Source organism: Enterobacter sp. JBIWA008, from assembly GCF_019968765.1.
Taxonomy (GTDB): Bacteria; Pseudomonadota; Gammaproteobacteria; order Enterobacterales; family Enterobacteriaceae; genus Enterobacter.
The window spans coordinates 55,962-286,647 of the sequence record NZ_CP074149.1; the positions used below are offsets into that span (position 1 = coordinate 55,962).

The following is a 230,686-nucleotide window of genomic DNA, read 5'->3' on the forward strand; positions in this document are numbered from 1 at the left end:
GTAGGAAAACGTAATGCTGGCCAGCGCGTTGGCCGAGCCGGGGACCAGTTCGCCGGTTCGGATGTACTGCGCCTGGAACGGTAACGTGAGCGTCTGCGCCGCCGTGGTGCTCTGGATTAAGAACTGTCCGGTCGCACCCGCGGCCGAGCTGTCCGGCCCCATCATCAGCGGCCCGCTGCCGTTGTAGAAAAACTGCACCCCAACGCCGGACGCCGTGGAGTCTCCGGTCAGGGTCACCACCGACGAGGTGTTCGACGGCGTGGTCTGATCGGTCATCACCGCATGAACCGCCACGTTCGCGTCGCAGGTCAGGCCGACGGTAAACGTCCCCGATGGCGACGTGCTTCCCACCGTGGGCAGAGTGCGAATATCAATGGTGCCCAGCGCCACGCTGGCGTTTTTGCTGCCGACCGTACACCCGCTGGCGGTCACCGTGATGGTGGTCGGGCTGATGATGACCTGTGCCGTTTTCGTTTCGTTGTTATAGGCGGTGAGCACCGCGGCGTTGATAGTCGGGATGTTATAGACGCCGGATTTCAGGGCAGCACCGGTTTTAATAAAGGTGACCTTTGCAGACCATCCCAGATCCTGGGCAAACCCACTGGTGCCCTCTGCCGGGTAGCTTTGCGTGATACCGGTTTGCAGGGGGATATATTTTGTACTCTTAAAATCCTTCAGCCCGATGATATACCCCACGCCCGGTACGCCGGTCTCAAAAATGGTGTAATTCGCGCCGTCGACGGTGACCGTCGCACCGCTTGAGATGGCGCTGCTGCTGGGCTGCAGCGTGCCTTTGCTGCAGGTAAAAATAAGCCCACACCAGAACACCTGCTGCACGCTGGCGGTGGCGCTCCAGGTCGAGCCGATTATACTGCCCGGCACCACGGAATCCGCTGGCCCGCTGTAGGTCATCGGCTGAGGTGAGAGCGTAATGTCCGATTTCCAGTCCAGAGCCTGCACGCTGGCGCAGAAAAGTAATCCGCTGAGAAGAAACGCTAAACGCATCATAGATACTCCGTTGTCCAGGTGGCGAGGGCTGACACATCGCCGGCGCTCACCGGCGTAGCGGTGGCAACCAGCTGCGCGTAGAAGGTCATCTGTACGCTGTCATCCCCCGCCGTTCCGTATGCAGTGGTCTTTGTATTCAGGGGAATGAGTACGCTCTCTTTATCGAGGATCTGCACCGCCACGCCGGTAGCGCCACCGTCGGCAATTTTCAGCAGCTGCGGGTTGGCATCATCCGGCGTACCGCTGAAGCGGATTTTTACGCCAGCAAACGTTGGCCCGCACGCTTCAAGCCTGAGCGTGAAGGGCGTTTTGATATTGCTGACGGCCCCGGCACGGCTGAACTGTTTAATACCAATGGTGCCCAGCGGCACGTTTTGCTCCCCGGAGTCCTGCGCCACCACGCAGGTGTTGCCGATCAAATTGCCGGTGACGGAGACCAGCACGTCGTAGCCGCGAACGGGGAGCGTTAAAACCAGCAGCAGCGCAATGCAGCCGATCCGAAGCGTTACTGACATACCACCTCCTGAGAATAAAGACCGGTGCGGGCGCTGTAGTGCTGCTTGTTTAAGGCATAGGTAATGGCGCAGCGCTGACGGCTGCCGCGGCCCCACACGGCGTTCAGCGTGCCCTTCTCTGACAAACCGGACAGATACAGGCTGCCGCCATCGCCAACGATGCCGCTGGTTTTGTCATCATCGAGCGAGACCAGCGTGCCGAAGGGGAGCACGTCGTTGCCGTGACGCACGATAAACATCGCTTTTGCCCCCTGGTGCGTGGTGAAGGTGGCGCGAACCAGGGCACCGTCGGTAGGCGTTATGTTGGCGATGGCGTTTTCCAGCTCCACGTCGTTGCCGGCGGTCGTCACGTCCAGCGCGACCTGGTTAACGCGGTACGGCGTGGCGTACGGGATTACCGCGTAGCCACGGCCGTCCGTTTTGATGCCCTTATGGTTAAGCACGGCGACGCGGCTGGCCCCCGGCGCTTTCACCAGAATGTTGGTATTCCCGAGCGGCTGGCTCAGCGTCAGGCCATCTTCATGCACTACCGCGCCGCCGCTGATGCCGTAGCTGAGGTTGCGGGAGTCGCTGGCGTAGCTGTAGCCCAGGTTGTAGTCTCCCCACGCGCCTTCGTATTGCAGGGTGGCATCGCCGCCGTAGTGCTGTCGGGAGCTGTAGCGCTGGTTGACGCTATAGAACAGATTCTCCTCACCCGGCAGGTAGCCGCTCACGCCCGTGCTGGTGGTTGTGCCGGTGGAGTCCGCATGGGTCGTGGTAAAGCGCGCGCGGGTCGACAGCGTCGGGTTGCCCAGCGGGACCGAAATCGACATCGACAGGATGTTATCTTTCTTGTCGTCATACAGGCTCGAGCTTCGCTGGACGCTGACGCCAAGCGACACATTACGAAACGTGGCGTTCCACGCAAACTGCAGGCTTTGCGTGGTATTTGACGTGTTCCAGTAGGTCTGCTGATCCCACGACAGTGACAGCGAGCCGTATTGTCCCATTGGCTGCGACAGCAGCAGCTGGTTTTTTGCCTTACGCGACATGCGCAGGTTGTACACGGTGTCGTATTGGGTGGTGACGGTGCCATCGTCTTCCACCGTCTGCTTTGGCGATCCGCCCGACATGCCTTTGTACGTGGTGTCGCTGAGGGTATAAAACCCTTTCGTGGAGTAGCGCAGCGAGAAGAAGTTAACCCGCGTGCCAATGTCGTTCAGCAGCTTGCTGTAGCGCAGGCGCACCGAATCACCGGTATAGTGCCGATCGTCCGCCAGCTGGCTGCGGGCGTGGGTCAGGTCGATGGAGTAGGCGCCAAAGCGGCCGAGGTTTTGCCCAAACCCGAGGGCCAGGCCGTTATAGCGATCGGCAAACTGCGCCCCGCCGTAAAACGTCAGGCCGTATCGCCAGCCGTAGAACAGCTCGCCCTGCGCGAAAGAGGGCGCGTCCTGATTGCCCGTCGGACGGTATTTCCCGGCGCCCAGGGCATATTTCACCTGTCCGTTACGCACCAGGTTCGGCACGCTGGCAAAGGGAAGCGTGTATTGCGTTTTGCTGCCGTCGTTCTCCTGAATGGTGACCGCCAGATCGCCTCCCGAGGAGGTCGGGTAGAGATCTTTCAGCACAAACGCCCCCGGCGGGACGGAGGTTTGATAGATGATGTTGCCGTTCTGGCGAACCGTGACCGTGGCGTTGCTGCGCGCGATGCCGCGAACGTCAGGCGCATAGCCGCTGAGGCTGGCGGGCAGCATGTTGTCATCGGTTTTCAGGGCGATACCGCGCAGGCCCACGGAGTCGAAGACCTGCGCCGAGGTGTACGTCTCCCCGGCATACACCTGCGCGTGCAGGGCGTGAATATCGCGCTGCAGCCAGGTCTGAACGTGGGTGAGCTCATTGCTGTCTTTGGTCCACGTGGTGAAATCACGCAACCGCCACGCGCCCAGGTTAACGCCGCTGTTGAGGCTTGCAAACAGCTGCTGTTCCCGCGTGCGCGTCTCGCCGCGATACTCATTGTTCGAGCCATTGACCACGTAATTCAGCCACGCGGCAGGAATGCCCGTCTCCCAGCTTTCCGGGCTGACGTACCCGCGCGGCAAATTGCGCATCGCACTTTGCGGTACTGTGAAGCTTAGGGTGAGTGTCTTCTGGTCCAGATCAAACTGCGTATCCGCAAACGCCTTCGTTAAGAAGATGCAGCGCTGCGCCAGCGGCAGGCCGCCGCCCTTCGCCTGATGGCTATCGATGCCCAGCGCGGCGAATTGTTCAGGCGTGAGGCAGGGCAGCGCTTCACCCGTGCTGTCTTCATCAAGGCGGAACGTGACGTTACCCGTGAACGCATAATTCGTATTGATATACACGTTGAGGTTGTAATCACCCGGCGGCAACGCGCTCCCGGCGTTGACCCAGGCGAGATCGGCGCTGTTAGCGCTCTCGCCGTTGAGGAACGCGGGGTTAAATTGCAGCTCGCTTTCAGCAGCCACGGCTTGCCGAATCACCAGGGAGATCACCGTGGCGCACAGGATTTTTATTTTCACGTGGTCACGCCTTACTGTTTTTATTATTGGGATAACGACGCGCGCGTGGCGGGGGTCCATGCCCCGTAATCGTTAATGGTCTGATAGCTCATGCTGCCCGCATGGCTGAAGGTTTCGGCCAGCGTCACGCTGCCTTTCGGGGGCACCATCACCGGCTGCACCGGCATACCGTCAATTTTCACGTTGATGGTGGTGAGGTAGTACGGCGTGGGGTTGCTGAGCGTGACTTTTCCGGCTCGATAGGCACCGGCCAGTTTTTTCCACGCCTCTCCCGGGCTCTCACTGAGTCCTTCCGGGCGATAAAAGACCTTGATGCGGTTAGCCGACGCAAACTGCAGCGTATTACCGGCGCCGCTTTTCGCCTGCTGGGGGATGGCTTTGACCGTCATCCAGTAGAGCGTCTCCCGATCCTCTGGCAGGGCTTTGCCGTTAAACATGATTTTCACCGCGCTTTCGCTGGCCGGCTTCATGACGTACAGCGGCGGCGTGATCACGAAGTCGTTGGTGCGTTCGCCTTTCTCATTCTCCATCCACGACTGGATGAGGAACGTAGCGTCGGGATGGGTGTTTCTCACCTGCATCATGGCCTGGCTGGTGGCGCTGGAGTAGACCATTCGCGTTGCACCCAGCCCCACGCCGCCGGCATAGACGGCGGAGGAACATAACGCGCCCGCCAGGCAAATCCATGTGTTTACGCGCATAGTGCTTCTCCTGAAAGCTAAGACAGGCCCGGCTCGCAGACCGGGCCTGAAGATTACGAATAGGTTACGGTGTAGGTCGCGACGGCGCTGGCATCACCCGCGGTGGCGCCGCCCTTCGGCGAGTAATATTTCGCGCTGAAGTTCAGGGTGTTGGCACCCTTACGCAGAGGAATGGCCGCAGCAGGTTCACCCAGGTTCACCACGTTGCCCTGCTCGTCATAAAGGCGAATAGCCACGTTTTGCGCAGAGTTGGCGCTGCCGTTTGCCCCGACGGACAAGCTATTTACATCGGTAGTGTCCGGCGTGCCGGTGAAGGTGACAGCCACGGTTGTGGCGGCAATCGGGTTCTCATCCGTAGAGGCTGAGGTATCGGCGATTTCGCAATCTTCCAGGGTGATGGCAAACGTTTTTGCCGTGCTGGCAACGCTGCCGGCGGTCGCCAGCGTTGCGGTACGCACTTCACCCATATCTACGTCAATGTTGGCGCTTCCTGCGCTGATGGCGCAGGCGGAGGTCACCACTTTGCCGCTAAAGTTCACCGTGCCGCCGCTGGTGCCGGCAGCCAGGGCCGTGCCCGCTGGCAGTAATGCCGCAATAGCGATCGCGAGCAGCGTTTTATTATTGAATTGAGCTTTCATTGTCCTGATTCCATTATGGTGTTATGTCGAGATTTGCTCTGAAAGCAGCAGGTCTAACTGGTTAAAAAGACCAGCAAATCTGTCTTGTTCCTGAGCCCGAGTTTTCTTATCGCTGAGCTTTTTAACGCGCTGACACGACGGTAAGAAAGCTGCTCTGTTTCGGCGATGTAACGCATATCCAGACCCTTTCGTAGTTCCTTCAATACCCTCCATTCACCCGGCGTCAGCGATAACGCCGTGGGTTTTTTTAGTGGGCGATAACGGCTATCGACCATTTTTAATACGCTGGCTCGCCAGTGATAAAGCGGGTCCTGCAGCGAGAGATAGGCGTCTATTTCACCGCGTATCCACAGCCAGGAATTTGCCGGTGCGGAATACATGCAAATAAGTACGTCGGGATAAAGTACTTTCATCTTCCTGATATATTTCAGGCAGTCATATCCCGCGTGATATTTCTCCATGCCGGATAAAAAAATCACGTCGACCGGTGCGGCTGCGAGTATCGTTTCGATCTCCGCATAATTATCGATCGATGCTGTAATCTGCATAGCCGGGACAATATTTTTTAATAACGCGGCGATCCCCTGGCGCGCAAAGTGATCTCCACCCAATAGCGCGATATTAAGATGACGTGTGTTGTTGAGCTTATTCGCCATGTCATTCCCTCGATTTATAATTGTAATGAGACTCGTCTATCTGGCAGAACGATGCCTGTATTTTCGAAGCAATTAAGCATTGCACGGTGTGAGCCCACTATACTCAGGGCGTAAAAGAGGTAACCTGAATTAATCTTAATTTGTTTTAAGTACGGTTTAGGTGTAGCGTCAATTTCTCCTCGCTGAACCGGCTTTTGCTTTTTGCCTGTAAATAATCATACCGGTAGTTTTTATTGAAAAGTTAGCTTTAATAAATGTTTTGTAAGGAAATAGTCTGGAGACGTCATGCGACGCGGGTTGTTACTGACGGTGGCTAACAGTTTCGCACCGAAATTGTTAATTAAGACGACAGCTTTCGAATTGGTCGAAACTTCGAAATACGCTGGCAGAACGCGCCCTCTCTGCTTTTTATTAAAAAAACAAATTAAGCACGCTGAATAATTCAGACAATGATGGCTAAAGCGTTCAACGGGCGCCTTTGTCGAGTTTTGTCAGTGTCAAGACGGCTTTAAATGGCGGTTAAGAAAACTTCAGGCCAGTCAGATAAAGAGAAAGGAAAAATAAGATTTTTCGCCAGGCGCCAGGATATACAGTTGCGCATTTATCCGTCACATTAATCCTTACACAGGCGAGGGATACGCAGGTTAACCATGAAGGGAATCTACTGGAGCAACAGGCGTTGACCGGAGGTATTTAGCCCATTCTATGCATAAGCATTACATTATTAATGGCCTGGTAGAGTTTCATCCAGCAGCCAGCACATTACGCGATCTCAACAATCCTGACCGGGTGGTGGTATTAAATTCCCCGGCGGGGCGCTGTTTGTTGTTATTAATAGAAAGAGTCGGAAGTATTGTGACTCAACAGGAGTGCATGGATATTGTCTGGCAGCGCCGGGGGATGCTGGTTTCGCCTAATACCTACTACCAGAATATTTCTATTCTGCGTAAGGGGCTGAAGAAAGTGGGGTTTGAAACCGATCCAATTGTCACAATCCCGCGGATTGGACTGACGCTCGCAAGCGATACGCAAATCACCATTAAAGAGATGCAGCCGCAGGCTGAAGAGGAAGAATGTGCTGCTCCGGATGTTTGCGAAGAGACCGTAGCCCCGACGGTCTCGACACGCCGCTTCTGGCTGCCGGGCGCGCTGGTGCTATTGCTGATGCTGGCTGGCGTGAGCGTTATCAGCCATAACCTGGTGCATGACAGCTATTTCGTCGACGGGTACCGCTTCGCGATGAAGATGGGCGAATGTCAGCTCTATTTTTCTCGCGATATTGAAACGCAGCGCGATCGGGATAAAGCCCTGGCCTATGCCGCCCCGTTTAAGGACCAGTGCGCGAACTACCCCTGGGTGTACGTTAGCGGCTACATCCTGCTGCCTCGCGCATCGGTCATTCGCTGTGACAGGCCGATGACGGAACCCAACCGCTGTATGTCCGATTATTTTATAGAGGATCGCTAGTATGGTTCGCTACCGTCAAACGCTTGTTGCGCTCTGCCTGTGCCTGTTGATGGGGGCTGTCGTGGCGGCGTATTACCTCTGGCATCGCCATTACATCCAGCCCTTTTCCTGCCAGGCGAACTTTATTCAGCATCACCGTGATGAAACGCTCTCTCTGTGGCTGAATTACACCGTGGAGGGTAACAGCGGAATACTCAGTATGAATGGCCGGCTGAAAAGCGATCCCACGAAGACCCTGAATCGCAAAGTTTTCTTTCAGATTGAGCGCAAAGACAGCGTCTATAATCTGACGTCCATACGCAATATGAAATTTCCGGACGACAACATCAGCGACAGCTGGCTGGAGAAGTACGAGCCCTTATTTTTTATCTATGCGAATAAGAATATTTATATGCGTATTAAGAAACAGCAGAATGAGAATTATTTATTTATTCTGGGCACGCTGCCTACCTATGTGTGCCACACGTCAAAAAACGGATAGCGACAGGGAGAAATGTTTTTAAGTTTTGCGGGCATCATTTATGCTTGATTTAACAGCCAGGGCCTATCTTAGGAAAATATAACAGCAACAATAATGTTGCGATAATGTAATTACTCTTCGGCAAGTTAATGAAAAATATAATTGATGATAGCGTCAGAATGACGCCTGCACGGAATAAATCCCTGCATATGGGTTTACTCCTGTGGCCCCATTTCTCGCTTTTCGCATATTCAGGATTAATAGAGGCGTTACGTATTGCATCCAGCGTCCAGAAGCGTAGCCAGAAAATACGCTTTAAACTCAGCCTGATAAGCACTTATCCCGACTTAGCGGTAGTCAGCAGCTCAGGGCTCAGCGTGCGGCCTGAGGCTGCCCATGCGCCGCCCGGCGACTTCGACTATATTGCGGCGATCGGCGGAGGTCTGGAGCATCTTCACCAGGGACACCGTGGCGACAGAGCGTTTCTCACGGAGGCTTATCACAACAACGTTCCCCTGATTGGTATTGGTACCGGCAGCTTTATTCTGGCGGAGGAAGGCTTACTGAACGAGCGCCGCGCCTCGATTCATCCTCATCACCATGACGTTTTCACGCAACGCTTTCCGCAGGTTTATGCTGAGCAAGGCCTCGATTTTATCGACGAAGGCGATGTGCTGACCTGCCCGGGCGGGATCTCAACGCTCACCCTGGTAACGTCGCTGATCCGCGCCCACGGGGGAGACGACATTGCAGCCACCACCTCCCGGCGGCTATCCCTTCCTCCGAATGACGCCGCCACGCCGCGGCCTGCGAATATCGCCATGATCTCTGATTCACGGCTGCGCAGGGCGGTGACGATCGTCGAACAGTATCTGACTCACCCGCTGAACGCCGCCAGGCTCGCGCAGGACGTTAAGCTGAGCGAACGCCAGCTTAACCGCCTGTTTCACGCCGAGTTTGGCAAAACGGCGCGGGAATTTATTCGCAGCGCCAGGCTACGCTATGCCTGCTGGCTGCTGAAAAACTCTCAGCAAAGCGTGACGGATATTGCGCGACGGATGCGGTTTAGCGACTGCGCCCATTTTATTCGTCATTTTCAGACCGAGTACGGCTGCACGCCGGGGGTATGGCGCACGTCGCAGAACTGATGCACCTATTTCGTGCTTTCTTCGTAGGGTATTACGGGCTCGCCTGGATAGACTTCCGTTAAAAGCCCAACGGAGGGAAGACGACATGAACTGGCAGCCTTTTTGCGGCAATGCACCGGAAAATATGACAATTTTGAGCGCGTCCTTTCCCGATGTCAGCGACCAGTGGCCGATGAAAGACGATGCTGCCCGTGAGATCGCCTCGCTTGACCGCGCGCTGAAAGCCGAGCCCGCGCTCCGGCCACCGAGGGTGGAATACGACGAAGGGGGGCAGGCCGTGCTTGTTCCCCAGAACCGCTATTCCGAACAGGCTTTCCGTAACCGCCCGGCGCTCACCGCGTGGCGCACCAGGCTGGTGCCTTCCGCGCTGGCGCTGTTTGTGGTGCAAAACCCGCTGGAAGATCGCCTGCCAGACGGCACGAAAATGGACAGCGACAGCCGCCAGTGGTTTATCCACGCTAACGATGCGGTTGGCGTGCGTTCCCGCGCCCGGGTGCTGGCCGCGCTGGTGGATAAGTACATTCACAATGAAAGCGAGAACAACTGGATCAGCCTCGCGAGCGGCGCCGCTATCCCTGTGCTGGAGGCGCTGCGTGAAGCAAAGCTCGATGGCCAGCGGGTGTATCTCACGCTGGTGGATAAAGACCCGGTGGCGCTGAGCTGGGCCGAAACCATGGCGGCGCAGGAAGGGATTGTGGTGGGCGAACAGCTGACTCTGCTCAGGCGCAACCTGCTCCATACGCTGGTGCGTAACGAGGACCTGCTGCTGGAGCTGGGCGAGCAGCAGGCCGAACTGGTCGACGCGCTGGGGATCTTCGAATACTTCAACGATACCGATGCGGTGATTTTTCTCCAGCGCGCGCTGCGGCTGGTCAAGCCCGGCGGGGCGGTGATTGTGTCGAACATGCTGACCAGCAGCCCGCAAATTGACTTTGTGCTGCGGGGTATCGGCTGGGAGGATATTCACCCGAGGTCGTTACAGCAGCTTCAGGATATTCACCTGGCGGCGGGCGTGCCGGTGGAAAACGTCACCGTGGTGGTGCCGAAGGATGGGGTGTATGCGGTGATGGAGATTAAAGCTTAGCACGACCGGTTCCCTCTCCCTGAGGGTGAGGGTTAGGGTGAGGGGGGAACAAGGCGCACAGAGTGACTTGAATGAATTAGGTTTTCCAGACACGATCCGCCCATGAAAATAGAAACCGCACTCCCCTCGCATCTGCCTAACTTCAAGGTCGTGATAGCTCGCGATGACGCAGGCATTATTCACGGCTTTTTAGGCGTGGATGAAAACCCAATTGAAATGCTGTTTGTTGATGACGCGAGCCGGGGGATTTGGTTGAGAGTATTAGCTGATAGCAGAAAAAATTAACTGAACCGGAAGATATATGGAAATGAAATTAAGGAAGCGGTATTGAGTCTGGGAGTATGAATGTTTTATCTGCACTTGATACATCATAGATATATTATTGGGTTGCTTCTATTCTTTTTTCACTGTACTTATCAATTTGTGCCTATAAGTCAGAAAACGCTGAAATTATTAGAAGTGAATTTGCTATAGATTTTCACAAGATCACACTAATATTAGTGTCCTTATTTTTAATGATGAGGTCATTAGCTTATGCAACATTTGTATCAGATTGTGGTAACAGAGTAAAAAATGCGATGCATTTAAGAATCAATCCTAAAACATGTTATAAGCATACATTAGATAGATTTATTTTTACCAAGAGTGCTGTGGTAATAATAATTAATGACAAACAATGATATCAGTTATTCTTGTTTATCCGTTTATGACAGACTTCTTATATTATTGTTCACACCATGGCGGGGAACCTTGACGTGGCCGCAGTTATTGAAACAGGGATGCCGCAAATCGGGTATCCCCCTATAGAGCTTGATTAGCCCGTCCAGCGTGTGCGCTGGTGGCGAACATCGACGTGAACGAAGGTTCGATATTTTCCCAGCCCGAGCATCTGCGGGTAATGACTGTCAAACCAGCTATAGAGTGCGGCGGGCGTCACGCCGGAAAGGGTGATATCCGCCGCAGTCCCTTTCAGGTGCTGGCTGTTCGGAACGCCGCCCACCCTGGCATTGTGCGCAGCACAGCGGCATCCGCAGTTAATGTTAATTGGCGCAGCAAACCAGTCGCGGGCTGTTTCCAGCACCGCAATTAAATCAGATGAGATATCGTCAAAACCGCACCCGCAGCGGCAGGCGAATTCATGACGGCTAAAATGTTCAGATAAATCCCCCATTCCTCTTCTCCCCGTTACTCATCTTTCATAATTTCATCGGCCCACAGCCTAAGGGCGATAATCACCATTAATGACAGCTGTAAGGTATCCGCGACTATGCGTCCGTCGGTTAGGCGAATAAGTATCATACAACTTACCACAATGGCTAACCACCAGGTAAAACGAACGCTGAGCGGCTTATGATTATATCGTGAACGAAGCATGACTAATCGGCACAATATAATTAATACAGCTATTGACTCGTAAATAGTTATCGCTTTCATATGCATCTCTTTTATTTTTTATCGGTAATCTTTTTTAATAACAACTCACTGAGTTTGGTAATCAGACGGACTGCGATGGCCGCGGTCAGTGCTGCGGTAAAGGTCTTATTAATCTCTGGTGCAGGCGTAATAAATTTCTCCGCTCCCCGGTTCAACAGGCTGGCGGTACTTTCAGCGCAGTTACTGCCTAAGAAGAAAGAGATTAAAAAAAAGCAGATGCGATGTAGTTTATCGGTCTGGGGCAAGTTGAGGACAAAAATGGCTGCTCCGCATGCCGCGCCAGTCAATACGGAAATATCATTGTGATCAATAATATGCGTTATACATCGGACAACGGCTTTAATAATATATTCCACTGTGATTAACGTAGTCATGATATTTTCCTGACAGATGGCTATTTCACAACAGCAGTGCGGATGTGTTGCGAAAAAGAAAATGTCCCGGCGAGAAGCCGGGACGGTACCCTTACGGTGCCAGGGTATCTACCAGGCACTGTTTGGTGTCAGACAACGCCAGCAGGCTGGAACCAGTTGATTCAACGGTGTAATAGACTTCGGCATAACCTTGATAACCTGTGCCGTTAGGATAGAAAATTTCCATCGGAATGGTGAAGGTAGCGGTGGTATCGCCATCCAGAACCTTGTAGTCGCCGGTCGATTCAGTACCGGGGATCTGACGTGCGGACTGATCAAAGCCGTTCCAGTAGAAGGTCACCAGATCATCGGCCACCATACCAGGATAAGAGATGACAACTGCAACGCCGTCGCTGGCATCGTTAATGTTGATGTACGGATCAGCTTCAGCAACAGCGGCCGCAGGCAGCGTTGGGACGGTACTGCCGCCGTCCGCAACGGTAATATTGAGTGTTGAGGATTTGGTCGAGTTGCCCGCCGGGTCGGTGACGACATAATATACGTTGTAGGCCCCATCCTTCAGGCAGTCTGGTGACAGCGCTTTAGTCACGTCAATCACAAATGGCGGATGCTCGGTTTCAGTAATAATAAAGGAAATATTATCAATATCCCCCCAGAAGAATTCTACCGTCTGGCCTAATTCAACGTTGTTATAAAAAGGGATCTCAGCCTGAACGCCAAAACTAATATCGTAGTGATCCAACGTATAATTATCATCGCTGCTGGCATTAACAACAATCGGGGCTGCCAGCGGGGTATAGGTGGTGATGCTTTTATTGAGTGAGCTCAACCCGGTTTGTGCGGTGACAACCACGGTACCGGACGTTGCGGTCACGCTAATTTGCGCAATACCGTTTGCGTCGGTAGTTGATGTCGCAGCGTTCAGTTTACCGCCAGTTGAGGTCCAGTTGACGGTTACACCCGCAGCTGCGGGCGCGTCATCAGTCAGAACGGTTGCGGAAACGATCGAGGCTTCAGAACCATCGTTAGCGATAGTGGTTGGTTTTGCGCTTAATGCAGAAATTGTATCAGTCATAATATTTACCTTGTTAAGAGTCTTGATACCCCATGTATCGCTGAATATTTTATTAAGTAAAGTGGCTGCAGTGGGGGCAACTTAGAGAATGGAATGAAGCAAAAAAGGAGGAGGGAAAATAATAAAAAAGCCGTTATTGAAATAACGGCCTGGCGTGTGTTTATTATTAATAAACATCCCAGCCTGTTGCCGGGAAATATCCGCCATTGGCGGTGGCAAAAATTTCTAACACGCTGAAATTACCGAGCTGGTCGTTTGGTGTAATGGTCAGTAGAGTTGAGGAGTTTAAGGTCAGGTTATGTAATCCGTAAATGACGTTGTCGGCGCCGCGTTTCAATGCCTTGTATACTCCGCTTGTTTGTATGGTGGTAACTGTACCGCTGAGAATGTCCATATAATTGATAAAACATTGTTCGGATATTTTGGTTAGCCAGAATAGGTATTTTCCCGTTGCAGAAAATGCCGTCTGCACACAATCATTACTGAGGTTAGTGATCATCCCGTCGATTGAGATAGCCATTTTTTTATCAGATGCAGTAATTGAACCATATAGTAAACAATAGGAATCAAAGACTATTGCGGCATTATTCTTGTAAATATCGATGCTAACGGGGTTATCTTGTATTGGTAGAAGCGTTTGCTCGCTATCGAGAACTGTATCAGCTTCGCAATAAATAGTCACAAGTCGTTTAAGATTATTCACTACAGAAACATAGATTAACCAGTTTCCACCGCCGACACTGTCACCCAGGATACATAATGGAGAGTTTTCGATTGGTTTATAGGCTAGAGAAACAAGCGCTAAGGTATCAATTGAAGATTCTTTAAATATATTTCTCGATATGTGGGCGTAGTGTAGGCCATCGCTGTCGATGAAATATAAATGTGCGGAGCTAGTATTAGCGTTATCAGGGGCGAATGTACAACATGCAATATTGGCAGGGATTTTGTTAAAGAGACCGTCGGAACCTGAAACGACTGAGAAATTACCATCCATCAGATACTTCCCGAGAATGTAGTAACCAACATCGTTCTCCAGAGTAATGACATTACCAAAATTATCTGAGTCCTCTGGCACTAAAGGAAAGCCAGGTGTCTGTATATCCATAACTCCGCTTGTGAAGTCAAAAATGGAACGTTGATTCGCATGGCCAGGAAACCAGTAGTTTTGCATTGCTGAACTAATCATAAAGAGAGCCCTCATCGTTTGTATTTTAAAATAATGCCCTCTCTATGAGAAGGCATTAGGTATTAGGCATTAGGTATTAGGCATTAAAAGTTATTGATTTGATATTGGATGTTACCGAAGGTATTAGAGCTATTAAGGTTCTGGATAATGGTTTCGGTTACCGAAATAGTTCCAGTTTCTGGGATCTCAGTAATATTTAAAATAGGATCTGAATGCGGTGTTGTGGTAAATAAATTGATCCCGTAAATGGTACCGTTTGGCGCCAGTTTCAGAGTTTTATATTGATTTGTATACGCGTAGGTTGAGTCAGCAGAATAAGATGCTCCGCCACCAATCTCATAAACCCACACGTGGTTTTTACGTGCACTATCTCTGGTTTTAAGATAATAAAGATGTGTTCCAGAGGCATTAAAATCGGGTGCTAAAGTAATGGTTGACATTGCGACCAACGACTGACTGATTTGAGGGATTGAGAAACCTGTATTAAAATTGAATTTCCCAACCATAATGTTATTATTTACGGTGATCGCAATATTATCACCAAAGGTAACAATAGAGCTCTTAGTGCAATCAACTGTACCCGTTAAAGAAGCAAAAGGTTGAAGCATAATATGTAGCGGTGCAGTGGTGTTTACACCTGTTTCATCACACTTGTAAGCAACCAGTGTATTCACATTAGCCAAGGTCAGAACCCAATACTCTGTTTGATTTCGGCATGCGAGACCAAATGGAGTCGCAACGCCATTATCAATATTGAGAGATTGTATCCCTACCCAGTTTGCGTCATTGCTCAGCCCTGCAGGGAAATTAACGATGCCATAATTCAGGTGTTTAGTTGTTTTATCAACATAGAACACATTATAAGTTGGAATAGAAGATGAAAGACTCGGAGCAATGATGCTGGTCATTGAGGTGCTCGTGATCGTATCGAGCTTATTATCTGGGTTTACCAGATTTCCTAAGCCATCATAGATATTGTTACCATCGAAGAAAAGAACCCATTCACCTGTTTGCGGATCGCAAATAGTTGATTCTTGCTGGGCTGTGCTTAATTCAATAATCCCTGGTAAAAAACCTGTATTAAGATCCAGTGTATTATTTGCGTTGTTAAAATTGTACATCATGCGTGTCGCTGACGTCGTACTGGTCTGTGGTGAACCCGCAACCCATTGCATCTGTGCCTGCAGCGCAGGAATTTTGGCATTTGCATTAACCATAATATTAACCTCGTAGTGTTAGAAATAGAATGTACAGTATTGTTTTGAGTCGGCACCATTATCCGAAACGGTAACGGCAGTGTTGTTTAAGTTATTTGACGTCACTTCAAATTCGAGTGGTTTCCCGGCGTAAACGATTACGCCATCGACAAGGTCTCCTTTATTTACGCCATTAATATGAATATCTGCATTATTGCTTGCTGATAGCCGGTATACGCCGGAGTCCTGGCTGATAGAAAGAGTAAACATCCTGTTGCCGCTGCCTGGAATATAAGGACCGCTGGTCAGGTATGGTACGGCCTGAATATTTGTGCGTTCGGTTTCAAAACCCACTGTCGAGACAGGATAATCGCCACCGACAATTTCCGCCGTAATGGTGTTTGTGCTGGTATCTGCGCCAGAAATATTGGTGCGCACGTAGCCCTGGATATCGGTGGTGAGCGTGATCGTGTTCAACTGGTTGCTGGTGAAATAGTTATTGCCAAAAATTGTCAGCAGGACATCGGTATTTCTCAGCGGTACACCATTCGACATTGCCAGATATTCCACATAGCATTCCTGAATGACCGTATTGTTCCATGGGGCAAAACCCGTAGAGCCGCCCAGGTAGCTTGAGCCGGTAATATCGCCACCATGCGTATTCACCGTTACCTTTGCATCGTCAGACCACGCGATCCCACCACCGATAAACTGTACGGAGTAGCTAGCAACGGCATAGCCCTGGCCAATCGGGGTGATGTATTTTGACGGTACGGTGAACGTCATGTTGCCAGCGCTCGCCTCCGCCGCTGTTACCGCGCGCGTGGTGGTATAAACGGTGCCGTTTACTGGCGTGATGCTTGCGCCCTGATAGCCTGACCAATCCAGCGTTACGCTATCGCCCTCGGACATCGGCTTGTAGGTAATCACAACTGGCGTGCCGCCGCCGCTCATGGCGTCGTCGTTATCGATAACGCCATCGTCCAGCGCTTCAGGCAGCTGCGGTGCGGGTAATTCACCATGTACGACATCAATACCCACCTGTGCGGCGAGTGAACTGCCCGCGCTGTCGTTGGCAAAAATGACGTCGTAATAACAGATGCCGTAGCCAATGCCGACCGGAGTGATGTTGGCCGTCGGAATGTCCACTTCAAAACCTTGGGCAAGATCCATCTCTTCAACGATGGTTATCGCGTCATATTTGGCGGCGGCAACAGGGGAACCAGCCTGGCTGTAACCCTGCCAGTGCGTGGTGACGGTATCGCCAACGGCGATGCCCGCATAAGCCGGAATTGCAACGGGTGTATTGTTATTGCTGACGGCTTCATTGGCATCGATCCAGCCATCATTGCCTTCTACAAAGACAGGAGGAGGCAGCATGGTGCCGCTTGAGGTGTCGATGTTCACGGTGCCGTTTTGAGAGCGCTCATTGCGGCTATCGCTATGCTCAACCACGTACCAGGCAAGTGCTTTATTCAGATTGCCTGGAATGATGAAGGTGGTCGAAATGAGAACCTCAAAACCATCAAGCTCATCGGCCTGAACGGTGTGGCTAACTTTCGTAATACTGTGCTGAACGACAATGTCGTTTTTGAGGCCAACCCAATAAACCGTAACGTTATCGCCAGCGGTAATGCCATCGTAATTGGGTACAGAAACCGTTGTGCCGCCGCCGCTCATCGCCTCGTTATAGTCAATAGTGTTATCGCTGCCAGCTTCCGGGAAAAGCGGTGGCGGTAACGTACCGGTAGAGGTTCTGTCGATAATGGCGTTGCCCACTTCAGACCATGAGCTATTTTGCGCCGCATCGATGACGTTGTACTGCACCTGATAAACACCATCTTTAATGCTAGTGGCGACGTCAGGGCTAATGGCGCATTGCCATGGGAAGTACTGGCTGACCGGATCGTCAGCCAGTCCAATTGAGCCAATGGCATAGCTCTCAAACCATAATTCGATCAGATCGCCTTTCTTGGCGCTCTCATATTCCGCGATATCAATGACGATGCCAGAAGAATCAAGCTCTGCCAGGTTAATCACACCATCATTTTCCATTTGTGGAAATAAGGGCGAGTACAATGTTGTCGTCCACATAATATGTCCTCGTAATTCAGCGTAGGTGAAATTCGTAACGTGATGAGGAGAGATTACAGGCGACGCAGATGAATCTCTGGGCAAAAAACATCGATAACGTGCGCAAAGTTTGCGCGTGAGTTATTTTATACTTGAAATAATTGCTTGCATTTTGTAATGTTATTGTGTTTGTGTTGTGCGAAATTGAACGCATTCTTTCAATCAGTAATTAATTTATTGTAATGTCAAAGGATATGTATTTTAATATCAAAGGATGTGAATGAGACAAAAGGAACACCGATGGACAGACCCAGTCAGCAGATTAATGCTATAATTAGCAGCTTAATTAATTCTATACACGTATCCTCGGCTATCCATTCTTATAATCCGTTGCGGTCAAGTCATACTCTTCTGCATGGTGATGATATTTTTATTGTCCTTGAGGGATGGCTCGAACTCAGTCATAAAGAAAACCATGTTATGCTGGGTGGAGTTAATGGGCCTTATATACTAAAACTGGTTCCAAATGCATTTTCTAATAATTACGTCATATCTTCCAATAGCCTTTTTTCTTACATGATTTGCCCACGCCATTTATTTTATGAGCATATTGAGGCACATAACCTGTGGCGCGAACTGTATTCCATATTATCCTATTCAAGCCTGCATCTGTTTCAAAATTTTGAAGTAATGAATATGAACAGTTTGTACGATGTGGTGAAATACTATTTAATTAAAATACAAAATGATGCTGAAGCGATGAAAAAAGAGAATGTTTGTAATTATATAACATCAAGAACGGGATATTCCAGAAGTGGTGTCATGACTATCATTCGAGAGTTACGCAAAGGCGGGTATATTGAAATTGTTAATGGTAGGCTTCTGCGGATCAACTCGTTGCCGCAAGGTTTTTAACGAAATTGAGCGCTCAATATAGGTTAATCAAAACAGGGCAGCAATATGATTGATGATCGCATTAATTTCTTTCTTATTTTTTGTCTTCTTACGGTAATAGTAATTCATCTTAACCTTCAAATTATTCAGTAATATTGTGTTTTCTCGATTTATATTAATCAGTTCACAAGTTTTCAATGGTAATAACATCATTCCTGAACCATTTCCCGTCATTAGCAAAAAGTCAAATATGCTTCCATTAATGTAACGGATTTTTGGAGAAAAACCGAGGTTTTTTTGTAGCTCCGAGGTAATGCGTCCAATATTTGCGCCAACCATGTTACTGCGAAAAATTAACGGAACGTTCAGTAAATCTTCCGGCACGGATTTTACCGCATCATTCATTACTAACAGTACCGAGCTGGTGAAGGCGTGTTGCTCTTGTATCTCGGGCTCTGCGGCTAGATCTTTATGCGTGATGAACAGGGTATCCGGGCCGGGTTCGATATTGTCAATATCATCCTGAATAAGAGGCTTACGGCTTAGGTGAAAAAGAAAGTCGGTTTTGTTCAGACTGCTGCAGATGATATCAGCAAGGTTATCTGGAAACGCAGTGTCCAGTATGATGTTGATTCGGCGGCTTTGACAAGAATGCAATAAGTATTCTTCAAGATTTAACAGTTTATGATAAAGAGGAAGTGCCTGCTCATACACTTCCTGGGCAAAAAGAGTTGGTTCATACATCCCATGCTCGCGAAGAAAGAGCTTTTCACCGAGTAATGTTTCGAGCTCATTAATGGTTTTTCCTAATGGTGAACGTGTAATAAATAGAGCTTCACTTGCTGTGGTCAAACATTTCTTTTCCATAACGGTCATGAAATATTTAAGCTTCTTTGTTAATAAAAAATGCATGTTTTACTCCTTATATTGACGCATTAGAGGATAGATGTTTCTCGTGATTATTATCTAATAAATTTTTCCGGGATTTATTTGTTCTACAAAATGCGAGTGGATTTCTTTTTAATTTAGCACATGAACTTTTTGAGGCTGTTCATCTTTTGCCCGCGGTCACGCCACATTTGCGCATTTGTCAGCTCAAAATTAGTTACATGTGTTTATGTTTTGACATAATAAAAGTACATAAATGTATGTTTTGAATGATGTGTTTGTTTGCACCTTTTCTATGTGGTAATAAAGTGCAGCTTTAAAAATCAATTCATAAGTATGTGCGTGTTTCGACGAAGGGAATATGCCCGTATTTTAAATCCATTTGCATTTTGATGTTGTATCTCAATGAATATGAAACTAAATAAAATAGCGAAAGGCACCCTTAATACTGGGCCCATAACACATAGTATTATCGTTTGGCTATTAATAATATCACAATTGATTATGCCGTCTTTAATCACTCGTTCCGCTTTTGCCAGTGAACCGGTTGCAGCAGCCTTACCTGATTCGGGTACCCTAACAACTGCCGCTACGATGCTATCTAAAAATAGCGAACAAAATATTGCGCAACAGGCGGAATCAGAGATTACAACACGCGTTACATCGCAAACGGCGAATACCATTGAAGAGTGGTTAAGCCATTTTGGGACTGCACGAGTGCAATTGAGCGTGGACCAAAATGGGAATTGGGATAAAAGTTCAGTCGATCTCCTTTCGCCGCTTTATGACAATAAAGAGTCGCTGCTGTTTGCGCAACTTGGCTTGCGTGATCCGGATTCACGCGTTACAGGAAATATGGGGCTCGGTATTCGCTCATTTAATTTGCGCAACTGGATGTTTGGCGCCAACGTATTTTTTGATAATGATTTTACGGGGCAAAACAGGCGCATTGGATTTGGTGGTGAAGCCTGGACCAATTATCTTAAATTGTCGGCGAATACCTATCTGGCCACCAGCAAATGGCATAACTCGAAGGATTTTGACGATTATGAAGAAAAAGCCGCTGACGGTTTTGATCTCCGTGCCGAAGGGTATCTTCCCGCGCAGCCCCAACTGGGCATGAAGGTGGTCTACGAGCAGTACTATGGGGATAACGTCGCGCTATTCGATACCGACCATTTGCAGAGCAACCCTTCGGCGGTGACGCTGGGTGTTAATTACACGCCGGTTCCGCTCATCACTCTGGGCACCAACTATCGCCGTGGCCAGGATAACCTGGACGATGTGCAATTCCAGGTCGATTTCCACTATGACTTTGCGCATGACTGGCGTTATCAGCTCTCCTCCGACAATATCGCGCTGGAGCGTAGCCTTGCCGGAAGCCGTACCGACTTGGTGGAGCGTAATAACCAAATTGTGATGCAGTATCGTAAGAAAGAGGCTGAAGGCGTGGGCAAGCTGGTTTTGCAAACGATGGACGATCATAGCCCCGCTGATGGCAAAACGCAGAACCGGCTTCAGGTTCAGGTGTTTAATACCAAAAACCAGGTGATGGAAAATACGGGAGTGCAATGGGCCGCGAATGGACAAGCGGTGCTGGATTCAACCTCTTCAATAACCGATGAGAATGGCTTTGCATTCGTCACGCTTACCGATGTATCGAGCGAAATCGTCAATGTTACTGCAACGAGCGGCAGTGTTTCCGCCCAGGCGCAATCGTCTTTTGACAAGGTTGTGCCAGCCACGCTGTTGCTGAAGGTGGATAGCAATAACAGCGTTGCGGACGGAGTGGCGACGGATAGCGCCTCGGTAAAAGTGGAAGACAGCCAGCATAACGCTATCGGTAATGCGACCATTGAGTGGGCAGTTTCTGCCGGTGCAACATTGCGCAACGCAGAAACAAGGACCAATGCCGATGGTGTTGCACATGCGCAAATTGTTTCAACCACCGCGGGTGAATACAGCTTAACCGCTAAATCGGGCGGGCTATCGCAGCAGGGCAGCGTGATGTTCGTGGCAAACGATCTTCAGGCAGCCATAACCCAGTTCGATCTTACACAAGACCGAAGCCCGGCCAACGGAACCATGGCGAATAAAGCGCTGATTACGGTCGAAGATCCTACTGGCAACCCGGTTGTTGATACGCCGGTAACGCTGTCGGCAACGAGCACGACGGTGGCATTTTCATCGGGCGTACAACGTGCGACATCGTCAATGCGCACCGACGCTCAGGGCCAGGTATATCTGCAATTTACCGATACGGTCGCGGAAAAGGTTCAGCTCACCGCTGCGTTGAAAAATGGCAACACCAAAACGCTGAAAGCTGAATTTATTGCCGATGAATCTTCCGCCGCGCTGCAGCGTCTGACGGTAACGAACGACGGCAGCCCGGCAGACGGGTATTCGCAAAACAGCGCCGAGGTGTATGTGATGGACGGCAACAATAATCCACTGCAGGGGCAGGCGGTAAGCTGGAAGTCGGATAAACCTGACGTACACTTTGCGCAAGCGGGCAAGACCGATCAAAACGGGAAGGCGACCATTACCTACACTAGCACGGCGGCACAAACCTTTACGCTGTCTGCGAGCCTCGCGAACGGCAGCAAGCTCAGTGCCCCGTCAAGCTTCAATACCGATGAAAACAGCCTGCAGATTGCCACCTTAGATGTGACAACCGGGGCGGTGGCGAACGGTTCTGCAACCAATACTGCCAGCATCACTGTTACCGATGCGACCCATAACCTTGCGGCGAACGAAACCGTTAACTGGCAGGTGGATGGGGCGGCTAAGCTCGCGAGTCTGACAGGGCAAACCGACGCGCAGGGGAAACTCTCCGTCACGTTCAGCGATACCAAAGCGGAAAAGGTCAATGTGAAGGCCACATTGGCCAAAAACGCAGCCAGCCAGACGAAGGAAAGCGAGTTTATTGCCGACAGCAGTACGGCGATTATTGATTCGCTGGATGCGACCAAAAATGCGCTGGCCAACGGCATCGACACCAATACGGCGTACGTAGTGGTAGTAGATGCAAACAACAATCCGGTACCTAATGCGCATATTGCCTGGCATCTCGGCGGCAGCACGCAGCCGGGCCAAACGGATTCCAGTACCAACGCAAAAGGCCAGTCGTCCATTACGTTTACGGATACCGTTGCACAAGAGGTGGACGTCACGGCAACACTGGATAATGCGAACACCAAACAAACGAAGAGCCTGTTTATTAGCGATCCATCCTCGGCGAAAATCGCGTTAAGTGTGGGTAACGATAACAGCCTTGCCGATGGCGCCACGACCAACACCATTGACGCCGTGGTGACGGACGGGCAGGGGAATCCGCTTCCTGTGCAGAACATCACCTGGCAGAGCAACCGCGTGACCGCGCAGCTTCCCGCCTCCAGCAAAACCGATCTGCAAGGGCATTCGCAGATTACAGTGACGGACGTTAAGGGAGAAAGCGTCACGGTAACGGCCACGCTGACAAATCAGGTGAGTACCAACATCGATACCCATTTTGTGTCGTATCAGGTCACTGAGCTTACGCCGGATATGGTGCAGCAGCAGGCTGATGGAAAATCGCCAATTACCTTCACCGCAACGTTGAAAGACAATAGCGGGAACCCGGTTTCGGGACAAAAAATTGCGTTTTCTACGACGTCTGCGAACGCGCAGTTGAGCGATGCACAGCCGTCGACCAATGCCAGCGGGCAGGCAACCGTCACCCTGACTGACAGCAAAGAAGAGAGCGTCACGATAACCGCCAAATCTCAAACCTGGAGCGCGGATACCGGCAAAACCAGCTCCGTGGCGTTTAAATCCGACCATATTACGGGCATGACGGCCAATGGACATGACTTCACCGTTAGCGATAAATTCCCAACCATCGGCATGCAGAATGCCAGCTTTACCATGAAGATCAACGATTCAACGGCGAGTAATAGCAAATATACCTGGACGAGCGATGCCAGCTGGCTGGCATTCCGCAACCCGGGTGAAGCGGTCTTTGTCAGTAAAGCCTCCACCAAAACGGCCACCATTACCGCCACGCCGGTATCGGGTACGGGGCCTGCGCTGACTTACACCTTCACCTTAAATCACTGGGTACTGAACATTGGAAGGTCAACTATTGACCCGAATGTTGCCGATACTGACTGTGCAAGCAATGGGGCGACAACGCCGAGCTATTCCTTCTTCTCAAGCGGCATGGAAGGACAGTATGGTGCTCGTGGAATGGGAACATTCTACGGCGAGTGGGGCAACCCTAAAATTATGATGGGCAACCAGTGGTCAACGTCCAGCACCGCGGAATCCATGTGGGCCAGTGAAACGGGCAGCAAGGGTACGCGAATCTACGTAAACTGGCGCAATGGATACGTGAATAACAATCCTATGACACAGGCGATGGATGAGGTGTGCCTCGTGTATTAAGCGTTTAAACATGCGAACCGGGCGCGGTTATGTGTCCGGTTCGTCATATCCCCTCTCTTTCTTCTTTTCTCTTTTCTTTTGGCTGAACCCGCTTTATCTCAAGATTTGTGAGCGCCATATGTATAGCCCTGTGTTAACCACGAAATCCTATACAGATTACTAAACATTTTTTGAGTGGATTTAAGAAACCGACTATGGTCACATATGGACGATAATTATGTTAACTTGTTGTTTTTATAATTATAAATGGGCGGGTATGGACTGCTATGGAAGGATTTTGGCGGAAGATCACAGGAGTCGCATTTGGTTTTTAACTTATTGATTTTAGTGTGAATGTGCTTATGGTGATAAGTTAGTAACCCCCATAAGTACCCCCTGGTGCTTTTCCTTGTAGGAATCGTTGGTGCACTGAGCTGCTTTTTAGTCTCTTTTTCTACTGTAGAAAATTAACCATATCCTGAATCGCCTGCGGTTTCTTTTTAGTGATACGGTTGTTTAGGTAACCCGAAAAACTGAAGTATCGCATATCCTGTTTGACAGCATCTGATGGTATTGTTCCTGCTGAACTTTTAAGTTCGACTAACAGGTTGTGTAATAGACTACGCTACAATGATGCTTGAAACCCGTACATTGTAGAGTTTATCTTGCCGCCAGTGCTCCCGGATAATGCCCTGAGGGATCCCCACAAAATCATCGCTAAAATACCAGAACCATACTTCGGTAATTTTTAGTCAGATGCGTGAGGATCTTCTCCAGGGTTACTCGCCGGACTATTCGCGGAGAGTGTCGCAGGACATTCTCCGCAAGTGTCAGCAAGGAAATGACCCGCCTCGATTTCACGCTGTTAGCCTGATACCTCACATGCAATCCTTTGTTTTCAAAGTGATAACCCATTAACCATAGTACTACTGAACTCAGTGTCGCCAGCAGACTCAGCGCCAGAATCCGCTCAGCCGTCCTGCTGCGGGTCGCCCGTAAACCAAAGCCAAATCGTTCGCTTTTTTCATCCCGGAAGTTCTGTTCTATCTGCATTCTCCGACTGTATATTTTCATCATTTCACGTGGCTTAAATTCGTCTGTGCTGGTGAAAATCAGCCAGGGAGCCCGGGCTGCAGCACGGCCATCCCGCTCCTGTTTATAGCGCTTAATCCGGCAACGGGACCGCTGGTTTTTTCTTCCTTTCGCCGCTCTTTTATGCAGATAGAAATGACCATCGCAGCGGGCATAATTTGCCCGGGAGAGTGTGCCAGGCCCCAGATACACGGGTTTATTACTGGCCTTCAGCGTATCGGGCATGTGCCATTTATCCGGCTCTTCATGAAAATTAAGCAATGTACGTCCCCTGACCCTCCCGACAAAATCCCATCCCAGTGATTTTATGTGCCTGAACCAGGCATTATGAAATCCGGCGTCAGTGACGATGATGACTCTGGCCGCCGGGTTTACCGCCCGGGCAAGCGCATCGAGAAACGCGCAATGATGCAAGGCTTTTTGCTGTTCCGCAGAAGGTACGATGTGGCTTAAAAGTGGAAGGGAACGCCCGTCGCAAATCAGGCTTGCCCGTAAAACGTGATACTCCTGAGACGGGTATCCGCTCCAGTCGACAGCAATGACGCAAAGTGAAAGCTGTCGGGTTAGCATGAAAATAAGATTCTGGAAAATCAATGGAATATCCCTGTGAAGGGAGGAGTTACCGAGTAAACGGTCAACACGTTTGATTTTGTTTTTAACCTGAGCCGGGCCGGGGAGATGCCGGCCGATACTGGTCAGCGTCAGGGACGCACCTTTTATCAGGGCAGTCGTTGCATCGAGTAAAGCGCTCTGACGATACTGATGGGTCGACGCTAAAGCATCGCGGAAAAAATTCTGACATACTCTGTGAACAGGCATAGCGGTGAACTCACTAAATTATTGGCGTAATTCAGTAGATCACATCATGCTATGCCTGTCTCTTTTTCTGGGGATTCCTCAGGGATAATGCCGGGTAATGATGTCATTCAGCTTATCGAGCAGTTCTGTTCGCTTAAGGGTGATATGCGCAGTACCCTTCTGAAAATATTTGATTGCAAACATTTCATCCTCATAATGATTGCTGTGCCTGCTCTCATGAATATGATCGCTCAGACGACGGGTTACATCAGCGCGGTTGTCAGGAACAGGCTTCCCGTCAAGGATCATCAGCATCCGCTCAAGGTCAGCTAATCGATCGCGCTGCCAGCCCCAGCTCAGCCCTTTAAACACATTAATGATCCCATGCTCGAACACCTCCGCTTTACTCTGATGTAGCTGCTCGAATGTGTTGAGAATATTCTCTTCGCTGATAGCCGGAATATCATCCTTTTCCAGGCTGTTGTACCACTGGTTACGGGCCTCGGCATCCATGAGTGAAAGCATCCCGGACTTTTTCATTAAATCGCGCCATATGCTGCGATCGAGATTGCGCGTAATGGCCTTCATTGCCGTTTCTCTTTTTTCCATTAACCAGCAGCCGCAGCGGAAGTCCTGCTTCATGGCCCAGTCCTGAGCGGTTATCCCGCCGATACTGCGGGTCAGCGTTGAAATATCGCCGAGCTGCTGAATGAGCGCTTCAGTCTGTGCCAGCGCGGCATTACGTCCGGTTACGATGCGCTCAATACTGGTGGAGCAAATCATATCTGTGTGGCCGGTTAACACTTCGGGTTAGGTGAGAGTTAGTTCTGACATCAGTAATTTCCTTTATATAAGCAAAACGCCAGCCGGTGAGGGCTGGCGCTTGTATGTGCTTGATGAGTTCGGTTCGGAGGCTAATCTGTACTGGCCTGTTGCAGAAGTGGAGGTGTCAGAGGTCACGAACATCATTTCGTGCCTGCTCAATCCAGGGCAACAACTTTGCTGAGTCGGTGTTGTCTTCGTCGTTGTTGAATATGATCCCCGTACCGCAATCGATATTGTCCTGCAGCCAGCCAGTCAGAATGTTGAGAGCGACCTCAGTGGTTAATTCTGGCATTAGAACTCCTTGTTGTGATTGATGTCGGGTTACCAGTCAAATGTGGTAAAGCCTGGCAGCACTTCGCTACAGGCATCAAGATGAACAATGCCGACGGAGTAACGACGCATAAGCGTTACCACCAGGCGACGACAGGCTTTCGACAAACCGAGGCGTTTTAGCCGCAACACCGGAAATGACCACGCGCTCAGACGGAGCAGATAGCCTGAGCCCGAAAAATGAATCCACTCGCTGTCGCCAAAGTCTTCGTTCTGGTGTGAAAGGGTAAACAGCAGAGTGTTATCGGCTTCGGTTATATGTGCGGTACTGCACTGGATCCCGTTAACGCGGGCTATGGGCGGAAGCGGATCTTCCATGACCAGCTTTCCGGGGGTATCAGCAATACGAAGCGAGTAACCGTTATCACAGACCACATCTATTAGATTGGCCAGTTCAATACCGTCGATATCAACGGCGATCCTGCCCATGTTGAGGGCCAGTACGTTGATAGCATCGGCTTCTACCGTCAGGGATAACTTCATTGCTGCTCCCTGGAAGACTGTCCACTGATGGCGCAAGTCACCGCTTTATAGCCAGTACGTTGCATCAGACCGGTGGCCTTTCTGGCCCGGAGAATATCAATCACTCCGATAAAAGGGGACTGATGCTGAATGGAGAAACCGGGGCGATCAATTCGTACCAGTTCAGATTTTTCAACGAGAAAATTGAGTGCATCTGCCAGTGAAATTCCGGCGTCAATATGCTGCTGTATGACACAGTCGTTGCCAAACTGCGTGTCGTTAAGCGAAAGGCCGTAATGCCTTTCCAGCAGATACGTAAGAAGTTGCTGCCAGATTTTAACGGGCGTCGGGCGTGACGACGCCTTCCGCACCGAAATGGCGGATAAGGTTTGCATAATGAAATACTCCTGAATAAAGTCGGGTTGAAAAGGGGATGGATTTGAAAGTGGAGTTAGCGGGGGATGCTGTTGGCTGACGTCGGATAAATTGCGATATAAAGGTAACCACAACTGCCCAGTGTATCGGCATCGCAGGTCAGCCCTTTCCCATACAGCGTGACGCAGTGCTGATGGCGGGGATTGAGTTCACCGGAAACCAGCATTAATTCCAGCTGTTTGAGTAGCACCGGAAACGCCTGATCGAGATGGCGTAAATCCGCGTCGCTGAACTGTCCGATAATACTGGCGCGGTCGGCGAGATAGTGCAGCCGGTTGCCCTCCTGTACCAGCCGCGCACCAAAACACGGCGTGACGGTGGGTTTTAGTCCCCACCAGGGTTCGGCAATATCATGGTTTGCTACATTTGTTGTGTTCTGCATTTAAGTAATCCTTAACTATGTGTTAATTCAGGGTAACGCTGCGCAATACGACATACGGACCATTGCGGCCCTGGCGACGTTCAGCAAATACGGCCAGCACACCGTTGATGTCCTGTACCTCCCGACCGGCATAGTGGCAGATATTGCCGGACCACTGATATTTCCCGGTACAGAAGCGAAACAGCCGGGACTGCGGATGCTGACGGTATATCGTCATTGCCTGACGTTTACTGATAATTTTCATTGATATTTTCTCCTTACAACCATCCTCTCTCTGCAAACGAAACGATATCCATCCCGCCGACCACCAGGTGGTCAAGCAGGCGAATATCGATCAGTTCAAGTGTCTGCTTCAGACGTTCGGTAATCAGCCTGTCGGCATGACTGGGCTCAGCCTCTCCCGACGGGTGGTTATGCGCCAGAAGCGCTGCGGCGGCATTATTTTTCAGTCCGGATTTAACGACCTCACGCGGATGGACGGTGATGCTGTTAATCGTCCCGAGGAACAATGTGTCGTGGTCTATCAGACGGTGCTGATTGTCGAGCCACAGAACGGTGAAGGCTTCGCGGTCAAGCGAGGCAAGCTGCAGGCGTAGCCAGTCGCGTACTGAGCTGCTGGATGTAAATGCTGCACCAGGCTCACGTAGCTGGCATTCCAGCAGGGTCAGTGCCGTCCGGATGGTCTGCTGGTCAGTGGGGGCTAATTCACAAGCAAATAACGGTAACTGTTGTTCCATAGCAACTGATCTCAGTCGATGATGTGCATGATGGCGTTGCATTCCGCGTGGTTAAGCGCGTAGTCCCGCAGGCGATAGTAGTGCTCCGTCATGGCGTCGCATTCGGTGCGCATGGCGTGGTGGCTGTATGTCATCAGACAAACGGCTATCCCGGCGGCTTCGACGCTGAGTTCGCCGCCGTTGCCGTTCATTGTGTTAAATAGCGACCACTTCTCATCGGTATCTCCATTTGTTTCCGGGGCCATAAACGCACCGCCGTTACTCAGTGTGTAAAAATTCCAGATACCCCCGCTGTAGTCTGCGCAGAAGCGGTCCATCCACGCGAAGACAATCGGTTCAAGGGTTATCCACTGCGGTATGCTGCCGAAGTACCGTGGCCAGAAAGTGACACGCTGTTCATCGGGTACGGGCGTACATACGATGCCGTCTGCATCAGCGAGTGGTGAAGCGGGGGAGTCAGTCACCGTGCTGCTCAGGTTAAGAGTATTGCGCATGTGATTTCCTTTATATTTTCAGAAGTGTTGCAGGAAGAAGTGACGGACAGGACTGCGCATAGCCATCCTCATCACAGCGTGAAGGCCAGTTCCCCTCAGTGATGCTTAAGCTGCACAGGCTGAGTTCACCGGGTCGATAAAGAAAGTATGAGCACCAGGCGCACAGGTCGTCATCGGAGATGGAACGGCTGCCGGGAGTGTTCTCCAGGGTAGTCGGATAAAGGGTGGCCTGGTGGGTGTTATCAGGCAGCGGTGGCATCAGCTCAGCGCCTGCTGCAGCTCTTCCGCCATCACCCAGAGTGCCCGGTTGAGCTTAACGTCACCGTCTATGCCTTTAACCGCGCGGGTATGGCTGCGTTTGCCTTTGGCGGTACGTCCTGGCAGACCGCCTTTCAGCAGGTTCTCCTGGCAACGATTAAAAACTGACCACAGGTCGTCCTGACGGTCTTCATAGCGGCGGGGCGTCAGTATCTGTGCTTCCGTCACTGGCTGGTGCTCTTCCCCAAAGCGATACGTCAGCGCGGCTCTGGCAAAAGCCTGTTGTGCCGGAGGCGGGAGTAACAGCGACTGCATGGCATCTCGCTTCTCTTCCACCCGGTCAAATATCCCCAGTACCTCGTAAGCGCCTTCAATGACCTTTTCCACCACATTACCCTTGTGCGGCACGCGCACCTCCCCAAAGGTTTCGCCACAGACAAGCCCGTTCTGGCAGACAAAGCGAAACAGACCCGGCAGCATCTGGTAGGTGCTGGAGCCATCATGACTGTTGAGGAGAATGATTTCAGGGACCTGTTTGCCGGTAATCTGACCTTCACGCCGCAGGCGCAGCATGTGCTTTGTGTGGTCGCGTTTATTCAGGTCGCGCACGCGTGTCTGGCAGGCAAAGAACGGCCGGAAGCCTTCCCGCTGCAGGTTATCCAGCAGGGTGATGGTCGGGATGTACGTGTAACGCTCGCTGCGGGATTCATGTTTTTCTTCGCTGAAGACGCTGGGCACATAGTGCGCCAGTTCATCGCGGGTTAACGGACGGTCGCGGCGCACGAGGCTGGCAGCGCCAAAACGGCTGGCTAAGCGCATGAAAATTTCCTTTCTGAGAGACAAAAGAAAACGCCCCGCTCGGATGAGCAGGGCGTCGGTGGTGTGTAATACCTGTGTTGTGACAGTCGTCAGGACGGGTTCGTCTGTTCTGCCCCGGCCGGAGCGGGTTTGTTCGATGATGCGGTATTGATGTCGGTCATGGGATAATTTCCTTATCAGAGAATGAATCTAAATACGGAGCGCAGAATAGCGGTAGCCCTTACTGCCAGTTAAAAGTGTACGGTCCCTTGCTGGTCTGGACTGTCAGCTCCAGTGGGCGGCACCGGGTGAAATTACTGTTACTTGGTGTGGTGAAAGAGAATGTCTGCCCGTAGCCCAGACGTTTGTTCATGTTCTTCCCCCGGCCTGCGATGGAAATCAGGCAGTTGCCCCGGTTGAGCGTGAGTGACTGAATGGTGATGTCGTTTTCCAGGCTGGTCAGGGTGAGCTGCCAGACGGGGAGATTCGGATTATTAATCAGATACGTTCCCTGTGAATTGACGGACAGAGGCGCAGTGTCTGCCTGGGCAGAGGCGCTGATAATGAGCAGCGCGGCGGTCAGTACATGTTTAAACATGAGGGTCTTTCCTTTATGAAAGATATTTAAAATTCTTATCATTCTTGTATGGTATTAAGATGGATTTATTCGCGTAAGGCACTACATCAGCTGTTTACCCACCGTCATCAGGCCGGCCAGCCAGCCGATACACTGAGGACCCGCAAGCCAGAACAGCCGGGCTTTTAACAGGCCGCCCATTCCGCCGGTGGTATAGATGCTGTCCGGCATCAGCCACTGGCGCAGGAACGCGCCGATGGTCATACCGGCACCGGGGCCGAGTGTCATCCAGAACAGATACCCCATCCCCTGCCCGAAACTGCGGATTTCACCCGTATTCCCGAACACGTTAAACAGGACAACCACAAGCGCGATGCCGAAGGCAATCGCGAAATATTTAATCACTAGCGTCATTCTGTTCAGCCTTATTGTCTGCACTGCTGAGCGGCGCTCAGCATGTTGTCCATAAAACGCGGGGGGACATAGCCGTACTGCTGGTTCATTTTCTCCAGTTCCCCATGGGTATATTTCGTTTTCAGTTCATCCCAGATACAGCCGCAGATTGCTGTGGTCCCGCCTCCGGACTTACAACCCCGGATAAACTCACGTTCGTTCTTGTCACCACAGCCGCTCAGGGCCAGCGCTGACAGCAGCGTGAAGGCCAGTAATACGCCCCTGGATGCGGTCGTCATTTTTAATTGCCTGTTAATCATTGTGTGAATATCCATTCGTTAAAACGCCTCTGCTCAGAGGCTGTCTGATTCCGCCACGCCTTCCTGTTCAAGTGCATGGCTGATGTTGTTCACCACCGTATCCGGGTCGAGCCGGATTTCCGCCAGATGCTTACCCGCCTCAGGTGTTCCCTTGTAAACGTCCAGGGACGCGAACGGCCTGCCTTCATCATTTTTCCCGGCAGATACCTGGTATGAGGTGTCACCGTTCCGGACGGTGAATTCCTGCAGACTGATTACCTGATTGCTCTGGTATGCGTACGTGGTGGTGTGTGCCGGTACGGTAATGTCCATTTCCTTATGTTCTGCACCGGTCCTGCCGAATGAGTACGATACCGACGGGGTGATGATGCAAATCTCGACTTCCTTTTTGTGGTTAACGGTCTGCGCATAGAAGACGGGCTTCCCGCAGCGTTGGTGGTGTGCCTGTATAAGTGCGTCGGGCGTAGCGGCATTTACGGCCGACAGCGATGCCAGCATCATTCCTGCGCTGAGCAGCAGGGCTGTACCGTGTTTCATGTCTTAACTCCTTTTGGTCTGGTCTGAGGTTCGGGAGAATGCTCCCTGAAGGTGTGAATGACGTTGCTGATAAAGTGAAAATGCGGAAGGGCATTGATGAAATCCGCATCCACAATGAGTGCGCTGGTCTCACTGCGCCGGTGGAAAGAGCGTTCAGACAGGGAGACCGACGTTACCTCCTCAACCCTGAAAACCCGTATCGCACCATACTGGCTGGCCACCAGATACCAGCATGCATGCGAGAAAATCAGCCGGTAGGGTTCAAGGTGGTCGTGACGAATACCCTTAACCAGCAGGCTGACCAGCCGGTGGTGGTAAATCCCTTCAGCAAGCCGCTGAAAGCAGTCCGGGAGGATCCCCGCAGGCTGATGTACATGACCTATCAGACACGGCGATGTACCGTTTTCATCCATCAGCAGCTGCATTAACTGACGGCTCTGTGAGGGAATGAGACGGGCTATTCCGGTGTTGCGGGCAAACGCCAGCGCACCAGGAGTATGATCGCGCATCGGGGTCGTCCGTAATCGCCAGCAGCCGTTATCGCTGATGAGATCCAGATGCAGCAGACGCTGAGAGAAATCCCGGCGCAGGGTGCGTTCAGATACGCCAAATTCACCGGACAGCGCTTTCAGTGAAAGGGATTCACCGGCAAGAAGCCGGCTGATAATAACTGACAACCTGAGTGCCAGCCTGTCGTGTCGGTGCGCAGGGTCCGTGGCGCGCATATACCCTCCGTGAATGAAAAATACTGAGATAACTCATGCGGTTATTATGCAGGATGGGGTGGACAGGTTATGACCAGCGATGAGCGCGCGCGGCAGAAAAGATGAAATATTTTTTCCATGGTAACCGTCTGAATTTACGCTGATAATTTCACATTGTTCAGCTGGTAAGCGGTACGTGGTCATACCCTGTCATCAGGCAGGCCAGCAGGATGCGTTGCCAGGGCGGAAGGTGGCTGTAGTATGGCGTTGTCTAAATCGCTCACTCAGTAAGCACAGTAAGATGCGAAACAGAACGATGAGAGCCCGGCGGACGCTGTGGATCTCTTTCTCCGGCCAGCCTGCGCGCCGGCAGTAATCCAGAGTCCTGTTAACTATCTCTCTTCGGATATAGCGCAGCAGCATGCGTAACAGGGGCCATGTCAGCTTCCTGAGTATCATTTTCCACTCCTCAAAAAAGTAAGTGCCACAGCGCAGAAGCGGCATTGACAATGCCGTCACGGATCGTCCCCAGTGCTTCCCGGACCGGCTTTGGCAGCGGAATGGTGTCAACTATCCGGCTGAACAGCTCACCCAGCAGATCGCCAAAATCCTGTCGGGCGGTACTTTCAGCTTCAGTGGTTCGGTGTTCTTCCCTGACCTGACGAAACACGCCACTACTGGCCTCCGGCGGCAGAGCGAATATCATGGTTTCAACCAGACGGGCCAGGTTGTAGCCGGTTTTCGCCGACACCGCATGCACCGGATAAGGACAGGAAAACTGCCGTGAGATGGCTGCGCTTCGGGCAGTCAGCGTCAGCAACTGGCCGGTGGAGGGCTGGCATGCTTCCCTGTCCCAATCCAGCGAGGGTTCCGCCTTGTCGGCCTGGTTAATGACGAAGACAATGCTGCCCGGTGAGACACCGCATTTGAGCAGAAACTGGTGGAACGCTTCATCCGTGGCACAGGCCCGGTCATCCGCTTTCATCACCCAGAGGATAAGATCCAGCGTCGGTAACTGCTCCTTATACAGCTGCCGGTATTCACGGTCATAGTCCAGAGATTCGCCTGCACCGGGCAAATCGACCAGCGTCATGCTGCGCCCGCCAATATCGAGCGTGAAGCGAAGCGGTTCACGGGTACAGCCCTGCACATCGCTGACCGGACTGAGGGGTTGCTGAAAGAGCGCATTACAGAGCGAACTTTTTCCACTTCCTGTTTTACCCATGATGCCGATGACCGGCTCGTAATGAATGTGCTGGCGGATGCGGTTCAGTATTGTGCGGGAGAGTGTTTCGGGCAGGAGAGAAAGCTGTTGCTTCAGGACATCAAGACCCTGTTCGGTTTTATCGGACACATTAACCTCCGTGAGTTAAATAACAAAACGGCAGCATTTCTGCTGCCATTCTCACACTGGTAATATAGGTCTGAAATTTTTTTGAATGTAATTTCTGGTCTGTATTATTACTGTCTCCATTCACCCTGTTTTCCGCGCAGAATTGTCACTCCCCGCCACAGGTTTTCCGGTAATGTTCATTAATTAGCATTTCCAGCATATCGCTGATACGGACCCCGCTACGCTCAGCCATAAAGTCGAGTCGCGTTTTAGTTTCGTTCTTAAGGTACGTATTGAGTGCTTTTTTATCGGTACGGGACTGACGTAATTTTTGCTGGTTCCAGGCTTTATTGAGGTTCAGAAGAAACAAACGTTTTGAATCCGGAGCGTCGACCCATAAATCCAGAGCTGCACGCAGGGCAAGATTACGCTCGGTATGACTGAGAGGAGTAAACCATGTTGTTAATCCACCGGAATTTATATTCAGACTGAGTTCCTCAAGAGTGCTGATTTGTTGAGTTTTACTCAGATTGTTCCATGCCCACAATACAGCCTCCTCTTCATCCGGCAACCATTTTAGCGGTAGCGGTTTGCTGTAAATCATTTTCCACTTGTCTTTAAGTCTCTCCATGAGCATTTTTTTAAAATATGTCACAGGGGGGGATGCAACGATAATACGATCAAACAAATGACCAATGATATCCAGTCGCTCTCTGTGACTGGCCGGAGTCATGGATAATCTAAAATGGGTATACCAGTTTGGACTGTATAATTTGTTTCCATTCCGGGGTATCCCAAGTTCTTCATCACTAACCTTACAGAGATAACCCCACAGCCAGAACGTAGCCCGCTCATCCTGCCTCAGCCAGTCAAAACTCTCCAGGGGTAAAATGTTTTCTTCCCTGCTCATTTCCATTTCCTGGAGCAACCGTATCTGCTGCTCTTTATCAGGAATGTACTGGTTAATAAGTTCATTCAATACTTTCCTGCAACTGTCTGCATCCTGCCTGGGGACGTTTCTGGTGTCGATTCTGTTATTCGTCATCAGCCAGTCAGCATAAAACCCACAAACCCGCACATCCCGGCTCTTTATAATTCCCTGACTTCCATTGTAGAAATTAACCGCCATGATTACCTCTTGATATTTAAACTACGATGTAGTGATTTTAGTGGTTTATTTAGTTGCTATACAGTACCATGTCAATGGTTTTACAGTCACTAAAAAACACATCTTGTAGTCAGATTAAGGTTGGTTTGTGGTTTTCTTTTGGTTTTTAATGGGTAATGCTGTGGTGTGATAGTGGTTGTTTTTTGCTATCAAATCTCTTTATAATCTTTTTTTTTCTGGTTTTTTTCTTCAAAAATCCCTTTTTTACGAGGGCATCTTACTCATCCGACTGTCCTCCTGTACACTCTTTTTTTCATCGCCGTCATGGTACCTGGTTCGCTTCAGGATGCATTTCTGGCATCAGATATGGTTACTCTGGCATATTTTTTCTCGTTGCTCAGAATCAGGGATATGGCTTTGTGGGATGTGGAGGTATGGGCGTTATTCTTATTGAGGTTGTTTTAGGTGGTGAGGTGTCTTTTTCTGATTGTTGGCAAAGATAATTCCAGAGTGAACATGCATGGCTTTTATCGCGTATAGCCATGGCCTGGCGCAGTCTTCTCTGGTATTACTGTCAGGTCTGGTGTGTTGGATTGGTAATAATATATTAAAGAAGGGGGTGTCTTTATAGTTAAACAACAGTTAATACAAGAGCATTGTTCAGGAGGATGAATGATAGCCAGGAAGGAAATGTCATCTGAAGGGAAGTGATACTGTTAAAGTGGCGTTATCGGTGATATCAACCGGAAGGTGAATTCGCTTGTCAGATATTCAGCTATATCCCTTTGTCAGGCAATAAGGTGAAATAGTTACCCTGAGATATGACTACGTAAACGAATAAATACATTGGGTATCAGACGTAGTGATATTTTTTAAGGTGTATATGCCTTCAGTGAGGGTAGTGCGATAGATAATATTGCAGGGGATAGACTGAGTGAATGGCTGCGCTGTATGAAGTGTCAATACACAGTGAGTGCTGCTGGGGTTAGTCTGTCTGCTTAACGTGTTATTACGAGGATTGATTATAACTGTTAATACGATAACCAATGGGAGCCGAAAGCTTTGCGTTAATCCGTTGGGTATGCGCCAGTGTATTGATGGCTTCATCGACCATAATACAGGTCTGTAGCCTGTGTCGGTAGTAATAGCCAGGGTATTGCCGTAAGCCGGATAATGTAGTTAAACAACGCATATTGTTATGGATAAATCTTTCAGTGTATGTGAAACGATTAACGGATTGTCGGAAGTTATTTGATAAACGGTTTGGTGTTTTAATCCTGAAGGTTACTGAAGCTTTCTGTAAGTCCCTGTAATCGCATAAAAGATAACGCTAATGGAAATCTTTGGATGGTATGAATACGTTGAGCCTGATGCGTTACAGCGCCTTTTAGAAGGGGGGCGGGTAACTATTATCTGTGGGGATTATGAATGCGGTAATAATGTTAGTTCCTCGGTGGTTCTGCCGATTGTATAGCAGTCATCAGGGGCCCCATTGCAGGCAGACCGGCAGGCACAACGGCAGGCACAACGGCATCATCAGAGCTACCAGGTCATTGATTGCATTAAGGCTTACCACCCGACCGTACCAGATGTATAATGCTTCTTTTTTCATCAGTATACAAATAAGGCAACCCATGGACGCAGAGAAAATTCAGTCAGATATCGATGCTCTTTTGACATACATGAACGATGACATGGAGAACCTCGGAGAAACGATCAAAACTGTTTCATTTGGATTCGATGCTGGCCAGAACGATCGCATCGCTATTGACGAGCTGCTTCACTGGTCGGAAGAGTATTTGTTCAAAATCATCAATATCTGTCATTCCCGTTATCTCGTGCGTAAGGATTATGGTGGCTTTCAGGATGTCTCTCTGACAGAAGAAGGCCAGAGTCGCGCTATCTCAGTCAAACACGGGAAAAATCGTTCATACGAGTTAGGGGCCAGTATGCAGATTGCTACGCTAAATGTTCATGGGCCAGCGCAGGTTGGCAACGGTAACACACAAAACATCCACAACGTATTTAACCAGTTGCTTCAGCAGATCGAGACGTCTTCAGCTTCAGATGAAGATAAACAGGAAGCCAAGAGCCGCCTTGCTAATTTTCTGGAACACCCCTTGGTCGGATCCATCGTTGGCGGACTTGCTGGTTCGCTTCCTGGTCTGATGGGATGACAGACAATCTCAAAGAAACGATCCGGCTGCGTTGTGCATTCTGCCGCTCGGAGCAGTTCGCCTTACCTTACCCGGATTACTCACCTCCTGGTCACAGTTTTGTCGTCTGTGCCAATTGTGGGAGGGAAAATGATGTGACATCTCTGCTCATCATCGCTAAATCGAAAGGGATGGAAATAGCCCGGGCTTATGCCGATGGGCTGGTTGAACAGATGAAAACGGATTTGGTTAACTCTTTTAAAAATAATAAATACATTAAGATAAAGTGATCGGCCACGACAGCATCGAAGAACAACTCTTCAGGGAGTACAAATGACCAGAGAAGCGATAACGCCATTAAACTACACATCTTCTGCGATCGATGATCTGCGTGAGCTGGAACGTAATTGCCTGTATGAAGCGCCGTATTCAGCTTACGTTCTGCGCAATGTGATAAACCTGCTGGAGAACAGCGTTAAATTCATCCTGCCAAACTGCGCTGATTTTATTGCTCCTGAAGACCTGCGACAGACGCATCTGGATCTGGCTCGTTTACCTTACCCGGTGGTAACGTTTGAAATCCCCTGGGAGAAAGAAGGTACGCTTGAGACCTATTTTGACAAACAGGCCCTGCGCTCAACGAAACGGATCGCGTTGTGCTGGGAAGCTAAAGCGGAACTGGAGCCAGTACCAGGAATTAACCATGTGCTGGAGCGTTTCCCGGGAGGTGGTGTTTTTGTATGTTCTGTCTACTGGGTTGATGATAGTCGGCGCTGGGACCCGAGCTACGGTGCTCTCTTTTACCCCTACGATAATACGCTTAATACCGTTGTTGATTTAACCTCTCGTCCTGGTGCCACCAGACTGGCTGTGGCCTCGTTGCAGGATGCGGGCCTGGTGTCCCAGACGCATATGAAACAATACAATGCTGAACCAGTAGTTATCCTGCCGGAGTTTGCCAGCCAGACGGAATCGGTGCTGGGAAGTCGCGACAAGCTTTTTGCTGACATTATCATCAACTCCCGGGATGAGCTTCAGGCATTCATCAACGCCTGCAGTATTCTGAATTGCGCTAATGTGGTGGTGGATGAACTGGTACCGTCGAATAGCAGGAAAGCCCAATGGGTCAGAGGAAAACGCGTCAAGGTACAGGAGCCAGCTGTAAAACCCCGTTTTACCTACAAAGTGCTGCAGATTTCGGATGAACAGCGTTCACATTCAGGAGGAAGTGGTCTCAGTACGGGGTCGCATACGAAACGAATGCATCTTCGCAGAGGTCATATTCGCCGCCGGGGGGAACGGCTGATCTGGATCCGTCCGTCGGTTGTGAACCCAGGTTCTGCACAGGGCATTGTTACCAAAGATTATCAGCTAAAAAAATCAGCTGAGTAGCCGTTACGTTGTGAAAGGTTGGCGCGAAACCTTTCTCCGTTGTCTGTTGGCCTTGGTATTCGCATCACCATGCCGCACTAAAGCCCTGTTTTTTAAGTCTGTGGCGGGTTCGTTTCACGTAAGCTACGTCAATGAGCTCATCCGGCGGCAGATCGCGTGTGATATTACAAATTGTCGCCAGCGCTGAATCTGAGAGTTTAAACGTTCGTGGTAAGGCGTAGTAATCCCCTGTTTTTTGCATGCCGATGTTATCGAATAACGCTCTGAAGAAATCCGTCAGCGAAGGGCGGCGTGCTTTAATTATCGCCTCTGTCGCTTCATCGGCAAATGTAACCTCAACCTCCTCCATACCCAGCGAACGAATAATCCCGGCAATGCCAGGCCAGTACTTAAGATCGAAACTATTAAGCCGCTGCATTTCTGGTTTAAGGTGAAGCTGATAATGACCGCACCCCTCTCCGGCATCATCGATAAATTCGGTGAGTTTGAGCATACGCTCGCAATGAAAATGACCGTTCCCACTAAGCTCTGAACGTCGCTCCAGCATTTCAGCCAGTTGCATGCTCATGGTGCTGATATTGTCATTCAGGGCCGCCAGCTCCTGATGATCAGCACGTAGTTTTGCAAAACGCGAATCTGTTCCAAAGCTTCCGGCATGGATAATCTGCTCAAGCAGCACCCAGAGCTGTTGTCTGGAGAGACTGCTGGACGCTATCTCCCTGTATACCACCACCATCTCGTCATGACGTTCAACCAGCCGGTTAAATACAGGCCAGGTTGAGGGCCACGATGGTGGAACGGTCTTTTGCCAGTCAGTCAACTTCTCATTCAACAACGCCAGGGCAATCGCCGGTGCTTCATCAACGCCAATAATCATCGTTACTTCCTCAGGTTCTTATCTGTTCATGTCCATTGTTCACTGAAGCCCTGGAGATGTCGGTAACGGGAAGACTGTTTTTTCGCAGTATTCGGGTCACCCTGCGCCAGAATCGTTGTTAATTCGTATTTACCTCATGGCTTAAGTCACTGTGCTGTTACCCGTTGCATACATCTCCCTGCCATCTACAATATTTTATCTAATCCAGCCGTTTCTGAAGAAACCTCTGATGAACTCGCTGAAGGTAATGAGTTTTTTTTAACGACGCCGGTAATGGTTATGAACACAAACTAACCGGAGTCTATTTCAATGAGTTACACATACGACCCTTACTGGCAGCAACGTATCGCCGACACCTTCAGTTGCGCACTAAACGCTTACACCCGCTTACTGGCCCTGCGTGTTGACCTCCGTCTGCCGGATACGCCAGCGGCAAGCGATGCCGCTGTTATCTCCCGCTTCACCGATGCCATGAAAGCCCGCATTGCAGCCCTTCAGGCACGTCAACGTCGCGAGGGCAAACGCGTCTGGCCGACCACGCTGCGTTTTGTCTGGGCGCGGGAGTTTGGTGAAATCAAAGGGAAGAAGCATTACCACGCGGTACTTTTGCTGAACCGCGATACGTGGTGCGGACCGGGAGATTACAAAGACCCGGATTCGCTTGCAGGTATGATTAAACAGGCATGGTGCAGCGCCCTGAAGGTGGATGCACAGGCGCATGCTGTTCTGGCCCGCTTCCCGAAGAATCCGGTGTCCTGGCTGACGCGCGGTAATACCACAGAGCTTCAACAGGCGCTGGCGCAGGCCGCTTATCTTGCCAAACGCGAAACCAAAGTCACCGGTGATGGTGAACGTAATTTCGGTTGCAGCCGCGGCTGAGTCAGACATACCTCGATTTACCAGGCCCGATGGTATGGGCCTGGTAATTTTTTACAACGTTCCCCTATCCTCTGAGGCGAACCGGTAACCCCATGATACAACCACCACCGGACGTCTCCCGACAGCCAAATCCTCAGAGGGAGAAAATACCATGACCACGACGAATTCGAACATTAATGCCAGTCCTGACACACTGCTTTCAGCTCAGGACCCGCTTATCGACATGACCTTTATCACCACGTACACCGGTATGACGGACAAGTGGTTCTATAAACTGATTGGCGACGGCCTGTTTCCCAAACCCATCAAGCTGGGCCGCAGTTCCCGCTGGTTCAAAAGCGAGGTGGAATCCTGGATGCGACAGCGCATTACTGATTCCCGTGGCGTCTGAGCAGAGGGTCTATCTGAATGGAAAAACAACGTCGTACTAAACCACTGAATATCCCGGAGCGCTGGAAGTGTCCCCGTTGCCCGCGACAGTATTGCGGTGCCAGATCCTGCCCCGTTTGTTTTCGCACCTCTGTAGCGCCTGCACAATCGTAACCCCGGCGGTCTGCAGAGACTGAGTACCACGAATCATCTTCCGCTAACGCATAACTGACCCGCCAGTCACACTGCCATGCTGCCCATACCGGGACGGCTTACGCCTGCGTGTCGTCTGGCGGTAAGGAGTTCCACGATGTATGCCAAATCTTTCATCGCCCTTGACGGCAATGGTCGTCTCACCGGAGCCAGAACGGCACAACGGCATCCGTATGACCGCTACACCTGCCACCTGTGCGGCAGTGCGCTGCGATACCATCCTGAATACAACACTGAGCGACCGTTCTTTGAACACCGGTCCGACATGCTGACATATAACGGGCGACAGCATTGTCCGTATGTCAACCTGGAAGCGAAAGGGACCAGCCATATCCGGCAGCTGCAATGGTATGTACCGGATGCCTGTCTGCTGGTTTACCGCGCCGGCTGGCACTGCAGTGGTTGCAACAGCAATTATCACGGTGAGCGCTATTGCCTGACCTGCCGAACCGGTGAGTTCAGCAGGATGCTCTCTGATGCTGAAACCCGGACTGCAGAGGTAACGGCATGCGCGTACTGAAATGTTACCTGGCAAATGACCGTGAAGGTCACTTTGTGACAGCCGGTGAGGCCATGAGCGCACCGGGGAAAATATGGAGCTGTGCTTCCTGTGGCTGTCGTCTGGTGCTGCATGCCGGCACTTTCAGCGACCCGGCATGGTTTGAACACGATACGCAAACCGTGGCCCGGGATGTGCTGATGAAGTGTGCCCATCTTGACCCGGAAGTGAAAGCTGAGGCCCGGCACAGGAAGCTGCGCAATATGCTCAACGGAGTGGATGCAACGGTGATGACGCTGTCCTGGTACTGTGTGTGGTGCGGTGACCACTATCAGGGCGTGAAGCACTGTTACCGGTGCCAGACCGGTATCTACAGCATCGAAGAGGCTAACTGGCAGATAAATTATATCTGCAGTTCCGGATAGTCCCCCCATCCTTATGAACCCGATACCGCCGTAGAGGCGGTGTTCTCCCTGATTTAACCCAAAGAGAGTCTGCATTGTGAATCATTCTTACACACGGGCGTCCGATGCTGTCAGCGCGGATGCCTTCAGTACGCGTGCATTTCTGCAACAGGCCGTTGACCATTACCCGCGACTGGCGGCATTCAGCTTTACGCTGAAATTGCCGTATCGAGAAACCATGAGCGAATACCGGTCATTTATTCTGCGTTTCCACACTGAGGTCTGGCAGCGCACCGGTGAATATTCGCGCCAGCGTTCACCGCCAACGATCCTGCGATGGATGTGGGAGTCTGTCAGTGCACCAGAGTGCAAAATGGTGCTGCTGATGAATCTTGATACGCTGGGAGCCTTGCGCGACGAGGTCGTACAGCAGGAGATGAGCGGGTTACTCAGAGAGGCATGGTGCACGGTGATACATGCTGATAACAACGTCGCCAATATGTTATCTTTCACTATCAGTCGTACTGACGGATGTTCATTTACACTGCCATTCAGTCAGTTACAGGCCCGGGCGAATGAAATGGTATCTCCCGTGATGACGGCCAGAACGGCTGTGGTTTGCCCGTGACGGAAAAGACTTCTCCATTTAAGGGGATGTCAGTTATACAGAGCTTCCCCGATGTATTCCGCGCCGATATAATTTCTGAATGAAAAAAGCTCATGATACCTTACCCCCGGAACAAACCGTCACAGCACTGGCACATTTTGCATGGTGTGCCCTTATCGCCTTACGTACCGCTCAGCAGGATGGTCAGGCGCTGTCGCCACTCAGCACGCATACATTTTTGCTGCGCTGGCTGACAGTGGCTTATAAGCAAAAACGGTTCCCGCGTACCATTGCATCCGATATTGAAGGGTTACTGACGCTGGGGCGTAACAAAGGTCTTGCCGCCAGCTTATTCAGTCGTCTGGAATATCTCTGGTCTTCGTGCAACGGACTGGTGTCTGCTCAGTCAGATTTGTACCGTCTGACGTACGCAATTGAACAGCTTAAATCGCAGGGCTGGACCAATGCCGTGGTAAATGACGAAGACTGGGACAATGAAGCGCTTCTGGTCCAGGAATACAGTGGTATGGATGCACTGCTGGTAAGGAAGTCGGCACTGACCGGTGGATTTTCGGATGAGGGCAAACTGGTTGCACCGGTGGAATTTCTGGTGACGGGCAACCTGTCAGCATGTACAGAGGTTTTTCAGGCCCATGCGCTCCCGTCGGTCATGGTGGCGTTGAACCGGATCGCATTACAACCTGAGCAATAGAACAAACATTCTCAACGCATTAGTCAGTCTGATCACTGTCCATTTCCTGAACGGCAGGTGTTCAGGTCGTGCTTACTTCCGGTATTGAGGCATGTGTAAAGGGTCGTCGTGACATTTCCTTTCTTCTGACGACAACAAATAAGCCCCGTTTAAATGAAAAATAAGAAATGATGAAAACCTGAAAATGTCGTCAATTTTTCACATGCTCAGTCACGTCCTGCTTCTCATTTTTGATAAAAGTACAAAATCAGATATTTCACGGGGTTGGTGGTATTTTGTACAAGTTTGCTCCCTAAGCTAAATTGATCATTTGCTGCACACCCTTATCCCATAAGGCTTGAAGGGGTTATGCAAGAAAATTCTTATAAATCAGAAAGATGATCTGTAATTGTTAAAAACTTAAAATGTAAAATATTGTTACATTTTTTTGTTTCCTATCTGGCAGGGAACGTTCCTACACTCCGGCTATTGGGTTTTATCCGAAATTTTTCATTTCAGACAAATGCTCAAACATACAGTGTCGGCATGCTGGTGGATGGAATGCGCCCGCTTTTTAATTCCGGGATTTTTATTTACGTCGGATGACGCGAACCGGAAAGTTGTTCTGGCAGGGTAATTTTTTCTTATTTATTTCTCACTGGCATTGACCGTTTCTATTTCTCCATAGAACAGGGACAGCCATGTCTAATTCTTCCTTTCAGTCCGAAATCCCTAAAGCGCGTATTAATCTCAAGCTCGATTTGCATACGGGGGGCGCGAGCAAGAAAACGGAGCTCCCCCTGAAATTACTGGTGGCGGGCGACTTCAGTCACGGTCAGGAATCTGCCCCCCTGTCTGAGCGCAAAAAAGTTGATTTGAATAAAAATAATTTCGACTCAGTGTTGTCCGAATATTCCCCAAAAGTCAGTCTGACCGTTAAAAACACGCTTGCTGATGACGGCAGTGAAGACAACATCAGCCTGACCTTCCGGAGCATGAAGGATTTCACCCCGGAGCAGGTTTCCCGGCAAATTCCTCAGCTGAAGGCGATGCTTTCCATGCGCAACCTGCTTCGCGATTTAAAAGCGAACCTGCTGGACAATCAGGCTTTCCGAAAGGAGCTGGAAAAAATTCTGCTCGACCCGGCGTTAAGCGCAGAACTCAGAGCCGAACTCTCAGCCCTAGCGCCTAAGCAGCCATAAAGGTCACGATGATTTAACGGATTAAAAAGGAAGATGCTGATGTCTGTAAAAAATGAGAATGCGGCTGGTGGCGAAAGCGTGGTGCTGGAACGTCCTGCGGCAGGTGGGGTTTATGCATCCCTGTTTGAAAAAATCAACCTTAACCCGGTGTCCGAGCTGAGTGCGCTGGATATCTGGCAGGACGCGCAGGCGATGTCGGATGCGACCGCGGATGAACGTTTAACTGCGGGGATGCAGGTGTTCCTGGAGTGTCTGACAAAATCGGGCTCCAAAGTTGAAAAACTCGACAAAAACCTGATTGACCACCATATCGCAGAGCTGGACTACCAGATTAGCCGTCAGCTCGATGCGGTCATGCACAGCGAAGAATTCCAGGCGGTGGAGAGCCTGTGGCGCGGCGTTAAATCCCTGGTCGACAAAACCGATTTTCGCCAGAACGTCAAGGTTGAGCTGCTGGATATGTCTAAAGAAGACCTGCGTCAGGACTTCGAAGACAGTCCGGAAATCATTCAGAGCGGACTGTATAAACATACATATATTGATGAGTATGACACCCCGGGCGGTGAGCCGATTGCCGCGCTGATTTCCGCTTACGAATTTGATGCGTCAGCGCAGGATGTTGCTCTGCTGCGCAACATTTCAAAAGTGTCTGCCGCAGCGCATATGCCGTTTATCGGCTCTGCAGGTCCGAAATTTTTCCTCAAGGATTCGATGGAGGAAGTTGCGGCCATTAAGGACATTGGTAACTACTTCGACCGTGCGGAGTACATCAAGTGGAAATCCTTCCGCGAGACGGACGATGCCCGTTATATCGGTCTGGTGATGCCGCGCGTGCTGGGTCGCCTGCCGTATGGCCCGGATACTGTGCCGGTTCGTAGCTTCAACTACGTGGAAGAAGTGAAAGGCCCCGATCACGATAAATACCTGTGGACCAACGCATCCTTCGCCTTTGCATCCAACATGGTTCGTAGCTTCATCAACAACGGCTGGTGTGTACAAATTCGTGGCCCGCAGGCCGGCGGAGCCGTGCAGGACCTGCCAATTCATCTGTACGATCTGGGTACCGGCAATCAGGTGAAGATCCCGTCAGAAGTGATGATCCCGGAAACCCGTGAGTTTGAGTTTGCGAACCTGGGCTTTATTCCGCTAAGTTATTATAAAAACAGAGATTATTCCTGCTTCTTCAGCGCCAACTCGACCCAGAAGCCAGCGCTGTATGACACCGCAGATGCCACGGCCAACAGCCGTATCAATGCCCGTCTGCCGTACATCTTCCTGCTGTCGCGTATTGCACACTACCTGAAGTTGATTCAGCGTGAAAATATCGGCACAACCAAAGACCGTCGTCTGCTGGAGCTTGAGCTCAACACCTGGGTGCGCAGTCTGGTGACCGAAATGACCGACCCGGGCGACGAGCTGCAGGCCTCTCACCCGCTGCGTGATGCGAAAGTTGTGGTGGAAGATATCGAGGATAATCCGGGCTTCTTCCGCGTGAAGCTGTACGCCGTGCCACACTTCCAGGTGGAAGGGATGGACGTCAACCTGTCGCTGGTTTCCCAGATGCCGAAAGCCAAATCGTAAGGCGAGGGGAAATCAGGGATGAAAATTTACCGCCCACTTTGGGAGGATGGGGCCGCTCTGGCCCCGCAACAATTCCAGCAGCAGGCCCGCTGGAGTGAATACGTTGCCGACATGGTCGCCCGGATGGGTGTTTCTCATCCCTGGGGCGTGGTGGCGGCAGAATTTGATGATGCCGCACTGGCGCTCTCGCGCCTGAACGCCACCCGTCTGGTCGTACGTTTCCAGGATGGCACGATTGTTGATACGGATCTGGCGGATAATATTCCGCCGGTCTGTGATTTGTCTGCCGCAAACGGCTCTGAGGCTGTTGAGGTGGTTGCCGCACTGCCGCTGCTGAGCGCCAGCGGTGGCAACCTTGATAACGGCCAGGACAGTGAGCGCCCGCGTCGCTGGAAAGCAGAGCGTGTGGTGGTGCAGGAACTGGCCGGCCATGAAAGCGGGGAGCTTGCGATCCTGCGTCATGCGCTGACCCTGCGTCTGTCCAGCCAGGAAAACGCAGCATACCTGACCTGTCCGGTGGCCCGTCTGGTGCGTAATGCACAGGGGCAGTGGAGCCGGGACCCGTCCTTTATCCCGCCAATGCTGTCTGCTGCTGCCAGTCCGTGGCTTGCCACCGAACTGGGTGACCTGCTGGTCCGTCTGCAGGCCCGTCGCCGTCGACTGATGGCCATGCGCCGGGAAAGCAATGAGCGGATGGCCGACTTTGCGGTCGCGGATGTCTCCCTGTTCTGGCTGCTCAATGCCCTGAACAGCGCCGAGCCGGTGCTGACGGAGCTGTTTCAGACGCCTGAGCGTCACCCGGAACTGCTGTACCGCGAACTGACCCGTCTGGCCGGCAGCCTGCTGACTTTCTCACTTGAGCACGACGCCGGCGATATTCCTGCTTACCAGCACGATGCACCGGAGCGGGTATTCCCGCCGCTGCTGGCACTGCTCGATAAGCTGCTGGAAGCGAGCCTGCCGTCACGGGTGGTGAGTATCCACCTGGAGCATCAGGATCAGATCTGGAAAGGTGCCCTGCACGATGCGCGCCTGCGCGAAGGGGCGGATTTCTACCTCTCCGTACGTTCCTCCATGCCGAACCATGAGCTTCAGACGAAATTCCCGCAGCTGTGTAAAGCGGGCAGCTTTGAAGATGTGTCGGATGTGGTGAATGTGGCTCTGAGCGGGATGGTTATCAAGCCGCTGACCCATGTGCCGGCCGCTATCCCGTTACGCCTTGAGAACCAGTATTTCTCGCTGGATCTGAGTAGTGAGGCAGCGCGGGCGATGCTGGAAGCGGGAAGCTGCACCTTCTATACCCCGCGCTCACTGGGGGATGTGAAACTTGAACTCTTTGCGGTGCTGCGCACATGAATACATCAGAAATAAGTCAAATTGAGCGTATTTTCTACCCCGGCTGGCTGATGGCCAGCCAGCTGCGGGGCGGACAGGAGGTTCGTGACGGGGAAGGTCTCTATCGTCGGGCCTGCCGTCTGGTGCAGGAGGCAAAAGCGACGCTCACGGAGGCAGGTTACAGCGACATCAGCTGTGACCATATGGTGTATGCCCTGTGTGCACTGCTTGATGAGAGCGTGATGAACCGGGGAACCACCGATGATGGTTATCTGACCTGGCGGCGTGACCCGCTGCAGGCACACTTCTTTGGCACTCTCAATGCCGGTGAGGAGCTGTGGGAAAGGATCCGGGACCTGCTGAAAGAAACCGCCCCTGACGCCGCCGTCCTGACCTGTATGCACCGGACTTTGCAACTGGGGTTTGTGGGGCAATATCGTGCTCAGGATGATGAGCGTCGGGAAGATATTGTTCGCGCGCTTGCGGAGCGGGTACCGGCCTTTACGCTGGCACAGGACGCTCCCATTGTTGCTCGGGCATCACGCCTGCGCAGCGGCCGTCGCGGGTACTGGCTGAGCTGGGTTGTGGCCGCTGTCGCCCTGGTGGCGCTCTGGTTCTTCCTTTCGTCTTCGCTTACCGGGCTGGTAAGCCAGATTGTCAGGCCGGGGTAAGCGATGCGGGATACGTACCGAAGTCTGTTAACTGCTCTGGGTGCTGTACTGGCGCTGTGGCTCATCCTGGGATTCTGGCCACTGTCCTCGGGCAGCCGTGTGGCACTCAGCCTGCTGGTTGTTCTGGTGTCCGGGGGGATGCTCTGGCGTCAGCGCAGGGCTTCTCAGGCGCGGACGACCGCTGTCCGGGATATTGTGGATGAAAACCTGCCGCCGGAAGATTTTCAGGGTGCGGTGATCCTTGTTTGTGGCGACAACAGCCCACTGTTTGTGTCCGGCTCCCGTCACCGGGAAACCCGACAGGGCTGGTATCTGTGGGTGAAGGATGCGGAGCAGTTGCCACTCCTGGCACAACACCTGAGCCTGGTGCGTCCGGCTCAGGTGTCGCAAATCTCCGTCATGCTGGCGGTGGTACCTGAACAGCACACCTCCGGCGATGATTTTACCCAGAATCTTCGGGGCTGGCAGCGTGCTGTCGTCCAGTGCCGTGCAGCATTTGGCAGCATCCCCCCGCTGTGGGCCGCGACCTGGGTATCGCCCCCCGTGGCCTGTGCACAGGCAGAACCCGTCTGGTTTACCACGGTAAGTCAGCGAAGCGGTATTCAGGTGTATCAGCCCGGTCAGAGCAATGTGTCACTGACGGAGTGGGTCCGGGAAACCGGTTCAGACGGACGCCTTTCGCGCCTGAGTCAGGGTCTGTGGCTGGACAGTCTGCTTGCCTGGCAAAGCAGCGCGGTGAATGACCTGCTTTCGGTTCGCCAGGGTGAACTGCCGGTGATGAAGCCCTGCGTGCTGGGTATGTGCTTGGTGCCGGTGAGCGGTATCGCGGGCAATCTCTGGCAACAGCACATCACTTCCGTGACGACGCTGCCACCGGATGCCGCCGTAACCACCGAGCCACTGCCGCTGCCTGAACTGCTGCTGCCTGCGCTACCACGCCGACATGGTGTCAGCCGCAGGATGGTGTTCTGGCGTTATGCCGGGTTGCTGGGCGGGATTTTCCTGGCGCTGGCCATGCTGGCGTCCTGGATGAACAACCAGCGTCTCATCCGTAATGTGGGCGATCACCTTGCGTTATATCACCAGCTGACGGGGAAGCCTGTGGCACCGAAACTGCGTGCGCAGCAGCGCCTCAGAGCCGATGGCGCATTGCTGGACGACTGGGCGCGTCGTGGGGAGCCACTGCGTTATCGCCTGGGGCTGTATCAGGGGCTGCGCCTGGTACCGCCTATTGAGGCCGCCGTCAGCGACTGGGCTCCACCGCCACCGCCTCCACCGGTCATTAAGAAAATCATTCAGGGTCCGAAAACCCTTCGCCTTGACAGCATGTCGCTGTTCGATTCGGGCAAATCGGCGCTGAAAGCCGGGTCCACCAGAATGCTGGTCAACTCACTGGTCGGTATCAAAGCGAAGCCGGGCTGGCTGATTGTGGTGTCAGGTCACACCGACAACACCGGCAATCCAAAACTGAACCAGACGCTTTCACTTAAGCGTGCCGAAGCGGTGCGCAACTGGATGCGTGATACCGGTGATGTACCGGAAAGCTGTTTTGCGGTGCAGGGCTATGGCGAGAGCCGTCCGCTCGCAACCAATGACACCCCGGATGGGCGCGCGCTCAACCGCCGTGTCGAAATCAGTCTGGTACCGCAGGCCAGTGCCTGTCAGATACCCGGCAAAACCCCAGCGTCATCGCAGGATGATGACGTATCACAATCAAATGGAGAGTAACTCTCATGGCAATTCCTGTTTATCTTTGGCTGAAAGACGACGGCGGCGCGGACATTAAAGGGTCTGTTGACGTTCAGGATCGTGAAGGCAGCATCGAAGTGGTAGCACAGCAGCATAACCTGTACATCCCGACCGACAACAACACCGGCAAGCTGACCGGTACCCGTATCCACACCCCGTTCCTGTTCACCAAGGAAATCGACTCGTCCAGCCCGTACCTGTACAAGGCGGTGACCACTGGTCAGACCCTTAAGTCTGCGGAATTCAAGTGGTACAAGATCAACGACGCGGGCCAGGAAGTGGAGTACTTCAACACCAAACTGGAAAACGTGAAAGTGGTGAAAGTGAACCCTGTGATGCACGACATCAAGGATCCTTCCTACGAGAAGCACAACCACCTTGAGCAGATCGAACTGCGTTACGAAAAAATCACCTGGACCTACAAAGACGGCAACATCATTCATTCCGATTCCTGGAACGAACGCGCCACTGCGTAAGTCGCATGCGGACAGGGCCCTGTCCGCAGTTTTTTGCTGAGTGCCTGTACGTAACGGGCTTTCAGCAAAGAAAACCACAAACTGCCAGCCTGACCATATGCGCTTTGGTCCCCTTCACGGGAAACAGCGATGGGCGGTAGCGTGTCCAGGAACCGACAAAGAGAGAGATTCATGGAAAATCCAGCCATCCTGTTGCGACGTCTGAACCCTTACTGTGCCCGTGCGATGGAAGGCGCAGCGTCGCTCTGCCAGACCCGCACCCATGCGGAAATTTTGCCGGAGCACTGGCTGCTGAAGCTGCTCGAACAGGGGGAAGGTGATCTGACGGTGCTGGCCCGCCGCTACGAGTGGGATATGGACGCCATCTGGCAGGATTTGCTGGGCTGGCTGGACAAGCAGCCGCGCTCGGTTCGCCACCGCCCACAGCTGTCTGATGCCATTCAGTCTCTTCTACAGGAAGCCTGGCTGATTGCTTCTCTTAACGGTGAGGAACAAATACGCAGCATCCATCTGCTGATGGCGCTGGTTGACAAACAGAAACTGGTTCGCTGTGACGGGCTGTGGCCGCTGCTGACGCTGGGCCAGAGCCAGCTGGAACGTCTGCGTCCGCTGCTCGACGCACAGTCGGATGAACGCCCGGACGTGCAGCAGGAAGCAGAGCTGGCGCAGAGCCACGGTGGCGAGGTGGAGTTTGTTGGCCGTCCGGTTGGTGCAGAACTGAAAGAAGGCGAGCTCACCCCGGCGCTGCAGAACGCGCTGGACAAATTCACCCTCGACGTTACCGCCAAAGCGAAAGAGGGCAAAATCGACCCGGTCTTTGGTCGTGATACTGAAATCCGCCAGATGGTGGACATTCTCTCGCGCCGTCGCAAGAACAACCCGATTCTGGTGGGTGAACCAGGCGTCGGCAAAACGGCGCTGGTGGAAGATCTGGCTTTACGTATCGCAGAAGGTAACGTTCCGGAAAGCCTGAAGCCGGTTATTCTGCGCACCCTCGACCTCGGCCTGTTGCAGGCAGGTGCAGGAGTGAAAGGCGAGTTCGAACAGCGCCTGAAAAACGTCATCGATGCTGTACAGCAGTCGCCCACCCCGATTTTGCTGTTTATTGACGAAGCCCACACCATCATCGGCGCGGGTAACCAGGCGGGAGGCGCAGATGCGGCCAACCTGCTGAAACCGGCGCTTGCGCGCGGCGAACTTCGCACTATCGCCGCCACCACATGGTCTGAATACAAACAATATTTTGAGCGCGATGCCGCCCTGGAGCGTCGCTTCCAGATGGTGAAGGTGGACGAGCCGGATGACGACACCGCCTGCCTGATGCTGCGCGGTCTCAAATCCCGCTATGCCGAACACCATAACGTGCACATCACTGACGATGCGGTCCGTGCGGCCGTCACCCTGTCCCGTCGCTACCTGACCGGCCGCCAGTTGCCGGACAAGGCTGTTGATTTGCTGGATACCGCCGCCGCGCGCGTGCGCATGAGTCTCGATACGGTACCTGAAGCCATTACCCGCCTGAAAGCGCAACTGACGGCGCTGGCACTGGAAGAGCAGGCGTTGCTGGAAGATATCGCCGCCGGCAGTACTTCCCACGGCGACCGCCTGAGTGCCCTCGCCCTGCAGCGAACGATGCTGGAAGACAGCCTGCAAAAACAGACACACCAGTTTGAACAGCAGAAAGCGGTTGCCAATGAACTGAGCGCCAGTCGGCAGGATATCAGTCGTCAGACGGACATCGCTGACTGCCGACAGCAACTGGCTATCCTGCAGGAAGCCGGGACGCTGGTTCAGGTGGATGTCGATACCCGCACGGTGGCCAACGTGATTGCCGACTGGACCGGCGTGCCGCTCTCCTCATTAATGAAAGACGAGCAGACCGGACTGCTGAGCCTGGAAGATGACATCGGCAAACGAGTAGTCGGCCAGGATGTGGCGTTGAACGCCATTGCACAGCGTCTGCGCGCCGCCAAAACCGGGCTGACGTCCGAGAACGGTCCGCAGGGCGTGTTCCTGCTGGTTGGCCCGAGTGGCGTCGGTAAGACTGAAACTGCGCTTGCACTGGCAGACGTGCTGTACGGCGGTGAGAAATCCCTCATCACCATCAACCTGTCCGAGTATCAGGAGCCGCACACGGTGTCGCAGCTGAAAGGCTCGCCGCCGGGCTACGTGGGTTACGGTCAGGGCGGCATTCTCACCGAAGCGGTACGTAAGCGCCCGTATAGCGTGGTGCTGCTCGATGAGGTGGAAAAAGCACACCGTGACGTCATGAACCTGTTCTATCAGGTATTCGACCGCGGCTTTATGCGCGACGGCGAAGGGCGCGAAATCGACTTTCGCAATACCGTCATCCTCATGACCTCCAATCTCGGCAGCGATCACCTGATGCAACTGCTTGACGAACAGCCGGAGGCCACCGAAGGCGATCTGCATGAACTGCTGCGTCCGATCCTGCGTGATCACTTCCAGCCCGCGCTGCTGGCCCGCTTCCAGACCGTGATTTACCGTCCTCTGGCGGAAGCTGCGATGCGCACCATCGTTGAGATGAAACTCGCACAGGTCAGCAAGCGACTGAACCGTCACTACGGTCTGACCACGCAGATAGATGAGAGCCTGTATGACGCTCTCACTTCTGCCTGCCTGCTGCCGGATACCGGTGCGCGTAACGTTGACAGTCTACTCAATCAGCAGATTCTGCCGGTGCTGAGTCAGCAACTGCTGACCCACATGGCTGCGAAACAGAAACCACACTGCCTGACGCTCGGCTGGAATGATGAAGAAGGGATTGTACTGGCGTTTAATGAGGTGAGCGGAGGCTGAAATGCAGATTTGCATGATGGATTACGGCAACCTGTCGGCGGATGGCAAAACGGCGTACCTGAAATGCTACGGCATCGGGACGTTTGAAGTGTTGTCGGGGATTGAGCGGTATATCAATAATCCTGACTGCGCTGACCATGAGAAGGCGGCTATTCCACCCGGTACATACTGGGTGACCGACAGGCCTGCCGGTAGCCTGTATAACCGAGTCAGAGCAGAAACCATTGATGCATGGCATGGTTACCGAAATCATCATTCTGAATGGTTTGCCCTGTTCAGCGATAAAACCAAAAAAGACAGCCTGAATGTGAATGGTCTCAACCGAACGGGCTTTCGTCTTCACCCCCTGAACAGCGATGGCACCGGAGTTTCCTGGGGCTGTATCACCCTGAGACGTTACAGCGATTTTCAGCATCTGCGCCGCCTGTTGTTGAAGCGGGGGACCTTTCCGGTGCCAGGCGGGAACGGCCTGATGGCCTGGGCGCGTATCGATGTGCGCGGTACGCCTGATTTCAGTCAGTGCGAGAAAGAGATTAAGGAAAAGGTCGACGCTGATAAGCGTCGGGCACAACAGGCCCTGAAGAAACGCACGGAGAGCGCAGAATGAAAATCCCGCTCGTACTGGTCCTGGCGTTGCTCGGGTCGTTCTTCCTTCCCGATGGCAACCTTACCGATTTTGTCATTAACCACCTTCCGGTGCCGGGAGACGGTGAGGAGGGGATGGATAACCTTGCGATGACAGTCATCCTGATAAAAGCCCTGCTGAGCGGCATCGGGGCATGCCTCCTGCTGACGCTGATTCACTGGCTGCGCAACCGTCTGAATAAATAGTCCGTTTTTTTCTTCTCTGACCGATGCTGGCCCGCGCCAGCCCTGACGGAATAACCGAATACACAATGGAGTCAACGCCATGAGCCTGACGGATACCCTGAACACGATGGTGGCCTCCGTCACCGGAAAAGCACTGAACCGCTACCGCCTCGATATCCCTTCCTGCACGGCCGATATCGACGTGGAGGACTTCAGCGGTTCAGAAGCGATGAGCGAGCTTTACTGCTACACCATCAACTTCACCAGTGCCGACAACAACATTGATGCCCGCCAGATGCTGAGCAAGCCGGCGACCCTGACCATGGGCGCGGGCAATTTGCTTTCCCTGACGGAGCGTAAGGTGGTTCACGGAGTGGTGACCCGTTTCGAGCGTACCGGTGGTTCAGCAGATGAAGCACAGTACTGCATTGTGCTGGAGCCGTTTCTGGCGCTGCTGGGCAATCAGTTCCGTACTCACCGCTTTTTCGTCAATAAGTCGGTACCGGAAGTGGTTGCAGAGGTGCTCACGGAACATGGCCTGAAAGGCTGGGAGTATGAGTTTACCCTCAAATCCGATTATCCAAGGCGTGAGCAGATTAACCAGTATCAGGAAAACGACCTCGCCTTCATTGAACGTCTGCTGGCGGAGGTGGGTATTTTTTATTTCTTCACCCTGCAGCCTGATACCCAGACCGAAGTGGTGCACTTTGCGGACAAGCAGAGCGCCTGGACGTTTGGTAAAAAACTCCCGCTGAACAGCCCGTCAGGGGCGAATGACAATGCGGTCGACTCGGTGTGGGATGTGCACGTCTGGCATAACGTGGTGGAACGCTCTGTCACGGCCAGCGACTATAACCACCGTGAGGCCCAGAACGTCCTGATGTCTGTGCCGGCGGACATGACCCGCGGCGACGGGGAAGGGAACACCTACGGGGACGTGTATCACTACCGCCCGCGTCACCTTGAACGTGGCGACAAAATTACGCCGACGGCAGAAACCGGTAATTTCTGGGCGCGCCTGGAGCATGAACGCTACCTTTCCACCCAGACCACTGTAACTGGCAGCAGTACCGACCATACCCTGGGCCCGGCCCAGGTGCTGACTATCACCGAAACTGCTATCCCGCCGACGCTGCCGCGTGAAACCGAAAACGGTCTCGTCATCATCAGCGCCGGTTACTCTGCCAGCCGTCAGAGCGCGCTGAAGGTGGAATGGGCGGCCATGCCGTACTACGAGAACCGCTGCTGGCGTCCTGCCGCTAAAAAGCGCCCGGTGGTCAGTGGCACCCTGATGGCGCGCGTGACCAGTGCCAAAGATAACGACATCTACGCCTGGCAGGATGCATCCGGCATGTACCGGGTGAAGTTTGATGCCGACCGTGATGACAAAAAGCAGGGCATGGAGAGCATGCCAGTGCGCTTTGCCAAGCCTTATGGTGGGGACAAATACGGATTCCACTTCCCGCTGATCCAGGGTACTGAAGTCGCCATTGCTTTCCACGAAGGTGATCCGGATCGCCCGTATATAGCCCATGCCCTTCACGACTCCCGCCACGTCGACCATGTCACTGAGGCCAACAGCACGCGCAATGTTATCCGCACAGCTGGCCTGAACAAGCTGCGGATGGAGGACAAGCGCGGCGAAGAGCATGTCAAGCTCAGTACGGAGTATGGTGGGAAGACCCAACTTAATTTAGGGCACAACGTCGATGAGGAGCGCGTTGTTAGAGGTGAAGGTGCAGAGTTGCGCACTGATGATTGGGTGGCCGTCCGGGGTGGAAAAGGGATTTTATTAAGCGCTGACTCTCAGCCAAATGCTGACGGTATAATGCTCGATATGCGTAAAGCTGTACAGCAGCTGGAACAGGCTCTTGCCCTCGCAAAAAGTCTGAGCAAAGCTGCTGAGACAGCAAAAGCAACTTCGGCAGATTCAGATAGCCAGTCAAGTCTGAATAGCGCGCTGTCCGGACTGCAAAAACCAGGGATATTAGCTCATTCACCGATGGGTATTGGGATGGTCAGTCCCGAAGCAGTTCGGATTGCGTCTGGAAGCCAGAGTGTAGGAATAGTATCTGGTCGCAATACAGACATAAGCGCAGCTCAGTCGGTTACTGTTGCGGCGTCGAAAACGGTCAGTCTATTTGCACAAAGTGCAGGGATGCAACTTTTTGCAGGGCAGGGCAAAGTGGATGTGCAGGCGCAGGGCGATGCATTGAATGTTCAGGCACTGAAGGATGTCACAGTTACCAGCAATAGCGGTAACGTGACGGTTAATGCCAGCAAGGAATTAACCCTTGTTTGTAATGGAGCTTATATCAAGATCAGTGGAGGGAATATTGAGCTTGGATGTCCGGGGAATATCCTGCTGAAAGCTGCAAATGTGCAAAAAATGGGTGCGGCAAACTTAAATTTGTCTCCTCAGGAGCTGCCTAAAGGATTTAAAGGTGGATTTGCAATAACTAATCAGGATACGGGTGAGGTGATGCCGTACACTCTTTATAAGGTAACCACCGCGGAAGGTGATGTTTATTCAGGGACAACAGATAAGCTCGGCAATACCATGCCAATTCATACTGCGTCTCCGTCATCAATGAAAATTGAGTTTCCTCTAAGCAGTACTGACAGCGAACAAGGAGCGTCATCATGAGCGAATCAAGAACATCTGCTGTAGGGACATTTGGTAAAGCCCAGGCTCCGGCGCAAAAAAAATGTTGGATTGAAATTCAACTGGTTGATGAGAATGGTAACGCCGTAGCTAATATGCCATGGAGAGGAGAGAATGAGGCTACCCGTGATAAAGTAATTAAACCTTATAGTGGCATTACTGATTCAGAAGGCATTTTGAGAATCGATGATTTGCTTCATCCTGATCTCACTCTTTTTGTTGAAGCTCAAGCACTTGTTGATGAAATGGAGCAGAGGCCTTTAAGTATAGAAAGAACATACTCCTATCCTATGAAAATGTCGCCAGTGACTGTCGATAACAAAGCTAATAACATTTGTTATTATGTTGTTGTAGGGCAGTTGTGCGATAAAGCACCAAATATCCCAGGCTGGAATAGTAAAGAATTACCGGCTTTTCATTTCCCTGACCCTGATTTTTCCGGGTTAACCATTTCGAATATGTACTTTAATTCGAGGGTTATAGTGAAGGTATGTCCATTTAGAGCATGGAATATTCTTCTTCATCATACCAAAGATTACTCTATCGTTAATGCATTTAATTTGGGGCTTTTAGCTGAGTTTGCTTATTCTGACAAAGAAAAAGTACTATCTTTTTTTAATGACCAATGCCAAGACTTATCTAAAGTTCCTAATATGCTCTATGAAACCATTTCTGTCGATGTGCCGTTTAGAGAACGTTATGTAAATCCAGTATTTCTCGATACTACGGAAGGTGATTCTGGGGAAGGAGGAACCCAGCTTTTCTTCGTCAGTAATTTAACTAAGCTAATAGTAGGATGGAGAGGTACTGAGCCAGATAAACTAGCAGATCTTGGTGCTGATGGAACATTCAGGCCGGTGCCATGTCCAGATATAGTGCCTGCAGGTCATTGCCACAAAGGTTTTTTAGATGCTTTTAACTTAGTTGGAAAAAAATTCGGGGACCAATTCAAGCAAATTCAGAGCTTATCCAATGGACGTGAGCTTTTTATTGCTGGGCATAGTTTAGGCGGGGCATTGACACTAATTCATGCTACTGTACTGCGTGATTATCAACCAGTAATTTATACATATGGGATGCCGCGAGTGTTTACGGCATCGACTATTAATGAGATTCAAAATATTTCTCATTATAGACATGTAAACGACTCAGACTCAGTAACAAGCGTTCCACCGGAACTAGAGTTAGATAATAAACTTTATGACCTTTGGGGACCCTACGGTGTCGTCTATGGGTTCATCGGTTCTGTTTGGGCTATGGAGATTCAAGGCGCAGGAATTAAGTTTGGTGATCCTTATTGGCATCATGGTAGTACTGTCTGCTTTTTTAAGGCTGAGCAGTCTATTGTAAAGTATTCAAAAAGAATAATGCCACTTATAGGCATGGACGTTAGCAACCCTTATATGTCAATAAGGGAGATCTCATTTGATAAATGTAAGCTATATCTTGTTCCAGAACTTAATGAGCAAATGTTTTGCACTACAGCTGAAGAGCAAAATAAATTTGTAAAATGTTTGTCTCCTGAAAGCTTAAGGCATTACTTTCCTAAAAATACCAATCCTGATCTTGACTCTTGGACAAATCCAGTAAATCACTCTATGTCAAATAAATACATGCCATTTATCAATAATGAGTTGATTGAGTTGGTAGATCCTGAACGGCAAATGGAGAGGAAAATGAATCGAGAGAAATTCTCACGCACTGTTGACAATGCATCGAAATCAACAGAAAACACTTCAAAAAATGAAGTGGAAAGGAATAAGGTTTTTTTATCTTTGCAAGAAATGATGCCAAAAACATTAGGGATATCAAAGACCGAGAGCAATTGGGTGAATGCATTGGTCAGATTTAAAAATACTGCAAAGGAAGAATATGAAAATATTAATTAAGAATATGGTGTTCATCTTTCCTTTTCTTTTGTTAGGCTGTGATAAAGATGAGTCATTGAATCCTCCGCCTGATAGTGAAATGGTTACTGTAATTGCAAAGATGCCAACGGACAGTAAAATACTGCCATTGGAAATTATGTATCGTTCAACCACTTGCTTGAAGAGTCGTAAAAATTCAAATGGGGATGTAGTAAAAGAACCTGGGTATCATTTTATCAAGAAAGAATTCAATCTTGCATCAGGTGACAGTATATTTAACCTCGACGTTTCACGCGATGGTGGCGGGCAGTGTAATTGGCGATTAAGCAATATAACTCTAGGGTTTAATTTAAAAAAACGCCCATCAGATAAAGATGAAAAAAGTGAAAGCATTCCAATTAAAGAAATTATTGTATTTGATGATAATTCACCTCAGCGGCTAAGTGGAGCATATGAGGTTATTAATGGAAATGTCACCCTGAATGATGATTACTTCCCTTTAATAACAAAGCGTAGGAGTGTCGGTAGCCCAGTGGAATATTCCATAGTTAGGTCCTCACCAGATGTGATTTATAAATCAACATCGGCAAAAGAAGTTATTTTTGAGCCCAGGCTTCATTTTTTAAAAACCTTGCGAGCCACAGAGCCAGCGGTGCAAAAGGTCGGGGTGTATATGTCAGTGTTGTACCCAGATGGAACCGTTGAGAACGGGCCATATTTCCCTAATTACAAAAAGCTTCAGTTGCTTGCAAAAGGTAGTGATTGATTGTTATTTATAATTAGAAAGTGATTTTAAATTCGAATTATCGAATGGTCGCTCAAAATATATATTGGTTATGAAATATTTTTCATCAAGTCTCTACGGAATTTCAGTATTATGCTTTTGCGCTGCTTTATACTTTCCCTCTTTTAGCACAGATACAGGTTCAAGTGATGGTCTTGCTTTACTTATAACTGTAGGGTTTGGTTTTTTTGTTGATCCTGGTTCTTCATTTTCTTGGTTAGCTAATCCATTGTATATAGCATCACTTATAGGAGTGATTAATAAAAAAGAAAATAATCTATTGTTCATGTTGTCTCTGGTGTCATTTGTTTTGGCTATTTCTTTCTTGGGAGTGAAAAGCATTATTGTAGACGCTGGAGGTCGTGACAGATTAATAATCTCTTATGGCTTAGGTTATTGGATGTGGGTATCTGCTCCGTTTATCATGATAGTTGGTCAATATATTGATATTAAACGGTGTGAAAGATTTAAAAACAGCTGAATTGTTTTTGCTAATGGCTTTGTTTTTAGATCGTAAATGATTGCGGAGGTTTCAAGATGTCAAACGGTTTTGTATTGCTGGGAGATAAAACAACGCATGGTGGTGAAGTGATCTCTGCTTCTTCAACTATGATAGTTAATAATAAAAAGGTGGCCTTAGTTGGGGATAAAGTAAGTTGTCCTAAAGGCGGCCACGGAATAAATGCCATTATAGAGGGTTCGCCTGAATGGTCTTCTGATGGTAAATCAGTTGTCGTGGATGGTTGCCATTGTGAATGTGGTTGTCAGGTCATCTCCAGCGCGCCGGATTGCGCTATAGGATAATTAATGAGTTGGGAGCGTCAAAAATCACATGTTACTCCGATGCCGGAAGAACCTTCTCTTCTTATCTGGCTTATCGGTGGTCTCGCTGCCTTGATCGCAGGAGGGTTGATTTTCGTTCTCCATGCTAATCAGTTGATGGGAGCAGGGCAGGATTACAATATTTGGGTTGTGTCCGGTTCTCCACCACTTATCTGGATTTTTTGCATTTGCCTGAGAGCCTGGCTCTATAACAATGGTGTTGATAAGCACGAATTTGAATCGAAAGAAGCTGACTACTCTCAACAGCAATGGACCGAATGGGCCGGGCGTTATCTGGCCGTAATGGGCAGTGAAGTGATCCTGCCTCAGTCACTGACAGTGCCAATGTTTATACCTGGAAGTACCGAATTAGAAGAATACAACGGGCTGGCCAGGCGGCTTGATATTAGCCCAGCCATAGCAACATCATTAAAACAGCTCGAAGGCGTTAAAGTTGCGCTGAAGCGATTACCAACAGATATAGCGTTGAAGGCATTTCTGTTAACTGATTCACCTGAGGAAGATGCTGCCTTAAAAGCGATCTTTGATGAATGCTGGCGTGAGTTGATGCCAGCGGAGCGTCCTGTCCCCACATTGTCAGTGCAACGCTCTCTTTCTTTTGATTCAGTAGAACGAAGAATCAAAACGCCAGATATTTCTGTTGAGCTTGTCATGGTGCAACAGCTGTGTGGTCGTGATCGGTATAGCGATGCGCTTGCTACACTGTTGCTGACAACTGATGATGTTGCGACCAAATATGAACTAGGCCACAACGTACGTCTGCTCCGTCCTATGTCTCTGGAAGGCGATGACATGCTCAGTGAATTTGAACTCTACTTTTCTACTCAGACCCAGTCTATCAATACTCAGCATATCATTGGTGACCACGTTCGTTGGGGACAGTCGTTTTCATTGATGCTTAAAGCCAGTGAGTTACATCAGGGGCACTGGAAAACAGAACAGCTGCATTGGCTTGAGACATATGCCGGGCGCTGCGGGCCATTTTCCCCCTGGATAATGACTGCCATAGTCAGTGATGCGGTACAGCTATTGAAGACAGACTGTCTGATGTTATCGGAAGGTGAAGGGCAGCGTTTTATTAATACCGTGACAACAGGGAATAAGAATGAAAGCAGTTGAGGATACTGTATGGCGTGGGAACTGGGGGCGTTTCGGGCTGACAATAATTATCACTGCGGTAGTCGCCTGGCTAATCTGGAACTACGGTGACAAGGTTGGTTTGGATACTAGAGGCTTAAAATGGCTTGGGTTCGCAGGCGCTATGATTTTGGTTTTATTCATTCGCCATGGCGGGATCGTGCGTCAGGCAATCCAGGAGCGCTGGCATCGTTTTCAGGCTAAGCGAAAGAATGTCCTGCCGGCCGATGAAGGCCGCGTCAAGCAGACCGCACCACGCAATGTCACCGTTGATTCCATCCGTGACGCCATGCGTAACCTTTACGGCCGTCGCTGGGGACGTAAAATCCGCGTCCTGCTGATAACCGGTACTGCCTCTGAGGTGGAGCAACTGACCCCAGGTCTTACAGCTCAGCTCTGGCAGGAAGACCGCGGCACGCTGTTGCTGTGGGGCGGTGACCTCAATACGCCAGCAGACAGTGCCTGGCTGACCGCGCTGCGCAAACTGCGTCGCCGTCCGGTGGATGGGCTGGTGTGGGTTACCTCGGCCTTTGACCAGCTCTCAGCACCAGGGCTGGAGCCGCCGCTGCCGGTACCGTCTGAAAGCACCATGGATTCCCTGTCTCACGCCATCAGCGCACGTATGGAAGCGCTTGGCTGGCAGCTTCCTTTATACGTCTGGTCTCTGCATCCACGTGCCGGTAAGCCGGAAGGGCGCATTACGCAGGCGACCGGCTGTCTGTTGCCTGCCGGATGTCGCCCTGAAGGGCTGGCAGAACAACTCTCCGCCCTGACGCCAGATTTGACTTCACAGGGGCTGCAGCAGACCTGCGGTGAAGTGAAACATAACTTCCTGCTGACGCTTGCCGATCAGCTCATTCGTGAGCCGGAGAGTGTGACCGCACCGCTGGCGGTGATGCTTAATCCGTACCGCCCGCTGCCGCTGGCCGGTGTGGTGTTCAGTCAGCCCTCTGCCGGCGCCGAACGTGCCGTGACGCACCACTGGGGCATGGATAAACGCTGGGATGTTTTGCCTGAGTCTGTCCGCACGCTTCCTGCCGGACTGCGTCCGCGCAAGCCGGGCATTCCCTGGCGTAAAGTGTTTGTGTCAGTCGCTGCCCTGACGATGGTGGGCTGGGCAGCCTGGATGGGTATCGCGTATGTCACCAACCGCAGCCAGATTGCCGGTGCGAATACCCAGGCCGCACTTGCTGCCCGACAGAATCAGCCGCTGGAACAGCGCCTGCACGCGCTGTCTGAACTCCAGAAAACGCTGGCCCGCCTGCAGTACCGCTCTGAGCATGGTGTGCCATGGTATGAGCAGGCCGGGCTGAGCCAGAATAATACCCTGCTGGCCGTGCTCTGGCCACGCTATCAGGACAGCGCACTGCCGCTGTTGCGGGATGCTTCTGCAAACCATCTGCAAAAACAGATTGATGCCTTTAATGGGCTGCCGCCGGGCAGCCCGCTGCGTGAACAGATGGCAAAGACTACCTATGACCAGCTCAAACTCTACCTGATGCTGGCGCGTCCGGAACATATGGACGCCGCCTGGTTTAGTCCGGCGCTGCTGCACGACTGGCCAAAACGTGATGGCGTGAAAGACGGTGTCTGGCAGGGCGTGGCACCATCACTGCTGTCGTTCTATGGCGCACAGTTGGTTGCGCACCCTGAGTGGAAGCTTCGTGCTGATGAAAACATGGTCAGCCAGGCGCGCTCCCTGCTGGTTCGCCTGATGGGGGTGCGTAACAGTGAATCGACCCTGTACCAGAAGATGCTCTCTCAGGTGGCGCACCTGTATGTCGATATGCGTCTTGAAGATATGACCGGTGATACCGATGCTGCCCGCCTGTTCAGCACCACCGAAATTGTACCTGGCATGTTTACCCGCCAGGCCTGGGAGCAGGCCGTTCAGCCCGCCATCGAGAAGGTGGTGAAGGCGCGCCGGGACGAGCTCGACTGGGTACTGACTGACAACAAGCGTCCGGTCAATAAACAGGATGAAACCTCGCCGGAAGCTCTGAAAAAACGCCTGACGGAGCGTTACTTTGCAGATTTCGGCGGGGCATGGCTGGCGTTTCTCAACAGCCTGCGCTGGAACCCGGCCGCCACACTGTCGGACTCTATTGACCAGCTGACCCTGATGGCCGATGTGCGGCAGTCACCTCTGGTGGCGCTGATGAACACCCTGAACGTGCAGGGGCGCACCGGGCAGACTGGCGAGGCGATTTCAGATTCCCTGGTGAAATCAGCCAAAAATCTGCTCGGTGGTGACAACAAGGATGCCATTGACCAGAGTGCCGGTGTCCATGGTCCACTGGATGCAACCTTTGGCCCGGTTCTGGCACTGATGGACAAGAATCGTACCGGTGCGCAGGAGCAAAGTTTGCAGTCATACCTGACCCGCGTGACGCAGGTGCGCCTGCGCCTGCAGCAGGTGACTAATGCTGCCGACCCTCAGGCAATGACCCAGACCATCGCCCAGACCGTATTCCAGGGCAAGGCCGTTGACCTGACCGAAACCCGCGACTACGGCAGCCTGATTGCAGCCGGTCTGGGGCAGGAATGGAGCGGTTTTGGTCGTACGATGTTTGTGAACCCGATGGAGCAGGCCTGGCAGCAGGTTCTGACCCCGGCCGCCGACAGCCTCAACGCCCAGTGGCAGCAGGCAGTGGTGAGTGAATGGAACTCCGCCTTTGGCGGACGCTATCCGTTCAACAACTCCAGCAGCGATGTGTCCCTGCCACTGCTGGCCAAATACCTCAATGCGGATTCCGGACGTATCGCCCTGTTCCTGCAGGCCCGCCTCAAAGGCGTGCTGCACAAAGAGGGCAACCACTGGGTACCTGACAGCATCAACTCGCAGGGCCTCACCTTTAACCCGGCATTCCTCAACGCCATTAACACCCTGAGTCACATCTCGGATGTGGCCTTCACCGAAGGCAATGCTGGCATGAACTTCGAACTGCGCCCGGGCACCGCCGATGGAGTGATGCAGACCGATATGATTATCGACAGCCAGAAGCTGACCTATGTAAACCAGATGCCGGCATGGAAGCGGTTCACCTGGCCTGCTGATACTGAAGCCCCGGGGGCCAACCTGAGCTGGATTAGCACGCAGGCCGGGACCCGTCAGTACGCCGATATTCCGGGTAGCTGGGGGCTGATTCGCCTGCTCGATAAAGCCAGCGTGAAAGCGTATCCGGGTGTGGGTAGTAGCTACAGCCTGAGCTGGAAAGCCCAGGACGGTCGCTTACTCAATTACACCCTGCGTACCGAAGCGGGAGAAGGTCCGCTGGCGCTGCTGAAACTGCGTAATTTCCGTCTGCCGGAAACCATCTTCAGCACCACCGAAGTTGAACCGTCAGACCAGGTCGCCAGTGCGAACAGTGATGCAGAGGAGGTCTACTGATGAGCACGCTCAATGCCTTACTCAGTGCCTGCCAGACAGAACAGGAACCATTACTTGTAGCAACCCGTGAGCGTGTGGCGCAGTGGGACAGCTGGTTGCAGCCGCTGTCCGGGCAATCGTCCGCTGGCGAAGATCCGGGCTATGACGATGACTTCCAGCAGATGCGCGAAGAGGTCAACAAACTCTCCGGAGCGGATACCGAACTCATCTGCCGGCTGGCAGAGAAGTTGCTGACCACGACCGCCAAAGATATCCGTGTGGCGACTTACTACTGCTGGGCGAAGCTGCACCGCGAAGGTGAGCAGGGGCTGGCCGAAGGACTCGAGTTGCTGGCTGGTCTGCTGGAGCGCTTTGGTACACAGTTGCACCCGCAGCGTGACCGCAGCCGTAAGGCAGCGATGGAATGGCTGGCCGGGTCGCGTATGACCGACTCGCTTTCCCTGTATCCGGAAGTGGTCAGGATCGATGCGATGCGGACCACCGGGGCACTGCTGCTGATAGCACAGCTTATTGAGAATGAGCCGGCTGAAACCCGTCCCGAACTCAATGCGCTTTACAGCGCGCTGGAAAGTCGTCTCCAGAAAGCGGGAGGCGTGGATGCGGTGGTACCGCAGAATGCCAGTACCAGCGAAACCCCTTCGGCTGCCAGTCACAGCGATGCCCCGGCCATCGGGCGGATCACCTCTGGTCAGGATTTGCTGGCCCAGGCCCGCACCCTCACCGAATATTTGCGCGAGCAGCCAGATGGCTGGCTGTCAGCACACCATCTGATGAAGAGCCTGCGTCACGACACCCTGCGGGCCATCCCGGCCCCGGATGCGCAGGGGCGTACACGCATCGAGCCGCCAAGAGCGGATCAACGCGCGTTACTCAAACGTCTCTACCTGCAGCAGAACTGGGCTGAAATGCTGGAAACGGCCGACAGCACATTTTCCCGCGGTGCCAATCATCTGTGGCTGGATTTGCAGTGGTATATCCACCAGGCGTTGACGAAATCCGGTCAGGAGACGCTGGCCGACATTGTTGTCGCTGACCTGAAAGGGCTGCTGACCCGCCTGTCCGGACTGGAGACTCTGGCGTTCAGTGACGGTACCCCCTTTGCGGATGAAGTGACGCTGAACTGGATCCAGCAGAGCGTGCTTGATACCACTGGTGGGTGGGACAAAGATACGCCATCAGCCCCGGCCACCGCTGGTAACGATGACATTCTGGCGCTGGAGCCGGAAGCGGTAGCGCTGGCGGACAGTGAAGGTCTGGATACGGCGCTGAACTGGTTGCAGAGCCGTCCCGGTATCACGACGACACGTCAGCGTTGGCTGTTGCATCTGCTAATGGGACGTATCGCGGAGCAGTACGGAAAGAATGAGCTAGCGATGCATTTGTTTGCCGAACTGGGAGAGCGTGCCGGAAAGGTGATGCTGAGCGACTGGGAGCCAGAGCTGTTGTTTGAGGTACAGGCCCGTCATCTGAAACTGCTCAGACTGAAAGCCGCTCGCAGTGAGGCTGACAAGGTGCGCCTGAATCCACTGATGGAACAGTTGCTGGCTGGACTGATTGCGGTGGATCCGGTTCGTGCTTCTGTTTTGTGCGCGTAATTTATTTTAATAAGACTAATGAGGAAATAATGAGCAAAAAATATTTGGCTGTAATGCTATTTTTATCAACCGTGATATTAAGTGGGTGTACTTCAATTCTTTGGGCCTTGAATAATCCAAATGATAATCGCAGACATTCTGAACGAGTTGAAGCATATAGTGATGAAATCCAGTCTGCTTTTGAATACAAAAATGTCAATCTGAATACTAAGTCACTCTCAGGAGAAACAGGAAGTATTGAGCTTCCATCTGAAGGTGTCGGTTTTATTGGTAAGAAAAATGTGTATTTTGTCACTCAGAATGGCAATGCTTTGCTATCACTCAATAAACTGATGAAAGATATTCCGCTTAAGGCAATCGGAAACAGTAAGTATATAGATATTAGTCTTGTCAGCGATTATCAGGGTTATGGTAACGCCGGATTTAATCAGTTCATTCATGTAAAAACTCGGCAACCTGCATCATTATTAACGGTTAAAGAAAGAACCCAGCTTACGGATGCCTCTTTTCAATTAAAAGACGGATTCTATCAACGGTCTGTCGAGATCAAAGGTGTGATTATCAATAAGTCAAGATTCGGAGGAGTTATACCGGATGAAGCATCTCTCAATGACAGCTATCAGGTTCGTTTTTATAAATACACATCCAGTGCAGGTATGGACGGAGGGACGCTTGCATTCAATGTATTGATGACCCCAGTCACTCTGACCGGAGATATCCTGCTGCTTCCTTTATATCTCCTAATGATGATAAACGGATGATATACCACATCTCATTATGGATTACGTTAACAATTACATTGCATGTCTAATTAGAGGGGTTTATGCCGGAGAGTCTTTGGCGTTGCTACTGGTCTGCGTGGAAAAAGAGTTTTATATATCAAGGGGTGGCTACCCGGCAGGAGTTTTGGTCATTTATTATCATCAACCTGATTGTTTTCTTTTTGATCGGTGTAGGGAGCTATTTCCTGCTCGTTGATGTCATGGCGGATAAAACCAGTGCCGGAGGCATGGCATTAGTTTGGGCCTATTTTATTTATCTTCCTTTGCGCACATTTGGACCTTTGATTTTACTCTTTCCTTTTCTTGCGCTTGGTGTACGTCGCATGCACGATACTGGAAAGTCAGGATGGTGGTTTGGGGGCCTGATGCTCCTGGAGATTTTTATTTTACCAATGTCAGCTGTCCTGATGTATTACGTCCTCAGGCATTTTCTGGATGAGGTTTCAAGCCAGCAGGTAGTTAAAAGTTTCAACATAAGTGCCAGCATTATGGTCGCTTTTGCCTTGGTCTGGTTATGTTGTAAACCAACAAAAATAAAATACCCGACCTCATATTCTGATTCGATAAATTAATTACCCGGGATTTATTTTTATGGAAGATTTGACCCTGCGTTATTACGACGCGGAAATGCGCTACCTGCGTGAAGCCGCCAAAGAGTTCGCGCAAACCCATCCCGATCGCGCAGCGATGCTCGACCTGGATAAGGCCGGCACACCTGACCCGTATGTCGAGCGCCTGTTTGAAGGCTTTGCTTTTTCGATGGGACGGCTGCGGGAGAAGATTGACGACGACCTGCCGGAACTGACCGAAGGGCTGGTCAGTATGCTCTGGCCACATTACCTGCGGACCATTCCGTCACTCTCGGTAGTGGCATTCACGCCTGCGCTTCAGGCCGTGAAGATGGCAGAAGTGATGCCCGCGGGACTGGAAGTGTACTCCCGCCCGGTGGGGCCGAAAAACACGGTCTGCCGCTACCGCACCACCCGCGATGTGATGCTCAACCCGCTGAATATCTCTGGGGTGACCATGACCACTGAGCCGGACGGGCGCTCGTTGCTGCGGATGCGTTTTGCCTGCAGCACCCAGGCGGACTGGTCCCATGCGGACCTCAGCCACCTGAGTCTCTATCTCGGCGCAGATGCGCCAGTCAGCAGCCAGCTGCACCTGATGCTGACCAAACGGCAGGCTGCCCTGTATATGCGTCTGCCCGGGCAAACCGACCGTATTCGCCTCGACGGGTACTTCTCGCCAGGAGGATTTGCCGAAGAGGACGGGCTGTGGCCGAAGGGCGATACTGCCTTCAGCGGCTACCAGTTGCTGCTGGAATATTTCACCTTCCGCGACAAGTTTATGTTCGTCCACCTCAATGGCTTGGACGGGATTAAGCCACCTGCGGGAGCCGGGTATTTTGATATTGAAGTGGTGTTCAGCACGCCATGGCCATCTGACCTGCCGGTCACCGATGACGCGGTTCGTCTGCACTGCGTGCCGGTGATTAACCTGTTTACGCTGGAGGCTGACCCGCTCACCATTACCGGGCTTGAAAGTGAGTACCTGCTGCGTCCTAAACGTCTGCAGGACGGGCATACCGAGATTTATTCGGTGGATTCGGTCACCGGTTCAAACCGCACCAGTGATGCCGAGTATGTGCCGTTCAGCAGCTTCCGCCACAAGGGCGGGATGATGCGCCGTCATGCACCACCCCGTTACTACCACACCCGCGTGAAGCGCAGCGTGACCGGGCTGTATGACACCTGGCTTATCCTTGGTGGGCACCAGTGGGAAGATGACCGCCTGTTTGAGCGTGAAGCTGTCTCGCTGCAAATCACCGGCACCAATGGTCAGTTACCACGCCGGGCATTACAGAGCACGCTGCTTGACCGCTGTGAGCAGGTGGTCAGTACACAACTTTCAGTGCGCAACCTCTGCAAACCAACGCTGCCAGTCTATCCGCCTTCCGAAGACCGTTTCCACTGGCGGGTTCTGAGCCACCTGGGATCTGGTTTCCTGAATATGATGAGTACCGCCGAAGTGCTGCGCGGGACGCTGGCGCTCTATAACTGGCAGGAAGATGAACTGAACACCCGGCGTCTGGAGGCGATTCAGCAGGTGGAACACCACCGCCTGCAACGTTTTGAGCAGGGCTACCTGCTACGGGGGCTGGATATCGAAGTGACCCTCGACAGCAACGGCTTCACCGGTGAGGGCGATATTCATCTGTTCGGTGAAATGCTCAACCGGTTCCTGGCACTGTATGCCGATATGAACCAGTTTAACCAGCTCACCCTCATTGTTCAGCCAGAAGGAAAATGCATCCGGTGGAAAGAGAATCACAGTCCGCGTCTGCCCGGCTGATAGCGCAACTGGGGGACCGGCTGCCATATATCAACTTTTACCGCTTCTGCCAGTTGCTGGAGCAGAGCCAGCCGGACAAACCGGTTACGGGCAGTACCTGGCAGGTACGTCATGAACCGGTACGTTTTCGGCCACACCCGGGGATGGGCTTTCCGGCATCTGAAATCAAAGGGATTGAGCAGTCTGAGCATTCGCATCTGCCGCCGACGGTACGCATCACCTTTATGGGGCTCTACGGCGTGGAGTCCCCGCTGCCGACGCACTATATCGATGATATTACCCAGCGACGGGAAGGGTATGAGGCCACCGCGGATTTCCTCGATATCTTCAACCACCGGCTGATTGCCCAGTACTACCGTATCTGGCGTAAATACTCATACCCGGCGACTTTCGAAGAAGGCGGTAAGGACAAAACCTCGCAGTACCTGCTGGGACTGGCCGGGCTCGGGATTAACGGCTGCACGGACAGTATCGCGACCCCGGCTTCGCGCTTTCTGGCGCTGCTGCCGGTCATGTTGCTGCCGGGGCGTACCGCAGAAGGCATGGCCTCATTGGTGCGCCTGCTGGCACCCAACACGCAGGCGAAAACCTGGCATCATGACAAACGCCGTGTGCCGCTGAAGAAGCCACTGACCATGAGCGTCAGCCAGCCCGTCACCCTGACAAACCGACCGGTGATGGGCAGCTATGCCACCGACGTAAACAGTCAGGTGCTGATGCGTCTGGCCACCACTGACCCGGCAGAAGTGCAGGGCTGGTTACCGGGCGGGGAGCTTCACACGGATTTAATGGCGCTGCTGCATGTCTATCTTGGCTCCCGCCTCGATGTGCGGTTACAGCTGTGTGTCGACCGCAGTCTGCTGCCTGATGCGACCATGAGCAGTAAACCCAACGCCGGGGCGGTGCAACTGGGCCGCACGGCCGTGATGCGACCGCTGAATGCGGCTAAGACCGCATCACACCCAAAAACAATCACCATTAATCTGGGCCGCTATGAGCGGGTACAGGAAAATATTCACCGCAGGGAGACCGATGAAGATGGCGATTACCGATGGTAAATTTTCTCTGGCTGCGCTGGCCGCTGGTATCACCTTGATGCTGGCGGGGTGCGGGCTGACTCAAAAAGTGACAGACGGCACCGTTGCTGTGACCAAATCGATTTTTTATAAGCAGATAAAGACCCTGCATCTGGATATTCGGGCCCGCGAGGCCGTCAACAGCAATGCCGGCGGCGTGGCGCTGTCGACGGTGGTGCGTATTTACCAGCTCAAAGACCGGAACACATTCGACACGACGGACTATCCGTCACTGTTCAGGGCGGACAGTCAGGCCATTAAAGCAGACCTGGTAGCTGAGAAAGATATCCGCCTGCAGCCGGGCGGGGCGGTGATGGTGGATATGCCGATGGATGAAAATGCGCAGTATGTCGCAGTGGCTGGCATGTTTATGTCGCCGGACCAGGTGAACAACACCTGGCGGGTGGTGCTGAGCCGTGATGACCTCGAACCGGATAAAGCCCGGGTGATTGAGGCCGGTAACAACCGCCTGACCCTGAAGGCGCTGAAAGATGAGTGAGTCATCCCGTCCTTCATTGTATGAAACGCTTTATGGCAACTTCACCGGCGGCCTCGACCTGCACCAGGTCAGCGAGCAGAACCAGGTCATTTTGTCCGTACTCGACAATATGCAACGCATCCTCAACTGTCGTGCCGGCACGCTGGCGCATCTGCCGGACTATGGTCTGCCTGATATGACCAGAGTTCTCCAGGGCATGCCGGGTACCGCCCATGAGCTGATGGGTACCCTGTCGGCTGTTCTGCTCAAATACGAACCGCGCCTGAAAAGTATCAATGTCATTCTGCTCGACGAGGAAATCCCCGGCGAGTTGCGTTATGCCATTGATGCTGAGCTGAAGGGCATTGGCCTCGTACGCTATGGCACCGAGTTTATGCCCGAGGGACGAGTGATGTTGAGACACCTGAAGCAACAGCAGTATATCGATACCACAACCCGTCTGTAAGGCCAGATAGCATCATGTCAGTAAAATCACAGTTTCTCGAAAAACTGCAGGCCCAACAACCTGCTCCTGTGTCATCTGTCAGCAAGACTCAGGCCGATATTGCTGAGTTTCGCCTCCGAATGGCACAGCTTCAGGAGCAGATGGACGCGTGGCTCGTGGGTACCGGACTGAATGTGGAGACGCTCAATACACCCGTTACGGACCTGCTGGTTGAGGGGGGAAGATTTGATATTGCCACCCTCGTTCTTCGTATCGACGACCGGTCTGTAAAATTTGTGCCGGCATTCCTTTATGGTCAGGGTGTAACCGGGTGCGTGGAGGCGACCTTCCATAATGGAGGGCTCGTGACGTCTCTGGGGCGATTATTTATGCGGTCCGGCACCGTGAACAACTGGACCTTTGTTCCGCCTGATGCTTTATCCCGCTCCGGGCCGGGTTTTGATGAGAGCACATTTTTTGGTTTGATTCTGGCGCTCCTTCCATAGCGGAACCGGAATGAGCAATAGTTTTATTTTTTTGCCTGTCTGTCATTGCATAATTACCTGGCGAAACAGCTAATGGCTGATGGAGAACAGAGCCACAAAATAACGAAATAAGTCACGGATATGGAAATGAGAAAATTAATCTTTCTTCTGGTCTCTGGGATACTGTTTACGGCACAAGCCGATGCTGCGCGTGGAAGGCAGCCCTGTTCCGGTTCAAAAGGCGGTATAGCGCACTGCACATCGGATGGCCGCTTTGTCTGTAATGACGGAAGTCTGAGTCAGTCGAAACGATTCTGTTCCGGGTATGGTTCCTCTGCAACCAGCAATCCGGTAAAACAGTCTACTTCCACTCGCAAAGCTAAGACGAAAAAAGTGACAACTGCGAAAAAGCAGGAGGCGCAACGTGTTGCAGAAAACGACGAACCGGTCAGTACCCAACCCCGACAGCCCACATGCGCTCCCCTCTATATGGCCAGTAAGCCCGGATACACCCATTTACCGATTTGCTCAGGGAACCAGTATTAATCCCCTTGCCCATTTTCAGTTTAAATCGTCAGGATTAAAAAAAGAAAGGAAAAAATAAAATATGGCACGAAGAAAAAAAGATGACAATGCTGCGGGTATTATTCTGGTTATTATTGGCGTCATTGCCTGGGGTGTTTATGTCGCGGTAAGAGCATTAATCAATATTAATGAGCGATTTATTGAATCTGTGTCGAATCCGGCCGGTATCATCGGTCTGTTCTTTGGATTACTGATAGCCGTTGCGCTGATAATGCGGGTTTTCATTTACCGGGGCTTCCGGAAGAAAACCGCGGAGCTCGAACAGGCTGCGTCTGACCTGGCACAGAAAGAGAAAGCCTTTGACGAAACGGTCAGTACTGAAGTGGCTCGCGGCCTGTATCATGAAAAGAAACAGCTTTCCGGTCAGTGGGATGACTTTCACAATGCCAGAAACAAAGCCTCCCGGGCACTGCAGCGTATTGTGGACTCCGCGTATAAATTCAAAGTCAAAACACTGCTTTCCGGCACCACGGTAAATAACTGGCAAAGCAAGTACGACCAGCTCAGGAAGGAGAGAGAGGCTTACGCGGCCATCAGCGAGAAAATCACCTTTCTGGAACTTGAAGATAATGCCGACTGGGAAGGTGTAAAACAGCAGTTTCTGGATAAGGTCGCCCTGCTGGAAAAAGCGCAGGAAGAAAAAGAATATCAGGCTGAGCTCAAGCGTCAGATGCGGGAAGAGAAGCAGCGACAGGATGAGCTGGAGCAGCAGCAGCGCGAAGCGGAAGAGGAGGAGCAACGCCTTGCTGAGCAGCAGCGTTTACTGGAAGAAGCCCTGCTCGCCGCTGAAGGTGCGCACCGGGAAGCGCTGGAAAGACAGCGTCTGGAGCTGGAGCAGAAAATCCAGGACGTGCATCAGCAGTATGAGCGCGCCAAATCCATGGCCCAGCTCACGAAGCAGGGACACGTGTATGTGATTTCGAATATCGGCTCCTTCGGTGAAAACGTCTTCAAAATCGGTATGACCCGACGGCTGGAGCCTATGGAGCGTGTGAAAGAACTGAGCGGGGCAGCCGTGCCGTTTGATTTTGACGTCCACGCCATGATTTCCTGCGATGACGCCCCGGCGCTTGAAAAGACGTTGCATGACCATCTGGAAAGCTACCGGATTAACCGGGTTAACCTGCGTAAGGAGTTTTTCCGGGTTGAGCTCAGCAAAATTATCGATGAGGTGGAGCGTCACCACGGGCAGGTTGAATATATTGCTGACCCGGTGGCGCTACAGTATCTGCAGAGTCTCGAATATGCAGAAAGCGAAGCCGCATAAGTAATACCTTTCAATAGCTCCTTATTCGTCAAATGGACAACTGGTCATGAATGACATCACCCCGCGTAAAATCAAAACCGGCGGCGACCCGCGAACGCTACCGGATTATGCCGCCCTGCGTAATGAGCTGAGTAAGCTGACGCATCCGGCTCGCCCGGATGTGAACTGGCGTTATGCGGAAAAACTCTGTCTCTCACTGTTTGAGCAGAACGGTGTGGAGTTGCAGACGGCAGCCTGGTATACGCTTGTGCGTACGCAACTGGCCGGCTTATTCGGGCTCAATGAAGGGCTGACGATACTCGAGGCACTGATAAGCCATCAGTGGGGGGCGCTGTGGCCTCAGCCAGTCCATGCCCGCATGGAAATCCTCAGCAGTCTGAGTCAGCGACTGCAGCAACGGTTGCGCTCGCTGCCGCTGAATTACAGCGACCTCAGCCAGTTGTACCGGGCGGAGCAACTGCTTACCGGACTAGGAGAGGTACTGCAGCGTCTGGAGCTTAAACATCTGAGTCAGCTCGATACGTTGCGTACCCTGATGCACAACAGTGCTGTCCGGCTGGAAAACAGCGATGGCATAGCCAGCAACGGGCCGAACATTCAGCCTGGTATCGTGTTGCCTGCCACCACGATGAATGCTGCGACAGCACCCACGAGAGAATTTGCTGTTAGCCCTGCTAAAGATACGCCAGAGAGTGCTGTGAAATGGGTGTACGTTGCGCAACCGGAACAACAGCCGAACGTGGAGGTGCTGGCAGCTATACCCACTCCGGTAAAAAAATGGAAATCCTTCGTCGCCGGGATGTGTACCATGCTGGTGATAAGCATAGTCTCAGTGTGGAGCTGGCATTTTCTTCACCGTCCAGACCCGCTACAGACTCAGCTTGCTGCTTCACTGGCTCCGTTTCCTGCACCTCTCACGTCTGAACAGCTGGGAATGTTGCGTCAGCAGACTCCGTTACCGCAGGACCTTATCGCACAGACACAGCAGCAGCTTGCCCGACTGGATAAGTTGCCGCCTGACTGGGATATTGCATACAGCAGAAAACTCATCGAACAGGTTCAGGTATTGTGGCCGGAACAGGTTAAGAGCCTGGTACAGCAGTGGCAACAACAGATTAATATCTCCGTACTGCCTGTCGATAAAACGAACGGCTGGCATGAAGGTATGACGCAACTTCAGGTTCTTGCCGATAAACTGAATGCACTTGATGGTCAAAAGGGAAAATACATCACCGTCAGTGAACTTAAATCGCAGGTCTTTGGCATGCTGACAAGCTTCCGGCAGACCGTGCCGGTGGAAGAACAGCTTCGGCAGTTGAAGGTGCTCCCTGAAGACTCTCCGCAGCGTCAGCAGCAGATTCAGCAGGCTGAGCAGCACCTCCGGGCTCAAGCCTATATGCTGGCGCAGGAAAAACAGCGTGACTGATACCAGGGAGTCTGACATGGTGGATAAAACGCAGCGTCACCGTAATCACTGGACACAGTGGACGGTCGCCGAAATTACGTTTGTGGAACAACACTATGGCCAGTTGTCTGCCCGTGAAATCGGGGAGCGGATTGGCCGGTCAGCCAATGGGGTAGCCCGGATTGTTCAGCTTTCCGGTCTGTCCCGGGGCGTGGCACCGCCCTGGTCGGAAGAGGAGCTGGTATTGCTCCGGACCCACTATACAGAAGGTATAGAGTATGTCATGTCACTGTTACCCGGGCGTTCACGCAAAGCTATTTTCCTACAAGCCTCCCATGCAGGGATCACCGGTCGCAGCAGCTGGAGCCGTGAAGAGAAGGCCTTTCTGGAAAAACATTACAGAAATCTGCCAACAAAAGAGGTTGCCGCCAGACTGGGCAGAAGCGTCAGTGCGGTGAGGGCGGCAGTGGTCAAATTTGACCTTGGAACATGGAAAAACCGGCCCTGGTCGGAAAGGGAACAGGCGTTGATGCAGGCGCACTACAGTAAAGGGATTGATAAAATAAAAGCGTTGCTGCCGACCCGTACCCGGGAGGCCATTTTTGCCCAGGCCGGAAAAATGGGGCTGACGGAACCCCGGTTCTGGCAGCCTGATGAAGACAGCCTGTTAAGAGCCATATATCCTGAGTCTGGTGCCCGTGGGGTAAAGGAGAAGCTTGCCCACAGGACGATCCCGGCGATAAAGCACAGGGCAACCAGTCTGGGGCTGAGGTCCTTCAAAAGGAAAAAACGGGTCTCAAGGGTAAGATATGATGGTGGAGGATGAGGCTGCACACAAGCTGGAGGCTGCTGGTCTCTGGCACAGGGCTGCCAGCCGCTGGCTTGATGTGATGCAGCACCATGGGCTGACGGATCAGCAACGTGACCGAATACGTCAGCACAGAAAATATTGTCTTTCCTGCGCGAAGCCCATCAGCTCCCCGGAGAAACGTGATGCGGCGGAAATCGCAAGGGCAGCGTGAACGTTTGGTCGCCAAGCTGGAAGACGCCGAGGTTCAACTGGAGAATAACGTGATGCAACTAAGAAAGGTTATCGCATAAAGGAGACAGTCCCAGCTTTTCGTTAAAAAACTAGATATTTCAAGATAATGGTTTCGAATGTGAACTTGAACAGAATTCTGGGTGATAATCTAGATTTTCACCATTATCTTCTTGTAATATGCCCAAAAGGGTGAAATAGCACCTTCTATTTCGGATGGAACCATATGGCAATTTCAAAAAAGAATGGTCAATCTAAGCCCAAGCGGAAAACTGAGGTTCCTGGTCAAGCGTTAGGGTACAGCCTTCAATTTACACTGCTCACTCATTTGTTGCTTCAAGCGCCTGAGGGTAGTCTTTGCAGTTTGGAGGTACTTGATGACGTTGCCCAAGAGAATAATTCTGGTGATATCAGATTCATTCAAAGTAAAAGCGCTCTTACAGCTAATCCTGCAGCTGATCGTGCAAAATCATTATGGAAAACACTTTCTAATTGGATTGACCTTGCTACATCCCTAGGCTTCGAAGTGGAAAAAGCCATTTTTGAGCTATATGTATCGCGTCCAGTTGAAGGGAGTATAGTTAAAAAGTTTAATGAAGCTAAAACACCAGAGGATGCCCAAGAAGCCATTACCCATGCCCGAACAGAATTATGGGGAGATTCACCACACTTCAATTTGAAGGATGACATCTCGAAAGAAATTTCCAAATACGTCGAAAAAGTCTTTACCGCAGACCAAAACCTTCTACAACGACTTATTTGCAACTTTCAACTGACACTTGGTAGTGGTAGTCCACAAGCAGATCTTGAAGCATGTGTGCGAAGCCATCCTGTCTCGCCTTCAAAGGTTAGTGATATCACTAATTACCTTTGCGGAAAAGTGAAACGCCACATCGATATGCTTCTAGAGGCAGAAAAACCTGCTGTCATTGCCCGTGATGATTTTTACACTTGGTACAAAGCATATGTTCAGAAAATAGATCGCCAGATGGTTCTTTCTAGCCGTGCTCAGGCCCCAGTAAAAGAGAAGGCTCAGGAGTATCTTCCTGATAAATTTGTCCAACAATTAGAGATCATCGGCCTGCCTTATGAAGAAATACTTGGAGCCATAAGTGACTATTTAATGGCCTCATTTGACCGAACTGATTGGGCAGCGCGAGGAGAGGTTGACGAAACCTCATTTGATGATTTGGATACTGTGCTTCAGAGAACATGGAAGAATAAACAGAGAATCTGTGGTTTAACACACAGAGAAAAGCCCGAACAAGATCAAGGGCAGCTACTTTACTTTGAATGTATGCAGTTTAATACCCCACTTCAGGCTATGTCTCCGCCAAGCCATTTTATTCCCGGTTGCTATCATATTTTAGCTGATAGCTTAGCTGTAGGATGGCATCCAAACTATACGACGCAGTTGAAGAATAAGAAGGTCGCATAAAATGCTGGCAAGGGAAGCTCAAAATATTCAGAATCCTGCATTAGGCGCTGCTCTTGTATGGCGGTTTTGTTGTGGTTATGTCAAAACTAATCGGGTAAGCGCGCCCCCTCCTCTTCCATTTCTCTTTCTGGTACTACCTATAATTCTGCATCAAGAGACTTCTGAGTTTGTTAAGCGTACCTATAAAAGTTCAGGGCTGCGGGCTTTTGCTGCAAAGTTTGGCGATTCGTCGGTATCAAAGCAAGATTTGCTGTTTCAAATTCATGAACGTTCAATCCGTTGGCGACAGCTTAGCCTGCGATCAATTGAGCTTGCTGTCGCAGGCGATCTACTCAAATTGCAAGATGAGGGTGATGTAATCCCTTTATCGAAAACAAAGGCGAGGGGATTATCGGATGAGGTGAAGATACTCATGGATTTGGCAGAAAAACTGGGCTCTTGGTTTGGTGAACTCTCGATTCATGAGGTTGTGACAACTTTAAAGGTGAAACTCTAATGTATTTTCAAATTCGAGGCATCATACTCTGGCCACGAAATAAAAAATTTAAGCCTCGTACCATTCGTTTTGAACTCGGCAAAGTTAATGTCATCAGTGGTGCCTCACGCACTGGGAAATCGGCAGTAATTCCCATCATTGATTATTGTCTTGGTTCCAATAGCTGTTCAATTCCAGTAAATACTATTCGTAGATATTGTGAGTGGTTTGGGATCGTCGTGGCAACAGAGCAAGGTGAAAAATTGTTGGCACGAAAAGAACCAGGAAACCAACGTAGCACCACTGATATGTATGTATTAGAGGCTGAAAATATTACGTCCATCCCAAGCCGTCTGGAAAAAAACACTAATGTTATTGCAGTAAAGAGAATGCTTGATGATTTGGCTAACCTTTCGAATCTTGACTTTTCAGGTGGTGATGAAAATTCAGGATTTGATGGCCGACCAGCTTTTCGTGATTTAGCTGCTTTCACATTTCAGCCGCAAAACGTTGTTGCTAATCCCGATGTTTTATTCTTTAAAACTAATACCTATGAACATAGGGAAAAATTGCGGAAGATTTTTCCCTATGTCCTTGGCGCAGTAACATCTGAATTAATGGCTAAACAGTTTGAGCTCAATAGAGCTCGCCTATTGTTACGTCGCAAAGAACGAGAACTCAAAGATGTCCAAACTATATCAGCACAATGGCTTGCTGATTTAAAGTCTAAGTACAGTGAGGCCCAAGAGCTTGGCTTGGTACCTAAACCGCAAGAACAGTTATCCCGAGAGCAAATGATTGGGCACCTTGAAAATGTTATTTCACAAACCGATCTAGCTTTGGAAGTAACCGTATCAACAATTTCAGACGCTTTGGATGAATTAAATAAGCTTGAAAACGAAGAGCGATTAGTTTCTCGTGAACTAACTACAATGCGTCACCGTCTTGAAGAAATGAACCGTCTAAGAGTTGGAGTACATCAATATGAAAATGCCCTTCTAATGCAACGTGACCGGCTTAAAATTTCTGACTGGTTATTATCTAACGCAAATGATGAGTCAGATTGCCCCATGTGTGGTAGCCATTCTGATTCTGCCAAGCAAAAGCTACAAGTTCTTGTCCAACGACTATCAGATGTTGAGGCTGCGATAGGTGCTGATACCCATAAGGAAGTTCCAGCCGCATTTGATAGAGAGCTACAACGTGTAACCTCTGAAGTGTCTAACGCAACCGAGCGTTTAAGGTCCATTCAGTTAAGTAAGCGAGCCTTAACGAGCAGATCGAAGGAGGCGCGTGAGCAACAGTTTTCCACCAGGCGTGCTGAGCGTTTTGTCGGCAATATCGAATCTGCGCTAGAGTTACATAGAAAACTAGGAAGCGATAGTGAACTTGTAGAAGAAGTAAATAATCTCAAAGAAATAGTACAGAACTGGGAAAAAGAGTTACGTGAAAAAGATATCGAATTGCGTAAAAGCCAAGCATTAAGAGTTATTAACGCTAAAGCAGGGAATATCCTTCAAGGTTTAGATGTTGAAGACCCAAATGCACCTATTTCTTTAGAAATTAATGACCTAACAATCAAAGTGTTAGGGGGTGAGCGTGATGATTATCTTTCAGAGATAGGAAGTGGCTCAAATTGGCTCTCCTATCATTTGGCAGTATTACTCTCTCTCCATCAATTTTATTTAAGTCAAAAAAATAATCCTGTACCCAGTTTTCTTATTCTTGATCAACCAAGTCAGGTCTATTTTCCTAAATCTACTCAGCTTCAAAACGTTGCTAATGAAGATGAACCAAAGCTTCGTGATGAAGATGTTGAAGCTGTTAGACGGGCATTTGAAACAATGGGTAACGTAGTGATTAAGGAAAATGGGAAACTTCAACTAATAGTTTTAGATCATGCACCACGCGAAGTTTGGGGAGAAATTGATGGTGTCGTTGGATTGCCAGAATGGCGCGACGGTATTAAATTGGTCCCGATGGAATGGTTAACTGATGCTTAATTAAATCATCTATTATTCCGTATACAGAGGTTACAACCTATCAGACTAAAAGCATATTACTTTTCTGATAGGCTTTTGATATTTTACTCTTCTGATTTCCAATATCAATATATCCGAGCGCTGAGGCTCATGTACTGTTAGAACAGCTATTAACTCACAAAGTTGGTTGAACTAATAATGGGTATAAAAAATGAACGAATTGATCGCCTTAATTAATACTGACCCCGAAGAGTCTACAGTGCAGAAATTTTTCGAGAAACATCCGGCCTCAATCATTGGCACTGCCTATGCGCTATCGAATACATTGATAGCTAAACTTCCATTAGGTGTCGATTTTGTTACAGATTTTACATGGGTAAATCCTCGTTCTGGGCCTACATATGTTTATCTGATTGAAATCGAAAAACCTTCTAAATCAATTTTTAATAAAAATGATTCATTTACTCAAAGTTTCAATCACGCATACGGACAAGTGGAAGATTGGCTGGGTTGGTACGCGAGAAACCAAGATGCCTTTCGAGATATATTAGTCCCATTAAAGTCTCATAATGACTTACCGCCATTTTTTGCTGTAAGAGGAATTTTGATCTATGGGAGAGATTCGGAGTTAAGTAATAACAGGAGAGAGGAGCGTTGGGTTCAAAAAGGATTATCAAATCCATTTATTGAAGTACGAACATATGATGGGTGGGCTCGTGAAAAAAACAACACTATACCTCCTCATGATATATTATCTGACTATCTATCCACTGTGCATTATTCCAACCGTTCTTATATCAACAAAGACCTCCAAAAAGTTAATATATAGTTATTTACTAAAGGTGATTGGAGTAAAAATAGGCAGACTTCATTAGTTATGATGATACCTGCTTGTTTAATTATCGCTTCAAATATAATTCTATTTTCTTGTAAGGAAATTTTTATAAGTCTGAGATGTGAAAATTATAAAAAATGACAGTGGCATTTCTTATTAAAGCACCTATCATAAATCCTTAGTATTGCTATTATCGATAACATGACTTGTATAGCTCAAGAATATAAGAGCAAGCGCTCTCATGTTATTTTAAGTAGTAGCCTCTATAATTTTATCGCCTGATACTAAACCGGAAATCTCAAAAAGTGCATGGAACTAAAAAGGGTGTGCTTACACACAACAATGAAAGCTTCATAAGCTGCATCAGACCAACTGTCATCCCTTCGGTTGTCGTTTGTTATTGGACGACAATTACAAAGGTGTCCCGTGTTGCTTCACCAGTTAATGTTACTTTCTTGCTTCAGTTAAAATGTTACCGTCACTCTGGAAAGTATGCAGGATACTTACAGCCGCCTCATATATTGCGTCAGACGCTGATGAGTAGAACAATGAGGCACAGTCTCTGTGCCAGAAAGTAAAGAGTGGGGGCCTGAAAGCAAAAAATTAATAATAAACGGATACCCAGCCTTATGGCCGGGTATCTGAAGTTACATTACGGTGTTTCCTTGTACATCAGTTTCTCGATGTAATTAGCATACCACTGCATCATTTCTCGTCGCCCATCCAGATACAGTGCATGGTTATATGTACCGCGAATCGCGTTCTTATCCACATGAGCAAGCTGCGTCTCTATCCAGGCCGAATTGAATCCCTGCTCATGCAAGATTGTGCTCATCGTGTGGCGAAAACCGTGCCCTGTCAGCCTCCCCTTATATCCAAGCAACTCAATCACCTGATTAACGCTTTCCTTAGAGATCGGCTTTGTCCGGTCATTTCGCCCTATAAATACCAGAGGATACATGCCGGTAATCGGTTTTAGTGACTGAAATAGCTCCACAACCTGCTCCGACAGCGGGACGATATGGGGCCGTTTCATCTTCATCACCTCAGGTGGGATCTCCCAAAGACGCTTCTCAAAGTCGATATCCTGCCAACGTGCAAAGCGTAGTTCCTGGGTACGAACCCCCGTCAGCATGATGATTTGCGTCGCCGTTTTAGTGATCACACTGCCGGTGTACCCGGCCAGATCCCTAATGAAATATGGAAGTTCTTCTGCGGTAAGGAAGGGAAAATGAGTTTTCTTTGGCGTTGCCAAGGCAGTCGCTAGATCGGGGGCCGGGTTGTATTCCGCACGCCCTGTCACGATGGCATAGCGAAATACCTCTCCACAACGCTGGCGTACTTTACGCATCTTCTCCAGCGCACCGCGCTTCTCCAAGCGCCGGAGCGTTTCGAGCAGCTCCATTGGCTTAATCTCAGCTATCGGGCGTCGGCCAAGATAAGGGAATATGTCTTTTTCGAAAGTATCGATGATTTCATCACGATAGCGTAACGACCAACGATCGGCCTTTTGCCTATGCCACTCGCGGGCAATAGCCTCAAACGTATTTTCAGTAGAGAGCTTTTGCGCCAGCTTATCCGCCTTCTTCACCTCACCAGGATCGCCCCCCGCAGCCAAGACTTTACGCGCCTCGTCTCTCTTTTGGCGTGCATCGGCTAAAGAGACATCCGGATAAACGCCGAACGACAGCATCTTTTCTTTGCCGACAAAACGGTACTTCAGTCGCCAGTATTTTGAGCCATTCGGTTTAACCAGCAGATACATGCCGCCACCGTCAGTTAGCTTGTAAGCCTTATCCGTCGGCTTAGCCGATTTCACTTTGATATCCGTTAGTGGCATAGCATCTCCATTGAAAATATAAGCAGCGGTGTATGTGTGGCACAGCCAAAAGAGAGGAATCAGGGGTTACCACATAGCTTGGGGGTGCCAAAAAACAGCATACAATTTTGCACCCCCTAAAGCACCCCCAACATTGCGTTGATGTGGGTAGAGTACCGTTGATTTACAGAGACAATATCAAACGTTAAATCCAGTAATTATGGGGGCTTAGTTGAGTTAAGGAGAGTCAGAGAGACATTGATTGGCGGAAGATCACAGGAGTCGAACCTGCCCGGGAACGCTGGCGTCCCCAACTGGATTTGAAGTCCAGCCACCTCACCGGAGATGACGATCTTCCGCGCCTGCATTGCTACATGGAGGCGGGGCGCATTATAGCTACTTTCAGGCATTTACCACATACCCCCGCACACTTTTTTCACCTCTCTTTTGACCTGCACCCCCCTGTTTCAGTTAATTCCTAATAAAATCCTCATGTTAGCCATTCGTGCTCTCCATTATTTACCGCGATCACAAAAAACAAGAAACGTAATCTGCTAACCAGATAACGCAATACCCGCTCAAGAAACAATGGTTTAAAAATACTCTAACCGGTCTCAGCGCCCCCTACAGCGTGAAGGATAAAAAGATGAGCGAAGTATTGTCAGTAAAAGAGAAGATTGGCTACGGCATGGGAGACGCCGCCAGCCACATCATTTTTGATAACGTCATGTTGTACATGATGTTTTTCTATACCGATATTTTTGGCATTCCCGCCGGATTTGTCGGCACGATGTTCCTGCTGGCCCGCGCGCTGGATGCGATCTCCGACCCGTGCATGGGGCTGATTGCCGACCGTACCCGCAGCCGCTGGGGCAAGTTCCGTCCGTGGATTTTGTTCGGGGCTATCCCGTTCGGTATCGTCTGCGTACTGGCCTACACCACGCCGGACCTCAGCCACAACGGCAAAATGGTGTATGCCGCCATCACCTATACGCTGCTGACCCTGCTCTACACCGTGGTCAACATTCCTTACTGCGCGCTCGGCGGCGTGATCACCAACGACCCGACGCAGCGTATCTCCCTGCAGTCCTGGCGCTTTGTGCTGGCGACGGCGGGCGGCATGCTCTCCACGGTGCTGATGATGCCGCTGGTGAACCTGATTGGCGGCGACGATAAGGCGTTCGGCTTCCAGGGCGGCATCGCAGTGCTGTCGGTGGTCGCGTTCCTGATGCTGGCGTTCTGCTTCTTCACCACCAAAGAGCGCATCCAGGTTCCGCCGAGCACCACCTCCATGCGGGAAGACCTGCGCGATATCTGGCACAACGACCAGTGGCGCATCGTCGGCGTGCTCACCATCCTCAACATCCTCGCCGTCTGCGTGCGCGGCGGCGCGATGATGTACTACTGCACCTGGATCATGGGCTCGCCGGAGGTGTTCGTCGCGTTCCTCACCACCTACTGCGTCGGCAACCTGATTGGCTCCGCGCTGGCGAAACCGCTTACCGACTGGAAGTGCAAGGTCAGCATCTTCTGGTGGACTAACGCCGCGCTGGCGGTGGTCAGCGTGGCGATGTTCTTCGTGCCGATGCACGCCACCGTGCTGATGTTTGCCTTTATCTTCGTTATTGGCGTGCTGCACCAGCTTGTGACGCCGATTCAGTGGGTGATGATGTCCGATACCGTCGACTACGGCGAATGGACCAACGGCAAACGCCTGACCGGCATCAGCTTTGCGGGCACGCTGTTCGTGCTGAAGCTCGGCCTGGCGCTGGGCGGGGCGATGATCGGCTGGATGCTGGCAGGCGGCGGCTACGACGCGGCAGCCAAAACCCAGAACAGCGCGACCATCAGCATCATTATCGGCCTGTTTACCCTGGCCCCGGCGGTCTGCTACGTGCTGAGCGCCATCATCGCCAAACGCTACTACACGCTGAAAACCCCTTTCCTGACCAAAATCATGGGCGAGCTGGCGCAGGGCGCGCGCCGCAATCAGCAGGAGTTTGAAAACCTGCCGGTCAGCAAAGAATTACAGAACTAAGAGGACGAGAGTATGAAAATCAGTGATGGAAACTGGCTCATTCAACCGGGCCTGAACGTGACGTATCCGGTTCAGGTGTTCGACGTGGAGCAGCAGGGCAATGACCTGGTGTTGTTTGTTGCGCCGCGCGACGTGCGCGAGCGCACCTGGCAGCTCGACACGTTGATGTTCACGGTTCGCCTGTTTGCCCCGCAGGAAGGGATTGTCGGGGTGCGCATCGAGCACTTCCAGGGCGCGCTGAATAACGGCCCGCACTATCCGCTGAACGTTCTGAAAGACGTTAAGGTAGAGATTGAAAACAACGCCGAGTTTGCCGAGCTGAAAAGCGGCAGCGTCAGCGTGCGCGTCACCAAAGGCGAGTTCTGGGCGCTGGACTTCCTGCGCAACGGCCAGCGCATTACCGGCAGCCAGCTGAAAAACAACGGCTACGTGCAGGACAGCAATACCGACCGCAATTACGTGTTCGAACGTCTGGATCTGGGCGTGGGGGAAACGGTCTACGGTCTTGGCGAGCGCTTTACCGCCCTGGTGCGCAACGGCCAGACGGTCGAAACCTGGAACCGCGACGGCGGCACCAGCACCGAGCAGTCCTACAAAAATATCCCGTTCTACCTGACCAACCGCGGCTACGGCGTGCTGGTGAATCACCCGGAGAACGTCTCGTTTGAAGTCGGCTCCGAGAAGGTCTCTAAAGTGCAGTTCAGCGTCGAAGGCGAGTATCTGGAGTACTTCGTCATCGACGGCCCGACGCCGAAAGAGGTGCTGAACCGCTATACGCAGTTCACAGGGCGTCCGGCGCTGCCGCCTGCCTGGTCGTTCGGCCTGTGGCTGACCACCTCTTTCACTACCAACTATGACGAAGCGACGGTAAACAGCTTTATCGACGGCATGGCCGAGCGCGACCTGCCGCTGCACGTCTTCCACTTCGACTGTTTCTGGATGAAGGCCTTCCAGTGGTGCGACTTCGAGTGGGACTCGGTGACCTTCCCGGATCCGGAAGGCATGATCCGCCGCCTGAAAGAGAAAGGGCTGAAGGTGTGCGTGTGGATTAACCCGTACATCGGCCAGAAATCCCCGATCTTCCGGGAGCTGAAAGAGAAGGGCTATCTGCTCAGGCGCCCGGACGGCTCCCTATGGCAGTGGGACAAATGGCAGCCGGGGCTGGCGATTTACGACTTCACCAATCCGGACGCATGCCGGTGGTATGCCGACAGGCTGAAAGGCCTGGTGGATATGGGCGTCGACTGCTTCAAGACCGACTTTGGCGAGCGTATCCCGACCGACGTGCAGTGGTTCGACGGTTCCGATCCGCAGAAGATGCACAACCACTACGCCTACATCTATAACGAGCTGGTGTGGAACGTGCTGAAAGAGACGGTGGGGGAGGAAGAGGCGGTGCTGTTTGCCCGCTCCGCCTCCGTCGGTGCACAGCAGTTTCCGGTTCACTGGGGCGGCGACTGCTACGCCAACTACGAATCGATGGCGGAAAGCCTGCGAGGCGGGCTGTCGATTGGTCTGTCCGGCTTCGGGTTCTGGAGCCACGATATCGGCGGGTTCGAAAATACCGCCCCGGCGCACGTCTATAAGCGCTGGTGCGCGTTCGGGCTGTTCTCCAGCCACAGCCGCCTGCACGGCAGCAAATCCTACCGCGTGCCGTGGGCGTACGACGACGAGTCCTGCGACGTGGTACGCCACTTCACGCAGCTGAAGTGTCAGCTGATGCCGTATCTGTATCGTCAGGCAGCGCTGGCACGCGAGTTCGGCACGCCGATGCTGCGGGCGATGATGCTGGAGTTCCCGGACGATCCGGCGTGCGACTATCTCGACCGTCAGTACATGCTGGGGGATGCGGTGATGGTCGCGCCGGTGTTCTCCGAGGCGGGCGACGTGCAGTTCTGGCTGCCGGAAGGGCGCTGGACGCACCTGTGGCACAACGACGAAATTCAGGGCAGCCGCTGGCATAAGCAGCAGCACGATTTCATGAGCCTGCCGGTCTACGTGCGCGACAACACGCTGCTGGCGCTGGGTAATAATAAACAGAAGCCGGACTACGCGTGGAACGCGGGGACGGCCTTCCAGCTGTTTAACCTGGACGACGGTGCAACGGCGTTGAGCGAAGTCCCTGCGGCGGACGGTTCAGTGGCGTTTACGCTGAAGGCGTCACGTCGGGGCGACCTCGTGACCTTTACCGGCGCGGGAGACGCGCAAAACTGGTCGGTGTGCTTGCGCAACGTGCAGAAGGTGAGCGTCGTGAAGGGCGGATCGCACGCGGGCAGCGAGTGGGGTGTGGTGGTGAAAGCGGAGGAGAATGAGGTGGTGGTTCACCTTTAATTCCCCTCACCCTCTCCCCAAAGGGGAGAGGGAATGGTTTGCTCCCTCTCCCTTTCAGGGAGAGGGCTGGGGTGAAGGCGGTGTTGAAACCACACCGCCCGTCATCGTCTGCTGCACCTGCTGTTTATCCATATTCACCGCGTTCAGCTTGCCGTTCACCGTTGGCTTCAGCGGTGCGCTGGCCTGCACGCTGCCGCTGGCGGTGAGCTGAATATTCCCGTCACCCGTAATCGGCAGCGCAGGCCAGCCCCACTGCTGCAGCACGTTGAGCGGAACGCCGCGCCCGTTCAGGCTCACCGTGGTCTGCCGCTGCGGCAGCTGTGAAACCGTCGCCGTGGCTTCCAGAATACCTTTCTCGGTAAAGGCGCTCAGGTCGGTAATGTTCACCGTGGCGGCGTTGGCATTCAGCGCCAGCGACGGACGGCGCACGTCCACGCGGTTAAAGGTCGCCGCCGCGCCGTTCAGCGTGGCGCTACCGCCCCACACGCCCCACTTATGGTCTTGCGCTAGCTGCAGGTTAGCCCCATAGCCATCAAGAGAGGTGATTTGCCACGGGAAAGCCGGATCGATATCGATCACCAGGTTGCGGCTCAGGCCGAATTTTTTTAGCGTCACGTTGTTCAGCCATTCCGGCAGAGGCTCCATCCACAGCGTTTTCCAGTTCTGCGGCAGGGTGTACTCCAGCCCGGCGATGGCAACATCGTCCAGCACCAGCGCTTTGCCGTCGCGCAGCCAGTTACCGGAGGTGCGCACCATGCCGCCCTCCCAGCGGGAGGTGAACTGACGCAGCGCCATGCCCTGCGGGGAAAACTCCGCATTCAGGATTGGGTCGAAAAGATGCAGCGAGCCGTAGATAAACTCGCTGGCGTTCATGGACAGACGGCCTTCCTGGCTCTGCCAGTCGCCTTTGCTGAGAGTCAGGTTGCGCAGGCTTAAATCGAGGTCGGTCACCGCCCAGTCCGGGCCCTGAAGCCGGGCGTCGGTCACGTCCAGACGACCAATCTGCAGAGAGGGGATGGTGGCCAGCGGCGCGAAGAACGCGGTCAGCGTTTTATCGCTCTGCAGGCGGATCTCGTTCAGGCGCATCGTATCGATAATCCAGCTCCCGTCGGCGTTGCGCAGGGCGGAGCCGGTGAGCGAGCCGCGGGCCATATCGGCACCAATCGTTTTCAGCACCACCTCCTTGCCGTTAAGCTGGCCCTCGATCAGCACGTTGGTGGCCGGTACGCCGTTCAGGGTCAGCGAACCCGCGCTCATCTGGATCTGCGCGTTATTCCCCAGCACGTTGCCGGCTTCCGGAAGCCACGGGCTGACGCCGCCCGTGACCTTCTGCGCGCTGAGGTTCCATTCGGTATTCGGGCTGTTAAACGCCATGTTGTTAAGCTGCAGACGATCCGCCTGGAAAGGCAGCGGCGCCGTCTGAGGCGATAGATTCAGCGTGCCGTCGAACAGGGTAATGGTGTCCATATGCAGCGGATCGGTTATCTGGCGGCTGCTCAGGCCAATATCGACTTTTTTGGCTACCAGCGTGGCGGGTTTACCGTCCCGACCGAATGTGACGTTTTCCAGAATGATGTGGGAAGGCGACGAAAAGCGGTGATTCATCTTGTCGAAGCTGAGTTCGTAGTCGGTATTCACCGTCACCCAGTTGCTGACCTGAGACGCACCCCAGCGGGTCTGGATCAAAATGTAGAACGCCAGCAGCACAATGAGCAGGGCTACCAGAAGATAGATGAGGAGCTTTCCAATAAATTTCATGGTCTTCCATCCCGCAAAACGCACATAAGGGAGTTATGCACGATTTATGCGCAATCCTCAAGGCGGGAATGGTGTAATTAGATGTCACGGCAGGCATTGACTGCCTGCCGTGAGAGAAATCAATTTTTCTCAGGCGGGAAAACGAGGTTCAGAACGATAGCGGTGATACCGCCCGCGGCAATGCCGGAAGAGAGCAGGTTTTTCACCCAGTCAGGCGCAAACTGCAGGATCAGCGGCTGCTGGGAAACGCCCAGGCCAACGGCCAGCGACAGCGCGATAATCATGATCGCGCGGCGATTCAGCGGCTCGCGGGAGACGATACGCACGCCGGAGGCCGCGATAGTCCCGAACATGACCAGCGTTGCGCCGCCCAGCACCGGCTCAGGGATGTGCTGCACAAAGCCGCTTACCGCCGGGAACAGGCCGAGGACGATCAGCATCAGCGCCACCACAAAACCCACGTAGCGGCTGGCCACGCCGGTCAGCTGGATCACGCCGTTGTTCTGACCGAAGCAGGAGTTCGGGAAGGTGTTAAATACCGCAGAGACAAACGAGTTCAGGCCGTTAGCCAGCACGCCGCCTTTCAGGCGCTTCATGTACAGCGGGCCGGACACCGGCTGCTCGGAGACGTCGGAGGTGGCGGTGATATCACCGATGGTCTCCAGAGAGGTGATCATAAAGACCAGCATCAGCGGCAGGAGCAGACCCCAGTCAATGCCCAGACCGTAGTATAGCGGCGTGGGGACGACGATCGGCGAGCTGTTGTTCGGCGCGGTGTTCTCCGGCAGCATGCCCAGCGCCCACGCCAGCAGATAGCCCGCCGCCATGGCGATCACCAGTGAGGCGACGCGCAGGTAAGGGTTACGCTGACGGTTAAGCAGAATAATGATCGCCAGCACGACACCCGCCAGCAGCAGGTTTTTCGGCGCGCCGAAGGTGTGGTCGCTCATTGCGGCATAGCCGCCGCCGATGGAGGTCAGGCCCACCTGGATCAGCGACAGGCCGATAATCATCACGACGACGCCGGAAACCAGCGGGGTGATGACGCGGCGAGCCAGATGCAGAACGCGGGAGATGACCATCTCCGTGCAGCTGGCCAGCATCAGGGTGCCGAACAGCGCCGCCATCATGGTCGGAACATCCGCACCGCCGGTTTTCAGCGCCGTACCGCCCATGATCAGCGGTGCCACGAAGTTAAAGCTGGTGCCCTGAATCGACAACAAACCCGACCCCACCGGACCCCACGCTTTTATTTGAATAATCGAGGCCACGCCGGAGGCGAAAAGAGACATGCTGATGATGTGCTGCGTGTCCTGCGCCGGTAAGCCGAGCGCCTGGCAAATCAGCAGCGCCGGGGTGATCACCGCAACAAACATAGCCAGAAGATGCTGGCAGGCGGCGAAAAGCGTTTGCGGCAGCGGCGGGCGGTCTTCAAGGCGGTAAATCAGTTCGCTATTTTGCTTCTGCGCAATCGGTTGCGCATCAGGCGACTCTATGGTGTTAACGGACATCGGCGGCAATCCCACGGTGGAAAAGCGGGCATTTTATCTGACCATCTGGTAAAAGCAAACGATTGCCAGCAAAAAAAGGGAAGAAAATATGCCGCTGTGAACAGGTTTTCTACAACGCATCGGGAAAAAAAATTACACTTTTTGCGCCGGGAGCTCATGACGAGCGCAAACCGGCCCAGGATAACGCCGCGTGCGTATGGAACACGCGCATAACAGGAGCCTTTTATGATTCATCTCGATACGTTGTCGACCCTTGTTGCCGCAACGCTGGTTCTTCTGCTTGGTCGCAAGCTGGTACACAGCGTTTCCTTTCTGAAAAAGTACACCATCCCTGAACCCGTCGCCGGTGGCCTGCTGGTGGCGCTCGCCCTGCTGATACTGAAAAAAAGCATGGGCTGGGAAATTGATTTTGATATGTCCCTGAAAGACCCGCTGATGCTGGCCTTCTTTGCCACTATCGGCCTGAACGCCAATCTGGCGAGCCTGCGCTCGGGCGGTAAGGTGCTCGGCGTATTCCTGGTTGTGGTGGTGGGGCTGCTGCTGATGCAAAACGCCATTGGCATCGGCATGGCAACGCTGCTGGGGCTCGATCCGCTGATGGGTCTGCTGGCGGGGTCGATAACCCTTTCGGGTGGTCACGGAACCGGGGCCGCGTGGAGCAAGCTATTCATCGAACGCTACGGGTTTGAAAACGCGACAGAAGTGGCGATGGCCTGTGCTACCTTTGGCCTGGTGCTGGGGGGCCTGATTGGCGGCCCGGTAGCGCGTTATCTGGTGAAGCACTCCGCTACGCCGAACGGCAGGCCGGACGATGAAATGGTGCCGACCGCCTTCGAAAAGCCAGACGTCGGACGCAGCATTACCTCGCTGGTGCTGATTGAAACCATCGCGATGATCGCCATCTGTCTGACCGTGGGCAAAGTGGTTGCGCAATGGCTGGCGGGCTCCGCGTTTGAACTGCCGACGTTTGTCTGCGTGCTATTTATTGGGGTGATCCTGAGCAACGGTCTGGCGCTGATGGGCTTCTACCGCGTGTTTGAACGGGCGGTATCGGTGCTCGGCAACGTCTGCCTGTCGCTGTTCCTGGCGATGGCGCTGATGAGCCTCAAGCTATGGGAGCTGGCCTCGCTGGCGCTGCCGATGGTGGCGATTCTGGCGGTGCAGACCCTGTTTATGGCGTTGTACGCCATGTTCGTTACCTGGCGCATGATGGGCAGAAACTACGATGCGGCGGTACTGGCGGCGGGTCACTGCGGGTTTGGTCTGGGGGCTACTCCAACGGCTATCGCCAATATGCAGGCGATCACCGAACGGTTCGGGCCATCGCACATGGCGTTTCTGGTGGTCCCGATGGTTGGCGCCTTCTTCATTGATATCGTCAACGCGCTGGTGATCAAGCTGTATCTGATGCTGCCGATATTTGCCTGAGATCAGGCATTGGAATACCGCTCGGTTTCCGGCATCCAGCGCTCAATTAACGCTGCCGCCTGTTCGGGGTAGCGTTCATGAATGTGGCGAGCGAGGCGCTGAACTTCGGGGATCATGGCCTGATCGCGCAGCAAATCCGCCACTTTAAATTCGGCGTTCCCCGTCTGACGCGTGCCGAGCAGTTCACCGGGGCCGCGGATCTCCAGGTCTTTTTGCGCAATCACAAACCCGTCGTTGCTGTCGCGCAGCACCTGCAACCGCATCTGGGCGGTTTTCGAGAGCGGAGCTTTGTAGAGCAGGACGCAGTGGGACGCTACCGCGCCACGTCCAACGCGTCCGCGCAGCTGGTGGAGCTGGGCAAGGCCCAGGCGCTCCGGGTTTTCGATGATCATCAGGCTGGAGTTCGGAACGTCCACGCCTACTTCAATGACCGTCGTCGCGACCAGCAAATGCAGCTCACCCTGCTTAAACGACTGCATCACCGCCTGTTTTTCAGCGGGCTTCATGCGTCCGTGAACCAGACCAACGTTCAGCTCCGGCAGCGCCAGCTTAAGCTCTTCCCACGTTGCTTCGGCAGCCTGCGCTTCCAGCAGTTCTGACTCTTCTATCAGCGTACAGACCCAGTAGGCCTGACGTCCTTCGTGGGTGCAGGCGTTGCGCACCCGGTCGATGATATCGCTGCGGCGTGTGTCAGGAATGGCAACCGTTGTGACCGGCGTACGGCCCGGCGGCAGTTCATCGATGGTAGAGGTATCCAGATCGGCGTAGGCGGTCATCGCCAGGGTACGCGGAATAGGCGTGGCGGTCATGATCAGCTGATGCGGGTGGAAGCCCTGCTGCAGACCTTTCTCCCATAATGCCAGACGCTGATGTACACCGAAGCGGTGCTGCTCGTCGATAATCACCAGCGCAAGACCGTTAAACTGCACCTGCTCCTGGAAGATGGCGTGCGTGCCGACAATCATCTGCACCTGTCCACTGGCAATCGCTTCCTGTTGCGCAAGGCGTGCTTTGCCTTTTTGCTTCCCGGCGAGCCAGCCCACTTCAATCCCCAGCGGTGCAAACCAGGCACGGAAATTGTTGGCATGCTGTTCGGCCAGCAATTCGGTCGGCGCCATCAGCGCGACCTGTTTGCCGTGGGCAATCGCGCGCAGGGCAGCCAGGGCGGCAACCAGCGTTTTACCGGAACCGACGTCGCCCTGCACCAGGCGCATCATCGGCACGTCGAGCGCCATATCGCGTTCGATTTCGGCGGTGACGCGCGCCTGCGCGCCGGTGGGCTTAAACGGCAGCGAGGCCAGCAGCTTATCTTTGAGCGCATCATTCTGGCTTAACGGCTGAGCGTGGAAACGCTGCGCGCCCGCGCGAAGCGCCAGCATGCTCAGGTTATGGGCCAGTAATTCCTCAAGGATAAGACGCCGTTGGGCGGGGTGTTTGCCGCTTTCTAAATCGCTGAGCTGCAGCGTTGGCAGCGGGCGGTGCAGGGTGCGCAGCGCCTCGGGCAGGCTCATCATCCCCTGCGCCAGCTCTGGCGGCAGCAGCTCGGTAATGGCGCAGGTATCCAGCAGCTCCAGCGCCTGATCGGTGAGCTTACGCAGTGTCGCCTGCTTGATGCCTTCCGTCGTCGGGTAAACCGGGGTGAGCGTCTCCTGCAGCTCCGGCGTGCTGAGATCGCCCTGTACGCGGTACTCCGGGTGGATCATCTCTGCGCCGTATTTCCCGCGTTTGGCTTCGCCATAGGCCAGCACCCTGCGACCCGTCGCCAGGCTGTTCTTCATCGCCGCGCTAAAGTTGAAAAATCGCATGGTGAGAATGCCGGTACCGTCGCTGATCTGACAGGTCATCATCCGGCGTCCGCCGAAGGTGATGTTGCAGTTCAGGACTTCGCCTTCAACGGTGGCGTAAATGGCGGGCAGCAGATCGCCAATCTTGTAGAGCTGGGTGCGGTCTTCATAGCGCAGGGGGAGGTGAAGCAGGAGATCCTGCACGGTATGCAGGCCAATTTTTGCCAACTTATTGCTTTGCGCCGCGCCCACGCCCGTCAGGCTGTTAAGCGGAATTGCATCCAGCAGGCGGCCTTTCATCGCTTACCCGGCGTACTGCATGGTGGCCCACCACTCGGCATCGGCTTCAATTTCGCCCTGCGCGTTGACGTGGGGGTAAGGCAATTTTTTCTGCTTCGCAACGCGGGCCAGCACCGGATAACCACCTTCAAACAGCAGGCGCTGCTGTTCCTCTTCCGGCAGCATGCTGTTGCTGCGCTCGTACATCCCGGCGTTTTGACGCTGGCGCTGCGCTTCATACAGAATGAGCGCGGACGCCACGGAGACGTTGAGAGACTGGACCATGCCGATCATCGGAATAATGATGTCCCGATCCGCCAGATCCAGCGCTTCCTGGGTGATCCCGGTTTTCTCCTGACCCATCAAAATGCAGGTCGGGCGGGTGTAGTCGATCTCGCGGAAATCCACGGCTTTAGCGGACAGGTTAGTGGCCAGGATCTGCATCCCGCGCCCTTTCAGGTGCGATACGGCTTCGCCAATGGTGTGATGATTTTTGACAGATACCCAGCTGTTGCTGCCTGCCGCCGCCGAAACCGTATTGCGCATACGGCCGTCCGGCCAGACGGCGTGCACTTCATGCACACCGACGGCATCTGCAGTACGGACGATGGCAGAAACGTTATGAGGTTTATGCACCTGCTCCATGCAGACCGTCAGGTCAGGCTGACGCCTGGCGAGCATTTCGCAGATACGTGCATAACGTTGTGAATTCATAAACCTAGTTTCGGTTTCGGGTGACTTTAATCACGTCCGGCATGACGCGGATCTTGCGCATAATATTCGCCAGATGCACGCGGTCGCGGGCGGTCAGACGAATGAAGGCGCTGTACACGCGACCATCTTTTTCTTCCGTATTCAGACTCTGAATGTTGGAAGAGGCCGTGTTTATCGCTGCCGTCAGGTTCGCCAGGGCACCCTGATGGTTGAACATATCCACCTTAATTTCGGTGATAAATTCCTGTGCGGTCTCTTTATCCCACTCGACCGCCATAAATTTCTCGGCTTCTTTCTGGTAGCCTCGAATGTTACGACAGGACTCGTGGTGGATAACCAGCCCTTTGCCCGGGCTGACGTGCGCAATAATCGGGTCACCAGGAATTGGACGGCAGCATTTAGCGAAGGTGATCAGCACCCCGTCCGCGCCTTTAATCGGCAGGTGGCCGTGGCTTTGCGTCGTTGCAGGAACGGCTGTCGTGTCGCCCTGCTGCAGGTTCTTCGCCACCACCACGCTCATGGCGTTGCCGAGGCCAATCTCTGCCAGCAGGTCATCAAGCGAAGCGAGCTTCATACGCTCCAGCTCACGCTGGACGTTCTCCTGCGGAATTTCAGCCAGCTTACGGCTGCCGCCCAACGCGTGGTTGAGCAGACGACGCCCCAGGCTGACGGAATCATCACGCTTGAGGTTTTTCAGCAGCTGGCGAATTTTGGCGCGCGCTTTGGAGCTCACGACAAAGTTCAGCCAGGCCGCGTTCGGACGTGCGCCCGGTGCGGTAATAATTTCCACCGTCTGGCCGCTGGAAAGCGGCTGAGACAGAGGATAAGGCTGTCTGTCGACACGCGCACCGACGCAGGCATGCCCGATATCGGTATGCACGGCGTAAGCGAAGTCGACCGGCGTTGCGCCTGCAGGCAGTTCGACAATGCGACCTTCTGGGGTGAAAACGTAAATCTCATCCGGGAAGAGATCGGATTTAACGCTCTCGATAAATTCAAACGAGCTACCCGCACTCTGCTGAAGCTCCAGCAGGCTCTGCATCCAGCGCTGGGCGCGGATTTGTGCGGTCGTGCTGCTTTCGCCACCGTGCTCTTTATACGCCCAGTGTGCGGCAACACCCATTTCTGCCATCTGGTCCATGTCTTCGGTGCGAATCTGCACCTCAACAGGCACACCGTGTGGCCCGATCATCGAGGTGTGTAAAGATTGATAGCCGTTCGCTTTTGGAATGGCGATGTAATCTTTCATGCGCCCCGGACGCGGTTTGTAGAGGCTGTGCATCTGCCCCAGCACGCGATAGCAGGTGTCCGAGTCGTGGACAATGACGCGGAAGGCGTAGATATCCATGATCGAGTGAAAACGCTGCTCTTTGAGCACCATTTTGCAGTAGATGGAGTACAGATGTTTCTCGCGACCGCTGACGCGGCACGGAATTCCCGCTTCCTGTAAGCGCCCTTCGATTTCAGAGAGGATTTTTTGAATCATCTCTTTACGGTTACCGCGTGCGGCTTTCACCACCTCTTTAATCACGCGATAGCGGTTCGGGTATAACGCTTCAAAACCCAGCTCTTCCAGCTCGGTTTTAATGTGATGAATACCTAAACGGTGCGCCAGCGGACTGTAGATTTCGAGGGTTTCACGGGCAATGCGGCGACGTTTATCCGGGCGAAGCGAGCCCAGCGTGCGCATGTTGTGGGTACGGTCAGCGAGTTTGATGAGAATGACGCGGATATCCTGCACCATCGCCATAATCATCTTGCGGAAGTTTTCGGCTTGCGCCTCTTTCTTGTCGCGGAAATTAAGCTTATCAAGCTTAGATACCCCTTCCACCAGTTCGGCAACGCTTTTGCCAAACAGCTGTTCCATGTCCTGATAAGTGGCAGGGGTATCTTCGATCACGTCATGCAGCAGAGCGGCCATCAGCGTTTCGTGGTCGAGTTTCATCTCGGCCAGAATACAGGCCACCGCTACCGGGTGCGTGATATAGGGTTCACCGCTTGAACGTGTCTGGCCCTCGTGAGCGTCACGTGCAACGAGATACGCCTGCTGAAGACGCTTAATCTGATCTTCAGGCAGGTAGGTTTGAATCAGTTGATTCAGGCTTTCAAACAGATACAAGGGCGACCCGCAGGTTTAATTAACGACGACCTTCAGCAATAGCGGTTACGGCCTGCAGTTCTGCGGCTTCCTGCTCTTGCTGCTCCTGGCGCTCACGCACGTCGAGGATCTGGTTGTTGATCAGACCTTCTTCGATTTCGCGAAGTGCAATAACGGTGGTTTTATCGTTTTCTTCCGGTACCAGCGGATCTTTACCGCCTACCTGCATCTGACGAGCGCGACGCGCGGCGACCAGCACCAGGTCAAAACGGTTACCAATTTTCTCTACAGCGTCCTGAACAGTTACGCGTGCCATACTTAAAATGCTCCACAGGTGAAGAAATGACTGGGCATGATACTGAAAGTGGGTTCAGTCTGCCAACAGTTTGGTGATTAATGCGTCATGTCGCTGCTTCTGGCGGCTCATACGCAGACGTTCTGCACGAAGAATGGTTTTGAGATCGCTCAATGCGGCATCAAAATCATCATTCACAATAAGGTAATCATATTCCGCGTAATGGCTCATTTCTGCAACAGCCTGTTCCATACGCTTTGTGATCACTTCTTCGCTGTCCTGACCGCGGCCACGCAGGCGGCGATCCAGCTCATCTTTCGATGGCGGTAAAATAAAGATACTGCGCGAGTCAGGCATTTTCTTACGAATTTGCTGTGCGCCCTGCCAGTCGATATCCAGGAACACATTCACGCCCGTGGCCAGAACCTGCTCAATGGTTTCACGCGAGGTACCGTAGTAATTACCGAATACTTCAGCGTGTTCAAGAAACGCGTCTCTGCCTATCATCGCTCTGAATTCGTCGTGATCCACAAAGAAATAGTGTTCACCGTGCACTTCACCCGGACGCGGCGCTCGCGTGGTGTGCGAAACAGAAACCTGCGTGTCGTACAACGGTTGGGTTTTTAACAGTGCCTGAATAAGGCTGGATTTACCCGCGCCACTAGGGGCAGAAACAATATAAAGCGTGCCTTGAGCCATGAGAGTCTTTTGTATGTGTTAACGAAGAAGTCCTACATACGGGCTTATTATACACGTCGGCGCACCGTGACGTAGCCTTTGTCACACTTTTTCCCCTGGATTATTGAATTTTGCGTACCGTTTTCAGGTTTTATCTGTGGTTTTCAGCAATCAAAAGAAATACCGGATAGCCTCTCGCATTGTAAAACGATGCCGTTAGCGTTGTTTCAGGCAACCGGGTATACCTCCTGCAATGCAAAGGAGGGATAGCGATGTGGCGATGGATAGGCGGGTTAATGCTGTTGTGGTGTGGCTATGGCACGGCGGTGTGTCCGGTGTGGTCGCAGGCAAAAGCTGAGAAAGAGATGGCGTCGTTAAGCGCGCAAATCAAACGCTGGGATGAGGCTTACTGGAAGCAGGGCGTGAGCGAGATCAACGACGAGGTTTACGACCAGCTTCACGGGCGGTTAACGCAGTGGCAGCGCTGTTTTGGCAGTAAACCTTCAGAAGAGAAACTCCCCGCGCTGACGGGGAGCGTAAAACATCCTGTTGCTCACACGGGCGTGCATAAGGTGGCCAGCAAAGAGGAACTGAGGCAGTGGATGCGTGCCCGACCGCATTTGTGGCTGCAGCCGAAGGTTGACGGTGTGGCGGTGACGCTGGTCTATCGTGACGGAAAGTTAACCCAGGCCATCAGTCGCGGTGATGGTCTGAAAGGGGAAGACTGGACCGGGAAGGTGCGTTTAGTCCCGTCAGTTCCACAAAAGCTCACCGGCAAGCTGGCGAATAGCGTCTTACAGGGCGAGCTTTTCTGGTTGCGCGACAACCACATTCAGCAGCAGATGGGCGGAATGAACGCTCGCGCAAAGGTGGCGGGGGCGATGATGCGGCAAAAGGATAACTCGCTATTGAGCAAGATAGGCGTATTCATCTGGGCCTGGCCGGACGGACCGAAAGATATGCAGACATCTTTAGCTGAACTATCTCAGGCCGGTTTTACGCTGTCGGCACGGTACACGCTACCCGCCGAATCTGTTGATGCCGTCGAAAAACAGCGCGCGGCCTGGCACGTGACCGCATTACCCTTTGCCACGGATGGTATTGTGGTGCGTTCGGAGGATGAACCCGCGGGCGAAGGCTGGTTGCCTGGAGAAGGCAACTGGATTGTCGCATGGAAATATCCTCCTGTAGCCCAGGTTGCGGAGGTGAGTGATATTCATTTTTCCGTGGGGAGAACAGGCAAAATTTCCGTTGTAGCAGCGCTGGAACCTGTGCAGCTGGATGATAAACAGGTGCAGCGTGTGAGTCTGGGTTCGGTTGGGCGCTGGCAGAGGCTGGATATTGCCCCGGGGGATCAGATACAGATCAGCCTTGCCGGGCAGGGTATCCCCCGGTTTGATAAGGTGCTCTGGCGCGGGACGGACAGGCATAAACCAGAGCCTCCAGCCTCGCGTTATCATGCTCTGAGCTGTTTCTATGCTTCGCCGGAGTGTATGGATCAGTTCTTTGCCAGGCTGACCTGGCTCAGTTCAAAGCAGGTACTTGATATTGATGGGGTAGGCGAGACAGGCTGGCGGACCCTTTGGCAGGCGCATCATTTTGAACATCTCTTTTCATGGCTGTTATTAACGCAGGCGCAGCTGCAGGCTACACCGGGTTTTTCCTCAGCGCGCGGGATGGCGATCTGGCACCGATTTAATCTGGTGCGCGAGAAGCCGTTTATCCGCTGGCTCATGGCAATGGGTGTGCCATTGACGCAGGCCTCGCTGAAGGCGATGGGAGACATATCCTGGCAGAAGATGAGCGGGCGCAACGCAAAGGACTGGCAGACCCTGCCGGGAACGGGAGAGGAAAAAGCGCGACAAATTGTTAACTGGATGAACGCGCCTCAGATTGATGTGCTGGCGAAATGGCTCGCTGAACAGCACATCAACGGGTTCTGAAGCTAGTGTGCGCTGTGCTTGTAGTGAAAAACGGGCAGCCCGAGCTTCAGACGTAGCGCCAGCATGCGGGCCGTAAAGCCAAACAGCAGCGTCGAGATGACCACCACATCATGGTTCGAAACGTAATGCTGCAGGGCGATATAAAGCACCGCTGCGGCGAAGGATATGCCGGCATACAGCTCTTTTTGAAAGACCAGGGGGATGCGTTTGCAGAACATATCGCGCAGTACACCACCGAATACGCCCGTAACCACGGCAGCAATGGTGGCGATAACCGGTCCTTCCCCCATATCGAGCGCAATTTGCGCACCGATGATCGAAAAGACGACCAGCCCCAGCGCATCAAGCACCAGGAACAGGCGACGAAGATGGGGCATAACGGGCGCCACGATGGTAGTTAACACAGCAGCCGTCGCCACGATAATCACGTACTCAGGGTGTTTAACCCAGCCGAGCGGGTAATGGCCAAGCAGGATATCGCGCACGGAACCGCCGCCCAGCGCGGTCGCGGTAGCAATAATAATTACGCCGAAGGTGTCCATACGGCGACGTCCGGCGGCAAGAGCGCCGGTCATGGCTTCTGCGGTGATGCCAATAAGATAAAGGATGTGAAGCAGCATATACCCTCCGGTGTGAACGCGGGGAGGTTAGCGATTTGTGCGCAAGATCACGATTGAAATTTTCTAAGGCGAGTCAGTTTGCCCTATAAATTTTTATCTATTTATCTTTGTTAGGCTTGATGGTAGGCGGTAAAGCGTAGAAACGGACGTTGATATGGATTAGAAATAGTAATGGGTGGTGTGGCCGACACCACCCGAAAGGCATTACTCGATATTCTGGATTTGCTCGCGCATCTGCTCAATCAGCACTTTCAGCTCAATCGCTGAATTCGTCACTTCTGCATTGATCGATTTAGACGCCAGGGTGTTCGACTCGCGGTTGAACTCCTGCATCATAAAGTCCAGACGGCGGCCTACAGCTTCCTTTTTCTTCAGAATGTTGTAGGTTTCTTTAACGTGCGCTTCCAGACGGTCCAGTTCTTCAGCGACATCAATACGCTGCGCCATCAGCACCAGCTCTTGTTCCAGACGGGTGTTTTCCAGCTGAACTTCCGCTTCTTCCAGTTTGGCGACAAGACGCTCGCGCTGCCATTGCAGCACTTCTGGCATATGGGTGCGGACTTTGGCTACTTCGGTGCTTACGCCTTCAAGGCGCTGCTCAATCATCGCTTTCAGCGCCTGACCTTCGGTTTCGCGGGCAACGATAAAGTCGTCGAGCGTGCCGTCGAGGGCTGCCAGGATTTCAGCGGCAATGGCATCCAGATCCTGCTCACCGGCGGCCATGACGCCAGGCCAGCGAAGAATATCAACCGGGTTGATTTCGCCTTCATCGCTCTGCATTTTGACCCAGTTCGCCGCATTCACGAGCTGTTTTGCCAGTTTTTCGTTGAGGATGAGCTCGCCCTGTGCGCTGGCATCGGGCTCAAAGCGCAGGTTACATTCCACTTTCCCGCGCGTCAGACGCGTACGGATACGTTCACGTACGACAGGCTCAAGGCTGCGGAACTGCTCCGGCATACGGAAATACGTTTCCAGGTAACGCTGGTTTACCGAGCGCATTTCCCATGTGGCGCTGCCCCAGCTACCCTTGATTTCACGCCGGGCGTAGGCGGTCATACTGCGGATCATAGACATTCCCGTTTTTAAAGGAGAGATGGGGGGATTATAGCTTTCGGGGGCTTCTCAGGATAGGAATAAGCGTCCTTTATCCGTATAATGCGCAGCCACATTCGTTTCAAGCCGGAGAATCCATCATGCGTCCATCAGGCCGTAGCGCCAATCAGGTGCGTCCCGTCACCCTGACCCGTAACTATACAAAACACGCTGAAGGCTCCGTGCTGGTTGAGTTTGGTGACACTAAAGTTCTGTGCACCGCCTCCATCGAAGAAGGCGTTCCGCGCTTCCTGAAAGGTCAGGGCCAGGGCTGGATCACCGCAGAATACGGCATGCTGCCGCGTGCGACCCATACCCGTAATGCCCGTGAAGCGGCAAAGGGTAAGCAGGGCGGGCGTACCATGGAGATTCAGCGTCTGATCGCGCGTTCGCTTCGCGCCGCCGTTGACCTGAAAATCCTCGGTGAATTCACCATCACGCTGGACTGCGACGTGATTCAGGCAGACGGCGGCACTCGTACCGCGTCGATTACCGGTGCCTGCGTAGCGCTGGCCGATGCCCTGAATAAGCTGGTTGCTGCCGGTAAGCTGAAAACCAACCCAATGAAAGGCATGGTTGCGGCGGTTTCTGTAGGTATCGTTAACGGCGAAGCGCTTTGCGATCTGGAATATGTTGAAGATTCTGCAGCCGAAACCGACATGAACGTGGTGATGACCGAAGACGGTCGCATCATTGAGGTGCAGGGCACGGCAGAAGGCGAGCCATTCACCCACGAAGAGCTTCTCTCCCTGCTGGCGTTGGCCCGAGGGGGAATCGAGTCCATTGTAACGACGCAGAAAGCGGCGTTAGAAAATTGATTTTAAAGGCGACCAATGAGTCGCCTTTTTTTTGCCTGTAAGACAGAAAAACCAAAGGAGCAAATCCATGAAATCGTATCAGCGCCAGTTTATTGAGTTTGCGCTTAACAAGCAGGTACTTAAGTTTGGCGAGTTTACGCTGAAATCCGGGCGTAAAAGTCCCTATTTCTTCAACGCCGGGCTGTTTAATACCGGGCGCGATCTGGCACTGTTAGGCCGTTTCTATGCCGAAGCGCTGGTGGATTCCGGGATTGATTTTGACCTGCTGTTTGGCCCGGCCTATAAAGGCATTCCGATTGCGACCACCACCGCGGTGGCGCTGGCGGAACACCATGACCGCGACGTACCGTACTGCTTTAACCGCAAAGAGGCTAAAACCCACGGTGAAGGCGGGAATCTGGTTGGCAGCGCGCTGCAGGGCCGCGTCATGCTGGTCGATGACGTGATCACCGCAGGTACAGCGATCCGCGAATCGATGGAGATTATTCAGGCCAACGGTGCGACGCTTGCTGGCGTGTTGATTTCTCTGGATCGTCAGGAGCGTGGTCGCGGTGAAATTTCCGCTATTCAGGAAGTTGAGCGCGATTACAACTGTAAAGTGACGTCGATTATCACCCTGAAAGACTTGATTGCGTATCTGGAAGAGAAGCCTGAGATGGCGGACCATCTTGCAGCGGTACGTGCGTACCGGGAAGAGTTCGGGGTGTAAATGATTTACCCGGTGGCGCTAAGCTTACCGGGCCTACCAGTTCGTAGGCCGGATAAGGCGAAGCCGCCATCCGGCGATGGCGTTACTGTAATTGTGCTGCCACTAACGGCCAGCGGGCGTCAAAATCGTCCGTTGGACGATATTTGAACTCGCTGCGCACAAAGCGGGAAAGCATCCCTTCACAAAACGCAAGAATCTGGCTCGCCAGCAGCGTTTCATCAATGCTGTATCCTTCACCTTCACGCATTTTCTTTTCGCGTAGTACCTGGCGCAACTGCGCTTCAATACGTTCGAAAAGCTGGTTAATGCGGCCCTGCAGTCTGTCCTGCTCAAACATCAGCGCGTGACCAGTGAGGATACGGGTTAAGCCCGGATTGCGTTCACCGAAGCCCAGGATTAACAGCACAATCAGACGCAGACGCGCGGACGTGTCTTTTTCATCTTTCATAATCAGGTTGATGCGCGTGATCAGGCTGTCTTCGATAAACTCGATCAGACTGTCGAACATCCGGGTCTTGCTCGGAAAATGACGGTACAGCGCCGCCTCAGACACGCCTACAGAGGCGGCCAGTTTAGCGGTGGTGATGCGTTGACTGCCATCGCTGGATTCAAGCATCAGAGCCAGAGATTGAAGTATTTCTTCGCGACGATTCCTTTTCGCGGTTTGTTTTTCTGCCATGTTACAAAATACCCCTGAAAATAAGCACTTGCCAGGCTGGCATCCACACAACGGCCGCAAACTGGCGTTTGCGGTTTGTTATTGCATTATGACGCTGTGAGATACGTGTCTTTCGGGTCGTTATTTGCGCCCGGAATGGCCGAAGCCGCCTTCGCCACGGTCGGTGGCATCAAAGTCTGCCACCAGGTTAAATTCTGCCTGTACCACCGGTACAAAGACCATCTGGGCGATACGCTCGCCCGGTTCAATGGTGAAGCTGTCCTGACCGCGGTTCCAGACGGAGACCATCAGCTGACCCTGGTAGTCGGAGTCAATCAGGCCGACCAGGTTACCCAGCACAACGCCGTGCTTATGGCCCAAGCCGGAACGCGGCAGGATCACCGCGGCCAGAGACGGGTCAGCAATGTGAATGGCCAGGCCAGTTGGAACCAGGGTAGTGGCACCCGGAGCCAGTTCTACGGCGTCATCGAGACAGGCGCGCAGGTCAAGTCCGGCAGAGCCGGAGGTGGCATAGGTTGGCAGCGGGAATTGCTTGCCAACACGCGGGTCCAGAATCTTAACGTCGATTTTTTTCATCATAACGGGTAACGATCTCGTCGAGTAATTGTTGGCCCAGGAGTTCCTTGCGCTCAAGCGGTAAGACTTTATCTCCATCCTGCCAGAAAAGGTGCAGTGCGTTGCTGTCGCTGTTAAATCCTTGTGTGGCCAGCGATACGTCGTTCGCGCAAATCAAATCGAGGTTTTTGCGGGTACGTTTTTGTCGGGCATATTCTTCCACATTATTTGTTTCTGCGGCAAACCCAACAACGTAAGGACGATGGCTTTTTAGTGCGGCGACGCCGGCAACAATGTCCGGGTTTTTCACCATTTTTAGTGTTAATTCATCGCCTTGCTTTTTAATTTTAGCCTCGGCGATCGTCTCGGCACGATAGTCTGCAACGGCCGCACAGCCGATAAAAATCTGCTGGCTTTGCGCATGTGCCTGCACGGCGGCTTCCATCTCCAGCGCGGTAGTCACGTCAATTCGCTTCACAAACGCAGGGGTAGGTAGCGATACCGGGCCGCTCACCAGCGTGACGTTCGCGCCACGCCTTGCAGCGGCGGCGGCAATCGCGAAGCCCATTTTGCCGGAGCTGTGGTTGGTGATATAGCGCACCGGATCCAGCGGCTCACGAGTGGGGCCCGCGGTAATCATGATGTTGAGATGTTGCAGATCGTTGACAGGCGAAAAATGGGCTGCGGCCATATCAACAATCGTCAGCGGATCAAGCATGCGGCCCGGGCCAACGTCACCGCAGGCCTGGCTGCCGCTGTCCGGACCCCAGATAAGCAGGCCGCGTGAGGCCAGCGTCTCGAGATTGTGCTGGGTGGCCGCGTTGCGGTACATCTGCTGGTTCATGGCAGGCACGACGGCAACAGGTGCAGGCGTGGCCAGACAAATGGTGGATACCAGGTCGTTTGCCATACCGGCTGCAACCCGAGCGATTAAATCCGCTGTGGCGGGGGCAAGGATAACCAGATCTGCCCATTTCCCAAGCTCAATATGGCCCATCGCGGCTTCGGCGGCCGGATCAAGCAGGCTGTCAGATACCGGGTACCCTGAAACCGCCTGCAGGCTCAGGGGCGTGATAAAGGCTTTACCGCCTTCGGTTATCGCGACTCGCACGTCAGCCCCGCGCTCGCGCAGACGACGCACTAGCTCCGGCGCTTTATAAGCAGCAATGCCGCCGCTCACGCCAAGAACGATTTTTTTACCGGCCAGGCTCATTATGATTCTTTCCTGTTGGGTTTCACCAGAGAGCGGGCATTTTATCACAATCCCCAAAGTGGGGTGATTTTGTCCTTCGGCCACTTTGCGAGGCGCTACGCAAGAACGCAATGTGGTCGTCGAGCGACGGATTGGCCTGTGGCAGCATGAGGTTAAAAAAGGGAGAAAGAGCATGGAAGAAGATGATGAACAGCTATTGCCGCGCGAAAAACTGCTGCGCTATGGCGTCACCCTGTTAAAAGACGATGAACTGCTGGCGCTCTTTTTACGTACCGGAACGCCCGGAAAAACGGTATTTACGCTGGCAAAAGAGCTAATAGCACATTTCGGTTCGCTGTACGGTTTACTGACCGCCGATCTGGCGCAGTTTAAGCACGTTGAGGGGATCGGCGTGGCGAAATATGCCCAGCTGAGAGGCATAGCTGAACTTGCCCGTCGTTTTTATAATGCCCGCATGGAGAAGGAAGATCCGATCCTGACGCCAGAAATGACGCGTGAATTCCTGCAAAGCCAGTTAACCGATATTGAACGCGAGATCTTTATGGTGATCTTTGTCGATAACAGAAATCGGGTGCTGAAACATAGCTGTCTCTTTGCGGGCACATTGAGTCACGTTGAGGTGCATCCGCGTGAAATTGTGCGGGAAGCGATAAAAGTGAATGCAGCGGGCGTGATCCTCGCGCATAATCACCCCTCTGGCTGTGCAGAACCGAGCAGAGCGGACAAAGAAATCACCGAACGCATTATCAAATGCTGTCAATTCATGGACATTCGTGTGCTGGACCATCTGATAATTGGCCGCGGTGAGTACATTTCTTTCGCAGAACATGGCTGGATTTAGGCTATTTCTCGCGATCCATCGGGATCTTTGTCTGTTCGGGACTTGAGCACACCGCCGAGTCAGCGTATACTACGCCACCTTTGAGAATCTCGGGTTTGGCATTTGGGCCTGGCAATCGAGAGTTCACTTAGAACTATGCGATGACCGGGCTGTAAAGCCTGACGAGGCGCCGATACCCCATACGAAGCTCGAGCTAATTTGATTTTTGGAGAATAGACATGTCCCGAGTCTGCCAAGTTACTGGCAAGCGTCCGGTGACCGGTAACAACCGTTCCCACGCACTGAACGCGACTAAACGCCGTTTCCTGCCGAACCTGCACTCTCACCGTTTCTGGGTTGAGAGCGAGAAGCGTTTTGTCACCCTGCGCGTATCTGCTAAAGGTATGCGTGTAATCGATAAGAAAGGCATCGATACAGTTCTGTCCGAACTGCGTGCCCGTGGCGAAAAGTACTAAGTACTTAAAGAGGAAATAAATCATGGCTAAAGGTATTCGCGAGAAAATCAAGCTGGTTTCTTCTGCTGGTACAGGTCACTTCTACACCACCACGAAGAACAAACGTACTAAGCCGGAAAAACTGGAACTGAAAAAATTCGATCCAGTTGTACGCCAGCACGTACTGTACAAAGAAGCTAAAATCAAATAATTTTAGTCTCCTTGTATCGAAAAACCCCGCAACTGCGGGGTTTTTTGCATTCTGTATCTCAACGGAGGAAACATGCCTGAATTACCTGAGGTAGAAACCAGCCGTCGCGGCATTGAGCCCCATCTGGTCGGCGCGACGATTCTTCACGCGGTGGTCCGCAATGGACGACTGCGCTGGCCGGTGTCCGATGAGATCCATGCCCTGAGCGATAAACCCGTCCTAAGCGTACAGCGCCGCGCGAAATATCTGCTGCTGGAGCTGCCCGACGGCTGGATTATTATCCACCTGGGGATGTCCGGGAGCCTGCGCATTCTTACCGAGGAACTGCCTGCGGAAAAGCACGACCACGTCGATCTGGTGATGAGCAACGGCAAAGTGCTCCGTTACACCGACCCACGGCGCTTTGGCGCGTGGCTGTGGACGAAGGAGCTGGAAGGGCATAACGTGCTGGCGCATCTGGGCCCGGAGCCGCTCTCCGACGGGTTTAACGCGGAATACCTCAAGGCGAAGTGTGCAAAGAAGAAAAGCCCGATTAAGCCGTGGCTGATGGATAACAAGCTGGTGGTCGGCGTGGGGAATATCTACGCCAGCGAATCGCTGTTTGCGGCCGGGATCCATCCCGATCGGCTGGCCTCTTCGTTGTCGGCGCAGGAGTGCGAGCTGCTGGTGAGAGTGATTAAAGCGGTACTGCTGCGCTCGATTGAGCAGGGCGGGACAACGCTGAAGGACTTCCTGCAAAGTGACGGCAAGCCGGGTTATTTTGCCCAGGAGCTGCAGGTGTACGGCCGCAAAGGCGAACCGTGCAGAGTCTGCGGTACGCCAGTTATAGCAACGAAGCACGCCCAGCGCGCCACGTTCTACTGCCGTCAGTGCCAGAAATAAGGTTACTTTAGCTTATCCATCAATGCCTGGTGGACGTTAGTCGGCAGGAAATGGGTGACATCGCCGTGATGACGCGCCACCTCTTTTACCAGCGTGGAAGAGATAAACGACCATTCTTTGGAGGGCATCAGGAATACGCTTTCCAGCTCCGGCATCAGGTGGCGATTCATGTGCGCCAGCTGCATCTCATACTCGAAGTCTGCCACCGCGCGTAAACCACGGATCAGAATGTTTGCCTGCTGAGCGCGGGCGAAGTTAGCCATCAGGTCGCTAAACCCTACCACCTCAACATTCGGCAGGTGCGAAATGGCATCGCTGGCGAGCTGTACGCGCTCGTTGAGGTCAAACATCGGCTTTTTACTGGGGCTGGCGGCAATGGCCAGGATCACCTTGTCGAACATACACGCCGCACGGGTGATAATATCAAGATGACCGTTGGTGATCGGATCGAAGGTACCCGGATAAATCGCTTTTGTGCTCATGGCTCACGTTTTCTCTGAGTAGCCGCGGCAGAGCGCCCACAGCTCGGTGTATTTGTTGAAAGTATACTGGGCATTCACTACCGCGAGTAACCAGCCCTGCTTACCGTCCAGCACGCCACCACGTAGCAGCAGTGTTTTCAGGAACGCGCCCAGCGTGTGGGTGAAGATACCCGTCAGCGAGGCTTTCTTGCCGCGCTGGTGGCGCTCCTGCGCCCATGCGGTGGCATAGTTGAGCTGTTTACGCTGGAAGCTCCCGAAATCACGGCAGGTCAGGTGCAGCAAATCGCCCGTCAGGGGGATGACCTGTGCGCTATTGCAGCTCAGGGATTCATGGACCAGATTATCGTTGTACTGATACCGCTCGCGCTCGTAAAGGCGCATCACGCGGTCAGGATACCAGCCGCTGTGGCGCATAAATCGGCCAAGGAAGTAGTTGCGGCGGGCAATGCTGTATACGGCGCCAGGCTGGGGCGAAGAAAGCACTGCCTGAATGGCCTGCTGAAGTTCTGGCGTGATGCGCTCGTCGGTATCGAGCATCAGGACATAATCACCAGTGGCATACCCCTGCGCGCGCTGGCGCTGGATGCCGTAGCCTTGCCAGGCAGCGTTGACAAAGACTTTTGCGCCTGCTGTCCGGGCAACGTCCACCGTGTTGTCCGTACTTCCGGAGTCGAGCAGGACAATTTCGTCAGCCCAGGCGACGGAGGCCAGGCAGTCCGGAAGCAGGTCCGCGGCGTTTTTGGCGATCATCACGACCGACAGACGCTTAGACATTAGTGGCTCCGCTGGGGCAGATAAGGTTGCAGAAGCTGCAGCAGTCGGGTCAGTGCGCCCTGGTTCTGGTGCAGCACTTCGACGGCATGACGCCCGTACCACAGGCGATAATCTTCGTCAGTCAGAAGGGTCGATACCTCTTTAACCACCGAATCCGCATCGGTCACGGTAATTAAACCATCGGCCTGCTGTAATTTCGCGCAGATATCTTTGAAGTTAAACGTGTGCGGCCCCATCAGTACCGGAATGGCATGGGCTGCCGGCTCCAGCGGGTTATGACCGCCGCGCTCGACCAGGCTGCCACCGACAAACGCGAGGTCTGCAATGCCGTACAGCAACATCAGTTCGCCCATCGTATCGCCAATCACGACCTGGGTGCTGCCGGAAGGGATTTCACCGCTGCTGCGCAGCGTGAAGCTGAAGCCGCCTTTCTGCACCATTTCACGGGCATCCTTAAAACGCTCCGGATGGCGAGGCACGAGGATCAGCAGTAAATCAGGGAATTTTTCCAGCAGCTTGCGGTGAGCCTGCAGGATGATCTCTTCTTCGCCATCATGGGTACTGGTCGCAATCCAGACCTGACGACGCGGGGCCCACTGGCGACGCAGTGTGATCGCACGGGCGGCGAGTTCAGGCGTGACGGAAATATCGAATTTAAGGCTGCCCGTTACCGCAAGCTGGTTGCGTTTCAGGCCTAGCGCGATGAAGCGCGCCGCATCTTCTTCATTCTGCGCCGCAATCAGGGTAATTTTGCTTAGCAGGCGGCGCATAAATTTACCCAGCTTGCCGTAACCCTTCGCCGAGCGCTCTGAGAGGCGCGCGTTGGCAATTACCAGCGGGATTTTACGGGCATGCAGAGCGGAAATCATGTTCGGCCACAGTTCGGTTTCCATCACAATCACCAGCTTCGGGCGCACGGTGTTGAGGAAACGATTCATGGCGCAGGGTAGATCGTAAGGCAGATAGACGTGCTGCACGTCTTTGCCGAAAGCGGATAACGCGCGCTCCGAGCCGGTTGGCGTCATCGTCGTGACGGTGATTGGCAGCGACGGGTAGCGGTGACGCAGGGCGCGAACCAGCGGGATCGCCGCCAGCGTCTCACCGACAGAAACGGAATGCAGCAAAATACCGTCCGGTACGACTTTATTGCGGCAGAAGCCGTAGCGTTCAGCCCAGCGTTTACGATACGCAGGCGCTTTCCGGCTACGAAGCAACAGTCTCAGCCACACCAGTGGCTGAATGATGTACAGCAGAGCGGTATACAACAATTCCAAGCGATTATCCGTTTTTTTAGTTTCGGCGGGCAAATTCTAAGCATTTAGGCCAGGTAAAGCTATCTCTTATGCCAGATACCGTTTCAAACGGAAATAACGTCGACCCAGCCGCCAGCGCAGACGCGGACTTTTTGCACTTTTCCAGATGAGTTTCCAGATGCCTTTTTCGAAGAACTCTTTAATAATCATTGATTTCTTCTTCTCATCCTTCATGTTGTCGAAGGTATGAATAATTCCCAGCCCCTCTTTGGCAATTTGCCAGTGGCAGGCGGGGATCCCTTTCACTTTATCCGGGTAACGCTGATTGATGGCGTCGAGCATCTGCAGGATTTTCATGTAGTGACGCGCGGAGCGGATCAGCGTGTCGTCATTGTCCGGCATATGGGACACCGATGCAGAGTGAATGTAGTAGTCGTAATAACGCTCACTGGTGTACTGAACCCGCTCTGCCGCGAGCAACACTTCGGTGGTCCACGGGATATCCTGATGACGCAGCCCGGGTTCGAAATGGAAACTGTGTTTACGGATAAAGTCGTGGCGATAGATGTTCAACCAGGTGACGTGAAGGAATTTACGCGAATCCAGCGCCATTTTTAACCACGCTGGGCCCGTCATGACCCCTGTCGAAGCCAGTTTGTCTTCAGGGAAGATAGGGCGCGAGGGTTTCTTGTTGTTTTCCCAGACGTAGTTCCCGTTACAGGTGGCGACGTCCAGATCCTGCGTGACGGCCATATCGAGCAGGTGCTGGTACATGCCGGGTTTAAAGACATCATCAATATCCGGGAAAGAGAGATATTGACCCGTCGCAACGGCCAGACCGGTGTTACGCGCGATGGATACGCCCTGGTTTTGTTGTTCTATGACCTGCAGTTGCGGCAGTTTTTCTCGCCAGTTTTCGACGATCTCCATCGAGCGGTCAGTAGAGCCGTCATTGACAATGATGACTTCCATGCTGTCGATGCGTTGATTCACAAGGCAGGTAAAGAACTGATCCAGGAAAGCTTCACCGTTATAAACGGCAACCACCACGCTCAACAATGGGGCTGAATTTTGCATAAGAAACCTGATTATTTTTGATTGTCGACCAGAGCAATATATTGCTGGCAAATGGCACTGATGCCGAACGACGCGATGGTTGCATCGCCAACGACCGGCGGGGCGGTATAAATATCCGACAGCGTTTTTGCCAGTGACGCGTCATTTAACTCTGCCAGACCGCGTGCCAAGGCTCCGGTAAGTATTTCGGCGGGGCCTCCGGGGCAATTTGTACTGACCGGTGGCGTCTGGCAGATAATGGCTTCAACCAGCACATTACCAAAACCTTCGCAGTCAGAACTTAACACTAAAAGGCGTGCCCCTTTAATCCAGGGATAGGGATTGGAATCGAACGGGCGGAAAACCGTTTTGTTTTCAATACCCAGCTCGACAGCCAGCTGCTTGAGTTTTTGAATTTGCGCTTCCGAACCATTGCCCATCATGACCAGCGTTGTGTCAATTTTACTCAGGGCGAACGCACGTAAAAGACGGTCATGGCGTTTGTGCTCATGGAAGCGGCCAACATGAATAATATAATCCTTTCCCTGCATCTCGAAGGGTTCATCCGCCAGACGCTGAATTTCAGGAATATCGAAAGGATTATGGATAACCGCTTTGCGTCGAAGATTGAGTGCCAGCGTCTCGGAAAGATCTTTCAACACGGCGCCTGAGACGGCGACAACGTTGCGGTTTTCGTAGGTATGACGAATTTTAAGATGTTTAAACCAGCGCGAAAGTCCGCTGCGATGGCGAAGATAGGAGAACGAGAACATGCCATGCACGCAAAACCATACTTTGTCACGTTCCAGCGCGCGGCAGTGCGCCACAATGCGGTCGGTTTTGTGCAGATGAGAGAAAACCACATCAAATTTGCCGCTGCGTTCAGCCCGCTCAATCGCCTGATCCAGCAATTGGGCGCGGCGTGGGATCTCCGTCAGCTTTCGCCACGGTTTTTTACATGTGTCCTGAACAACCTGATAATCGATGCCTTCCGGGATGGCGTAGTCGCACACTTTCCGCAGAGAGAATAGAGAGACCTGATGCCCCATTTCTATTAACCCGCGGGAGAGTGTAAGAACCGTTTTTTCGGCTCCTCCACCGGGTAAACCATCAATAATCATTAGGATGCGCATTTTTAATCCAGTAATTTTTGATAAAGCGTAATAAGCTGACTTGACAGTCTTTCGGGAGTGGCGTCTTTTATACGTTCACGTGCCGCTCGTCCCATATTGTTATTTTTTTCCAGAGAAGGGATGGCTGCTACCGCTTCCTTCAATGTATTGATATCAAGTGCGTCACAATAAAATCCGTTCTGGCCTTGTTGAATAAACTCTGCACCACCGCAACTCTCTGAAGTAATGACGGGCAAGCCGCAGGCCATGGCTTCAAGAATGACGTTAGGAAAGGGATCATACAGCGTTGGCAACAGTAAACCATCGGATAGCTGATAAAAAGGCAGAGTTTCTTTTTGCATCCCCAGGAAACGGATTTGCCCCTCGCAGCCTAACGAGCGGGCGAGGTCGCGATAACGATGTTCTGCTTTATCTTGTCCAACCACAATCAGCCAGGCTGATGTTCCCGCGATAGCGCGTATGGCGCTGGCCAATCCTTTTCGTTCAAACCCTGAGCCTACAAAACAGAACACAACCGCATCGGCTGGTAAACCAAATTGTTGGCGCAAAATCGCACGCTGTGACTCCTGGGCCGGAATGAAGCGGCTGGAATCAATTGAATTATAAATCACATGAATTTTATTTGCGTCAATATCAAAGTCTTCAACGATTTCGCGTTTGATCATCTCCGCATTACAAATTACGGCTTTTAACTCCGGTGCCTGATACATTTCCCGTTCCGCACGCATCACGTAGCGGTGATAGCGGTCATACATCAGCATTTGCGCTCGCCAGGCGGGTAAAATGCGCGCGCGCTGCAGCAGCCAGCGGCGATGTACCCCATCACCCGCGCGATAGATATCACACCCTGGGATGCGCTCATGGCTTTGAACAATATCAAACTGCTGTTCCTGCCACAGCGCGCGCGCGGCATGTGCAAATCCGCGTTCACGACTGATGCGACCCCACTTTGGAGGGTTGCAAATATGAATATGCCAGTCGTCTTGCTTCTCTCCCTGCCACTCACGCGTGATGACGTTGAGTTCAAGGTTCTGATTACTCAGCGCGGTGAGGGCGCGCGAAACGAAGCGTTCCGCACCGCCATCAGGGCGATATTTTTGGCGAACAATGGCCAGGCGATGGTGTTTCATGACAGGTATCTCCTTGCGGCGGAGACGACAGCATCGACGGGAATAGAGTCGAGATAGCGTTCTTTCGTCCTGGTATCAATGGCATCTGGATCGGGTAGCGGGCCGTAATCGCCTGCCCAGATCACTTCCCCTTTAACCTGCCACGGCGACCAGAACGTCAGTTTTGATGGGCCAAACAATGCCACGCAGGGCGTTTGCAGCGCGGCGGCCATATGCATCGGCACGGAGTCGACACCAATAAACAGCGAGGCATGGTCGATAAGCGACGCCAGTTGACGCAGCGTCAACTGGCCCGCGAGCGAAACGACACCGGTCTTAGGTGTGGCAGCGAGAATGCGATCGATCATCGCCAGCTCTTTATTATCCGGCCCCGCGGTGAGCACAACCGTATGACCATCCTGCTGCAGTGCAGTAATGGTTTGCGCCATTTTGTCTTCGCTCCAGCATTTAAAGAACCAGCGGGACGTCGGCTGAATCACGATGTAGCTCTCGTCCACCCCGCTCTGCGTCAGTCTTTGACGGGCATGATCCCAGTCTTCTGCCGTGTAGGCCATGGTGACGGCAGGCTGCGGTATGACCGGTAATGGCGACAAAATAGAGAGGTTTTGTTCTACTGTATGCAGGGATTTGTGGCCGGCAACAGAGACCAGATCGGTGTGACAAAAACGCCAAAATGCACTGTTGCGTTTATTAAACGCGAATCCGAGGCGAACGGGTGCACCGGTGAAGCGGGTGACAATTGCACTACGCCATTGATCGGCAAGGTTAATCACCAGATGATAATGCTGATTTCTTAACGCACACAGCAACTGCCACTCTTTTTGAAGATGCTTCAGCGTGCCCAGTTGCTTCCATTTACGATCGATTCCATAAATTGTACCGATTGCCGGATGCGCGGCGAGCATATCGCGCGTTTCTTCATACAGCAGGACATCAATCTGCGCCTGCGGCCATTTTTGACGTAACGAATCAATGACGGGAGTGGTCAGCAACATGTCGCCATGATGGCGGAGTTTGATCAGTAAAATGCGCAAATCAGGTGTGTCAGGTAAGTTATTCATCATCATCTTATCGGCGTTGCACTAATGGCAATTCTAATAGACCTGATAGCGACTTGCACTCTTTCTCCATAAACTCAGTAATTTCCCTGGAAGGGTTTACTCATGCTTTGGAGAGTGCGTAACATAGCGCTAACTTTCCTGTCTTGCGGACTCATTATGAACAAACCAGCGTTTATCATCACAATTGATACTGAGGGCGATAATCTCTGGCAAAATCACCGCGTCATTAAAACGGAAAACGCGCGCTATCTGGCGCGTTTCCAGACGCTTTGTGAGCGTTTCGGCTTTAAGCCCGTGTGGCTGACCAATTACGAGATGGCGATCGAGCCCGTTTTCATCGAATTCGCCAGGGACGCGATCGCCCGCGGTCAGGGCGAGGTGGGAATGCACCTGCATGCCTGGAATAGCCCACCGGAACACGATCTCACGGGAGACGACTGGCGCTGGCAGCCTTATCTGATTGAATTTTCGGATGAGGTGATGCGCGAGAAAGTGCTGTTCATGACCCGCCTGCTGGAAAAGACCTTCCAGACCAAAATGTTAAGCCACCGAGCCGGACGTTGGGCATTTGACAGTCGCTACGCAAAATTGCTCGTTGAACTGGGTTACCAGGTTGATTGCTCCGTGACGCCGAGGGTGAACTGGCGCAACGCGAAAGGTGCGCCGCAGGGTAATGGTGGAACGAATTATCAGCATTTCCCCGATCACGCCTATTTTATGGATTTAGATAATATTTCCAGGGCGGGCAATAGCCCATTACTCGAAGTGCCGATGAGCATTCAGTATAAACACCCGGCGTGGTTGAACACGATCAAACAGGGTTACGACAGGCTTCGCGGTAAATACCGCTCTCCCTCGGTCAACTGGCTAAGACCGTCCGGTGGGAATGCGGCGCAAATGATTCAGGTCGCACAGCAATGTCTGTCTCAAGGAAGTGAGTACGTGGAGTTTATGCTTCATTCGTCGGAATTTATGCCAGGCGGAAGTCCTACGTTTAAAGATGAGGCGGCGATCGAAGGGTTGTATCAGGATTTAGAAACGCTCTTTAGCTGGTTATCCGATAAGACGGTGGGGATGACGCTGGCGGAGTTTTATTCCCATAAAAATAGCGCCGGGTAATCGGCGCTGTAAGATTTATTTTTGCAGCAGCGTTTTAACGGGGGCGCTGAAAATAATGGCGAAAGGCAGCCAGAACAGTACCCAATATTCCCGTGGATTACTGATAATAAACATACCCTGGGTGATATAGAACATCAGCGCGAAGACAAGGACAGCGATCTCCGCCTTATGGTCGGCTGCGAGGTGGCGAAGAGACTGTCTGGCGGCGTATAAAATCATACCGGCGAGTAGCAGAAGCCCCACGATCCCTCCCTTAAGGAAGGTAGCTAAATAGAGGCTGTGCGTTGTGGAAACGGTCTGCCCATAGCCGTTAATGAACTGAAGCTCCTTGTTGAAGCCCCATCCGAAAATCGCTTTCTGTTTTGCCACTTCAACGGCGTGTTGCCAGATGCCAAAACGCACGCTTCCTGCACGAGAAGACTCTTCTGCCCGATTAATAAATATATCTATCGAGCCGCTAAAATAGAAAGCGAGACCAATTAATAGCAATATAACTACCGAACCCAGCAGCAGCTTAACATTCCACTTTGGTTTACAAAGAAACGCCACTGTCGCTGCTACCACGAGTGAAAGGAATGGCCCGCGGCTTTGAGTCAAAATTAAGCAGGCCAGCAGCAACGGGACGGGAAGATAAAACCAGACATTACGAGTTTCACGCACCAGTATCGCGCTTAATAAAATTCCTAACGCCATGTATCCACCGAGATCAATCACATTGTCAGGTGCATAAGGGAAGGCATTCGAAAGTCTGTTATTGAAAATGTTCGCTTTATCAACATAAATCAGGGTGAGTATGGCGAGTGCGACAATACCTGCATAAGCTGCGCCAATGACGAATTTTTTCTTTCCATGCAATTCACACTGACGGTAAAGACATATGAAAATAAATAAATAAAATGAATGTGTTAAGGCAGAGCTTACCTGAGACGACTCCGCCCAAAGATTCGAAAGTGAAAAATATATTAAAAAGGCACCGGTAATGCCCAGAGCGGGAAGAAAGGTACGGTCGTTGATAAAACGGACTCTGAATTCATTGCTGACAATTGTGGCAATGATAAATAGCCCGAGTGCAAGATGGAATAAGGTGTTTACGCGAGAAACTCCGCAAAAAATCATGCTTAAGAATACAAAAAGCGTAAAAGGATAGAACGGAATGCGTTGGTAATTAATTGAAAACATCAGTAAAATCCTTTCTGGGGAAAACAAAGTCAGGTATAGCGCTTTGAGGTGATAGATTAATAACAGTGATGTTATCTTTTTTCAAAACAGTACTTGCCAGTGTGAACGCGGGGATCACAATATTATGTACTTTGTCTCCAAGGAATGAAGGCAACATGGTGTTACCGTTTTCATAAAATCGCGGTTGGTTGAAATTATTCATATCCAGACCAGCAATGTAAATCTTATTGAATCTCAAAAAATAAATTACCTGTAGTGCCCAATACATTACTGTACCAGCATCTACCACACCGCGCCTCGCATCACGGCTAAAGGCAATGTTGGGGTGTGTATCGGAAAAAACGATCTCTGGCCTACCCGCTAATGCCTGGTGCAAATTAGCCATTTTAATAGAGGGTTTATAGGTCTCATAACAAATATCTTCGATGATGCATATTTCGCACTGGATATTTTCATATGAAAAACGGTTTATGAGCTTAACGATCCCCATTACGGTCGTAAACAAAATGACATTTTTACAGCCAATAACCTGCTTTAAAAGAGCCGTCTGACGGTCGATGAACGTCATGTCGACCACAAAATAGAGGCTAAAATGCAGTTTGTTATTGAGGTGCCATGCGCCGTTCACACCTGCAGTCACTATCGTGGATGACAGGTTTTCAAAATTAATCTTTTTGATTGAAGGGCCGGTCGCAGCTATAAGTACCTCTCCCTCAAACCGATCCTGAAGCGAGGTAAGCGTAGTGAGGTTGATGTTCTGGCCTTTATATTTTAAATCACAAATCTCCCCGGTTTCATTGCGAGATAATTTAATAAAGGGCCACAAATTTTCATTGTGGCGCATATTTCGCTTATGCGTGTATCGATAGATTTGTTTGGTTAGAGAGCTCATTTTACGCCTCTGGTAATGCTTTTTTATTTATGGTCGTTAATAAACTCACTATGTTATCCATATCAACGTCGTCTATAGCAAAAAGTTTTTCTTTCGGCTGGCTGAAGTAATAACGTGTTTCAAAAACGTAGGAGTTAATGTTTTCATCATTACCAATCAACAGAACGTTACCAAGAGGGCGTTGTTCATAATGGCAGCAAGGTCCAAATAACATAACTACCGGCACCCCCACTGCATCGGCAATGTAGATATTCCCCGAGTCAGACGCGATGTAGCAATCCATTTTAGAAATGGCCCACGGCAGCTCTTCAAGCGAGATTTTGCCGATCAGATTAATAAAGTTGGGCAGTTCACCATAAGCGCGGGTGATGTCATCCATCCACGATTGTTCATTCGGCGCGCCAAAGACATAAAACTCGCAGCGCAGGTCGGCGAGGCGATCTGCAATTTGCTTCCAGATGACCGGCGGAACGGTTTTCGCTTTATTTCCGGCGGCTACGCTGATGCCAATGCGGATCACGCCGGGTTTATCGAGGATTGCTGGATAGGTCGCGGGTTTGAAAAGTGGCTTTGTGGCGTGCTTTGGCGAGTCTTGCCAGGTTAAGGCGCGATCGGCCAGTTTGAGATAGTTCGTTACCGACAGCGTCTTTCGACCGTGTTCAACGGTACCGTCTGCCGTTGCATAGAAAATACCGTGATACCACCTGCGCGTGTAAGTGCTTAAAAACTGTTTGTTTTTAGCATTACACACGGACGCGAAAAAGAGGTTCACACTGTTAGGTTGCAGGAGATAGACATTGTCATAGCGGTTCATGATCCGGCAGGCGAAGACCAGCTTTCGCCACAGGTTACGCTTATGCTGCTCGATAAAAAAAATCTCGTCGATCGTCTCATCATGCTTCGCCAGCGCACCCACGCTACGGCTGATGAGTACGTCGCTTTTTTGCAGGTATGCAAGGAGGGGCGTGGCATTAACAAAATCACCGATTTTTGCTGTCTGAATGACCAGGTTTTTACCTGTCTGTTTACTGAACAGCTTCCGGATAAGCTTCACCGGAAAGAGTAAAATCAGCAGAAATACATAACTCATGCGTTAGATATCCCTGTTGGAAAGCCAACGGCTACACTGTAAAAATGAAAAAATAGCATCTGCGCTGATATCCTTCGTTTGCTGGGTCGGGCTGACCATCTGATGCTGGTTTTTGCCGTAACCCCCGATCAATCCGGGATCGGTCGGGCCAAAAATCGTAATATTAGGACGATCCAGCGCCGCGGTTAAATGGCTTAATCCGGTATCAACGGAAACAACAGCATTTGCCCCCGCCAGCTGTGCAGCAACCTGCGCCAGCGTGAGTTTCGGCAATACCTCGACGTGCGAAAAGCCTGCTGCCAGACGCTCTGCTCGCTGCCGCTCATGTTCAGCGCCCCAGGGCAGTTTAATATGGATGCCGGTGGGTTGCATTAGTTCAATCAGGCTTCGCCAGTGCGTTTCCGGCCAATGTTTATCGTCGCGCGTTGTGGCATGCAGGAAGACAAGATAAGGCTGAACACAGGGATCTGTATTGCGCAAAAAGTGCTGCGCAATGGCGTAGTCGCCCTGGGTTTCCGGTTTCGCATAGCCCAGGCTTTTTGCAAACAGCTCCCGTGTACGTTCGACAGCGTGCTGCTGCTTTGCTATGTGGTGGCGACGGTTATAGAACAGGCTTGCCAGCGGTTCGCGGGCGGTTTGCCAGTCCAAACCGTGCTTTACGCCGTGTGCCAGGCGCGTCACCAGCGCGGCGCTTTTAACCAGACCCTGGGCGTCGATGATTGCATCGTAGCGCTGAGCCTGCACCGCCTCGCGAAAGGCTTTGCGCTCGGCTTTAATCGGCGCGGAGAACCAGGCTTTACGCCAGCGGCGGATTGCCACCGGGATCACGCGGTCAACCGCTTCATGCCAGGTGGGGATCTGCGCGAAGCCTTCTTCCACCACCCAGTCAAAACGAATGCCGGGAATGGCCCGCATGGCGTCCGTCAATGACGGCAGCGTATGCAGAACATCGCCCATTGAAGAGGTTTTAACGATCAGTACCCGCATTCGTTATCCTTCTTCGCTCAACAGCAGTTCGTTAAGCTCTTCGAGAACGCGCTCTGGCGTAATGTCGATCAGACTCTGATGATAGCCTTCTGCCGCATCGCCTTTACGGACCTTGTGATAGCCGGTGATCAAACGAATCACGCGCGCTTTATGGGACAGCGGCGGCGTGAAGTCCGGGCTGCTTGGGCCGTACAGCGCAACCAGCGGGCGGTTCAGCGCGGCGGCGACGTGCATCAGGCCCGAATCGTTACTCACCACAGCCTTACAGGCGGCAATCAGAATAACCGCCTGTTCAAGCTGCGTTTCTCCCGCCAGGTTGCGGCACCAGGCCTGCTGTTCGTTGCTCAGCGTGGCGAGTATTTCGTTGCCCGCTTCGTGGTCTTTCGCCGAACCGAACAGCACAACCTGATAGCCTTCGTCGATCAGCTGTTTTGCCAGCTCGGCGTAGTGATAGTGCGGCCAGCGCTTTGCCGGGCCGAACTCTGCGCCAGGGCAGAAGCCGATCATCGGACGTTCCGCTGAAAGGCCAAACGCGTTACAGGTCTGCGATTTCTCGCCGTCATGCACCTGCAGCTGCGGCCAGAGTAGCGGCTGCGGCAGGTCTTTCGCGCTGCGCATTACGCCTTTGTCATAGGCCAGCGCCACATAGCGCTCCACCATCAGCGGCCAGGCCTCTTTATCCAGCACCCGCGCGTCGTTCAGCAGGCCGTAGCGCATTTCACCGCGCCAGCCGGTGCGATGTGGAATGCCCGCAAAAAAGGGCACCAGGGCGGATTTAAAGGAGTTTGGCAGGACATACGCGCGATCGTAGCGCTTCTCGCGCAGGCTATGACCGAGCTTGCGGCGTTCGCCAATTTCCAGCGCTCCGTGGCCGAGCGGCATCGGGATAGCCTCATTCACTTCCGGCATACGCGACAACAGCGGACGGCACCACGCGGGTGCCATCACGTCAATTATCGCCTGGGGATAACGCGCCTTGAGCGTGCGATAGAGACTTTGCGACATCATCATGTCGCCCACCCATGACGGGCCGATCACCAGAATCTTCATACTTACGCGTCGCGGTTCAGCCAGGCCATATATTCCGTTACGCCTTCCGCAACGGTCTTGAACGGCTTATCGTAGCCTGCGGCGCGCAGGTTGGTCAGGTCAGCCTGGGTGAACGCCTGGTAACGGCCTTTCAGCTTGTCAGGGAACGGGATGTACTCGATGCTGCCTTTTTTGTGATACGCCAGCGTTGCGTCAGCCACTGCCTGGAAGGATTCCGCACGCCCAGTACCGAGGTTGAAGATGCCGGATACGCCGTTTTCCAGGAACCACAGGTTTACTGCGGCAACGTCGCCCACGTAAACGAAGTCGCGCTTAAAGCCGTCGCTGCCTTCGAACAGTTTCGGGCTTTCGCCGTTATTCAGCTGGGTATTCAGGTGGAACGCCACGCTAGCCATGCTGCCTTTGTGGCCTTCGCGTGGTCCGTAGACGTTGAAGTAACGGAAGCCGACGATTTGCGAGTTCGCTTCTGGCAGAACCTGACGCACGTACTCGTCGAACAGGAATTTAGAATAACCGTAGACGTTCAGAGGCTGCTCATATTCGCGGGACTCGATGAAGTCCGAGGTGCGGCCGCCGTAGGTTGCCGCGGAGGAGGCGTACAGGAACGGAATTTCACGCTCCAGGCAGTAGTGCAGGATCTCTTTAGAGTACTGATAGTTATTGTCCATCATGTACTTGCCGTCCCACTCGGTGGTGGAAGAACACGCACCTTCGTGGAAGATGGCTTCGATCTCGCCGAACTCTTCGCCTGCCATAATCTGGATAAGGAAGTCTTCTTTATCCATGTAATCAGCAATGTTCAGATCCACCAGGTTGACGAACTTGGTGCCGTCTTTCAGGTTGTCAACCACCAGGATGTCGGTGATGCCTTTGTCATTGAGAGCCTTAACAATATTGCTGCCGATAAAGCCCGCGCCGCCGGTAACGATGATCATAACTGTAACCTTTGAAGTGTGGAGTCCGGGGACAATCCCGGACGCTAATGTCTCTATCATATCATTAGTATGGCTGCCCTTCAGCCATTCACCTTCACTGCGCAGGGGTACGCGTGATTTATGCTGCAAAAACGACAAGAGATGACGTGTCATCTCGTCATGAACTATAGGTTTGGGTAATATGTCCCGAAATTTGCCGAGTCTGGAGAATTGCAATGCGTGGTGATTTTTACAAACAGTTAAACAGCGACCTCGAGACCGCACGTGCGGAAGGGTTGTTCAAGGAAGAGCGTATTATCACGTCTGCCCAGCAGGCGGACATCACCGTTGCCGACGGCAGCCATGTGATCAACTTTTGTGCGAACAACTACTTAGGTCTTGCAAATCACCCTGAGCTGATTGCCGCTGCAAAAAACGGCATGGACACCCACGGTTTCGGCATGGCCTCCGTACGCTTTATCTGCGGTACGCAGGACAGCCATAAGCAGCTTGAGCAAAAGCTGGCGAGCTTCCTCGGAATGGAAGACGCGATTCTGTACTCCTCCTGCTTCGACGCCAACGGCGGTCTGTTTGAGACCCTGCTTGGCGCTGAAGATGCGATTATCTCCGACGCCCTGAACCACGCCTCCATCATCGACGGTGTACGCCTGTGCAAAGCGAAGCGTTTCCGCTACGCCAACAACGACATGGTTGAGCTGGAAGCGCGCCTGAAAGAGGCTCGTGAAGCGGGCGCTCGCCACGTGCTGATCGCCACCGACGGCGTGTTCTCCATGGACGGCGTGATCGCCAACCTGAAGGGCGTGTGCGATCTGGCGGATAAATACGACGCGCTGGTGATGGTCGATGACTCTCACGCGGTCGGTTTTGTCGGCGAAAACGGCCGCGGTTCCCACGAATACTGTGACGTGATGGGCCGCGTGGATATCATCACCGGTACGCTTGGCAAAGCGCTCGGCGGCGCGTCCGGCGGCTATACCGCCGCGCGCAAAGAGGTGGTGGAGTGGTTGCGCCAGCGCTCCCGCCCGTATCTGTTCTCCAACTCCCTGGCGCCGGCTATTGTTGCCGCCTCCATCAAAGTGCTCGAGATGGTGGAGTCCGGCGCTGAGCTGCGCGACCGTCTGTGGTCCAACGCCCGTCTGTTCCGCGAAAAAATGAGCGCCGCAGGTTTCACCCTGGCCGGTGCTGACCACGCGATCATTCCGGTCATGCTGGGCGATGCGGTCGTCGCGCAGCAATTTGCCCGCGAGCTGCAGAAAGAAGGGATTTACGTCACCGGGTTCTTCTTCCCGGTGGTGCCAAAAGGTCAGGCGCGTATCCGCACCCAGATGTCTGCGGCGCATACGCCTGAACAAATTGAACGTGCGGTGGAAGCCTTTACCCGCATCGGCAAACAGCTGGGCGTAATTGCCTGAGGACGTGTGATGAAAGCGTTATCCAAACTGAAAGCGGAAGAAGGGATTTGGATGACCGACGTGCCGGAACCGGAAGTCGGTCATAACGATCTGCTGATCAAAATTCGTAAAACCGCCATCTGCGGTACTGACGTTCACATCTACAACTGGGACCAGTGGTCGCAGAAAACCATTCCGGTACCGATGGTTGTCGGTCACGAATATGTCGGTGAAGTGGTGGGTATCGGCCAGGAAGTGAAAGGCTTCCAAATTGGCGACCGCGTCTCCGGTGAAGGCCATATTACCTGCGGCCACTGCCGTAACTGCCGCGGCGGGCGTACGCACCTGTGCCGTAATACCATTGGCGTGGGCGTAAACCGCCCGGGCTGCTTCGCGGAATACCTGGTGATCCCGGCGTTTAACGCGTTCAAAATCCCGGACAATATCTCTGACGACCTGGCCTCCATCTTCGACCCGTTCGGCAACGCGGTACACACGGCGCTCTCCTTCGACCTGGTCGGTGAAGACGTGCTGGTCTCCGGCGCGGGCCCAATCGGCATTATGGCCGCTGCGGTGGCGAAGCACGTGGGCGCGCGCAACGTTGTAATCACCGACGTGAACGAATACCGTCTGTCCCTGGCGCGTAAAATGGGCGTTACCCGCGCGGTGGATGTCTCGAAAGAGAGCCTGACCGACGTGATGGAAGAGCTGGGCATGACCGAAGGTTTTGACGTGGGTCTTGAGATGTCCGGTGCGCCACCGGCGTTCCGCACCATGCTCGACACCATGAATCACGGTGGTCGTATCGCGATGCTGGGTATTCCGCCGTCAGACATGTCTATCGACTGGAACAAAGTCATCTTCAAGGGGCTGTTCATCAAGGGCATCTATGGCCGCGAGATGTTCGAGACCTGGTACAAGATGGCGGCGCTAATCCAGTCCGGTCTGGATCTGTCCCCGATTATTACTCACCGCTTCTCCATCGATGAGTTCCAGCAGGGCTTCGACGCGATGCGTTCCGGCCAGTCGGGGAAAGTGATCCTGAGCTGGGATAAGTAATCAAAAAGGGGCCTCAGGCCCCTTGTCATTATGCGGCTTAGCTATCCTGGCTCAGCTTATTCAATACTTTGGCCGAAATGTCATTAATATCAATTTTATTATGGCGCTTATCATAAATAAGTTGTTCTGAGTGCTCACCGACAGGTGAAAAAATCGTATTCCCCTCAAAGTTTTTATTATGATCAAGCAGCATTGAAAAGTAGATGGCGATCAGGCTCTTATCAAATGCACAGGCAATATGTACGATGGCGGTATCAACAGAGACGACCAAATCAGCCTTTTTGATCAGCGTGATAGCATCCCAAAGTGATTTGAACCGACAAACCGTAATGTTCGCGTTGTCGAAGCTAAGATCTGCTAATTTCTTACCCTCACCAATGATAAATACGTGAGTGTCCTGGTGCTGTGCAATATCATGCGCCAGTTTTTCCAGCTGGGTCTTGGAAAGGCTGCGCTCGGAAACGCTTGCGAAAGGATTAAGCACCACGATTTTGTTCCCATCGTGGGGTTTCAGATAACGATCGATGAAATCCTCATGCTCGGGCACCACGGGTAATGAGTAGCGAAGGAAATCTGGCTTAACGTTCAAGACGTTAAGTATTTCCTTCTGTGGATGGGTAATATGAAACTCGGAATTTATGGGCAACATTAAGTTATAGGGTTTATCCAGCCAGCCACCAAATCCGATCGCATATTTATAATGGATTTTATGAAGAAGCTGAGTGTTGAATAACTCTTTTCTCTTCATCCATGAGTAATGACTTATTACTAAATCTGTATCAATGGTTTTCATTGCAGGTATATTGTTGATGTCGGCAATATAGACTTCATCAATATCCGTCATTTTTTCAAAAAGATCGCGATTTCGCTCCTCGACAATTACCTGCAATGTATAACCTGCTTCTTTAAGGCTACGCCAGGTTCCGGTATGGCATACCGCATCACCAATGCCGAGATCGACAAAAGGAAAAAGGATCCGCTTCACGCTGGAAACATCGATTTTTTCCTGCCGCTTGTCCTGTAATCGTCGCGATACGGAAAGTAGCGTTAATCGTCTTTTTAATTCTTTCGTTTTATGGTTTCGCTGCCTGTTAATTTCCTTTAAATATCCGATAATTTTCTTCATAATTGCGCTAAACCAAATTAATCAATTAAATTGCGGTTAGTATAATCTTAACGTTCGCGAAAAGAAATGATGGTAAAATCCGAGCGTGGGATTTGATTTTTTTATTATATTAAACAATGAGTTGGTTGATTTTTAGTTGGTGACGGTCTTTTGCCTTTCCCAGGGCGCAACAAATGCATTTCCGATCATGCGCACATTTTCTCGTAAATAATAACTGAGGTTCAGATCCGGAGATGACAGTAGAGATAGTTGGCGCTATCTTTTGAAAGCGACTTGATTAAGTTCGGGAGACCACATGTTCAGGCTAACCGTATGTCTTTTGACATACAACTCTGCTCGTTTGTTACATAAGGTTTTATGCCCTCTGATGCGTATTGCAGATGAGGTTATTGTTGTTGATTCCGGCAGTACAGATGAGACGTTAGCTATTCTTCAGGAATATGGCATTGCACCAATTTATCATCCGTATGCCATGCACGGTGAACAGATGAATATCGCGCTTTCACTGTCATCTAACGACTGGGTGTTGTGTATGGACAGTGACGAAATACTCGATGAAGACACTCTTCAGTATATTCTGGCGCTGAAGTCTGGAGCGGAGCCCTCGGCCGATTGCGGTTGGAGTCTTTCGCGCTACTGGTATGTATTAGGCGAGCAAACCCGAACTATCTACCCGGTCTCTTCACCGGATTATCCCTTGCGATTGTTCAATCGTCGTCATGTCAGATTTAACAATCGACCCGTGGATGATAAAGCGACTGGCGCAGCCAACGTAACGCGCATACCGGGCCATGTTCGGCACGATACCTTCTATTCTTTGCATGAAGTGTTCGCGAAGTTAAATGCCTATACGACTCGCGTCGTAAAATATCAGACGCTCACACCCTCCATAGCACGCGGGGTAGCCAGTGCTATTGGCGCGTTTTTCAAATGGTATTTATTTAGCGGCGCGTGGCGGCAGGGGAAAATTGGGGTGGTAACAGGGCTCTATGCCACCTTCTACAGCTTTTTAAAATATTTTAAAGCCTGGTACCAGCACCAGGAAAAACGAGAGTCCGTCGCCCGGGAGCCTACGGACTCTCATCTTGTCGAATAGCTACGCTTTTCTGCCCCAGCCCTGCCACTGGTGTTGGAAATACTGCACCAGCGTACTCTGGCTTACGCTTTCGCTAATTACCGTGAAGAAGCGGGTTGCATTCACCGGCTCAAGCGGCTGTTTCGCCTTGCAGTTTTTTACGCCGCTGAACGGATTACGTGGCTGCGTTGCCGGCGGTTGCGCATTGCCGGGGCGTGACGTATCCACCAGCGGCTCATTAAGGAGATCGCTCGGACGCACCAGTGTGATATCGGCAGGCAAGGTCGGCAGCATCTGCTGCAGGACGCGAACGGTTGACGGATGCGGGTGGCCGATGGCAATTGCGGAGCCATTGCGGCGGGCCAGCTGTACCGCGCGATTAAACTGCATGCGAATATCGGCTTCGTTCTGGGTATCATCCAGGAACACCTTGCGCTTAATCACCTTTACGCCCGTTCCCTGAGCAGCACGCATCGCCTGGCTGTTGCCGATGGTCATGCTGTCGAGGAAGTAGAGGTTGTAACGCTCCAGCGCCTGCATCACTTTGAGCATCCCGTACAGGCTTGATGTCATCGCGCTGCCCATATGGTTGTTCAGCCCTACGGCATACGGCACTTTATTGTAGGCGTCACGGATGATGCGCTCAATCTCCTCGCTGCTCATGTCCGGGCGCAGGGTATCTTTTTCCAGCGGCTGCTTGCTGAGCGGGGCCATGGGCAGGTGGATCAGCACCTGATGACCGCTGTTATGGGCTTTGGTCGCCATCTCACGCGCGTGGGGCGCATTCGGAAGGACGGCGACAGAGATGGCCGACGGCATCGCCAGCACCTGATTTTCATAGTGTGGACGATAACCGAAGTCATCAATCACGATAGCGAGTTTACCTGCGTATACCGGTGCAGCCAGCGCCAGCGCGCTGACGACGGTGAAAACCATTCGACGAAATTGAAGCAAAACTTATCTTCCCAACCACGGCTGTGGATTGACCGCCTGACCCTGGCGACGAATTTCGAAATAGAGTGACGGGCGGCCCTGACCGCCACTGCTGCCCACAAGGGCGATGGGTTGGCCTGCGCGCACCTGCGTGCCGACGCTGACCAGCGCGCTCTGGTTGTAGCCGTAAAGACTCATATCGCCTTTACCATGTTCGACCACCACCACCAGTCCGTAACCCTGCAGCCAGTCGGCCAGGATCACGCGGCCATCGGCAATGGCTTTCACTTCGCTACCTTCAGACGCACCGATAACGATCCCTTTCCAACGTAGCTCACCCTGCAGCTGTTCGCCATAGCGATGCAGAATTGAACCGCGAACGGGCCAGAACGCCTGACCGCGAGGCGAACCCAAACCGCCGGTACGCGACATCAGGGAACGTTCGCTTTCGCTTGGCTTGTAGGTGGTCCCTTTGCGGGAGGCTTCCTGCTGCTTGTCGCGAACGGCCTGCGCCTCGCGAGCCTCTTTTTCGGCGCGCGCTTTCGCCGCCGCTTCCGCACGGGCGATGCTGTTACGCAGTTTTGATTCGTTGGCGCGCATTTCGCTGAGCTGGCTCTGGCCTTCCTGAATGGAGGATTCCAGGCCGGCAAGGGTTTTCTTACGCTCGTTGCGCGCCTGCTCAAGCTTCGCCTGCTGGGCCTGCTGATCGTAGAGCAGCGTCTGCTGCTGGCTCTGCTTCTCTTCCAGCTCAGCTTTTTGCGTGGAGACCTCTTCGCGCGTCTGCTTCAGCTGCGCGATAGTCTCCTGGCGCGCCTGGTTGAGATAGCCAAAATAGGCCTGCAGGCGCTGGCCGCGCTGGCTCTCTTCACCACTGAGGATCAGCTGGAGTCCGGTATGTTCACCCTGGCGGAATGCGGCATCAAGCTGTGCGGCAAGATTGCGCTCCTGCGCATCACGCTGGCGCTCGAGCCTGGCAATCGACGCGTTCATCTCGTCGATCTGTTTATTCAACTGGGCGAGGGTGTTTTGTGTTTCACGGAGTTTACGCGTGGCGGCGGAGATTGCCTCTTCCTGCTGTTTAAGCTGGGCGAGCAGGGCGGCGCGCTGCTGCTGCTGCTGGCGTACCGCACGCTCTTTGGCGGCGATATCGGCCTGAATAGATTTCAGCTGGTCACGGTCATCCGCGTGGGCGGATGCGGCGCACAGCAATACGCCAGCGCTGAGTGCGCTGGCGTAAAACAGAGGTCTGACTGATAACCTAAGCGGCTTCACGACCCATGTGATTGAAAAAATCGCCTTTCCCCTCATGGGGATCGATTATTCCACGATGAACAGCGGCTTACCAGTCATCTCTTCAGGGATCGGCATACCCATCAGGGACAGCATGGTTGGCGCGATGTCAGAAAGCTTGCCGCCTTCCACTGCTTTCAGTGATTTATCACCCACATAAATCAGCGGAACAGGCAGGTTGGTATGGGCGGTGTGCGCCTGGCCGGTCGCCGGGTCGCGCATCTGTTCAGCGTTACCGTGGTCAGCGGTGATCAGCAGCTGGCCGCCAACGGATTCAACCGCTTTCGCAACCTGCTCAACGCAGTGGTCCAGCGCTTCAACCGCTTTCACTGCCGCTTCCATTACCCCGGTATGCCCCACCATGTCGCCGTTCGGGTAGTTACAGATGATGGTGTCGTACTTACCGCTCTCGATGGCCGCAACCAGTTTTTCAGTCAATTCTGCAGAGCTCATTTCTGGCTGCAGATCGTAGGTGGCCACTTTCGGGGAGTTGATCAAAATGCGGTCTTCGCCTTTGAACGGCTCTTCAACGCCGCCGTTAAAGAAGAAGGTCACGTGCGCGTATTTTTCAGTTTCGGAAATACGCAGCTGCGTTTTGTCGTTCTTCGCCATCCACTCACCGAAGGTATTGGCCAGCGAGGCCGGTGGGTAAGCGCATGGGGCTTTGATGTCTGCCGCGTATTCGGTCAGCTGGATGAAATCGAGATTTACCACTTTCTTACGGGCAAAACCGTCGAAGTCGCTGTTGACGAAAGCACGGGTAATTTCGCGCGCGCGGTCAGCGCGGAAGTTCATGAAGATCAGCGCGTCGCCATCTTCCATGGCGGCGTCGGCCTGGCCTTCAGCGCGGATAACGGACGCTTTCACGAACTCGTCGTTTTCATCACGAGCATAAGCCGCCTCAAGAGCTTCAACGGCGGTCGCGAACTGGAACTCACCTTTTGCCAGGGTCATCAGGTCATAGGCTTGTTCAACGCGATCCCAGCGGTTGTCGCGGTCCATGGCGTAGTAACGGCCAATAATGGACGCTACGCGGCCTTTACCCAGCGCGGCAAATTTCTCTTCGAAGGCTTGCAGAGAGCCTTTTGCGCTGCGTGGTGGCGTATCGCGACCGTCCAGGAAAGCGTGCAGATAGATTTTTTCCGCACCGCGTTCAGCGGCCAGTTCAACCATCGCCATGATGTGATCTTCGTGGCTGTGCACGCCGCCAGCAGAGAGCAGGCCCATAATGTGTACGGCCTTGCCAGCGGCAACGGCTTTATCGACCGCGCCAGACAGCGTTGGGTTGGAGAAGAAGGTGCGTTCTTTGATTTCAACGTCCAGACGGGTCAGATCCTGATACACAATTCGCCCGGCGCCCAGGTTAACGTGACCGACTTCGGAGTTGCCCATCTGGCGGTCCGGCAGGCCCACTTCCAGGCCAGACGCGTCAATCAGCGTATGCGGACGTTTTGCCCAAAGCGCATCCATGACCGGGGTTTTGGCGTTGAAAATAGCGTTATCCTGGCTATCTTCACGGTAGCCATAGCCATCCAGAATCACCAGTACCATAGGTTTTTTAGAAACCGACATTGCGACAACCTCATGCTCAAGAGTCAAAATTTGCGTAATTTTACTACAGCTGAATCGATCAAATAGCCGCAGAAGATCAAAGAAAGCGCAGGGGCAAGGTGTTCACCAGACCATTTTTAGGCATTTTTTTAGGTGGCATGCCGCAGAAAATGGATTAGGTTATGGTCGCTGGCTGTATTTGCCAGAACGCACAGGTATACTCCTGTCCTGGTTTTTTTTATCACTTAGTCGGGAGTAGTTACCCTCCATGCAAGAAATTATGCAATTCGTTAGCCGCCATCCGGTTCTGAGCATCGCGTGGATTGGCCTGCTGGCTGCTGTGCTGTTCACCACATTTAAGAGCCTGACGTCTAAAATTAAGGTTATCACCCGTGGTGAAGCGACGCGTCTGATCAACAAAGAAGATGCCGTCGTTGTCGATCTGCGTCAGCGTGACGATTTCCGCAAAGGTCACATTGCGGGCGCAATCAACCTGCTGCCAGCTGAAATCAAAGCGAACAACGTCGGTGAGCTTGAGAAACACAAAGCCCAGCCGATTATCGTTGTCGATGCGACCGGCATGCAGGCACAGGAATCTGCCAGCGCGCTTCATAAAGCAGGCTTCGAAAACGTAACTGTGCTGAAAGAAGGTATTTCCGGCTGGAGCGGGGAAAATCTTCCTTTGGTACGCGGTAAATAAGGAGTTCAGTCATGGCCAATATTGAGATCTATACCAAAGCGACGTGCCCGTTCTGCCATCGTGCGAAAGCGCTGCTGAACAGCAAAGGCGTCACGTTCCAGGAACTGCCGATCGACGGTGACGCGATTAAACGCGAAGAGATGATCCAACGTAGTGGTCGCACGACGGTTCCGCAGATTTTTATTGATGCGCAGCACATTGGCGGCTGTGATGACTTGTATGCGCTCGACGCCCGTGGTGGACTCGATCCGCTGCTGAGCTAAGAGACTTTAGGACAATTAAAAAGGGTATTTCCATGTCAGAACAAAACAACACCGAAATGACTTTCCAGATCCAGCGTATCTACACCAAGGACGTCTCTTTCGAAGCGCCAAATGCGCCACATGTTTTCCAGAAAGATTGGCAGCCAGAGGTTAAACTTGATCTGGATACCGCATCTACCCAACTGGCAGATGACGTGTATGAAGTCGTGCTGCGTGTGACCGTTACCGCGTCCCTGGGCGAAGAAACTGCATTCCTGTGTGAAGTTCAGCAGGGCGGTATCTTCTCTATCGGCGGTATTGAAGGCAACCAGATGGCGCATTGCCTGGGTGCGTACTGCCCGAACATTCTGTTCCCGTACGCGCGTGAATGCATCACCAGCCTGGTTTCTCGCGGTACATTCCCGCAACTGAACCTTGCGCCAGTTAACTTTGATGCGCTGTTCATGAACTATCTGCAGCAGCAAGCTGGCGAAGGTGCTGAACAACATCAGGATGCCTGATGAGTACTGTTAATGCTTCAATGACTGTGATCGGTGCCGGCTCATACGGCACCGCTCTTGCCATCACGCTGGCAAGAAATGGTCACGAAGTGGTTCTCTGGGGCCACGACCCAAAACATATCGCAACGCTGCAACGCGACCGTTGTAACGTAGCGTTTCTTCCGGACGTTCCGTTCCCTGATTCCCTGCACCTTGAAAGCGACCTTGCGACCGCGCTGGCGGCCAGCCGCAATATTCTGATTGTGGTCCCGAGCCATGTATTTGGCGACGTGCTGCGTCAGATTAAGCCGCTGATGCGCCCGGATGCGCGTGTTGTCTGGGCGACAAAAGGGCTGGAAGCCGAAACCGGACGCCTGCTGCAGGACGTTGCCCGCGAAGCGCTGGGTGATGAGATCCCGCTGGCGGTCATCTCCGGCCCGACATTTGCCAAAGAGCTTGCCGCTGGCCTGCCGACGGCGATTTCGCTGGCCTCCACCGATCAGGCCTTCTCCGACGATCTTCAACAGTTGCTGCACTGCGGCAAGAGCTTCCGCGTCTACAGCAACCCCGATTTTATCGGCGTGCAGCTGGGCGGTGCGGTGAAGAACGTGATTGCGATTGGTGCCGGGATGTCAGACGGCATTGGTTTTGGTGCCAATGCGCGTACGGCGCTGATCACCCGAGGGCTGACCGAAATGTCCCGCCTGGGCGAAGCGCTGGGTGCCGATCCGGCCACCTTTATGGGGATGGCTGGCCTGGGCGACCTGGTGCTGACCTGTACCGACAACCAGTCTCGTAACCGCCGCTTTGGCATGATGCTCGGACAGGGCAGCGATGTAAAAGGCGCGCAGGAGAAGATTGGTCAGGTGGTTGAAGGCTACCGCAATACCAAAGAAGTCCGCGAGTTGGCGCACCGTTTCGGTGTCGAAATGCCAATAACCGAGGAAATTTATCAGGTATTGTATTGCGGAAAAAATGCGCGCGAGGCAGCATTGACCTTATTAGGTCGTGCGCGCAAGGACGAGCGCAGCAGTAACTAGTCGGAACCGTTGTCACCTGAATGACCCAGCCAGCGCAGAACTGGCTGGTCATTAACTATCGTCTGGAGTAAGCAATGCCGTGTGAAGAACTGGATATCGTCTGGAACAATATTAAAGCCGAAGCCCGGGCGCTGGCCGACTGCGAGCCAATGCTGGCCAGTTTCTACCACGCGACGCTACTCAAGCACGAAAATCTCGGCAGCGCGCTGAGCTATATGCTCGCCAACAAGCTGGCTTCATCGATCATGCCTGCTATCGCCATTCGTGAAGTGGTTGAAGAGGCTTACGCCGCAGACCCGGAAATGATCGCCTCTGCCGCCTGCGATATTCAGGCCGTGCGCACGCGTGACCCGGCGGTCGATAAATATTCTACGCCGTTGCTGTACCTGAAAGGCTTCCACGCCCTGCAGGCTTACCGTATTGGCCACTGGCTGTGGAATGAAGGCCGCCGCGCGCTGGCTATATTCCTGCAAAACCAGGTTTCCGTGACGTTTCAGGTTGATATTCACCCGGCGGCTAAGATTGGCCGTGGGATCATGCTCGACCACGCCACCGGGATTGTTGTCGGGGAAACGGCGGTGATTGAAGATGACGTCTCGATCCTGCAGTCGGTCACCCTGGGCGGTACCGGTAAAACCAGCGGCGATCGCCATCCGAAAATTCGTGAAGGGGTGATGATTGGCGCGGGTGCCAAAATCCTCGGCAATATCGAAGTCGGACGCGGCGCGAAGATCGGCGCAGGCTCAGTGGTGCTCCAGCCTGTTCCACCGCATACCACCGCCGCTGGCGTACCGGCGCGCATCGTCGGGAAACCAGACAGCGATAAGCCGTCTATGGACATGGATCAGCACTTCAACGGCATTCACCATACGTTTGAGTATGGTGACGGCATTTAACTTCTGAGAATGGCGCCCGGATACCCCAGCTGGCGCCAGGCTTCATAGACCACCACCGACACCGCGTTTGACAGGTTCATGCTGCGGCTGTCCGGCATCATCGGAATACGGATTTTCTGCTCAGCGGGCAGGGCATCCAGAATCGTGGCCGGCAGGCCGCGGGTTTCCGGACCAAACATCAGATAGTCACCGTCCTGATAGCTCACGGCGCTATGCGCTGGCGTGCCTTTGGTGGTCAAGGCAAACATGCGCTGCGGCTGCTCTGCTTCCAGAAATGCGGCGTAATCGTGGTGGCGAACGACGGCGGTAAATTCATGATAATCCAGCCCTGCGCGGCGCAGCCGTTTGTCGTCCCACGTAAAGCCCATCGGCTCAATGATATGCAGACGAAAACCAGTGTTGGCACACAGGCGGATGATATTGCCGGTATTTGGCGGAATTTCTGGTTCGAATAAAACGATGTTAAGCATGCTGCCCCCTTAATTGCGGGGGCAGAATAGCAGAAAAGAGAGGAATTACGCGACGCCGGGCTCCTGCGAGCGGCTATACAGCATTTTGTAGACGGTTGCCGCAGCGGCCACGAGAGCGGGCACGCTGAGGATCATTAAAATACTGTCCGCCTGCCACTGCATAGAAAGAAGCTGGGCGCTGGTCATGGTTCCCGCCACGCCGCCAAAGCGGCCGATCCCCTGCATCCAGGCGATGCCCGTCGCGCGGCACTCGGTAGGATAAAAGGTGGCGGCCAGTGTTTGCATGCCCGATTGCGCACCGTTCATCGCGATCCCCATCAGGAAAATCAGCCCGCCAAACAGGGCAATGTGGTTATGCTCAATGCCAAGCAAAAGAATGAGGCCCATTGTCAGCACGAAACCACACGCGACCACTTTATGCGCTTCCCAGCGGTCCATCATCCAGCCCGCGAGCAGAATGCCTGCGGTACCGCCGAAGGTGAACAGCGAGGTGAGCCAGGCGGATTCCGCCAGGGCATAACCCATCTCCTGCATCAGCGTCGGCATCCAGCTCAGCAAAACGTAGTAAATGACCAGCCCCATAAAATAGGTCACCCACAGCATCAGGGTGCCGGGCAGCCAGGGCATGGAAAACAGCTGCGACACGCTCCCTTTTTTAGACGCGACTTTCTCCTCTGCCAGGAAAAAAACCGTGACGCTATCCAGCGTGCCGCGGGCGAACCGGCTGGCGATACGGCGGACCTGCATGACGTCTTTCCCGCGCTGCACCAGAAACTTCACCGACTCCGGTAAAAACAGCGCCAGCAGCAGCGTTAAAATCAGCGGAGCAATTGCCCCGGTCAGTAGTACGCTTCGCCAGCCGTGGTGGGGGATAAGCCAGGAAGAGAGCGCGCCGCCGCCCGCCGCACCCAGAGGGAATCCGCAGTACATGGTATTAATCGCCATGGCACGACAGCGCTGGGGGGCAAACTCGGAGATCAGCGTGATGGCGTTAGGCATGGCGGCGCCGAGGCCCAGGCCCGTCAGAAACCGCCACAGCGTGAGCGTATTCAGACTTTGCGCCCAGGCCGTCCCCAGGCTTGCAAGGCCGAAGAACAGGCACGAAAAGACCAGCACGCGCTTGCGTCCCATCCGGTCAGATACCGGACCGGCAATCAGCGCGCCCAGCGACAGCCCCAGCAGCGCAGCGCTCAGCACCGGCCCCAGATCCTGTTTGTGTATCCCCCATTCTGCCGACAGCGTAGGCGCGATGTAACCCATTGCCGCCGTATCAAAACCATCGATCGCCAGAACCAGAAAGCCCAGCACGATAAGAAGCCAGTGAAACCCTGAAAAAGGACTGTCGTCGATCACCTGTTGAATATCCACCTTACCTGAATACGCCATACGCTCCAATCCAATCTGATGTTGTTTTTGTGTTCTTGTATTTGCTTGTCTATACAATTGCGGACGGCAGGTGGATGTCAAATTTTCTTATCTAATATGTTATCTGGGTGTTATTTTTCGCATAAAAAAGCGCCCGAGGGGGAAATCGGGCGCGTGAGAAAGGGGGATTAACCGGAGAAGGTCAGGCCGCGTTTCCCTGAGCAAGTGGCGACAGCGCCGCCGGTAATTTGCTGAACTCCTGCACCAGAGAATCTCTGCTGATTTCACCGATCGTTTTCGCGCCGGTCAGCGTCATCGCCACCTTCATCTCTTTTTCGATCAGGTTGAGCAGATTCGCCACGCCTGCCTGGCCCGCCGTCGCCAGCGCATACAGATACGCACGCCCCAGCAGTACGCTGTCGGCGCCGAGCGCAATCATGCGCACCACGTCCAGTCCGTTTCGGATGCCGCTGTCGGCCAGGATGGCAATATCGCCTTTCACCGCATCGGCGATGGCCGGCAGGGCGCGTGCGGAAGAGAGCACTCCGTCAAGCTGGCGTCCGCCGTGGTTAGAGACCACAATCCCGTCTGCGCCAAAGCGTACCGCGTCGCGGGCATCTTCCGGATCGAGGATCCCTTTGATCACCATCGGGCCGTCCCAGAACTCGCGGATCCACTCCAGGTCTTTCCACGAGATCGACGGATCGAAGTTGTTCGCCAGCCAGCCGATGTAATCCTCCAGCCCGGTAGGTTTACCGAGGTAAGCCGAGATATTGCCCAGATCGTGCGGACGACCGTTCAGGCCGACATCCCACGCCCACTGCGGGTGGGTCACGGCCTGCCAGTAGCGGCGAAGCGCAGCGTTCGGGCCGCTCATGCCGGAGTGGGCATCGCGGTAGCGCGCGCCGGGGGTCGGCATATCGACGGTAAAGACCAGCGTGGAGCAGCCCGCCGCTTTGGCGCGCTCCAGCGCGTTACGCATAAAGCCGCGATCGCGCAGGACGTACAGCTGGAACCACATCGGACGCTTGATGGTCGGGGCGACCTCTTCAATCGGGCAGACGGACACGGTGGAAAGGGTAAACGGAATGCCTTTGGCATCCGCCGCCGCTGCGGCCTGCACTTCGCCACGGCGGGCATACATACCGCATAAGCCTACAGGCGCGAGCGCCACGGGCATGGAGAGCGTTTCGTTGAACAGCTTTGTCTCAAGGCTCAGGTCAGACATATTCTTCAGCACGCGCTGGCGAAGAGCCACCTCCGACAGATCTTCCACGTTGCGGCGCAAGGTGTATTCGGCATATGCCCCGCCGTCGATATAGTGGAACAGGAACGGGGGCAAAATGCGCTGCGCCGCGGCGCGATAGTCACTGGCTGCTGAAATTATCATGCTTTGTTCTCCCTGGAAATATCACTGTCGCCAGGCAGACGGGTAATACGCGCCTGTCGGGCCTGGTCTTCATCGAATCGTTTAATGGTGGTGTGCACGAAACCGAGATGCGCCATCATCGCTTTGCGCGCGGCCTCGGCATCACCGGCCAGAATGGCGTTGAGCACCGCCTCGTGCTGTTCGGTCAGCTGGGCAAACACCGGCGGAACCAGATACATGCGCTGGCGGCTCTGCTTCACGGAGGATTGCAGCAGGTCGAAGAACCCGCGCATGGTCTGAAGCAGCACCACGTTGTGTGACGCCTCGGCAATCGCCAGGTGAAAACGGACGTCCGCCTGGGAGGCGATATCCGGGTCGCTGCTTTGCGTGGCCTCAAAGCAGGCGATGAGTTTCTCTTTGTCAGCGTCGGTTGCCCGCATGGCCGCGTGCCAGGCGGTACTGGTTTCGATGGCGTGACGCGCTTCAAGGATGTCGAAGCTGTAGTCCGGGTCGTTCTCCATCAGCGTCTTCAGGGGCTGCACGATGTTTTGCTCGGACCAGTCGTCATGCTGCCAGCGCACAAAGGTGCCGCCGCCGCGACGGCTCACCAGCACGCCTTCGCTGACCAGCGTCGCCAGCGCCTCGCGCAGTGAATTGCGCGACACGCCAAGCTGGGCGGCGAGCTGGCGTTCGGCGGGCAACTTCATGCCCGCTTCAAGGTGTTGTTCTTCAATCAGCGCCCGCACGCGAGAGGCAATCTCGTCGGACAGGCGTCTGGGCATCACTATCATGGGATCATCCAGGTTAAGACATAGGCCTGCAGGGTGGTGATCACCCCCACCATGCAGGTGAATATCAGGCTGTGTTTCACGGTAAAGCGGAACAGATCCGACTCTTTACCCACCAGTCCCACCGCCGCACAGGCAATGGCGATGGATTGTGGAGAGATCATTTTCCCGGTCACGCCGCCGGTTGTATTCGCGGCCACCAGCAGGACGTCCGACACGCCAATCTGCTGGGCTGCCGTTGCCTGCAGTGCGGCAAACAGGGCGTTAGACGAGGTATCGGAACCGGTCAGGAACACCCCCAGCCAGCCGAGGAACGGCGAGAAGAAGGTAAAGGCGTGGCTGGTATGGGCCAGCGCCAGTGCCAGCGTCGACGACAGGCCGGAGTAGTTCGAGATAAACGCGAACGCCAGCACCATGCCGATGGAGTAAATCGGCAACATCAGCTCTTTAACGGTCGCCGCAAAGGTCTGTACCGCAGCCGCAGGCTTCATGCGCAGCCACACTACGGAAAGGATAGCGGCAAACAGGATGGCGGTACCGGTGGCGGAGAACCAGTCGAATTTATAGACCGCGGCATACGGCGTGGCGGCGTGTACCACCGGCGGCATACGGGAGACCATCTTGTCGAGGAACGGCACGGAAATATTAATCACCATGTCGTACATCGCACCGCCCGGCGCGAACAGGGCTTTAAACGGCGGGATGCTCCACAGGGTGACCGTTGCGGTCAGGAACAGGAACGGCGACCAGGCGCGGATCACCTGTCCTGCCGTATAGCCCGTACGGGCCAGGGTTTGATCAACCTGCGAGGCGCCCATGTCGGCGAAGCGGAAAATACGGACCGGCTGCCAGCGTTTCAGGAACAGCGTCAGACAGACAAGAGAGACCAGCGAAGAGATGATGTCCGGCAGCTCCGGGCCGAGGAAGTTCGAGCTGAGGTACTGGGCGATAGCGAACGAACCGCCCGCCACAATCACCGCAGGCCAGGTCTCCTTCACGCCGCGCCAGCCGTCCATAATCGCCATGATCCAGAACAGGACGATAATGGTCAGGAAGGGCAGCTGGCGGCCAACCATCTGGCCGATCTCGAAGCTGTCCAGCCCGGTGACCTGCCCGGCCACCAGAATCGGAATGCCCATCGCGCCAAACGCAACCGGCGCGGTGTTCACAATCAGGCAAAGGCCCGCGGCATAGAGCGGATTAAAGCCCAGACCCACCAGCAGCGCAGCGGTTATCGCCACCGGCGCGCCAAAGCCTGCCGCACCTTCCAGAAACGCCCCGAAGGAGAAGCCGACAATCAGCATCTGCAGCCGCTGGTCCGGCGTGATGGAGAGGATTGACGAGCGGATAATGTCGAACTGCCCGGTTTTCACCGAGATTTTATAGACAAAGACCGCCGCGATGATGATCCACGCAATCGGCCACAGGCCGTAGAAGAAACCGTAGACGACGGAGGCCAGCGCGCGATCGACCGGCATTTTATAGAAGAACAGCGCCACCATCAGGGCGATAGCAACGGTATACGTCGCGGCGAGGTAGCCCTTCAGCTTGAGCTTAATCAGCGCAAAGAAGAAGAACAGGATCGGAAGCGATGCGATCAGGCTTGACAGCCAGATATTTCCGGCCGGGTCGTAGTTTTGTTGCCAGAGGCTCATGCAGGTCTCCTGGGGACCAGACAGCCTGCGCTGCGGGAGAGTCTCCGCTCAACTCTGCGTCACAGGTTGTGTAAAAGTGGTCCTGCCAATATTGTGTTGTAGGGTTAATGACAATGAATGGTTAACCAAATGTTATGGCCAGGCAATGAGTTTGTGAGCGCAATTAATGGAATTGTGAACCGGGGAAGAAAGAAAAGGGGGATTGGTTGGGCCAATTTGAAGCGGGGTGGAGCCTGATGCCCTCACCCCGGCCCTCTCCCATAGGGAAAGGGGAAGAGCGGTTAAAAAGCCGTCTTACAAAAACCTGTCATCTCTTTCAGGCCCATTTCGCGGCCAAGCTCGGTCATCGGGTGTACCACCACCAGACCACGGACGCTTTTTTTCAGCTTGCCCATGTCGGCCTGTTCTTTTTTGGTAATCGCGCGGCGATGCGGCATGTTCATCAGCTTCTGCGCTTCTTTGCTCAGCTTCTGACCTTTCACTTCGCGCAGGCGCTCGATTTCTGTTTCCAGCGTGGCGGCTTCTTTTTCCAGCTCGGCGTACTTCTCGGCGGAATCGACCAGTGACAGGCCCGCCATCTGGTGGCGGATCAGATCCAGGCGGTCGCTCAGGCGTTTAATTTCGTTCTTTTCGACTTCTTTCATGACAAATGACTCTGAAAACGGGGAATTTACAGGGAAGGATACACCAATGTGAGCAGGCTTACTTCTGAAACGCTTTTTTTAAGCTGATTCGGGAAATCAGCTCAGTCAGGGAGAGAACCATCGTGGAACGGACAACCTGTTGATAACGCAGCTTTTGCATCGCGTATAGCTCAGGGTCGCTGTTATCAAAATGGGGAGCAGGAGGCAGCGCGGTGACGCAGTGCAGCTCGCCGAAGGGCCCCAGGATCTCATCATCGGTAAAGGTGTACTCGTTACCGTCATGATTGAGTTCTTCGCGCAGCGCCATTAACAGCTCCGCGTCTTCATACTCTTGCCGGTTCAGCACGCCAAGACCATAAATTAGCTTCAGACGCACGGACAAATCGCCCAGCGGTCCGTCTCCGTCCAGTAACGGTTCTACAGCATACTTTACCGCGTAGTCGTCTTTGCGAAACACCTGAAGCACCAGAATGTTCACCGCCTCGGTCAGTAATTCGACGGCGGCAATCAGGAAGCTTCGTACGGTTTTGCCAGCATTCAGACGCTCAAGCACACGATTTTCAAAGGCCTGGGTTTGTTCCATTATTGCCTGCATATCTGACAATCTATTATCTGGGCGCAGGCTAACCTGCGCCGCATTCTGCATCATTTGGTTGTGCTGTATGCGTTAACCGCCTCCACAACCACGTCGCTGTTGGCGTCCAGACCGGAAATCTGCGCCAGCGCAGCCTGCGCGCCTTTGGTATCAATCAGCTGAGCCAGTTCCTGCGCCTGCGGGTCCTGCTCGCTGCGGTAGTGCATCGCCGCGGCAATCCCTTTCACCAGGTTGGCGTGCGGCAGGCCGTATTCCAGCGTGCCCAGCAGCGGCTTAATCAGGCGATCGCCCGCGCTCAGTTTACGCAGAGGCTGACGGCCCACGCGCTCAACGTCATCTTTCAGATACGGGTTTTCAAAGCGACCGAGGATTTTCTGGATGTATGCTGCGTGTTTCTCAGCATCAAAACCGTAGCGTTTGATCAGCACCGCGCCGCTCTCTTCCATTGCACCTTTTACCACAGCGCGGATCTTCTCATCGAGGATCGCGTCACGAATGGTCTGATGACCGGCCAATTTTCCGAGGTACGCGGTTATAGCATGCCCGGTGTTCAGCGTGAAGAGTTTGCGTTCGACAAATGCCATCAGGTTATCGGTTAATTCCATTCCCGGAATGGTCGGCAGGGCGCCTTTAAACTGGGTTTTATCTACGATCCACTCGCTGAAGGTTTCCACAGTCACTTCCAGCGGGTCGTTGGTGGCGGATTCAGACGGCGGAACGATGCGATCCACAGCGGAATCCACAAACCCGACGTGCGCTTCAACCCAGGCTTTGTCTTCGTCTGCTACAGCGTTAAGAACGTGGCCTTTCAGCTGCGTTGTGCCGCGCACCATGTTTTCACAGGCGATGATGTTCAGCGGAGTGTCGATGCCCTGCGCTTTACGTTTTGCCAGGCCTTTCGCGACTGCAGGGGCGATGCGCTCAAGGACAACCGGGCCTACCGCCGTGGTAACCAGATCAACGCTGGCGATAAGGTCGATAACGTCTTCACCGATGCTGCTGACCGCGTTGACGCCGGATACTGTCTCAACCTGCTCGTTTTCACCGACCACATGAACCTGATAGCTATGACGCGCATTCAGGGCATCCAGGACAACCTGATTCACATCGGCGAATGTCAGCGTAATGCCCGCGTCTGCCAGCAGTTTACCGATAAAACCACGACCGATATTACCTGCGCCAAAATGTAATGCTTTCATAGTGTTAACCTTCATCAATGTTTTTACCCGAGAGGGCTGGGGTGAGGAACGTTTCCCCTCACCCTAGCCCTCTCCCCTGAGGGGAGAGGGAAGAGAACTTATTTGTTCAGCAGAGCCAGCACTTCTTCCACGCTGGTGGTATTGGCCAGACGCTCAATGACGGACTCATCATCCAGCGCGTTGGTCAGGCTGGTAATCACCTGAATATGCTCGTTGTTGCGAGCGGCGATACCAATCACCAGACGGGCGATGTCATCTTCTTCTTCACCGAAGCGCACGCCCTGCGGATACTGACAGAATACGACGCCGGTTTTCAGGACGCGATCTTTCGCTTCAACCGTGCCGTGCGGCACCGCGATGGATTCGCCCAGGTAGGTTGGCGTCAGCTTTTCGCGTTCCAGCATCGCGTCAACATATTCAGGCTGAACGTAGCCGCCTTTCACCAGCTGCTCACCGGCAAAGCGAATCGCTTCTTCTTTGGTGGCCGCAGTACGACCGAGGAAGATGTTTTCCGCACCCAGTTTGAACAGGTGGGCGTTGCTCTCGTCAAAGCTGTCCTGCAGGCTGGAGCGCACTTTCACTTCGTTGTCTTCGTGACGCTGCGCCGCAACCAGACGTTCGGTCAGGCTGGAGTACAGGCCGCTGTCGAGGAAGTTGGTCAGCGAAATATGCTGTGCCTGCGGCACCTGGCGCATGGCACGTTCGGTCAGGTCGCGGTGCGTGATGACCAGGTCAACGTCCGGCGGCAGGCTGTTAATGGCGCTGTTGGTGACGGAGATGTTGGTCAGGCCCGCATCCTGCACTTTCTTACGCAGCACGCCTGCACCCATCGCGCTGGAACCCATACCGGCATCACAGGCAACGATGATTTTACGCACGTGGCTCAGGTCGTTAGAGACATCGCCCGCGGTCAGTGGGGTTGCGCCTTTGGATTCGGCTTTCATGTCGTGCATACGACGGGTTGCCGCTTCAATATCGTCGTCTTCTTTCACTTTGCTGGTTTTCAGCAGAATAGAAGAGACCACGAAGGAGACGGCCATGGCCGCACAGATGGCCGCGATGTTCGCGAAGTACGCCCCTTTTGGCGTCATCGCCAGTACCGCCAGGATAGAACCCGGAGAGGCCGGAGACACCAGACCGCCGCCCAGCACGCTCAGGGTGAATACGCCGGTCATACCGCCAAGGATAACGGCCAGGATCAGACGTGGGTTCATCAGCACGTACGGGAAGTAAATTTCGTGAATACCGCCCAGGAAGTGAATGATTGCCGCACCGCCAGCGGACTGCTTAGCGCTGCCGCGCCCAAAGAACATGTACGCCAGCAGTACGCCCATACCCGGACCTGGGTTAGCTTCAATCAGGAAGAAGATAGACTTGCCGAGATCGTGAGACTGCTGAATACCCAGCGGCGAGAAGATACCGTGGTTGATGGCGTTGTTCAGGAACAGGATTTTAGCCGGTTCAACGAAGATAGACGCCAGCGGAAGCATGTCGTGCGCCACCATGAAGTTAACGCCTGCCGCCAGAATTTTGGACAGCACTTCAACCGCAGGGCCAATGCCGAGGAACGCCAGAATCGCGAGGATCATCCCGATGATGCCCGCAGAGAAGTTGTTCACCAGCATTTCGAAGCCGGATTTGATCTTACCATCAACCCAGACGTCGAATTTCTTAATCGCCCAGCCGCCCAGAGGACCGGCAATCATTGCACCGAGGAACATCGGCATATCCGCACCGACGATAACACCCATGGTCGTGATAGCGCCCACTACGCCACCACGGTCACCGCCCACCAGACGACCACCGGTGAAACCGATGAGCAGCGGCAGGAGATAGGTAATCATTGGGCCAACAAGTTTCGCCAGCGTTTCGTTAGGCAACCACCCTGTCGGAATGAACAATGCAGTGATGATACCCCACGCGATAAACGCGCCGATATTTGGCATCACCATGTTGCTGAGGAAACGACCAAAGCTTTGAACTTTGATCTTGAAATCGGATGACATAAAACACCCCTTCTTCTGTTTACGCTTAGGCTTGCGGCCCGAGGTTTATTGTTAATGAGGCGGCAGAGGTAGCCGGGCCCTGTTCTGATGCTGTGAAATCTGGCACTGAATCGTTCAACTGTCCAGACAACGAAAATTTATGTGACGTGTATCACGTAAATGTAGGGGGTGTGGACATTAATGGGGTGATCTGAATCACAAAATGTATGGCCAAAAAAAATACGATGGCGAGAAAAGCGGCAAAAAACACCCTTTTATGTGATGAGTGTCACGCTTTGGTTTTGAAGGTTTGTTTCTGGATTGTGACTGATTTCACAAAATATTTTTATGCAGATTTCTCCGGCTGCGATCGGCGTCAGGATGACCTTGCACGACACGTTAAGCTAAAAAAACACTTTTGATGTGTGGTATGGCGAAAAGTTAAAACGTGGATTACGCTCATATTGTAAGCTTAAGTATATTATTATTCAGGATATATTTTGACACGCTTATAAACTTGCATGGAGATATTATAAAAACCGATACTCCCCGGCTCTGAAATAATCAGTATACTTTTTTTATTTAAAATAAATTAATTAGGCTGTGTACTGTTTTATTAATTTAATAAGTTGACGTTGTTTAAGTGAGGAGAATATGTTTCTCAACTATTTCGCGCTGGGCGTATTAATTTTTGTATTTCTGGTTCTGTTTTACGGAATCATCGCCATTCATGACATTCCTTATAATATGGCCAAAAAGCGTAACCATCCCCATGCCGATGCGATTCATACGGCAGGCTGGATTAGCCTGTTTACGCTCCATGCCATCTGGCCGTTCCTGTGGATTTGGGCCACGCTGTACCGTGAAGATCGCGGCTGGGGTATGCAAAACCACATTACAAAGCCTGATGAAGTCCCGGGCATGGATGCGCTCGCCAAACGCGTGGCGGAACTTGAACAAAAGCTGGCCGCGGTAAAGCCTGCTGCTGATAAGAACACGCTGGAGCGCTAATCATGGATCTGTTAATTATTTTGACCTATGTGGCATTTGCCTGGGTGATTTTTAAAATATTCCGTATTCCGGTAAACCAGTGGACGCTTGCCACCGCAACGTTAGGCGGGGTGTTTATTGTTGCCGGTCTTATTCTGTTAATGAACTATAACCACCCGTACACCTTTACGGCGCAAAAAGCGGTTATTTCTATTCCTGTTACGCCGCAGGTTACCGGGGTGGTCAGTGAAGTGACCGATAAAAATAACCAGCTTATTAAAAAAGGTGAAGTGTTATTTAAACTTGATCCGGGCCGCTACCAGGCGCGCGTCGACAGACTCCAGGCCGACCTGGTGACCGCGACGCACAACATCGACAATCTCAAAGCGCAGCTGGTGGAGGCCGTCGCTAATACCACGCGCGTCTCGGCAGAGCGTGACCGCCTGTATAAAGATTATCAGCGCTACCTGAAAGGCAGCCAGGCAAAGGTGAATCCGTTCTCTGAAAGCGATATCGACAACGCGCGGCAGAACTATCTGGCGCAGGATGCGCTGGTGAAAGGCTCCGTGGCTGAGCAGACGCAGATTCAAAGCCAGTTAGACAGCATGGTGAACGGCGAGCAATCGCAGATTGCCTCCTTACGCGCCCAGCTTGCCGAAGCCAAATACAATCTGGAGCAGACCGTGGTGCGTGCGCCGAGCGATGGTTATATCACCCAGGTACTGATTCGTCCGGGGACCTATGCCGCCGCGCTGCCTCTGCGTCCGGTAATGGTCTTTATCCCTGAACAGAAGCGTCTGATTGTGGCCCAGTTCCGCCAGAACTCGCTGCTGCGTTTGAAACCGGGCGATGAAGCGGAAGTGGTGTTTAACGCGCTGCCGGGTCAGGTGTTCTCCGGGAAGCTCACCAGTATTCTGCCGGTGGTGCCTGGGGGAACCTATCAGGCGCAGGGCGCGCTGCAGTCGCTGACGGTGGTGCCGGGGATGGACGGCGTTCAGGCGCTTATAGAGCTGGAGCCCAACGCCGAAGTCGATGCTCTGCCGGACGGTATCTATGCCCAGGTTGCAGTTTATTCGGACCATTTCGCCCACGTCTCGGTCATGCGAAAGGTACTGTTACGTATGACCAGCTGGATGCACTACCTCTATCTCGATCACTAATCCCTCCAGGGCAGGAATGCGGCATGCAAACCTGCCCTTTTTTCATCGCTTGATCCATACTGACTTTTTTCCGGCATCAAGGATCAGGCAATGAAACTCATCGGCAGCTATACCAGTCCCTTCGTGCGAAAAATCTCGGTTCTCCTGCTGGAGAAGGGGATTGAATTTGAATTCATTAATGAACAGCCCTACAACGCGGAAAACGGCGTCGCGCAGTATAACCCGCTGGGGAAAGTCCCGGCGCTGGTCACAGACGAGGGCGAATACTGGTTCGATTCCCCGATTATTGCGGAGTATATCGAGCTGCTGGGCGTTGCACCGGCTATGCTGCCAGCCGATCCAAAAGCGGCGCTGGCGGTTAAGCAGGTCGAAGCGCTGGCCGATGGCATTATGGACGCGGCATTAACCTCTGTACGTGAGCAGGCAAGGCCTGCCGGCCAGCAGTCGGAAACGGAGCTGTTACGCCAGCGTGAAAAAATCAGCCGCAGCCTGGACAGATGCGAACAGCTCATCCAGGAGGGAAAGATTCAAACCGACAGCCTGAACCTGGCGACCATCGCCATCGCCTGCGCTATCGGCTATCTCAACTTCCGCCGGGTTTCCCCTGGCTGGTGCGTTGACCGTCCGCTGCTTGTGAAGCTCGCAGAAACGCTCTTTAGCCGCGAGAGCTTTGCCCGCACCGAACCACCAAAGGCTTGATGCGGGTTATAACACTTCGACGTCGGAGGCGGTACAATCCCCCCACATGTTAACTCCCTCTCCCGTCGGGAGGGGGGAAGATATTCACTCGCCAGGCGCTTTCATGACTACTCATCAATCGCTGTACAGCCAGATCCCCGCTACCGACCGTCTTCTTCGCGATCCCCGCATTCATGCTGTTGTTGAGCGTTTCGGCCATACCGCGACGGTGGAGATGTTACGCCTGCTTCAGAATGAAGCCCGATGCGCTATTCAGGCCGAAAATGCCTTGCCCGACTGGTGTAATGCGTGGGAGCAAGAAGTGGAGCACCGGCTGGATGAGAAAGCGCAAAGCGCGCTACGGCCTGTGATTAACCTGACGGGTACCGTGCTGCACACTAACCTGGGGCGCGCGCAGCAGGCGGAAGAGGCCGTAGCTGCGGTCGTGCAGGCCATGCGAACGCCCGTGACGCTGGAGTACGATCTGGACGGCGCCGGACGCGGGCATCGTGACCGGGCGCTGGCGGACCTGCTGTGCCAGCTGACCGGCGCGGAAGATGCCTGCATAGTGAATAACAACGCCGCAGCGGTACTGCTGATGCTGGCGGCGACCGCCAGCGGCAAAGAGGTGGTGGTTTCCCGCGGCGAGCTGGTGGAGATTGGCGGGGCGTTCCGCATTCCGGACGTGATGCGCCAGGCGGGCTGTACGCTGCATGAGGTGGGCACCACTAACCGTACCCATGCGAAAGATTATCGCGCGGCGGTGAATGAAAATACTGCCCTGCTGATGAAGGTTCACACCAGTAATTACCATATTGAAGGGTTCACCAAAACGGTTGACGAGGCCGGGCTGGCGGCGATTGGGCAGGAACTTAATATCCCGGTGATTGCCGATCTCGGCAGCGGCTCGCTGGTCGATCTCAGTCAGTACGGTCTGCCGAAAGAGCCGATGCCGCAAGAGATGATTGCTGCGGGCGTCAGCCTGGTCAGCTTTTCCGGCGACAAGCTGCTGGGCGGGCCGCAGGCCGGGATTATCGTCGGCAAGCGCGAGCTGATTGCGAAGCTGCAGCAGCATCCGCTCAAGCGCGCCCTGCGAGCTGATAAAATGACGCTTGCCGCGCTGGAGGCGACGCTGCGGCTTTATCTCCACCCGGAGAAACTGGCCGACTGCCTGCCCACGCTGCGTCTGTTAACCCGTGATGCCGCCTCGATTCGCGCCCAGGCCGAGTTACTGCTGCCGCGCATTGCCCCGCACTACCCCGATTTTGACGTTCGCATTGAACCCTGCCAGTCGCAGATTGGCAGCGGTTCGCTGCCGGTGGACAGGTTACCGAGTGAAGCGCTCACGTTCACCCCGCGTGACGGGCGCGGTAGCCATCTTGAAGCCCTGTCGTCGCGCTGGCGTGGCCTGCCTGCGTCGGTTATCGGGCGGATTTACGATGGCCGAATGTGGCTGGATCTGCGCTGCCTTGAAGATGAAGAGCGATTTCTGGAGATGTTGTTGAAATGATTATTGCCACCGCCGGTCATGTCGACCACGGAAAAACCACGTTGCTGCAGGCGATCACCGGCATAAACGCCGACCGTCTGCCGGAAGAGAAAAAGCGCGGCATGACCATCGATCTGGGCTATGCCTACTGGCCCCAGCCTGATGGCCGCGTACTGGGTTTTATAGATGTTCCGGGGCATGAAAAGTTTCTGTCCAACATGCTGGCGGGCGTGGGGGGTATCGACCATGCCCTGCTGGTGGTGGCCTGCGATGATGGCGTCATGGCGCAAACCCGTGAGCACCTGGCGATCCTGCAGCTGACCGGCAACCCGCAGCTGACCGTGGCGCTGACCAAAGCCGATCGCGTGGATGACGCACGCGTCAGCGAGGTGCGCGAAACGGTACAGGCGACCCTGCGGGAGTATGGTTTTGCCGATGCACCGCTTTTTGTCACCGTGGCGACAGAAGGGCGCGGTATCGATGAACTTCGTCACCACTTACAGCAGCTTTCGTCGCGTGACCACGCCAGCCATCACCGCTTCCGTCTGGCCATTGACCGGGCGTTTACCGTCAAAGGGGCGGGTCTGGTGGTGACCGGTACGGCGCTGAGCGGTGAAGTGAAGGTGGGGGATAGCCTGTGGCTGACGGGCGTTAACAAACCGATGCGCGTGCGCGGCCTGCATGCGCAAAACCAGCCCGCAGAGCGCGCTCATGCCGGGCAGCGGATCGCGCTGAACATAGCCGGTGATGCGGAAAAAGAGCAGCTTAACCGCGGGGACTGGCTGCTGGCCGATGCTCCGCATGAACCGTCTGAACGCGTCATTGTTTCTCTGCAGACAAACGTGCCCCTGACCCAATGGCAGCCGCTGCATATTCACCACGCGGCCAGCCATATCACCGGCCGCGTGTCGCTGCTGGAAAACGACCTTGCCGAACTGGTATTCGATTCCCCGCTCTGGCTGGCAGACAACGATCGTCTGGTACTGCGTGATATTTCCGCGCGGGAAACGCTGGCCGGAGCAAGGGTCGTCGCGCTGAATCCACCGCGACGCGGCAAGCGTAAACCTGAATATCTGCAGTGGCTGGCAGCGCTGGCGCAGGCCAGCGATGATAACGCCGCGCTGCGGGTGCATCTTGAACGCGGTGCGGTGAGTCTGAGTGATTTTGCATGGGCACGCCAGCTGAGCGGGGAAGGCTTACGGCAGCTGACACAAGAACCGGGCTTTATTCAGGCCGGCAACAGCCTGCTTAATGCCCCGGTTGCTGCACGCTGGCAGCGTAAGATACTGAACACGCTGGCGACGTACCATGAGCAGCATCAGGATGAGCCTGGCCGGGGCCGCGAGCGGCTGCGACGCATGGCGCTGCCGATGGAAGACGATGCGCTGGTGCTGCTGCTGATTGAAAACATGCGCGAAAGCGGGGCGATAAAAAGCCACCACGGCTGGCTGCATCTGCCGGATCACAAGGCCGGGTTCACCGCAGATCAAGAGGCAGCATGGCAAAAAGTGGCCTCGCTGTTTGGCGATGAGCCGTGGTGGGTTCGCGATCTGGCCCGCGAAACGAATACCGATGAGCAGGTGATGCGTCAGGTATTGCGCCATGCGGCGCAGCAGGGGCTGATAGTCGCGATCGTGAAAGATCGTTATTACCGTAACGATCGCATTGTGGCGTTTGCCAACCTGATCCGCGAGCTGGATCAGGAGCGGGGCTCTACCTGCGCGGCCGATTTCCGTGACCGGCTGAACGTGGGCCGCAAGCTGGCGATTCAGATCCTGGAGTATTTCAACCGCATTGGCTTTACCCGCCGTCGTGGTAACGATCATTTATTACGTGATTCGTTATTATTTCCTGAAACTCCGTGACCCCCGTCGTAAACGCCGTTACCGGTTGGCGAGAAAATCGCCAGCCGTAACTACCCTTGTTGTACACCAACAGCAAGGAGACGGTCATGACAAACAATCCTCTCTCATCGCGTATCCAGCCCGGCGAGTATGGTTTTCCCCTGAGGCTGAAACCTCGTTATGACAACTTTATTGGCGGCGACTGGGTGGCTCCCGTCGACGGCGAATACTATTCCAACCTGACTCCCGTTACCGGCCAGCCGCTGTGCGAGATAGCCAGCTCCGGCAAGCGCGATATCGATCTGGCGCTGGATGCGGCGCACAAAGCGAAAGATAAATGGGGCCATACCTCCGTTCAGGACCGTGCGGCCATTTTGTTCAAAATTGCCGACCGGATGGAGCAGAATCTGGAGCTGCTGGCGACGGCGGAAACCTGGGATAACGGCAAGCCGATCCGGGAAACGATGGCGGCAGACGTGCCGCTTGCCATCGACCACTTCCGCTATTTTGCCTCCTGCATTCGCGCTCAGGAGGGGGGAATAAGCGAGGTAGACAGCGACACCGTGGCATATCACTTCCACGAGCCGCTGGGCGTCGTCGGGCAAATCATTCCATGGAACTTCCCGCTGCTGATGGCGAGCTGGAAAATGGCGCCCGCGCTGGCGGCCGGGAACTGCATTGTGCTGAAACCGGCGCGTCTGACCCCGCTCTCGGTGCTGCTGCTGATGGAAATCGTTGGCGATCTTCTGCCGCCGGGCGTTATTAACGTGGTTAACGGTGCGGGCGGTGAGATCGGAGAATATCTGGCCACCTCAAAACGCATCGCTAAAGTGGCGTTTACAGGCTCGACGGAAGTGGGTCAGCAAATCATGCAGTACGCCACGCAGAACATTATTCCGGTGACCCTGGAGCTGGGCGGGAAATCCCCGAACATCTTTTTCGCGGACGTAATGGAGGAAGAAGATGCCTTCTTCGATAAAGCCCTGGAAGGATTTGCGCTGTTTGCGTTTAACCAGGGCGAAGTCTGTACCTGCCCAAGCCGCGCGCTGGTTCAGGAGTCCATCTATGAGCGCTTTATGGAGCGGGCCATTCGCCGCGTCGAGTCAATCCGCAGCGGTAACCCGCTCGATAACGTCACGCAGATGGGGGCGCAGGTCTCGCACGGACAGCTGGAAACTATCCTCAACTACATTGATATCGGCAGGAAAGAAGGGGCGGATATTCTGACCGGTGGTCGCCGTAAAGTGCTCGGCGGGGATCTGCAGGAAGGGTATTACCTTGAGCCGACGATCCTGTTCGGTCAGAACAACATGCGCGTCTTCCAGGAGGAAATTTTCGGACCTGTGCTGGCCGTGACCACCTTCAAAACGATGGAGGAGGCGCTGGAGATTGCCAACGACACGCCGTATGGCCTGGGGGCAGGCGTCTGGAGCCGCAACGGTAATCTGGCCTATAAAATGGGCAGAGGCATTCAGGCCGGGCGTGTATGGACCAACTGCTACCATGCCTATCCTGCGCACGCGGCATTTGGCGGTTATAAGCAATCGGGCATCGGGCGTGAAACCCATAAGATGATGCTGGAGCATTACCAGCAGACGAAATGTTTGCTGGTCAGCTACTCTGATAAACCGCTGGGGCTGTTCTAATCGCCCTGCTCAGGCCGTCCATGGGCGGCCTGAGCAATTTGCTGGCGCAGGCAGTTCAGAACGCCATCCAGAACGTATTGCACACGCCAGGGCTGGTATTCGCGTTTGTGGAAGATGGCCGTCAGATCGAGCCACCATTCCTCCTGGTGCGGAAAGCAGGGGACCAGCATCCCTTGCGTTAATTCTTTTTTCAGACTCTCTTTTGGCGCAAAAACAATCCCAAGATTATTTCTTGCCAGCTCCAGGGCCGTCTGCGTATTGTCGCAAATATAATTACCGGTCACCCGGTAGTCATGCACGTTATCACTGCCGTGCACGCGGAAACGCCAGATGTTTGCATCATCAACCAGCATGGAGTCAATGAGAATACAGGAATGATTAATTAAATCTTCAGGCCCCGTTATGGGATGTTTATTTAAATACTCAAGGGTTGCGAATGCCGTAACGGAATATTTTGTCAACACGCTGGCGACCAGACTTTCGTCTTTCGGTTGCGCATAGGTAATTAAAATATCGCAGTCATCTGGAAATGAAACACCTTCGGCAAATTCATTGCGATCCAGATTGTACGTTTTCAGGGATATGCGGATGTCACCGATATCCTCGATTTTGTGGATCACATGCCGCGACAGATAGGTCACAATACCCGTAGGGGCGTAAATCGTGACTTTCCCACGTTTCTCATGCTTATAATCAGCAATGAAATTAACAAGTTGAGTGTTTTTATCCAGCGTGGCGTTAACGTAGGGAAGTAACGCTTCACCGAACTGAGTAAGCGCCAGCTGGCGCGTGGTGCGTTCAAAAACCTTGAGTCCAACCCGTGTTTCAAAATCAGACAGATATTTGCTGACGTTGGCCTGCGCCATGCCCAGCAGGGCGGCGGCATCGCCAATGCTGCGAGTTGCGGCGATGACGGATATGATTTTTAATTCGCGTGGCTTTAGCTGTAAATTACTCATTCTGCACACCCATCTATATGATTTTATATATAATATTATATAAAGCGCAGCGTTGCATTGGCAAATTTGTAACCATTATTATGCTCCTCGCTTGTTCGGCATTTTAATGGATTACATGTAATGACTTTTAAATACAAATTACTCATCGCTGCCACATTATTTGCAACATCCTCAGCAATGGCCAGTGACTTTTCACTAGGAGCGGGGGCCGTATTTAATGAGTCTCCTTACAAAGGCTATAACGAAAATACTACCGCAGTACCATTAATTAGTTACGAAGGCGACAACTTTTATGTTCGCCAGACCACGGGCGGATGGATCCTGTGGAAAGACGCAAAAAATGAACTCAGCCTGACCGCATCGTGGATGCCGCTGCATTTCGATCCTGATGACAACGACGACCATCAGATGAAGCAGCTCGATGAGCGTAAAGCCTCTGCCTTCCTCGGCGGCGCGTACTACCGCCACGAAAGCTGGGGTTCTCTGAAAGTGGCGGTCTCGGGTGATGCGATGGATGAAAGCGGTGGCGTGGTGGGCGAGGTATCGTACTTCCGTCCGATCCGAATGGAGCGCCTGACCCTGACGCCTTCTGTTGGTGTGTTCTACAGCGACGAAAGCTATAACGACTACTACTACGGCGTATCCGGCAGCGAGTCTCGCCGCTCAGGTCTGGAGCAATACTCCGCCGGTGACAGCTGGACGCCATACGTTGGCCTGGCGGCTAAATATCAGTTAACCCAGAAGCTGTACCTCAACGCCAGCGCGGTCTACACCGTGTTGCCTGACGACGTGAAGAACAGCCCGATGATCGACCGCGACGACAGCTTCGCGCTGATGACCGGCCTGACCTGGCGTTTCTGATGCGGTAAAGCCGGGGGGCGGCTTCGCCTTACCCGGCCTGCCATCGCAGCTTTACGCAGGCCCGCGCAAGCGAAGCGCCGCCGGGCATAGTTGATAGTACTGCACTCCCGTTTACCTTTCCCGTAATGACGTCCTCATTAATATTCCTGATACGCTAATGCGATCCGCACCATCAATAAAGATGTGTATCATGTGTATAATTCTTAAAGAAAATTAAATTGGGCACTCTCGCCCGACTTGCCTGACTTTCGGCTGATCGCTGGTCGTTATAAGCATTCGTCACATGCTTACGCAGGCAAAGAAGCGTAATTGCTCAAGCCGCTGCGTAAAATGGCAGAGACTGTCTCAAAGAGCCGGGTTTTAACATGCGAGAGGCGTAACAGATGAACCGATATATCATGGCGGACTCGGAAAAATGCATTGGGTGCCGCACCTGTGAAGTGGCCTGCGCGGTGTCGCATCAGGAATTTGTCTCCTCAAATGATTTAATGCCCCGCATTCGGGTGGTGAAAGGGGGAGCATATACCACGGCGGTCGGGTGTCATCAGTGCGAGGATGCGCCCTGTGCAAATGTGTGCCCAACCAGCGCAATCCGACGTTCAGCCGGAGCCTGGCTCGTTGAGCAGTCGCGCTGCATTGGGTGCAAAAGCTGTGTGGTGGCGTGTCCGTTTGGGGCGATGCAGGTGCGTCTGGAGGGAAATAGGGCGCAGGCGCTGAAATGTGATTTATGTGCGCATCGCGAAGGCGGACCGGCCTGCGTCGAGGCCTGTCCAACCCACGCGCTGCGCTGTGTTGATCCTGGCAGTATTCGGGCTGAAAAGCTTACTGCATTTTATTGAAATTCCACGTGAACGTCAGACTGTAGCGCCAGTCCCTGTTGCGACTGTCTGTCGGAACATCCCCGACGGGTCTTGCCGCCTCCACCGTGACGCTATAGTGGCGCGTATCGCCGATCATCACCCCGGTAGCAACTGACCCGAGCCGCTGATGAGGTAAACCGGCCGTGTTAAACCAGGTTTGCGCGGTATCGGCCAGGATATAGGGTTGGATGGTGGTAAGCCAGGTGCTCTCTCTTCTCATCTGGATATAGCGCAGTTCTACCTGCCCGCCATAGCCGTAATCACCGCTCGCTTCACTGTCCTGATATCCGCGGCCAAAGCGCTGGGCACCGAAGCTAACGCGTTCAGGCTCTGGTAACGTGTTATTAGACCAGTCTCCCTCCCAGGATGTTGATAGCCGCCATTTATCGGCAAACAGCCAGGCAGCGTCCAGATAGCTTTTTGTGAGCGTAAAATTAATATCGGGTTTAGGGGCTGAGACGATATCGGCTCCCATCGCATCAATACCCTGACGGACGTTGAGTCGGCCGCTGACGCTGGCGGTTGTGAATTGATGTGCACCATTAATTCCCACCTCCAGCGCAGGATAACGCGCGTGTTGGTTAACGGAGTCCAGCTTAAAGGTTCTGCCCTGCAGTCTGGCCTGCAGGGCATAATCATCCTGACGGTCGGTGTAATCAAAACCGCTGGTCACATTAATTTGTGATTTTTGCGTCAGCAGCAATGGATAGCCAAACGTCACGCCGCCGTTGTATTGCGTTGTTTTTTGCTTCGAATCGACCTGAATATTATTGGGCAAAGAGAGCAGGGGGGAAAAATCTCGCGGATCTTCACGGTAATAGCTGCCTTTGAGCTGCATCGTCAGCCCTTCATCGTTTAAAAACTGCTGCCAGTTGAGACCGACATAGTTTTTCCGCGTGTTGCTATCTAATGGTATAAGCGTAGCCACGCCCAGCTGATCGCCATAGCTTGTCAGGTTGCTGAGCGTTCCGTTCAGCATCATTAAATCTTGCCCTTTACGGGTGTCGATCGTGGAGGCGATATTCCAGCTCCGCTCCTGATTACCGGTTATCTGCATTGCCGCCGCGCCATATATATTGGTTGGCAGCTGCGCGTTGGCCGTGACCGGAACGTTAGGGGTACGGGTCATCAGCTGGCTATAGCGATCGAACGTATCCTGAGACAGCGGTTTTTCCGCCATGATTTTTTCTGACAATCGTTTAAGACGCTCGGCGATGTGAGGGTTATTACTGGTGATGTCACTGTGAGCGACATACCCTTCAACCAGAACAATTTTAATATTTCCCTGCTGGAAATTATTATCGGGCAGCCAGGCATAGGAGAGCGGAAAACCGTCCGCCTTGTAGCGCGCCGTAATATCATTTACCAGCCCCGTGAGCGTTTTTAGCGGCACGGTTTTTCCGGCGTACGGCCTGAAGGGTTTAAGTAATTCCTGCAAGGGATAACGCGTGCCGCCAATAAACTGAATGTGATGAATGGTAATGGGCGTTTCAGGCGTTAGCGTTGACTGCGGTTTTTCTATTTTGACTTTCGGCTGTTGGACGACCTCAGTCTGTTCTGGGGCAATATTACGAGAAACTTGCGCCGGGTTATCAGGGTTAATAATAGAGGGCAGTGTATCGGCGCGGGCCATGCTCAGCACAACCAGCCCCGTTAGCGAAAAAAGGAAATGGTTTTTCATCGCGCTATCCCTGTTCGTAATCCCCGGTTGGGGTAAGTGTCGCTGTATAACGCGCCCCTGAACCAGGGGCGCAGATAGGCAATAAAAGGATTCCTATTTTGGCGTCAGCAGACTTGTGGTTAACGTGTTGAGGCCATTGACCGGGTTAGTTGTCGACGTATTTTGACTTGATGTTGTCGCTGCATTGGCCGTAACGCCAGCAGTCAGGGTATTGAGGGTCGTATTAACCGTCGCACCGAGGCTGTTGTTCGTGGCCGCCACATTTGCATTGGCTGTGAGAGCGCCTGATCCTCCTCCGGTTGTCGAAGAGGCGGGTTTCACCAGCGTGCCGCTATCCGTAACCGTCTGACCGACGTTCTGGACGACCTGACCGACACCGCTAAGCCCGCTATTACTGTTGCTGACGTTGGTCCCCACGCCGCTGACGGTGGTACCCACCTGAGTCAGCAGACCGTTGACCGGTGTGCCGAGACCCGTTGTGGTGCCCACGCTTTGCGTGACGCCCTGTACTCCGCCCAGCGTCTTGTTGGCAACGGTCGTGGTATCGGTTGTTACCTGCGTTATAGCAGGGCTACTTACCGTGTTGGTTAAACCTGTGCCGGTGTTACTGACCAGTTGCCCGGTGCTGTTTACCACGCTGCCCGTCAGGCCGGTTACGCCGCTGACCGGTGTTCCTGAAGTAGAACTCGCCAGGCCCGTGCCTACCGTTGAAACGGTATTGCCCAGGGAGGTAACCGACGTGGTCACGCCTTTAACCGTTGTACCCACACCGTTCGCGTTGTTTGGATCGCCAATGCCAGTCGTAACGCCTGTCCCCACGGTGGACACGGCACTGCCAACCCCGCTGACGGTGGTTGAAACGGTTGATGTTACGGGATTATTCGTTGGAAGCTGGCTTCCAAGGCCATCCACCGTAGAGCCAACGCTGGTTACTGTTTTACCGGCATCACCCAGCACAGTATTCACACCTGCAGTAGTTGTGCCGCCACTGCCCGTGTTGCCTGTTCCGGTTCCTCCGCTGCCGTTACCTCCGGTCCCCGTTCCTGAGCCTGTCCCCGAGCCAGTCCCTGTTCCTGAACCTGAGCCCGATCCGTTACTACCTGAACCACCATTGTTAGCCGTTGTGCCACTTCAATCACCCGAGCCGGTATTGCTTCCGGTTGCAGGGTTATTTTTGGCTGTTGAGTGAGATCCGCCACCGCTTCCACTGCAGGCAGAAAGAGAGAACGCGAGCAGTACCGCAGCAGCAATTACGCTGATGCGACTAGCATTATTAGGTAGCATAAAAATACTCCACGCAATAGAACGCCGAGCGGCGTATTAGTGAGTATATGCAGTATTTTAAAAATGCACACAGACTCGCTTCAAGGATATTTTCTGTCAGGGGTGTTGGTTTTAAATCATATATAACAAAGAGTTAATTAGACTATTATTTAACGTCTACTTAATTATTTCCTAATTACTACAGCGCCATTAAAACAACAGGAATTATCCTAAACAATGTCTTTGGGTAATAGGGAGTTAAAGCTGAATGATATATCCTTTATATAAGATATAGATCACGGAAAAAATAAGGCTCTTCATTTGAAGAGCCTTATTTTTTTAACAATTGCCTTCGCGCCAGGCTTTTTCGATTTCTTCGGCGAGAATCTTAACCCCCGCTTCGATTTTTTCCGGGTCGGGAACATAGTTCATGCGCATGCACTGGTGCGTATGCGGCCACGGCTTATCGAGCCCCGGGAAGAAATAATCGCCCGGTACCATCAGCACGCCGCGTTTTTTCAGGCGCTGGTAGAGCAGCTCGGTGGTGATAGGCAAATCCTTAAACCACAGCCACAGGAAAATCGCCCCTTCAGGCTTGTGGATCAGGCAGCGTTCTTCCGGCAAGTAGCGGCGAATTGTCGCAATCGTCTCCTGAACGCGCTGGTAATAGAACGGTTTGATCACGTCATTGGACAGACGCAGCAGGTCGTTGCGCTTAATCATTTCGCACATCATCGCCGGGCCAATGCCGCCCGGTGAAAGGCTGATAATGCCGTTCATGTTGGTAATGGCGGTGATGATTTTCTCGTTAGCGATGATGATGCCGCAGCGGCTGCCAGGCAGACCCAGTTTAGAGAGGCTCATGCACAGGACAATGTTCGGATTCCACAGCGGACGTGCTTCGCTGAAAATAATGCCCGGGAACGGCACGCCGTAGGCGTTATCGATCACCAGCGGAATACCGTGCTGATTCGCGAGCGCATCCAGCTTCATCAGTTCGTCGTCGGTGATCACGTTGCCCGTTGGGTTAGTCGGACGCGATACGCAGATCATGCCCGTCTCTTCACCAATATGCAGATGTTCAAAATCGACGTGATATTTGAACTGGCCTTCCGGCAGCAGCTCAATATTCGGGCGCGCGGAGACGAACAGATCCTCTTCCAGGCCGGAATCAGCGTAGCCGATATACTCCGGTGCCAGCGGGAACAGCACTTTTTTGGTTGTGCCGTCGGCGCGACGCCCTGCGAACAGGTTAAACAAGTAGAAAAACGCGCTCTGGCTGCCGTTTGTTAGTGCAATATTCTGTGGTTCGATATCCCAACCCAGCTCGTCACGCAGCATTTCGGCGAGGAGTGCCAGCAGCTCGGTTTTACCCTGCGGGCCGTCGTAATTGCAAAGCGCATCGGTTGCTTTACCGCTTTCCAGCATCTGAGCGAGCAGCGTCTGGAAATAGGTCGTCATCTCCGGGATTTGAGCCGGGTTTCCGCCGCCGAGCATGATTGCGCCCGGTGTGCGCAGCCCGTCGTTGAGGTCCTCCATCAGGCGAGTAATGCCTGAATGGCGGGTAAATTTGTCGCCGAAAAGTGAAAACGTCATAGCAGGTGATCTGTCGAGCTTATTTTGAAAGTGGGTAACCATAACGCTAGCACCGTGCTGGTGCAAATCGGGTGATGTGGTCGGATTTGTTGTTTTGTATGGCGTAGTTGGATTTGAGTAGTGAATAATTCTGGTGAGATTTCCCTCACCCTAACCCTCTCCCACAGGGAGAGGGTACTGGAGTATGCCGTTATTGATTACCTGCCCATACCACCATCACCTTATCGCCATTGTGCTCGCGCACAAAGCCATACCCTTCTTTCAGCGACAGCGTCGTTTGTTTGCCTTCACCTATCGCCGGGTGGCGGGCGCGGAACTGACCCAGCGTTTGCCAGTGGGCGACGGTTAAGGCCTGCTTGCCCGTGACGTCCTGCCAGTTCATATCCGAGCGGGTGCCCTGCAGCGGGTCGGAGCCTGTTGGCCCGAACGGACGCTCGGACTCATCCCCGTAATAGATTTGCACGCTGCCCGGTGCCAGCAGAAGCAGCTCTGCCGCGCGCTGGCCCCCTTCGCGGAACAGACGCGTATCGTGTGATGAGAGGTAACTCAGCACGTTGAAGCTTTGCAGCTTTTCCGCCATCTGCTGCCAGGTGAGATCCATATCGGCCAGGCAATCCACCGCTTTTGCCGCCTGCTCCTGATAATCAAAGTTGATCATCGCGTCAAAACCGTGGCGGTAATAATCGCTTTGCATCACCCCGTGGCCCCAGGATTCCCCGGTCATCCAGAACGGTGCGTTGTCGAGCTTTTTGTCCGGGTTCGCCCCTTTCCAGGCGGCCAGCGCCTGGCTTGCCTGGTCTTTCAGCTGTTGCCAGGCCGCAAGCTCAACGTGTTTCGCCGTATCCACCCGAAAACCGTCGATGCCGTAGTCACGTACCCACTGGCTAAGCCAGTGGGTCAGGTAGTCGCGCGGGGTATACCCCAGGATGGCCTTCGCGTGGGTGTCGGGCTTGTGTTGATAAAAGTTTGGCAATCCGGAAGGCGTCGTGGATTCCGTTTTCAGATCCGGCAGAAAAGCCAGCGACATGGTCAAATCGTCGAAGCCAGGGTTGTCGTAATCGCCGATGTCCGTGCGGATCCACTTTTTACCCCACCATTTCTCCCATGCGGCTTTGTCGCTAAAGTTGATGTAGTCGTTAAAGCTGTGCCAGCTTTGGCCCGCGCCCGGCTTCCAGTCCGTCCAGCGTTCTCCCAGCGTCTTTTTCAGCTCATCACCCTGAAGGTAAAGAGCACCAAACTGAAATTCCTGCATGTCTGCCAGCGTGGCATAGCCAACGTGGTTCATAACGATATCAAACAGAACGCGGATCCCGCGCTTGTGCGCTTCGTCGACAAGATGGCGTAAATCATCTTCTGTGCCCATGTTGGCGTCGAGCTTTGTCCAGTCCTGGGTGTAGTAGCCGTGATAGGCGTAGTGAGGGAAATCTCCTTTGGTGCCACCGCCTACCCAGCCGTGGATCTGCTCAAGCGGGGAGCTTATCCAGAGCGCGTTCACCCCCAGCTGCTGTAAATAATCGAGCTTGCCGGCGAGTCCCTTGAGGTCGCCTCCGTGGAAGGTGCCAATCTCCTGCATACCGTCTTTATGGCGACCGTAGCTGTTGTCGTTGCCCGGATCACCATTAACATAACGGTCGGTCAGCACAAAATAGACGGTGGCGTTTTGCCAGCTAAACGGCGCAGGCTTGTCGGTTTCGGCGCGCTCAAGCAGCAGCAGGCCGTTACTGTTGGCGGCTGGCTGCAGGGTGATTTTTCCATTCTGCACCGTCGCCGTCTGTTTACTGTAGTAGTCGCGCACGACGGAGCCTTCCGGGAAGGTATGGCTGACGTCCAGCGTCAGCGGCTTACCGTCCCACTTTGGACACTGGCGTATGACGTTTGCAACCGGCTGTTCTGCGGCACTCTGAATCGTCAGCAGCAGGGTGGGCGTGCCGGAGCGGGTATCAATCCGCATCTGGTAGTCACCGTCGCGGAAAAGGCGCCACTGCGGCGGCGTGCCTTCACAGGGCTTGAGAGACAGCATCTCATTGAGTTTTATCGCATTCGCAGGCTGCCAGCACGTCTTGTCAAAACTCAGCGTCAGAGGACGCGTACCCTTCGCAAGCTTTGCCTGGCTGGTGAAGACCCCTGTGCCTTCGGCGCTAAAGGTGCTAAACCCCGGCGATGACCAGTCGGCATGCGCCAGAGCGGGTAACATCAGAAAGGCCAATGCGGTACGTTTCATTCCTTTTTCCTGTCGCGGCATTTTTGACCAGTGTGCCATCAGGCGGAGAGCAAAAACTCATCCCCTGTCGTTTTCTGCCAGGATGAAGCGTGAGGATGAGTGATCTCGCGCAAAATTAGGCAGTTATCTGCGATAGCGCACACAGTTTTTGTGGAATGATGTTTTTATGAGCAAGTTTCAGGTGACATAGTTTCGGAATTGGACTATTTCTATACGTGCTCTTGAAGTCTATTTTTGATATGATTTGAGATTCAGCTCTCAAATTTGTGAAAAAAATAAGGTGTTGGGATGATTACATCCGACCAGGAGACCTAATGATATCGACTCCCATTCGACGATATGGGGCTGCGATACTCATGTTACTCACCACGGCATTTTCGGGTGAGGTGCTTGCGAAGACGCACACGGATACAACGAGTAAGAAAGCCCACGTAATAAAGACGACAAGTAGTAAGGTTAGCAGTAAACAAGAGTATTCTCGCAATAGTGCAAAGAGTAGTTCACTTCCTGATTTGCGAAAATACCCTTCCGGAACACCAAGGAAAAAAGCGTTTCTCCGGACGGTAATGCCTTACATCACGAGTCAAAATGCCGCGATTACTGCGGATCGTAACTGGCTGATTTCCAAACAGTACGATAGCCGCTGGTCGCCGTCAGAGCGCGCGCGTCTGAAAGATATCACGAAGCGCTACAAGCTGAGCTGGAACGGTAACACGCGTCGTGTGCCGTGGAATGCTCTCCTTGAGCGTGTGGATATCATCCCGGGCAGCATGGTTGCGACCATGGCTGCTGCCGAAAGCGGCTGGGGGACGTCTAAGCTTGCGCGTAGCAACAACAACCTTTTCGGCATGAAATGCGTGAAAGGTCATTGTACTAATGCGCCGGGCAAGGTGAAAGGCTATTCGCAATTTGAATCCGTGAAAGATTCCGTCAGCGCCTACGTGGTGAATCTGAACACGCACCCGGCCTACTCATCGTTCCGTAAATCACGCGCTCAGCTGCGTAAAGCGGACCAGGAAGTGACGGCCAGTACGATGATCCACAAGCTGAAAGGTTATTCGACAAAGGGACAGAGCTATAACAACTATCTGTTCGCCATGTACCAGGATAACCAGCGCTTAATCGCCGCCCATATGTAATCTTAAAAAAAACGCCTTCCACTGGAAGGCGTTTTCTTTTCTATATCAGCACCTCGCTGTGGCGATCCCGATACTCCTTCGGCGTGGTGTCATACTCTTTGCGGAACACCGAATAGAAATATTGCAGAGACGGGTAACCGCACATCTGCGAGATTTCGTTGATCGACAGTGACGTGGAAATGAGGAGGCTACGTGCCTTCTCCAGCTTTTCAGCATGGATGACGGCATGAATGGTTTCGCCCACCTCTTCTTTAAAACGCTTCTCCAGATTTGAACGCGAAATGCCCACCGAATCCAGCACCTGATCGACCTTAATCCCTTTGCAGGCGTGGTTGCGAATATAGTGCATGGCCCGAATAACGGCCGGATCGCTTAAGGAACGATAATCGGTTGAGCGACGTTCCACGACGCGAACAGGGGGAACCAGCAGGCGCTGAAGCGGCAGAGATTCTTTATCCAGCAGACGATGAAGCAGCTTCGCCGCCTGATAACCCATCTGACGCGTGCCCTGTGCAACGGAGGAGAGCGCCACGCGAGACAGATAGCGGGTCAGTTCTTCGTTATCAATGCCAATCACGCACAGCTTTTCGGGCACCGGAATGTGTAAGTGTTCGCAGACCTGCAGCACGTGCCGCGCGCGAGCGTCCGTCACGGCGATAATACCGGTTTGCGGCGGCAGCGTTTGCAGCCAGTCCGCCAGGCGGTTTTGCGCGTGCTGCCAGTTTTCCGGTGCAGTTTCCAGCCCCTGATAGACCACGCCGCGATATTTCTCCTGCGCGACCAGCTGGCAAAACGCGTGCTCGCGTTCGACGGCCCAGCGTTTGCCGCTGGCGGCCGGTAACCCATAAAACGCGAAGCGATGGACGCCTTTCTCTTTTAAATGAAGAAAGGCGGCCTCGACCAGGGCATGGTTATCGGTGGCAATATAGTGGACCGGCGGATAGTGTTCGGGCGCATGGTAGGAGCCGCCGACGCCCACTATAGGGACGTCGACGTCGGTCAGCAGCTGTTCGATGACGGGATCGTCATAGTCCGCGATGACGCCATCGCCCAGCCAGTCTTTGATGTTCTCCAGACGGGTGCGAAAATCTTCTTCAATAAAAATATCCCATTCGGATTGCGACGCCTGCAAATATTCACCAACACCTTCCACCACCTGACGGTCGTAGGCTTTATTGGCATTGAATAACAACGTAATGCGGTGACGCTTTTCAAACATGGCTCACTTCCCAATTAAGTCACAATACGGTTATCAGGCCCGTCGCTTGGTGGCCGAGTCCATCCAGACTGCCAGTAAAAGAATGGCCCCCTTGACGATATACTGCCAAAACGTCGGGACGTCCATCATACTCATCCCGTTATCCAACGACGCCATGATAAATGCCCCCATGACCGCGCCCGCCACGCTACCGATACCCCCTGCGAGGCTGGTGCCGCCAATGACGCAGGCGGCGATAGCATCCAGCTCGGCGATGTTCCCGGCTGAGGGAGAACCGGCTCCGAGACGCGAGCTGAGGATCAGCCCGGCGATAGCGACCATCAGGCCGTTAATGGCGAAAACCGCCAGCTTGGTACGTTCGACGTTGATACCCGAGAGGCGAGCAGCCTCAAGGTTGCCGCCAATGGCATAAATACGGCGGCCAAACGCGGTGCGCGTCGCCATAAACATACCGGCCAACAGTAAAAGCGCCAGCAGCAGGACGGGGGTCGGGACACCGCGATAGTCATTCAGAAGCCAGATGGCGCCCAGCACAATGACCGCCGTCAGCGCCTGACGTCCCACCACCGACGTTGACGCAGGCGATGCCAGACCCAGCGCCTGACGGCGCATGCGTCCACGCCACTGCCACGCGACAAACGCCAGCAACCCCACCACACCGATGGTAAAGCCCACGCTATCTGAGAGGTAACTCTGGCCAATCTGCGACATGGCCGCGCTGGTCGGGGAGACGGTGGTGCCGTTGGTGATGCCGATTAAGATCCCGCGGAAGGCCAGCATCCCCGCCAGGGTGACAATGAACGATGGCACCTTACGGTAGGCAACCCACCAGCCGTTCCAGGCTCCCAGAACCAGACCCAGCACCAGCGTGACCGCCACGGTCAGCGGCAGCGGCCAGCCGAGCCACACGTCAAAAATCGCCGCTACGCCGCCGAGGAGCCCCATCATCGAACCGACCGACAGGTCGATTTCAGCGGAGATAATCACGAACACCATGCCCACGGCCAGAATGCCGGTGATGGCAGTCTGGCGGAGCAGGTTGGAGACGTTACGCGCGCTTAAGTACGAGCCATCGGTCATCAAGGTAAAGAACAGCATGATGACGATAATGGCCGCGATCATCACGAAAACCTGCAGGTTAAGCGCTTTCAGCCCCGCGAACGCACCGGGCGTCGGAACAGCGACTTTGATATCAGACGGATTGCTTTTCGACATGACGTTCGCTCCTTAAAGCGGCTTCCATCACCTGCTCCTGCGTCAGGTTCTGGTTAATCAGGTTGGCTTTCAGTTTCCCCTCATGCATGACCAGCACGCGGTCGCTCAGGCCGAGCACTTCGGGTAACTCAGACGAAATGACAATGACGGCAATCCCTTGCTGTACAAGCTGATTAATCAGTTTGTAGATTTCATATTTGGCACCGATATCAATCCCGCGCGTTGGCTCATCAAGGATTAAAATGCGTGGATTGAGAAGCAGGCAGCGCGCCAGAATTGCCTTCTGCTGGTTTCCCCCGCTCAGGCGGCCAATCGCCAGCTCCGGTGAGGCGGTTTTGACCTTCAGCCGGGCAAGTGACTGGAGAATACACTGCTGCTCGGCGGCATCGTCCAGGCTACTCAGCGCGCCGGAGAACCGATCGAGGGCCGCAAGCGTAATGTTTTTACCCACCGCCATCACCGGTACGATGCCGTCTTTTTTGCGATCTTCCGGCACCATAGCAATGCCGTGGGCAATCGCCTGCTGGCAGTTGTTGATATTCACCGGCTGTCCGTCAATGTAAACCGTGCCCTCCCAGCGCCCCGGCCACACGCCAAACAGGCACTGTACGGCTTCAGTGCGCCCGGCACCGACGAGGCCCGCAATCCCAAGAATTTCACCGCAATGAAGGGAAAACGAGACGTTATTGACGCGCTTGATATGGCGGTTAACGGGATGCCACGCGGTCAGGTTTTCCACGCGCAGCACTTCATCGCCTTTAGCGTGAGGCTCATTCGGGTAGAGCGCCGTCAGCTCGCGGCCCACCATCATGGTGATGATGTCATCTTCGTTCATCCCGGCGGCTTCTCGCGTGCCGATGTGCTGCCCGTCGCGGATCACGCAGATGGTGTCCGAAATGGCTTTGACCTCGTTCAGCTTGTGCGAGATGTAGATACAGGCGATGCCGTGGTTTTGCAGGTCGCGGATGATATTGAGCAGAACCGCGGTTTCCTGTTCGGTGAGCGAGGCCGTTGGCTCATCAAGGATCAGCAGCCTGACCTGTTTATTTAGTGCTTTTGCTATTTCGACCAGCTGCTGTTGCCCGAGGCCCAGATCCCCCACGCGGGTATCCGGTGAAATGTTGAGGCTCACCTGCGCCAGCAGCTTTTCGCAGCGGAGCGTCATGGTGTCGTAATCCAGCACGCCGTGGCGGGACATTTCGGCCCCGAGGAAAATGTTCTCCAGCACGGTGAGATGCTTCACCAGCGCCAACTCCTGGTGGATGATAGCGATGCCTTTGCGTTCGGTATCGCGGATGTGTGTCGCCTGGATAACTTCACCGGCAAAGACGATTTCGCCTTCGTAGCTGCCGTGTGGGTAGATCCCGCACAACACTTTCATCAGCGTCGACTTGCCCGAACCGTTCTCACCGCACAGCGAAACCACTTCGCCGGGGTTCAACCGGAGGCTGACGTTGTCGACGGCTTTCACCGTGCCGAAGCGTTTGGTGATGCTTTTCATTTCAAGTAAATAAGGCATAACTGCTCCACATAACCCGAGGGAAGAACAGCACAACGTGATGCGCCCCCGCAGAGCAGGGGCCGCGCCGGATTACAGTTCGCTCTTCTTGTGGAAACCGTCTTTAACCACGGTGGCGTCAATATTCTCTTTGTTGACTTCAATCGGTGTGAGCAGGCGAGCCGGAACGTCTTTCAGGCCGTTATTCAGCGTTGCGTCTGCTTTAGGTTGTTTGCCATTGCCCAGCTCTACGGCGATTTCCGCCGCCGTATTGGCCAGCTGGGTAATCGGTTTGTAGACCGTCATGGTTTGGGTGCCTGCGATAATGCGTTTTACGCCAGCGAGATCGGCATCCTGTCCTGAAATGGCGACTTTACCGGCGAGCCCTTGGGCGCTCAGGGCCTGGATAGCACCGCCTGCAGTGGCATCGTTGGAGGCCACAACCGCATCAATTTTGTTGTTGTTGGCCGTCAGCGCGTTTTCCATAATCTTCAGCGCGTTTTCCGGCAGCCAGCCGTCGGCCCACTGATCGCCAACCACTTTAATTTTCCCGTTGTCGATGTACGGCTTAAGGACTTTCATTTGCCCTTCACGGAACAGTTTGGCGTTGTTATCTACCGGAGAGCCGCCCATCAGGAAATAATTGCCCTGAGGCACTTTGTCGATCAGGCTTTGCGCCTGTAATTCCCCGACTTTTTCATTGTCGAACGAAATATAATAATCAATATCCGCATTATTAATCATGCGGTCATAGGCCAGGACTTTTATGCCTTCCTGTTTGGCTTCTTTCACCACGTTACTTAATACCTGGCCGTTATAGGGGATAATGACCAGAACATCGACGCCACGGTTGATCATATTTTCGATCTGCGACATTTGTGTTTCTTCATTACCGTTAGCCGACTGAACAAACACGCTGGCGCCGAGGGATTCTGCTTTCTTCACAAAAATATCACGATCCTTTTGCCAGCGCTCCAGGCGCAGGTCGTCAATCGCCATGCCAATTTTGACCTCTTTGGCATGTCCTGCAAAGCTTGCAAGGAGGAGCGTAGTGCAGAGCGTTAGAGTCAGGTTCTTTATCTTCATAATTATTAGGCCTTTTTGTAGGGGTATGTGTTGCTGAGATAAAAGAAACATTCACTGCTGAGACGCAGCAAATTTTTAACGCGGAAAGGCGGGCTGGCAATTACAGATTTTTATCTTCTCATTATGATATTTGGTTTATTTCTGAATTTATGACCGCGATCGGATTTTAAAATACGTAACGTCTTAATTACATTTGATTCTGGAATGCGCGCCGAAAAATAGTTTGCCTGCACATTATTTTGCGAGCCAGCGCACAGTTGTGCATTCTCTCAATAGCAGTGTGAAATAACGTAATTGAGCAACCCAAAATGTCTATTCACTATTACTCCTGTATCAACGACTCGCCGCATACCCTGATTATGGAGCTCAATATGCAAGCTTATTTCGACCAACTCGATCGTGTTCGTTACGAAGGCCCAAAAACGACCAATCCTTTAGCATTTCGTCACTACAACCCGGATGAGCTGGTGCTGGGTAAGCGCATGGAAGATCATCTGCGCTTTGCCGCCTGTTACTGGCATACCTTCTGCTGGAACGGCGCCGATATGTTCGGCGTGGGTTCCTTTGACCGCCCGTGGCAGCAGCCGGGTGAGGCCATCGAACTGGCGAAACGCAAGGCCGATGTCGCGTTTGAGTTCTTCCACAAGCTGAACGTGCCGTACTACTGCTTCCATGACGTGGACGTGTCTCCGGAAGGCGCGTCGCTGAAAGAGTATCTGAACAATTTTGCGCAGATGGTGGATGTACTGGCGGCGAAACAGCAGCAAAGCGGTGTGAAGCTGCTCTGGGGCACGGCAAACTGCTTCACTAACCCACGCTACGGCGCGGGGGCGGCAACCAATCCGGATCCGGAAGTGTTTAGCTGGGCGGCCACGCAGGTAGTGACGGCAATGAACGCCACGCATCAGCTGGGCGGTGAAAACTATGTCCTGTGGGGTGGCCGTGAAGGCTATGAAACCCTGCTCAACACCGACCTGCGCCAGGAGCGCGAGCAGATTGGCCGCTTTATGCAGATGGTGGTCGACCATAAGCACAAAATCGGCTTCCGCGGCACGCTGCTGATCGAGCCGAAGCCGCAGGAACCAACGAAGCACCAGTATGACTACGACGTGGCGACGGTGTATGGCTTCCTGAAGCAGTTTGGTCTGGAAAAAGAGATTAAAGTGAACATTGAGGCCAACCACGCCACGCTGGCGGGCCACTCCTTCCACCACGAGATTGCGTCTGCGATTGCGCTGGGCATCTTCGGCTCTGTCGATGCGAACCGTGGCGACGCGCAGCTGGGCTGGGACACAGACCAGTTCCCGAACAGCGTGGAAGAGAATGCCCTGGTGATGTACGAGATCGTCAAAGCGGGCGGTTTCACCACCGGCGGCCTGAACTTTGACGCCAAGGTGCGTCGTCAGAGCACCGACAAATACGATCTGTTCTACGGCCACATTGGCGCGATGGACACCATGGCGCTGGCGCTGAAAGTGGCCGCGCGCATGATTGAAGACGGCGAGCTGGATAAACGCGTAGCGAAGCGTTACAGCGGCTGGAACAGTGAGCTGGGCCAGCAAATCTTGAAAGGTCAGTTATCGCTGGCGGAAATTGCGAAGTACGCTGAACAACAGCAGCTGGCGCCGCAGCACCAGAGCGGGCACCAGGAACTGCTGGAAAATCTGGTCAATCACTACCTGTTCGATAAATAACAGCCAGCGGGCCCGGGAAGCGCAGCGCTACCGGGCATTTTCAGTTAAGGAATCCACTATATGTATATCGGGATCGATCTTGGCACATCGGGTGTGAAAGCCATACTGTTGAGCGAGCAGGGCGACGTGTTAGCAACGCAGACGGAAACGCTGCAGGTTTCGCGTCCGCATCCGCTGTGGTCGGAACAGGATCCGGAGCAGTGGTGGCAGGCGACGGATCGCGCAATTAAAGCCTTAGGTGAGCAGCACAGTCTGCGTGACGTGAAAGCGCTGGGGATTGCCGGACAAATGCACGGCGCTACGCTGCTCGATAGCCAGCATCGCGTGCTGCGTCCTGCGATCCTCTGGAACGATGGCCGCTGTGCGGAAGAGTGCTCGCTTCTTGAGGAATGCGTACCCAATTCCCGCGAGATCACCGGCAACCTGATGATGCCGGGATTTACTGCGCCCAAATTGCTGTGGGTACAGCGCCATGAACCGGAAACTTTCCGTCAGGTGGCGAAAGTCCTGCTGCCGAAAGACTATCTGCGTTTTCGCATGACGGGCGATTTCGCCAGCGACATGTCCGATGCCGCGGGCACTATGTGGCTCGACGTGGCGAAGCGCGACTGGAGCGAGGCGATGCTGGATGCCTGCCATCTGACTCGGGAACATATGCCCGCGCTGTACGAAGGATGTGAGGTGACGGGCGCACTGCTGCCAGCCGTTGCAGAGCGCTGGAATATGTCTGCCGTACCGGTGGTGGCCGGGGGCGGCGATAACGCGGCGGGCGCTGTCGGTGTCGGCATGGTTGAGGCGGGCCAGGCGATGCTGTCGCTGGGAACGTCTGGAGTCTATTTTGCCGTCAGCGACGGGTATCGCAGTAATCCAGAAAGCGCTGTGCACAGTTTCTGTCATGCCCTTCCCGGGAAATGGCATTTGATGTCGGTGATGCTCAGCGCGGCATCCTGCCTGGACTGGGCGGCAAAACTCACCGGCATGGCCGACGTTCCGGCGCTCATTTCCGCAGCCCAGCAGGCGGATGACGCTGCGGGTAGCGTCTGGTTTTTACCCTATCTTTCCGGCGAGCGTACGCCGCACAACAACCCGGAAGCGAAAGGGGTGTTCTTTGGCTTAACCCATCAGCATGGCCCGGCAGAACTGGCGCGTGCGGTACTGGAAGGTGTGGGTTATGCGCTGGCCGACGGGATGGACGTGGTGCATGACTGCGGCCTGAAACCGACGAGCGTCACCCTGATTGGCGGCGGCGCGCGAAGCCCGTACTGGCGGCAGATGCTGGCGGATATCAGTGGATTACAGCTGGATTTTCGCACCGGTGGCGATGTCGGGCCCGCGCTCGGTGCCGCGCGACTGGCGCAGATAGCGATGAACCCAGAAAAACCGCTTTCTCAACTGTTGCCACAGCTTACGCTTGAACAGGCACATTTGCCTGACGCGGCACGCCATGCGCGTTACGCGGAAAGGCGCGACGTGTTCCGCAAAATCTACCAGCAGCTGCTGCCGCTGATGTCGTAAAAATGCTTGTCCGGGAGAGGCACGAGGATGTCCTTTTTTGGTCTGTGCGTGCCTTCCTTTCCTTGCCAGTATGGTGTTACACCCACTGGCGAGGAAATCCATCATGTCACGCACTGCATTAATCAACATCGATACTCAGCAGTCATTTCACCATCGCAATTACTGGCAGGAAGACGAAATTCCTGCCTTTCAGCAGGCGATGCTGGGGCTGATTGAAGGCTGCCAGGCGCGCAATATTCCGGTCGTTGATATTTTTCACGTGGATGAAGACGGTCCTTTCACCCTGGAAAGCGGCTATGTCAAACCGATGGCCTTTTTACGTCATCAGCCGGATGTGATTTTCCAGAAACACGTCCATAATGCCTTCACGGATACCGGGCTTGACCGCTGGCTACGCGAGCGTGATGTCAACCAACTGATTATCTGCGGCATTCGCACTGAGCAATGCTGCGAAACCACCGCCCGGGTGGCATCCGATCTGGGTTATGCTGTGACCTTTGTGAGCGAGGCAACGCTGACGTTTCCCATGACGTACAAGGGGATAACCCTTAGCGCAGCGGAAATTCGCCATCGTACCGAGACGGTACTTTCCGGGCGTTTTGCCGAGATTAAAACGGTAGCTGAGACGCTGGAGTCACTGTAATGCGCATCGACGTCTGGTTCGTGATGTTGCCCGGAGTGCTGTCATTAGACATGACCGGCCCGGCAGAAACCTTTGTGCTGGCAGGCGACGCGTTTCGCCTGCATTACATTGGCCCGCAGCCTGATGTTCAGACGTCGATAGGCCTGACGATGAGCGGCATTCAGCCGCTGCCGGAAAGCCTGTCTCCGGGCAGCTTGCTGGTGCTACCGGGTGTGAGCGACTCCCGCAGTCAGTTCTCAACGCCACAGGCGCAGCAGATCCAGCACTGGCTAATGCGCCTGCAGCCGCGGATCCAGCGCCAGGAAATCACCGTGATGTGCGTCTGTTCAGGGGCCTTACTGGCGGCGAAATCGGGCCTGCTGAACAGCCGACAGTGCACAACCCATCATGACGTTATTAGCCGTTTACGCACCGCGGCCCCCACGGCGACGATTAAAGAAAACCGCATCTTCGTGCAGGATGAGAATATCTGGACCAGCGCGGGGATCACGTCTGGCATCGATCTGGCGCTGCATATGGTTAACCGCCTGTGTGGCCCCGAAAAGGCGCTGGCCGTGGCCCGTGAGATGGTGGTCTGGTTCCGCCGTTCCGGTGACGATCCCCAGCTATCCCCGTGGCTACGCTACCGCAATCATCTTCATCCGGCGATTCATCGGGCGCAGGATGCGCTCACCGCCGAGCCGCAAAAAACGTGGAGCTTGCCTGATATCGCCGCGCTGGCGCACGTCAGCCCGCGTCATCTCACCCGGCTTTTCCAGTCACATTTAGGGATTAGCGTTCGCGATTATCTGGAACAGCTGCGTCTGGCGGTGGCGGAGCAGTGGCTATTGCAGGGGCGCGGCGTGGAGCAGGCTTCACTGGCGGCAGGGTTTTCCTCCCCGCGCCAGTACCATCGCGCCCGGCAGCGAAGCATTAACTGACGAAGCGGCGAGCGTCTATTTTTTGCAACAGCATCGACAGCAGCAGGCTGATCGCCAGCGTGGCGGCAAAAATCCAGACGATATCCAGCACCGGCCAGCTTTTTAGCTCAATGCCTCTCGTGCGCAGCGCGTGGATCACCAGCGCGTGAAAACCGTAAATCCCGAGAGAGTGCCGCGAGATAATACTCAGCGCGGGCAGGGGACGTGCGTTCAGGGTATTTTTGGTGAGGGTGAGCAGCGAAACGGCACAGATAAAGACCATCGGCCCGCAATAGAGATACCAGGTATCGGCAAAATTGCCGCGCCACTGCAATTCGTGCAGCGTCCCACGTGAAATCACCGCCACGCCAGCGATAAACAGCACCCCGCAGATCCAGTTCAGACCGCGTTTTTGCGTGTCCATCATGCCGATCGCGCGCCCCAGCATGCCGTAAAGCACGTAGTAAAATGTATCGCCGTTGATATAGAGATTGACCGGCAGCCACTCAAATCCGTCGATTTTCTGCGAGACCGTATTCGGGTTGGCGACAATGCCGATCACCACCATCAGGGCCAGAAGCATTTTACCGCTGACGTATTTTACCTGGATGAGCGGGGAGACCAGATAGATAACGATAATGGCGAAGAAGAACCACAGGTGGTAGAACACTGGTTTTTGCAGCAGGTATTTCAGCGATAACCCGGCGTTAATCGAGGTGAACAGGGTGATATAGAGCAGGGCAACGGCGCTGTAGAACCCCAGGCAGGCCGCGATGCGAATGAAATGCCGTGGTTGCGCGCTACGCTCGCCAAAAAAGAGAAAGCCGGAAATCATAAAGAACAGCGGCACGCTGACGCGTGACGCAGAGTTGAGAATATTGGCGATATCCCAGTTAACGGGGCTGATGCTGTGGGCATTCGTGACGTACCAGGTCGTCGTGTGGATCATGACCACCATCAGACACGCTATTCCTCGCAGGTTATCAATCCAGTTAATTTTTGACTGCATCAGTTCCTCGTATTCCCTGTAAATTGAGTGTGACTGCCGTTGTCCAAAAGTCTTCGTTTGGAAAATTCTGAGTTTTATTCGCAGGCTTGCCGGGAGACCGCGAGATTCGCAGAATGGCAGACCTTAATCTATAAAAGTGTTGATACTAAAAATAACAGCCACTGACCAGGGCGGTAATAAAAATGATGATGAAGCGTGTGGCGTCACTCTTTCTGCTGGCGATCCTGGCGGGATGCAGTGTTGCGCCGCAAGAAGCACCTGTGCAAAAAGCGCAGCAGGGTAAAATGAGCCCGGAACGTTCACTGAATATGGAAGCGCTCTGTAAAGATCGGGCCGCTCGCCGCTATAACTCGGACGTGCAGAAAATTGATGTCACCGGGTTTGAGCGTTTTCAGGGAAGCTATGAGCTGCGGGGGCATACGTCCCGCAAAGAGGGCTTTGTCTGCTCGTTTGATGCGGACGGTCAGTTTTTACACCTCTCCATGCGCTAGCCTGCTCGTATAATCAGCAGCCAGACGCCGCCAGCGTTCTGGCCGCAAGGCTTATTTCCCAATTTTCCCTAAACAACCCCGTTTCGTACTGTATATCTTGCAGCCAGCGGGTATACTGGTCCCTTCCATTTAAAACCACACGTATCCAGCACGAAATACTATGCAAAAGTTTGATACCAAGACCTTCCAGGGCCTGATCCTGACCTTACAGGATTACTGGGCTCGTCAGGGCTGTACCATTGTTCAACCTTTGGACATGGAAGTCGGCGCCGGCACTTCACACCCGATGACCAGCCTGCGCGCGTTGGGGCCAGAGCCAATGGCGACCGCGTATGTGCAGCCTTCCCGTCGTCCGACCGATGGTCGTTACGGTGAGAACCCGAACCGTCTGCAGCATTACTATCAGTTCCAGGTGGTGATTAAGCCATCACCAGACAACATTCAGGAACTGTACCTCGGGTCGCTGAAAGAGCTGGGTATGGATCCAACCATCCACGACATTCGCTTCGTGGAAGATAACTGGGAAAACCCAACGCTGGGTGCCTGGGGTCTGGGTTGGGAAGTGTGGCTGAACGGCATGGAAGTGACCCAGTTCACTTACTTCCAGCAGGTGGGTGGTCTGGAATGTAAGCCGATCACCGGTGAAATCACCTACGGTCTGGAACGTCTGGCGATGTACATTCAGGGCGTAGACAGCGTTTACGACCTGGTCTGGAGCGACGGCCCGCTGGGTAAAACCACCTACGGCGACGTGTTCCATCAGAACGAAGTAGAGCAATCCACCTATAACTTCGAATACGCGGACGTGGACTTCCTGTTCACCTGCTTCGAGCAGTACGAGAAAGAAGCGCAGCAGCTGCTGGCGCTGGAGACTCCGCTGCCGCTGCCTGCCTACGAGCGTATTCTGAAGGCCGCCCACAGCTTCAACCTGCTGGACGCCCGCAAAGCCATCTCTGTGACTGAACGTCAGCGCTACATTCTGCGTATTCGTACCCTGACCAAAGCCGTTGCAGAAGCTTACTATGCGTCCCGTGAAGCCCTTGGCTTCCCGATGTGCAACCGAAATAAATAAGAGGCGGCCATGTCTGAGAAAACTTTCCTGGTGGAAATCGGCACCGAAGAGCTGCCACCAAAAGCCCTGCGCAGCCTGGCTGAATCTTTTGCTGCGAACGTGACCGCCGAGCTGGATAACGCTGGCCTGGCGCACGGTAAAATTGAGTGGTTTGCCGCACCGCGCCGTCTGGCGCTGAAAGTGGCAAATCTGGCGGCGTCTCAGCCGGATCGCGAAGTCGAAAAACGTGGCCCGGCGATTGCCCAGGCGTTTGACGCGGAAGGCAAGCCGAGCAAAGCGGCTGAAGGCTGGGCGCGCGGTTGCGGGATCACCGTTGATCAGGCCGAGCGTCTGACCACGGATAAAGGCGAATGGCTGCTGTACCGTGCGCATGTGAAAGGCGAAAGCGCAGAAGCGCTGCTGCCGGACATGATTGCCACGTCTCTGGCTAAGCTGCCGATTCCTAAGCTGATGCGCTGGGGCGCGTCTGACGTGCACTTCGTGCGTCCGGTGCACACCGTGACCCTGCTGCTGGGCGATACCGTTATCCCGGCGACCATTCTGGGCGTGGCGTCCGATCGCGTGATCCGCGGCCACCGCTTTATGGGCGAGCCAGAGTTCACCATCGACAATGCCGACCAGTATCCGCAGATCCTGCTGGAGCGCGGTAAGGTCATTGCCGACTACGAACAGCGTAAAGCCAAAATCAAAGCGGACGCGGAAGACGCGGCGCGCAAGATTGGCGGTAACGCAGACCTGAGCGACAGCCTGCTGGAAGAAGTCACCTCTCTGGTTGAATGGCCAGTTGTGCTGACGGCGAAGTTCGAAGAGAAATTCCTGGCCGTTCCGGCTGAAGCGCTGGTGTACACCATGAAGGGTGACCAGAAGTACTTCCCGGTCTATGCCAACGACGGCAAGCTGCTGCCAAACTTCATCTTCGTGGCGAACATCGAATCGAAAGATCCGATCCAGATTATCTCCGGTAACGAGAAAGTGGTGCGTCCACGTCTGGCGGACGCCGAGTTCTTCTTCAATACCGACCGTAAGAAGCGTCTGGAAGATAACCTGCCGCGCCTGCAAACCGTGCTGTTCCAGCAGCAGCTGGGCACGCTGCGCGACAAGACCGACCGCATTGCGGAACTGTCCGGCTGGATCGCCCGTGAAATCGGTGCGGACGTCAACCACGCGACTCGCGCAGGCCTGCTGTCCAAGTGCGACCTGATGACCAACATGGTGTTCGAATTTACCGACACCCAGGGCGTGATGGGTATGCACTACGCGCGTCACGATGGCGAAGCGGAAGACGTGGCCGTGGCCCTGAACGAGCAGTATCAGCCGCGCTTTGCGGGTGACGAACTGCCGTCCAACCCGGTTGCCTGTGCCGTGGCGATTGCCGATAAGATGGACACCCTGGCGGGTATCTTTGGTATCGGTCAGCATCCGAAAGGCGACAAAGACCCGTTTGCGCTGCGTCGTGCTGCGCTGGGCGTGCTGCGTATCATTGTTGAGAAGAACCTGAACCTCGATCTGCAGACGCTGACCGAAGAAGCGGTGCGTCTGTACGGCGACAAGCTGACCAACGCGAACGTTGTGGATGATGTGATCGACTTTATGCTCGGTCGTTTCCGCGCGTGGTATCAGGACGAAGGTTACACCGTTGACACCATTCAGGCGGTGCTGGCGCGTCGTCCGACCCGTCCGGCTGATTTCGATGCGCGTATGAAGGCGGTTTCCCACTTCCGTACGCTGGAAGCGTCATCTGCTCTGGCGGCGGCCAACAAGCGCGTATCCAACATTCTGGCGAAATCCGACGAGACGCTGAACGAGCGCGTGAACGCCGCGACGCTGAAAGAGCCGGAAGAGATCGCTCTGGCGATGCAGGTCGTGGTGCTGCGCGACAAGCTTGAGCCATACTTCGCGGAAGGTCGCTACCAGGAAGCGCTGGTGGAGCTGGCCGAGCTGCGTGACGTTATCGACGCCTTCTTCGAGAAAGTGATGGTGAACGTAGAAGATAAAGAGCTGCGTATTAACCGTCTCTCTATGCTCGATAAACTGCGCGAGCTGTTCCTGCGCGTGGCGGATATTTCGCTGCTGCAGTAATGTGCCCGTTGTTATAAGTGCTAAAAACCCGCTTCGGCGGGTTTTTTTATGGTGTGTTGCTGAAAATTTAACCTTGAAATGGTCAACACATTACCGCTATCCTTATTCGCGTTAACTTTCTCCCTCAGGAGCGCACCCCGAAAATGAACAAACACGACTGATGAATTTCGATCCTTGCTAAACGCCACCGCGTCAGCAGGGGATGTTTTGATTTCATTCAGGAGTGCTTATGGCTCATTTTGCGCAGTCCCCTTCTTTTATTTTGCATCAGGTCACCTGTCAGTTTCCGACGGGCGATATCCTTTTTGGTCCGCTAAATCTCACGCTGGAACCCTCCCTGTGCGCGCTGGTTGGCCGCAACGGCAGCGGGAAAACGCGTTTGCTGCGCTTGCTGGCGGGGCTGGACGAACCGGCTACCGGTCATATTGAACGCTTTGGCTCGCATGCCTGGGTGGCGCAGCAGCACGTTATTTCTCCGCAGGCGACGCTTGCTAAACTGCTCGGGTATGACGCGATTTTTGCGGCACGTAAGCGCATTGACAGCGGCGATTACCAGCCTGACGATCTGGAGCTGCTTGACGGCCACTGGGATGTTGCCGAGCGCCTGAGCGAAGCGTTTATCAATGCGAATCTCCCATCGTTTAACCCGGATAAACCCGCCGGTGAACTCAGCGGCGGCGAGCGCATTCGCGCCCTGCTGTGCGGGGCGTTTACGGCTGAAGCCGATTTCATGCTGCTGGACGAACCCACTAATCATCTGGACCGACAGGGCCGGGCGTGGTTCTACGACCAGCTCCGCCGTTTTCAGGGCGGCGTGCTGGTCGCCTCCCATGACCGCGAACTTCTGGAGCAGGTGCCGCGTATCATTGAGCTGAGCGCTTCGGGTCTGCGCAGCTACGGCGGGAATTATGCGGATTATCAAACCCAGCGCGATGCTGAGCAGCAGGCGGCCCGCGCGTCGCTGGAACATGCAGCGACCGAGCGCAAACGCACTCGGGCACGAATGCAAAAAGAGCATGATGACAGCCAGCGGCGGTCGGCAAAGACATTGCGCACCGTCGATGCTCTGAATATCGCGTCGTTCGAGCGGGTCAAATATAAAGGCGCGGCAAAGGAGCGAATCGGCTCCTGGAAAAAACAGCACAGCGAGCAAAATGAAGCCCTCAACGCCGTGGTAAATAAGGCGCGTGAACGCGTCGAAGAAGATAACCCGGTAATGTTCACCCTGCCGGGAAGTCAGATCCCGGAGGGGAAGCAGGTGCTGGTGCTGGAGGATCTGGTGCTGCCGCATGTGCCTGTTTCTCCACTCAACTTGCGGATGGACGGGCCGATGCGCGTGGCGTTAAAGGGACCGAACGGCTGCGGAAAATCGACGCTGTTAAAAACCATCCTCGGTGAGATTGCCCCCCGATCAGGTACCTGTAAGGTTTCAGTCAACTGCGCTTATCTTGACCAGCATCTCTCCCGGCTCGATCTTTCGCAGTCGGTCATGACGCATCTCAACTTGGGTCATACGCCTCTGGAAGAGGGGGTATTGCGAACCCGTCTGGCACAGCTTCAACTGGGTGCCGACAAAGTGATGCTCCCGCTGGCGGATCTCAGCGGCGGCGAGCGCCTTAAGGCCGCCCTGGCATGCGCGCTTTGGCGCGCGGAAGCCACGCAGCTTCTGCTGCTGGATGAGCCAACCAACCATCTGGATTTGGCCTCAGTCCAGGCCATTGAAGCGGCGCTGGGCGGTTTTCCCGGCGCGCTGCTGGTGGTATCACACGATGAGGCTTTTTTAAGAGGGTTAAGGTTAACGCATGAGCTGGTGTGGGAAGAGGGGGGATGGTGTTGCGAGAGCCTTTAAAACACAAGCCCCCGCAAAGGCGGGGGCATTCAAACGTTACTACGCTATCTGTTTGCTGAGTGCAGGGTTGGCCTGAATCAGGCGCATCAGCCTTAACTCGGTTGGGGTGGGTTTCTCACGTTTTGACTCCCACTCCTGCACCATAGCCACGCTAACACCCATCGCTCTGGCGAATTCTTCAGTTTTCAGTCCTGTCCCTTTGCGCAATTGCTCATATTCTGTAAAGGGATTGGTTTTTTGTTGCAGGGTAATCGCCTGCGGTACATCTTTAAAAATGATCTGTTCCAGACTGCTCAGCAGTTCAAACTCAGGATCTTTATATTCCATTGAGGACTCCTCTTAAATCTCACATCGTGATCAAGAACATCAGAGAGCCAGTTAAGAATAGTCCCTAATACCAACCCAGGATCGTCACGGGTGTGATTAATCGTGCGGTAACGATCGCTTTACCCGATTCAGCAATATAGATAGTTATGCTAATTACCTGATTAGTCATATGTCGGCTTTGCCAGGTATTTTTTTGTAAATGGTAAGAAATAAAACGGCAATAGCCGTTTTGCATGAAAAGAGTATCTTGCAAGGCTGACCTGGACTATCCTTGTCAGCGTCGGGCACGCGTGTGCCGGTGTGCGCTTTTTTGGGTGAAAGGAGTAATAAAATGGCGACAGGAAAGTCCTGCTCTCGCTGGTTTGCGCCTATTGCGGCGTTGTTGATGGTTGTTAGCCTGAGTGGGTGTTTTGATAAAGAAGGCGATCAGCGCAAAGCGTTTATCGATTTTCTGCAGAATACAGTGATGCGCAGCGGCGAACGGTTGCCGACGCTGACTGCGGATCAGAAAAAACAGTTTGGCCCCTTCGTGTCCGATTACGCCATTCTTTATGGTTATTCTCAGCAGGTGAGCCAGGCGATGGATTCCGGTATTCGCCCGGTAGTGGATAGCGTGAACGCCATCCGCGTTCCACAGGATTACATGACGCAGCGCGAACCGCTTCGCCAGTCCAACGGTGCGCTTGGCGTGCTGAGCCAGCAGTTGCAGAATGCGAAAATGCAGGCAGACGCGTCACGTTCTGCGCTGAAGCAGGGCGACGATCTCAAACCTGTCTTCGACAAAGTGTATGAGAAAGTGGTGACCAAGCCTTCTGAAGCGCTGCAACCGCTGATTCCGGCCGCGCAAATCTTCACGCAGCAGCTGGTTCAAGTGGGCGACTTTATTGCTCAGCAGGATACTCAGGTGAGCTTTGTAGCCAACGGTATTCAGTTCCCGACCTCGCAGCAGGCAAGCCAGTACAATACGCTGATTGGGCCGCTTGCCTCCCAGCATCAGGCCTTTAGCCAGGCCTGGAGTGCCGCAGTCACGGCCACAGAATAAACCGAAAAAACCCCGCTTCTGGCGGGGTTTTTTTATGCACATTGAAAATAACGCTTGTCATTCTTCTACCATATCGGTATAACTATTCCCGTCGGTTTGTTACACAGACCTAAAGCAGTTTAGTAAAGCAGTCCAGATTGTTATCCATAGATACCCTTCGTAGTGACCCTTCCTTCATCGCTTAAAAATCTGTAACGCAATCCATCAAGCCGGAAGGCACAATATATTTGTTAATAAGGTAATTTCTATGTCTGCTAAAATGACTGGTCTGGTAAAATGGTTCAACGCTGATAAAGGTTTCGGCTTCATCACTCCTGACGATGGCTCTAAAGACGTGTTCGTACACTTCTCTGCTATCCAGAACGATGGCTACAAATCTCTGGACGAAGGTCAGAAAGTTTCCTTCACCATCGAAAGCGGCGCTAAAGGCCCAGCAGCTGGTAACGTTGTAAGCCTGTAAGCTTCCAACCCAGTAGCACAAAATTCAAAAACCCGCCTTCTGGCGGGTTTTTTCATTTCTATCCTTGCACCTGCGGGTTCACGCAGTTTATTGCCACCTTTCCACTTAGGGCGGCGATAAGGTTATCTACCGCAGTGGCCGCCATGTTGTAGCGCGTCTCATGGGTGGCTGAGCCGATGTGGGGCAGGGCGACGACGTTTGGCATTTTCAGCAGCGGCGAATCTACCGGCAGCGGCTCCTGCTCAAACACGTCCAGACCTGCTGCATGGATCTCACCGTTCTGCAGGGCTTCAATCAGCGCCTTCTCATCCACTACAGGGCCGCGACCCGCGTTGATGAAAATGGCTGTCTTCTTCATTTTTTCAAATGCGGATTTGCCAATCAGATGACGGGTTTCATCCGTCAGCGGCAGAACGAGGCAGACAAAATCGGCCTCCTGCAGCAGGTTATCCAGCTCGCAGTAGCGGGCGTTGAAGCGTTCTTCCGCTTCACTGTGATGGCGACGCGCGTTATACAGAATCGGCATGTTAAAACCAAAATGCGCGCGCTGTGCCAGCGCCAGCCCAATACGCCCCATACCCACAATGCCCAGCGTTTTGCCGTGAATGTCCACGCCGAACCAGTCCGGACCAATGCTTTTTGTCCATTCGCCTGCTTTTACACGCTCGGCCACTTCAACCACTCGACGGGCGGTGCTGAGCACTAGCGCCATCAGCGTGTCGGCCACGGTTTCCGTCAGGGCATGCGGCGTGTGCATCAGCAGGATCTTGCGGGCGTTCAGGGCATCCACGTCAAAGTTGTCATAACCTACTGAAATAGTTGAAGTAGCACGAAGCTTCGGCATTTTCTCCAGCAGGGCGACATCCACTTTCTCGCTTGAACCCAGCAGGCCTTCGGCGCCTGCGAACGCTTCGGCGTGTTGTGCCACGGTTTCCGGGCTCAGGTTCTTCACCTGCGTGACGGTGAAGTGTTCTTCAAGGCGTTTCTGCAGATCTTTCGGCAGTGCTTTATACAAAATGACGGACGGCTTCATGCTAATCTCCGTTGATTTTTAAGGATTCAGGCGTGGCGTGCGCCGACGGGGTGCTGTTGATTATTAGCAGGCTTAACAATCAGAGTAAGCCACACGGAGGCGAAAAGCGCCACCCCCATAAAGATGTACGATGCGGACGGGCTGCCGGTGGCACCGTTCAGGTAACCGACGAACCAGGAGCCGCAGAACGAACCCAGCGCACCCATACTGTTAATCAGCGCCATCGCGCCACCCGCGACGTTACGCGGCAGCATTTCCGGGATGATGGCAAAGAACGGTCCGTACGGTGCATACATGGCCGCACCGGCTACCACCAGCAGGGTATAAGAGGCCCAGAAGTGATTTGCACCCACGGCCCACGAGCCGATGAAGGCAAAAGCAGCGATCAGCAGCAGCGGCCAGACAAACAGCTTGCGGTTCTGCAGCTTATCCGATGCCCATGATGCGACGATCATGGCGATGGTCGCGGCCAGATACGGTACGGAAGAGAGCCAGCCCACTTCTACCATGCCGAGGTTCTCGCCGCCGCTGCGGATAATCGACGGCAGCCACAGCACAAAGCCGTACACGCCAATGCTCCAGGTAAAGTATTGCGCGCAGAGGAGGATCACGTTGCGCGAGCGGAAGGCTTCGCCGTAGTTGCGTACCGCCTTCAGACCTTGCTGTTCTTTATCCAGCTGCGCCTGGAGTGCCGCTTTTTCATCTTCGGAAAGCCATTTCGCCTGGGCAGGTTTATCTTTCACCAGCACCCACCAGCAGAATGCCCAGATCACTGCCGGAACCCCTTCGATGATAAACATTTCGCGCCAGCCGAAAGACTGGATCAGGTAGCCAGACACTACCGACATCCACAGTACCGTGACCGGGTTACCGAGGATCAGGAAGGTATTCGCGCGGGAGCGTTCAGATTTGGTAAACCAGTTGCTGATGTAAATCAGCATCGCCGGCATGACCGCTGCCTCAACGACGCCGAGGATAAAGCGAATGGCGGCCAGGGCAGGAATATTGTTCACCACGCCGGTAAGCGACGCGCAGGCACCCCACAGGATCAGGCAGACGAAGATCAGCTTACGCACGCTGCGGCGTTCCGCGTAAATCGCGCCGGGGATCTGGAAGAAGAAGTAGCCCAGGAAGAAAAGGGCACCCAGCAGGGAGGAGATACCTTTGGTGATGCCAAGGTCCTCTGTGATCCCCGCCGCGGACGCGAAGCTGAAGTTGGCACGGTCAAGGTACGCCAGGCTGTACGTGATAAACACGATTGGCATGATGTACCACCAGCGTTTTGCTGCATTGGTCGAACTGTTCATAGGCTTGCCTCTGTTGTTGAGGTTGTTACCGCCGTTGTCTGTAGGGTACACGGTGGCTTAATTATTTGGTGTGGCTTGCTGCCCTCACCCTGGCCCTCTCTCACAGGGAGAGGGAATTTAAACGCCGAGCCCTGCTCGCGTGGGTAATCCTTCGCTGTCGCCCTGCACCTGAATGGCCAGCGAGCCAATCTTGTTGCCCCGCGCTACGGCCTGCGGCAGCGTTTTGCCTTCCAGCAGGGCGCTAATCACGCCCACGGCAAAACCGTCGCCCGCGCCGACGGTGTCGACCACGTTCTCAACCTTGACCGCCGCGACCGCGCCCTGTTCGCCGTCGGCCGTCTTAAACCATGCGCCATCGGCGCCGGTCTTCAGCACCACCGCTTTTACCCCTTTATTCAGGTAGAAATCGGCAATGCCCTCCGGTGTGCTTTCGCCGGTCAGGATCATCCCTTCTTTAAGGCCCGGCAGAACCCAGTCCGCTCTGAACGCCAGACGGTTGAGCTTCTCGACCATTTCCGCTTCGCTTTTCCACAGCACCGGGCGCAGGTTCGGATCGAAAGAGATCGTTTTTCCCTGGGCTTTCAGAGTGGCTGCCGCGTGATCCAGCAGTTCATACGAGCTGGCAGACAGCGCTGCCGCCACGCCGCTGAGGTGCAGATGGCGCGCGGAGGCGAAATAGTCGGCGTGGTAATCCGCCACTGAGAGGTGGCTTGCGGCCGATCCCTTACGGAAATACTCAACGATGGGATCGGTTCCATTTTCGACCTTTGATTTAAGCTGAAAGCCGGTAGGGAAGCGTGCATCAAGGGTGACGCCCGCGGCATCAATCCCCTCTTTTTTCAGCGAGTCGAGAACGAAATGGCCAAAGCTATCGTCCCCCACGCGGCTGACCCAGCCCACGTTCAGGCCGAGACGCGCCAGGCCGGTTGCGACGTTCAGCTCTGCGCCCGCCACGCGCTTGATAAAGTGCTCTACCGCGCTCAGCTCGCCCGTTTCGGTGGCGACAAACATCGCCATGGCCTCGCCGATCGTGATGACATCCAGCGTCTTGTGCATGGCTTACTCCTCGCGCAGCAGGTTGACGTAATGGCGGGTAACGGCGGTTAAATCCGTCCCTTCCAGCGGGAACTCGATACCGCGCGGGGCATCGGCAGGCAGCTGGCCAAGCAGATCCAGCCAGCGCGCATCAGCGTGGTCCGGCGCCACGGCGCGGAAGTTATCTTTATGCGGCACGGCGGCTTTCACGTGGATATAGCTCACCGCAGGGGCCAGATTACGCGCGGCCTCTTCGGGGGAATCACCGACCCACAGCCAGTTGCCCATGTCGAAGGTCAGCGTGACGGGTAAGGCCATTTCCCGACAGGCGGCCTGGAAGCGCTGCATCGGCGCGAGCTGTCCGCAGTCGGTCTGATCGTTCTCCACGACCAGCGCCATGCCGCTTGCGTTCAGCAGGTTACGCAGGGAGTCGAGAGGCTGCGCGTCGCGGAAATGGCCCAGGGAAACCTTCAGCCACAGGGCGTTCAGGGTGTTAGCCTCAGAGAGATAGCGGGTCAGGTCCGGGTTCAGGGTGCCGTCGGGCATAAACAGGGCGGCGGGGGCGGAGTAGCACGCCAGCAGGCCCAGCAGCTCAATGGATTCGCCCAGCGCAGGCAGCGTCAGCAGCTCTTAGCTGCTGAAAAGTTCCCGGCGTATCTCCACGCCGTCTGCCCCTGCGCCCGCAATAACGGGAAGCATTGCCCGCTGACCGCCTGCCTGTCGCACTTGTTCCGCACCGTACGCGGCGGTGACCACCATAATTTTCCTGCCCATCTTCGGACTCCATCGCAACATATCAATACTATTACGCTAGATGGAACCGGTTCCAAAGAAAAGGTCAGGATGTCGAATTTATGATCGCTATCACAAGGGGAAATTAACGTGCGGTGGAGCCGCGGACGATCAGCTCACCTGAGAAGACCTGCTCGCGTACGGCCTCACTGGTGCCTTCAATGCGACGAACTACCTGTTCTACAGCTGCATAGCCAATTTGCCAGGTGGGTTGTTTGAGTGTCGTAATGCCGACGCCGGCCAGCTCCGCCCACTCCAGTTCATCAAACCCCAGCAGACCGATATCGCTGCCCCAGTGCAGACCAATGCGCTTGAGCGAGCGGGCGACCTGAAGCGTCAGCGCCCCGTTGGCGGAGATCACGGCTTTGCGCATCCCGCGATGGCGCGTGTGGAACTGGCGCAGGGTGTTATCGAGCTGGTCGGCTTCGTGAAGCGGCGTTTCGGCATTTTCGGCGATCACGCCGGGATATCGCTCCAGCGTGGCTCGAAATGCGCTCAGGCGCTCGCGACGGGTATTGACCATCCCTAACGGTTCACTCAGAAACAGAATGGCCTCGAAGCCCTGTTCGATCAGATGTTCTGTGGCGGTAGTGGCTGCCTGGGTGTTATCCAGACCGACCACATCGCAGGCAAATTCCGGGATTTTACGGTCGATGAGGACCATAGGCAGAGAGGATTGCTGCAGGCGGTTTAAACCCTCTTCCCGCATGCCCACCGCGTTAACCACAATCCCTTCGACCTGGTAGCTGCGCAGCAGATCGAGGTAATGCAGCTCCTGATCGACTTCGTTGTTGGTATTACAGACCAGCGGCGTGAAACCCTTCTCGCGACAGGCGGCTTCAATACCGCTGAGCACGTTAACGGAGTAGGGGTTGGTGATATCGGCGATGATAAGCCCGATAAGGCGGGTGCGACCGCGTTTGAGACCGCGCGCCATGAGGCTAGGACGGTAGTCGAGATCGGCAATGGCCTGTTCAATACGCGCCAGCAATGCGTCGGACAGCAGGTGTTTCTCGCCATTGAGGTAGCGCGAAATGCTGGTTTTACCGGTTTTGGCGGCTTTCGCCACGTCGCTGATGGTGGCCCGGGCTGGTTTGCTCATCGCTGATTTCCCTGAATTTAGTGAGAATACCTTAGCGGGAAAATCAACGATGGCAAGTGGTTCATGCCGGGGTGTGAGGCTTGATGCCCTCACCCCCGACCCTCTCCCACGGGGAAAGGGGGAAATACAATTACTGAATTGGGCTTAACGTAATCTCAACGCGGCGGTTCTGCGCTTTGCCTTCCGCCGTGCTGTTGCTGGCGATAGGGTTGGCAGGGCCCATGCCGCTGGTGCGGATGCGGTTGGCTTCAACGCCCTGGGCGATCAGCGAGCTGGCCACAGAATCGGCGCGCTGCTGGGACAGACGCATGTTCAGATCCTGGCTGCCGGTGCTGTCGGTGTAGCCCATCACGTTCACGGCGGTCTTGTTGTACTCTTTCAGCACCATCGCCACGCCGGTGAGCGTGTTCGCGCCCGCGGGTTTCAGCGTCGCGCTGCTGCTGTCGAAGGTCACGTTGTTCGGCATATTCAGGATGATGTTATCGCCGCTGCGCGTCACGCTCACGCCGGTTCCCTTCATTTTGTCGCGCAGCTTCGCTTCCTGCACGTCCATGTAATAGCCGACGCCGCCGCCCAGTGCCGCGCCCGCCGCTGCGCCAATCAGCGCGCCTTTACCGCGGTCTTTCTTGGAGGAGGAGAGCGCCCCCACGCCTGCGCCGACCAGCGAGCCGATACCCGCGCCAATGCCGGATTTACCCGCTTCACGCTCACCGGTGTAAGGGTTAGTTGTGCAGCCAGAAACAGCCAGTGCACCGCTCACCAGAGCGGCAATAACGAGTACGCGTTTTTTCATCTTCTTTCCTTAATCCTTTTTATTCTTTGCCACGGCGAGCGTGGCAGTTGATTATGACGTCCAGATACGGAGAAAATTCCGGGTATAACTCTGAAATTTGTGACAAACCATAAACTGCCTCAGAAAGAAGGCCGTAAACCTGCACGCAACCAGGAGCGCACGCTTGAGCACCTCAACGAAAACCATTCTGACCGCCGCCCACTGGGGGCCGATGCTGGTCGAAACCGATGGCGAAAATGTTCTGTCGTCCCGCGGGGCACTGCCAACCCAACATCCCAACTCGTTACAGACCGTCGTTCGCGACCAGGTGCACAGCAAAACGCGCGTGCGCTGGCCGATGGTGCGTAAAGGTTTTCTGGCTTCGCCGGACAAGCCTCAGGGTATTCGCGGTCAGGATGAGTTTGTTCGCGTGAGCTGGGATGACGCGCTGGCGCTGATCCACGTCCAGCATAAGCGCATCCGCGACAGCTACGGGCCGTCGTCCATTTTTGCCGGTTCTTACGGCTGGCGTTCGAACGGCGTGCTGCACAAGGCCTCGACGCTGCTGCAGCGCTACATGAGCCTGGCGGGAGGCTATACCGGTCATCTGGGGGATTACTCCACCGGCGCGGCGCAGGCGATCATGCCGTACGTCGTGGGAGGGAATGAAGTGTACCAGCAGCAGACCAGCTGGCCGCTGGTGCTGGCGCATACCGACGTGGTAGTGCTCTGGAGCGCCAACCCGCTCAATACGCTGAAAATTGCCTGGAATGCCAGCGACGAGCAGGGCATTGGGTATTTCGACGCGCTGCGCAAAAGCGGCAAGCGCATCATCTGCATTGACCCAATGCGCTCTGAAACCATGGATTTCTTCGGCGACAGCGCCGAGTGGATTGCCCCCCATATGGGCACCGACGTGGCGATGATGCTGGGGATTGCCCATACGCTGGTAGAAAACGGCTGGCACGATGTCGAATTCCTGACGCGCTGTACCACCGGCTTCGATCAATTCGCCGACTACCTGACGGGCCAATCCGATGGAGTAGCAAAAACGGCTGAGTGGGCGGCAAATATTTGCGGCGTTCCTGCAGAGAAAATCCGCGAACTGGCGGCGTCATTCCATAAAAATACCACGATGTTAATGTCCGGCTGGGGGATGCAGCGTCAGCAGTTTGGTGAGCAAAAACACTGGATGCTGGTAACGCTTGCCGCAATGCTTGGGCAAATCGGTACGCGGGGCGGGGGTTTTGGTCTCTCCTACCACTTTGCAAACGGCGGTAACCCGACGCGTAAAGCGGCGGTGCTGGCGTCTCTGCAAGGCTCGGTGCAGGGAGGCGTGGATGCCGTCGATAAAATCCCGGTGGCGCGGATCGTTGAAGCCCTGGAAAACCCCGGCGGTTTTTATCAGCACAACGGTCTGGACCGCCACTTCCCGGATATTAAATTTGTCTGGTGGGCGGGCGGGTCGAACTTCACGCATCATCAGGATACTAACCGCCTGATCCGCGCCTGGCAAAAGCCGGAGCTGGTGGTCATTTCCGAGTGCTTCTGGACCGGCTCGGCTAAGCATGCAGATATTGTGCTGCCAGCGACCACCTCGTTTGAGCGTAACGATCTCACCATGACCGGTGACTACAGCAACCAGCATATGGTCCCGATGAAGCGCGTAGTGGCCCCGCGAGATGAAGCGCGAGATGATTTTGACGTGTTTGCTGAACTGAGCGAGCTGTGGGAAGCGGGCGGTCGCGAGCGTTTTACCGAGGGGAAAAGCGACCTGCAATGGCTGGAGACCTTCTACCAGATTGCCGGACAGCGCGGCGCGGCGCAGGGCGTGACGCTTCCGCCATTTGCTGAGTTCTGGGAGGCGAACCAGATCGTCGAGATGCCGGAGAGCGAACAGAACGCGAAGTTTGTCCGTTTTGCCGATTTCCGCCGCGACCCGGAGAACCACCCGCTTAAAACCGAGAGCGGAAAGATCGTGATCTACAGCGAGCGCATTGCCAGCTTCGGGTATGCCGACTGTCCGCCACACCCTATGTGGCTCGAGCCGGACGAATGGCACGGCAACGCCCGGCCGGATCAGCTGCAGGTGTTGTCTGCGCATCCCGCGCACCGTCTGCACAGCCAGCTTAACTATACGTCCCTGCGCGAGCATTATGCGGTCGCCGGGCGAGAGCCGATAACGCTGAATACCCTCGATGCGAAAGCCCGCGGTATTGCGGACGGCGACGTGGTGCGCGTCTGGAACTCGCGTGGACAGGTGCTGGCAGGGGCGGTAGTGAGCGACGGGATTAAACCGGGCGTGATCTGCATTCATCAGGGCGCATGGCCTGACCTTGAGCCCGCCGAGGGAGGGATCTGTAAAAACGGGGCGGTTAACGTGCTGACCAAAGATCTCCCCAGCTCGAAGCTGGGGAATGGCTGCGCGGGGAACACGGCGCTGGCCTGGGTCGAGAAATATCAGGGACCCGAGCTCACGTTAACGGCGTTTGATCCGCCTGCCAGCTCATGATCCACGTCGGGTGCTGGGTATCATCCTGCCAGGCGCTGTCTTCAATGCGAAAGCCCTGAGCATGGTAGAAATTCACCGCCCGGACATTTTTCTGGTACACCTCCAGAGTTAAGTGCGGGAAGCGCTGTTGAACATGGTTCAGCAGCGCGTGCCCGATGCCTTTCCCGATGCATGACGGTGCGACAAACAGCGCGCCGACAAACTGAGACTGCATCACGCTGATAAACCCGCAAGGTTCACCGTCCTGTTCCCAGACCCAGGTTTCCGCCGACGGCAGGTAAACGTCCCGCACCATGGCCTCATTCTCTTTCCAGTAACCCGGCTCGATAAACGGATGCGCTTCTGTAGTGCTTTCAAGCCATAGCCTCAGAAGCGGCGCGGTATTTTCATTTTGCCATTTGCGGATCATGATGGCCTCCCGGATGACAGAAGCAGCCGGTAACGTGGTCGTTGACCAGGCCACAGGCCTGCATAAAGGCATAGCAGATGGTGGAGCCGACAAACTTAAAGCCGCGTTTTTTCAGGGCCTTCGAGAGCGCATCCGAGGCCGGGGTGGAGGCCGGGATTTCCGCGAGCGTGGCGGCCTGCGTGACCTGCGGATTGTTGTTCACAAACGTCCAGACAAAATCTGAGAACGATTCGCCGTTTTGTTCCATCGCCAGGTAAGCGCGTGCGTTACCAATGATGGCCTGGATCTTACCGCGATGGCGGATGATACCGGCGTCCTGTACCAGCCGCTCCACGTCCTCATCGGTCATGGCGGCGACGGCGACAGGATCGAACTGGTGGAAGGCGTTGCGGTAGTTTTCGCGTTTCTTCAGTACCGTTATCCACGATAACCCCGCCTGCTGGCCCTCGAGGCAGATCATCTCAAAGAGTTTTTTGCCATCCTTTTCCGGCACGCCCCATTCCCGATCGTGATAGTCGATATAAAGCTGATCCTGGCTTACCCAACCGCAACGTTCCATCCGTCATCTCCCTTATTGATACTGATTTCGCAAATATTTCGTTCTGACTGGCTTGACGTGTTTACTATAAAGACAATAGTTAATACAAGGGCTATAAGGTCTTCCTGAATAACGACAAATATCGCCGAATTCGGCTCTCTCTGGGGTCGCGTTGATGATGATAAAAAAAATCAGTGGTCGCCATGCTGCTTCTGGCCTGGTGGGAATTTCAGCCTGCCTGTTTTTTTGTAATACAGCGTCTGCCTGGCAACAGGAATATATCGTTTCAGACGCCCAAAATAATACGGCGGAACGCTATACATGGGACGCGGATCACCAACCGCGTTATGAGGATATTCTGGCTGAGCGTATTCAGTCTTCGCAAAATGCGCCGGGTCTTGCCCTGAATATGCCGTCTGGCAGCACGACGGAGGGGGCAATGAGTGTGGGCTGGAATTTTCCGCTTTCAGCGCGTATCACCACCGGCCCGGTAGTGGCGTGGCGGTACGACGGCACGGCTCCAATGATGATCAACGAGTTTGGTGATAGCGCATCGACGCAGGCAATCACCGACCCGCTCTGGCATGCCAGCGTCAGCACGCTGGGGTGGCGCGTGAATACCCAGTACGGCGATCTCCGTCCGTGGGCGCAGATCAGCTATAACCAGCAGTTTGGTGAAAACCAGTGGAAATCGCAGTTTGGCATGCCGCAAACGCCAGCCCCTGCCCAAAACGGTAGCTGGATGGACGTCACCGTGGGAACGGATATTCCTTTTAATACGCACGTGGCGGCCTATGCGTCGCTGGCTCAGGGGGAACACACCACCACCGGTGAGGAATTTTTGTATACCCTCGGCGTCAGCGCGAATTTCTAGAGTTGTTACTTTTTTAAACGTTACGATAACATCTTAAATACAATAACCACGGGCTTTACAGCGATAGCGGGTACTAACACGCTGTCGCTTTATTCCCAGGCCAGGCCATTCATTCCTGATTCCAGGCATTTCATTCCGTTCCGCCTGCATTTCATGCCGTTTTCCCCCAGACGTATTAAGGTTTTGTTTATCGTTGTTCTCAGCGAACTTCCTTAATTTCTCTTGCAGGACAACTGCCATGAACACATCAACTTATAACCGCACGCGCTGGCTTACGCTCTTTGGCACCATCGTCACCCAGTTTGCGCTGGGATCGGTCTATACCTGGAGCCTGTTTAACAGTGCGCTTTCCGACAAACTCGGCGCACCGGTCAGCCAGGTCGCGTTCTCCTTTGGTCTGCTGAGCCTGGGTCTGGCGATTTCGTCTTCCGTCGCGGGCAAGCTGCAGGAGCGTTTTGGGGTGAAGCGTGTGACCATGGCTTCCGGCATCCTGCTGGGGCTGGGCTTTTTCCTGACGGCACATTCCAGCAACCTGATGATGCTGTGGCTGAGCGCCGGCGTGCTGGTGGGGCTGGCCGATGGCGCAGGTTACCTGCTGACCCTGTCGAACTGCGTGAAGTGGTTCCCGGAGCGTAAAGGCTTAATCTCCGCGTTCGCCATCGGCTCCTATGGCCTGGGCAGCCTCGGGTTCAAATTTATCGACTCCCACCTGCTGGCGTCCGTTGGCCTCGAAAACACCTTCATGATCTGGGGCGCAATCGTGCTGGTGATGATTCTGTTCGGCGCCACGCTGATGACCGATGCGCCGCAGCAGGAGGTCAAATCCGTTAACGGCGTGGTGGAGAACGACTTCACCCTCGCGCAGTCCATGCGTAAGCCACAGTACTGGATGCTGGCGGTGATGTTCCTGACGGCCTGCATGAGCGGACTGTATGTTATCGGCGTGGCGAAGGATATCGCGCAGGGGATGGTGAAGCTGGATGCGGCCACGGCGGCGAATGCGGTGACCGTGATCTCCATTGCTAACCTCTCCGGTCGTTTGGTCCTCGGTATTCTGTCTGACAAAATTGCCCGCATCCGCGTGATTACGATTGGGCAGGTGGTTTCGCTGGTCGGCATGGCGGCGCTGCTGTTCGCTCCGCTGAATGAGGCTACCTTCTTCGCGGCGATTGCCTGCGTGGCCTTTAACTTCGGCGGCACCATTACCGTCTTCCCGTCACTGGTAAGCGAGTTCTTTGGCCTGAACAATCTGGCGAAAAACTATGGCGTGATTTATCTCGGCTTCGGGATCGGCAGTATCTGCGGCTCGCTGATTGCCTCCCTGTTCGGCGGGTTCTACGTGACCTTCTGCGTAATATTTGCCTTGCTGATTATCTCGCTGGCGCTATCCACCACGATTCGCCAGCCGCAGCGCGAAGTATTTAAAGAAGTGCATGCATAAGCTGTGTGAAAGAGGCCATTGCGGCCTCTTTTTTCTTTATGTGAGAGGCTTCCCGTCTCGATATTTTGTAAAAATTTACACCGATCACACTCTCTGCTGCCACTTTTCTCTCCCGCTGTGGTCTACTTACCGCGCTTGTAGACGTTTCTCATAACGCTTCCTTACGCATTTACTTACTCTGTCTGCTTTCTCGTTGAGATTCGGCGGGTCTTTATACCCCTTCCCCCAGGGTTGTTTGCATGAAATACATTAGGTCTCTTACCCAGCAAAGATTGTGTCTGATGCTGGCTGTCTATATCGGTTTGTTTCTGAATGGCGCGGTGCTGTTCAGAAGAGTGGAAGGCTATTTTGAACACCTCACCGTAAGCAATGGGATATTCGCCGCGATTGAAGTGTTTGGCTCTGTTCTGGCTACCTTTTTCCTGTTACGCCTGCTCTCTCTCTTTGGCCGCCGAACCTGGCAAATTTTAGCCTCGCTGGTGGTGATTATTTCTGCTGCTGCAAGCTATTACATGACCTTTATGAACGTGGTCATTGGTTACGGTATCGTTGCCTCGGTGATGACCACGGATATCGATCTTTCGAAAGAAGTGGTTGGGAAAGGCTTTATCGTCTGGACTATCTTAACCTGTCTGATCCCGCTGTTCTTTATCTGGAGCAATACGTGCCGCTACACGCTGTTACGCCAGCTGCGTACGCGTGGACAGCGGATCCGCAATATCGTCGTTGTCCTGCTGGCCGGTCTGCTGGTATGGGCGCCTATTCGCCTGATGGAAACGCAGCAAAAACGCGTCGAAAAAGCGACGGGCGTGGATATGCCAAGCTATGGCGGCGTGGTGGCAAACTCCTATTTGCCGTCTAACTGGCTGTCAGCGTTAGGTCTGTATGCCTGGGCGCAGGCGGATGAATCCGGTGATGTGAAGTCGCTGATCAATCCACTGAAAAAATTCACCTACCAGCCGCCAGCCGACGGGGTTGATGATACGTACGTCGTCTTTGTCATTGGCGAAACGACGCGCTGGGATCATATGGGCATTCTTGGCTATGACCGGGATACCACACCAAAGCTGGCGCAGGAGAAGAACCTGGTGGCTTACCGTGGCTACTCCTGTGATACCGCAACGAAGCTCTCGCTACGTTGCATGTTTGTGCGTGAAGGCGGTGCAAGCGATAACCCGCAACGCACGCTGAAAGAGCAGAACGTGTTTGCCGTGCTGAAGCAGCTTGGATTTAGCTCAGACCTGTTCGCCATGCAAAGTGAGATGTGGTTCTACACCAACACGCTGGCGGATAACATCGCGTACCGCGAGCAGATTGGTGCCGAGCCGCGTAACCGCGGTAAAAACGTCGACGACATGCTGCTGCTGGAAGAGATGTCGCAGTCCCTCAAGAACCATCCGCAAGGTAAGCATCTGGTTATTCTGCATACCAAAGGGTCGCATTACAGCTATTACCAGCGCTACACGCGTGATTTCGCGAAGTGGCAGCCTGAGTGCGTGGGCATTAATAAAGACTGCAGCAAGCAGGAGCTGATCAACGCCTTCGATAACTCGGTGCTGTATGTGGATACTTTCCTGAGCCGTGTCATTGATCAACTGCGCGATAAGAAAGCGATTGTGATTTATGCGGCAGACCACGGTGAATCCATCAACGAGAAAGAGCATCTGCACGGTACGCCGCGCAAGCTGGCTCCGCCAGAGCAGTTCCGCGTGCCGATGATCATGTGGATGTCGGATAAGTATCTCGAAAATCCGGAGAAAGCGAAGATGTTTGCTCAGCTGAAGAAAGAGGCGGAGATGAAGGTGCCGCGTCGTCACGTTGAGCTGTACGACACCATTATGGGTTGTCTCGGCTATACCTCACCGAATGGTGGGATTAACGAAAACAACAACTGGTGTAAACTCCCTGATAACACCTCAAAAGCCGCGCAGTAGCTGCTCTGGCGAGAATATCGCCAGTTGAATGGCTTTTTGAAAATAAGGGATTGACGGGGGCGCACCTCAGCAGTAAGATGCGCTCCGCATTCGGCGAGTAGCGCAGCTTGGTAGCGCAACTGGTTTGGGACCAGTGGGTCGGAGGTTCGAATCCTCTCTCGCCGACCACATTCTGAAAAGGGCTAACCGCAAGGTTAGCCCTTTTTGCATTAGCGGGTTACTCCATTCGACCGTGCAAAATGTCCCTTATCCTCGCTTAAGCCTGCCTGTTAACGATTTTGTGACATAATCCATTGTATTTTTTTATATATAGATTGATCTTTTTTCGCGTTACTTATGGATAACCTCAGCATTTTTCGCTGTGCGTTTTAACGTTCGCGGTATTTAGTGCTCAGATAATCACCATTCTGCAAGAAAATTTACCCATTCTGAATAAAAGTTAATCACTGATTGTTGCGAAATATGAAGAGAGTTGTGCTGCAAGATAGCGAGTAGCATAAATTTCCCTGCTGAAAACTGGTGTATAGAGTTTTTTTAATCTTTGTTTGCGGTTTCTCACACTCAGCGTAAATGCCCGTCACCTGTATTGACGTTTTCACATTCTGTTGACAGATTGTAGGGCATGAGGGGCATTTCAGGGACGATCTGCGCTGCAACTCAAACGCTCTTCTGAAAGGATTCTCCATCCCTTTACTGCCTTCGGGCACCACCGACCGGACCGGGTAAAAAACAAATAAAGGTCTGGCGGCGTAACACAACAAAGCAAAACATCACATTGGAGCAGAATAATGAGTATTTCCTTGAAGAAGTCAGGGATGCTGAAGCTTGGTCTGAGCCTGGTGGCTATGACCGTGGCAGCAAGCGTACAGGCAAAAACCCTGGTTTACTGTTCTGAAGGCTCGCCGGAAGGCTTTAACCCACAGCTCTTTACTTCTGGTACGACTTACGACGCAAGCTCTGTACCGATCTATAACCGTCTGGTTGAATTCAAAACCGGCACCACGGAAGTGATTCCGGGTCTGGCCGAGAAGTGGGACGTCAGCGAAGACGGTAAAACCTACACCTTCCACCTGCGCAAGGGCGTGAAGTGGCAGGACAGCAAAGAATTCAAACCAACGCGCGACTTTAACGCCGACGACGTTGTGTTCTCCTTCGACCGTCAGAAAAACGCTCAGAACCCGTACCACAAAGTCTCTGGCGGCAGCTATGAATACTTCGAAGGGATGGGTCTGCCGGATCTGATCTCTGAAGTGAAAAAAGTGGACGATAATACCGTTCAGTTCGTGCTGACGCGTCCGGAAGCACCGTTCCTGGCTGACCTGGCCATGGACTTCGCCTCAATTCTGTCCAAAGAGTACGCGGACAACATGCTGAAAGCCGGTACGCCGGAAAAAGTCGACCTGAACCCAATCGGTACCGGTCCATTCCAGCTGCTGCAGTACCAGAAAGACTCCCGTATTCTGTATAAAGCATTCGAAGGCTACTGGGGCACCAAGCCGAAGATTGATCGTCTGGTCTTCTCCATCACGCCTGATGCGTCAGTACGTTATGCAAAACTGCAGAAAAACGAATGCCAGGTTATGCCATACCCGAACCCGGCTGATATCGCCCGTATGAAGCAGGACAAGAACATCAACCTGCTGGAGCAGGCTGGCCTGAACGTGGGCTATCTCTCCTTCAACACCGAGAAGAAACCGTTTGATGACGTGAAAGTGCGTCAGGCGCTGACCTACGCGGTGAACAAAGAAGCGATCATCAAGGCCGTTTACCAGGGCGCGGGCGTTGCAGCCAAAAACCTGATCCCGCCAACCATGTGGGGCTATAACGACGACGTTAAAGACTACACCTACGATCCTGAGAAAGCGAAAGCGCTGCTGAAAGAAGCGGGCCAGGATAAAGGCTTTACCGTTGAGCTGTGGGCTATGCCGGTACAGCGTCCGTACAACCCGAACGCACGCCGTATGGCGGAAATGGTTCAGGCTGACTGGGCTAAGGTTGGCGTTCAGGCCAAGATTGTGACCTACGAGTGGGGCGAGTACCTGAAGCGCGCCAAAGCGGGTGAGCACCAGGCGGTCATGATGGGCTGGACCGGTGATAACGGGGATCCGGACAACTTCTTCGCCACCCTTTTCAGCTGCGCGGCGGCGAAAGACGGCTCTAACTACTCTCGCTGGTGCTACAAGCCGTTTGAAGACCTGATCCAGCCGGCGCGTGCGACCGACGATCACAACAAACGTATTGAACTGTACAAGCAGGCTCAGGTTGTTATGCACGATCAGGCTCCGGCGCTGATTGTTGCTCACTCCACCGTTTACGAGCCAGTGCGCAAAGAAGTGAAGGGCTACGTGGTTGATCCGCTGGGCAAACACCACTTCGAAAACGTATCGGTTGAATAATAAGTAGGGTGTTCTCCCTCTCCCTCCGGGAGAGGGCAGGGGGGAGGGGCATGCATCCCCTCACCCTAACCCTCTCCCGAAGGGAGAGGGAATTTACATTTGTGAGCAATACAGACGTCACGCCACTGGTCGTGCGTCATCAGAGAGAATCCGGGTTATGTTGCAGTTCATCCTCCGACGTCTGGGACTTGTTATCCCCACGTTTATCGGTATCACCCTTCTCACTTTTGCCTTCGTCCATATGATCCCCGGTGACCCGGTAATGATTATGGCGGGCGAGCGTGGTATTTCCCCTGAGCGCCATGCACAGCTGCTGGCGGAACTCGGTCTCGATAAGCCGATGTGGCAGCAATACCTCCACTATATCTGGGGCGTGTTGCACGGTGATTTAGGGATTTCGCTGAAAAGCCGTCTTCCGGTGTGGGACGAGTTCGTGCCGCGTTTTAAAGCGACACTGGAGCTTGGCGTCTGCGCCATGATTTTTGCCACTGCGGTGGGTATTCCTGTTGGGGTACTGGCTGCCGTTAAGCGTGGCTCTATTTTCGACCATACCGCCGTTGGCCTGGCGCTGACCGGCTACTCCATGCCTATCTTCTGGTGGGGCATGATGCTGATCATGCTGGTATCGGTGCAGCTTAACCTGACACCGGTTTCCGGGCGCGTTAGCGATATGGTCTTCCTGGATGACTCCAACCCGCTCACCGGCTTTATGCTGATTGATACGGCTATCTGGGGCGAAGAGGGCAACTTCATTGATGCCGTCGCGCACATGATTCTGCCTGCCATGGTGCTGGGCACCATTCCTCTGGCGGTGATAGTGCGTATGACCCGTTCATCGATGCTGGAAGTGCTGGGTGAGGATTATATCCGCACCGCGCGCGCCAAGGGCCTGACGCGTATGCGCGTCATCATCGTTCACGCGCTGCGTAATGCCATGCTGCCGGTGGTGACGGTTATCGGTCTCCAGGTAGGGACGTTGCTGGCGGGGGCGATCCTGACCGAAACCATCTTCTCCTGGCCGGGCCTTGGACGCTGGCTGATTGACGCGCTGCAACGCCGTGACTATCCGGTTGTGCAGGGCGGTGTACTGCTGGTCGCGACGATGATTATCCTCGTCAACCTGCTGGTCGATTTGCTGTACGGCGTGGTGAACCCGCGTATTCGTCATAAGAAGTAAGGGACCATCATGTCACAAGTCACTCAAAATAAAGTGGTCGCTGCACCGGTTCCTATGACGCCGCTGCAGGAATTCTGGCACTACTTCAAGCGCAATAAAGGCGCGGTGGTAGGGCTGGTGTATGTCGCTATCATGATCCTGATTGCGGTGTTTGCGAACTTCCTCGCACCGTATAACCCGGCGGACCAGTTCCGCGATGCGCTGCTCGCGCCACCTGCGTGGCAGGATGGCGGTAGCCTGGCGCACCTGCTGGGTACCGATGACGTGGGCCGCGACGTGCTGTCGCGTCTGATGTACGGCGCGCGCCTGTCGCTGCTGGTCGGCTGCCTGGTGGTGGTATTGTCCCTGATTATGGGGATCGTTCTCGGCCTGGTTGCCGGTTACTTCGGCGGCATCGTTGATAACATCATCATGCGTATCGTCGACATCATGCTGGCGCTGCCAAGCCTGCTGCTGGCGCTGGTACTGGTGGCGATCTTCGGCCCGTCGATTGGGAACGCCGCGCTGGCGTTGACCTTCGTGGCGCTCCCTCACTACGTACGTTTAACCCGTGCGGCGGTGCTGGTGGAAGTGAACCGGGACTACGTCACGGCGTCTCGCGTGGCGGGTGCCGGTGCGATGCGCCAGATGTTCGTTAATATCTTCCCTAACTGCCTTGCGCCGCTGATTGTTCAGGCGTCGCTTGGTTTCTCTAACGCCATTCTTGATATGGCCGCTCTTGGCTTCCTGGGCATGGGTGCGCAGCCGCCAACACCGGAGTGGGGCACCATGCTCTCCGACGTGTTGCAGTTCGCACAAAGCGCCTGGTGGGTTGTCACCTTCCCGGGTCTGGCAATCCTGCTGACGGTGCTGGCATTTAACCTGATGGGTGATGGCCTGCGTGATGCGCTTGATCCCAAACTGAAGCAGTAAGAGGCACGAGATGGCGTTATTAAATGTAGATAAATTATCGGTGCACTTCGGCGACGAAGGCACTCCGTTTCGCGCCGTGGACCGCATCAGCTACAGCGTAAATCAGGGCGAAGTGGTTGGCATTGTCGGGGAGTCCGGTTCCGGTAAGTCGGTGAGTTCACTGGCGATCATGGGGCTGATTGATTATCCGGGCCGCGTAATGGCGGAAAACCTGCAGTTTAACGGTCAGGACCTGAAGCGCATTTCTGAGAAACAGCGCCGCCAGCTGGTGGGTGCCGAAGTGGCGATGATTTTCCAGGACCCGATGACCAGCCTGAACCCGTGCTACACCGTCGGTTTCCAGATTATGGAAGCGATTAAGGTGCATCAGGGCGGGAATAAGAAAACCCGTCGTCAGCGCGCGATCGACCTGCTGAACCAGGTGGGTATTCCTGACCCGGCATCACGCCTGGACGTTTACCCGCACCAGCTCTCCGGTGGGATGAGCCAGCGCGTGATGATCGCCATGGCGATTGCCTGTCGACCAAAACTGCTGATTGCGGATGAACCGACGACGGCGCTGGATGTGACCATTCAGGCACAAATCATCGAACTGCTGCTGGAGCTGCAGCAGAAAGAGAATATGGCGCTGGTGCTGATTACGCACGATCTGGCGCTGGTGGCCGAAGCCGCGCATAAAATCATCGTGATGTATGCCGGCCAGGTGGTCGAGACCGGGAATTCACACGATATTTTCCGCGCGCCGCGTCACCCGTATACCCAGGCGCTTTTACGCGCGCTGCCGGAGTTTGCCCAGGACAAAGCGCGTCTGGCGTCGCTGCCGGGTGTGGTACCGGGTAAATATGACCGTCCGCAGGGCTGTCTGCTCAATCCGCGCTGCCCGTATGCGACGGACAAATGCCGGGCAGAAGAGCCAGAGCTGAACCAGCTTGCTGACGGTCGTCAGTCGAAATGCCACTACCCACTCGATGATGCCGGGAGGCCAACACTATGAGTACGCAACAGGCCACCACGCAACAACCGCTGTTGCAGGCCATCGATCTGAAAAAATACTACCCGGTGAAGAAGGGACTGTTTGCCCCTGAACGCCTTGTGAAAGCACTGGACGGCGTTTCCTTTAACCTCGAACGCGGTAAAACGCTGGCGGTGGTGGGGGAGTCAGGCTGCGGCAAATCCACGCTGGGCCGTCTGCTGACGATGATTGAAGTGCCGACCGGCGGTGAGCTCTATTATCAGGGGCAGGATCTGCTCAAGCACGATCCGCAGGCGCAGAAGCTGCGTCGCCAGAAAATCCAGATTGTGTTCCAGAACCCGTATGGTTCTTTGAACCCGCGTAAAAAAGTCGGGCAGATTCTGGAAGAGCCGCTGCTGATCAACAGTAATCTGAGCAAGGAGCAGCGCCGTGAAAAAGCGCTGGCGATGATGGCGAAGGTCGGCCTGAAAACCGAGCATTATGACCGCTATCCGCACATGTTCTCCGGCGGCCAGCGTCAGCGTATCGCTATCGCGCGCGGGCTGATGCTCGATCCGGACGTGGTGATTGCCGATGAGCCGGTCTCCGCGCTCGACGTATCCGTGCGTGCGCAGGTGCTGAACCTGATGATGGATCTCCAGCAGGAGCTGGGGCTGTCGTATGTGTTCATCTCCCACGACCTGTCGGTTGTCGAGCACATTGCTGATGAAGTGATGGTGATGTACCTGGGGCGCTGCGTGGAGAAGGGGACCAAAGACCAGATATTTAATAACCCTCGTCACCCGTATACCCAGGCGCTACTGTCTGCGACGCCGCGTCTGAACCCGGACGATCGTCGTGAGCGTATTAAGCTGACGGGTGAACTGCCAAGTCCGCTGAATCCACCTCCGGGATGTGCATTCAACGCCCGCTGCAGTCGCCGCTTTGGCCCGTGCACCCAGCTTCAGCCTCAGCTGAAGGATTATGGCGGTCAACTGGTAGCCTGCTTCGCGGTCGATCAGGATGAAAATGGCGAGAAGCCACATGCATAACGAAAAAAACCGGCGCTAGGCCGGTTTTTTTATGTCTGCGTTAGTTATTTTCGCAGGCGAATCTGGTCGACGGCGTGCTTCTCGCTCTTGGTGAGGATCAGGCTCGCGCGCTCGCGCGTCGGCAGGATGTTCTCTTTGAGGTTCACGTAGTTGATCTCGTTCCACAGCCCCGTGGCCACGTTGATCGCTTCTTCTTCAGAAAGCTGAGCATAGTGGTGGAAATAGGAATCCGGGTCAGTGAACGCCCCTTCGCGGAACTTCAGGAAACGATTGATGTACCAGTTTTGCAGCAGGTCTTCCGGCGCATCGACATAAATAGAGAAATCGACGAAATCCGAGACGAATACGTGATGCGGGTCGTGAGGATAGTCCATCCCGCTTTGCAGCACGTTCAGACCTTCCAGAATCAGGATGTCCGGCTGGACCACCGTTTTATCTCCACCCGGGATGCGATCGTAGATCAGGTGCGAATAGACTGGCGCAGTGACGTGCGGCACGCCGGATTTCAGGTCAGAGACAAATTTCACCAGACGGTGCATATCATAAGAAAGCGGGAAGCCCTTCTTCTTCATCAGTCCGCGTTCTTTTAACACCTCGTTCGGGTGCAGGAAGCCGTCGGTGGTGATCAGCTCCACGCTGCGGTGTTCCGGCCAGCGGCTCAGCAGCGCCTGCAGAACACGCGCGGTGGTACTTTTACCCACGGCCACGCTGCCTGCGATACTAATGATATAAGGAATGCGTTGACCGTTCGTCCCGAGAAACTGCTCCAGCACGGCCTGACGGCGCAGGTTCGAGCTGATATAGAAGTTAAGCAAGCGAGAGAGGGGGAGATAAATTTCTGCCACTTCTTCCAGGGACAGATCTTCGTTTATCCCTTTTAACCGTGCGATTTCACCTTCCGTCAGCGTCATAGGGACGGAATCACGCAGGGCAGCCCACTGGCTGCGGTTAAAGTGAAGATAAGGCGTCATTAACGTTTGCTCTTTTTTGCTCATAAGCATGCTTCAGGGAGCCAGCATCACACTGCCGGATCGTGGCTCATCACACAGTTAATTTTGGACAATGGGCAGGAGGTTAACACCAGATGACAGGAATAATAAGAAAAAAGATGGAAAGCGCTGCGTTACGCGGAAGCCGTCACGCTACGGTGAATACGGTGCAAATCACGCTGATATGTTGAATATTTGACCTCAAATGACTACTTTTACAGCGTCCGATACGCTGTTCGCATAAAATGTGAGCGAAAGAACGTTTTATGCAAATTTTTAGTTGCATGACCGCGCAGGTATCCATAGAATGCGCGCTACTTGATGCCGACTTAGCTCAGTAGGTAGAGCAACTGACTTGTAATCAGTAGGTCACCAGTTCGATTCCGGTAGTCGGCACCATCAAGTCCGGTGGGGTTCCCGAGCGGCCAAAGGGAGCAGACTGTAAATCTGCCGTCACAGACTTCGAAGGTTCGAATCCTTCCCCCACCACCACTTTCTGGCAGCGTAAATGCCGCCGGAGCTGGTTGGAAAAATTAGCCAGCTCAAACTGAAAAAGAGAGAAATCTCTTTTTTTGTTACAGAAAGAACTGGGTAGCCGAGTTTCAGGATGCGGGCATCGTATAATGGCTATTACCTCAGCCTTCCAAGCTGATGATGCGGGTTCGATTCCCGCTGCCCGCTCCAATACGTGCTGATATGGCTCAGTTGGTAGAGCGCACCCTTGGTAAGGGTGAGGTCCCCAGTTCGACTCTGGGTATCAGCACCACTTCACTTCTCCTTCCCGTTTCTCTCTGTTTCAATTTTACTGTATTCAACAATTCAGGCATTTCGCCTGGTTGATGTGGTGATATCACCGATTTATCCGTGTCTTAGAGGGACAATCGATGTCTAAAGAAAAGTTTGAACGTACAAAACCGCACGTTAACGTCGGTACTATCGGCCACGTTGACCATGGTAAAACAACGCTGACCGCTGCAATCACTACCGTTCTGGCAAAAACCTACGGTGGTTCTGCTCGCGCATTCGACCAGATCGATAACGCGCCAGAAGAAAAAGCACGTGGTATCACCATCAACACTTCCCACGTTGAATATGACACCCCGACTCGCCACTACGCACACGTAGACTGCCCAGGCCACGCCGACTATGTTAAAAACATGATCACCGGTGCTGCGCAGATGGACGGCGCGATCCTGGTTGTTGCTGCGACTGATGGCCCAATGCCTCAGACTCGTGAGCACATCCTGCTGGGTCGTCAGGTAGGCGTTCCTTTCATCATCGTGTTCCTGAACAAATGCGACATGGTTGATGACGAAGAGCTGCTGGAACTGGTAGAGATGGAAGTTCGTGAACTGCTGTCTCAGTACGATTTCCCAGGCGACGATACCCCAATCGTTCGTGGTTCTGCTCTGAAAGCGCTGGAAGGCGAAGCTGAGTGGGAAGCGAAAATCATCGAACTGGCTGGCTTCCTGGATTCTTACATCCCAGAACCAGAGCGTGCGATTGACAAGCCATTCCTGCTGCCAATCGAAGACGTATTCTCCATCTCCGGTCGTGGTACCGTTGTTACCGGTCGTGTAGAGCGCGGTATCATCAAAGTTGGCGAAGAAGTTGAAATCGTTGGTATCAAAGAGACTGCGAAGTCTACCTGTACTGGCGTTGAGATGTTCCGCAAACTGCTGGACGAAGGCCGTGCTGGTGAGAACGTTGGTGTTCTGCTGCGTGGTATCAAACGTGAAGAAATCGAACGTGGTCAGGTTCTGGCGAAGCCAGGCTCAATCAAGCCACACACCAAGTTCGAATCTGAAGTGTACATTCTGTCCAAAGACGAAGGCGGCCGTCATACTCCGTTCTTCAAAGGCTACCGTCCACAGTTCTACTTCCGTACAACTGACGTGACCGGTACCATCGAACTGCCAGAAGGCGTAGAGATGGTAATGCCAGGCGACAACATCAAGATGGTTGTGACTCTGATCCACCCAATCGCGATGGACGACGGTCTGCGTTTCGCAATCCGTGAAGGCGGCCGTACCGTTGGCGCGGGCGTGGTTGCTAAAGTTCTCGGCTAATCGCTGATAACATTTGACGCAATGCGCATGAAAAGGGCATCATTTGATGCCCTTTTTGCACGCTTTCACATCAGAACCTGGCTCATCAGTGATTATTTTTGTCATAATCATTGCTGAGACAGGCTCTGCAGAGAGCGTATAATCCATAAAGGGATTAGCGTTTCGATTTGGCTCGCCTCGCAATCGCGGGGTGAAATTATTTGTAGAATTCTTCTTACAGGTTGGTTTATGAGTGCGAATACCGAAGCTCAAGGGAGCGGGCGCGGCCTGGAAGCGATGAAGTGGGTCGCTGTTGCCGTGCTGCTGATTGTGGCAATCGTTGGCAACTATCTTTATCGTGACATGATGCTGCCGCTCCGCGCGCTGGCAGTGGTGATTCTGATTGCTGCAGCGGGCGGTGTCGCGCTGTTGACGACTAAGGGTAAAGCAACCGTTGCTTTCGCTCGCGAAGCACGTACCGAAGTCCGCAAGGTCATTTGGCCGACTCGCCAGGAAACATTGCACACCACGCTGATCGTGGCTGCAGTGACTGCGGTAATGTCACTGATCCTGTGGGGACTGGATGGTATTCTGGTTCGCCTGGTTTCCTTTATTACTGGCCTGAGGTTCTAAGATGTCTGAAGCCCCTAAAAAGCGTTGGTACGTCGTTCAGGCGTTTTCCGGTTTTGAAGGCCGCGTAGCAACGTCGCTGCGTGAGCATATCAAATTACATAATATGGAAGAGTTGTTTGGCGAAGTTATGGTCCCGACCGAAGAAGTGGTCGAGATCCGTGGCGGCCAGCGTCGCAAAAGCGAGCGCAAATTCTTCCCGGGTTACGTGCTGGTTCAGATGGTGATGAACGACGCGAGCTGGCACCTGGTGCGCAGCGTACCGCGCGTGATGGGCTTTATCGGCGGCACGTCTGACCGTCCGGCGCCAATCAGCGACAAAGAAGTTGATGCGATTATGAACCGCCTGCAGCAGGTGGGTGATAAGCCGCGTCCGAAAACGCTGTTTGAACCGGGTGAGATGGTTCGTGTTAGCGACGGTCCGTTTGCTGACTTTAATGGCGTCGTTGAAGAAGTGGACTACGAGAAGTCCCGCCTGAAAGTTTCTGTTTCTATCTTCGGTCGTGCGACCCCGGTAGAACTGGACTTTGCACAGGTCGAAAAAGCCTAAGCAGCGATCAAAAAAGCGGCGATTTAATCGTTGCACAGGGCGCGAGATTGGAATACAATTTCGCGCCTTTTGTTTTTATGGGCCTGGCCCGTAAAACGAATTTTATTCACGGGGAGCCTCCCTGAGGCGCTATCACCCAATCAGAGGATTTTAGAATGGCTAAGAAAGTACAAGCCTACGTCAAGCTGCAGGTTGCAGCTGGTATGGCGAACCCAAGTCCACCAGTTGGTCCAGCTCTGGGTCAGCAGGGTGTGAACATCATGGAATTCTGTAAAGCGTTCAACGCAAAAACTGAATCCCTGGAAAAAGGTCTGCCAATCCCAGTCGTAATCACTGTTTACGCTGACCGTTCTTTCACTTTCGTTACCAAAACCCCTCCAGCAGCAGTTCTGCTGAAGAAAGCGGCTGGTATCAAGTCTGGTTCCGGTAAACCGAACAAAGACAAAGTGGGTAAAATTTCCCGCGCTCAGCTGCAGGAAATCGCGCAGACCAAAGCTGCCGACATGACTGGTGCCGACATTGAAGCGATGACTCGCTCAATCGAAGGTACTGCACGTTCCATGGGCCTGGTAGTGGAGGACTAAGAAATGGCTAAACTGACCAAGCGCATGTCCGTGATCCGTGACAAAGTTGATGCGACCAAACAGTACGACATCAACGAAGCTATCGCTCTGCTGAAAGAACTGGCAACGGCTAAGTTCGTAGAAAGCGTTGACGTTGCCGTTAACCTGGGCATCGACGCGCGTAAATCCGATCAGAACGTTCGTGGCGCAACTGTACTGCCACACGGTACTGGCCGTTCCGTTCGTGTAGCTGTATTTGCTCAGGGTGCAAACGCTGAAGCTGCTAAAGCTGCTGGCGCTGAACTGGTAGGTATGGAAGATCTGGCTGATCAGATCAAGAAAGGCGAAATGAACTTTGACGTTGTTATTGCTTCTCCAGATGCAATGCGCGTTGTTGGCCAGCTGGGCCAGGTTCTGGGTCCACGCGGCCTGATGCCAAACCCGAAAGTAGGTACTGTAACCCCTAACGTTGCTGAAGCGGTTAAGAACGCTAAAGCAGGTCAGGTTCGTTATCGTAACGACAAAAACGGCATCATCCACACCACCATCGGTAAAGTGGACTTTGACGCTGACAAACTGAAAGAAAACCTGGAAGCTCTGCTGGTTGCGCTGAAAAAAGCTAAACCAACTCAGGCGAAAGGCGTGTACATCAAGAAAGTTAGCATCTCCACCACCATGGGTGCAGGTGTTGCAGTTGACCAGGCTGGCCTGAGCGCTGCTGCAAACTAATGCCTTTACGTGGGCGGTGATTTTGTCTACAATCTTACCCCCACGTTTGCTAACGAAAGTTGGCGACTAAAAGATTTGTTCGTTGGAGCCTGGCCTAATCTAGGCCTCCGTCGAAGACCGCAGGTGTTTCGCAAGAGACTTAATCCCCTGCGTAGACGGTGACAGAACGCTAAGATTATTTTTGGATACTCTGGCTTGTTTCTGCTCACCGTATTAAGACGCTCTTTCCGTTGGGGAGAGTGAAGTGAGTTCCGGAACATGAGTTCCGGCAAACATCCAGGAGCAAAGCTAATGGCTTTAAATCTTCAAGACAAACAAGCGATTGTTGCTGAAGTCAGCGAAGTAGCCAAAGGCGCGCTGTCTGCAGTAGTTGCGGATTCCCGTGGCGTTACTGTAGACAAAATGACTGAACTGCGTAAAGCAGGTCGTGAAGCTGGCGTATACATGCGTGTTGTTCGTAACACCCTGCTGCGTCGCGTAGTTGAAGGTACTCAGTTCGAGTGCCTGAAAGACACGTTTGTTGGTCCGACCCTGATTGCATACTCTATGGAACACCCGGGCGCTGCTGCTCGTCTGTTCAAAGAGTTCGCGAAAGCGAATGCAAAATTTGAGGTCAAAGCTGCAGCCTTTGAAGGTGAGTTGATCCCGGCATCGCAAATCGATCGCCTGGCAACCCTGCCGACCTACGAAGAAGCAATTGCACGCCTGATGGCAACCATGAAAGAAGCTTCGGCTGGCAAACTGGTTCGCACTCTGGCTGCTGTTCGCGATGCGAAAGAAGCTGCTTAATCGCAGTTATCTTTATAAAGCATTCGCTTACGTATAAACTTATTCTGATTTTCAGGAACAATTTAAATGTCTATCACTAAAGATCAAATCATTGAAGCAGTTGCCGCTATGTCCGTAATGGACGTTGTAGAACTGATTTCTGCAATGGAAGAAAAATTCGGTGTTTCTGCTGCTGCTGCTGTAGCTGTAGCTGCGGGCCCGGCTGAAGCTGCTGAAGAAAAAACTGAATTCGACGTAATTCTGAAAGCTGCTGGCGCTAACAAAGTTGCTGTTATCAAAGCAGTACGTGGCGCAACTGGCCTGGGTCTGAAAGAAGCTAAAGACCTGGTAGAATCTGCACCAGCTGCGCTGAAAGAAGGCGTGAGCAAAGATGACGCAGAAGCACTGAAAAAATCTCTGGAAGAAGCTGGCGCTGAAGTTGAAGTTAAATAAGCCAACTTTTCTGGTTGCAGCCTGAGTAATTAGGCTGATGGCTGGTGACTTTTTAGTCACCAGCCTTTTTGCGCTGTAAGGCATCAGTAGCATTTCACACTGTTTGACTGCTGGTTGTCCTGACAATGCATGTTTCTATCGACGACTTAATATATTGCGACAGGGTGCTCGCTCTGTGTAAATCGCGACGAAATGATTTAAGCGTGATAGCAACAGGTATTGCGGAAAGTATTCAATTTTCCGGTCCACAAAATGGTGTTGCACAAACTGTCCCTTCGTCGGACAGATGGGTCGACTTGTCAGCGAGCTGAGGAACCCTATGGTTTACTCCTATACCGAGAAAAAACGTATTCGTAAGGATTTTGGTAAACGTCCACAAGTTCTGGACATTCCATATCTCCTTTCTATCCAGCTTGACTCGTTCCAGAAGTTTATCGAGCAAGATCCTGAAGGGCAGTACGGTCTGGAAGCAGCCTTCCGCTCCGTGTTCCCGATTCAGAGCTACAGCGGTAACTCCGAGCTGCAGTACGTCAGCTACCGCCTTGGCGAACCGGTGTTTGACGTTCAGGAATGTCAGATCCGTGGCGTGACCTATTCCGCACCGCTGCGCGTAAAACTGCGTCTGGTGATCTACGAGCGCGAAGCGCCGGAAGGCACCGTAAAAGACATTAAAGAACAAGAAGTCTACATGGGTGAAATTCCACTCATGACGGACAACGGTACTTTCGTAATTAACGGTACTGAGCGTGTTATCGTTTCCCAGCTGCATCGTAGCCCGGGCGTCTTCTTCGACAGCGATAAAGGTAAAACACACTCTTCCGGTAAAGTACTGTATAACGCACGCATCATTCCTTACCGTGGTTCATGGCTGGACTTCGAGTTCGATCCGAAAGACAACCTGTTTGTCCGTATCGACCGTCGTCGTAAGTTACCTGCAACCATCATTCTGCGTGCGCTGCAATACACCACTGAACAGATCCTGGACCTGTTCTTTGAGAAAGTGATCTTCGAAATCCGCGACAACAAGCTGCAGATGGAGCTGGTGCCGGAACGTCTGCGTGGTGAGACCGCGTCGTTCGACATCGAAGCCGACGGCAAAGTGTATGTGGAAAAAGGTCGCCGTATCACCGCGCGCCACATCCGCCAGCTGGAAAAAGATGATATCAAACTCATCGAAGTTCCGGTTGAGTACATTGCAGGAAAAGTAGCCGCGAAAGATTACGTTGATGAATCAACTGGCGAGCTGATCTGCCCAGCTAACATGGAGCTGAGCCTGGATCTGCTGGCTAAGCTGAGCCAGTCTGGCCATAAACGTATCGAAACGCTGTTCACCAACGATCTGGACCACGGCGCCTATATCTCTGAGACTATTCGCGTCGACCCAACCACCGATCGTCTGAGCGCGCTGGTAGAAATCTACCGCATGATGCGTCCTGGTGAGCCACCAACTCGCGAAGCGGCGGAAAGCCTGTTCGAGAACCTGTTCTTCTCCGAAGACCGCTACGATCTGTCCGCGGTTGGTCGTATGAAGTTCAACCGTTCTCTGCTGCGCGACGAAATCGAAGGTTCCGGTATCCTGAGCAAAGACGACATCATCGAAGTGATGAAGAAGCTCATTGATATCCGTAACGGTAAAGGCGAAGTGGACGATATCGACCACCTCGGCAACCGTCGTATCCGTTCCGTAGGCGAAATGGCGGAAAACCAGTTCCGCGTTGGCCTGGTTCGTGTAGAGCGTGCGGTTAAAGAGCGTCTGTCTCTGGGCGATCTGGATACCCTGATGCCTCAGGATATGATCAACGCCAAGCCGATTTCCGCAGCAGTGAAAGAGTTCTTCGGTTCCAGCCAGCTGTCTCAGTTCATGGACCAGAACAACCCGCTGTCTGAGATTACGCACAAACGTCGTATCTCTGCACTCGGCCCAGGCGGTCTGACCCGTGAACGTGCAGGCTTTGAAGTTCGAGACGTACACCCGACGCACTACGGTCGCGTATGTCCAATCGAAACGCCTGAAGGTCCAAACATCGGTCTGATCAACTCCCTGTCCGTGTACGCACAGACTAACGAATACGGTTTCCTCGAGACCCCGTACCGTAAAGTGACTGACGGTGTTGTAACCGACGAAATTCACTACCTGTCTGCTATCGAAGAAGGCAACTACGTTATCGCTCAGGCGAACTCCAACCTGGATGACGAAGGCCACTTTGTAGAAGATTTGGTTACCTGCCGTAGCAAAGGCGAATCCAGCTTGTTCAGCCGCGATCAGGTTGACTACATGGACGTATCCACCCAGCAGGTGGTATCCGTCGGTGCGTCCCTGATCCCGTTCCTGGAACACGATGACGCCAACCGTGCATTGATGGGTGCGAACATGCAACGTCAGGCCGTTCCAACTCTGCGCGCTGATAAGCCGCTGGTTGGTACCGGTATGGAACGTGCTGTTGCCGTTGACTCCGGTGTTACTGCAGTTGCTAAACGTGGCGGTACTGTTCAGTACGTCGATGCATCCCGTATCGTTATCAAAGTTAACGAAGACGAGATGTATCCGGGCGAAGCTGGTATCGACATTTATAACCTGACCAAATACACCCGTTCTAACCAGAACACCTGTATCAACCAGATGCCTTGCGTATCTCTGGGTGAGCCAGTTGAGCGCGGCGACGTGCTGGCAGACGGTCCGTCCACCGACCTCGGTGAACTGGCGCTCGGTCAGAACATGCGCGTAGCGTTCATGCCGTGGAACGGTTACAACTTCGAAGACTCCATCCTCGTCTCCGAGCGTGTGGTTCAGGAAGATCGTTTCACCACCATCCACATTCAAGAACTGGCGTGTGTGTCCCGTGACACCAAGCTGGGGCCAGAGGAGATCACCGCTGACATCCCTAACGTGGGTGAAGCTGCGCTCTCAAAACTGGATGAATCCGGTATTGTTTACATCGGTGCGGAAGTGACCGGCGGCGACATTCTGGTGGGCAAGGTTACGCCGAAAGGTGAAACCCAGCTGACGCCAGAAGAGAAACTGCTGCGTGCAATCTTCGGTGAGAAAGCGTCTGACGTTAAAGACTCTTCTCTGCGCGTACCAAACGGTGTTTCCGGTACGGTTATCGACGTTCAGGTCTTCACCCGTGACGGCGTTGAGAAAGATAAACGTGCGCTGGAAATCGAAGAGATGCAGCTCAAACAGGCTAAGAAAGACCTGTCTGAAGAACTGCAGATCCTCGAAGCGGGTCTGTTCAGCCGTATTTATGCGGTGCTGGTTGCCGGTGGCGTTGAAGCTGAGAAGCTCGACAAACTGCCACGCGATCGCTGGCTGGAACTGGGCCTGACCGACGAAGATAAACAAAATCAGCTGGAACAGCTGGCTGAGCAGTATGACGAACTGAAACACGAGTTCGAGAAAAAACTCGAAGCGAAACGCCGTAAAATCACTCAGGGCGACGATCTGGCACCAGGCGTGCTGAAGATTGTTAAGGTGTATCTGGCCGTTAAACGTCAGATCCAGCCTGGTGATAAGATGGCAGGTCGTCACGGTAACAAGGGTGTTATCTCTAAGATCAACCCGATCGAAGATATGCCGCACGATGCTAACGGTACGCCGGTAGATATCGTACTGAACCCACTGGGTGTACCGTCTCGTATGAACATTGGTCAGATCCTGGAAACTCACCTGGGTATGGCTGCGAAAGGTATCGGCGATAAGATTAACGCCATGCTGAAACAGCAGCAGGAAGTCGCGAAACTGCGCGAATTCATCCAGCGTGCCTACGATCTGGGTACCGACGTGCGTCAGAAAGTCGACCTGAGCACCTTCAGCGATGAAGAAGTGCTGCGTCTGGCAGAGAACCTGCGCAAAGGTATGCCAATTGCAACGCCTGTATTCGACGGTGCAAAAGAAGCTGAAATTAAAGAGCTGCTGCAACTGGGTGGTCTGCCAACGTCTGGTCAGATTACGCTGTTTGACGGCCGTACCGGTGAACAGTTCGAGCGTCCGGTAACCGTAGGTTACATGTACATGCTGAAACTGAACCACCTGGTCGACGACAAGATGCACGCTCGTTCTACCGGTTCTTACAGCCTGGTTACTCAGCAGCCGCTGGGTGGTAAGGCACAGTTCGGTGGTCAGCGCTTCGGGGAGATGGAAGTGTGGGCGCTGGAAGCATACGGCGCGGCATACACCCTGCAGGAAATGCTCACCGTTAAGTCTGATGACGTGAACGGTCGTACCAAGATGTATAAAAACATCGTGGACGGCAACCATCAGATGGAACCGGGCATGCCAGAATCCTTCAACGTACTGTTGAAAGAGATTCGTTCGCTGGGTATCAACATCGAACTGGAAGACGAGTAATTCTCGCTCAAACAGGTCACTGGTGCCGGGTTAACCCCCGGCACCAGATTGTGCTAACTCCGACGGGAGCAAATCCGTGAAAGATTTATTAAAGTTTCTGAAAGCGCAGACTAAAACCGAAGAGTTTGATGCGATCAAAATTGCTCTGGCTTCGCCAGACATGATCCGTTCATGGTCTTTCGGTGAAGTTAAAAAGCCGGAAACCATCAACTACCGTACGTTCAAACCTGAGCGTGACGGCCTTTTCTGTGCGCGTATTTTCGGGCCAGTAAAAGATTACGAGTGCCTGTGCGGTAAGTACAAGCGCCTGAAACACCGTGGTGTGATCTGTGAGAAGTGCGGCGTTGAAGTGACCCAGACCAAAGTGCGTCGTGAGCGCATGGGCCACATCGAGCTGGCGTCTCCGACCGCTCATATCTGGTTCCTGAAATCTCTGCCGTCCCGTATCGGTCTGCTGCTGGATATGCCGCTGCGCGATATCGAACGTGTTCTGTACTTCGAATCTTATGTGGTTATCGAAGGCGGGATGACGAACCTGGAACGTCATCAGATCCTGACTGAAGAGCAGTATCTGGATGCGCTGGAAGAGTTCGGTGACGAATTCGACGCGAAGATGGGTGCGGAAGCTATTCAGGCTCTGCTGAAGAGTATGGATCTGGAGCAAGAGTGCGAGCAGCTGCGTGAAGAGCTGAACGAAACCAACTCCGAAACCAAACGTAAAAAGCTGACCAAGCGTATCAAACTGCTGGAAGCGTTCGTTCAGTCTGGTAACAAACCAGAGTGGATGATCCTGACCGTTCTGCCGGTTCTGCCGCCAGATCTGCGTCCACTGGTTCCGCTGGATGGTGGTCGTTTCGCAACGTCCGATCTGAACGATCTGTATCGTCGCGTTATCAACCGTAACAACCGTCTGAAACGTCTGCTGGATCTGGCTGCGCCGGACATCATCGTACGCAACGAAAAACGTATGCTGCAGGAAGCGGTAGATGCCCTGCTGGATAACGGTCGTCGCGGTCGTGCGATCACCGGTTCTAACAAACGTCCTCTGAAATCTTTGGCCGACATGATCAAAGGTAAACAGGGTCGTTTCCGTCAGAACCTGCTCGGCAAGCGTGTTGACTACTCCGGTCGTTCTGTAATCACCGTAGGTCCATACCTGCGTCTGCATCAGTGCGGTCTGCCGAAGAAAATGGCACTGGAGCTGTTCAAACCGTTCATCTACGGCAAGCTGGAACTGCGTGGCCTGGCCACCACGATCAAAGCCGCTAAGAAAATGGTTGAGCGTGAAGAAGCTGTCGTTTGGGATATCCTGGACGAAGTTATCCGCGAACACCCGGTACTGCTGAACCGTGCACCAACCCTGCACCGTTTGGGTATCCAGGCATTTGAGCCAGTCCTGATCGAAGGTAAAGCTATCCAGCTGCACCCGCTGGTTTGTGCGGCATATAACGCCGACTTCGATGGTGACCAGATGGCTGTTCACGTACCGCTGACGCTGGAAGCCCAGCTCGAAGCGCGTGCGCTGATGATGTCTACCAACAACATCCTGTCCCCAGCGAACGGTGAACCTATCATCGTTCCTTCTCAGGACGTTGTACTGGGTCTGTACTACATGACCCGTGACTGTGTTAACGCCAAAGGCGAAGGCATGGTGCTGACTGGCCCGAAAGAAGCTGAGCGTATTTATCGCGCTGGCCTGGCCTCTCTGCATGCGCGCGTTAAAGTGCGTATCACTGAATACGAAAAAGATGAAAACGGCGAATTCGTTGCGAAAACCAGCCTGAAAGACACGACCGTTGGCCGTGCCATTCTGTGGATGATCGTACCGAAAGGTCTGCCTTTCTCCATCGTCAACCAGGCGCTGGGCAAGAAAGCGATCTCCAAAATGCTGAACACCTGTTACCGCATTCTGGGTCTGAAGCCGACCGTTATCTTCGCTGACCAGACAATGTATACCGGCTTTGCTTATGCAGCGCGTTCAGGTGCATCTGTTGGTATCGATGACATGGTTATCCCAGAGAAGAAACACGAGATCATCTCTGAAGCGGAAGCCGAAGTTGCTGAGATCCAGGAGCAGTTCCAGTCTGGTCTGGTTACCGCGGGCGAACGCTATAACAAAGTTATCGATATCTGGGCAGCGGCGAACGATCGTGTATCCAAAGCGATGATGGATAACCTGCAGACCGAAACCGTAATTAACCGTGACGGCGTAGAAGAGCAGCAGGTTTCCTTCAACAGCATCTACATGATGGCCGACTCCGGTGCGCGTGGTTCTGCAGCACAGATTCGTCAGCTGGCAGGTATGCGTGGTCTGATGGCGAAGCCAGATGGTTCCATCATCGAAACGCCAATCACCGCGAACTTCCGTGAAGGTCTGAACGTACTCCAGTACTTCATCTCCACGCACGGTGCTCGTAAAGGTCTGGCGGATACCGCACTGAAAACAGCGAACTCCGGTTATCTGACGCGTCGTCTGGTTGACGTTGCGCAGGATCTGGTTGTGACCGAAGACGATTGTGGGACCCTCGAAGGTATCACCATGACCCCGGTTATTGAGGGTGGTGATGTTAAAGAGCCACTGCGCGATCGCGTTCTGGGTCGTGTGACCGCGGAAGACATTCTGAAGCCGGGTACTGCAGACATTCTGGTTCCACGTAACACGCTGCTGCACGAGCACTGGTGTGATCTGCTGGAAGCGAACTCTGTTGACTCTGTGAAAGTGCGTTCCGTTGTATCCTGTGACACCGACTTTGGTGTATGTGCGCACTGCTATGGTCGTGACCTGGCGCGTGGCCACCTCATCAACAAAGGTGAAGCAATCGGCGTTATCGCGGCACAGTCCATCGGTGAACCGGGTACACAGCTGACGATGCGTACGTTCCACATCGGTGGTGCGGCATCTCGTGCGGCTGCTGAATCCAGCATCCAGGTGAAAAACAAAGGTAGCATCAAGCTCAGCAACGCGAAGTCTGTTGTTAACTCCGCAGGCAAGCTGGTTGTGACCTCTCGTAACACCGAGCTGAAGCTGATCGACGAATTCGGTCGTACCAAAGAGAGCTATAAAGTGCCTTACGGTGCGGTTATGGCGAAGGGTGATGGCGAGCAGGTTGCCGGCGGTGAAACCGTTGCAAACTGGGATCCACACACCATGCCGGTTATCACCGAAGTAAGTGGTTTCATCCGCTTCACTGACATGATCGACGGCCAGACCATTACTCGTCAGACCGACGAACTGACCGGTCTGTCTTCTCTGGTGGTTCTGGATTCTGCTGAACGTACTACCGGTGGTAAAGATCTGCGTCCTGCACTGAAAATCGTTGATGCTCAGGGTAACGACGTTCTGATCCCTGGTACCGACATGCCTGCGCAGTACTTCCTGCCGGGTAAAGCGATCGTTCAGCTGGAAGATGGCATTCAGATCGGTGCGGGTGATGCTCTGGCGCGTATTCCACAGGAATCCAGCGGTACCAAGGACATCACCGGTGGTCTGCCACGCGTTGCGGACCTGTTCGAAGCACGTCGTCCGAAAGAGCCTGCAATCCTGGCTGAAATCAGCGGCATCATCTCCTTCGGTAAAGAGACCAAAGGGAAACGCCGTCTGGTTATCACTCCAGTAGATGGCAGCGAACCGTACGAAGAGATGATTCCGAAATGGCGTCAGCTCAACGTGTTCGAAGGTGAACGTGTAGAACGTGGTGACGTGGTTTCCGATGGTCCAGAAGCTCCGCACGACATTCTGCGTCTTCGTGGCGTACACGCGGTAACGCGTTACATCACCAACGAAGTGCAGGACGTTTACCGTCTGCAGGGCGTTAAGATTAACGATAAGCACATCGAAGTTATCGTTCGTCAGATGCTGCGTAAAGCAACCATCGAAAACGCAGGCAGCTCTGAGTTCCTGGAAGGCGAGCAGGTTGAATACTCACGCGTCAAGATCGCTAACCGCGATCTGGAAGCGAACGGCAAAATCGGTGCGACCTTCTCGCGCGATCTGCTGGGTATCACCAAAGCGTCTCTGGCAACCGAGTCCTTCATCTCTGCAGCATCGTTCCAGGAAACAACTCGTGTCCTGACCGAAGCAGCTGTTGCAGGTAAACGTGATGAACTGCGCGGTCTGAAAGAGAACGTTATCGTGGGTCGTCTGATCCCGGCCGGTACCGGTTATGCGTACCATCAGGATCGTATGCGTCGTCGTGCTGCGGGTGAACTGCCAGCTGCACCGCAGGTGACTGCTGAAGATGCATCCGCGAGCCTGGCAGAACTGCTGAACGCAGGTCTGGGCGGTTCCGACAACGAGTAGTCGTTGATGCCATAAGTAAAAAACCCGCTTCGGCGGGTTTTTTTATGGTGTTTTGCAGGCCCGGTAAGCGTGTTGCGCCGCCGGGCTTTTTTTATCAGTTTGCCAGCGGCAGCCGACGATAAAGCTCAATCATATCGCCCGCAAGATCCTGAATGACCATCGCGTTCATCAGGTGATCCTGAGAATGGACGGTGATCAGATTAACCGGAAGCTTCCCGGTCCCTTCGTCAAGACCGATAAGCTGAGTCTGTATCGTGTGTGCATGCTTCACATATTCGCGCGACTCTTCCATCGCTTTTTCTGCTTCGCCAAACTCACCTTTACGCGCCATCTGTAACGCCGTCAGGGCCGCACTGCGCGCCGCGCCTGCGTTGACCAGCAGTTCCATAATCGTGGTTTCTAAGTCTTCCATTATGACTCCAGAAGTTTGAGCGCTTTTTCCAGTACGGCATCGCCTTTCATCATGCCGTAATCCATCATGTCGATCACCGCGACCTTTTTACCCAGCGGCTCGGCCTGTGCCTGGAGTTTGGCCTGCTCGTATTTAACCTGTGGCCCCAGCAATACGATGTCGGCCGTCGCGATGTTGTCTTTAAACTCCGCAACCGGAACGGCTTTAATGGTGACTTCAACCCCTTTTTTCTGCGCGGCGTCTTTCATACGTTGAACCAGCATGCTGGTTGACATTCCCGCTGCACAGCATAAAACGATGTTCTTCATAATCAGCCTCGATCTACATGTGTTTATTGATAATTATCCCGTGCAGACCGCTTCAACAACCGGTTTACCGCGATTGTGTGTCAGGCATCACAAAGAAACCGGCGATTTTCTGAAACCGGTTACAATTTTCAGCGATGAAGCGATGCGCCCGCCAAAAGCGGGCAGCAGGAAAGGGGCGTTATGCGTGAGTGGTGGTCAGAAGAATGCGGTTCTTGCCCTGCTGTTTGGCTTTGTAGAGGGCTTCATCTACGCTGCCAACCAACTGTTCCAGCGGCTCGAAATGCCACTCTCCCAGCCCGGCGCTAAAGGTCACGCGCAGCCCCTCTTCCCGCCAGGTTCGCTCTGCCACCTGAAGGCGCCATGTTTCCAGTAGGGCGAAAGCCCCCTCAAGATGTTCTGCCGGGAAGATAACGGCAAACTCTTCACCGCCGTAGCGATAGACTGAAATATGCTGGGGCTGCATCACCTGGATCCCCTCCCGGGCGATGTTGCGCAGCACAATGTCGCCGCTCAGATGACCCCAGGTGTCGTTAATGGATTTGAAATTATCGATATCCACCAGTGCCAGCGCAAAGGGCTGATGCTCTTTCATCAGCGCCGCGATATCGCTGTCGAAGGCGCGACGATTCTTACAGCCGGTGAGGGCATCAACGGTTGCCTGGCGCGCATAATCCCGCTCGCGCTCTTTGTTCGTCAGAATGGCTTTACTCAGCATCGCCTCCAGGCGCGGTGCCTGATTCACTTCGCCCGTTTTTATGGCGTTGATGATGTTCATCAGCACCGTACGCGACGCGTGGCGCAGATAGAGGCCAAACAGAATAATCACGATGGCGGCCAGCGAAAATCCCCAGCTGACAATGTTGGTCTCATGACGCGTGATGTCCGTTAGCGTGGTATTGGATACGCGATAAATGACCAGCCAGTCCGGGTTAGTCAACGCGTAATAGTAATACCAGTAACCCGTTTTACGATCGAAGGTATGTCCCTCGCCGCTGGTCATCTGCGCCATCACATCTTTGCTGACATAGGGTTTAAACAGCGCACTCGTATCGGGATGGAGTACCACTTTGCCATCACGTTCCACCACGAAAAATTCGCCATGCACAGGCGCGACCATCTGACGCAAGGTGTAACCCATTGAGGCCAGATCGAGATGAAACGCTAGCGTCCCCTTGAGTCTGCCTTCCGGCGATATCACCGGCCTGTAAATCGTGATGGTGAGATGATGGGTAAAGTAATCTGTATACGGGCTGGTATAGCGGCTCAAAGTACTGGCCTGAGCTTGCCCGACAAACCACGGGCGAACGCGGGCATCAAACTTTTTGCTGCTGTCGTCGGCGATGACTTCGGGTGCCCGCAGATAGTTTCCCTGAGAGTCAGTCAGCGAAATGGCTGAGACGTTGGGCATCAAGTTCTGCAATTGCATCAGAACCTGTAATCCTCTTTTCGGATCGCCATTCACGGTGTTTTTAAGCTGGTCGTTCCGGGAGAAAAAGGTCACTGCACGACCAAGAATATAGTCGTTCTCACGCAGGGTGGATTCCGTATAGTTCACCGCCAGGTTATGGGTGAAATTACGGTTAATCTGATGATAGTCCTCTACAAAATCCTTTCTCTGCATTAGCGTGATAAATACGGCTATCAGAACAAAGCTGATCAAAATCCCTGCAAAACTCACCAGGATTGGCGTTGTAAAAGAGAGCTTTCTGCTGTGAACAGGCATGAGTTATCAGCGATCCTGAAGAGGTGTTAATCCAAAAGTATGCTGGTTAATTATACTTCGCAGAGTATGAGACGGGATGATTTATCTTAAAAACTCGTCAGAAAGCCTCTATTTGTAAAGGCAGGGCGAAACGAGGAAGAAGCTTTTCGCCCTGGTCAGCATCCGCTGCTGACCCTGACAGACTAAAAAAACGAGCGAAAGCCAGCCATCGCCCGATGATAACGCTCCGAGCCGCCTCGGGAACTTTTCGCACTGTTGCAGGCAGTATCAGCGAAACTGCGAGGCGCGCCCCAGCCAGCTGTCCCAGTCTTTCCACACCGGCTGTAATCCCTGGGTGCTAAGTGCCTGGGCCACTTCTTCAGGACGACGGCCATCGTGCGGCGCAAACTGCTCCAGCTCCGGATGATTGTCCGCATACCCGCCCGGCTGAGTTTTCGAAAAGGCGCTGACGTTATTGATGGCCAGCGGAATGACCCGATCGCGAAACTCGGGGGATTCTCTCGTCGACAATGACAGCTCCACTTCCGGTGCCAGCAGGCGAAACGCACAGATTACTTGCACCAGCTGGCGTTCGTCCATGATCGACGCCGGTTCGATACCGCCCGCGCAGGGGCGCAGCCGCGGGAATGAGATTGAGTAGCGGCTCTGCCAGTAGTGTTGCTGTAGCCACAGCAGATGCTCCGCCACCATAAAGCAATCCACGCGCCAGCTGTCTGACAGCCCAATCAGTGCGCCGAGACCGATTTTGTCGATCCCTGCCCGACCCAGCCGGTCCGGGGTTTCCAGGCGAAAGATGAAATCCTGCTTTTTCCCTTTCAGGTGGTGCCGGGCGTACATGGCTTCGTGATAGGTCTCCTGATAGACCATTACGCCGTCCAGCCCAAGAGTTTTCAGCTCTGCGTACTCGTCTTCGGATAACGGCTGCACTTCCATCTGCAACGACGCAAACTGACGACGAATGGCGGGAAGGTGCTGACGGAAATAGTCCATTCCCACTTTTCCCTGATGCTCCCCGGTGACCAACAGGAGATGCTCAAAACCCATCTCCCGGATGGCGGCGCATTCGCGGGCGATCTCGCTTTCGTCTAGGGTTTTGCGCTTGATGCGGTTGCTCATGGAAAAACCGCAGTAGGTGCAATCATTGGCGCAAAGGTTTGAGAGATAGAGCGGCACGTAGAAGCTCACCGTGTTGCCAAAACGCTGTCGCGTGAGCCGCTGCGCGCGTTGCGCCATTTGCTCCAGATACGCGCTGGCGGCAGGGGAGAGCAGCGCCATCATGTCCTCGCGGGTGACATGACGTGCGTTCAGAGCGCGCTCAACGTCTGCGGCGGTTTTACTGTTGATGTGCAGGTGGATATCTTCCCAGTTCAGCTCCCGCCAGCGGTCGGTGAAAGTGCTCATGAGTACGCCTCCAGAAAGCCCGTCAGCGGGCTGGTGGCATGCGCCTTGAAACTGCGCGAACCGGGACCGGATCCCCTTGCCAGCAGGCCAGCCTCTACGGCCATGCGGAACGCACGCGCCATCCTGACCGGGTCGTCGGCAACTGCGATGGCCGTGTTGACCAGTACCGCGTCGGCGCCCATCTCCAGCGCTTGCGCGGCATGGCTGGGCACGCCAATGCCTGCATCAACCACCACCGGCACGGTAGCCTGCTCAATAATGATTTCCAGCATCGCGCGGGTTTCCAGCCCCTGGTTGGAGCCAATGGGGGCACCCAGCGGCATGACGGCGGCGCAGCCGACCTCTTCCAGCCGTTTGCACAGAACAGGGTCGGCGCCGCAGTAAGGCAGGACGGTAAACCCTTGCTGCACCAGCTTTTCAGCTGCTTTCAGCGTTTCGATGGGGTCGGGCAGCAGCCAGCGCGCGTCCGGGTGGATTTCCAGTTTCAGCCAGCTCGTGCCCAGCGCTTCGCGTGCCAGCTGGGCGGCAAATACCGCCTCTTCTGCCGTTTTCGCGCCAGAGGTATTGGGCAGCAGCGTCACGCCTGCCGCCAGCAGCGGGGCCAGGATCGCATCGCTGTGATGGCGCAGATCCACGCGCTTGAGCGCCAGCGTCACCAGCTGGCTGCCGCTTGCGCGAATGGCATCCACCATCAGCTGCGGTGAGGCGAATTTTCCGGTTCCGGTAAACAGATGCGAATCAAAAACCTTATCGGCAATACGTAACATCTCAGCCCCCTGCGATAACCTGAAACAGCAGGATCTGGTCGCCGTCATTGACCTGCTGATGTTCCCACTGCTCGCGCGGCAGGATCTGTTGATTGAGCGCCAGCGCCGTTCCCGGCTTGAGCTGACGTAATTTATCGAGCAGTACGGCAACGGTAAGCCCGTCGTCGCAGCTCATAGGCTCATCGTTAAACAGAATGCGCATCGCGGCCTCCACATACCGGGCAGCCGCTGGCGCGGCGTAACGCCAGCTGGCGCCAGCCGCTGGAGCGGGCATCAAACAGACGCAGCGTATTGCGTTCTGTGTCCATGCCGCTGAGCAGCTTGATGGCTTCCAGCGCCTGCATGGTGCCCATCACCCCGACCACCGGACCAAGAATGCCCGCCGTACGGCAGTTGCGTGTCGGCTCGGCATTGTCCGGCCACAGGCAGCGATAGCAGCCCTGCGACCACGGCGGGGTCAGGACCATCATTTGCCCGCCGAACCCCACCGCGCTGGCGGTAATGAGCGGCGTATTATTTGCCACGCAGGCGGCGTTAATCGCCTGGCGCGTCGCCATGTTGTCCGTGCAGTCCAGCACTACGTCGGCAAGGGCGACTTCGCAGCGCAGGCTTTCACCGCTAAGCCGCTCCTGTAAGGCAATCAGCTCGATATCCGGGTTGAGCTGGTTCAGGCGCTGCCGGGTGATTTGCGCTTTCGGCTGGTTGATATCCTTGGTGGTAAAGAGGATTTGCCGCTGCAGGTTGCTGAGGTGGACCTCATCGTCGTCGGCCAGGACCAGCGTACCGATACCCGCCCCTGCCAGATAGAGCGCGGCGGGTGCGCCTAATCCCCCCAGGCCAACAATCAGCACCCGGCTGGTGAGCAGTTTTTGCTGCCCGTCGATGGCGATATCTTCCAGCAGGATCTGACGGCTGTAGCGCATAAAATCACGATCATTCATCGCCTGCTCCTGCCAGCTGTAACAGCTGTGCGGTTGCGGCCTGCCAGTCTGCGGCCTGGGTGATGGCGCTGACGACGGCGATGCTGCCGACGCCGGTCTCAAGCACCGCCGGGGCACGTTCAAGGCTGATTCCGCCGATGGCGACGGTGGGGTAATCGGCAAGGCGTTTAACGTGACTCGCCAGCTGCGTCAGTCCCTGCGGTGCGGAGGGCATCTGCTTAGTTTGCGTCGGGAAGACGTGACCCAGCGCGATGTAAGAGGGACGGGCCGCGAGGGCCACGTCGATCTCCATATCATCGTGCGTTGACACGCCCAGACGCAACCCGGCTTCGCGGATTGCGCTCAGGTCCGTTGTTTCCAGGTCCTCCTGACCCAGATGCACGCCATATGCCCGGTGCTTAACGGCCAGCCGCCAGTAGTCGTTGATAAACAGGCGGGCGTTATACCGACGCCCAAGCTCGATTGCGGCAACCACATCGGCTTCCACCTCGTCATCGGGTTTATTCTTGATGCGCAGCTGGAGGGTGCGAACGCCTGTCTCCAGCAGGCGCTCTATCCACGCTACGCTGTCCACCACCGGATAGAGTCCTAAACGGTAGGGGACGGGCGGGAAATCGGGCTGGTACATTACGCCTCCTCTTTTTTGAGATAGATTTCGCCGCCTTTGGCGCGGAAGGTTTCAGACATGTCAGCCATACCCACTTCAATGGTTTGCGCGGCGGCGTAGTCGCGCACCTCCTGGCTGATTTTCATCGAGCAGAATTTTGGCCCGCACATTGAGCAGAAGTGTGCGACTTTGCCTGATTCCTGCGGCAGGGTCTCATCGTGATAAGCGCGGGCGGTGAACGGGTCCAGCGCCAGGTTGAATTGGTCTTCCCAGCGGAATTCGAAGCGCGCCTTCGACATGGCGTTATCGCGGATTTGCGCCCCCGGGTGGCCTTTGGCCAGATCCGCCGCATGAGCGGCAATTTTGTAGGTGATCAGCCCCTGCTTCACGTCCTCTTTGTTTGGCAGGCCGAGATGCTCTTTCGGCGTCACGTAGCAGAGCATGGCGCAGCCGAACCAGCCAATCATCGCCGCACCAATCCCGGAGGTGAAGTGGTCATAGCCCGGAGCAATATCCGTGGTCAACGGACCCAGGGTATAGAACGGCGCTTCGTGGCAGTGCTCCAGCTCTTCGGTCATGTTGCGGCGGATCATTTGCATCGGCACGTGTCCCGGGCCTTCAATCATCACCTGCACGTCATACTCCCAGGCGATTTTGGTCAGTTCGCCCAGCGTGTGCAGCTCGGCAAACTGCGCTTCGTCGTTGGCGTCGCGGATGGAGCCCGGGCGCAGACCGTCACCCAGTGACAGGGATACGTCATAGGCGGCGCAGATTTCGCAGATCTCGCGAAAGTGTTCGTAGAGGAAGTTTTCCTGATGATGGGACAGGCACCACTTCGCCATAATGGAACCGCCGCGCGAGACGATGCCGGTCAGACGCTTCGCCGTCATCGGCACGTAGCGCAGCAGCACGCCCGCGTGAATAGTGAAGTAGTCCACGCCCTGCTCAGCCTGCTCCAGCAGCGTGTCGCGGAATGTTTCCCAGGTGAGGTCTTCGGCAATGCCGTTGACCTTCTCCAGCGCCTGATAAATCGGGACGGTGCCAATCGGTACCGGGCTGTTACGCAGGATCCATTCGCGGGTTTCATGGATATAACGGCCGGTGGAGAGATCCATTACCGTGTCCGCGCCCCAGCGCGTGGACCAGACCAGCTTTTCCACCTCTTCTTCGATGGAGGAGGTGACGGCAGAGTTACCAATGTTCGCGTTGACCTTCACCAGGAAGTTGCGGCCGATAATCATCGGCTCAGATTCCGGGTGGTTGATGTTGGCGGGGATAATTGCGCGCCCGGCGGCCACTTCGTCACGCACAAACTCCGGCGTGATGTTCTCCGGCAGGCGAGCGCCAAAGCCTTCACCCGGATGCTGGTAGCGCAGCACTTCGCTACGGATGCGCTCGCGACCCATGTTTTCGCGGATGGCGATGAACTCCATCTCCGGCGTGACGATGCCCTGGCGCGCGTAGTGCAGCTGGGTCACGCATTTGCCCGCTTTAGCGCGTTTTGGCGTCAGCAAGCCGGTAAAGCGCAGCTCGTCCAGACCGTCGTCGGCCAGGCGCTCTTTGGTGTACGCAGAGCTGCGCACGCTCAGTTCTTCGCAGTCGTTGCGCGCATTAATCCACGGCTGGCGCAGCTTAGCCAGACCCTGCTGGACGTTGATGGCAACAGCAGGATCGCCGTACGGGCCGGAGGTGTCATATACCGGCACGGCTTCGTTGTCTTCATACTGCGGGTTATCTTTGCTGCCGCCGATAAGCGTCGGGCTGAGCTGAATTTCGCGCATTGGGACGCGGATATCGGACTGCGAGCCGGAAATGTAGATGCGTTTCGAGTTCGGGAAAGCGCTGCCTTCCAGAGTGTCGATGAAGTGTTGGGCCTGTGCGCGCTGTTCGCGGCGGGTCAGTTTTGCAGTAGACATAGCTCATTCCAAAAGTGAAGGACATGGCTTGTCAGACGACGGATGAAGCAAGAGAGGATCGCCCAGGGGCGATACAACAGCAGTGTGACTCTTGTTCCCTTCGCAGGTATTAGCCTGATCAGGTTCCGCGGATCCCGAATTAACGGTCTCAGCCCGCGCTTTCAGGCGCTGGGCACTCCGACAAGAAAAATCCCCCTCGTGAGAGGGGCGAATGGTTGTAAATTACTCGTTAACGATAAAGAACTCAAGCAGGGCGCGCGACGTTCTCTTCGTTACTGATGTTCAAATCATTGTCCAGAACGAGGGCGATCAGCTTATCTTCCAGCGTAAATCGCTCTTCCAGCGCTTCACCGAGATCGGAAAGCGCCCGCTGGAACTCGAGATAGTTATCGTGATCGATGGCGTTCTCAAGCGCGGAATCATAGTAATCCATGATCTGCTGGGTGTTGGCTTCCAGCAGCGGATAGAGCTTGCTGGCCGCTAAATAGGGTGTTGTCCCTTCCATTTCGCGGATAATGCGTTCATAAATATTGAAATGGCCGTCGGACAGATAGTCGACCAGGCCCTGACAAAAATCATCCAGCGCTTTTTCATTCAGTCGCATAAACGATTCTTTGCCAGGCTTAATACCGACCAGATTGTAATAAGCCACGAGTAGATGCTTGCGTACATGTAGCCAGCGATCCACCAGTTTGTTACTTCCTCTAACGCGCTCAGTCAGGCTTTGCAGCTGGTTTAACATGGTCGACTCCGCAAATGTAGGATTGAATCTGCTTATCCAGAATGTAACCACAATGCTAACAACATGTCAGTGAAGCGAAGGTAGTGCAATAGATATGGATCGTATTATTGAAAAATCAGATCTGGGTTGGTGGATCGTCAGCCACGAACAAAAATTATGGTTGCCCGGTGGAGAACTGCCCTACGGTGCGGCGGAAACGTTCGATCTCGCGGGTCAGCCTGCGCTAAAGATCGGCGAGTGGCAGGGTGAGCCGGTGTGGTTGATCCAACAAGCGCGTCGTCAGGATCTGGGATCCGTTCGCCAGGTGTTGGATCTGGACGTGGGCCTGTTCCAGCTGGCGGGGCGCGGTGTGCAGCTGGCGGAGTTTTACCGCTCGCATAAATACTGCGGCTACTGCGGTCATACCATGCGTCCGAGCAAAACCGAGTGGGCGATGCTCTGCAGCCACTGCCGCGAACGCTACTATCCGCAAATTGCGCCGTGCATTATTGTCGCTATCCGCCGGGATGATGCTATTTTGCTGGCGCAGCATACCCGTCATCGCAACGGCGTTCACACCGTGCTGGCCGGCTTCGTCGAGGTGGGAGAAACGCTGGAACAGGCGGTGGCTCGCGAGGTGATGGAGGAGAGCGGGATAAAAGTGAAGAACCTGCGCTATGTCACCTCTCAGCCGTGGCCGTTCCCACAGTCGCTGATGACGGCCTTTATGGCCGAATACGACAGCGGTGAGATCGTTATCGACCAGAAAGAACTGCTGGATGCGAACTGGTATCGCTACGACGATCTACCGCTGTTGCCTCCGCCGGGCACCGTGGCGCGCCGGCTGATAGAAGATACCGTGGCGATGTGTCGGGCCGAGTATGAGTAGTGTTACACTGAGGCCATGACGCTTAAGGAACTGCAAAAATGACCGAACTGAAGAACGATCGTTATCTGCGTGCGCTGCTGCGCCAGCCCGTTGATGTCACCCCGGTGTGGATGATGCGCCAGGCGGGACGCTATCTCCCGGAGTACAAAGCCACGCGCGCGCAGGCGGGCGATTTTATGTCGCTGTGCAAAAACGCCGAGCTGGCCTGCGAAGTGACGCTCCAGCCGCTGCGCCGCTTCCCGCTGGATGCTGCGATCCTCTTCTCGGATATTCTGACCATTCCGGATGCAATGGGCCTTGGCCTGTACTTCGAAACCGGTGAAGGCCCGCGTTTCACCTCCCCAATCAAAAGCAAAGCCGACGTGGATAAGCTGCCGATCCCCGATCCGGAAGGCGAGCTGGGCTACGTGATGAACGCGGTGCGCACCATTCGCCGCGAGCTGAAAGGCGAAGTACCGCTGATTGGTTTCTCCGGCAGCCCGTGGACGCTGGCAACCTACATGGTGGAAGGCGGCAGCAGTAAAGCCTTTACCGTGATTAAGAAGATGATGTACGCCGAGCCGCAGGCCCTGCATACGCTTCTCGACAAGCTCGCGAAGAGCGTTACGCTCTACCTGAACGCGCAGATTAAGGCGGGCGCGCAGTCAGTGATGATTTTCGACACCTGGGGCGGCGTGCTGACCGGTCGTGATTATCAGCAGTTCTCGCTTTATTACATGCACAAAATCGTCGATGGCCTGCTGCGTGAAAACGAAGGCCGCCGCGTGCCGGTGACGCTATTCACCAAGGGTGGTGGTCAGTGGCTGGAAGCGATGGCGGCCACCGGATGCGATGCGCTGGGTCTCGACTGGACCACCGATATCGCCGATGCGCGCCGTCGCGTGGGCGACAAAGTGGCGCTGCAGGGCAATATGGACCCGTCCATGCTCTATGCTCAGCCTGCCCGCATTGAAGAAGAAGTGTCGACTATACTGTCTGGTTTCGGCCAGGGTGAAGGCCACATCTTTAACCTCGGCCACGGCATTCATCAGGATGTGCCGCCAGAACATGCAGGCGTATTTGTGGAGGCGGTGCACCGGCTATCTGCCCAGTATCACAAGTAAGGAGTGGTTATGGATCTCGCGTCGCTACGCGCTCAGCAAATCGAACTGGCTTCCTCAGTGATCCGCGAGGATCGTCTGGATAAGGATCCTCCGCAGTACATTGGCGGAGCGGACGTCGGGTTCGAGCAGGGTGGGGAAGTGACGCGAGCGGCTATGGTGGTGCTGAAGTACCCTTCGCTCGAGCTGGTGGAATACAAGGTGGCGCGCATCGCGACCACCATGCCGTACATCCCGGGCTTTCTCTCCTTCCGCGAATATCCCGCGCTGCTGGCAGCGTGGGAGGAGCTTTCGCAAAAACCTGACCTGCTGTTTGTCGATGGACACGGTATCTCACACCCGCGCCGCTTAGGTGTTGCCAGCCATTTTGGGCTGCTGGCGGATGTACCGACCATCGGCGTCGCCAAGAAACGCCTGTGCGGCGCGTTTGAACCACTTTCAGCCGAGCCGGGTGCGCTGGCGCCGCTTATCCATAAAGGTGAGCAGCTAGCCTGGGTCTGGCGCAGCAAGGCGCGCTGTAACCCGCTCTTTATCGCCACCGGGCACCGGGTGAGCATGGACAGCGCCCTGGCGTGGGTACAGCGCTGCATCAAGGGCTACCGCTTGCCGGAACCGACGCGTTGGGCAGACGCCGTGGCATCTTCGCGTCCGGCTTTTGTTCGTTGGCAGGAAATTCAGCGATGATTCAGGTAAACTGCGCCTAATTTTCGATTCGAGAGATCATCATGCTACAAAACCCGATTCACCTGCGCCTTGAGAAACTTGAAAGCTGGCAGCACGTGACGTTTATGGCTTGCCTGTGCGAGCGCATGTATCCCAACTATGCCGCGTTCTGTAAGGAAACGGGCTTTGGTGATGGCCATATCTACCGCCGCATTCTGGATCTGATCTGGGAAACGCTGACGGTGAAAGACGCGAAGGTGAACTTCGACTCCCAGCTGGAAAAGCTTGAAGAGGCGATTCCGGTTGCGGATGATTTTGACCTGTACGGTGTCTACCCGGCGATTGATGCCTGCGTGGCGTTAAGCGAACTGGTTCACTCTCGTCTGAGCGGTGAAACGCTGGAGCACGCTATTGAAGTTAGTAAGGCATCTATTACGACCGTCGCGATGCTGGAAATGACCCAGGAAGGTCGCGAGATGACCGACGAAGAGCTGCGTGCGAACCCGGCGGTTGAGCAAGAATGGGACATTCAGTGGGAAATTTTCCGCCTGCTGGCAGAGTGTGAAGAACGCGATATTGAGCTGATAAAAGGGCTGCGCGCGGACTTACGAGAGGCTGGTGAGAGCAATATTGGTATAATTTTTAACCAATGAGATAATAAAACTTGAGATAACGCCCGTTTTGTCGCTCCTCGACTCTTCCCTTTCGCCCCTTGTCTGGTCTACATTTGGGGGGCGAAAAAAAGTGGCTATCGGTGCGTGTATGCAGGAGAGTGCTTTTTTGGCATTTTCGTCGCACTCGATGCTTAGCAAGCGATAAACACATTGAAAGGATAACTTATGAACAAGACTCAACTGATTGATGTAATTGCGGACAAGGCTGATCTGTCTAAAGTGCAGGCTAAAGCTGCTCTGGAATCTACCCTGGCTGCTATTACTGAGTCTCTGAAAGAAGGTGATGCTGTACAACTGGTTGGTTTCGGTACCTTCAAAGTGAACCACCGCGCTGAGCGTACTGGCCGCAACCCGCAGACCGGTAAAGAAATCAAAATCGCCGCAGCTAACGTGCCGGCATTTGTTTCTGGTAAAGCACTGAAAGACGCAGTTAAGTAAGACGCGTGGCAGTGAACAGTTTTAACGAAGGGGCGGCAACGCCCCTTTTGTCATTCTGGCGTGGAACGCTCGCGCTGGCAGGCATGCTGCTGCTGTCAGCCTGCAGCCATGACACCTCCCTGCCGCCGTTTACCGCCAGCGGCTATGCGGACAACCAGGGCGCGGTCAGGATCTGGCGCAAAGATTCCGGCGGCGAAGTGCATCTGCTTTCGGCCTTCAGTCCGTGGCATAACGGCAATACGTCGACTGCAGAATATCGCTGGCAGGGAGATGACCTGTCGCTGATTGAACTGAACGTCTACAGCAAGACCCCCGAACACGTGAAAGTGCGTTTTGACGACCATGGCGAGCTGAGCTTTATGCAGCGCGAAGTCAGCGGTCAAAAACAACAGCTTTCCAGCGATCAAATCGCCCTCTACCGCTATCGTGCCGAACAAATACGCCAGACCAGCGACGCGCTTCGTCTGGGCCGCGTTGTGCTGCGCCAGGGGCGCTGGCATGCCGATGGAACGGTGACAACCTGCGAAGGGCAAACGGTCAAGCCTGAGCTCGAATCCTGGGCAACCGAACATATTCAACGCCGTCAGCGTCATTCATCAATGGAAGTGAGTGTGGCGTGGCTGGAAGCGCCGGAGGGCTCTCAGCTGCTGCTGGTGGCGAACGAAGACTTCTGCACCTGGCAGCCGACCGAAAAGAGTTTTTGATTTAAGTCCCCTCTCCCTTGAGGGAGAGGGTTGAGGGGGAAATTACTCGCCCTGCTCACGCGCAATTGCGCGATAACCGATATCCTGACGGCTAAAGCTGCCGTTCCAGTGAATATCCGCCATCAGCGCATAGGCGCGCTTCTGCGCTTCTGCCACGGTATGACCCAGCGCGGTGGCACACAGCACGCGTCCGCCGTTGGTGAGGACGCGATCGTCTTCAGCCAGCTTCGTACCAGCATGGAATACCTTCGCCCCGTCAATCTCTTCCAGCGGCAGACCGTGGATCTCATCCCCGGTGTTGTAGTTGCCCGGGTAACCACCCGCAGCAATCACCACGCCGAGAGACGCACGCTCGTCCCATTCTGAGGTTTTCTCGTCGAGCTTGCCTTCGCAGGCTGCCAGACACAGATCCACCAGATCGGATTTCATGCGCAGCATGATGGGCTGCGTTTCCGGATCGCCAAAGCGGCAGTTGAACTCGATAACCTTAGGGTTACCCTGCTTGTCGATCATCAGACCCGCATAGAGGAAACCGGTGTAGGTATTGCCTTCCGCCGCCATCCCCTTCACGGTAGGCCAGATGACGCGATCCATGGTGCGCTGGTGTACTTCGTCAGTCACTACCGGAGCAGGGGAGTAAGCGCCCATTCCGCCAGTATTTGGGCCGGTATCACCATTACCCACGCGCTTGTGGTCCTGGCTGGTGGCCATCGGCAGAACATGCTCGCCGTCGACCATCACGATAAAGCTGGCCTCTTCACCGTCGAGGAACTCTTCGATCACGATGCGGTGGCCCGCATCGCCAAAGGCGTTGCCCGCCAGCATATCCTGAACTGCGGCTTCGGCTTCTGCGAGGGTCATCGCGACGATAACGCCTTTACCGGCTGCCAGACCGTCGGCCTTGATAACAATCGGCGCGCCTTTTTCACGTAACCAGGCCAGGGCTGGCTCCACTTCGGTGAAGTTCTGATATTCCGCCGTCGGGATGTTATGACGCGCGAGGAAATCTTTGGTGAAGGCTTTAGAGCCTTCCAGCTGCGCGGCACCTTGCGTTGGCCCGAAGATTGTCAGGCCCGCCGCGCGGAATGCATCAACGACGCCAATTACCAGCGGCGCTTCCGGTCCTACGATGGTCAGGTCGATTTTCTCGCTCTGGGCAAAGCTCAGCAGCGCCGGGATATCGGTTACGCCAATGGCGACGTTCTGTAGCGTCGGCTCCAGGGCGGTACCGGCGTTGCCCGGTGCCACGAAGACCGTTTTTACCAGCGGAGACTGAGCCGCTTTCCACGCCAGAGCGTGCTCGCGTCCGCCGTTACCAATTACCAATACTTTCATTTTCAGCTCCGGGAATTAATGGCGGAAGTGGCGCATGTCGGTGAAGATCATCGCGATGCCGTGTTCGTCGGCGGCGGCAATCACTTCGTCATCGCGGATTGAGCCGCCAGGCTGGATCACGCAGGTGATGCCTACAGCGGCTGCCGCGTCGATACCGTCACGGAACGGGAAGAAGGCGTCAGAAGCCATGGCGGAGCCTTTTACTTCAAGTCCTTCGTCGCCTGCTTTAATACCCGCGATTTTCGCGGAGTAGACGCGGCTCATTTGGCCAGCACCTA

212 protein-coding genes, 6 tRNA genes, 3 pseudogenes and 1 riboswitch (2 of these 222 only partly in view) are annotated in these 230,686 nt (G+C 53.8%); of the genes and pseudogenes, 116 read left to right on the top strand and 105 right to left on the bottom strand.

Translation table 11 applies throughout. The annotated features are described in order from the left end of the window. The 6 genes in view from KGP24_RS00285 to KGP24_RS00310 are tightly spaced (at most 53 nt apart) and all read right to left on the bottom strand, a layout consistent with a single transcriptional unit that may run on beyond the window. Window positions 1-1,005, bottom strand: the 5' portion of a protein-coding gene (locus KGP24_RS00285) for a fimbrial protein (protein ID WP_223563562.1). It extends 6 nt beyond the left edge of the window; only the first 1,005 of its 1,011 coding nucleotides appear in the window; the start codon lies at window positions 1,003-1,005; the stop codon falls past the left edge of the window. Then, the gene (locus KGP24_RS00290; RefSeq protein ID WP_223561973.1) at window positions 1,005-1,523 is read right to left on the bottom strand and encodes a fimbrial protein; all 519 of its coding nucleotides are present in this window, start codon (window positions 1,521-1,523) and stop codon (window positions 1,005-1,007) included. The genes KGP24_RS00285 and KGP24_RS00290 overlap by 1 nt, the downstream gene beginning before the upstream one ends. After that, the gene (locus tag KGP24_RS00295; RefSeq protein ID WP_223561974.1) at window positions 1,514-4,039 is read right to left on the bottom strand and encodes a fimbria/pilus outer membrane usher protein; all 2,526 of its coding nucleotides are present in this window, start codon (window positions 4,037-4,039) and stop codon (window positions 1,514-1,516) included. Before KGP24_RS00295 ends, KGP24_RS00290 begins: the two co-directional genes overlap by 10 nt. A 23-nt stretch (window positions 4,040-4,062) precedes the next feature. Then, complete coding sequence (locus tag KGP24_RS00300) at window positions 4,063-4,740, bottom strand: fimbria/pilus periplasmic chaperone (RefSeq protein WP_223561975.1); 678 nt, start codon at window positions 4,738-4,740, stop codon at window positions 4,063-4,065. 53 nt (window positions 4,741-4,793) lie between these two features. Beyond that, window positions 4,794-5,378: a fimbrial protein gene (locus tag KGP24_RS00305; protein WP_223561976.1), complete on the bottom strand. Its 585-nt coding sequence runs from the start codon at window positions 5,376-5,378 to the stop codon at window positions 4,794-4,796. Window positions 5,379-5,431: 53 nt separating this feature from the next. After that, window positions 5,432-6,034, bottom strand: coding sequence for a LuxR C-terminal-related transcriptional regulator (locus KGP24_RS00310; RefSeq protein WP_087823667.1), 603 nt, complete (start codon window positions 6,032-6,034; stop codon window positions 5,432-5,434). Between the two features lie 705 nt (window positions 6,035-6,739). Between KGP24_RS00310 and KGP24_RS00315 the strand changes: the two genes are divergently transcribed. From KGP24_RS00315 to KGP24_RS00335, 5 genes and pseudogenes are all read left to right on the top strand, one after another. Beyond that, window positions 6,740-7,501, top strand: a complete 762-nt coding sequence (locus KGP24_RS00315) for a winged helix-turn-helix domain-containing protein (protein WP_223561977.1) — start codon at window positions 6,740-6,742, stop codon at window positions 7,499-7,501. A gap of 1 nt (window position 7,502) precedes the next feature. Then, entirely contained in the window at window positions 7,503-7,982 is a 480-nt protein-coding gene (locus KGP24_RS00320; protein ID WP_223561978.1) for a hypothetical protein, read from the top strand. Window positions 7,983-8,170: 188 nt separating this feature from the next. Then, entirely contained in the window at window positions 8,171-9,109 is a 939-nt protein-coding gene (locus KGP24_RS00325) for a helix-turn-helix domain-containing protein (protein ID WP_223563563.1), read from the top strand. Window positions 9,110-9,194: 85 nt separating this feature from the next. After that, the gene (locus KGP24_RS00330) at window positions 9,195-10,193 is read left to right on the top strand and encodes a class I SAM-dependent methyltransferase (protein WP_223561979.1); all 999 of its coding nucleotides are present in this window, start codon (window positions 9,195-9,197) and stop codon (window positions 10,191-10,193) included. 132 nt (window positions 10,194-10,325) lie between these two features. Continuing rightward, window positions 10,326-10,439, top strand: a pseudogene (locus KGP24_RS00335) (GNAT family N-acetyltransferase); the annotation flags it as partial. Between the two features lie 568 nt (window positions 10,440-11,007). On the opposite strand, the gene KGP24_RS00340 reads toward KGP24_RS00335, so the two are convergent. From KGP24_RS00340 to KGP24_RS00365, 6 genes are all read right to left on the bottom strand, one after another. Next, the gene (locus tag KGP24_RS00340; RefSeq protein ID WP_223561980.1) at window positions 11,008-11,364 is read right to left on the bottom strand and encodes a D-Ala-D-Ala carboxypeptidase family metallohydrolase; all 357 of its coding nucleotides are present in this window, start codon (window positions 11,362-11,364) and stop codon (window positions 11,008-11,010) included. Between the two features lie 274 nt (window positions 11,365-11,638). Next, window positions 11,639-12,001 carry a putative holin gene (locus KGP24_RS00345; RefSeq protein WP_223561981.1) on the bottom strand — a complete coding sequence of 121 codons (363 nt, stop codon included), beginning with the start codon at window positions 11,999-12,001 and terminating at the stop codon, window positions 11,639-11,641. 91 nt (window positions 12,002-12,092) lie between these two features. Then, a complete protein-coding gene (locus KGP24_RS00350; protein WP_223561982.1) occupies window positions 12,093-13,076 on the bottom strand; it encodes an Ig-like domain-containing protein in 984 nt (327 codons plus the stop codon). A gap of 166 nt (window positions 13,077-13,242) precedes the next feature. Then, window positions 13,243-14,265 carry a hypothetical protein gene (locus KGP24_RS00355; RefSeq protein WP_223561983.1) on the bottom strand — a complete coding sequence of 341 codons (1,023 nt, stop codon included), beginning with the start codon at window positions 14,263-14,265 and terminating at the stop codon, window positions 13,243-13,245. Between the two features lie 83 nt (window positions 14,266-14,348). Beyond that, window positions 14,349-15,482 (bottom strand): hypothetical protein, encoded by a 1,134-nt coding sequence (locus KGP24_RS00360; RefSeq protein ID WP_223561984.1) that lies wholly within the window; start codon window positions 15,480-15,482, stop codon window positions 14,349-14,351. A gap of 18 nt (window positions 15,483-15,500) precedes the next feature. After that, window positions 15,501-17,501 (bottom strand): hypothetical protein, encoded by a 2,001-nt coding sequence (locus KGP24_RS00365; RefSeq protein WP_223561985.1) that lies wholly within the window; start codon window positions 17,499-17,501, stop codon window positions 15,501-15,503. 333 nt (window positions 17,502-17,834) lie between these two features. Here KGP24_RS00365 and KGP24_RS00370 point away from each other — a divergent pair, with 333 nt between their 5' ends. Next, on the top strand, window positions 17,835-18,449 hold the full coding sequence (locus KGP24_RS00370; protein ID WP_223561986.1) for a helix-turn-helix domain-containing protein: 615 nt from the start codon (window positions 17,835-17,837) through the stop codon (window positions 18,447-18,449). A gap of 27 nt (window positions 18,450-18,476) precedes the next feature. Here the strand turns inward: KGP24_RS00370 and KGP24_RS00375 are convergent, their stop codons facing one another. After that, window positions 18,477-19,340 (bottom strand): LysR family transcriptional regulator, encoded by an 864-nt coding sequence (locus KGP24_RS00375; protein WP_223561987.1) that lies wholly within the window; start codon window positions 19,338-19,340, stop codon window positions 18,477-18,479. Window positions 19,341-19,727: 387 nt separating this feature from the next. Here KGP24_RS00375 and KGP24_RS00380 point away from each other — a divergent pair, with 387 nt between their 5' ends. Continuing rightward, window positions 19,728-23,741 carry an Ig-like domain-containing protein gene (locus KGP24_RS00380; RefSeq protein WP_223563564.1) on the top strand — a complete coding sequence of 1,338 codons (4,014 nt, stop codon included), beginning with the start codon at window positions 19,728-19,730 and terminating at the stop codon, window positions 23,739-23,741. A gap of 696 nt (window positions 23,742-24,437) precedes the next feature. Here KGP24_RS00380 and KGP24_RS00385 read toward each other — a convergent pair. The 18 genes from KGP24_RS00385 to KGP24_RS00470 form a co-directional block, all read right to left on the bottom strand. Beyond that, window positions 24,438-25,631: an IS4 family transposase gene (locus KGP24_RS00385; RefSeq protein ID WP_223561988.1), complete on the bottom strand. Its 1,194-nt coding sequence runs from the start codon at window positions 25,629-25,631 to the stop codon at window positions 24,438-24,440. Between the two features lie 78 nt (window positions 25,632-25,709). Then, window positions 25,710-26,393, bottom strand: a complete 684-nt coding sequence (locus tag KGP24_RS00390; protein WP_223561989.1) for a DUF4942 domain-containing protein — start codon at window positions 26,391-26,393, stop codon at window positions 25,710-25,712. 166 nt (window positions 26,394-26,559) lie between these two features. Continuing rightward, window positions 26,560-26,727 carry a hypothetical protein gene (locus KGP24_RS00395; RefSeq protein WP_223561990.1) on the bottom strand — a complete coding sequence of 56 codons (168 nt, stop codon included), beginning with the start codon at window positions 26,725-26,727 and terminating at the stop codon, window positions 26,560-26,562. Window positions 26,728-26,756: 29 nt separating this feature from the next. Further along, complete coding sequence (locus KGP24_RS00400) at window positions 26,757-27,248, bottom strand: DUF5983 family protein (protein WP_223561991.1); 492 nt, start codon at window positions 27,246-27,248, stop codon at window positions 26,757-26,759. Beyond that, a complete protein-coding gene (locus tag KGP24_RS00405) occupies window positions 27,245-27,622 on the bottom strand; it encodes a TA system toxin CbtA family protein (RefSeq protein ID WP_223561992.1) in 378 nt (125 codons plus the stop codon). The genes KGP24_RS00400 and KGP24_RS00405 overlap by 4 nt, the downstream gene beginning before the upstream one ends. Before the next feature lie 56 nt (window positions 27,623-27,678). Next, the gene (locus KGP24_RS00410) at window positions 27,679-28,044 is read right to left on the bottom strand and encodes a type IV toxin-antitoxin system YeeU family antitoxin (RefSeq protein WP_223561993.1); all 366 of its coding nucleotides are present in this window, start codon (window positions 28,042-28,044) and stop codon (window positions 27,679-27,681) included. A 22-nt stretch (window positions 28,045-28,066) separates the two neighbouring features. Next, a complete protein-coding gene (locus KGP24_RS00415) occupies window positions 28,067-28,288 on the bottom strand; it encodes a DUF987 domain-containing protein (protein WP_223561994.1) in 222 nt (73 codons plus the stop codon). A gap of 13 nt (window positions 28,289-28,301) precedes the next feature. Beyond that, window positions 28,302-28,781 (bottom strand): DNA repair protein RadC, encoded by a 480-nt coding sequence (gene radC / locus KGP24_RS00420; protein WP_223561995.1) that lies wholly within the window; start codon window positions 28,779-28,781, stop codon window positions 28,302-28,304. A gap of 11 nt (window positions 28,782-28,792) precedes the next feature. Beyond that, entirely contained in the window at window positions 28,793-29,275 is a 483-nt protein-coding gene (locus tag KGP24_RS00425; protein WP_223561996.1) for an antirestriction protein, read from the bottom strand. Between the two features lie 10 nt (window positions 29,276-29,285). After that, the gene (locus KGP24_RS00430; protein ID WP_223561997.1) at window positions 29,286-29,534 is read right to left on the bottom strand and encodes a hypothetical protein; all 249 of its coding nucleotides are present in this window, start codon (window positions 29,532-29,534) and stop codon (window positions 29,286-29,288) included. Next, window positions 29,534-30,352 carry a DUF932 domain-containing protein gene (locus tag KGP24_RS00435; RefSeq protein WP_223561998.1) on the bottom strand — a complete coding sequence of 273 codons (819 nt, stop codon included), beginning with the start codon at window positions 30,350-30,352 and terminating at the stop codon, window positions 29,534-29,536. The genes KGP24_RS00430 and KGP24_RS00435 overlap by 1 nt, the downstream gene beginning before the upstream one ends. A 220-nt stretch (window positions 30,353-30,572) precedes the next feature. Continuing rightward, window positions 30,573-30,929, bottom strand: a complete 357-nt coding sequence (locus KGP24_RS00440; protein WP_223561999.1) for a hypothetical protein — start codon at window positions 30,927-30,929, stop codon at window positions 30,573-30,575. Window positions 30,930-31,010: 81 nt separating this feature from the next. Further along, window positions 31,011-31,322 (bottom strand): hypothetical protein, encoded by a 312-nt coding sequence (locus KGP24_RS00445; protein WP_166770358.1) that lies wholly within the window; start codon window positions 31,320-31,322, stop codon window positions 31,011-31,013. 11 nt (window positions 31,323-31,333) lie between these two features. Further along, window positions 31,334-31,600, bottom strand: a complete 267-nt coding sequence (locus KGP24_RS00450) for a hypothetical protein (RefSeq protein ID WP_223562000.1) — start codon at window positions 31,598-31,600, stop codon at window positions 31,334-31,336. Window positions 31,601-31,654: 54 nt separating this feature from the next. After that, a complete protein-coding gene (locus KGP24_RS00455) occupies window positions 31,655-32,158 on the bottom strand; it encodes a hypothetical protein (protein ID WP_223562001.1) in 504 nt (167 codons plus the stop codon). Beyond that, on the bottom strand, window positions 32,155-32,883 hold the full coding sequence (locus KGP24_RS00460; RefSeq protein ID WP_223562002.1) for a WYL domain-containing protein: 729 nt from the start codon (window positions 32,881-32,883) through the stop codon (window positions 32,155-32,157). Before KGP24_RS00460 ends, KGP24_RS00455 begins: the two co-directional genes overlap by 4 nt. A 448-nt stretch (window positions 32,884-33,331) precedes the next feature. Beyond that, complete coding sequence (locus tag KGP24_RS00465) at window positions 33,332-34,216, bottom strand: GTPase (protein ID WP_223562003.1); 885 nt, start codon at window positions 34,214-34,216, stop codon at window positions 33,332-33,334. Window positions 34,217-34,361: 145 nt separating this feature from the next. Continuing rightward, a complete protein-coding gene (locus KGP24_RS00470; RefSeq protein ID WP_223562004.1) occupies window positions 34,362-35,324 on the bottom strand; it encodes a hypothetical protein in 963 nt (320 codons plus the stop codon). 1,613 nt (window positions 35,325-36,937) lie between these two features. On the opposite strand from KGP24_RS00470, the gene KGP24_RS00475 reads away from it, so the two are divergent. The 3 genes from KGP24_RS00475 to KGP24_RS00485 are packed head-to-tail and all read left to right on the top strand — an operon-like array spanning window position 36,938 to window position 38,851. Next, window positions 36,938-37,480, top strand: coding sequence for a hypothetical protein (locus tag KGP24_RS00475; RefSeq protein ID WP_223562005.1), 543 nt, complete (start codon window positions 36,938-36,940; stop codon window positions 37,478-37,480). After that, window positions 37,477-37,749 (top strand): hypothetical protein, encoded by a 273-nt coding sequence (locus KGP24_RS00480; protein ID WP_223562006.1) that lies wholly within the window; start codon window positions 37,477-37,479, stop codon window positions 37,747-37,749. Before KGP24_RS00475 ends, KGP24_RS00480 begins: the two co-directional genes overlap by 4 nt. A 43-nt stretch (window positions 37,750-37,792) precedes the next feature. Next, on the top strand, window positions 37,793-38,851 hold the full coding sequence (locus tag KGP24_RS00485; RefSeq protein ID WP_223562007.1) for a hypothetical protein: 1,059 nt from the start codon (window positions 37,793-37,795) through the stop codon (window positions 38,849-38,851). A gap of 64 nt (window positions 38,852-38,915) precedes the next feature. On the opposite strand, the gene KGP24_RS00490 is transcribed toward KGP24_RS00485, so the two are convergent. Beyond that, window positions 38,916-39,728, bottom strand: a complete 813-nt coding sequence (locus tag KGP24_RS00490) for a hypothetical protein (RefSeq protein ID WP_223562008.1) — start codon at window positions 39,726-39,728, stop codon at window positions 38,916-38,918. 309 nt (window positions 39,729-40,037) lie between these two features. Between KGP24_RS00490 and KGP24_RS00495 the strand changes: the two genes are divergently transcribed. The 39 genes and pseudogenes from KGP24_RS00495 (at window position 40,038) to KGP24_RS00685 (ending at window position 80,958) form a co-directional block, all read left to right on the top strand. Beyond that, the gene (locus KGP24_RS00495; RefSeq protein WP_223562009.1) at window positions 40,038-40,607 is read left to right on the top strand and encodes an inovirus Gp2 family protein; all 570 of its coding nucleotides are present in this window, start codon (window positions 40,038-40,040) and stop codon (window positions 40,605-40,607) included. 151 nt (window positions 40,608-40,758) lie between these two features. Then, entirely contained in the window at window positions 40,759-40,998 is a 240-nt protein-coding gene (locus KGP24_RS00500) for an AlpA family phage regulatory protein (protein ID WP_223562010.1), read from the top strand. A gap of 288 nt (window positions 40,999-41,286) precedes the next feature. Further along, window positions 41,287-41,709 carry a zinc-ribbon domain-containing protein gene (locus tag KGP24_RS00505; RefSeq protein WP_223562011.1) on the top strand — a complete coding sequence of 141 codons (423 nt, stop codon included), beginning with the start codon at window positions 41,287-41,289 and terminating at the stop codon, window positions 41,707-41,709. Further along, the gene (locus KGP24_RS00510) at window positions 41,697-42,113 is read left to right on the top strand and encodes a zinc-ribbon domain-containing protein (RefSeq protein WP_223562012.1); all 417 of its coding nucleotides are present in this window, start codon (window positions 41,697-41,699) and stop codon (window positions 42,111-42,113) included. Before KGP24_RS00505 ends, KGP24_RS00510 begins: the two co-directional genes overlap by 13 nt. A gap of 76 nt (window positions 42,114-42,189) precedes the next feature. Then, a complete protein-coding gene (locus tag KGP24_RS00515) occupies window positions 42,190-42,720 on the top strand; it encodes a DUF3296 domain-containing protein (RefSeq protein ID WP_223562013.1) in 531 nt (176 codons plus the stop codon). Between the two features lie 79 nt (window positions 42,721-42,799). Further along, window positions 42,800-43,411 (top strand): DUF2913 family protein, encoded by a 612-nt coding sequence (locus tag KGP24_RS00520; protein ID WP_223562014.1) that lies wholly within the window; start codon window positions 42,800-42,802, stop codon window positions 43,409-43,411. Window positions 43,412-44,091: 680 nt separating this feature from the next. Next, window positions 44,092-44,592 carry a type VI secretion system contractile sheath small subunit gene (gene tssB, locus KGP24_RS00525; RefSeq protein ID WP_160516388.1) on the top strand — a complete coding sequence of 167 codons (501 nt, stop codon included), beginning with the start codon at window positions 44,092-44,094 and terminating at the stop codon, window positions 44,590-44,592. Between the two features lie 33 nt (window positions 44,593-44,625). After that, entirely contained in the window at window positions 44,626-46,173 is a 1,548-nt protein-coding gene (gene tssC, locus KGP24_RS00530; RefSeq protein WP_194386728.1) for a type VI secretion system contractile sheath large subunit, read from the top strand. A gap of 18 nt (window positions 46,174-46,191) precedes the next feature. Then, window positions 46,192-47,529: a type VI secretion system baseplate subunit TssK gene (tssK, locus tag KGP24_RS00535; RefSeq protein WP_223562015.1), complete on the top strand. Its 1,338-nt coding sequence runs from the start codon at window positions 46,192-46,194 to the stop codon at window positions 47,527-47,529. Continuing rightward, entirely contained in the window at window positions 47,526-48,179 is a 654-nt protein-coding gene (tssL, locus tag KGP24_RS00540; protein ID WP_223562016.1) for a type VI secretion system protein TssL, short form, read from the top strand. Before tssK ends, tssL begins: the two co-directional genes overlap by 4 nt. 3 nt (window positions 48,180-48,182) lie before the next feature. Further along, on the top strand, window positions 48,183-49,907 hold the full coding sequence (locus KGP24_RS00545) for an OmpA family protein (protein ID WP_223562017.1): 1,725 nt from the start codon (window positions 48,183-48,185) through the stop codon (window positions 49,905-49,907). Between the two features lie 5 nt (window positions 49,908-49,912). Next, complete coding sequence (hcp, locus tag KGP24_RS00550) at window positions 49,913-50,404, top strand: type VI secretion system effector Hcp (RefSeq protein ID WP_017457535.1); 492 nt, start codon at window positions 49,913-49,915, stop codon at window positions 50,402-50,404. A gap of 171 nt (window positions 50,405-50,575) precedes the next feature. After that, on the top strand, window positions 50,576-53,224 hold the full coding sequence (gene tssH, locus KGP24_RS00555) for a type VI secretion system ATPase TssH (protein WP_223562018.1): 2,649 nt from the start codon (window positions 50,576-50,578) through the stop codon (window positions 53,222-53,224). Window position 53,225: 1 nt separating this feature from the next. Further along, window positions 53,226-53,831, top strand: coding sequence for a DUF2778 domain-containing protein (locus KGP24_RS00560; RefSeq protein WP_223562019.1), 606 nt, complete (start codon window positions 53,226-53,228; stop codon window positions 53,829-53,831). Continuing rightward, window positions 53,828-54,055, top strand: a complete 228-nt coding sequence (locus tag KGP24_RS00565) for a hypothetical protein (RefSeq protein WP_223562020.1) — start codon at window positions 53,828-53,830, stop codon at window positions 54,053-54,055. The genes KGP24_RS00560 and KGP24_RS00565 overlap by 4 nt, the downstream gene beginning before the upstream one ends. A gap of 79 nt (window positions 54,056-54,134) precedes the next feature. After that, window positions 54,135-56,681 (top strand): type VI secretion system tip protein VgrG, encoded by a 2,547-nt coding sequence (vgrG, locus tag KGP24_RS00570; RefSeq protein WP_223562021.1) that lies wholly within the window; start codon window positions 54,135-54,137, stop codon window positions 56,679-56,681. Further along, window positions 56,678-58,588 (top strand): lipase family protein, encoded by a 1,911-nt coding sequence (locus KGP24_RS00575; RefSeq protein ID WP_223562022.1) that lies wholly within the window; start codon window positions 56,678-56,680, stop codon window positions 58,586-58,588. Before vgrG ends, KGP24_RS00575 begins: the two co-directional genes overlap by 4 nt. After that, complete coding sequence (locus KGP24_RS00580) at window positions 58,572-59,333, top strand: hypothetical protein (RefSeq protein ID WP_223562023.1); 762 nt, start codon at window positions 58,572-58,574, stop codon at window positions 59,331-59,333. Before KGP24_RS00575 ends, KGP24_RS00580 begins: the two co-directional genes overlap by 17 nt. A 70-nt stretch (window positions 59,334-59,403) precedes the next feature. Continuing rightward, entirely contained in the window at window positions 59,404-59,832 is a 429-nt protein-coding gene (locus KGP24_RS00585; RefSeq protein ID WP_223562024.1) for a hypothetical protein, read from the top strand. 56 nt (window positions 59,833-59,888) lie between these two features. Next, complete coding sequence (locus KGP24_RS00590) at window positions 59,889-60,155, top strand: PAAR domain-containing protein (protein WP_223562025.1); 267 nt, start codon at window positions 59,889-59,891, stop codon at window positions 60,153-60,155. Between the two features lie 3 nt (window positions 60,156-60,158). Beyond that, window positions 60,159-61,313, top strand: coding sequence for a hypothetical protein (locus KGP24_RS00595; protein ID WP_223562026.1), 1,155 nt, complete (start codon window positions 60,159-60,161; stop codon window positions 61,311-61,313). After that, entirely contained in the window at window positions 61,300-64,722 is a 3,423-nt protein-coding gene (locus KGP24_RS00600; RefSeq protein WP_223562027.1) for an ImcF-related family protein, read from the top strand. The genes KGP24_RS00595 and KGP24_RS00600 overlap by 14 nt, the downstream gene beginning before the upstream one ends. Continuing rightward, complete coding sequence (tssA, locus tag KGP24_RS00605) at window positions 64,722-66,317, top strand: type VI secretion system protein TssA (RefSeq protein WP_223562028.1); 1,596 nt, start codon at window positions 64,722-64,724, stop codon at window positions 66,315-66,317. The genes KGP24_RS00600 and tssA overlap by 1 nt, the downstream gene beginning before the upstream one ends. Window positions 66,318-66,346: 29 nt before the next feature. Then, window positions 66,347-67,078, top strand: coding sequence for a hypothetical protein (locus KGP24_RS00610; protein WP_223562029.1), 732 nt, complete (start codon window positions 66,347-66,349; stop codon window positions 67,076-67,078). A 62-nt stretch (window positions 67,079-67,140) separates the two neighbouring features. Next, window positions 67,141-67,671, top strand: coding sequence for a DUF805 domain-containing protein (locus KGP24_RS00615; protein WP_223562030.1), 531 nt, complete (start codon window positions 67,141-67,143; stop codon window positions 67,669-67,671). Window positions 67,672-67,690: 19 nt separating this feature from the next. Next, entirely contained in the window at window positions 67,691-69,454 is a 1,764-nt protein-coding gene (gene tssF / locus KGP24_RS00620) for a type VI secretion system baseplate subunit TssF (protein ID WP_223562031.1), read from the top strand. Beyond that, the gene (gene tssG, locus KGP24_RS00625) at window positions 69,409-70,512 is read left to right on the top strand and encodes a type VI secretion system baseplate subunit TssG (RefSeq protein WP_223562032.1); all 1,104 of its coding nucleotides are present in this window, start codon (window positions 69,409-69,411) and stop codon (window positions 70,510-70,512) included. The genes tssF and tssG overlap by 46 nt, the downstream gene beginning before the upstream one ends. Then, window positions 70,493-71,029 carry a type VI secretion system lipoprotein TssJ gene (gene tssJ / locus KGP24_RS00630; protein ID WP_282454302.1) on the top strand — a complete coding sequence of 179 codons (537 nt, stop codon included), beginning with the start codon at window positions 70,493-70,495 and terminating at the stop codon, window positions 71,027-71,029. Before tssG ends, tssJ begins: the two co-directional genes overlap by 20 nt. Continuing rightward, window positions 71,022-71,474 carry a type VI secretion system baseplate subunit TssE gene (gene tssE / locus KGP24_RS00635; RefSeq protein ID WP_223562034.1) on the top strand — a complete coding sequence of 151 codons (453 nt, stop codon included), beginning with the start codon at window positions 71,022-71,024 and terminating at the stop codon, window positions 71,472-71,474. Before tssJ ends, tssE begins: the two co-directional genes overlap by 8 nt. A 14-nt stretch (window positions 71,475-71,488) precedes the next feature. After that, window positions 71,489-71,959: a hypothetical protein gene (locus KGP24_RS00640; RefSeq protein ID WP_223562035.1), complete on the top strand. Its 471-nt coding sequence runs from the start codon at window positions 71,489-71,491 to the stop codon at window positions 71,957-71,959. A gap of 586 nt (window positions 71,960-72,545) precedes the next feature. Beyond that, the gene (locus KGP24_RS00645) at window positions 72,546-73,790 is read left to right on the top strand and encodes a GIY-YIG nuclease family protein (protein ID WP_223562036.1); all 1,245 of its coding nucleotides are present in this window, start codon (window positions 72,546-72,548) and stop codon (window positions 73,788-73,790) included. Between the two features lie 46 nt (window positions 73,791-73,836). Next, a complete protein-coding gene (locus KGP24_RS00650; protein ID WP_223562037.1) occupies window positions 73,837-75,216 on the top strand; it encodes a VasL domain-containing protein in 1,380 nt (459 codons plus the stop codon). Between the two features lie 16 nt (window positions 75,217-75,232). Then, window positions 75,233-76,021 (top strand): hypothetical protein, encoded by a 789-nt coding sequence (locus tag KGP24_RS00655; RefSeq protein WP_223562038.1) that lies wholly within the window; start codon window positions 75,233-75,235, stop codon window positions 76,019-76,021. Continuing rightward, window positions 76,008-76,217, top strand: coding sequence for a PerC family transcriptional regulator (locus tag KGP24_RS00660; protein WP_223563565.1), 210 nt, complete (start codon window positions 76,008-76,010; stop codon window positions 76,215-76,217). Before KGP24_RS00655 ends, KGP24_RS00660 begins: the two co-directional genes overlap by 14 nt. Beyond that, window positions 76,204-76,275, top strand: a pseudogene (locus KGP24_RS00665) (hypothetical protein); the annotation flags it as partial. The gene KGP24_RS00660 and the pseudogene KGP24_RS00665, both read left to right, overlap by 14 nt. Window positions 76,276-76,460: 185 nt before the next feature. After that, window positions 76,461-77,672 carry an ABC-three component system protein gene (locus tag KGP24_RS00670; protein ID WP_223562039.1) on the top strand — a complete coding sequence of 404 codons (1,212 nt, stop codon included), beginning with the start codon at window positions 76,461-76,463 and terminating at the stop codon, window positions 77,670-77,672. Window position 77,673: 1 nt separating this feature from the next. Then, window positions 77,674-78,168 (top strand): three component ABC system middle component, encoded by a 495-nt coding sequence (locus KGP24_RS00675; protein WP_223562040.1) that lies wholly within the window; start codon window positions 77,674-77,676, stop codon window positions 78,166-78,168. After that, window positions 78,168-80,150: a DUF3732 domain-containing protein gene (locus KGP24_RS00680; RefSeq protein ID WP_223562041.1), complete on the top strand. Its 1,983-nt coding sequence runs from the start codon at window positions 78,168-78,170 to the stop codon at window positions 80,148-80,150. Before KGP24_RS00675 ends, KGP24_RS00680 begins: the two co-directional genes overlap by 1 nt. A gap of 190 nt (window positions 80,151-80,340) precedes the next feature. Further along, on the top strand, window positions 80,341-80,958 hold the full coding sequence (locus KGP24_RS00685) for a Shedu immune nuclease family protein (RefSeq protein WP_223562042.1): 618 nt from the start codon (window positions 80,341-80,343) through the stop codon (window positions 80,956-80,958). A 658-nt stretch (window positions 80,959-81,616) separates the two neighbouring features. Here KGP24_RS00685 and KGP24_RS00690 read toward each other — a convergent pair. Further along, a complete protein-coding gene (locus KGP24_RS00690) occupies window positions 81,617-82,804 on the bottom strand; it encodes an integrase arm-type DNA-binding domain-containing protein (protein WP_223562043.1) in 1,188 nt (395 codons plus the stop codon). A gap of 242 nt (window positions 82,805-83,046) precedes the next feature. Further along, a tRNA-Sec gene (locus tag KGP24_RS00695) sits at window positions 83,047-83,141 on the bottom strand. Between the two features lie 288 nt (window positions 83,142-83,429). Here KGP24_RS00695 and KGP24_RS00700 point away from each other — a divergent pair. Together KGP24_RS00700 and yicI are read left to right on the top strand one after the other, a co-directional pair. Beyond that, window positions 83,430-84,821 carry a glycoside-pentoside-hexuronide family transporter gene (locus tag KGP24_RS00700; RefSeq protein ID WP_223562044.1) on the top strand — a complete coding sequence of 464 codons (1,392 nt, stop codon included), beginning with the start codon at window positions 83,430-83,432 and terminating at the stop codon, window positions 84,819-84,821. 12 nt (window positions 84,822-84,833) lie between these two features. Continuing rightward, a complete protein-coding gene (gene yicI, locus KGP24_RS00705) occupies window positions 84,834-87,152 on the top strand; it encodes an alpha-xylosidase (RefSeq protein ID WP_223562045.1) in 2,319 nt (772 codons plus the stop codon). Window positions 87,153-87,206: 54 nt separating this feature from the next. Here yicI and KGP24_RS00710 read toward each other — a convergent pair whose 3' ends face one another. Continuing rightward, window positions 87,207-88,910 (bottom strand): AsmA family protein, encoded by a 1,704-nt coding sequence (locus tag KGP24_RS00710; RefSeq protein WP_223562046.1) that lies wholly within the window; start codon window positions 88,908-88,910, stop codon window positions 87,207-87,209. A 119-nt stretch (window positions 88,911-89,029) separates the two neighbouring features. Further along, the gene (gene xanP / locus KGP24_RS00715; protein ID WP_223562047.1) at window positions 89,030-90,421 is read right to left on the bottom strand and encodes a xanthine/proton symporter XanP; all 1,392 of its coding nucleotides are present in this window, start codon (window positions 90,419-90,421) and stop codon (window positions 89,030-89,032) included. 225 nt (window positions 90,422-90,646) lie between these two features. Between xanP and gltS the strand changes: the two genes are divergently transcribed. Then, window positions 90,647-91,849, top strand: a complete 1,203-nt coding sequence (gene gltS, locus KGP24_RS00720) for a sodium/glutamate symporter (protein ID WP_223562048.1) — start codon at window positions 90,647-90,649, stop codon at window positions 91,847-91,849. 2 nt (window positions 91,850-91,851) lie between these two features. On the opposite strand, the gene recG is transcribed toward gltS, so the two are convergent. Genes recG through gmk form a run of 5 tightly spaced genes read right to left on the bottom strand, consistent with a single transcriptional unit; the run spans window position 91,852 to window position 97,718 of the window. After that, a complete protein-coding gene (gene recG / locus KGP24_RS00725) occupies window positions 91,852-93,933 on the bottom strand; it encodes an ATP-dependent DNA helicase RecG (RefSeq protein ID WP_223562049.1) in 2,082 nt (693 codons plus the stop codon). A 3-nt stretch (window positions 93,934-93,936) separates the two neighbouring features. After that, entirely contained in the window at window positions 93,937-94,626 is a 690-nt protein-coding gene (gene trmH / locus KGP24_RS00730) for a tRNA (guanosine(18)-2'-O)-methyltransferase TrmH (protein WP_024906644.1), read from the bottom strand. A gap of 4 nt (window positions 94,627-94,630) precedes the next feature. Continuing rightward, window positions 94,631-96,745, bottom strand: coding sequence for a bifunctional GTP diphosphokinase/guanosine-3',5'-bis pyrophosphate 3'-pyrophosphohydrolase (gene spoT / locus KGP24_RS00735; RefSeq protein WP_047347514.1), 2,115 nt, complete (start codon window positions 96,743-96,745; stop codon window positions 94,631-94,633). A gap of 19 nt (window positions 96,746-96,764) precedes the next feature. Further along, on the bottom strand, window positions 96,765-97,040 hold the full coding sequence (gene rpoZ, locus KGP24_RS00740; RefSeq protein ID WP_000135058.1) for a DNA-directed RNA polymerase subunit omega: 276 nt from the start codon (window positions 97,038-97,040) through the stop codon (window positions 96,765-96,767). Between the two features lie 54 nt (window positions 97,041-97,094). After that, complete coding sequence (gene gmk, locus KGP24_RS00745; protein WP_223562050.1) at window positions 97,095-97,718, bottom strand: guanylate kinase; 624 nt, start codon at window positions 97,716-97,718, stop codon at window positions 97,095-97,097. Window positions 97,719-97,969: 251 nt separating this feature from the next. Here gmk and ligB point away from each other — a divergent pair, with 251 nt between their 5' ends. Then, window positions 97,970-99,640: an NAD-dependent DNA ligase LigB gene (gene ligB / locus KGP24_RS00750; RefSeq protein WP_223562051.1), complete on the top strand. Its 1,671-nt coding sequence runs from the start codon at window positions 97,970-97,972 to the stop codon at window positions 99,638-99,640. Window positions 99,641-99,642: 2 nt separating this feature from the next. Here the strand turns inward: ligB and KGP24_RS00755 are convergent, their stop codons facing one another. Beyond that, the gene (locus tag KGP24_RS00755; protein WP_023345196.1) at window positions 99,643-100,260 is read right to left on the bottom strand and encodes a trimeric intracellular cation channel family protein; all 618 of its coding nucleotides are present in this window, start codon (window positions 100,258-100,260) and stop codon (window positions 99,643-99,645) included. A gap of 204 nt (window positions 100,261-100,464) precedes the next feature. Then, window positions 100,465-101,328: a YicC/YloC family endoribonuclease gene (locus KGP24_RS00760; protein ID WP_023309886.1), complete on the bottom strand. Its 864-nt coding sequence runs from the start codon at window positions 101,326-101,328 to the stop codon at window positions 100,465-100,467. A gap of 125 nt (window positions 101,329-101,453) precedes the next feature. On the opposite strand from KGP24_RS00760, the gene rph reads away from it, so the two are divergent. Next, entirely contained in the window at window positions 101,454-102,170 is a 717-nt protein-coding gene (rph, locus tag KGP24_RS00765) for a ribonuclease PH (RefSeq protein ID WP_223562052.1), read from the top strand. A 67-nt stretch (window positions 102,171-102,237) separates the two neighbouring features. Next, window positions 102,238-102,879 (top strand): orotate phosphoribosyltransferase, encoded by a 642-nt coding sequence (gene pyrE, locus KGP24_RS00770; RefSeq protein WP_028017854.1) that lies wholly within the window; start codon window positions 102,238-102,240, stop codon window positions 102,877-102,879. 82 nt (window positions 102,880-102,961) lie between these two features. Here pyrE and slmA read toward each other — a convergent pair whose 3' ends face one another. From slmA to coaBC, 3 genes are all read right to left on the bottom strand, one after another. Continuing rightward, window positions 102,962-103,558: a nucleoid occlusion factor SlmA gene (gene slmA / locus KGP24_RS00775; protein WP_223562053.1), complete on the bottom strand. Its 597-nt coding sequence runs from the start codon at window positions 103,556-103,558 to the stop codon at window positions 102,962-102,964. 120 nt (window positions 103,559-103,678) lie between these two features. Further along, the gene (gene dut, locus KGP24_RS00780; RefSeq protein ID WP_223562054.1) at window positions 103,679-104,137 is read right to left on the bottom strand and encodes a dUTP diphosphatase; all 459 of its coding nucleotides are present in this window, start codon (window positions 104,135-104,137) and stop codon (window positions 103,679-103,681) included. Then, window positions 104,115-105,326 carry a bifunctional phosphopantothenoylcysteine decarboxylase/phosphopantothenate--cysteine ligase CoaBC gene (gene coaBC / locus KGP24_RS00785; protein WP_087823747.1) on the bottom strand — a complete coding sequence of 404 codons (1,212 nt, stop codon included), beginning with the start codon at window positions 105,324-105,326 and terminating at the stop codon, window positions 104,115-104,117. The genes dut and coaBC overlap by 23 nt, the downstream gene beginning before the upstream one ends. A 172-nt stretch (window positions 105,327-105,498) precedes the next feature. On the opposite strand from coaBC, the gene radC (KGP24_RS00790) reads away from it, so the two are divergent. From radC (KGP24_RS00790) to mutM, 4 genes are all read left to right on the top strand, one after another. Then, entirely contained in the window at window positions 105,499-106,167 is a 669-nt protein-coding gene (gene radC / locus KGP24_RS00790) for a DNA repair protein RadC (protein WP_223562055.1), read from the top strand. Window positions 106,168-106,385: 218 nt separating this feature from the next. Next, entirely contained in the window at window positions 106,386-106,622 is a 237-nt protein-coding gene (gene rpmB / locus KGP24_RS00795) for a 50S ribosomal protein L28 (protein WP_002436699.1), read from the top strand. Between the two features lie 22 nt (window positions 106,623-106,644). Then, window positions 106,645-106,812, top strand: a complete 168-nt coding sequence (rpmG, locus tag KGP24_RS00800) for a 50S ribosomal protein L33 (protein WP_003024094.1) — start codon at window positions 106,645-106,647, stop codon at window positions 106,810-106,812. A 72-nt stretch (window positions 106,813-106,884) separates the two neighbouring features. Continuing rightward, window positions 106,885-107,694, top strand: a complete 810-nt coding sequence (mutM, locus tag KGP24_RS00805; RefSeq protein WP_214580231.1) for a bifunctional DNA-formamidopyrimidine glycosylase/DNA-(apurinic or apyrimidinic site) lyase — start codon at window positions 106,885-106,887, stop codon at window positions 107,692-107,694. A gap of 2 nt (window positions 107,695-107,696) precedes the next feature. Here mutM and coaD read toward each other — a convergent pair whose 3' ends face one another. The 7 genes from coaD to rfaQ all read right to left on the bottom strand — a co-directional run bounded on the left by coaD (window position 107,697) and on the right by rfaQ (window position 114,589). Continuing rightward, on the bottom strand, window positions 107,697-108,176 hold the full coding sequence (coaD, locus tag KGP24_RS00810) for a pantetheine-phosphate adenylyltransferase (RefSeq protein WP_223562056.1): 480 nt from the start codon (window positions 108,174-108,176) through the stop codon (window positions 107,697-107,699). 3 nt (window positions 108,177-108,179) lie between these two features. Continuing rightward, a complete protein-coding gene (locus KGP24_RS00815; protein ID WP_223562057.1) occupies window positions 108,180-108,950 on the bottom strand; it encodes a glycosyltransferase family 2 protein in 771 nt (256 codons plus the stop codon). After that, entirely contained in the window at window positions 108,950-110,224 is a 1,275-nt protein-coding gene (waaA, locus tag KGP24_RS00820; protein WP_032661923.1) for a lipid IV(A) 3-deoxy-D-manno-octulosonic acid transferase, read from the bottom strand. Before waaA ends, KGP24_RS00815 begins: the two co-directional genes overlap by 1 nt. A gap of 66 nt (window positions 110,225-110,290) precedes the next feature. Next, the gene (locus KGP24_RS00825) at window positions 110,291-111,280 is read right to left on the bottom strand and encodes a glycosyltransferase (protein ID WP_223562058.1); all 990 of its coding nucleotides are present in this window, start codon (window positions 111,278-111,280) and stop codon (window positions 110,291-110,293) included. An 11-nt stretch (window positions 111,281-111,291) separates the two neighbouring features. Beyond that, window positions 111,292-112,392 (bottom strand): glycosyltransferase, encoded by a 1,101-nt coding sequence (locus KGP24_RS00830; RefSeq protein ID WP_223562059.1) that lies wholly within the window; start codon window positions 112,390-112,392, stop codon window positions 111,292-111,294. Between the two features lie 2 nt (window positions 112,393-112,394). Beyond that, window positions 112,395-113,522, bottom strand: coding sequence for a glycosyltransferase family 4 protein (locus KGP24_RS00835; protein WP_223562060.1), 1,128 nt, complete (start codon window positions 113,520-113,522; stop codon window positions 112,395-112,397). Continuing rightward, complete coding sequence (gene rfaQ, locus KGP24_RS00840) at window positions 113,519-114,589, bottom strand: putative lipopolysaccharide heptosyltransferase III (protein WP_223562061.1); 1,071 nt, start codon at window positions 114,587-114,589, stop codon at window positions 113,519-113,521. Before rfaQ ends, KGP24_RS00835 begins: the two co-directional genes overlap by 4 nt. Before the next feature lie 150 nt (window positions 114,590-114,739). Here rfaQ and KGP24_RS00845 point away from each other — a divergent pair, with 150 nt between their 5' ends. Further along, entirely contained in the window at window positions 114,740-115,702 is a 963-nt protein-coding gene (locus KGP24_RS00845; protein ID WP_223562062.1) for a polysaccharide deacetylase family protein, read from the top strand. Window positions 115,703-115,717: 15 nt separating this feature from the next. On the opposite strand, the gene KGP24_RS00850 is transcribed toward KGP24_RS00845, so the two are convergent. From KGP24_RS00850 to rfaD, 6 genes are read right to left on the bottom strand one after another with little or no spacing between them, the layout of a single operon-like run. Continuing rightward, the gene (locus tag KGP24_RS00850; protein ID WP_223562063.1) at window positions 115,718-116,881 is read right to left on the bottom strand and encodes an O-antigen ligase family protein; all 1,164 of its coding nucleotides are present in this window, start codon (window positions 116,879-116,881) and stop codon (window positions 115,718-115,720) included. Then, the gene (locus tag KGP24_RS00855; protein WP_223562064.1) at window positions 116,868-117,773 is read right to left on the bottom strand and encodes a sugar glycosyltransferase; all 906 of its coding nucleotides are present in this window, start codon (window positions 117,771-117,773) and stop codon (window positions 116,868-116,870) included. Before KGP24_RS00855 ends, KGP24_RS00850 begins: the two co-directional genes overlap by 14 nt. 1 nt (window position 117,774) lies before the next feature. Next, a complete protein-coding gene (locus tag KGP24_RS00860; protein ID WP_223562065.1) occupies window positions 117,775-118,863 on the bottom strand; it encodes a glycosyltransferase family 9 protein in 1,089 nt (362 codons plus the stop codon). Between the two features lie 3 nt (window positions 118,864-118,866). After that, window positions 118,867-119,850, bottom strand: coding sequence for a lipopolysaccharide heptosyltransferase RfaC (gene rfaC, locus KGP24_RS00865; RefSeq protein ID WP_223562066.1), 984 nt, complete (start codon window positions 119,848-119,850; stop codon window positions 118,867-118,869). A 3-nt stretch (window positions 119,851-119,853) separates the two neighbouring features. Then, window positions 119,854-120,900, bottom strand: a complete 1,047-nt coding sequence (rfaF, locus tag KGP24_RS00870) for an ADP-heptose--LPS heptosyltransferase RfaF (protein WP_223562067.1) — start codon at window positions 120,898-120,900, stop codon at window positions 119,854-119,856. A gap of 2 nt (window positions 120,901-120,902) precedes the next feature. Next, window positions 120,903-121,835 carry an ADP-glyceromanno-heptose 6-epimerase gene (rfaD, locus tag KGP24_RS00875; protein ID WP_223562068.1) on the bottom strand — a complete coding sequence of 311 codons (933 nt, stop codon included), beginning with the start codon at window positions 121,833-121,835 and terminating at the stop codon, window positions 120,903-120,905. 215 nt (window positions 121,836-122,050) lie between these two features. On the opposite strand from rfaD, the gene kbl reads away from it, so the two are divergent. Further along, window positions 122,051-123,247, top strand: a complete 1,197-nt coding sequence (gene kbl, locus KGP24_RS00880) for a glycine C-acetyltransferase (RefSeq protein WP_032644420.1) — start codon at window positions 122,051-122,053, stop codon at window positions 123,245-123,247. Between the two features lie 9 nt (window positions 123,248-123,256). Further along, complete coding sequence (tdh, locus tag KGP24_RS00885) at window positions 123,257-124,285, top strand: L-threonine 3-dehydrogenase (RefSeq protein WP_023309906.1); 1,029 nt, start codon at window positions 123,257-123,259, stop codon at window positions 124,283-124,285. A 37-nt stretch (window positions 124,286-124,322) separates the two neighbouring features. On the opposite strand, the gene KGP24_RS00890 is transcribed toward tdh, so the two are convergent. Beyond that, window positions 124,323-125,411 carry a glycosyltransferase family 9 protein gene (locus KGP24_RS00890; RefSeq protein ID WP_223562069.1) on the bottom strand — a complete coding sequence of 363 codons (1,089 nt, stop codon included), beginning with the start codon at window positions 125,409-125,411 and terminating at the stop codon, window positions 124,323-124,325. A 295-nt stretch (window positions 125,412-125,706) separates the two neighbouring features. Between KGP24_RS00890 and KGP24_RS00895 the strand changes: the two genes are divergently transcribed. Beyond that, window positions 125,707-126,507, top strand: a complete 801-nt coding sequence (locus tag KGP24_RS00895) for a glycosyltransferase family 2 protein (protein ID WP_223562070.1) — start codon at window positions 125,707-125,709, stop codon at window positions 126,505-126,507. Here the strand turns inward: KGP24_RS00895 and KGP24_RS00900 are convergent, their stop codons facing one another. The 3 genes from KGP24_RS00900 to gpmM are packed head-to-tail and all read right to left on the bottom strand — an operon-like array spanning window position 126,508 to window position 130,281. Next, a complete protein-coding gene (locus KGP24_RS00900; RefSeq protein ID WP_223562071.1) occupies window positions 126,508-127,440 on the bottom strand; it encodes a divergent polysaccharide deacetylase family protein in 933 nt (310 codons plus the stop codon). Window positions 127,441-127,443: 3 nt separating this feature from the next. Further along, on the bottom strand, window positions 127,444-128,703 hold the full coding sequence (gene envC, locus KGP24_RS00905) for a murein hydrolase activator EnvC (protein ID WP_245403348.1): 1,260 nt from the start codon (window positions 128,701-128,703) through the stop codon (window positions 127,444-127,446). A 33-nt stretch (window positions 128,704-128,736) separates the two neighbouring features. Next, window positions 128,737-130,281, bottom strand: coding sequence for a 2,3-bisphosphoglycerate-independent phosphoglycerate mutase (gene gpmM, locus KGP24_RS00910; protein ID WP_059347340.1), 1,545 nt, complete (start codon window positions 130,279-130,281; stop codon window positions 128,737-128,739). 247 nt (window positions 130,282-130,528) lie between these two features. Between gpmM and KGP24_RS00915 the strand changes: the two genes are divergently transcribed. The 5 genes from KGP24_RS00915 to cysE all read left to right on the top strand — a co-directional run bounded on the left by KGP24_RS00915 (window position 130,529) and on the right by cysE (window position 133,638). After that, the gene (locus KGP24_RS00915; RefSeq protein ID WP_023309913.1) at window positions 130,529-130,960 is read left to right on the top strand and encodes a rhodanese-like domain-containing protein; all 432 of its coding nucleotides are present in this window, start codon (window positions 130,529-130,531) and stop codon (window positions 130,958-130,960) included. Between the two features lie 11 nt (window positions 130,961-130,971). After that, on the top strand, window positions 130,972-131,223 hold the full coding sequence (gene grxC / locus KGP24_RS00920) for a glutaredoxin 3 (RefSeq protein WP_010426371.1): 252 nt from the start codon (window positions 130,972-130,974) through the stop codon (window positions 131,221-131,223). A gap of 32 nt (window positions 131,224-131,255) precedes the next feature. Next, window positions 131,256-131,723 (top strand): protein-export chaperone SecB, encoded by a 468-nt coding sequence (gene secB, locus KGP24_RS00925; protein WP_003860835.1) that lies wholly within the window; start codon window positions 131,256-131,258, stop codon window positions 131,721-131,723. Then, the gene (gene gpsA, locus KGP24_RS00930; RefSeq protein WP_223562073.1) at window positions 131,723-132,742 is read left to right on the top strand and encodes an NAD(P)H-dependent glycerol-3-phosphate dehydrogenase; all 1,020 of its coding nucleotides are present in this window, start codon (window positions 131,723-131,725) and stop codon (window positions 132,740-132,742) included. The genes secB and gpsA overlap by 1 nt, the downstream gene beginning before the upstream one ends. Before the next feature lie 74 nt (window positions 132,743-132,816). Continuing rightward, window positions 132,817-133,638 carry a serine O-acetyltransferase gene (cysE, locus tag KGP24_RS00935; RefSeq protein ID WP_008502718.1) on the top strand — a complete coding sequence of 274 codons (822 nt, stop codon included), beginning with the start codon at window positions 132,817-132,819 and terminating at the stop codon, window positions 133,636-133,638. On the opposite strand, the gene trmL is transcribed toward cysE, so the two are convergent. The 9 genes from trmL to KGP24_RS00980 form a co-directional block, all read right to left on the bottom strand. Continuing rightward, the gene (gene trmL / locus KGP24_RS00940) at window positions 133,635-134,108 is read right to left on the bottom strand and encodes a tRNA (uridine(34)/cytosine(34)/5-carboxymethylaminomethyluridine(34)-2'-O)-methyltransferase TrmL (protein WP_223562074.1); all 474 of its coding nucleotides are present in this window, start codon (window positions 134,106-134,108) and stop codon (window positions 133,635-133,637) included. The genes cysE and trmL overlap by 4 nt on opposite strands. A gap of 45 nt (window positions 134,109-134,153) precedes the next feature. After that, complete coding sequence (locus KGP24_RS00945) at window positions 134,154-135,494, bottom strand: aromatic acid/H+ symport family MFS transporter (protein WP_223562075.1); 1,341 nt, start codon at window positions 135,492-135,494, stop codon at window positions 134,154-134,156. Window positions 135,495-135,675: 181 nt separating this feature from the next. After that, a complete protein-coding gene (gene lldD / locus KGP24_RS00950; protein WP_223562076.1) occupies window positions 135,676-136,863 on the bottom strand; it encodes an FMN-dependent L-lactate dehydrogenase LldD in 1,188 nt (395 codons plus the stop codon). After that, window positions 136,860-137,633, bottom strand: a complete 774-nt coding sequence (lldR, locus tag KGP24_RS00955; RefSeq protein WP_223562077.1) for a transcriptional regulator LldR — start codon at window positions 137,631-137,633, stop codon at window positions 136,860-136,862. The genes lldD and lldR overlap by 4 nt, the downstream gene beginning before the upstream one ends. Continuing rightward, the gene (gene lldP / locus KGP24_RS00960) at window positions 137,630-139,285 is read right to left on the bottom strand and encodes an L-lactate permease (RefSeq protein ID WP_223562078.1); all 1,656 of its coding nucleotides are present in this window, start codon (window positions 139,283-139,285) and stop codon (window positions 137,630-137,632) included. Before lldP ends, lldR begins: the two co-directional genes overlap by 4 nt. A 281-nt stretch (window positions 139,286-139,566) precedes the next feature. Continuing rightward, entirely contained in the window at window positions 139,567-139,929 is a 363-nt protein-coding gene (locus KGP24_RS00965; RefSeq protein ID WP_010436679.1) for a YibL family ribosome-associated protein, read from the bottom strand. A 58-nt stretch (window positions 139,930-139,987) separates the two neighbouring features. Then, a complete protein-coding gene (mtlR, locus tag KGP24_RS00970) occupies window positions 139,988-140,578 on the bottom strand; it encodes a mannitol operon repressor MtlR (RefSeq protein ID WP_047347596.1) in 591 nt (196 codons plus the stop codon). Beyond that, the gene (mtlD, locus tag KGP24_RS00975) at window positions 140,575-141,738 is read right to left on the bottom strand and encodes a mannitol-1-phosphate 5-dehydrogenase (RefSeq protein ID WP_223562079.1); all 1,164 of its coding nucleotides are present in this window, start codon (window positions 141,736-141,738) and stop codon (window positions 140,575-140,577) included. Before mtlD ends, mtlR begins: the two co-directional genes overlap by 4 nt. An 83-nt stretch (window positions 141,739-141,821) precedes the next feature. Further along, a complete protein-coding gene (locus KGP24_RS00980) occupies window positions 141,822-143,729 on the bottom strand; it encodes a PTS mannitol transporter subunit IICBA (RefSeq protein WP_194401671.1) in 1,908 nt (635 codons plus the stop codon). Window positions 143,730-144,362: 633 nt separating this feature from the next. Between KGP24_RS00980 and KGP24_RS00985 the strand changes: the two genes are divergently transcribed. From KGP24_RS00985 to aldB, 6 genes are all read left to right on the top strand, one after another. Continuing rightward, window positions 144,363-144,719: a DUF3302 domain-containing protein gene (locus tag KGP24_RS00985; RefSeq protein ID WP_024906600.1), complete on the top strand. Its 357-nt coding sequence runs from the start codon at window positions 144,363-144,365 to the stop codon at window positions 144,717-144,719. A 2-nt stretch (window positions 144,720-144,721) separates the two neighbouring features. Continuing rightward, on the top strand, window positions 144,722-145,858 hold the full coding sequence (locus KGP24_RS00990) for an HlyD family secretion protein (RefSeq protein ID WP_194401672.1): 1,137 nt from the start codon (window positions 144,722-144,724) through the stop codon (window positions 145,856-145,858). 90 nt (window positions 145,859-145,948) lie between these two features. Continuing rightward, window positions 145,949-146,557, top strand: coding sequence for a glutathione S-transferase (locus tag KGP24_RS00995; RefSeq protein ID WP_223562080.1), 609 nt, complete (start codon window positions 145,949-145,951; stop codon window positions 146,555-146,557). Between the two features lie 103 nt (window positions 146,558-146,660). Further along, window positions 146,661-148,046 carry an L-seryl-tRNA(Sec) selenium transferase gene (gene selA, locus KGP24_RS01000; RefSeq protein WP_223562081.1) on the top strand — a complete coding sequence of 462 codons (1,386 nt, stop codon included), beginning with the start codon at window positions 146,661-146,663 and terminating at the stop codon, window positions 148,044-148,046. Next, entirely contained in the window at window positions 148,043-149,890 is a 1,848-nt protein-coding gene (gene selB, locus KGP24_RS01005; RefSeq protein ID WP_223562082.1) for a selenocysteine-specific translation elongation factor, read from the top strand. Before selA ends, selB begins: the two co-directional genes overlap by 4 nt. A gap of 86 nt (window positions 149,891-149,976) precedes the next feature. Continuing rightward, a complete protein-coding gene (gene aldB, locus KGP24_RS01010) occupies window positions 149,977-151,515 on the top strand; it encodes an aldehyde dehydrogenase AldB (protein WP_223562083.1) in 1,539 nt (512 codons plus the stop codon). Here the strand turns inward: aldB and KGP24_RS01015 are convergent. Further along, entirely contained in the window at window positions 151,512-152,474 is a 963-nt protein-coding gene (locus KGP24_RS01015; protein ID WP_194401677.1) for a LysR family transcriptional regulator, read from the bottom strand. The genes aldB and KGP24_RS01015 overlap by 4 nt on opposite strands. A gap of 120 nt (window positions 152,475-152,594) precedes the next feature. Between KGP24_RS01015 and KGP24_RS01020 the strand changes: the two genes are divergently transcribed. Both KGP24_RS01020 and KGP24_RS01025 read left to right on the top strand, forming a co-directional pair. Continuing rightward, window positions 152,595-153,335: a MipA/OmpV family protein gene (locus KGP24_RS01020; RefSeq protein WP_223562084.1), complete on the top strand. Its 741-nt coding sequence runs from the start codon at window positions 152,595-152,597 to the stop codon at window positions 153,333-153,335. A gap of 383 nt (window positions 153,336-153,718) precedes the next feature. Continuing rightward, window positions 153,719-154,174, top strand: coding sequence for a 4Fe-4S dicluster domain-containing protein (locus tag KGP24_RS01025; protein ID WP_223562085.1), 456 nt, complete (start codon window positions 153,719-153,721; stop codon window positions 154,172-154,174). On the opposite strand, the gene KGP24_RS01030 is transcribed toward KGP24_RS01025, so the two are convergent. The 5 genes from KGP24_RS01030 to KGP24_RS01050 form a co-directional block, all read right to left on the bottom strand. Then, window positions 154,158-155,876: a POTRA domain-containing protein gene (locus KGP24_RS01030; protein ID WP_223562086.1), complete on the bottom strand. Its 1,719-nt coding sequence runs from the start codon at window positions 155,874-155,876 to the stop codon at window positions 154,158-154,160. The genes KGP24_RS01025 and KGP24_RS01030 overlap by 17 nt on opposite strands. A 93-nt stretch (window positions 155,877-155,969) precedes the next feature. Continuing rightward, window positions 155,970-156,833 (bottom strand): collagen-like triple helix repeat-containing protein, encoded by an 864-nt coding sequence (locus tag KGP24_RS01035; protein ID WP_223562087.1) that lies wholly within the window; start codon window positions 156,831-156,833, stop codon window positions 155,970-155,972. Between the two features lie 5 nt (window positions 156,834-156,838). Beyond that, on the bottom strand, window positions 156,839-157,075 hold the full coding sequence (locus tag KGP24_RS01040) for a hypothetical protein (RefSeq protein ID WP_223562088.1): 237 nt from the start codon (window positions 157,073-157,075) through the stop codon (window positions 156,839-156,841). Window positions 157,076-157,478: 403 nt separating this feature from the next. Beyond that, window positions 157,479-158,735, bottom strand: a complete 1,257-nt coding sequence (gene avtA / locus KGP24_RS01045) for a valine--pyruvate transaminase (RefSeq protein ID WP_213330172.1) — start codon at window positions 158,733-158,735, stop codon at window positions 157,479-157,481. Window positions 158,736-158,925: 190 nt separating this feature from the next. Beyond that, window positions 158,926-160,956, bottom strand: a complete 2,031-nt coding sequence (locus KGP24_RS01050; protein ID WP_223562089.1) for an alpha-amylase — start codon at window positions 160,954-160,956, stop codon at window positions 158,926-158,928. Between the two features lie 314 nt (window positions 160,957-161,270). On the opposite strand from KGP24_RS01050, the gene KGP24_RS01055 reads away from it, so the two are divergent. Beyond that, on the top strand, window positions 161,271-162,095 hold the full coding sequence (locus tag KGP24_RS01055; protein ID WP_223562090.1) for a protein bax: 825 nt from the start codon (window positions 161,271-161,273) through the stop codon (window positions 162,093-162,095). Between the two features lie 40 nt (window positions 162,096-162,135). On the opposite strand, the gene xylR is transcribed toward KGP24_RS01055, so the two are convergent. The 4 genes from xylR to xylF all read right to left on the bottom strand — a co-directional run bounded on the left by xylR (window position 162,136) and on the right by xylF (window position 167,113). After that, on the bottom strand, window positions 162,136-163,314 hold the full coding sequence (xylR, locus tag KGP24_RS01060; protein ID WP_223562091.1) for a D-xylose utilization transcriptional activator XylR: 1,179 nt from the start codon (window positions 163,312-163,314) through the stop codon (window positions 162,136-162,138). Window positions 163,315-163,347: 33 nt separating this feature from the next. Next, window positions 163,348-164,529, bottom strand: coding sequence for a xylose ABC transporter permease XylH (gene xylH, locus KGP24_RS01065; protein ID WP_223562092.1), 1,182 nt, complete (start codon window positions 164,527-164,529; stop codon window positions 163,348-163,350). After that, the gene (locus KGP24_RS01070; protein ID WP_223562093.1) at window positions 164,507-166,048 is read right to left on the bottom strand and encodes a xylose ABC transporter ATP-binding protein; all 1,542 of its coding nucleotides are present in this window, start codon (window positions 166,046-166,048) and stop codon (window positions 164,507-164,509) included. Before KGP24_RS01070 ends, xylH begins: the two co-directional genes overlap by 23 nt. A gap of 72 nt (window positions 166,049-166,120) precedes the next feature. Then, complete coding sequence (xylF, locus tag KGP24_RS01075) at window positions 166,121-167,113, bottom strand: D-xylose ABC transporter substrate-binding protein (protein WP_032650791.1); 993 nt, start codon at window positions 167,111-167,113, stop codon at window positions 166,121-166,123. A gap of 371 nt (window positions 167,114-167,484) precedes the next feature. On the opposite strand from xylF, the gene xylA reads away from it, so the two are divergent. The 4 genes from xylA (at window position 167,485) to KGP24_RS01095 (ending at window position 171,885) form a co-directional block, all read left to right on the top strand. After that, the gene (gene xylA / locus KGP24_RS01080; protein ID WP_087823749.1) at window positions 167,485-168,807 is read left to right on the top strand and encodes a xylose isomerase; all 1,323 of its coding nucleotides are present in this window, start codon (window positions 167,485-167,487) and stop codon (window positions 168,805-168,807) included. Between the two features lie 60 nt (window positions 168,808-168,867). After that, window positions 168,868-170,322, top strand: a complete 1,455-nt coding sequence (xylB, locus tag KGP24_RS01085; protein WP_223562094.1) for a xylulokinase — start codon at window positions 168,868-168,870, stop codon at window positions 170,320-170,322. A gap of 103 nt (window positions 170,323-170,425) precedes the next feature. Continuing rightward, window positions 170,426-170,965 carry an isochorismatase family protein gene (locus KGP24_RS01090; RefSeq protein ID WP_223562095.1) on the top strand — a complete coding sequence of 180 codons (540 nt, stop codon included), beginning with the start codon at window positions 170,426-170,428 and terminating at the stop codon, window positions 170,963-170,965. Next, the gene (locus tag KGP24_RS01095) at window positions 170,965-171,885 is read left to right on the top strand and encodes a helix-turn-helix domain-containing protein (RefSeq protein ID WP_223562096.1); all 921 of its coding nucleotides are present in this window, start codon (window positions 170,965-170,967) and stop codon (window positions 171,883-171,885) included. The genes KGP24_RS01090 and KGP24_RS01095 overlap by 1 nt, the downstream gene beginning before the upstream one ends. Here KGP24_RS01095 and KGP24_RS01100 read toward each other — a convergent pair. Then, on the bottom strand, window positions 171,878-172,873 hold the full coding sequence (locus tag KGP24_RS01100) for an acyltransferase (protein ID WP_223562097.1): 996 nt from the start codon (window positions 172,871-172,873) through the stop codon (window positions 171,878-171,880). The genes KGP24_RS01095 and KGP24_RS01100 overlap by 8 nt on opposite strands. Window positions 172,874-173,055: 182 nt before the next feature. Between KGP24_RS01100 and KGP24_RS01105 the strand changes: the two genes are divergently transcribed. The 4 genes from KGP24_RS01105 (at window position 173,056) to KGP24_RS01120 (ending at window position 178,364) form a co-directional block, all read left to right on the top strand. Next, complete coding sequence (locus KGP24_RS01105) at window positions 173,056-173,364, top strand: YsaB family lipoprotein (protein WP_223562098.1); 309 nt, start codon at window positions 173,056-173,058, stop codon at window positions 173,362-173,364. Window positions 173,365-173,524: 160 nt separating this feature from the next. After that, window positions 173,525-174,436, top strand: a complete 912-nt coding sequence (glyQ, locus tag KGP24_RS01110; RefSeq protein WP_003860141.1) for a glycine--tRNA ligase subunit alpha — start codon at window positions 173,525-173,527, stop codon at window positions 174,434-174,436. A gap of 9 nt (window positions 174,437-174,445) precedes the next feature. Further along, window positions 174,446-176,515, top strand: a complete 2,070-nt coding sequence (gene glyS / locus KGP24_RS01115; protein ID WP_223562099.1) for a glycine--tRNA ligase subunit beta — start codon at window positions 174,446-174,448, stop codon at window positions 176,513-176,515. A 229-nt stretch (window positions 176,516-176,744) separates the two neighbouring features. Beyond that, window positions 176,745-178,364 carry an ABC-F family ATP-binding cassette domain-containing protein gene (locus tag KGP24_RS01120; protein ID WP_223562100.1) on the top strand — a complete coding sequence of 540 codons (1,620 nt, stop codon included), beginning with the start codon at window positions 176,745-176,747 and terminating at the stop codon, window positions 178,362-178,364. Between the two features lie 39 nt (window positions 178,365-178,403). Here the strand turns inward: KGP24_RS01120 and KGP24_RS01125 are convergent, their stop codons facing one another. Then, window positions 178,404-178,691 carry an HTH-type transcriptional regulator gene (locus tag KGP24_RS01125; RefSeq protein ID WP_194401699.1) on the bottom strand — a complete coding sequence of 96 codons (288 nt, stop codon included), beginning with the start codon at window positions 178,689-178,691 and terminating at the stop codon, window positions 178,404-178,406. A gap of 331 nt (window positions 178,692-179,022) precedes the next feature. Between KGP24_RS01125 and KGP24_RS01130 the strand changes: the two genes are divergently transcribed. Then, window positions 179,023-179,733: a DUF3053 domain-containing protein gene (locus KGP24_RS01130; protein WP_023309949.1), complete on the top strand. Its 711-nt coding sequence runs from the start codon at window positions 179,023-179,025 to the stop codon at window positions 179,731-179,733. Window positions 179,734-179,980: 247 nt separating this feature from the next. Beyond that, entirely contained in the window at window positions 179,981-180,193 is a 213-nt protein-coding gene (cspA, locus tag KGP24_RS01135; RefSeq protein WP_003860775.1) for an RNA chaperone/antiterminator CspA, read from the top strand. Between the two features lie 58 nt (window positions 180,194-180,251). Here the strand turns inward: cspA and ghrB are convergent, their stop codons facing one another. The 6 genes and pseudogenes from ghrB to KGP24_RS01165 form a co-directional block, all read right to left on the bottom strand. After that, on the bottom strand, window positions 180,252-181,226 hold the full coding sequence (gene ghrB / locus KGP24_RS01140) for a glyoxylate/hydroxypyruvate reductase GhrB (RefSeq protein WP_223562101.1): 975 nt from the start codon (window positions 181,224-181,226) through the stop codon (window positions 180,252-180,254). A 26-nt stretch (window positions 181,227-181,252) separates the two neighbouring features. Next, on the bottom strand, window positions 181,253-182,533 hold the full coding sequence (locus KGP24_RS01145) for an MFS transporter (RefSeq protein WP_223562102.1): 1,281 nt from the start codon (window positions 182,531-182,533) through the stop codon (window positions 181,253-181,255). Window positions 182,534-182,650: 117 nt separating this feature from the next. Continuing rightward, entirely contained in the window at window positions 182,651-183,589 is a 939-nt protein-coding gene (locus KGP24_RS01150; RefSeq protein ID WP_223562103.1) for a sugar kinase, read from the bottom strand. A 3-nt stretch (window positions 183,590-183,592) separates the two neighbouring features. Then, window positions 183,593-184,342 (bottom strand): annotated as a pseudogene (locus KGP24_RS01155) (sugar phosphate isomerase/epimerase). A 103-nt stretch (window positions 184,343-184,445) separates the two neighbouring features. After that, window positions 184,446-185,462 (bottom strand): LacI family DNA-binding transcriptional regulator, encoded by a 1,017-nt coding sequence (locus KGP24_RS01160; protein WP_223562104.1) that lies wholly within the window; start codon window positions 185,460-185,462, stop codon window positions 184,446-184,448. A 130-nt stretch (window positions 185,463-185,592) separates the two neighbouring features. Then, the gene (locus KGP24_RS01165; protein WP_223562105.1) at window positions 185,593-186,255 is read right to left on the bottom strand and encodes an OmpA family lipoprotein; all 663 of its coding nucleotides are present in this window, start codon (window positions 186,253-186,255) and stop codon (window positions 185,593-185,595) included. 211 nt (window positions 186,256-186,466) lie between these two features. On the opposite strand from KGP24_RS01165, the gene KGP24_RS01170 reads away from it, so the two are divergent. Next, entirely contained in the window at window positions 186,467-188,746 is a 2,280-nt protein-coding gene (locus tag KGP24_RS01170; RefSeq protein WP_245403349.1) for a molybdopterin guanine dinucleotide-containing S/N-oxide reductase, read from the top strand. On the opposite strand, the gene KGP24_RS01175 is transcribed toward KGP24_RS01170, so the two are convergent. Continuing rightward, window positions 188,709-189,155 (bottom strand): N-acetyltransferase, encoded by a 447-nt coding sequence (locus tag KGP24_RS01175; protein ID WP_223562107.1) that lies wholly within the window; start codon window positions 189,153-189,155, stop codon window positions 188,709-188,711. The genes KGP24_RS01170 and KGP24_RS01175 overlap by 38 nt on opposite strands. Further along, window positions 189,133-189,714, bottom strand: coding sequence for a DNA-3-methyladenine glycosylase I (gene tag, locus KGP24_RS01180; RefSeq protein WP_223562108.1), 582 nt, complete (start codon window positions 189,712-189,714; stop codon window positions 189,133-189,135). The genes KGP24_RS01175 and tag overlap by 23 nt, the downstream gene beginning before the upstream one ends. 154 nt (window positions 189,715-189,868) lie before the next feature. Between tag and KGP24_RS01185 the strand changes: the two genes are divergently transcribed. The 9 genes from KGP24_RS01185 to dppF all read left to right on the top strand — a co-directional run bounded on the left by KGP24_RS01185 (window position 189,869) and on the right by dppF (window position 200,431). After that, window positions 189,869-190,567, top strand: coding sequence for an autotransporter domain-containing protein (locus tag KGP24_RS01185; RefSeq protein ID WP_223562109.1), 699 nt, complete (start codon window positions 189,869-189,871; stop codon window positions 190,565-190,567). 238 nt (window positions 190,568-190,805) lie between these two features. After that, window positions 190,806-192,008, top strand: coding sequence for an MFS transporter (locus KGP24_RS01190; RefSeq protein WP_023334094.1), 1,203 nt, complete (start codon window positions 190,806-190,808; stop codon window positions 192,006-192,008). A 239-nt stretch (window positions 192,009-192,247) separates the two neighbouring features. After that, window positions 192,248-193,942, top strand: a complete 1,695-nt coding sequence (eptB, locus tag KGP24_RS01195; protein ID WP_223562110.1) for a kdo(2)-lipid A phosphoethanolamine 7''-transferase — start codon at window positions 192,248-192,250, stop codon at window positions 193,940-193,942. 91 nt (window positions 193,943-194,033) lie between these two features. After that, window positions 194,034-194,110: transfer RNA gene (locus tag KGP24_RS01200), tRNA-Pro, on the top strand. Between the two features lie 620 nt (window positions 194,111-194,730). Continuing rightward, a complete protein-coding gene (gene dppA / locus KGP24_RS01205; protein WP_223562111.1) occupies window positions 194,731-196,338 on the top strand; it encodes a dipeptide ABC transporter periplasmic-binding protein DppA in 1,608 nt (535 codons plus the stop codon). A 157-nt stretch (window positions 196,339-196,495) separates the two neighbouring features. Further along, a complete protein-coding gene (gene dppB, locus KGP24_RS01210) occupies window positions 196,496-197,515 on the top strand; it encodes a dipeptide ABC transporter permease DppB (protein ID WP_023334097.1) in 1,020 nt (339 codons plus the stop codon). Window positions 197,516-197,524: 9 nt separating this feature from the next. Continuing rightward, a complete protein-coding gene (gene dppC / locus KGP24_RS01215) occupies window positions 197,525-198,427 on the top strand; it encodes a dipeptide ABC transporter permease DppC (protein WP_111964354.1) in 903 nt (300 codons plus the stop codon). A 10-nt stretch (window positions 198,428-198,437) separates the two neighbouring features. Next, a complete protein-coding gene (gene dppD / locus KGP24_RS01220) occupies window positions 198,438-199,421 on the top strand; it encodes a dipeptide ABC transporter ATP-binding protein (protein WP_008502772.1) in 984 nt (327 codons plus the stop codon). Beyond that, window positions 199,418-200,431 (top strand): dipeptide ABC transporter ATP-binding subunit DppF, encoded by a 1,014-nt coding sequence (gene dppF, locus KGP24_RS01225; protein ID WP_032644494.1) that lies wholly within the window; start codon window positions 199,418-199,420, stop codon window positions 200,429-200,431. Before dppD ends, dppF begins: the two co-directional genes overlap by 4 nt. A gap of 44 nt (window positions 200,432-200,475) precedes the next feature. Here the strand turns inward: dppF and coaA are convergent, their stop codons facing one another. Continuing rightward, window positions 200,476-201,426: a type I pantothenate kinase gene (gene coaA / locus KGP24_RS01230; protein ID WP_021242480.1), complete on the bottom strand. Its 951-nt coding sequence runs from the start codon at window positions 201,424-201,426 to the stop codon at window positions 200,476-200,478. Between the two features lie 317 nt (window positions 201,427-201,743). On the opposite strand from coaA, the gene KGP24_RS01235 reads away from it, so the two are divergent. From KGP24_RS01235 to rpoC, 13 genes are all read left to right on the top strand, one after another. After that, window positions 201,744-201,819: transfer RNA gene (locus tag KGP24_RS01235), tRNA-Thr, on the top strand. An 8-nt stretch (window positions 201,820-201,827) separates the two neighbouring features. After that, window positions 201,828-201,912: transfer RNA gene (locus KGP24_RS01240), tRNA-Tyr, on the top strand. A 117-nt stretch (window positions 201,913-202,029) separates the two neighbouring features. Next, a tRNA-Gly gene (locus KGP24_RS01245) sits at window positions 202,030-202,104 on the top strand. Window positions 202,105-202,110: 6 nt separating this feature from the next. Beyond that, window positions 202,111-202,186: transfer RNA gene (locus KGP24_RS01250), tRNA-Thr, on the top strand. 118 nt (window positions 202,187-202,304) lie between these two features. Next, on the top strand, window positions 202,305-203,489 hold the full coding sequence (tuf, locus tag KGP24_RS01255; RefSeq protein ID WP_014068448.1) for an elongation factor Tu: 1,185 nt from the start codon (window positions 202,305-202,307) through the stop codon (window positions 203,487-203,489). Window positions 203,490-203,717: 228 nt separating this feature from the next. After that, complete coding sequence (secE, locus tag KGP24_RS01260; RefSeq protein WP_014068449.1) at window positions 203,718-204,101, top strand: preprotein translocase subunit SecE; 384 nt, start codon at window positions 203,718-203,720, stop codon at window positions 204,099-204,101. A gap of 1 nt (window position 204,102) precedes the next feature. Continuing rightward, window positions 204,103-204,648, top strand: a complete 546-nt coding sequence (nusG, locus tag KGP24_RS01265; protein WP_002438628.1) for a transcription termination/antitermination protein NusG — start codon at window positions 204,103-204,105, stop codon at window positions 204,646-204,648. Between the two features lie 155 nt (window positions 204,649-204,803). After that, window positions 204,804-205,232: a 50S ribosomal protein L11 gene (gene rplK / locus KGP24_RS01270; protein WP_008503452.1), complete on the top strand. Its 429-nt coding sequence runs from the start codon at window positions 204,804-204,806 to the stop codon at window positions 205,230-205,232. Between the two features lie 3 nt (window positions 205,233-205,235). Further along, entirely contained in the window at window positions 205,236-205,940 is a 705-nt protein-coding gene (gene rplA / locus KGP24_RS01275) for a 50S ribosomal protein L1 (RefSeq protein WP_006810530.1), read from the top strand. A 291-nt stretch (window positions 205,941-206,231) separates the two neighbouring features. After that, entirely contained in the window at window positions 206,232-206,729 is a 498-nt protein-coding gene (gene rplJ, locus KGP24_RS01280; RefSeq protein WP_001207203.1) for a 50S ribosomal protein L10, read from the top strand. A 66-nt stretch (window positions 206,730-206,795) separates the two neighbouring features. Next, window positions 206,796-207,161 (top strand): 50S ribosomal protein L7/L12, encoded by a 366-nt coding sequence (gene rplL, locus KGP24_RS01285; protein ID WP_006176746.1) that lies wholly within the window; start codon window positions 206,796-206,798, stop codon window positions 207,159-207,161. Between the two features lie 319 nt (window positions 207,162-207,480). Further along, complete coding sequence (rpoB, locus tag KGP24_RS01290; protein ID WP_223562112.1) at window positions 207,481-211,509, top strand: DNA-directed RNA polymerase subunit beta; 4,029 nt, start codon at window positions 207,481-207,483, stop codon at window positions 211,507-211,509. 76 nt (window positions 211,510-211,585) lie between these two features. Then, window positions 211,586-215,809 (top strand): DNA-directed RNA polymerase subunit beta', encoded by a 4,224-nt coding sequence (gene rpoC, locus KGP24_RS01295; protein WP_223562113.1) that lies wholly within the window; start codon window positions 211,586-211,588, stop codon window positions 215,807-215,809. Window positions 215,810-215,903: 94 nt separating this feature from the next. On the opposite strand, the gene KGP24_RS01300 is transcribed toward rpoC, so the two are convergent. From KGP24_RS01300 to rsd, 10 genes are all read right to left on the bottom strand, one after another. Beyond that, the gene (locus KGP24_RS01300; RefSeq protein WP_223562114.1) at window positions 215,904-216,221 is read right to left on the bottom strand and encodes a PTS lactose/cellobiose transporter subunit IIA; all 318 of its coding nucleotides are present in this window, start codon (window positions 216,219-216,221) and stop codon (window positions 215,904-215,906) included. Next, window positions 216,221-216,529 carry a PTS sugar transporter subunit IIB gene (locus tag KGP24_RS01305; RefSeq protein WP_023334100.1) on the bottom strand — a complete coding sequence of 103 codons (309 nt, stop codon included), beginning with the start codon at window positions 216,527-216,529 and terminating at the stop codon, window positions 216,221-216,223. The genes KGP24_RS01300 and KGP24_RS01305 overlap by 1 nt, the downstream gene beginning before the upstream one ends. 178 nt (window positions 216,530-216,707) lie before the next feature. Further along, a complete protein-coding gene (locus tag KGP24_RS01310) occupies window positions 216,708-218,252 on the bottom strand; it encodes a sensor domain-containing diguanylate cyclase (protein WP_223562115.1) in 1,545 nt (514 codons plus the stop codon). Between the two features lie 267 nt (window positions 218,253-218,519). After that, window positions 218,520-219,653, bottom strand: a complete 1,134-nt coding sequence (thiH, locus tag KGP24_RS01315; RefSeq protein ID WP_223562116.1) for a 2-iminoacetate synthase ThiH — start codon at window positions 219,651-219,653, stop codon at window positions 218,520-218,522. Continuing rightward, window positions 219,650-220,420, bottom strand: coding sequence for a thiazole synthase (gene thiG / locus KGP24_RS01320; RefSeq protein WP_223562117.1), 771 nt, complete (start codon window positions 220,418-220,420; stop codon window positions 219,650-219,652). The genes thiH and thiG overlap by 4 nt, the downstream gene beginning before the upstream one ends. 1 nt (window position 220,421) lies before the next feature. Next, window positions 220,422-220,622 (bottom strand): sulfur carrier protein ThiS, encoded by a 201-nt coding sequence (gene thiS / locus KGP24_RS01325; protein ID WP_223562118.1) that lies wholly within the window; start codon window positions 220,620-220,622, stop codon window positions 220,422-220,424. After that, window positions 220,606-221,361: a HesA/MoeB/ThiF family protein gene (locus KGP24_RS01330; RefSeq protein ID WP_223562119.1), complete on the bottom strand. Its 756-nt coding sequence runs from the start codon at window positions 221,359-221,361 to the stop codon at window positions 220,606-220,608. The genes thiS and KGP24_RS01330 overlap by 17 nt, the downstream gene beginning before the upstream one ends. After that, window positions 221,354-221,989 carry a thiamine phosphate synthase gene (gene thiE / locus KGP24_RS01335; protein ID WP_223562120.1) on the bottom strand — a complete coding sequence of 212 codons (636 nt, stop codon included), beginning with the start codon at window positions 221,987-221,989 and terminating at the stop codon, window positions 221,354-221,356. Before thiE ends, KGP24_RS01330 begins: the two co-directional genes overlap by 8 nt. Further along, entirely contained in the window at window positions 221,989-223,884 is a 1,896-nt protein-coding gene (gene thiC, locus KGP24_RS01340) for a phosphomethylpyrimidine synthase ThiC (RefSeq protein ID WP_223562121.1), read from the bottom strand. Before thiC ends, thiE begins: the two co-directional genes overlap by 1 nt. Window positions 223,885-223,962: 78 nt before the next feature. Beyond that, window positions 223,963-224,074, bottom strand: a riboswitch (TPP riboswitch). A 54-nt stretch (window positions 224,075-224,128) separates the two neighbouring features. Continuing rightward, complete coding sequence (rsd, locus tag KGP24_RS01345; RefSeq protein ID WP_223562122.1) at window positions 224,129-224,626, bottom strand: sigma D regulator; 498 nt, start codon at window positions 224,624-224,626, stop codon at window positions 224,129-224,131. Between the two features lie 94 nt (window positions 224,627-224,720). Between rsd and nudC the strand changes: the two genes are divergently transcribed. From nudC to KGP24_RS01375, 6 genes are all read left to right on the top strand, one after another. After that, window positions 224,721-225,494, top strand: a complete 774-nt coding sequence (nudC, locus tag KGP24_RS01350; RefSeq protein ID WP_223562123.1) for an NAD(+) diphosphatase — start codon at window positions 224,721-224,723, stop codon at window positions 225,492-225,494. Window positions 225,495-225,532: 38 nt separating this feature from the next. Continuing rightward, the gene (gene hemE / locus KGP24_RS01355) at window positions 225,533-226,597 is read left to right on the top strand and encodes a uroporphyrinogen decarboxylase (RefSeq protein ID WP_223562124.1); all 1,065 of its coding nucleotides are present in this window, start codon (window positions 225,533-225,535) and stop codon (window positions 226,595-226,597) included. Between the two features lie 9 nt (window positions 226,598-226,606). Next, window positions 226,607-227,278: a deoxyribonuclease V gene (gene nfi / locus KGP24_RS01360; RefSeq protein WP_223562125.1), complete on the top strand. Its 672-nt coding sequence runs from the start codon at window positions 226,607-226,609 to the stop codon at window positions 227,276-227,278. Between the two features lie 41 nt (window positions 227,279-227,319). After that, complete coding sequence (locus tag KGP24_RS01365) at window positions 227,320-227,910, top strand: YjaG family protein (RefSeq protein ID WP_223562126.1); 591 nt, start codon at window positions 227,320-227,322, stop codon at window positions 227,908-227,910. Window positions 227,911-228,096: 186 nt separating this feature from the next. Beyond that, on the top strand, window positions 228,097-228,369 hold the full coding sequence (hupA, locus tag KGP24_RS01370; protein ID WP_002445246.1) for a nucleoid-associated protein HU-alpha: 273 nt from the start codon (window positions 228,097-228,099) through the stop codon (window positions 228,367-228,369). Window positions 228,370-228,380: 11 nt separating this feature from the next. After that, a complete protein-coding gene (locus tag KGP24_RS01375; RefSeq protein WP_223563438.1) occupies window positions 228,381-229,073 on the top strand; it encodes a DUF1481 domain-containing protein in 693 nt (230 codons plus the stop codon). 42 nt (window positions 229,074-229,115) lie between these two features. On the opposite strand, the gene purD is transcribed toward KGP24_RS01375, so the two are convergent. Then, window positions 229,116-230,408, bottom strand: a complete 1,293-nt coding sequence (purD, locus tag KGP24_RS01380; RefSeq protein WP_223562127.1) for a phosphoribosylamine--glycine ligase — start codon at window positions 230,406-230,408, stop codon at window positions 229,116-229,118. A gap of 15 nt (window positions 230,409-230,423) precedes the next feature. Further along, window positions 230,424-230,686, bottom strand: partial view of a bifunctional phosphoribosylaminoimidazolecarboxamide formyltransferase/IMP cyclohydrolase gene (gene purH / locus KGP24_RS01385; protein ID WP_223562128.1) — the 3' end only. It continues 1,327 nt past the right edge of the window; 263 of the gene's 1,590 nt are visible here — the last part of the coding sequence; its start codon lies beyond the right edge, outside the window — the gene reads right to left on this strand; its stop codon occupies window positions 230,424-230,426.

Excerpts from the sequence above, each read along its gene's own strand:
- tdh (WP_023309906.1), top strand. The coding sequence starts at position 123,257 with ATGAAAGCGTTATCCAAACTGAAAGCGGAAGAAGGGATTTGGATGACC.
- KGP24_RS00350 (WP_223561982.1), bottom strand. The coding sequence starts at position 13,076 with ATGACTGATACAATTTCTGCATTAAGCGCAAAACCAACCACTATCGCT.
- KGP24_RS00760 (WP_023309886.1), bottom strand. The coding sequence starts at position 101,328 with ATGATCCGCAGTATGACCGCCTACGCCCGGCGTGAAATCAAGGGTAGC.
- xylF (WP_032650791.1), bottom strand. The coding sequence starts at position 167,113 with ATGAAGATAAAGAACCTGACTCTAACGCTCTGCACTACGCTCCTCCTT.
- KGP24_RS00380 (WP_223563564.1), top strand. The coding sequence starts at position 19,728 with ATGAAACTAAATAAAATAGCGAAAGGCACCCTTAATACTGGGCCCATA.
- KGP24_RS00990 (WP_194401672.1), top strand. The coding sequence starts at position 144,722 with ATGGATCTGTTAATTATTTTGACCTATGTGGCATTTGCCTGGGTGATT.
- KGP24_RS01105 (WP_223562098.1), top strand. The coding sequence starts at position 173,056 with ATGATGATGAAGCGTGTGGCGTCACTCTTTCTGCTGGCGATCCTGGCG.
- dppD (WP_008502772.1), top strand. The coding sequence starts at position 198,438 with ATGGCGTTATTAAATGTAGATAAATTATCGGTGCACTTCGGCGACGAA.
- KGP24_RS00405 (WP_223561992.1), bottom strand. The coding sequence starts at position 27,622 with ATGCAAACCTTATCCGCCATTTCGGTGCGGAAGGCGTCGTCACGCCCG.
- xylH (WP_223562092.1), bottom strand. The coding sequence starts at position 164,529 with ATGTCGAAAAGCAATCCGTCTGATATCAAAGTCGCTGTTCCGACGCCC.
- thiE (WP_223562120.1), bottom strand. The coding sequence starts at position 221,989 with ATGTACCAGCCCGATTTCCCGCCCGTCCCCTACCGTTTAGGACTCTAT.
- KGP24_RS00830 (WP_223562059.1), bottom strand. The coding sequence starts at position 112,392 with ATGCGCATCCTAATGATTATTGATGGTTTACCCGGTGGAGGAGCCGAA.
- trmL (WP_223562074.1), bottom strand. The coding sequence starts at position 134,108 with ATGCTTAACATCGTTTTATTCGAACCAGAAATTCCGCCAAATACCGGC.
- rplL (WP_006176746.1), top strand. The coding sequence starts at position 206,796 with ATGTCTATCACTAAAGATCAAATCATTGAAGCAGTTGCCGCTATGTCC.
- KGP24_RS00340 (WP_223561980.1), bottom strand. The coding sequence starts at position 11,364 with ATGGGGGATTTATCTGAACATTTTAGCCGTCATGAATTCGCCTGCCGC.
- mutM (WP_214580231.1), top strand. The coding sequence starts at position 106,885 with ATGCCTGAATTACCTGAGGTAGAAACCAGCCGTCGCGGCATTGAGCCC.
- KGP24_RS00825 (WP_223562058.1), bottom strand. The coding sequence starts at position 111,280 with ATGCAAAATTCAGCCCCATTGTTGAGCGTGGTGGTTGCCGTTTATAAC.
- KGP24_RS00435 (WP_223561998.1), bottom strand. The coding sequence starts at position 30,352 with ATGCGCTTAGCCAGCCGTTTTGGCGCTGCCAGCCTCGTGCGCCGCGAC.
- KGP24_RS00690 (WP_223562043.1), bottom strand. The coding sequence starts at position 82,804 with ATGCCACTAACGGATATCAAAGTGAAATCGGCTAAGCCGACGGATAAG.
- radC (WP_223561995.1), bottom strand. The coding sequence starts at position 28,781 with ATGGAACAACAGTTACCGTTATTTGCTTGTGAATTAGCCCCCACTGAC.
- rplK (WP_008503452.1), top strand. The coding sequence starts at position 204,804 with ATGGCTAAGAAAGTACAAGCCTACGTCAAGCTGCAGGTTGCAGCTGGT.
- KGP24_RS00945 (WP_223562075.1), bottom strand. The coding sequence starts at position 135,494 with ATGGCGTATTCAGGTAAGGTGGATATTCAACAGGTGATCGACGACAGT.
- KGP24_RS01145 (WP_223562102.1), bottom strand. The coding sequence starts at position 182,533 with ATGAACAGTTCGACCAATGCAGCAAAACGCTGGTGGTACATCATGCCA.
- gltS (WP_223562048.1), top strand. The coding sequence starts at position 90,647 with ATGATTCATCTCGATACGTTGTCGACCCTTGTTGCCGCAACGCTGGTT.
- KGP24_RS00815 (WP_223562057.1), bottom strand. The coding sequence starts at position 108,950 with ATGTCTAAGCGTCTGTCGGTCGTGATGATCGCCAAAAACGCCGCGGAC.
- rfaQ (WP_223562061.1), bottom strand. The coding sequence starts at position 114,589 with ATGATGATGAATAACTTACCTGACACACCTGATTTGCGCATTTTACTG.
- pyrE (WP_028017854.1), top strand. The coding sequence starts at position 102,238 with ATGAAATCGTATCAGCGCCAGTTTATTGAGTTTGCGCTTAACAAGCAG.
- KGP24_RS00505 (WP_223562011.1), top strand. The coding sequence starts at position 41,287 with ATGTATGCCAAATCTTTCATCGCCCTTGACGGCAATGGTCGTCTCACC.
- KGP24_RS00560 (WP_223562019.1), top strand. The coding sequence starts at position 53,226 with ATGCAGATTTGCATGATGGATTACGGCAACCTGTCGGCGGATGGCAAA.
- thiC (WP_223562121.1), bottom strand. The coding sequence starts at position 223,884 with ATGTCTACTGCAAAACTGACCCGCCGCGAACAGCGCGCACAGGCCCAA.
- KGP24_RS00595 (WP_223562026.1), top strand. The coding sequence starts at position 60,159 with ATGAGTTGGGAGCGTCAAAAATCACATGTTACTCCGATGCCGGAAGAA.
- KGP24_RS00470 (WP_223562004.1), bottom strand. The coding sequence starts at position 35,324 with ATGGCGGTTAATTTCTACAATGGAAGTCAGGGAATTATAAAGAGCCGG.
- tuf (WP_014068448.1), top strand. The coding sequence starts at position 202,305 with ATGTCTAAAGAAAAGTTTGAACGTACAAAACCGCACGTTAACGTCGGT.
- KGP24_RS00490 (WP_223562008.1), bottom strand. The coding sequence starts at position 39,728 with ATGATTATTGGCGTTGATGAAGCACCGGCGATTGCCCTGGCGTTGTTG.
- KGP24_RS00445 (WP_166770358.1), bottom strand. The coding sequence starts at position 31,322 with ATGACGCTAGTGATTAAATATTTCGCGATTGCCTTCGGCATCGCGCTT.
- KGP24_RS01055 (WP_223562090.1), top strand. The coding sequence starts at position 161,271 with ATGATATCGACTCCCATTCGACGATATGGGGCTGCGATACTCATGTTA.
- coaA (WP_021242480.1), bottom strand. The coding sequence starts at position 201,426 with ATGAGCAAAAAAGAGCAAACGTTAATGACGCCTTATCTTCACTTTAAC.
- coaBC (WP_087823747.1), bottom strand. The coding sequence starts at position 105,326 with ATGAGCCTGGCCGGTAAAAAAATCGTTCTTGGCGTGAGCGGCGGCATT.
- KGP24_RS01050 (WP_223562089.1), bottom strand. The coding sequence starts at position 160,956 with ATGAAACGTACCGCATTGGCCTTTCTGATGTTACCCGCTCTGGCGCAT.
- KGP24_RS01170 (WP_245403349.1), top strand. The coding sequence starts at position 186,467 with ATGCTGGTCGAAACCGATGGCGAAAATGTTCTGTCGTCCCGCGGGGCA.
- KGP24_RS00520 (WP_223562014.1), top strand. The coding sequence starts at position 42,800 with ATGAAAAAAGCTCATGATACCTTACCCCCGGAACAAACCGTCACAGCA.
- KGP24_RS00375 (WP_223561987.1), bottom strand. The coding sequence starts at position 19,340 with ATGCATTTTTTATTAACAAAGAAGCTTAAATATTTCATGACCGTTATG.
- gpsA (WP_223562073.1), top strand. The coding sequence starts at position 131,723 with ATGAGTACTGTTAATGCTTCAATGACTGTGATCGGTGCCGGCTCATAC.
- rplA (WP_006810530.1), top strand. The coding sequence starts at position 205,236 with ATGGCTAAACTGACCAAGCGCATGTCCGTGATCCGTGACAAAGTTGAT.
- trmH (WP_024906644.1), bottom strand. The coding sequence starts at position 94,626 with ATGAATTCACAACGTTATGCACGTATCTGCGAAATGCTCGCCAGGCGT.
- KGP24_RS00615 (WP_223562030.1), top strand. The coding sequence starts at position 67,141 with ATGCCGGAGAGTCTTTGGCGTTGCTACTGGTCTGCGTGGAAAAAGAGT.
- KGP24_RS00670 (WP_223562039.1), top strand. The coding sequence starts at position 76,461 with ATGGCAATTTCAAAAAAGAATGGTCAATCTAAGCCCAAGCGGAAAACT.
- KGP24_RS00305 (WP_223561976.1), bottom strand. The coding sequence starts at position 5,378 with ATGAAAGCTCAATTCAATAATAAAACGCTGCTCGCGATCGCTATTGCG.
- tssJ (WP_282454302.1), top strand. The coding sequence starts at position 70,493 with ATGGCGATTACCGATGGTAAATTTTCTCTGGCTGCGCTGGCCGCTGGT.
- KGP24_RS01130 (WP_023309949.1), top strand. The coding sequence starts at position 179,023 with ATGGCGACAGGAAAGTCCTGCTCTCGCTGGTTTGCGCCTATTGCGGCG.
- KGP24_RS00480 (WP_223562006.1), top strand. The coding sequence starts at position 37,477 with ATGACAGACAATCTCAAAGAAACGATCCGGCTGCGTTGTGCATTCTGC.
- mtlD (WP_223562079.1), bottom strand. The coding sequence starts at position 141,738 with ATGAAGGTTAACACTATGAAAGCATTACATTTTGGCGCAGGTAATATC.
- KGP24_RS00485 (WP_223562007.1), top strand. The coding sequence starts at position 37,793 with ATGACCAGAGAAGCGATAACGCCATTAAACTACACATCTTCTGCGATC.
- secE (WP_014068449.1), top strand. The coding sequence starts at position 203,718 with ATGAGTGCGAATACCGAAGCTCAAGGGAGCGGGCGCGGCCTGGAAGCG.
- KGP24_RS00710 (WP_223562046.1), bottom strand. The coding sequence starts at position 88,910 with ATGAAATTTATTGGAAAGCTCCTCATCTATCTTCTGGTAGCCCTGCTC.
- KGP24_RS01185 (WP_223562109.1), top strand. The coding sequence starts at position 189,869 with ATGATGATAAAAAAAATCAGTGGTCGCCATGCTGCTTCTGGCCTGGTG.
- KGP24_RS00370 (WP_223561986.1), top strand. The coding sequence starts at position 17,835 with ATGGACAGACCCAGTCAGCAGATTAATGCTATAATTAGCAGCTTAATT.
- KGP24_RS00755 (WP_023345196.1), bottom strand. The coding sequence starts at position 100,260 with ATGCTGCTTCACATCCTTTATCTTATTGGCATCACCGCAGAAGCCATG.
- KGP24_RS00500 (WP_223562010.1), top strand. The coding sequence starts at position 40,759 with ATGACCACGACGAATTCGAACATTAATGCCAGTCCTGACACACTGCTT.
- tssB (WP_160516388.1), top strand. The coding sequence starts at position 44,092 with ATGTCTAATTCTTCCTTTCAGTCCGAAATCCCTAAAGCGCGTATTAAT.
- KGP24_RS00580 (WP_223562023.1), top strand. The coding sequence starts at position 58,572 with ATGAAAATATTAATTAAGAATATGGTGTTCATCTTTCCTTTTCTTTTG.
- slmA (WP_223562053.1), bottom strand. The coding sequence starts at position 103,558 with ATGGCAGAAAAACAAACCGCGAAAAGGAATCGTCGCGAAGAAATACTT.
- KGP24_RS00855 (WP_223562064.1), bottom strand. The coding sequence starts at position 117,773 with ATGAGCTCTCTAACCAAACAAATCTATCGATACACGCATAAGCGAAAT.
- selA (WP_223562081.1), top strand. The coding sequence starts at position 146,661 with ATGACTACTCATCAATCGCTGTACAGCCAGATCCCCGCTACCGACCGT.
- KGP24_RS00685 (WP_223562042.1), top strand. The coding sequence starts at position 80,341 with ATGAACGAATTGATCGCCTTAATTAATACTGACCCCGAAGAGTCTACA.
- rfaF (WP_223562067.1), bottom strand. The coding sequence starts at position 120,900 with ATGAAGATTCTGGTGATCGGCCCGTCATGGGTGGGCGACATGATGATG.
- KGP24_RS00965 (WP_010436679.1), bottom strand. The coding sequence starts at position 139,929 with ATGAAAGAAGTCGAAAAGAACGAAATTAAACGCCTGAGCGACCGCCTG.
- KGP24_RS01150 (WP_223562103.1), bottom strand. The coding sequence starts at position 183,589 with ATGCACAAGACGCTGGATGTCATCACGATCGGCGAGGCCATGGCGATG.
- KGP24_RS00310 (WP_087823667.1), bottom strand. The coding sequence starts at position 6,034 with ATGGCGAATAAGCTCAACAACACACGTCATCTTAATATCGCGCTATTG.
- radC (WP_223562055.1), top strand. The coding sequence starts at position 105,499 with ATGGAAGAAGATGATGAACAGCTATTGCCGCGCGAAAAACTGCTGCGC.
- KGP24_RS00355 (WP_223561983.1), bottom strand. The coding sequence starts at position 14,265 with ATGATTAGTTCAGCAATGCAAAACTACTGGTTTCCTGGCCATGCGAAT.
- KGP24_RS01160 (WP_223562104.1), bottom strand. The coding sequence starts at position 185,462 with ATGAGCAAACCAGCCCGGGCCACCATCAGCGACGTGGCGAAAGCCGCC.
- KGP24_RS00650 (WP_223562037.1), top strand. The coding sequence starts at position 73,837 with ATGAATGACATCACCCCGCGTAAAATCAAAACCGGCGGCGACCCGCGA.
- KGP24_RS01100 (WP_223562097.1), bottom strand. The coding sequence starts at position 172,873 with ATGCAGTCAAAAATTAACTGGATTGATAACCTGCGAGGAATAGCGTGT.
- selB (WP_223562082.1), top strand. The coding sequence starts at position 148,043 with ATGATTATTGCCACCGCCGGTCATGTCGACCACGGAAAAACCACGTTG.
- KGP24_RS00385 (WP_223561988.1), bottom strand. The coding sequence starts at position 25,631 with ATGCCTGTTCACAGAGTATGTCAGAATTTTTTCCGCGATGCTTTAGCG.
- thiG (WP_223562117.1), bottom strand. The coding sequence starts at position 220,420 with ATGTTACGTATTGCCGATAAGGTTTTTGATTCGCATCTGTTTACCGGA.
- KGP24_RS01365 (WP_223562126.1), top strand. The coding sequence starts at position 227,320 with ATGCTACAAAACCCGATTCACCTGCGCCTTGAGAAACTTGAAAGCTGG.
- secB (WP_003860835.1), top strand. The coding sequence starts at position 131,256 with ATGTCAGAACAAAACAACACCGAAATGACTTTCCAGATCCAGCGTATC.
- KGP24_RS01125 (WP_194401699.1), bottom strand. The coding sequence starts at position 178,691 with ATGGAATATAAAGATCCTGAGTTTGAACTGCTGAGCAGTCTGGAACAG.
- KGP24_RS00315 (WP_223561977.1), top strand. The coding sequence starts at position 6,740 with ATGCATAAGCATTACATTATTAATGGCCTGGTAGAGTTTCATCCAGCA.
- rsd (WP_223562122.1), bottom strand. The coding sequence starts at position 224,626 with ATGTTAAACCAGCTGCAAAGCCTGACTGAGCGCGTTAGAGGAAGTAAC.
- KGP24_RS01120 (WP_223562100.1), top strand. The coding sequence starts at position 176,745 with ATGGCTCATTTTGCGCAGTCCCCTTCTTTTATTTTGCATCAGGTCACC.
- tssH (WP_223562018.1), top strand. The coding sequence starts at position 50,576 with ATGGAAAATCCAGCCATCCTGTTGCGACGTCTGAACCCTTACTGTGCC.
- KGP24_RS00410 (WP_223561993.1), bottom strand. The coding sequence starts at position 28,044 with ATGCAGAACACAACAAATGTAGCAAACCATGATATTGCCGAACCCTGG.
- KGP24_RS01175 (WP_223562107.1), bottom strand. The coding sequence starts at position 189,155 with ATGATCCGCAAATGGCAAAATGAAAATACCGCGCCGCTTCTGAGGCTA.
- KGP24_RS00675 (WP_223562040.1), top strand. The coding sequence starts at position 77,674 with ATGCTGGCAAGGGAAGCTCAAAATATTCAGAATCCTGCATTAGGCGCT.
- KGP24_RS00495 (WP_223562009.1), top strand. The coding sequence starts at position 40,038 with ATGAGTTACACATACGACCCTTACTGGCAGCAACGTATCGCCGACACC.
- ligB (WP_223562051.1), top strand. The coding sequence starts at position 97,970 with ATGTGGCGATGGATAGGCGGGTTAATGCTGTTGTGGTGTGGCTATGGC.
- KGP24_RS00455 (WP_223562001.1), bottom strand. The coding sequence starts at position 32,158 with ATGAAACACGGTACAGCCCTGCTGCTCAGCGCAGGAATGATGCTGGCA.
- KGP24_RS00915 (WP_023309913.1), top strand. The coding sequence starts at position 130,529 with ATGCAAGAAATTATGCAATTCGTTAGCCGCCATCCGGTTCTGAGCATC.
- KGP24_RS01190 (WP_023334094.1), top strand. The coding sequence starts at position 190,806 with ATGAACACATCAACTTATAACCGCACGCGCTGGCTTACGCTCTTTGGC.
- KGP24_RS00860 (WP_223562065.1), bottom strand. The coding sequence starts at position 118,863 with ATGAGTTATGTATTTCTGCTGATTTTACTCTTTCCGGTGAAGCTTATC.
- KGP24_RS01090 (WP_223562095.1), top strand. The coding sequence starts at position 170,426 with ATGTCACGCACTGCATTAATCAACATCGATACTCAGCAGTCATTTCAC.
- cysE (WP_008502718.1), top strand. The coding sequence starts at position 132,817 with ATGCCGTGTGAAGAACTGGATATCGTCTGGAACAATATTAAAGCCGAA.
- nusG (WP_002438628.1), top strand. The coding sequence starts at position 204,103 with ATGTCTGAAGCCCCTAAAAAGCGTTGGTACGTCGTTCAGGCGTTTTCC.
- KGP24_RS01030 (WP_223562086.1), bottom strand. The coding sequence starts at position 155,876 with ATGAAAAACCATTTCCTTTTTTCGCTAACGGGGCTGGTTGTGCTGAGC.
- glyS (WP_223562099.1), top strand. The coding sequence starts at position 174,446 with ATGTCTGAGAAAACTTTCCTGGTGGAAATCGGCACCGAAGAGCTGCCA.
- KGP24_RS00565 (WP_223562020.1), top strand. The coding sequence starts at position 53,828 with ATGAAAATCCCGCTCGTACTGGTCCTGGCGTTGCTCGGGTCGTTCTTC.
- tssC (WP_194386728.1), top strand. The coding sequence starts at position 44,626 with ATGCTGATGTCTGTAAAAAATGAGAATGCGGCTGGTGGCGAAAGCGTG.
- KGP24_RS00425 (WP_223561996.1), bottom strand. The coding sequence starts at position 29,275 with ATGCGCAATACTCTTAACCTGAGCAGCACGGTGACTGACTCCCCCGCT.
- gpmM (WP_059347340.1), bottom strand. The coding sequence starts at position 130,281 with ATGTCGGTTTCTAAAAAACCTATGGTACTGGTGATTCTGGATGGCTAT.
- dut (WP_223562054.1), bottom strand. The coding sequence starts at position 104,137 with ATGATGAAAAAAATCGACGTTAAGATTCTGGACCCGCGTGTTGGCAAG.
- yicI (WP_223562045.1), top strand. The coding sequence starts at position 84,834 with ATGAAAATCAGTGATGGAAACTGGCTCATTCAACCGGGCCTGAACGTG.
- KGP24_RS00890 (WP_223562069.1), bottom strand. The coding sequence starts at position 125,411 with ATGAAGAAAATTATCGGATATTTAAAGGAAATTAACAGGCAGCGAAAC.
- rfaC (WP_223562066.1), bottom strand. The coding sequence starts at position 119,850 with ATGCGGGTACTGATCGTTAAAACCTCTTCAATGGGCGATGTTCTGCAT.
- nfi (WP_223562125.1), top strand. The coding sequence starts at position 226,607 with ATGGATCTCGCGTCGCTACGCGCTCAGCAAATCGAACTGGCTTCCTCA.
- vgrG (WP_223562021.1), top strand. The coding sequence starts at position 54,135 with ATGAGCCTGACGGATACCCTGAACACGATGGTGGCCTCCGTCACCGGA.
- tssA (WP_223562028.1), top strand. The coding sequence starts at position 64,722 with ATGAGCACGCTCAATGCCTTACTCAGTGCCTGCCAGACAGAACAGGAA.
- KGP24_RS00610 (WP_223562029.1), top strand. The coding sequence starts at position 66,347 with ATGAGCAAAAAATATTTGGCTGTAATGCTATTTTTATCAACCGTGATA.
- KGP24_RS00835 (WP_223562060.1), bottom strand. The coding sequence starts at position 113,522 with ATGAAACACCATCGCCTGGCCATTGTTCGCCAAAAATATCGCCCTGAT.
- KGP24_RS00290 (WP_223561973.1), bottom strand. The coding sequence starts at position 1,523 with ATGTCAGTAACGCTTCGGATCGGCTGCATTGCGCTGCTGCTGGTTTTA.
- purD (WP_223562127.1), bottom strand. The coding sequence starts at position 230,408 with ATGAAAGTATTGGTAATTGGTAACGGCGGACGCGAGCACGCTCTGGCG.
- dppA (WP_223562111.1), top strand. The coding sequence starts at position 194,731 with ATGAGTATTTCCTTGAAGAAGTCAGGGATGCTGAAGCTTGGTCTGAGC.
- KGP24_RS01020 (WP_223562084.1), top strand. The coding sequence starts at position 152,595 with ATGACTTTTAAATACAAATTACTCATCGCTGCCACATTATTTGCAACA.
- KGP24_RS01330 (WP_223562119.1), bottom strand. The coding sequence starts at position 221,361 with ATGAATGATCGTGATTTTATGCGCTACAGCCGTCAGATCCTGCTGGAA.
- lldD (WP_223562076.1), bottom strand. The coding sequence starts at position 136,863 with ATGATAATTTCAGCAGCCAGTGACTATCGCGCCGCGGCGCAGCGCATT.
- KGP24_RS00590 (WP_223562025.1), top strand. The coding sequence starts at position 59,889 with ATGTCAAACGGTTTTGTATTGCTGGGAGATAAAACAACGCATGGTGGT.
- tag (WP_223562108.1), bottom strand. The coding sequence starts at position 189,714 with ATGGAACGTTGCGGTTGGGTAAGCCAGGATCAGCTTTATATCGACTAT.
- KGP24_RS00360 (WP_223561984.1), bottom strand. The coding sequence starts at position 15,482 with ATGGTTAATGCAAATGCCAAAATTCCTGCGCTGCAGGCACAGATGCAA.
- KGP24_RS01310 (WP_223562115.1), bottom strand. The coding sequence starts at position 218,252 with ATGCCTGTTCACAGCAGAAAGCTCTCTTTTACAACGCCAATCCTGGTG.
- KGP24_RS00415 (WP_223561994.1), bottom strand. The coding sequence starts at position 28,288 with ATGAAAATTATCAGTAAACGTCAGGCAATGACGATATACCGTCAGCAT.
- KGP24_RS01165 (WP_223562105.1), bottom strand. The coding sequence starts at position 186,255 with ATGAAAAAACGCGTACTCGTTATTGCCGCTCTGGTGAGCGGTGCACTG.
- KGP24_RS00640 (WP_223562035.1), top strand. The coding sequence starts at position 71,489 with ATGTCAGTAAAATCACAGTTTCTCGAAAAACTGCAGGCCCAACAACCT.
- KGP24_RS00330 (WP_223561979.1), top strand. The coding sequence starts at position 9,195 with ATGAACTGGCAGCCTTTTTGCGGCAATGCACCGGAAAATATGACAATT.
- KGP24_RS00645 (WP_223562036.1), top strand. The coding sequence starts at position 72,546 with ATGGCACGAAGAAAAAAAGATGACAATGCTGCGGGTATTATTCTGGTT.
- grxC (WP_010426371.1), top strand. The coding sequence starts at position 130,972 with ATGGCCAATATTGAGATCTATACCAAAGCGACGTGCCCGTTCTGCCAT.
- KGP24_RS01305 (WP_023334100.1), bottom strand. The coding sequence starts at position 216,529 with ATGAAGAACATCGTTTTATGCTGTGCAGCGGGAATGTCAACCAGCATG.
- xylR (WP_223562091.1), bottom strand. The coding sequence starts at position 163,314 with ATGTTTGAAAAGCGTCACCGCATTACGTTGTTATTCAATGCCAATAAA.
- tssL (WP_223562016.1), top strand. The coding sequence starts at position 47,526 with ATGAATACATCAGAAATAAGTCAAATTGAGCGTATTTTCTACCCCGGC.
- KGP24_RS00655 (WP_223562038.1), top strand. The coding sequence starts at position 75,233 with ATGGTGGATAAAACGCAGCGTCACCGTAATCACTGGACACAGTGGACG.
- tssK (WP_223562015.1), top strand. The coding sequence starts at position 46,192 with ATGAAAATTTACCGCCCACTTTGGGAGGATGGGGCCGCTCTGGCCCCG.
- hupA (WP_002445246.1), top strand. The coding sequence starts at position 228,097 with ATGAACAAGACTCAACTGATTGATGTAATTGCGGACAAGGCTGATCTG.
- KGP24_RS00460 (WP_223562002.1), bottom strand. The coding sequence starts at position 32,883 with ATGCGCGCCACGGACCCTGCGCACCGACACGACAGGCTGGCACTCAGG.
- xanP (WP_223562047.1), bottom strand. The coding sequence starts at position 90,421 with ATGTCCGTTAACACCATAGAGTCGCCTGATGCGCAACCGATTGCGCAG.
- KGP24_RS01095 (WP_223562096.1), top strand. The coding sequence starts at position 170,965 with ATGCGCATCGACGTCTGGTTCGTGATGTTGCCCGGAGTGCTGTCATTA.
- KGP24_RS00395 (WP_223561990.1), bottom strand. The coding sequence starts at position 26,727 with ATGCCAGAATTAACCACTGAGGTCGCTCTCAACATTCTGACTGGCTGG.
- rplJ (WP_001207203.1), top strand. The coding sequence starts at position 206,232 with ATGGCTTTAAATCTTCAAGACAAACAAGCGATTGTTGCTGAAGTCAGC.
- tssF (WP_223562031.1), top strand. The coding sequence starts at position 67,691 with ATGGAAGATTTGACCCTGCGTTATTACGACGCGGAAATGCGCTACCTG.
- KGP24_RS00895 (WP_223562070.1), top strand. The coding sequence starts at position 125,707 with ATGTTCAGGCTAACCGTATGTCTTTTGACATACAACTCTGCTCGTTTG.
- KGP24_RS00985 (WP_024906600.1), top strand. The coding sequence starts at position 144,363 with ATGTTTCTCAACTATTTCGCGCTGGGCGTATTAATTTTTGTATTTCTG.
- rfaD (WP_223562068.1), bottom strand. The coding sequence starts at position 121,835 with ATGATCATCGTTACCGGCGGCGCGGGCTTTATCGGCAGCAATATTGTT.
- rph (WP_223562052.1), top strand. The coding sequence starts at position 101,454 with ATGCGTCCATCAGGCCGTAGCGCCAATCAGGTGCGTCCCGTCACCCTG.
- cspA (WP_003860775.1), top strand. The coding sequence starts at position 179,981 with ATGTCTGCTAAAATGACTGGTCTGGTAAAATGGTTCAACGCTGATAAA.
- KGP24_RS00325 (WP_223563563.1), top strand. The coding sequence starts at position 8,171 with ATGGGTTTACTCCTGTGGCCCCATTTCTCGCTTTTCGCATATTCAGGA.
- hcp (WP_017457535.1), top strand. The coding sequence starts at position 49,913 with ATGGCAATTCCTGTTTATCTTTGGCTGAAAGACGACGGCGGCGCGGAC.
- KGP24_RS00440 (WP_223561999.1), bottom strand. The coding sequence starts at position 30,929 with ATGTTTAAACATGTACTGACCGCCGCGCTGCTCATTATCAGCGCCTCT.
- KGP24_RS00575 (WP_223562022.1), top strand. The coding sequence starts at position 56,678 with ATGAGCGAATCAAGAACATCTGCTGTAGGGACATTTGGTAAAGCCCAG.
- KGP24_RS00995 (WP_223562080.1), top strand. The coding sequence starts at position 145,949 with ATGAAACTCATCGGCAGCTATACCAGTCCCTTCGTGCGAAAAATCTCG.
- rpoB (WP_223562112.1), top strand. The coding sequence starts at position 207,481 with ATGGTTTACTCCTATACCGAGAAAAAACGTATTCGTAAGGATTTTGGT.
- KGP24_RS00850 (WP_223562063.1), bottom strand. The coding sequence starts at position 116,881 with ATGTTTTCAATTAATTACCAACGCATTCCGTTCTATCCTTTTACGCTT.
- KGP24_RS00660 (WP_223563565.1), top strand. The coding sequence starts at position 76,008 with ATGGTGGAGGATGAGGCTGCACACAAGCTGGAGGCTGCTGGTCTCTGG.
- KGP24_RS01300 (WP_223562114.1), bottom strand. The coding sequence starts at position 216,221 with ATGGAAGACTTAGAAACCACGATTATGGAACTGCTGGTCAACGCAGGC.
- tssG (WP_223562032.1), top strand. The coding sequence starts at position 69,409 with ATGCATCCGGTGGAAAGAGAATCACAGTCCGCGTCTGCCCGGCTGATA.
- thiS (WP_223562118.1), bottom strand. The coding sequence starts at position 220,622 with ATGCGCATTCTGTTTAACGATGAGCCTATGAGCTGCGACGACGGGCTT.
- KGP24_RS00600 (WP_223562027.1), top strand. The coding sequence starts at position 61,300 with ATGAAAGCAGTTGAGGATACTGTATGGCGTGGGAACTGGGGGCGTTTC.
- glyQ (WP_003860141.1), top strand. The coding sequence starts at position 173,525 with ATGCAAAAGTTTGATACCAAGACCTTCCAGGGCCTGATCCTGACCTTA.
- KGP24_RS00320 (WP_223561978.1), top strand. The coding sequence starts at position 7,503 with ATGGTTCGCTACCGTCAAACGCTTGTTGCGCTCTGCCTGTGCCTGTTG.
- KGP24_RS00345 (WP_223561981.1), bottom strand. The coding sequence starts at position 12,001 with ATGACTACGTTAATCACAGTGGAATATATTATTAAAGCCGTTGTCCGA.
- KGP24_RS00475 (WP_223562005.1), top strand. The coding sequence starts at position 36,938 with ATGGACGCAGAGAAAATTCAGTCAGATATCGATGCTCTTTTGACATAC.
- KGP24_RS00300 (WP_223561975.1), bottom strand. The coding sequence starts at position 4,740 with ATGCGCGTAAACACATGGATTTGCCTGGCGGGCGCGTTATGTTCCTCC.
- gmk (WP_223562050.1), bottom strand. The coding sequence starts at position 97,718 with ATGGCTCAAGGCACGCTTTATATTGTTTCTGCCCCTAGTGGCGCGGGT.
- KGP24_RS01070 (WP_223562093.1), bottom strand. The coding sequence starts at position 166,048 with ATGCCTTATTTACTTGAAATGAAAAGCATCACCAAACGCTTCGGCACG.
- KGP24_RS00390 (WP_223561989.1), bottom strand. The coding sequence starts at position 26,393 with ATGATTTGCTCCACCAGTATTGAGCGCATCGTAACCGGACGTAATGCC.
- KGP24_RS00510 (WP_223562012.1), top strand. The coding sequence starts at position 41,697 with ATGCGCGTACTGAAATGTTACCTGGCAAATGACCGTGAAGGTCACTTT.
- aldB (WP_223562083.1), top strand. The coding sequence starts at position 149,977 with ATGACAAACAATCCTCTCTCATCGCGTATCCAGCCCGGCGAGTATGGT.
- recG (WP_223562049.1), bottom strand. The coding sequence starts at position 93,933 with ATGAAAGGCCGCCTGCTGGATGCAATTCCGCTTAACAGCCTGACGGGC.
- dppF (WP_032644494.1), top strand. The coding sequence starts at position 199,418 with ATGAGTACGCAACAGGCCACCACGCAACAACCGCTGTTGCAGGCCATC.
- avtA (WP_213330172.1), bottom strand. The coding sequence starts at position 158,735 with ATGACGTTTTCACTTTTCGGCGACAAATTTACCCGCCATTCAGGCATT.
- KGP24_RS00585 (WP_223562024.1), top strand. The coding sequence starts at position 59,404 with ATGAAATATTTTTCATCAAGTCTCTACGGAATTTCAGTATTATGCTTT.
- KGP24_RS01025 (WP_223562085.1), top strand. The coding sequence starts at position 153,719 with ATGAACCGATATATCATGGCGGACTCGGAAAAATGCATTGGGTGCCGC.
- lldP (WP_223562078.1), bottom strand. The coding sequence starts at position 139,285 with ATGAGCCTCTGGCAACAAAACTACGACCCGGCCGGAAATATCTGGCTG.
- rpmG (WP_003024094.1), top strand. The coding sequence starts at position 106,645 with ATGGCTAAAGGTATTCGCGAGAAAATCAAGCTGGTTTCTTCTGCTGGT.
- thiH (WP_223562116.1), bottom strand. The coding sequence starts at position 219,653 with ATGAGCACTTTCACCGACCGCTGGCGGGAGCTGAACTGGGAAGATATC.
- KGP24_RS01015 (WP_194401677.1), bottom strand. The coding sequence starts at position 152,474 with ATGAGTAATTTACAGCTAAAGCCACGCGAATTAAAAATCATATCCGTC.
- KGP24_RS00545 (WP_223562017.1), top strand. The coding sequence starts at position 48,183 with ATGCGGGATACGTACCGAAGTCTGTTAACTGCTCTGGGTGCTGTACTG.
- ghrB (WP_223562101.1), bottom strand. The coding sequence starts at position 181,226 with ATGAAGCCGTCCGTCATTTTGTATAAAGCACTGCCGAAAGATCTGCAG.
- KGP24_RS00400 (WP_223561991.1), bottom strand. The coding sequence starts at position 27,248 with ATGAAGTTATCCCTGACGGTAGAAGCCGATGCTATCAACGTACTGGCC.
- KGP24_RS00980 (WP_194401671.1), bottom strand. The coding sequence starts at position 143,729 with ATGTCATCCGATTTCAAGATCAAAGTTCAAAGCTTTGGTCGTTTCCTC.
- KGP24_RS00430 (WP_223561997.1), bottom strand. The coding sequence starts at position 29,534 with ATGCCACCGCTGCCTGATAACACCCACCAGGCCACCCTTTATCCGACT.
- dppC (WP_111964354.1), top strand. The coding sequence starts at position 197,525 with ATGTCACAAGTCACTCAAAATAAAGTGGTCGCTGCACCGGTTCCTATG.
- lldR (WP_223562077.1), bottom strand. The coding sequence starts at position 137,633 with ATGATAGTGATGCCCAGACGCCTGTCCGACGAGATTGCCTCTCGCGTG.
- dppB (WP_023334097.1), top strand. The coding sequence starts at position 196,496 with ATGTTGCAGTTCATCCTCCGACGTCTGGGACTTGTTATCCCCACGTTT.
- kbl (WP_032644420.1), top strand. The coding sequence starts at position 122,051 with ATGCGTGGTGATTTTTACAAACAGTTAAACAGCGACCTCGAGACCGCA.
- hemE (WP_223562124.1), top strand. The coding sequence starts at position 225,533 with ATGACCGAACTGAAGAACGATCGTTATCTGCGTGCGCTGCTGCGCCAG.
- KGP24_RS00700 (WP_223562044.1), top strand. The coding sequence starts at position 83,430 with ATGAGCGAAGTATTGTCAGTAAAAGAGAAGATTGGCTACGGCATGGGA.
- xylA (WP_087823749.1), top strand. The coding sequence starts at position 167,485 with ATGCAAGCTTATTTCGACCAACTCGATCGTGTTCGTTACGAAGGCCCA.
- nudC (WP_223562123.1), top strand. The coding sequence starts at position 224,721 with ATGGATCGTATTATTGAAAAATCAGATCTGGGTTGGTGGATCGTCAGC.
- rpoZ (WP_000135058.1), bottom strand. The coding sequence starts at position 97,040 with ATGGCACGCGTAACTGTTCAGGACGCTGTAGAGAAAATTGGTAACCGT.
- KGP24_RS00680 (WP_223562041.1), top strand. The coding sequence starts at position 78,168 with ATGTATTTTCAAATTCGAGGCATCATACTCTGGCCACGAAATAAAAAA.
- KGP24_RS00845 (WP_223562062.1), top strand. The coding sequence starts at position 114,740 with ATGAACAAACCAGCGTTTATCATCACAATTGATACTGAGGGCGATAAT.
- coaD (WP_223562056.1), bottom strand. The coding sequence starts at position 108,176 with ATGAGCACAAAAGCGATTTATCCGGGTACCTTCGATCCGATCACCAAC.
- rpmB (WP_002436699.1), top strand. The coding sequence starts at position 106,386 with ATGTCCCGAGTCTGCCAAGTTACTGGCAAGCGTCCGGTGACCGGTAAC.
- KGP24_RS00450 (WP_223562000.1), bottom strand. The coding sequence starts at position 31,600 with ATGACGACCGCATCCAGGGGCGTATTACTGGCCTTCACGCTGCTGTCA.
- tssE (WP_223562034.1), top strand. The coding sequence starts at position 71,022 with ATGAGTGAGTCATCCCGTCCTTCATTGTATGAAACGCTTTATGGCAAC.
- mtlR (WP_047347596.1), bottom strand. The coding sequence starts at position 140,578 with ATGATGCAGAATGCGGCGCAGGTTAGCCTGCGCCCAGATAATAGATTG.
- eptB (WP_223562110.1), top strand. The coding sequence starts at position 192,248 with ATGAAATACATTAGGTCTCTTACCCAGCAAAGATTGTGTCTGATGCTG.
- xylB (WP_223562094.1), top strand. The coding sequence starts at position 168,868 with ATGTATATCGGGATCGATCTTGGCACATCGGGTGTGAAAGCCATACTG.